The 230,686-nt window shown below is 58.6% G+C and carries 216 protein-coding genes, 7 tRNA genes and 4 pseudogenes (2 of these 227 running past the window's edge); 107 read left to right on the plus strand and 120 right to left on the minus strand.

The window, feature by feature from the left end; all coding sequences use genetic code 11:
* From VV088_RS14905 to VV088_RS15080, 36 genes are all read right to left on the minus strand, one after another.
* Positions 1-382, minus strand: the 5' portion of a protein-coding gene (locus VV088_RS14905; RefSeq protein WP_334601487.1) for a Gp15 family bacteriophage protein. The gene continues 167 nt to the left of window position 1, outside the view; 382 of the gene's 549 nt are visible here — the first part of the coding sequence; the start codon lies at positions 380-382; its stop codon lies off the left edge, out of view.
* Positions 379-846: a hypothetical protein gene (locus VV088_RS14910; RefSeq protein WP_334601488.1), complete on the minus strand. Its 468-nt coding sequence runs from the start codon at positions 844-846 to the stop codon at positions 379-381. The genes VV088_RS14905 and VV088_RS14910 overlap by 4 nt, the downstream gene beginning before the upstream one ends.
* Before the next feature lie 14 nt (positions 847-860).
* Positions 861-1,400 carry a hypothetical protein gene (locus VV088_RS14915; RefSeq protein ID WP_334601489.1) on the minus strand — a complete coding sequence of 180 codons (540 nt, stop codon included), beginning with the start codon at positions 1,398-1,400 and terminating at the stop codon, positions 861-863.
* A gap of 11 nt (positions 1,401-1,411) precedes the next feature.
* Complete coding sequence (locus tag VV088_RS14920) at positions 1,412-1,870, minus strand: hypothetical protein (RefSeq protein ID WP_334601490.1); 459 nt, start codon at positions 1,868-1,870, stop codon at positions 1,412-1,414.
* On the minus strand, positions 1,867-2,331 hold the full coding sequence (locus VV088_RS14925) for a minor capsid protein (RefSeq protein ID WP_334601491.1): 465 nt from the start codon (positions 2,329-2,331) through the stop codon (positions 1,867-1,869). The genes VV088_RS14920 and VV088_RS14925 overlap by 4 nt, the downstream gene beginning before the upstream one ends.
* A gap of 1 nt (position 2,332) precedes the next feature.
* Complete coding sequence (locus tag VV088_RS14930) at positions 2,333-2,710, minus strand: hypothetical protein (RefSeq protein ID WP_334601493.1); 378 nt, start codon at positions 2,708-2,710, stop codon at positions 2,333-2,335.
* Positions 2,710-3,072 (minus strand): hypothetical protein, encoded by a 363-nt coding sequence (locus VV088_RS14935; protein ID WP_334601494.1) that lies wholly within the window; start codon positions 3,070-3,072, stop codon positions 2,710-2,712. The genes VV088_RS14930 and VV088_RS14935 overlap by 1 nt, the downstream gene beginning before the upstream one ends.
* A gap of 5 nt (positions 3,073-3,077) precedes the next feature.
* Positions 3,078-3,971: a hypothetical protein gene (locus tag VV088_RS14940; protein ID WP_334601495.1), complete on the minus strand. Its 894-nt coding sequence runs from the start codon at positions 3,969-3,971 to the stop codon at positions 3,078-3,080.
* 14 nt (positions 3,972-3,985) lie between these two features.
* The gene (locus VV088_RS14945) at positions 3,986-4,546 is read right to left on the minus strand and encodes a phage scaffolding protein (protein WP_334601496.1); all 561 of its coding nucleotides are present in this window, start codon (positions 4,544-4,546) and stop codon (positions 3,986-3,988) included.
* A gap of 94 nt (positions 4,547-4,640) precedes the next feature.
* The gene (locus tag VV088_RS14950; protein WP_334601497.1) at positions 4,641-4,787 is read right to left on the minus strand and encodes a cysteine-rich KTR domain-containing protein; all 147 of its coding nucleotides are present in this window, start codon (positions 4,785-4,787) and stop codon (positions 4,641-4,643) included.
* Complete coding sequence (locus VV088_RS14955; RefSeq protein ID WP_334601499.1) at positions 4,780-4,995, minus strand: hypothetical protein; 216 nt, start codon at positions 4,993-4,995, stop codon at positions 4,780-4,782. The genes VV088_RS14950 and VV088_RS14955 overlap by 8 nt, the downstream gene beginning before the upstream one ends.
* Positions 4,992-6,692, minus strand: a complete 1,701-nt coding sequence (locus VV088_RS14960; RefSeq protein ID WP_334601502.1) for a phage minor capsid protein — start codon at positions 6,690-6,692, stop codon at positions 4,992-4,994. Before VV088_RS14960 ends, VV088_RS14955 begins: the two co-directional genes overlap by 4 nt.
* Positions 6,692-8,071, minus strand: a complete 1,380-nt coding sequence (locus VV088_RS14965; protein WP_334601504.1) for a hypothetical protein — start codon at positions 8,069-8,071, stop codon at positions 6,692-6,694. Before VV088_RS14965 ends, VV088_RS14960 begins: the two co-directional genes overlap by 1 nt.
* Positions 8,068-8,271 carry a hypothetical protein gene (locus VV088_RS14970; protein WP_334601506.1) on the minus strand — a complete coding sequence of 68 codons (204 nt, stop codon included), beginning with the start codon at positions 8,269-8,271 and terminating at the stop codon, positions 8,068-8,070. The genes VV088_RS14965 and VV088_RS14970 overlap by 4 nt, the downstream gene beginning before the upstream one ends.
* A gap of 2 nt (positions 8,272-8,273) precedes the next feature.
* The gene (locus tag VV088_RS14975) at positions 8,274-9,512 is read right to left on the minus strand and encodes a PBSX family phage terminase large subunit (RefSeq protein WP_334601507.1); all 1,239 of its coding nucleotides are present in this window, start codon (positions 9,510-9,512) and stop codon (positions 8,274-8,276) included.
* Entirely contained in the window at positions 9,499-9,924 is a 426-nt protein-coding gene (locus tag VV088_RS14980) for a helix-turn-helix domain-containing protein (RefSeq protein ID WP_334601508.1), read from the minus strand. Before VV088_RS14980 ends, VV088_RS14975 begins: the two co-directional genes overlap by 14 nt.
* Positions 9,925-10,059: 135 nt before the next feature.
* Positions 10,060-10,479: a RusA family crossover junction endodeoxyribonuclease gene (locus VV088_RS14985; RefSeq protein ID WP_334601510.1), complete on the minus strand. Its 420-nt coding sequence runs from the start codon at positions 10,477-10,479 to the stop codon at positions 10,060-10,062.
* A 124-nt stretch (positions 10,480-10,603) separates the two neighbouring features.
* Complete coding sequence (locus VV088_RS14990; protein WP_334601511.1) at positions 10,604-10,774, minus strand: hypothetical protein; 171 nt, start codon at positions 10,772-10,774, stop codon at positions 10,604-10,606.
* Complete coding sequence (locus VV088_RS14995; RefSeq protein ID WP_334601512.1) at positions 10,771-12,957, minus strand: AAA family ATPase; 2,187 nt, start codon at positions 12,955-12,957, stop codon at positions 10,771-10,773. Before VV088_RS14995 ends, VV088_RS14990 begins: the two co-directional genes overlap by 4 nt.
* 3 nt (positions 12,958-12,960) lie before the next feature.
* Positions 12,961-14,541 carry a DEAD/DEAH box helicase gene (locus VV088_RS15000; RefSeq protein WP_334601513.1) on the minus strand — a complete coding sequence of 527 codons (1,581 nt, stop codon included), beginning with the start codon at positions 14,539-14,541 and terminating at the stop codon, positions 12,961-12,963.
* On the minus strand, positions 14,541-15,059 hold the full coding sequence (locus tag VV088_RS15005) for a DUF669 domain-containing protein (RefSeq protein WP_334601515.1): 519 nt from the start codon (positions 15,057-15,059) through the stop codon (positions 14,541-14,543). The genes VV088_RS15000 and VV088_RS15005 overlap by 1 nt, the downstream gene beginning before the upstream one ends.
* A gap of 21 nt (positions 15,060-15,080) precedes the next feature.
* Complete coding sequence (locus VV088_RS15010) at positions 15,081-16,100, minus strand: ATP-binding protein (RefSeq protein WP_334601516.1); 1,020 nt, start codon at positions 16,098-16,100, stop codon at positions 15,081-15,083.
* Positions 16,100-17,374 (minus strand): AAA family ATPase, encoded by a 1,275-nt coding sequence (locus VV088_RS15015; RefSeq protein WP_334601517.1) that lies wholly within the window; start codon positions 17,372-17,374, stop codon positions 16,100-16,102. The genes VV088_RS15010 and VV088_RS15015 overlap by 1 nt, the downstream gene beginning before the upstream one ends.
* 3 nt (positions 17,375-17,377) lie before the next feature.
* Entirely contained in the window at positions 17,378-17,611 is a 234-nt protein-coding gene (locus VV088_RS15020) for a hypothetical protein (protein WP_334601518.1), read from the minus strand.
* On the minus strand, positions 17,611-19,356 hold the full coding sequence (locus tag VV088_RS15025) for a PcfJ domain-containing protein (RefSeq protein WP_334601519.1): 1,746 nt from the start codon (positions 19,354-19,356) through the stop codon (positions 17,611-17,613). Before VV088_RS15025 ends, VV088_RS15020 begins: the two co-directional genes overlap by 1 nt.
* 5 nt (positions 19,357-19,361) lie before the next feature.
* Positions 19,362-19,718 carry a hypothetical protein gene (locus tag VV088_RS15030; protein WP_334601520.1) on the minus strand — a complete coding sequence of 119 codons (357 nt, stop codon included), beginning with the start codon at positions 19,716-19,718 and terminating at the stop codon, positions 19,362-19,364.
* Positions 19,715-20,581, minus strand: a complete 867-nt coding sequence (locus VV088_RS15035; protein WP_334601522.1) for a DUF3102 domain-containing protein — start codon at positions 20,579-20,581, stop codon at positions 19,715-19,717. The genes VV088_RS15030 and VV088_RS15035 overlap by 4 nt, the downstream gene beginning before the upstream one ends.
* Positions 20,568-20,786 (minus strand): hypothetical protein, encoded by a 219-nt coding sequence (locus VV088_RS15040; protein ID WP_334601524.1) that lies wholly within the window; start codon positions 20,784-20,786, stop codon positions 20,568-20,570. Before VV088_RS15040 ends, VV088_RS15035 begins: the two co-directional genes overlap by 14 nt.
* Positions 20,786-20,992 carry a hypothetical protein gene (locus tag VV088_RS15045; protein WP_334601525.1) on the minus strand — a complete coding sequence of 69 codons (207 nt, stop codon included), beginning with the start codon at positions 20,990-20,992 and terminating at the stop codon, positions 20,786-20,788. The genes VV088_RS15040 and VV088_RS15045 overlap by 1 nt, the downstream gene beginning before the upstream one ends.
* Positions 20,993-21,004: 12 nt before the next feature.
* On the minus strand, positions 21,005-21,253 hold the full coding sequence (locus VV088_RS15050) for a helix-turn-helix domain-containing protein (RefSeq protein WP_334601526.1): 249 nt from the start codon (positions 21,251-21,253) through the stop codon (positions 21,005-21,007).
* The gene (hfq, locus tag VV088_RS15055) at positions 21,250-21,486 is read right to left on the minus strand and encodes an RNA chaperone Hfq (protein ID WP_334601527.1); all 237 of its coding nucleotides are present in this window, start codon (positions 21,484-21,486) and stop codon (positions 21,250-21,252) included. Before hfq (VV088_RS15055) ends, VV088_RS15050 begins: the two co-directional genes overlap by 4 nt.
* Positions 21,487-21,619: 133 nt before the next feature.
* Positions 21,620-21,967, minus strand: a complete 348-nt coding sequence (locus VV088_RS15060; RefSeq protein WP_334601528.1) for a hypothetical protein — start codon at positions 21,965-21,967, stop codon at positions 21,620-21,622.
* A gap of 118 nt (positions 21,968-22,085) precedes the next feature.
* Entirely contained in the window at positions 22,086-22,883 is a 798-nt protein-coding gene (gene istB / locus VV088_RS15065; protein ID WP_334599536.1) for an IS21-like element helper ATPase IstB, read from the minus strand.
* Positions 22,876-24,099 carry an IS21 family transposase gene (gene istA / locus VV088_RS15070; RefSeq protein ID WP_334599537.1) on the minus strand — a complete coding sequence of 408 codons (1,224 nt, stop codon included), beginning with the start codon at positions 24,097-24,099 and terminating at the stop codon, positions 22,876-22,878. The genes istB (VV088_RS15065) and istA (VV088_RS15070) overlap by 8 nt, the downstream gene beginning before the upstream one ends.
* 148 nt (positions 24,100-24,247) lie before the next feature.
* A complete protein-coding gene (locus tag VV088_RS15075; RefSeq protein WP_334601530.1) occupies positions 24,248-24,997 on the minus strand; it encodes a hypothetical protein in 750 nt (249 codons plus the stop codon).
* A gap of 818 nt (positions 24,998-25,815) precedes the next feature.
* Positions 25,816-26,049, minus strand: a complete 234-nt coding sequence (locus VV088_RS15080; RefSeq protein WP_334601531.1) for a helix-turn-helix domain-containing protein — start codon at positions 26,047-26,049, stop codon at positions 25,816-25,818.
* A 167-nt stretch (positions 26,050-26,216) separates the two neighbouring features.
* On the opposite strand from VV088_RS15080, the gene VV088_RS15085 reads away from it, so the two are divergent.
* The 4 genes from VV088_RS15085 to VV088_RS15100 all read left to right on the plus strand — a co-directional run bounded on the left by VV088_RS15085 (position 26,217) and on the right by VV088_RS15100 (position 29,287).
* Entirely contained in the window at positions 26,217-26,987 is a 771-nt protein-coding gene (locus VV088_RS15085; protein WP_334601532.1) for an XRE family transcriptional regulator, read from the plus strand.
* A 47-nt stretch (positions 26,988-27,034) separates the two neighbouring features.
* Positions 27,035-27,394, plus strand: coding sequence for a hypothetical protein (locus VV088_RS15090; RefSeq protein WP_334601533.1), 360 nt, complete (start codon positions 27,035-27,037; stop codon positions 27,392-27,394).
* An 80-nt stretch (positions 27,395-27,474) separates the two neighbouring features.
* Positions 27,475-28,614: a tyrosine-type recombinase/integrase gene (locus VV088_RS15095; RefSeq protein ID WP_334601535.1), complete on the plus strand. Its 1,140-nt coding sequence runs from the start codon at positions 27,475-27,477 to the stop codon at positions 28,612-28,614.
* Between the two features lie 436 nt (positions 28,615-29,050).
* The gene (locus VV088_RS15100; protein WP_334601536.1) at positions 29,051-29,287 is read left to right on the plus strand and encodes a hypothetical protein; all 237 of its coding nucleotides are present in this window, start codon (positions 29,051-29,053) and stop codon (positions 29,285-29,287) included.
* A 9-nt stretch (positions 29,288-29,296) separates the two neighbouring features.
* On the opposite strand, the pseudogene VV088_RS15105 reads toward VV088_RS15100, so the two are convergent.
* The 7 genes and pseudogenes from VV088_RS15105 to VV088_RS15135 form a co-directional block, all read right to left on the minus strand.
* Positions 29,297-30,059, minus strand: a pseudogene (locus VV088_RS15105) (IS5 family transposase).
* An 82-nt stretch (positions 30,060-30,141) separates the two neighbouring features.
* On the minus strand, positions 30,142-30,867 hold the full coding sequence (locus VV088_RS15110) for an RraA family protein (protein WP_334601538.1): 726 nt from the start codon (positions 30,865-30,867) through the stop codon (positions 30,142-30,144).
* 18 nt (positions 30,868-30,885) lie between these two features.
* On the minus strand, positions 30,886-31,953 hold the full coding sequence (locus VV088_RS15115; protein WP_334601539.1) for a lactonase family protein: 1,068 nt from the start codon (positions 31,951-31,953) through the stop codon (positions 30,886-30,888).
* A 17-nt stretch (positions 31,954-31,970) separates the two neighbouring features.
* Positions 31,971-33,476 carry a tripartite tricarboxylate transporter permease gene (locus tag VV088_RS15120; RefSeq protein WP_334601540.1) on the minus strand — a complete coding sequence of 502 codons (1,506 nt, stop codon included), beginning with the start codon at positions 33,474-33,476 and terminating at the stop codon, positions 31,971-31,973.
* A gap of 16 nt (positions 33,477-33,492) precedes the next feature.
* A complete protein-coding gene (locus tag VV088_RS15125; RefSeq protein WP_334601541.1) occupies positions 33,493-33,978 on the minus strand; it encodes a tripartite tricarboxylate transporter TctB family protein in 486 nt (161 codons plus the stop codon).
* Between the two features lie 45 nt (positions 33,979-34,023).
* Entirely contained in the window at positions 34,024-35,091 is a 1,068-nt protein-coding gene (locus VV088_RS15130) for a tripartite tricarboxylate transporter substrate-binding protein (RefSeq protein ID WP_334601542.1), read from the minus strand.
* 22 nt (positions 35,092-35,113) lie between these two features.
* Positions 35,114-36,082: a 2-hydroxyacid dehydrogenase gene (locus tag VV088_RS15135; protein WP_334601543.1), complete on the minus strand. Its 969-nt coding sequence runs from the start codon at positions 36,080-36,082 to the stop codon at positions 35,114-35,116.
* Positions 36,083-36,369: 287 nt separating this feature from the next.
* Between VV088_RS15135 and VV088_RS15140 the strand changes: the two genes are divergently transcribed.
* On the plus strand, positions 36,370-38,253 hold the full coding sequence (locus tag VV088_RS15140; protein WP_334601544.1) for a sigma 54-interacting transcriptional regulator: 1,884 nt from the start codon (positions 36,370-36,372) through the stop codon (positions 38,251-38,253).
* A 170-nt stretch (positions 38,254-38,423) separates the two neighbouring features.
* Here the strand turns inward: VV088_RS15140 and ltrA are convergent, their stop codons facing one another.
* The 9 genes and pseudogenes from ltrA to istA (VV088_RS15185) form a co-directional block, all read right to left on the minus strand.
* Positions 38,424-40,304: a group II intron reverse transcriptase/maturase gene (gene ltrA / locus VV088_RS15145; RefSeq protein WP_334599178.1), complete on the minus strand. Its 1,881-nt coding sequence runs from the start codon at positions 40,302-40,304 to the stop codon at positions 38,424-38,426.
* Between the two features lie 1,204 nt (positions 40,305-41,508).
* A complete protein-coding gene (locus VV088_RS15150; protein ID WP_334601545.1) occupies positions 41,509-41,973 on the minus strand; it encodes a hypothetical protein in 465 nt (154 codons plus the stop codon).
* A gap of 43 nt (positions 41,974-42,016) precedes the next feature.
* Positions 42,017-42,776 (minus strand): annotated as a pseudogene (locus tag VV088_RS15155) (IS5 family transposase).
* A gap of 45 nt (positions 42,777-42,821) precedes the next feature.
* The gene (locus VV088_RS15160) at positions 42,822-43,142 is read right to left on the minus strand and encodes a hypothetical protein (protein WP_334601547.1); all 321 of its coding nucleotides are present in this window, start codon (positions 43,140-43,142) and stop codon (positions 42,822-42,824) included.
* Positions 43,143-43,188: 46 nt separating this feature from the next.
* Complete coding sequence (locus VV088_RS15165; protein WP_334601548.1) at positions 43,189-44,583, minus strand: IS5 family transposase; 1,395 nt, start codon at positions 44,581-44,583, stop codon at positions 43,189-43,191.
* A 326-nt stretch (positions 44,584-44,909) separates the two neighbouring features.
* Positions 44,910-45,653 (minus strand): alpha/beta fold hydrolase, encoded by a 744-nt coding sequence (locus tag VV088_RS15170; protein WP_334601549.1) that lies wholly within the window; start codon positions 45,651-45,653, stop codon positions 44,910-44,912.
* Between the two features lie 80 nt (positions 45,654-45,733).
* Entirely contained in the window at positions 45,734-46,123 is a 390-nt protein-coding gene (locus VV088_RS15175; protein ID WP_334601551.1) for a hypothetical protein, read from the minus strand.
* Positions 46,104-46,957 (minus strand): annotated as a pseudogene (gene istB / locus VV088_RS15180) (IS21-like element helper ATPase IstB). Before istB (VV088_RS15180) ends, VV088_RS15175 begins: the two are co-directional and overlap by 20 nt.
* Positions 46,950-48,173, minus strand: a complete 1,224-nt coding sequence (istA, locus tag VV088_RS15185; RefSeq protein ID WP_334601552.1) for an IS21 family transposase — start codon at positions 48,171-48,173, stop codon at positions 46,950-46,952. Before istA (VV088_RS15185) ends, istB (VV088_RS15180) begins: the two are co-directional and overlap by 8 nt.
* Before the next feature lie 152 nt (positions 48,174-48,325).
* Here istA (VV088_RS15185) and VV088_RS15190 point away from each other — a divergent pair, with 152 nt between their 5' ends.
* From VV088_RS15190 to VV088_RS15270, 17 genes are all read left to right on the plus strand, one after another.
* On the plus strand, positions 48,326-50,128 hold the full coding sequence (locus tag VV088_RS15190; protein WP_334601553.1) for a doubled motif LPXTG anchor domain-containing protein: 1,803 nt from the start codon (positions 48,326-48,328) through the stop codon (positions 50,126-50,128).
* A gap of 132 nt (positions 50,129-50,260) precedes the next feature.
* The gene (locus VV088_RS15195) at positions 50,261-52,030 is read left to right on the plus strand and encodes a hypothetical protein (RefSeq protein ID WP_334601554.1); all 1,770 of its coding nucleotides are present in this window, start codon (positions 50,261-50,263) and stop codon (positions 52,028-52,030) included.
* A gap of 4 nt (positions 52,031-52,034) precedes the next feature.
* Positions 52,035-52,820 (plus strand): class B sortase, encoded by a 786-nt coding sequence (locus tag VV088_RS15200; protein ID WP_334601557.1) that lies wholly within the window; start codon positions 52,035-52,037, stop codon positions 52,818-52,820.
* Positions 52,821-52,945: 125 nt separating this feature from the next.
* The gene (locus VV088_RS15205) at positions 52,946-53,422 is read left to right on the plus strand and encodes a hypothetical protein (RefSeq protein WP_325228936.1); all 477 of its coding nucleotides are present in this window, start codon (positions 52,946-52,948) and stop codon (positions 53,420-53,422) included.
* Positions 53,423-53,560: 138 nt separating this feature from the next.
* Positions 53,561-53,929, plus strand: a complete 369-nt coding sequence (locus VV088_RS15210; protein ID WP_334601558.1) for a TnpV protein — start codon at positions 53,561-53,563, stop codon at positions 53,927-53,929.
* A 134-nt stretch (positions 53,930-54,063) separates the two neighbouring features.
* Positions 54,064-54,270, plus strand: a complete 207-nt coding sequence (locus VV088_RS15215; RefSeq protein ID WP_300413118.1) for a helix-turn-helix domain-containing protein — start codon at positions 54,064-54,066, stop codon at positions 54,268-54,270.
* Complete coding sequence (locus VV088_RS15220) at positions 54,245-55,351, plus strand: DNA cytosine methyltransferase (RefSeq protein ID WP_334601561.1); 1,107 nt, start codon at positions 54,245-54,247, stop codon at positions 55,349-55,351. Before VV088_RS15215 ends, VV088_RS15220 begins: the two co-directional genes overlap by 26 nt.
* Positions 55,344-56,279 carry a DUF4928 family protein gene (locus tag VV088_RS15225; protein ID WP_334601562.1) on the plus strand — a complete coding sequence of 312 codons (936 nt, stop codon included), beginning with the start codon at positions 55,344-55,346 and terminating at the stop codon, positions 56,277-56,279. The genes VV088_RS15220 and VV088_RS15225 overlap by 8 nt, the downstream gene beginning before the upstream one ends.
* A 6-nt stretch (positions 56,280-56,285) precedes the next feature.
* A complete protein-coding gene (locus VV088_RS15230; protein WP_334601563.1) occupies positions 56,286-56,705 on the plus strand; it encodes a very short patch repair endonuclease in 420 nt (139 codons plus the stop codon).
* A 32-nt stretch (positions 56,706-56,737) separates the two neighbouring features.
* Complete coding sequence (locus VV088_RS15235) at positions 56,738-57,478, plus strand: TIGR02391 family protein (protein ID WP_334601564.1); 741 nt, start codon at positions 56,738-56,740, stop codon at positions 57,476-57,478.
* A gap of 72 nt (positions 57,479-57,550) precedes the next feature.
* On the plus strand, positions 57,551-59,026 hold the full coding sequence (locus VV088_RS15240) for a hypothetical protein (RefSeq protein WP_334601565.1): 1,476 nt from the start codon (positions 57,551-57,553) through the stop codon (positions 59,024-59,026).
* A 402-nt stretch (positions 59,027-59,428) separates the two neighbouring features.
* Positions 59,429-61,468, plus strand: coding sequence for a methyl-accepting chemotaxis protein (locus VV088_RS15245; RefSeq protein WP_297312451.1), 2,040 nt, complete (start codon positions 59,429-59,431; stop codon positions 61,466-61,468).
* Positions 61,465-61,908, plus strand: coding sequence for an FMN-binding protein (locus tag VV088_RS15250; RefSeq protein WP_160569973.1), 444 nt, complete (start codon positions 61,465-61,467; stop codon positions 61,906-61,908). The genes VV088_RS15245 and VV088_RS15250 overlap by 4 nt, the downstream gene beginning before the upstream one ends.
* A 740-nt stretch (positions 61,909-62,648) precedes the next feature.
* The gene (locus VV088_RS15255) at positions 62,649-62,954 is read left to right on the plus strand and encodes a plasmid mobilization protein (protein WP_304634586.1); all 306 of its coding nucleotides are present in this window, start codon (positions 62,649-62,651) and stop codon (positions 62,952-62,954) included.
* Positions 62,941-64,332 (plus strand): relaxase/mobilization nuclease domain-containing protein, encoded by a 1,392-nt coding sequence (locus VV088_RS15260; RefSeq protein WP_325305220.1) that lies wholly within the window; start codon positions 62,941-62,943, stop codon positions 64,330-64,332. The genes VV088_RS15255 and VV088_RS15260 overlap by 14 nt, the downstream gene beginning before the upstream one ends.
* A complete protein-coding gene (locus tag VV088_RS15265; RefSeq protein WP_300879201.1) occupies positions 64,320-64,589 on the plus strand; it encodes a transposon-encoded TnpW family protein in 270 nt (89 codons plus the stop codon). The genes VV088_RS15260 and VV088_RS15265 overlap by 13 nt, the downstream gene beginning before the upstream one ends.
* A gap of 83 nt (positions 64,590-64,672) precedes the next feature.
* Positions 64,673-66,358 (plus strand): recombinase family protein, encoded by a 1,686-nt coding sequence (locus tag VV088_RS15270; protein ID WP_295758511.1) that lies wholly within the window; start codon positions 64,673-64,675, stop codon positions 66,356-66,358.
* A 118-nt stretch (positions 66,359-66,476) separates the two neighbouring features.
* On the opposite strand, the gene VV088_RS15275 is transcribed toward VV088_RS15270, so the two are convergent.
* Complete coding sequence (locus VV088_RS15275) at positions 66,477-71,339, minus strand: S-layer homology domain-containing protein (RefSeq protein ID WP_334601569.1); 4,863 nt, start codon at positions 71,337-71,339, stop codon at positions 66,477-66,479.
* A gap of 430 nt (positions 71,340-71,769) precedes the next feature.
* Here VV088_RS15275 and VV088_RS15280 point away from each other — a divergent pair, with 430 nt between their 5' ends.
* Genes VV088_RS15280 through VV088_RS15290 form a run of 3 tightly spaced genes read left to right on the plus strand, consistent with a single transcriptional unit; the run spans position 71,770 to position 74,378 of the window.
* Positions 71,770-72,825 carry an AbrB family transcriptional regulator gene (locus tag VV088_RS15280; RefSeq protein ID WP_334601570.1) on the plus strand — a complete coding sequence of 352 codons (1,056 nt, stop codon included), beginning with the start codon at positions 71,770-71,772 and terminating at the stop codon, positions 72,823-72,825.
* A gap of 21 nt (positions 72,826-72,846) precedes the next feature.
* On the plus strand, positions 72,847-73,869 hold the full coding sequence (citC, locus tag VV088_RS15285) for a [citrate (pro-3S)-lyase] ligase (protein WP_334601571.1): 1,023 nt from the start codon (positions 72,847-72,849) through the stop codon (positions 73,867-73,869).
* Entirely contained in the window at positions 73,866-74,378 is a 513-nt protein-coding gene (locus tag VV088_RS15290) for a citrate lyase holo-[acyl-carrier protein] synthase (RefSeq protein ID WP_334601572.1), read from the plus strand. The genes citC and VV088_RS15290 overlap by 4 nt, the downstream gene beginning before the upstream one ends.
* A gap of 47 nt (positions 74,379-74,425) precedes the next feature.
* On the opposite strand, the gene VV088_RS15295 is transcribed toward VV088_RS15290, so the two are convergent.
* The 8 genes from VV088_RS15295 to VV088_RS15330 form a co-directional block, all read right to left on the minus strand.
* Complete coding sequence (locus VV088_RS15295) at positions 74,426-75,121, minus strand: RraA family protein (RefSeq protein ID WP_334601573.1); 696 nt, start codon at positions 75,119-75,121, stop codon at positions 74,426-74,428.
* A gap of 4 nt (positions 75,122-75,125) precedes the next feature.
* Positions 75,126-76,115: a 2-hydroxyacid dehydrogenase gene (locus VV088_RS15300; RefSeq protein ID WP_334601574.1), complete on the minus strand. Its 990-nt coding sequence runs from the start codon at positions 76,113-76,115 to the stop codon at positions 75,126-75,128.
* Between the two features lie 43 nt (positions 76,116-76,158).
* Positions 76,159-77,691 (minus strand): citrate lyase subunit alpha, encoded by a 1,533-nt coding sequence (gene citF, locus VV088_RS15305; protein WP_334601575.1) that lies wholly within the window; start codon positions 77,689-77,691, stop codon positions 76,159-76,161.
* Between the two features lie 5 nt (positions 77,692-77,696).
* On the minus strand, positions 77,697-78,593 hold the full coding sequence (locus VV088_RS15310) for an HpcH/HpaI aldolase/citrate lyase family protein (protein ID WP_334601576.1): 897 nt from the start codon (positions 78,591-78,593) through the stop codon (positions 77,697-77,699).
* The gene (citD, locus tag VV088_RS15315; protein WP_334601578.1) at positions 78,583-78,897 is read right to left on the minus strand and encodes a citrate lyase acyl carrier protein; all 315 of its coding nucleotides are present in this window, start codon (positions 78,895-78,897) and stop codon (positions 78,583-78,585) included. Before citD ends, VV088_RS15310 begins: the two co-directional genes overlap by 11 nt.
* Before the next feature lie 22 nt (positions 78,898-78,919).
* The gene (locus tag VV088_RS15320; RefSeq protein WP_334601580.1) at positions 78,920-80,416 is read right to left on the minus strand and encodes a tripartite tricarboxylate transporter permease; all 1,497 of its coding nucleotides are present in this window, start codon (positions 80,414-80,416) and stop codon (positions 78,920-78,922) included.
* Between the two features lie 15 nt (positions 80,417-80,431).
* Positions 80,432-80,872 (minus strand): tripartite tricarboxylate transporter TctB family protein, encoded by a 441-nt coding sequence (locus tag VV088_RS15325; RefSeq protein ID WP_334601581.1) that lies wholly within the window; start codon positions 80,870-80,872, stop codon positions 80,432-80,434.
* Positions 80,873-80,957: 85 nt separating this feature from the next.
* On the minus strand, positions 80,958-81,977 hold the full coding sequence (locus VV088_RS15330) for a Bug family tripartite tricarboxylate transporter substrate binding protein (protein ID WP_334601582.1): 1,020 nt from the start codon (positions 81,975-81,977) through the stop codon (positions 80,958-80,960).
* A 352-nt stretch (positions 81,978-82,329) separates the two neighbouring features.
* Between VV088_RS15330 and VV088_RS15335 the strand changes: the two genes are divergently transcribed.
* Both VV088_RS15335 and VV088_RS15340 read left to right on the plus strand, forming a co-directional pair.
* Entirely contained in the window at positions 82,330-83,217 is an 888-nt protein-coding gene (locus tag VV088_RS15335) for a MurR/RpiR family transcriptional regulator (protein WP_334601584.1), read from the plus strand.
* A gap of 200 nt (positions 83,218-83,417) precedes the next feature.
* Positions 83,418-83,921 (plus strand): hypothetical protein, encoded by a 504-nt coding sequence (locus tag VV088_RS15340; RefSeq protein WP_334601585.1) that lies wholly within the window; start codon positions 83,418-83,420, stop codon positions 83,919-83,921.
* Positions 83,922-83,992: 71 nt separating this feature from the next.
* On the opposite strand, the gene VV088_RS15345 is transcribed toward VV088_RS15340, so the two are convergent.
* The 4 genes from VV088_RS15345 to VV088_RS15360 all read right to left on the minus strand — a co-directional run bounded on the left by VV088_RS15345 (position 83,993) and on the right by VV088_RS15360 (position 92,452).
* A complete protein-coding gene (locus VV088_RS15345; RefSeq protein ID WP_334601586.1) occupies positions 83,993-88,162 on the minus strand; it encodes an S-layer homology domain-containing protein in 4,170 nt (1,389 codons plus the stop codon).
* Between the two features lie 440 nt (positions 88,163-88,602).
* Positions 88,603-89,997, minus strand: coding sequence for a M20/M25/M40 family metallo-hydrolase (locus VV088_RS15350; protein WP_334601587.1), 1,395 nt, complete (start codon positions 89,995-89,997; stop codon positions 88,603-88,605).
* Entirely contained in the window at positions 89,994-91,334 is a 1,341-nt protein-coding gene (locus VV088_RS15355) for a purine-cytosine permease family protein (protein ID WP_334601588.1), read from the minus strand. The genes VV088_RS15350 and VV088_RS15355 overlap by 4 nt, the downstream gene beginning before the upstream one ends.
* A gap of 38 nt (positions 91,335-91,372) precedes the next feature.
* Positions 91,373-92,452, minus strand: coding sequence for a DUF917 domain-containing protein (locus VV088_RS15360; RefSeq protein WP_325228990.1), 1,080 nt, complete (start codon positions 92,450-92,452; stop codon positions 91,373-91,375).
* Positions 92,453-92,712: 260 nt separating this feature from the next.
* Here VV088_RS15360 and VV088_RS15365 point away from each other — a divergent pair, with 260 nt between their 5' ends.
* Positions 92,713-93,840 carry a PucR family transcriptional regulator gene (locus VV088_RS15365; RefSeq protein WP_325228992.1) on the plus strand — a complete coding sequence of 376 codons (1,128 nt, stop codon included), beginning with the start codon at positions 92,713-92,715 and terminating at the stop codon, positions 93,838-93,840.
* Between the two features lie 178 nt (positions 93,841-94,018).
* Positions 94,019-94,561, plus strand: a complete 543-nt coding sequence (locus tag VV088_RS15370) for a hypothetical protein (RefSeq protein ID WP_334601589.1) — start codon at positions 94,019-94,021, stop codon at positions 94,559-94,561.
* An 85-nt stretch (positions 94,562-94,646) separates the two neighbouring features.
* On the opposite strand, the gene VV088_RS15375 is transcribed toward VV088_RS15370, so the two are convergent.
* The 4 genes from VV088_RS15375 to VV088_RS15390 form a co-directional block, all read right to left on the minus strand.
* Positions 94,647-99,230: an S-layer homology domain-containing protein gene (locus VV088_RS15375; protein ID WP_334601590.1), complete on the minus strand. Its 4,584-nt coding sequence runs from the start codon at positions 99,228-99,230 to the stop codon at positions 94,647-94,649.
* A gap of 434 nt (positions 99,231-99,664) precedes the next feature.
* Positions 99,665-101,182, minus strand: coding sequence for a flotillin family protein (locus VV088_RS15380; RefSeq protein WP_334601591.1), 1,518 nt, complete (start codon positions 101,180-101,182; stop codon positions 99,665-99,667).
* Between the two features lie 78 nt (positions 101,183-101,260).
* The gene (locus VV088_RS15385; RefSeq protein WP_334601592.1) at positions 101,261-102,289 is read right to left on the minus strand and encodes a type II toxin-antitoxin system RelB/DinJ family antitoxin; all 1,029 of its coding nucleotides are present in this window, start codon (positions 102,287-102,289) and stop codon (positions 101,261-101,263) included.
* A gap of 313 nt (positions 102,290-102,602) precedes the next feature.
* Positions 102,603-103,181, minus strand: a complete 579-nt coding sequence (locus tag VV088_RS15390; protein WP_334601593.1) for a DUF6144 family protein — start codon at positions 103,179-103,181, stop codon at positions 102,603-102,605.
* 200 nt (positions 103,182-103,381) lie between these two features.
* Between VV088_RS15390 and VV088_RS15395 the strand changes: the two genes are divergently transcribed.
* The 3 genes from VV088_RS15395 to rpiB all read left to right on the plus strand — a co-directional run bounded on the left by VV088_RS15395 (position 103,382) and on the right by rpiB (position 109,659).
* Complete coding sequence (locus VV088_RS15395; RefSeq protein WP_334601594.1) at positions 103,382-105,868, plus strand: efflux RND transporter permease subunit; 2,487 nt, start codon at positions 103,382-103,384, stop codon at positions 105,866-105,868.
* Positions 105,861-109,127, plus strand: coding sequence for a hypothetical protein (locus VV088_RS15400; RefSeq protein ID WP_334601595.1), 3,267 nt, complete (start codon positions 105,861-105,863; stop codon positions 109,125-109,127). Before VV088_RS15395 ends, VV088_RS15400 begins: the two co-directional genes overlap by 8 nt.
* Positions 109,128-109,221: 94 nt before the next feature.
* A complete protein-coding gene (gene rpiB / locus VV088_RS15405) occupies positions 109,222-109,659 on the plus strand; it encodes a ribose 5-phosphate isomerase B (protein ID WP_334601596.1) in 438 nt (145 codons plus the stop codon).
* 111 nt (positions 109,660-109,770) lie between these two features.
* Here the strand turns inward: rpiB and VV088_RS15410 are convergent, their stop codons facing one another.
* Both VV088_RS15410 and VV088_RS15415 read right to left on the minus strand, forming a co-directional pair.
* Positions 109,771-110,757, minus strand: coding sequence for a helix-turn-helix transcriptional regulator (locus VV088_RS15410; protein ID WP_334601597.1), 987 nt, complete (start codon positions 110,755-110,757; stop codon positions 109,771-109,773).
* A gap of 66 nt (positions 110,758-110,823) precedes the next feature.
* On the minus strand, positions 110,824-111,156 hold the full coding sequence (locus tag VV088_RS15415) for an arsenate reductase family protein (RefSeq protein WP_334601598.1): 333 nt from the start codon (positions 111,154-111,156) through the stop codon (positions 110,824-110,826).
* Positions 111,157-111,278: 122 nt separating this feature from the next.
* Between VV088_RS15415 and VV088_RS15420 the strand changes: the two genes are divergently transcribed.
* The 5 genes from VV088_RS15420 to VV088_RS15440 all read left to right on the plus strand — a co-directional run bounded on the left by VV088_RS15420 (position 111,279) and on the right by VV088_RS15440 (position 117,605).
* Positions 111,279-113,642 carry a sugar phosphate nucleotidyltransferase gene (locus VV088_RS15420; RefSeq protein ID WP_334601599.1) on the plus strand — a complete coding sequence of 788 codons (2,364 nt, stop codon included), beginning with the start codon at positions 111,279-111,281 and terminating at the stop codon, positions 113,640-113,642.
* A gap of 345 nt (positions 113,643-113,987) precedes the next feature.
* Positions 113,988-115,646, plus strand: a complete 1,659-nt coding sequence (locus VV088_RS15425; RefSeq protein ID WP_334601600.1) for a ribonuclease J — start codon at positions 113,988-113,990, stop codon at positions 115,644-115,646.
* Between the two features lie 386 nt (positions 115,647-116,032).
* The gene (locus tag VV088_RS15430) at positions 116,033-116,455 is read left to right on the plus strand and encodes an NfeD family protein (RefSeq protein WP_334601601.1); all 423 of its coding nucleotides are present in this window, start codon (positions 116,033-116,035) and stop codon (positions 116,453-116,455) included.
* Positions 116,456-116,482: 27 nt separating this feature from the next.
* Positions 116,483-117,457: an SPFH domain-containing protein gene (locus VV088_RS15435; RefSeq protein WP_334601602.1), complete on the plus strand. Its 975-nt coding sequence runs from the start codon at positions 116,483-116,485 to the stop codon at positions 117,455-117,457.
* 13 nt (positions 117,458-117,470) lie between these two features.
* Positions 117,471-117,605, plus strand: coding sequence for a hypothetical protein (locus VV088_RS15440; RefSeq protein WP_334601603.1), 135 nt, complete (start codon positions 117,471-117,473; stop codon positions 117,603-117,605).
* Positions 117,606-117,623: 18 nt separating this feature from the next.
* Here the strand turns inward: VV088_RS15440 and VV088_RS15445 are convergent, their stop codons facing one another.
* Positions 117,624-117,830, minus strand: a complete 207-nt coding sequence (locus tag VV088_RS15445) for a hypothetical protein (protein WP_334601604.1) — start codon at positions 117,828-117,830, stop codon at positions 117,624-117,626.
* A gap of 43 nt (positions 117,831-117,873) precedes the next feature.
* Here VV088_RS15445 and VV088_RS15450 point away from each other — a divergent pair, with 43 nt between their 5' ends.
* The 3 genes from VV088_RS15450 to VV088_RS15460 all read left to right on the plus strand — a co-directional run bounded on the left by VV088_RS15450 (position 117,874) and on the right by VV088_RS15460 (position 119,136).
* Positions 117,874-118,104: a helix-turn-helix domain-containing protein gene (locus VV088_RS15450; protein WP_334601605.1), complete on the plus strand. Its 231-nt coding sequence runs from the start codon at positions 117,874-117,876 to the stop codon at positions 118,102-118,104.
* 56 nt (positions 118,105-118,160) lie between these two features.
* On the plus strand, positions 118,161-118,898 hold the full coding sequence (locus VV088_RS15455; RefSeq protein ID WP_334601606.1) for a polysaccharide deacetylase family protein: 738 nt from the start codon (positions 118,161-118,163) through the stop codon (positions 118,896-118,898).
* 67 nt (positions 118,899-118,965) lie between these two features.
* A complete protein-coding gene (locus tag VV088_RS15460; protein ID WP_334601607.1) occupies positions 118,966-119,136 on the plus strand; it encodes a hypothetical protein in 171 nt (56 codons plus the stop codon).
* Between the two features lie 40 nt (positions 119,137-119,176).
* Here the strand turns inward: VV088_RS15460 and VV088_RS15465 are convergent, their stop codons facing one another.
* Both VV088_RS15465 and VV088_RS15470 read right to left on the minus strand, forming a co-directional pair.
* A complete protein-coding gene (locus VV088_RS15465) occupies positions 119,177-119,695 on the minus strand; it encodes a putative ABC transporter permease (RefSeq protein ID WP_334601608.1) in 519 nt (172 codons plus the stop codon).
* Between the two features lie 68 nt (positions 119,696-119,763).
* On the minus strand, positions 119,764-120,159 hold the full coding sequence (locus tag VV088_RS15470) for a hypothetical protein (RefSeq protein WP_334601609.1): 396 nt from the start codon (positions 120,157-120,159) through the stop codon (positions 119,764-119,766).
* Positions 120,160-120,343: 184 nt separating this feature from the next.
* Between VV088_RS15470 and pyrB the strand changes: the two genes are divergently transcribed.
* The 7 genes from pyrB (at position 120,344) to VV088_RS15505 (ending at position 122,546) form a co-directional block, all read left to right on the plus strand.
* Positions 120,344-121,405 carry an aspartate carbamoyltransferase gene (pyrB, locus tag VV088_RS15475; RefSeq protein WP_334601610.1) on the plus strand — a complete coding sequence of 354 codons (1,062 nt, stop codon included), beginning with the start codon at positions 120,344-120,346 and terminating at the stop codon, positions 121,403-121,405.
* A gap of 90 nt (positions 121,406-121,495) precedes the next feature.
* Positions 121,496-121,569 (plus strand) — tRNA-Gly (locus tag VV088_RS15480).
* A gap of 3 nt (positions 121,570-121,572) precedes the next feature.
* Positions 121,573-121,649 (plus strand) — tRNA-Arg (locus tag VV088_RS15485).
* Positions 121,650-121,683: 34 nt separating this feature from the next.
* Positions 121,684-121,760 (plus strand) — tRNA-His (locus tag VV088_RS15490).
* A gap of 57 nt (positions 121,761-121,817) precedes the next feature.
* A tRNA-Gln gene (locus VV088_RS15495) sits at positions 121,818-121,892 on the plus strand.
* Positions 121,893-121,933: 41 nt separating this feature from the next.
* Positions 121,934-122,009: transfer RNA gene (locus VV088_RS15500), tRNA-Lys, on the plus strand.
* Between the two features lie 207 nt (positions 122,010-122,216).
* Entirely contained in the window at positions 122,217-122,546 is a 330-nt protein-coding gene (locus VV088_RS15505; RefSeq protein WP_334601611.1) for a helix-turn-helix domain-containing protein, read from the plus strand.
* A 37-nt stretch (positions 122,547-122,583) separates the two neighbouring features.
* On the opposite strand, the gene VV088_RS15510 is transcribed toward VV088_RS15505, so the two are convergent.
* The 14 genes from VV088_RS15510 to VV088_RS15565 form a co-directional block, all read right to left on the minus strand.
* Positions 122,584-122,793 (minus strand): NrdR family transcriptional regulator, encoded by a 210-nt coding sequence (locus VV088_RS15510; RefSeq protein WP_334601613.1) that lies wholly within the window; start codon positions 122,791-122,793, stop codon positions 122,584-122,586.
* A 14-nt stretch (positions 122,794-122,807) separates the two neighbouring features.
* On the minus strand, positions 122,808-123,023 hold the full coding sequence (locus VV088_RS22815; RefSeq protein ID WP_442913148.1) for a helix-turn-helix domain-containing protein: 216 nt from the start codon (positions 123,021-123,023) through the stop codon (positions 122,808-122,810).
* A gap of 124 nt (positions 123,024-123,147) precedes the next feature.
* Positions 123,148-124,011, minus strand: coding sequence for a hypothetical protein (locus VV088_RS15515; protein WP_334600743.1), 864 nt, complete (start codon positions 124,009-124,011; stop codon positions 123,148-123,150).
* Positions 124,012-124,025: 14 nt separating this feature from the next.
* A complete protein-coding gene (locus VV088_RS15520; protein ID WP_334600746.1) occupies positions 124,026-124,514 on the minus strand; it encodes a hypothetical protein in 489 nt (162 codons plus the stop codon).
* Positions 124,515-124,602: 88 nt separating this feature from the next.
* The gene (locus VV088_RS15525; protein ID WP_334601614.1) at positions 124,603-124,899 is read right to left on the minus strand and encodes a hypothetical protein; all 297 of its coding nucleotides are present in this window, start codon (positions 124,897-124,899) and stop codon (positions 124,603-124,605) included.
* Positions 124,900-124,978: 79 nt separating this feature from the next.
* The gene (locus VV088_RS15530) at positions 124,979-125,326 is read right to left on the minus strand and encodes a hypothetical protein (protein WP_334601615.1); all 348 of its coding nucleotides are present in this window, start codon (positions 125,324-125,326) and stop codon (positions 124,979-124,981) included.
* A 142-nt stretch (positions 125,327-125,468) separates the two neighbouring features.
* Positions 125,469-125,651 (minus strand): hypothetical protein, encoded by a 183-nt coding sequence (locus VV088_RS15535; protein ID WP_334601616.1) that lies wholly within the window; start codon positions 125,649-125,651, stop codon positions 125,469-125,471.
* Between the two features lie 243 nt (positions 125,652-125,894).
* The gene (locus tag VV088_RS15540) at positions 125,895-126,650 is read right to left on the minus strand and encodes a hypothetical protein (protein ID WP_334601617.1); all 756 of its coding nucleotides are present in this window, start codon (positions 126,648-126,650) and stop codon (positions 125,895-125,897) included.
* Positions 126,647-126,868: a Lar family restriction alleviation protein gene (locus tag VV088_RS22820; protein WP_442913164.1), complete on the minus strand. Its 222-nt coding sequence runs from the start codon at positions 126,866-126,868 to the stop codon at positions 126,647-126,649. Before VV088_RS22820 ends, VV088_RS15540 begins: the two co-directional genes overlap by 4 nt.
* 35 nt (positions 126,869-126,903) lie before the next feature.
* Positions 126,904-127,158 (minus strand): helix-turn-helix domain-containing protein, encoded by a 255-nt coding sequence (locus VV088_RS15545; RefSeq protein ID WP_334601618.1) that lies wholly within the window; start codon positions 127,156-127,158, stop codon positions 126,904-126,906.
* A 3-nt stretch (positions 127,159-127,161) separates the two neighbouring features.
* Positions 127,162-127,359, minus strand: coding sequence for an RNA chaperone Hfq (hfq, locus tag VV088_RS15550; protein WP_334601620.1), 198 nt, complete (start codon positions 127,357-127,359; stop codon positions 127,162-127,164).
* Between the two features lie 3 nt (positions 127,360-127,362).
* Positions 127,363-127,548 carry a hypothetical protein gene (locus VV088_RS15555; protein WP_334601621.1) on the minus strand — a complete coding sequence of 62 codons (186 nt, stop codon included), beginning with the start codon at positions 127,546-127,548 and terminating at the stop codon, positions 127,363-127,365.
* Positions 127,545-127,694 carry a hypothetical protein gene (locus VV088_RS15560; RefSeq protein ID WP_334601623.1) on the minus strand — a complete coding sequence of 50 codons (150 nt, stop codon included), beginning with the start codon at positions 127,692-127,694 and terminating at the stop codon, positions 127,545-127,547. Before VV088_RS15560 ends, VV088_RS15555 begins: the two co-directional genes overlap by 4 nt.
* A gap of 2 nt (positions 127,695-127,696) precedes the next feature.
* Entirely contained in the window at positions 127,697-127,891 is a 195-nt protein-coding gene (locus tag VV088_RS15565) for a helix-turn-helix transcriptional regulator (RefSeq protein ID WP_334601624.1), read from the minus strand.
* A gap of 129 nt (positions 127,892-128,020) precedes the next feature.
* Here VV088_RS15565 and VV088_RS22825 point away from each other — a divergent pair.
* From VV088_RS22825 to VV088_RS15585, 5 genes and pseudogenes are all read left to right on the plus strand, one after another.
* A pseudogene (locus VV088_RS22825) lies at positions 128,021-128,194 on the plus strand (helix-turn-helix domain-containing protein); the annotation flags it as partial.
* Positions 128,195-128,251: 57 nt separating this feature from the next.
* The gene (locus VV088_RS15570; RefSeq protein WP_334601625.1) at positions 128,252-128,473 is read left to right on the plus strand and encodes a hypothetical protein; all 222 of its coding nucleotides are present in this window, start codon (positions 128,252-128,254) and stop codon (positions 128,471-128,473) included.
* A 403-nt stretch (positions 128,474-128,876) separates the two neighbouring features.
* The gene (locus VV088_RS15575) at positions 128,877-129,143 is read left to right on the plus strand and encodes an AbrB/MazE/SpoVT family DNA-binding domain-containing protein (protein WP_334601626.1); all 267 of its coding nucleotides are present in this window, start codon (positions 128,877-128,879) and stop codon (positions 129,141-129,143) included.
* Positions 129,137-129,472, plus strand: a complete 336-nt coding sequence (locus VV088_RS15580) for a type II toxin-antitoxin system PemK/MazF family toxin (RefSeq protein ID WP_334601628.1) — start codon at positions 129,137-129,139, stop codon at positions 129,470-129,472. Before VV088_RS15575 ends, VV088_RS15580 begins: the two co-directional genes overlap by 7 nt.
* A 26-nt stretch (positions 129,473-129,498) precedes the next feature.
* Positions 129,499-130,668 carry a tyrosine-type recombinase/integrase gene (locus VV088_RS15585; protein WP_334601629.1) on the plus strand — a complete coding sequence of 390 codons (1,170 nt, stop codon included), beginning with the start codon at positions 129,499-129,501 and terminating at the stop codon, positions 130,666-130,668.
* A 444-nt stretch (positions 130,669-131,112) separates the two neighbouring features.
* Here the strand turns inward: VV088_RS15585 and VV088_RS15590 are convergent, their stop codons facing one another.
* The 9 genes from VV088_RS15590 to VV088_RS15630 form a co-directional block, all read right to left on the minus strand.
* The gene (locus tag VV088_RS15590) at positions 131,113-131,451 is read right to left on the minus strand and encodes a hypothetical protein (RefSeq protein WP_334601630.1); all 339 of its coding nucleotides are present in this window, start codon (positions 131,449-131,451) and stop codon (positions 131,113-131,115) included.
* A 324-nt stretch (positions 131,452-131,775) separates the two neighbouring features.
* Positions 131,776-132,927 carry a M24 family metallopeptidase gene (locus VV088_RS15595; RefSeq protein WP_334601631.1) on the minus strand — a complete coding sequence of 384 codons (1,152 nt, stop codon included), beginning with the start codon at positions 132,925-132,927 and terminating at the stop codon, positions 131,776-131,778.
* 15 nt (positions 132,928-132,942) lie between these two features.
* Positions 132,943-134,229, minus strand: coding sequence for a TRAP transporter large permease (locus VV088_RS15600; protein WP_334601632.1), 1,287 nt, complete (start codon positions 134,227-134,229; stop codon positions 132,943-132,945).
* Positions 134,230-134,235: 6 nt separating this feature from the next.
* Positions 134,236-134,739 carry a TRAP transporter small permease gene (locus tag VV088_RS15605; RefSeq protein ID WP_334601633.1) on the minus strand — a complete coding sequence of 168 codons (504 nt, stop codon included), beginning with the start codon at positions 134,737-134,739 and terminating at the stop codon, positions 134,236-134,238.
* Between the two features lie 124 nt (positions 134,740-134,863).
* Complete coding sequence (locus VV088_RS15610; protein WP_334601635.1) at positions 134,864-135,916, minus strand: DctP family TRAP transporter solute-binding subunit; 1,053 nt, start codon at positions 135,914-135,916, stop codon at positions 134,864-134,866.
* Between the two features lie 219 nt (positions 135,917-136,135).
* Positions 136,136-137,329, minus strand: coding sequence for an aminotransferase-like domain-containing protein (locus VV088_RS15615; protein WP_334601636.1), 1,194 nt, complete (start codon positions 137,327-137,329; stop codon positions 136,136-136,138).
* A gap of 194 nt (positions 137,330-137,523) precedes the next feature.
* On the minus strand, positions 137,524-138,708 hold the full coding sequence (locus tag VV088_RS15620; RefSeq protein ID WP_334601637.1) for an AfsR/SARP family transcriptional regulator: 1,185 nt from the start codon (positions 138,706-138,708) through the stop codon (positions 137,524-137,526).
* Between the two features lie 10 nt (positions 138,709-138,718).
* A complete protein-coding gene (locus VV088_RS15625; RefSeq protein WP_334601638.1) occupies positions 138,719-140,299 on the minus strand; it encodes an amidohydrolase in 1,581 nt (526 codons plus the stop codon).
* 60 nt (positions 140,300-140,359) lie between these two features.
* Complete coding sequence (locus VV088_RS15630; RefSeq protein ID WP_334601639.1) at positions 140,360-142,021, minus strand: M20/M25/M40 family metallo-hydrolase; 1,662 nt, start codon at positions 142,019-142,021, stop codon at positions 140,360-140,362.
* 379 nt (positions 142,022-142,400) lie between these two features.
* Between VV088_RS15630 and VV088_RS15635 the strand changes: the two genes are divergently transcribed.
* A complete protein-coding gene (locus VV088_RS15635; protein WP_334601641.1) occupies positions 142,401-142,883 on the plus strand; it encodes a hypothetical protein in 483 nt (160 codons plus the stop codon).
* Between the two features lie 42 nt (positions 142,884-142,925).
* Here the strand turns inward: VV088_RS15635 and VV088_RS15640 are convergent, their stop codons facing one another.
* The 4 genes from VV088_RS15640 to VV088_RS15655 all read right to left on the minus strand — a co-directional run bounded on the left by VV088_RS15640 (position 142,926) and on the right by VV088_RS15655 (position 151,072).
* Positions 142,926-147,809: an S-layer homology domain-containing protein gene (locus tag VV088_RS15640; RefSeq protein WP_334601643.1), complete on the minus strand. Its 4,884-nt coding sequence runs from the start codon at positions 147,807-147,809 to the stop codon at positions 142,926-142,928.
* Positions 147,810-148,209: 400 nt separating this feature from the next.
* Entirely contained in the window at positions 148,210-148,362 is a 153-nt protein-coding gene (locus tag VV088_RS15645; protein ID WP_334601644.1) for a hypothetical protein, read from the minus strand.
* Positions 148,363-148,420: 58 nt separating this feature from the next.
* Positions 148,421-150,514 (minus strand): SpoIIE family protein phosphatase, encoded by a 2,094-nt coding sequence (locus VV088_RS15650; RefSeq protein WP_334601645.1) that lies wholly within the window; start codon positions 150,512-150,514, stop codon positions 148,421-148,423.
* Between the two features lie 159 nt (positions 150,515-150,673).
* Positions 150,674-151,072, minus strand: coding sequence for a DUF3221 domain-containing protein (locus tag VV088_RS15655; RefSeq protein ID WP_334601646.1), 399 nt, complete (start codon positions 151,070-151,072; stop codon positions 150,674-150,676).
* A gap of 190 nt (positions 151,073-151,262) precedes the next feature.
* On the opposite strand from VV088_RS15655, the gene VV088_RS15660 reads away from it, so the two are divergent.
* The 3 genes from VV088_RS15660 to VV088_RS15670 are packed head-to-tail and all read left to right on the plus strand — an operon-like array spanning position 151,263 to position 154,095.
* A complete protein-coding gene (locus VV088_RS15660) occupies positions 151,263-151,610 on the plus strand; it encodes an Asp23/Gls24 family envelope stress response protein (protein ID WP_023346461.1) in 348 nt (115 codons plus the stop codon).
* Between the two features lie 27 nt (positions 151,611-151,637).
* Positions 151,638-153,326 (plus strand): DAK2 domain-containing protein, encoded by a 1,689-nt coding sequence (locus VV088_RS15665; RefSeq protein ID WP_334601647.1) that lies wholly within the window; start codon positions 151,638-151,640, stop codon positions 153,324-153,326.
* Positions 153,327-153,336: 10 nt separating this feature from the next.
* Positions 153,337-154,095, plus strand: a complete 759-nt coding sequence (locus VV088_RS15670) for an XAC2610-related protein (RefSeq protein WP_334601648.1) — start codon at positions 153,337-153,339, stop codon at positions 154,093-154,095.
* 40 nt (positions 154,096-154,135) lie between these two features.
* Here VV088_RS15670 and VV088_RS15675 read toward each other — a convergent pair whose 3' ends face one another.
* Positions 154,136-155,515 (minus strand): TraB/GumN family protein, encoded by a 1,380-nt coding sequence (locus VV088_RS15675; protein WP_334601649.1) that lies wholly within the window; start codon positions 155,513-155,515, stop codon positions 154,136-154,138.
* A 226-nt stretch (positions 155,516-155,741) separates the two neighbouring features.
* On the opposite strand from VV088_RS15675, the gene VV088_RS15680 reads away from it, so the two are divergent.
* On the plus strand, positions 155,742-155,927 hold the full coding sequence (locus tag VV088_RS15680; RefSeq protein WP_334601650.1) for a CopG family transcriptional regulator: 186 nt from the start codon (positions 155,742-155,744) through the stop codon (positions 155,925-155,927).
* Between the two features lie 6 nt (positions 155,928-155,933).
* Here the strand turns inward: VV088_RS15680 and VV088_RS15685 are convergent, their stop codons facing one another.
* Positions 155,934-156,581, minus strand: a complete 648-nt coding sequence (locus tag VV088_RS15685; RefSeq protein ID WP_334601651.1) for an HAD family hydrolase — start codon at positions 156,579-156,581, stop codon at positions 155,934-155,936.
* 126 nt (positions 156,582-156,707) lie between these two features.
* Between VV088_RS15685 and VV088_RS15690 the strand changes: the two genes are divergently transcribed.
* The gene (locus tag VV088_RS15690) at positions 156,708-157,988 is read left to right on the plus strand and encodes an L-cysteine desulfidase family protein (RefSeq protein ID WP_334602077.1); all 1,281 of its coding nucleotides are present in this window, start codon (positions 156,708-156,710) and stop codon (positions 157,986-157,988) included.
* 100 nt (positions 157,989-158,088) lie between these two features.
* Here VV088_RS15690 and VV088_RS15695 read toward each other — a convergent pair whose 3' ends face one another.
* Entirely contained in the window at positions 158,089-158,733 is a 645-nt protein-coding gene (locus VV088_RS15695; protein ID WP_334601652.1) for a cyclase family protein, read from the minus strand.
* Between the two features lie 15 nt (positions 158,734-158,748).
* The gene (locus tag VV088_RS15700) at positions 158,749-159,930 is read right to left on the minus strand and encodes an iron-containing alcohol dehydrogenase (protein ID WP_334601653.1); all 1,182 of its coding nucleotides are present in this window, start codon (positions 159,928-159,930) and stop codon (positions 158,749-158,751) included.
* Positions 159,931-160,069: 139 nt separating this feature from the next.
* On the opposite strand from VV088_RS15700, the gene VV088_RS15705 reads away from it, so the two are divergent.
* The 5 genes from VV088_RS15705 (at position 160,070) to VV088_RS15725 (ending at position 164,146) form a co-directional block, all read left to right on the plus strand.
* Positions 160,070-160,753: a response regulator transcription factor gene (locus VV088_RS15705; RefSeq protein WP_334601654.1), complete on the plus strand. Its 684-nt coding sequence runs from the start codon at positions 160,070-160,072 to the stop codon at positions 160,751-160,753.
* A gap of 129 nt (positions 160,754-160,882) precedes the next feature.
* Complete coding sequence (locus tag VV088_RS15710) at positions 160,883-161,797, plus strand: ABC transporter ATP-binding protein (protein WP_334601655.1); 915 nt, start codon at positions 160,883-160,885, stop codon at positions 161,795-161,797.
* Positions 161,790-162,602, plus strand: coding sequence for an ABC transporter permease subunit (locus tag VV088_RS15715; RefSeq protein WP_334601656.1), 813 nt, complete (start codon positions 161,790-161,792; stop codon positions 162,600-162,602). Before VV088_RS15710 ends, VV088_RS15715 begins: the two co-directional genes overlap by 8 nt.
* Before the next feature lie 11 nt (positions 162,603-162,613).
* On the plus strand, positions 162,614-163,021 hold the full coding sequence (locus tag VV088_RS15720; RefSeq protein WP_334601657.1) for a hypothetical protein: 408 nt from the start codon (positions 162,614-162,616) through the stop codon (positions 163,019-163,021).
* A gap of 240 nt (positions 163,022-163,261) precedes the next feature.
* Complete coding sequence (locus VV088_RS15725; RefSeq protein ID WP_334601658.1) at positions 163,262-164,146, plus strand: sensor histidine kinase; 885 nt, start codon at positions 163,262-163,264, stop codon at positions 164,144-164,146.
* Between the two features lie 42 nt (positions 164,147-164,188).
* Here VV088_RS15725 and VV088_RS15730 read toward each other — a convergent pair whose 3' ends face one another.
* From VV088_RS15730 to VV088_RS15740, 3 genes are read right to left on the minus strand one after another with little or no spacing between them, the layout of a single operon-like run.
* Complete coding sequence (locus VV088_RS15730; RefSeq protein ID WP_334601659.1) at positions 164,189-165,478, minus strand: putative ABC transporter permease; 1,290 nt, start codon at positions 165,476-165,478, stop codon at positions 164,189-164,191.
* A gap of 24 nt (positions 165,479-165,502) precedes the next feature.
* Complete coding sequence (locus VV088_RS15735; protein WP_334601660.1) at positions 165,503-166,087, minus strand: ANTAR domain-containing response regulator; 585 nt, start codon at positions 166,085-166,087, stop codon at positions 165,503-165,505.
* Positions 166,088-166,117: 30 nt separating this feature from the next.
* Complete coding sequence (locus tag VV088_RS15740; RefSeq protein WP_334601661.1) at positions 166,118-167,329, minus strand: glutamine synthetase family protein; 1,212 nt, start codon at positions 167,327-167,329, stop codon at positions 166,118-166,120.
* 199 nt (positions 167,330-167,528) lie between these two features.
* Here VV088_RS15740 and VV088_RS15745 point away from each other — a divergent pair, with 199 nt between their 5' ends.
* From VV088_RS15745 to VV088_RS15760, 4 genes are all read left to right on the plus strand, one after another.
* Positions 167,529-169,625 carry a glutamine synthetase III family protein gene (locus VV088_RS15745; protein ID WP_334601662.1) on the plus strand — a complete coding sequence of 699 codons (2,097 nt, stop codon included), beginning with the start codon at positions 167,529-167,531 and terminating at the stop codon, positions 169,623-169,625.
* 70 nt (positions 169,626-169,695) lie between these two features.
* On the plus strand, positions 169,696-171,276 hold the full coding sequence (gene asnB / locus VV088_RS15750) for an asparagine synthase B (RefSeq protein ID WP_334601663.1): 1,581 nt from the start codon (positions 169,696-169,698) through the stop codon (positions 171,274-171,276).
* A 74-nt stretch (positions 171,277-171,350) separates the two neighbouring features.
* A complete protein-coding gene (gene guaA, locus VV088_RS15755) occupies positions 171,351-172,886 on the plus strand; it encodes a glutamine-hydrolyzing GMP synthase (protein WP_334601664.1) in 1,536 nt (511 codons plus the stop codon).
* Positions 172,887-173,090: 204 nt separating this feature from the next.
* Entirely contained in the window at positions 173,091-174,701 is a 1,611-nt protein-coding gene (locus tag VV088_RS15760) for a CTP synthase (RefSeq protein ID WP_334601665.1), read from the plus strand.
* A gap of 84 nt (positions 174,702-174,785) precedes the next feature.
* On the opposite strand, the gene VV088_RS15765 is transcribed toward VV088_RS15760, so the two are convergent.
* Positions 174,786-175,826 carry a sensor histidine kinase gene (locus VV088_RS15765; protein WP_334601666.1) on the minus strand — a complete coding sequence of 347 codons (1,041 nt, stop codon included), beginning with the start codon at positions 175,824-175,826 and terminating at the stop codon, positions 174,786-174,788.
* A 328-nt stretch (positions 175,827-176,154) separates the two neighbouring features.
* Between VV088_RS15765 and gap the strand changes: the two genes are divergently transcribed.
* Together gap and VV088_RS15775 are read left to right on the plus strand one after the other, a co-directional pair.
* Positions 176,155-177,165, plus strand: a complete 1,011-nt coding sequence (gap, locus tag VV088_RS15770) for a type I glyceraldehyde-3-phosphate dehydrogenase (RefSeq protein ID WP_334601667.1) — start codon at positions 176,155-176,157, stop codon at positions 177,163-177,165.
* Between the two features lie 200 nt (positions 177,166-177,365).
* Positions 177,366-177,680: a helix-turn-helix domain-containing protein gene (locus VV088_RS15775; protein WP_334601668.1), complete on the plus strand. Its 315-nt coding sequence runs from the start codon at positions 177,366-177,368 to the stop codon at positions 177,678-177,680.
* An 87-nt stretch (positions 177,681-177,767) separates the two neighbouring features.
* On the opposite strand, the gene VV088_RS15780 is transcribed toward VV088_RS15775, so the two are convergent.
* Together VV088_RS15780 and VV088_RS15785 are read right to left on the minus strand one after the other, a co-directional pair.
* Positions 177,768-179,621, minus strand: a complete 1,854-nt coding sequence (locus tag VV088_RS15780) for an FtsX-like permease family protein (protein ID WP_334601669.1) — start codon at positions 179,619-179,621, stop codon at positions 177,768-177,770.
* Positions 179,611-180,378 (minus strand): ABC transporter ATP-binding protein, encoded by a 768-nt coding sequence (locus VV088_RS15785; RefSeq protein WP_334601670.1) that lies wholly within the window; start codon positions 180,376-180,378, stop codon positions 179,611-179,613. Before VV088_RS15785 ends, VV088_RS15780 begins: the two co-directional genes overlap by 11 nt.
* 187 nt (positions 180,379-180,565) lie before the next feature.
* Between VV088_RS15785 and VV088_RS15790 the strand changes: the two genes are divergently transcribed.
* From VV088_RS15790 to VV088_RS15805, 4 genes are read left to right on the plus strand one after another with little or no spacing between them, the layout of a single operon-like run.
* On the plus strand, positions 180,566-181,195 hold the full coding sequence (locus VV088_RS15790) for an ABC transporter ATP-binding protein (protein ID WP_334601671.1): 630 nt from the start codon (positions 180,566-180,568) through the stop codon (positions 181,193-181,195).
* A gap of 30 nt (positions 181,196-181,225) precedes the next feature.
* The gene (locus VV088_RS15795) at positions 181,226-182,926 is read left to right on the plus strand and encodes a zinc ribbon domain-containing protein (protein WP_334601672.1); all 1,701 of its coding nucleotides are present in this window, start codon (positions 181,226-181,228) and stop codon (positions 182,924-182,926) included.
* Positions 182,927-182,932: 6 nt separating this feature from the next.
* Positions 182,933-184,132: an ABC transporter permease gene (locus VV088_RS15800; protein WP_334601673.1), complete on the plus strand. Its 1,200-nt coding sequence runs from the start codon at positions 182,933-182,935 to the stop codon at positions 184,130-184,132.
* Positions 184,129-185,280 (plus strand): hypothetical protein, encoded by a 1,152-nt coding sequence (locus tag VV088_RS15805; RefSeq protein WP_334601674.1) that lies wholly within the window; start codon positions 184,129-184,131, stop codon positions 185,278-185,280. Before VV088_RS15800 ends, VV088_RS15805 begins: the two co-directional genes overlap by 4 nt.
* Before the next feature lie 155 nt (positions 185,281-185,435).
* Here VV088_RS15805 and VV088_RS15810 read toward each other — a convergent pair whose 3' ends face one another.
* Positions 185,436-185,711: a translation initiation factor 2 gene (locus VV088_RS15810; protein WP_334601675.1), complete on the minus strand. Its 276-nt coding sequence runs from the start codon at positions 185,709-185,711 to the stop codon at positions 185,436-185,438.
* A 65-nt stretch (positions 185,712-185,776) separates the two neighbouring features.
* Positions 185,777-186,667, minus strand: a complete 891-nt coding sequence (gene gpr, locus VV088_RS15815) for a GPR endopeptidase (protein WP_334601676.1) — start codon at positions 186,665-186,667, stop codon at positions 185,777-185,779.
* 200 nt (positions 186,668-186,867) lie between these two features.
* On the opposite strand from gpr, the gene rpsT reads away from it, so the two are divergent.
* The 6 genes from rpsT (at position 186,868) to VV088_RS15845 (ending at position 196,517) form a co-directional block, all read left to right on the plus strand.
* Positions 186,868-187,131: a 30S ribosomal protein S20 gene (gene rpsT / locus VV088_RS15820; RefSeq protein ID WP_334601677.1), complete on the plus strand. Its 264-nt coding sequence runs from the start codon at positions 186,868-186,870 to the stop codon at positions 187,129-187,131.
* Positions 187,132-187,281: 150 nt separating this feature from the next.
* Positions 187,282-188,136, plus strand: coding sequence for a YihY/virulence factor BrkB family protein (locus tag VV088_RS15825; protein WP_334601678.1), 855 nt, complete (start codon positions 187,282-187,284; stop codon positions 188,134-188,136).
* Positions 188,137-188,296: 160 nt separating this feature from the next.
* Positions 188,297-193,087 carry a nicotinate-nicotinamide nucleotide adenylyltransferase gene (locus tag VV088_RS15830; RefSeq protein ID WP_334601679.1) on the plus strand — a complete coding sequence of 1,597 codons (4,791 nt, stop codon included), beginning with the start codon at positions 188,297-188,299 and terminating at the stop codon, positions 193,085-193,087.
* Between the two features lie 13 nt (positions 193,088-193,100).
* A complete protein-coding gene (locus VV088_RS15835) occupies positions 193,101-194,174 on the plus strand; it encodes an SMI1/KNR4 family protein (RefSeq protein WP_334601680.1) in 1,074 nt (357 codons plus the stop codon).
* 26 nt (positions 194,175-194,200) lie between these two features.
* Entirely contained in the window at positions 194,201-195,442 is a 1,242-nt protein-coding gene (locus VV088_RS15840) for a lactate dehydrogenase (protein WP_334601681.1), read from the plus strand.
* Between the two features lie 16 nt (positions 195,443-195,458).
* Positions 195,459-196,517 carry a flavodoxin family protein gene (locus VV088_RS15845; protein WP_334601682.1) on the plus strand — a complete coding sequence of 353 codons (1,059 nt, stop codon included), beginning with the start codon at positions 195,459-195,461 and terminating at the stop codon, positions 196,515-196,517.
* A 37-nt stretch (positions 196,518-196,554) separates the two neighbouring features.
* Here VV088_RS15845 and VV088_RS15850 read toward each other — a convergent pair whose 3' ends face one another.
* Positions 196,555-197,313, minus strand: coding sequence for a peptidoglycan DD-metalloendopeptidase family protein (locus VV088_RS15850; protein ID WP_334601683.1), 759 nt, complete (start codon positions 197,311-197,313; stop codon positions 196,555-196,557).
* A gap of 171 nt (positions 197,314-197,484) precedes the next feature.
* Here VV088_RS15850 and VV088_RS15855 point away from each other — a divergent pair.
* Both VV088_RS15855 and VV088_RS15860 read left to right on the plus strand, forming a co-directional pair.
* Positions 197,485-197,571, plus strand: a tRNA-Leu gene (locus VV088_RS15855).
* A gap of 3 nt (positions 197,572-197,574) precedes the next feature.
* Positions 197,575-197,650: transfer RNA gene (locus VV088_RS15860), tRNA-Met, on the plus strand.
* Here VV088_RS15860 and VV088_RS15865 read toward each other — a convergent pair.
* Positions 197,629-199,077, minus strand: a complete 1,449-nt coding sequence (locus tag VV088_RS15865) for a recombinase family protein (RefSeq protein ID WP_334601684.1) — start codon at positions 199,075-199,077, stop codon at positions 197,629-197,631. The genes VV088_RS15860 and VV088_RS15865 overlap by 22 nt on opposite strands.
* Positions 199,078-199,701: 624 nt before the next feature.
* Positions 199,702-200,346 carry a helix-turn-helix domain-containing protein gene (locus VV088_RS15870; protein WP_334601685.1) on the minus strand — a complete coding sequence of 215 codons (645 nt, stop codon included), beginning with the start codon at positions 200,344-200,346 and terminating at the stop codon, positions 199,702-199,704.
* Between the two features lie 137 nt (positions 200,347-200,483).
* On the opposite strand from VV088_RS15870, the gene VV088_RS15875 reads away from it, so the two are divergent.
* From VV088_RS15875 to VV088_RS15940, 14 genes are all read left to right on the plus strand, one after another.
* Positions 200,484-200,684 carry a helix-turn-helix domain-containing protein gene (locus VV088_RS15875; RefSeq protein ID WP_334601686.1) on the plus strand — a complete coding sequence of 67 codons (201 nt, stop codon included), beginning with the start codon at positions 200,484-200,486 and terminating at the stop codon, positions 200,682-200,684.
* Between the two features lie 2 nt (positions 200,685-200,686).
* Complete coding sequence (locus tag VV088_RS15880) at positions 200,687-200,854, plus strand: hypothetical protein (protein ID WP_334601687.1); 168 nt, start codon at positions 200,687-200,689, stop codon at positions 200,852-200,854.
* A complete protein-coding gene (locus VV088_RS15885) occupies positions 200,855-202,330 on the plus strand; it encodes a DNA primase family protein (RefSeq protein ID WP_334601688.1) in 1,476 nt (491 codons plus the stop codon). It abuts the gene before it with no gap.
* Positions 202,331-202,471: 141 nt separating this feature from the next.
* Positions 202,472-202,714: a hypothetical protein gene (locus VV088_RS15890; protein WP_334601689.1), complete on the plus strand. Its 243-nt coding sequence runs from the start codon at positions 202,472-202,474 to the stop codon at positions 202,712-202,714.
* Complete coding sequence (locus tag VV088_RS15895) at positions 202,711-203,103, plus strand: hypothetical protein (RefSeq protein ID WP_334601690.1); 393 nt, start codon at positions 202,711-202,713, stop codon at positions 203,101-203,103. The genes VV088_RS15890 and VV088_RS15895 overlap by 4 nt, the downstream gene beginning before the upstream one ends.
* Entirely contained in the window at positions 203,100-203,333 is a 234-nt protein-coding gene (locus VV088_RS15900) for a hypothetical protein (protein WP_334601691.1), read from the plus strand. The genes VV088_RS15895 and VV088_RS15900 overlap by 4 nt, the downstream gene beginning before the upstream one ends.
* Entirely contained in the window at positions 203,330-203,467 is a 138-nt protein-coding gene (locus tag VV088_RS15905; RefSeq protein ID WP_334601692.1) for a hypothetical protein, read from the plus strand. Before VV088_RS15900 ends, VV088_RS15905 begins: the two co-directional genes overlap by 4 nt.
* 445 nt (positions 203,468-203,912) lie before the next feature.
* Positions 203,913-204,260, plus strand: coding sequence for a hypothetical protein (locus tag VV088_RS15910; protein WP_334601693.1), 348 nt, complete (start codon positions 203,913-203,915; stop codon positions 204,258-204,260).
* Positions 204,163-204,537, plus strand: coding sequence for a hypothetical protein (locus tag VV088_RS15915; RefSeq protein ID WP_334601694.1), 375 nt, complete (start codon positions 204,163-204,165; stop codon positions 204,535-204,537). Before VV088_RS15910 ends, VV088_RS15915 begins: the two co-directional genes overlap by 98 nt.
* Positions 204,524-204,778 (plus strand): hypothetical protein, encoded by a 255-nt coding sequence (locus VV088_RS15920; protein ID WP_334601695.1) that lies wholly within the window; start codon positions 204,524-204,526, stop codon positions 204,776-204,778. The genes VV088_RS15915 and VV088_RS15920 overlap by 14 nt, the downstream gene beginning before the upstream one ends.
* A 1-nt stretch (position 204,779) precedes the next feature.
* Positions 204,780-205,013, plus strand: a complete 234-nt coding sequence (locus VV088_RS15925; protein WP_334601696.1) for a hypothetical protein — start codon at positions 204,780-204,782, stop codon at positions 205,011-205,013.
* Positions 205,010-205,348: a minor capsid protein gene (locus VV088_RS15930; protein WP_334601697.1), complete on the plus strand. Its 339-nt coding sequence runs from the start codon at positions 205,010-205,012 to the stop codon at positions 205,346-205,348. Before VV088_RS15925 ends, VV088_RS15930 begins: the two co-directional genes overlap by 4 nt.
* A 16-nt stretch (positions 205,349-205,364) precedes the next feature.
* Complete coding sequence (locus tag VV088_RS15935) at positions 205,365-205,700, plus strand: hypothetical protein (RefSeq protein ID WP_334601698.1); 336 nt, start codon at positions 205,365-205,367, stop codon at positions 205,698-205,700.
* Positions 205,701-205,718: 18 nt separating this feature from the next.
* Positions 205,719-207,134, plus strand: a complete 1,416-nt coding sequence (locus VV088_RS15940; RefSeq protein WP_334601699.1) for a hypothetical protein — start codon at positions 205,719-205,721, stop codon at positions 207,132-207,134.
* A gap of 50 nt (positions 207,135-207,184) precedes the next feature.
* Here VV088_RS15940 and istB (VV088_RS15945) read toward each other — a convergent pair whose 3' ends face one another.
* Together istB (VV088_RS15945) and istA (VV088_RS15950) are read right to left on the minus strand one after the other, a co-directional pair.
* A complete protein-coding gene (gene istB, locus VV088_RS15945; protein ID WP_334599536.1) occupies positions 207,185-207,982 on the minus strand; it encodes an IS21-like element helper ATPase IstB in 798 nt (265 codons plus the stop codon).
* On the minus strand, positions 207,975-209,198 hold the full coding sequence (gene istA, locus VV088_RS15950; protein ID WP_334599537.1) for an IS21 family transposase: 1,224 nt from the start codon (positions 209,196-209,198) through the stop codon (positions 207,975-207,977). Before istA (VV088_RS15950) ends, istB (VV088_RS15945) begins: the two co-directional genes overlap by 8 nt.
* A 367-nt stretch (positions 209,199-209,565) precedes the next feature.
* Here istA (VV088_RS15950) and VV088_RS15955 point away from each other — a divergent pair, with 367 nt between their 5' ends.
* The 6 genes from VV088_RS15955 to VV088_RS15980 all read left to right on the plus strand — a co-directional run bounded on the left by VV088_RS15955 (position 209,566) and on the right by VV088_RS15980 (position 217,519).
* Complete coding sequence (locus VV088_RS15955; protein WP_334601700.1) at positions 209,566-210,051, plus strand: hypothetical protein; 486 nt, start codon at positions 209,566-209,568, stop codon at positions 210,049-210,051.
* A gap of 12 nt (positions 210,052-210,063) precedes the next feature.
* Positions 210,064-210,348, plus strand: coding sequence for a hypothetical protein (locus tag VV088_RS15960; protein WP_334601701.1), 285 nt, complete (start codon positions 210,064-210,066; stop codon positions 210,346-210,348).
* A gap of 11 nt (positions 210,349-210,359) precedes the next feature.
* Complete coding sequence (locus VV088_RS15965) at positions 210,360-210,683, plus strand: hypothetical protein (protein ID WP_334601702.1); 324 nt, start codon at positions 210,360-210,362, stop codon at positions 210,681-210,683.
* A gap of 21 nt (positions 210,684-210,704) precedes the next feature.
* Positions 210,705-211,346: a hypothetical protein gene (locus VV088_RS15970; protein ID WP_334601704.1), complete on the plus strand. Its 642-nt coding sequence runs from the start codon at positions 210,705-210,707 to the stop codon at positions 211,344-211,346.
* Between the two features lie 54 nt (positions 211,347-211,400).
* A complete protein-coding gene (locus VV088_RS15975) occupies positions 211,401-211,970 on the plus strand; it encodes a sigma-70 family RNA polymerase sigma factor (RefSeq protein WP_334601705.1) in 570 nt (189 codons plus the stop codon).
* Between the two features lie 743 nt (positions 211,971-212,713).
* Positions 212,714-217,519 (plus strand): S-layer homology domain-containing protein, encoded by a 4,806-nt coding sequence (locus VV088_RS15980; RefSeq protein ID WP_334601706.1) that lies wholly within the window; start codon positions 212,714-212,716, stop codon positions 217,517-217,519.
* A 393-nt stretch (positions 217,520-217,912) separates the two neighbouring features.
* Here the strand turns inward: VV088_RS15980 and VV088_RS15985 are convergent, their stop codons facing one another.
* Positions 217,913-218,461, minus strand: coding sequence for a hypothetical protein (locus VV088_RS15985; RefSeq protein WP_334601708.1), 549 nt, complete (start codon positions 218,459-218,461; stop codon positions 217,913-217,915).
* Positions 218,462-218,663: 202 nt separating this feature from the next.
* Between VV088_RS15985 and VV088_RS15990 the strand changes: the two genes are divergently transcribed.
* The 5 genes from VV088_RS15990 to VV088_RS16010 all read left to right on the plus strand — a co-directional run bounded on the left by VV088_RS15990 (position 218,664) and on the right by VV088_RS16010 (position 228,622).
* Positions 218,664-219,329, plus strand: a complete 666-nt coding sequence (locus tag VV088_RS15990) for a response regulator transcription factor (protein WP_334601710.1) — start codon at positions 218,664-218,666, stop codon at positions 219,327-219,329.
* Positions 219,326-220,354 carry a sensor histidine kinase gene (locus VV088_RS15995; protein WP_334601711.1) on the plus strand — a complete coding sequence of 343 codons (1,029 nt, stop codon included), beginning with the start codon at positions 219,326-219,328 and terminating at the stop codon, positions 220,352-220,354. Before VV088_RS15990 ends, VV088_RS15995 begins: the two co-directional genes overlap by 4 nt.
* 78 nt (positions 220,355-220,432) lie before the next feature.
* A complete protein-coding gene (locus VV088_RS16000; RefSeq protein WP_334601712.1) occupies positions 220,433-221,191 on the plus strand; it encodes an ABC transporter ATP-binding protein in 759 nt (252 codons plus the stop codon).
* Entirely contained in the window at positions 221,172-223,115 is a 1,944-nt protein-coding gene (locus tag VV088_RS16005; protein ID WP_334601713.1) for an ABC transporter permease, read from the plus strand. The genes VV088_RS16000 and VV088_RS16005 overlap by 20 nt, the downstream gene beginning before the upstream one ends.
* A gap of 455 nt (positions 223,116-223,570) precedes the next feature.
* A complete protein-coding gene (locus tag VV088_RS16010; RefSeq protein ID WP_334601715.1) occupies positions 223,571-228,622 on the plus strand; it encodes an S-layer homology domain-containing protein in 5,052 nt (1,683 codons plus the stop codon).
* Positions 228,623-228,683: 61 nt separating this feature from the next.
* Here VV088_RS16010 and VV088_RS16015 read toward each other — a convergent pair whose 3' ends face one another.
* The gene (locus tag VV088_RS16015) at positions 228,684-229,274 is read right to left on the minus strand and encodes a hypothetical protein (RefSeq protein ID WP_334601716.1); all 591 of its coding nucleotides are present in this window, start codon (positions 229,272-229,274) and stop codon (positions 228,684-228,686) included.
* A 240-nt stretch (positions 229,275-229,514) separates the two neighbouring features.
* Here VV088_RS16015 and VV088_RS16020 point away from each other — a divergent pair, with 240 nt between their 5' ends.
* A protein-coding gene (locus VV088_RS16020; RefSeq protein ID WP_334601717.1) for a Na/Pi cotransporter family protein crosses the window boundary here: on the plus strand, positions 229,515-230,686 show its 5' portion. The gene runs 478 nt beyond the window's last position; the window shows 1,172 of its 1,650 coding nt (coding positions 1-1,172); its start codon is at positions 229,515-229,517; the stop codon falls past the right edge of the window.

Raw genomic sequence — 230,686 nt, forward strand, 5'->3', positions numbered from 1 at the left:
CAATGGTCCCAAAGTACCCCATGAAGGTCCACCAGTGGAGGAAGGGCAGGGAGCGCACCTCCACCCCCGCCGCCTTGTTGATCTCGGCGGCAATGATGGCCCGGTCCTGCTCCCAGTCGATGGTCTTGGGCTGGGGCGGACCCTCCTCCGGGTCCTCCCCCAGGTCGATGAACCAGGCCAGCTCCTCCATGGCCTGGGGGTGGTCCTCTCTGGGCATGTCCTCGAAGCCCTCGTAGAACAACGCCAGGGCCACATACTGCCCGGCAAGGGTGTCCTCGTCCTGGAGGCAGGAGATGACCTCCAGAATATCCCGGTAGTCCGCATTGATTCGGTACTCCCGGCCGCCCACGGTGAGGGCGGTGGGCAGGCTCCAGCCGGTCATCCCTGCTGGACCGCCCGGCGCTGCGCCCGGCTGCGGAGGGCCGCCTCAGCCGCCTCCTGCTGGTGCCGCTTCGCCCCCTCCTCGATGTAGGGGGCCAGGGCGTTGAGCAGGTTGGTAATGACCCGCTGGCCGTTGTTCCCCACGGCCATCAAGTTCACCCCGCCCAGCAGGGCGTCGAAGTCGTTGCCGGGGCCGAAGGCCGCCCCCAGCTTGTCCTTGATCTCCCGGTCCAGCTCCCGGGCCCGGTCCAGCTCCCGCCCCGCCAGCGCAAAGGAATCGTCCTCGCTGCCAGGCTGCTCCACCTCAGCCGCGTACCGCTTTTCCAGTTCAGGCAGTTCCTTCAGCAGCCCGAAAAACCGCTGGTACACGTTGAAATCGGAGGGGTTGAAGGTCAAAATGCCGTTGCCGTTGATGTCCAGCCGGAGCAGGCCGTCGTCAAATTGGAGGGTTTTCGTCTCTGCCATATCCGGTTCCTCCCTCACTCAGCGGATACCGCCGTCTTGGGCGTAAAGGTGATGGTCCCATCCGCCGTCACGGAGGCGGCGCCAATCTCACGGGCGCCGCCGAAGGTGACGTCGATGGGCATGGTCAGGGAGCCGCCCCCCTCGCCCCCCAGGCCGCTGGGCTTCACCATAGAGCTGGGATACCGCTCGGCGAAGGCCGCGCCGCTCTCGTCCACGGCGTACAGATGGATGCGCAGCAGGTCCTGATTGCACAGGGCGGCGGCGTCCTGGTCCACCACGGCCAGGTTCCACACATGCTGCTGGTACTCGTCTCCGCTGTCCAGCTCGCAGGGGTCGAAGGTCTGGGAGATGGTGGGGGTCTTCATGGTGGTATAGGTGTCCCCCAGAATGTCCTGCTTGGTCTCCTCGCTCCAGTCCAGCTCGGCGGAGCTGTCCTCCACCCGCTTGCCCAGACGGCCCCATCTGGGGGCCTCGGCGGTGCCGAAGTTGCCGCACACCAGGTAGAGCTTCCGGTCCACCGTCTGCCCGGCGGGGGTTTTGAATTTGTAGCTCATAGGTCTCCTCCTCACATAAACCACGGGTCTGTGGTTGGAAATATTTTGATGAATTGGACGGACAGCTGAACCATATAGGTGGCCAGCCCCTCGTCCTCCGCGTCGTAGAGTACCCCGTTCTGGGCGGTGAGTTTCTCCTGCCGGGGGACGTCCCCGAAGACGGGGGCCAGGCCCAGGGCCGACTGCTCCTGAACCCACTCCTGGAAGTCCATCACCCACCCGGCGTTGACCGCCGCCCCGGCGCCGTCTCCGGGGGCCTTCTCGAAGACGTAGTACAGCCCGAAGTTGTACTGGTTGGTGACGGCCACATTGCCCAGCAGGTCCGTTTTGCGGCCGATCTCCTCCAGGCCGGAGGGGAAGATGCCCCCGTTGGCGGGGATCTGATCGGTGTAGTCCACCTGGAAGGTTTGCAGGATGTCCGCCTTGGGGTAGCTGCGGACAAAGGCTGTGATCTGTTCCAGCGCGGTCATGGGCTCCCCCTCCTTCGCACATAGTCCTGGAGCTCGGCGGCCATCTGCCGCCCCTCAGCGGCGGTCAGGCGGCGGTCCCAGAAGGGCCCGGCTCTGGGGTTCCTGGTCTTGTCGTACTGGATGTCCCGGCTGCTGGCCACCTTGGCCACCCCCCGCCGGGACCGCCAGCCGTTGGGCGTCAGAAAGCCCGCCATCCCCGTCTCCGGGTCCACCATCACCTTGCCGTAGTAGAGCATCCGGGCATAGGGGACGTTCACGTGGAGGAAGGGCTCGTTCACCGGGCTCTGGGCGATCATCAGCTTGATGGTGGCCCCGGTGCGGTAGGGCATGTACTTCTGGATGCGCCGCTTCACATTGGCGGTGTGGAACCGCTGCACGTCCCCCCGGGCGTCGATGCCCAGCCGCGCCATGATCTGCTTCACCGGCTTCATGTCCACCCGGACGCGGCCTACGACGTTCATGTCAGCCTCCTGCCTCCACATGGACCATGCGGCCCTTCCAGTATTTCGGGTCCACCCACTTGACCACCACCAGGCCGGGGACCTTGGCGGGGATCAGGGCAGGCCAGTCCGACCGGCCTGCCAGCTCCGGCCCCTCGCCCAGCAGCACCTTGTCCCCCACGGACACCGGGCTCTCCAAGCAGGGGATCACCAGCAGAAAGCTGTTGACCTCCCGGCTGCCCGTTTTGGACACGTCCTGGACCTTCTTGAAGTCCAGGAACGCACCCCGCTCGATGACCGTCCGGGTGACCGTCTCCTCTCCGTCCCAGTGGTAGAGGGTGACCGTCTGGTCACACAGCCGGTAGTCCACCGGGCATCCCCGGCGCTTGATCCGGACCATCAGCCGCACCCCCGATAGATGTCCAGGTACTGCGACGCACAGCGGTACAGCTCCTTCTCCCGGCCCCTGGGGCTCAGGTCCAGGGACTGGCCCGCCGGGCCGCTGTAACTCACCGACACGCTGCCGATGGAGGCGGACTGGATGGGGCCGCCCTCCCCGTTGGCCAGCAGGTCGAAGCTGTAAAAAGCCTCCGCCATGGCGCACACGGCCATGTCACCCGACCGTGGCCGGGAGGTGTCCACCCGGCAGAGCCGCTTGTACCGGGCCAGCTGGGCGGCCGCCCGGGCCGCATAGCCGGGCCACTCCTCCGGGGGGATGGAGCCGCCCCGGTAGGTGTTTTGGTAAAAGTCGTAGCTGGTCATGGAGCTCAGGCCTTATGGTGCAGGTACACCCCGGCCAGCTTGTTCTGGTAGATATCCGCAATGCCCACGTTGCGGTAGCCGAACTTGTAGGCGTCGGCGGTCTGGTTCTGCTCGGGAGAGATGATCTTGGGGGCCACGTGCTTGGGGAACTGGATGACGGCGGGCTTGTGGATGATGAGGAAGTTGATCTCCTTGGCGTCAGCCGCCTTCCCATAGCCGCCGGCGGTCTCGTCCACAGCCCCCTCGCCGTCGCCGGTCATCTTTCCTGACTTCTGCTGGATGGCGGTGTAGAACCGGGTTTGGGGTACCTTCACCGTTTTGGCAAAGTTTTGGAGCACCTCCCGGCTCTTGGTGGTGTCCAGGTCCTGGATCATGCCCATCAGGGTGGGGGTGATGTACAGATACCGCCCCTCCTGGGGTACCTCGTCCTCGTCCATCTTGTCGTTGGCGGCGCGGATGGCCTTGAGCACCGCCTCGCCGGTGGACAGGGAGGCCGCGCCCGCCTTGCTGATGCCCGGCTTGCCGGCGTAGCAGGCGAAGCGGAAGGCGTCGATCTCGGGCACCACCTTGGTGCGGATGAACTCCCCGGCCAGGCGGCCGAAGGCGATGCCGGCAGTCTCCAGGTCGTCCATGGCGTCCACGGTGAACATGCGGCCCCGGTCGAAGTTGCACTTGATGGTCTCGTTGGTCAGGGTCACGTCCCCGTCCACGTAGCCGCTGTTCCGGGAGTAGTCCCCCAGGCCCTGCATGGACAGCATGGGAATGATGAGCTCGTTGGCGTTGGCCCCCTGGCGGGCCAGCTCGGCGGCGCCGTCCAGGTCGCCGGTGAGGGAGGCGTTCTTGTACACCTCGTCCAGGATGGGGACGAATTGCTTGGCCAGTTCAATTGCGTTAGGCATAGTTCAAATCTCCTTTATTTTTTCTCGCCGGCGGTGAGGCCGGCGGCGGCGCGGATGGCGTCCAGGCCAGTAACGGGGCGGCCGCCCCCCGTCCCGGTCCCGGCGGCGTAGGGGGGCGGGGTCTCCCCGGTGTCGAAGAGGTAGCCGCTGTCGGCTTTCAGCTTCTCCAAAGCGGCCTTGATGTCGGCCGTCTGGTCCTTGGACGCCTTCAGCTTGTCCACATCCAGCAGGGCCTGGATGGCCTTGACGTTCCGTCCTTTGGCGGCGGTGATGGCGTCCTTCAGCACACCGTCGAAGGCCAGGCCGGCCAGCTGCTGCTTGTGGGCCTCCGCCTGATCCGCCATCTCCTTGGTGAGCTTGGCCACCTGGCCCTGGAGGTCCTTCACGTCCACCCCCTCAAAGGCCTTCAGCCCCTCGGTGGCGGTAGCCAGCTGAGCCTTGATGGACTCGTAGTCGGCAAAGGGCTTTTTGGCCTCCTCCACGTCCCGGCCGTTCTCCGCCAGGATGGCGTCGATGACCTCCTTGGGCAGGGGCGCGTCCCCCACCTTGAAGTTCTGCAAAAATTCCGGTTTCATTGCTTGCTCCTTTCCCTTGGCAAAAATAAATGAGCCACAAACTACTCAAAAAATTCGAGTAGTTCATGGCTCTTGGCTCACAGGCTCTTGGCTCTTATGCGATATTCACTTCCAGGTCATGCTTGCACGCCTTGCAGCGGAAGGGCATGTTCTGAATCTTTGTGTCCGCCCGGACGGGGAACAGCGCCTTCCCGCAGTGGGGACAGCAGTACCACGGGCGGTTATGGATGGTTTTAATCATCGTTTTCCTTCTTCTTTCGGGTAAGAAAGTCGTAGTGCATTTCCGGGTCATAATCAGGACCAATGTACTCTCTCAATTCCTTCTCCCGCAACTCTTCAAAATATTTGAGCACATCAGGGTCAGAATCCAAAGGACTTGGTGCTGCTACAATCCAGCGCCAAACATCACTTGACTTCTTAGCGTTTAGAATCTCTTCCTTCGTTTTCATTCTAAGAGCCTCCTGATATAATCAAAAAGGTCGGGGTCTTTTTGCTTCAAGACATCTGGGGCATGCGCGTAAAACATAAACCCTTCACTAAAATATTCACGCATACCATCCAAATACACTTGTTTCCCATCATAGATACCGCGACCATAACGCTCATAAAGACGTCCCTGGTATATACTCACCAATTTAGGATGCTGCACACGTAAAATTTCTTTTGAGAAATTTTCACTATCAATGATTATATCAGCCTTTGACAAATTTTCAAAGCCCTTGGCCCGGATTTTCAAAAACTCTGGGTCCTCATAGATATTCAGGGCCGTTTCCAGAGCGTGGGCGTATTCATGCGCCACAGTCCCTGGTGCTCTGTCGCGGTTCAAAAACAGTTCTCCGGTCGCTGGACGGTATCCGCTTCGATTTTCCTCGGTCACAAAGACCTTGGAAATGTATGGCTCCGCAAGTTCTCGGGCCCGCTGCGGTATCTGCGCAACCTCCTGCTCGACAGACAACCGGTCCACTTCCGCAGTACCCTGAGCAAAATTAAGCCGTTCCAGTACCGGCGTTGGCTTCTCCCCAAATCCCGCCACCTCCGTCCGCTCGTACTGGGTCCGCAGCCCGGCGAACTTGGAGAACTCCCGGTAACGCTGGTGGAGGACGTTCAGGCGGGTTCTGTCCTGGGCGAGCTTCTCCGTGTCCCCGGCGGCCTCGTCCACCATTACCCGCCGCTTCTGCGTCCGAATCGCACGCTCCAGCTTCCGCTGCATCTGGGCGGCCTCATACCCGGTGTAGTGCCGGCCCTCCACGGTGACTCCCTTCTCGTTGTCGGCTCGGAACCGCTCCAGTTCCTGGTGGGAATACTGGGGCTGGCTGACCCCCAGGATAATGGGAAAGGCGGCGTGGCCGCAGTTCAGGGTCCCGATGCGCCGGCGGAGGGAGCTGTTCAGCGCCTCATACGCCCGGTCGGGGTACTGCTTCCCCTGGATGGGCTCGTGGTCGGGGGCGCTGTTGGCGTGGGCGGTGATCTCCCAGCCGTCGCAGCCCAGCTGGTCGTGGGCAGCCTGACTGATCTGCTCCTGCATCAGCCCCAGACCGCCCAGGATGTTCCGCCGCACCGCCGCCTCCAGGGAGGTGTGGACCCCGCTCTCGTAGTCGATCACCCGCACGCCCTTCTCCGCCAGATTCCTGGTGGCCTGCCGGACAGCCTCGGTGTAGCTGGCCGCCCCGGTGACCACCTGCTTAAAAGCGAAGTCGGTGCAGGAGCGGTACGCCTTCTGGAGGGGCAGCGCATTGCCGAAGGGGTCTACCATGCCCAGGGTTTGGGTCAGGTTGGCGAAGTCCGCCTCCGCCTGCTCCACGGCGGCGGCCACGATCTGCTGGAGAACCAGGTTCTCCGCAAAGGGGATGGCCGCTGCGGTGGGGAAGCGGCGCACGTCCAGGTCATAGCCCGACTGGGCCGACTGGTACAGGATGCGGCGTATCTCCCCCTGAGACGCTTGGAGCAGCTGCTGCAACTGCTTTTCGATCTCCGTTTGGGACAGGCCCAGGTTTTGCAGCCGCCATACCTGGTATTGGGCGGTGCTGGTCAGCTGGCCCGCCTCGGCCACCCGCCGGGCGATATCCTGGAGCAGATACTCGGTGATGGGGTCCGTTACCTTTCTCGCAGCGTCCCCCAGGGCGGCGATCTGGTCCGGGGTGAGCATTATTCACCCTCCGCCAGCCGGTCCAGCTCCGGCATGTACTTGGCCCGGATGGCGGCCAGGTCGGCCTCCGTCTCGGCGGGCATCCCGAACCGCCAGCCCAGGGCGATCTCCGGCTTCAGCAGCCCCCGGGCCACCATGTCCAGATAGTCCGCCCAGGTCTTGTCCTCGTCGTAGAGGATGCCGTTCCCCCAGTCGATGGAGACGGCATCCGGATCGACCCCGTGGGCGCCGGGGACCTTGTAGAGCCGCCCCAGCACCCCGCACAGCCGGACCGCCTCCTTGGCCGCGCTCTCCCACATCTGCTGGAAGTCAATGATGCTGAGATTGTAGTCCCCCGCGCTGGAGGTGATCTCCGTGGCGGTGCGCTCGGCGGCCTCCACCTCGCTGAGCAGCCCCCGCTTCAGGCCGATGATGTTCTCGGCGGTCCGCAGGTACTCCTGCTTCCGGGCCAGGAAGGATTTTTCCCGAAGCTCCGGGGAGAAGATGGTCAGCCCCACCGACTCCGGATCGTCGTCAATGCCCACGAACAATCTGTCGGTCAGCCTCCGGCGGCCGTCCCTGCCCTTGCGGAGCAGGTCGGCGGAGGCAATGATCCGGGACTGCCCCCGCTCGAACTCACCGTTGAGCAGGGCCTCGTTGCGGTCGATGTTGTGGATCAGACCCACGGCGGGGGCGTAGACGCTGACTCCGTCAGGGGAGCCGTCCACACAGTTTTCCAGAGGGGTGATCAGCCGGGCCAGCCCCAGACCGCCCAGGGGCTCCGGGAAGGTGTACTCCTCGGGCAGGGCCTCGTACCGGGCCAGGGCGGCCAGGGGGACCCGCTGGCCCAGGCTCCCCTGCATGGAGGAGCAGTAGAGCAGGTTGCGGATGGTCAGCCGCCCATCCGCCCCCAGGGTCCGCCGCTCCAGCAGGGTGTACCAGGACTGCGCGGCATGATACCGGCCCTCCACCGTGCACTCCGCCGTGCCTATATCCACCGGCCGGCCCTCGCTGTCCCGGCCGAAGATCAGCACGTTGTCCCGGCGCACCACCGAGAAGGTGAAGCCCTCCCCCACCGGCGCCGGCTTGAGCCAGGCCTCCCCGCCGATGAGGGCCAGCTGCATGGCCTTCTTCTTCACCCGGTCCAGCCCCTCCAGCGCCCCCTGGGCAAAGCCGTCATCGCTGGCGGATTTGTACTCCCCGAAGGCGGTCTTGGTCAGCTTGTGGACGATGGTATAGGCGATCTGCTGGCAGGGGTCGGACTCCTCGCTGGCCGCCCGGTGGTAGTACAGCCGGAACCACTCCCGGACGGCCTCCCGCATGGGCTGGGTGGTGCAGTCCCTGGCCTGGAAGGCGTCCTCACAGCTGTAGGCCCCCCGCAGGGCGGAAACAATGCTCACGGCCGCACCTCATTCTTGATGACCACCCGGCGCAGGGCCCGCAGCCCGGCCTCCAGGCCGTCGATGTAGGCGTGGAGCTCCCGGAGCTCCTGCCGCTGCCCCTCCAGCTGGGCCAGCAGCCGCTTGTTGTCCTGATAGACGGTATCCTTGGCCCAGGCGGGCAGGAACCGCTCCAGCAGCCAGGTCTTGATTTTGCTCATGATTACCTCCCCCGTCGTTTCCACACCGGCTCCATCGCATAGCGCACCGCGTCGATGCTGTGGTTGGCCGCGTCGGGATAGCCCTCCAGCACCTCGCCGGTCTTGGGGTCCCGCTCGTACTCGTACTCACTGAACTCTTTGGCCGTCTCCGGGCACCGGGCCGGGTCGATGACGATGGCCGCCAGCGATTGCAGCCACTTGATCCCGTAGGCCACGCTCCCCGGCCCCTTTTGGGCCTCCCGCATCCGGAACCCGTAGGCCCGGAAGTCGGCCGCGTTCCGGTCGCCCCCGCTGCCGGGGTCGGCCAGGATCAGGTCGTCCATGTGGTGGCGGAGCTTCTCCGCCCAGGCCCCGTTGGACTGCCGCCAGCCCCGGAACTCCTCGTAGATGTACAGGGTCCGGGCCCCGCTGTCGTAGGCACAGGCGGCGAAGTGGTTGGGATCAGGGTACCAGCCCCAGTCCTGGCCGCAGTACAGGTAGTCAAAGGCGGCGATCTGCTGATCGGAGATGGCCTCCAGCCGCAGGTTCTCAAACACCGCCGTGCCGCTGCCCACCACCTCCCCCAGGTACTCGTGGCGGTAGGCGGTCTCGTTGGTCTGCTTCAGGTGCTCCGCGTCCGCCAGGAACCGGGGGCCCAGCCATTCCTCCGGGGTGGTCAGGTAGGTGCTGTGGTGGACCAGGCGGCCCGCCTTGGCCTCCAGCACGTACTTGTTGGCCCAGTTCCGGGCCATGGCCGGCGGGTTGAAGCTCTTGAAGCAGAAGGAGTAGGGCCCGCCCCGGAACAGAGACTGCTCCACGTTCCGCACCTGCTCCGGGCCGTCGAACTGGTCCAGCTCCTCGAACCAGGCCAGGCCGATGTAGCCGAAGGGCACCTTGATGGACTTCAGCTTGCCGGGGTCGTCCAGGCCGAAGAACAGGATCTTCTGGCCGGTGGGCCGGTAGGTGCATTCCATGGGACTGACGGTGCACTTGAACCGGTCGGACAGCCCCAGTTCCGCGATGGCCCAGCAGATCTGGGCGTACACCGACGTGCGCAGGGTGTTGCCTACCTTCCGCAGGGCTACGGCGTGGCAGTCGGGGTGCCGGAGCAGCTGGAGGACCAGTTCCACCGAGAGATAGCTGGACTTGGCCGAGCCCCGCCCGCCCTTGAGCACCAGCTCGCTGATCTCCCCCGCCTTGACGCTCCGGTGGGGCTCGGAGAACGCTGGCGACACCAGCGCCGACAGCTTACAGGTCGTCAATGATCTGCACACCTCCTCCGTCAGCTGGGGCAGGCTCCGGCTTGTCCCGGTACCGGTCCGGCCGGCGGTTCTTCAGCCAGAAAATCTGAGCGGTGGTATCGCCCGGGATGTGCTTGATGGTCTGCACCACCTTCACCCCGTCCTTACCGGACCGCTCCACACGCTCCTCCTGGAATTCGTAGCCCAGAGCCCGCTTGAGCAGGGCGTTCTCCACCTGGACGTCCACGACCTCCTTGCCCTTTTTTAGGGCCTGCGAAATCTGCGGATACTTGAGCTTCCAGTCGTACAGCGTCCGTGCGCCGATGCCCATTTTTTCGGCCAGCTGCTCGTCCGTCAGCCCCTCCCTGGCCCAGCCCTCCAGCAGCAGCAGCCCGTCTTCCGTCAGCCAGTATTCAAACTTTCCACGGGCCATATCGCCACCTCTCCGCAAAATGAAAGGCCAGCTGCCAAAAACACTGGCAGCTGACCATTTGGTCCTCTCTTTTTCTGTCTACCTGATCTCTAAAACTATATTTCGTTTTTATCATAGCAATATCTACTTGTTTTGTCAAATATTTTTTTGCTCTCCCTGTTTTCTCCTGTGCAATTCCTCCGCACAGACGTAGATCCCCGGCACCTCGGCCCAAAACTTTTCGCAGATCTCCGAGGCCACCTGGGCGTCGTCCTTCCAAAAGCCCACAGCGGTCATGCAGTCCTTGAGGAGCTTCTGCAGGTTGTCGGTGTCGGGCTTGGTGGTCCGGTACTCGCCGTCCGCATGCTCCCCTCTGGGGAAGCACCACTTCACCAGCAGCCGCACCGCCCCCTCCAGCGGCTCCGCCGGACAGTGCCCCGCCAGATGGGCGGTCAGCTTGGACCGGGCCGCCTGGACCTGGGGCGGGTCGTAGAACACCGGCCTGCCCTTCACCATCCGCACCTGCTTCTCCTGGTGGGTGGCGGTGGGCGGAAGCATGGGCATGAAAAATTCCATTCGCTTCACCTCACTAAAGTGTGTTGTCTTGAGAAAAATTTTTGTCAACGATCCGGGGAAGGAGTCGTCGTGCGTGAGCTGACGCACGACTACTTCCCCCGTTGACCGCAGGGAAATGATCTATTTACCCCCCTTTAGGGGGGTACTTTTTCTTCCCTGGGGAAAAAAACAGAATGTTACGTTTTTTCCCTGCCAGGGAAACAGGGAAATTTTCGTTTTTTTCCCTGTCAGGGAAAGGAAATTTTGCGTTTTTTTCTTCCCCAGGGAAGGGAAATTTTCTGTTATTTTCCCTCACTTCTGCCCCACCTCATTGTCATCGATCCAGAAACCGCCGTGCTCTTTCAACCGGTTTCTGACGGTCTTTTCGGTCACGCCCATGTACTCAGCAAGGGCGCTTACAGTCACCGTTCCTTCGATCCCGCAGGCCTCAAAAGCGGTCTCGACAGACTCCTTTCGCTCCTTTTCCTTAACGGCTTTTGGCTTGCGTTTTCCGATCGCCCGCCGCCAGCCTGGTTCCTCCCCATCCGGGTCGATGTCGGCCAGGACGCCGTTCCCGTCCTCTCTGTGGATGGGGTAGTCGAACCAGACGTTGACGGGGGCAAAGCGGGGGAACTCCCGCAGGGTGCCCTCGATGCGCCACGCTGTGCGGGCCTGGACGGACCTCCTGGCCTCCTCCGCCCGGTCCAGGAGGTCCCGGTAGTCCTGGGGCTTCAGGGCCGTCTCACAGGCGGCCAGGGCGGCCGCTTCGCTGCACAGGTCGTCCTGGCCCGCCTCCTCCAGCTTCCCCGCCGCCGCCAGCGCCTGGGCGCAGGTCCGGCCCACCGCGTTGTTGATCTCCTGCTTCCGCAGAGCGTCGCTGACGGTCAGCTCGATCATATCCAGCAAAGCGTCCGGGTCCCGGGCGAAGACTCCCGAGCCGCTGGCCCGGTCCATGGACCGCTTGTCCCCCTGCCGCCCCTTGGAGTGGTGGTGGCAGTAGATCACGGCGCAGCCCAGCTCGGTACACACCTTGTCGAACTGGTTGCAGAACCGGGCCATTTGGTCGGCGCTGTTCTCGTCGCCGGTGATGACCTTGTAGATGGGGTCGAGGATGATGGCGATGTAGTTCTTTTTTGCCGCCCGGCGGATCAGCTTGGGGGCCAGCTTGTCCATGGGCACCGACTTGCCCCGCAGGTTCCAGATATCCACGCTGTTCCGGCTGGGCGCCCCCATAGCCTGGCGCACGTCGTGGAAGCGGTGCAGGCAGGAGGCCCGGTCCAGCTCCAGGTTGACGTACATCACCTTCCCCTGGGCGCAGGGGAAGCCCAGCCAGGGCAGGCCCTCCGCAATGGCGATGGCCAGCTCGATCAGGGCAAAGGACTTGCCCGCCTTGCTGGGTCCGGCCAGCAGCATCTTGTGGCCCTGCCGCAGCACGTCCTTGATGAGGGCGGGGGCCAGCTGGGGCAGGCCGGTCTCCAGGTCCCCCTCCGGGTCGGGCAGGTCGTCGTTTACGCTCTCGATCCACTCCTTCCACTCGTTCCAGGAGGGCTTTCCCAGGTCCGTCTCCACCAGAAACTGCCGGTTCCCCTTCCGCTCTACCCCCGGCATCCGGGACAGCCGGGAGGGGTTCCGGTTCTGCCGGTCGATGTCCAGGCCGTTTTTCCGGCACACCTCGTAGAGGAAATCCACCCGCTTGCGGTATTCCTCATAACTGCCCGCCTCCACCCGGACGATGGCGTGGAGACTCTTCCCGCCCGAGTGGACCAGGGCCGCGATGGGCAGCTCCAGCGCCCGGAGGGCGGCGTTCTGCTCCTCCACAGGCATGGAGTCCGACTCCACCAGGGCGTAGCGAAAGTCGGTGACGTTCTCGTTTTTGCAGCCCTGGCCGTCCAGGGGGTTGAACCGGATCCAGGCCCCCGCCTGGGGATCGTAGTCCCCCAGGACGGAGCCCAGGTCGCCCCCGCAGCGGCTCAGCGCCTCGATGAGCTCCCCGGCAGTGCGGTCCCAGCAGCCCCTGGTGGGCAGGAATTTGCCGTCCTTCTCCCAGGTCTCCACCACGTAGCCCACATTCTCCCCCGCCTCGAACAGGGTCTCCAGGTAGGTGATGAGCTGCCGGGCCGGGTCCCAGCTCCGGGGGGTGTGTACCTCCCGGAGCTCCAGCCAGTCCCGGTCCACCACCACCAGCTCGTCTGAGGGACCGATGACGTCCTCCCAGCCCAGCTCGTGGCCGGAGGCGGCGGGCCGCCAGCCCCGGTCCATGGCCATTTTCACCAAAGTCCCTCCGGTGACGGGGGAATCCGCACCGTGGAAGGTGTTCCACTTCCGGGCGCACTCCCCGGGGTGGTAGCGTTTCATATCCCTCCGGCTCCAGTCCTCCCAGTCCTCCGGGGTATAACCCGCCTCGTGCAGACCCATGCCCACCTCCAGCCACTGCTGGTAGGACAGCTGAGCTGGGTCTATGTAGGGCAGCAGTTCCCTCAGGTCGATCTCATGCTCCAATCGTTATACCCCCTCATAGGTCCGCGGGTCCACGCCAGCCGGTATCCGCCAATCGTTGGCGGCGATCCGGTCGATCAGGCGCTTGGCCGCGTCAAACTGCCAGGCGCCTACATGCCGGAAGCCCTTCCCCTCCAGAAAGCGGATCTGTTTTGGGGTGGTCAGTCCGGCGGTGCGGCGGCTGTTCAGCCGGTCCAGCAGCAGTCTGGCCTTGCCCGCGTTCTCGATCTGGTCGGGGCGGATGCCCTGCCTCTCCAGAGCGGTCCGCTGGGCGTCGCTGGGCGGACCCATCTCCCAGCCGAAGGAGGGCCGGTAGCCGGTCAGGTCCTCCGCCTGGATGGACATCTCGAACTGGAGGGGGTCCACCAGCCGCTTCTTCCGCCGGCGCAGCTCGGCCAGCTGCTTGGCCAGGGCCTCCTCCCGCTGGGCCACCACGTCCTCCGACGCCTGCTCCATGGCCTCCTGTATATCCACGGGAGTCCCCGCAAGTTGTACGTTTTCGGTCATCCTCCTGGCCACCTCCTCCGACTCGCAGATCAGGCTGGCGGGGTGGCACAGCTCATGGCGCTCGGTGTGCCACAGGAAGTCCAGCAGCAGCAGGTGGTCCTTGCCAGAGGCGAGCCGGGTGCCCCGGCCCACCATCTGGCTGTACAGGCTGCGCACCTTGGTGGGCCGCAGCACCACAATGCAGTCCACCGGCGGACAGTCCCACCCCTCGGTGAGGAGCATGGAGTTGCACAGCACGTTGTACCGCCCCGCCTCAAAGTCCCGGAGGACTGCCCCCCGGTCCTGGCTGGTCCCGTTGACCTCCGCCGCCCGGAAGCCGCGGGCGCTGAGGATTGCTTGAAACTTCTGCGAGGTCTTCACCAGGGGCAGGAAGACCACCGTCCGCCGGTCCCGGCAGTACTCCTCCATCTCCCGGGCGATCTGCTCCAGATAGGGGTCCAGGGCGGTGTCGATGTCGGCGGATCGGAAATCCCCCGCCTGAACCCCCACCCCGGTCAGGTCCAGCTTCAGGGGGATGGTCAGCGCCTTGATGGGACACAGGTAGCCCTCCCGGATGGCCTTGGGCAGGGTATACTCATAGGCCAGGGACTGGAAAAACTGCCCCAGATTCCGCATGTCCCCCCGATCCGGGGTGGCGGTCACCCCCAGCACCCGGGCGCCGGGAAAGTGGTCCAGCACCCGCTGGTAGCTGTCAGACAGGACATGGTGGGCCTCGTCCACTACGATGGTCTGAAAATAGTCCGGGGCGAACCGGGCCAGCCGTTTCTCCCGCATCAGGCTCTGGACCGAGCCCGCCGTCACCCGGTACCAGCTGCCCAGGCAGCTGCTCTCCCCCTTCTCCAGGGCGCAGCCCAGACCGGTGGTCCTCTTCAGCTTGTCCGCCGCCTGGTCCAGCAGCTCCCCCCGGTGGGCCAGGATCAGACACCGGTCCCCCGCCCGGACCCGGTCCTCAATGACCTTGGAGAACACCACCGTCTTGCCGCAGCCGGTGGGCAGGACCAGCAGGGTGCGCAGCGCCCCGCTGTCCCACTGCTCCAGAACGGCGGCCTCCGCCGCCCGCTGATAGGGCCGCAGCTCCATCAGAATTTCCCCGCCTGGAAGCCGGATATGGCGGTCTGCTTCCCGGTAACGGGGGTGGCCGGGGCGGGAGCGGGGGACTCCTTGGGCTCCAGGTACTTCTTGATCTCGTTGATGGTGCGGGTCTCGCCGTCCTTCTGGTAGGAACGCACCCCCACTCTGGCCCGGCCCTTGGCCCCTGGCACTGCCCCCCAGTTCATCCGCACCCGCTCCCCGTGGCGGCGCTGGCCGATGCAGGTGAAAAACTCGCACAGGAAGCCCTCGGTAGAGGAGTGGAGGAACAGCCGGTCCCGCACCGGGACGCTCATGCCGTCGGGGGTCTGGACCTCCAGGGTCAGCTGGGCCATGTTGCAGGGGGGCAGCTTGGCGTTGGGACCGGGCTGATACCGGCCCCGCTCAAAGCCGGTGACGGTGAAGTCGTACTCCCCCTCGGGGAGGGTAACATATTCCGGGGCGTCGTTGGAAATTTCGTCGTCCCAGTCCAGGGCGCGGCCCTGAAGGGTCTCGGTAAAATCGCTCATAGCTTTGTTCTCCTTTCTTTATCAAAACGGAACGGGCCGGTTCTCCAGGATCATGCCGTACACCTGGGACCAGGCGGCCACCAGCACGCCGGTGACGAAATCCTCCGGGTAACTGTCGAGGGGCAGGTCCTGGGGGGCGTACCCCTTGGCCACACAGGCCGCCTCCACCTCGTCGGGGGACACGTTGTTGGCGTTCATCAGGTCGTAGAGGGGCTTTAAGTAGGCGGGCAGGCCGGGGGGCTCAGGGGCGGCCTGCCACTTTGACTTCTCCTCCTGCGCGGGAGGCTGCGGAACCAGGGCGGGCGGGGGCGCAGTCTCTGCCTCCGGCGCCTCCCAGGGGATGCAGGACCGGATGGATTCAAACTCGAAGGGCAGCTCCTCCGGCAGGCCCAGGCGGTTCTTGGCGTCCCAGCAGGGGTGGTGGGCGGTGTACATCACCCGCTTGCCCCCCTGAGCCTTCACCTTGCCCTCCTTGGTCTTGACGGGGTAGGTCTTATAGTTGGCGAAGAGGACCAGGTCGGCCCACTCCTTCACCAGGGGGGCCGTCTGCTTGGACAGCTTCAGCTCCCACCGGTCATAGGCCCCCATCTCGTCGGGCTGCTCGAACTTCCGCATCCTGGCATGGGCGGTGATGACCACGTTGACCCCGCGGTCTACCACCCCCTCCAGCCGGTTCAGCAGCCGGCCGAACTCCTCCCCCAGATAGGTGTAGCCCTTGCCGTAGCCGAACTCCTCAATGCTGCTCTTCTGATTCTTGGTGCACAGCTCTGCGGAGCACAGCTGCTCCGCCCAGTCCGCTGTGTCCAGCACCAGCGTCCCGCACAGGCCGGGGTCCTTCTCCACCGCCCCCACCTGGTCCATCAGCATGGCCCAGGAGGTGGGCCTGGGCGTGCGGGACACGTCCATGTGCCTGGTGCTCCCCTCCGTGTCGATGAACACCGGCCGGGGGAACCGGGAGGCGAAGGTAGACTTGCCGATCCCCTCCGGCCCGTAGATCACCACCTTCAGGGCGGTCTTCTGTACGCCTGTAATGATCTGCATCAAAATTCACCTGCTTTCCATGTTCTTGCCGGAGGCGGCGGGCCGGGGACCACCGGGTCTCTGGCGCAGCCGTCCTCAATGATGATGGAGCACTCCCCGCCAGTGGACACCCGGGTGGCGATCCCCTGCAACCCCTCAGCCTCCATCCAGGCGGAGAACTCCCGCAGGGTCTCCAGGTCCATCTGTTCCAGCTTATCCAGGAGTACAAAGCCGCACTCCGGCTTCAGCGCCCGGACGATGGCGGTGGACACCTTCAGCTGGTCGCTGCCGCTCATGCAGTCCCAGGGCTTGCCCTGATAGGTCAATTCCCCATCCTCCACGGAGAGGCCGGGGAGGGGCAGTTTCGCGCCTTGCAGGAGATCGGTCTTCTGCTGGCGTACGCGCTCCAGCCGGGCGGACAGCTGGTCGTACTGGCCGCTGTACGCCTCGGCCTCCGCCTCGGCCCGGGCCTTGTCCTGGTTGGTGCGCACCTTCACGTTGATGGCGTCGATCTCCTGGATGCTGGCCTCTAGCTCCTCGGTGGATTCGTCCAGCAGGTCCAGGGCGTCTTTGGCGGCGACCTCACAGTCGGCGCAGAGGGCCTTGTACCGCTCCTCCAGCAGGCCCAGCTCCTTGCCCAGGCGGTCCCGCTCCGCCTCCAGCTGGGCGGCCCGCAGGCGCTTGCGCTGGTTCTCCCCGTTCCGGGCCAGGATGTCCTGCTGGCGCTGGATCAGGTCATAGGCGGAAACCGGCTCGGCGGGCGCGCCCTCATAGCGGGGCAGCTCCCTGGCATACTTGGCCTTCCGGTCGGCGATCTGGCCGATGGCGTGACGCTGGTCGTACAGCTCCTTCTCCTGCCGCTCCAGCGCCTCCACCTGGTCCTTCAGGCCAATGATCCGCAGGAGGGTAGTAGCCTTTTCCTTGCTGGTGGACTGCATAAACCGGGGCATATCAAGGGCCAGCTGCTCCACAAAGGAATTGAGCAGCTGCTGGCCCGCCTTGCGGCCGGAGGCGTCCGTCACCTTCAAATCGCTGTTCTTGCCCGCCCGCTCCACGATGATCCCGTTGGACAGCTCCAGGCGCAGCCGGGGCGGGAGGACCGAGCCCTCCCGCTGGGCCTGGGAGGGCCGGTACCGGTCCCCGCCCAGCGCCCATAGGATGGCGTCCAGGCTGGAGGTCTTGCCCTGGTTGTTGCGGCCCCCGATCACCGTCAGGCCCGAGGGCGCCGGGGTGAGGGTCAGCGCCTTGATGCGCTTGACGTTCTCCGCCTCGAATTGTGTAATTTTGACCGGCATAATTTAACTTCCTTTCCGTTCCAATACATCCAGGGCTTTCGCAATGCTGCGCCAGTTTTGAATCGGCATTTTGGGCGCGCCGCCGGCGCAGATCTGCCGCAGGACGTCGTCCGATATCCGGCGGTCCTTTCGCCGGGCCGTCTTTGCGGACACGACTGCAAGGCATCCGGGGCCGTGAGCCGCCCGGATGGGCGCCCCGCAGCAGGGGCAGGGCTCGCCGGGTTTTACTATTCTCATCACGCCGCCTCTCCTTTCCGCTTCTCGGGCAGGACCGGCCTGCCCTTCTTATCCCGCTGGCAGCCGCTCTGGAGCCACGCCAGCCACTTCTCCTCAAAGGCCTGGACCTCCGGCGTCCTCGCGCGGTTGTACGAGCCTCGATTCTGCCGGACCTTCAGTGCCCTCTCGTCCAGCTCCAGGGTGTAATAGGGCGTCCCGGGCTTGGAAGCACGGCGGATGAAGAAAATGGCCGTCTCCCCGGCGGCATGGCGCTTGCCGTAACTGCTCACGCAGTGGTGCAGGGCATCCCCCTCCTCCGTCAGCTCCCGCTGGCTGGCCGCCGGACGGATCAGCAGGCCGTCCGCCGCGAAGGCATACTTCCTCAGCTGCTTCCGCCGTAGCCGGAAGGAATTTGCCATGGCGTCCTGCTCCCGCTGCAGGATCAGCCCGGTCACAGCGTCATGGGCCCGGATCAGGTCGATGGGATACCGGACCGACGGGTCCGTCAGGTCCCGGCCCAGCTGCTCGGACATGGACCAATAGTCCAGCAGGGTGTGTACATCGGGGACCCAGCCGTCAGCCCCCGCGTCATCCACCTCCGCCGTGATCTGCTCGCTCTGCCGGAGCAGATAGCGGATGCTTTTGCCAACCGGACCGCGGCCGATCAGCTCCAGGACATTGCCCTTTCCAAGGAGGAAAGCGGCTTGGATATCCGCTCCGGCCAGCGTCTCTCCGGCCGCCTTGGTCCTGGAAAACAGCCGCCAGAACAGCAGCCCCCACCCTTGGCTCCGGGCCATCCGCAGCTCGTCCCTGGTGAGGCCCAGCATGTGCGCCGGACGGGTCTCCTTCCAATCGATCTCCTCCAGCGCAACGATCCCAAACTTGGGGAGATCCATTTTGCCTTCCATCTTCTCCTGGATCATGTCATCCAGCACCAGCGGCAGGCCCCTGGTCAGCAGGACCTCCACGTTGGGGTGCTGCTGATACAGCCTCAGATAGGCCACCGGATACCGGCGGCTCGTCCCCCGCAGGTGCTCCATGTAGACGTCCAGCTTGCAGTGGGGCAGGCAGCTGGCCGCCACCAGCTCCGGGGTCAGGCCGAAGATGGCCGTCTCCCCTCCCCACCTGTCCGTCCAACGCGCCGGCTGGCTCCATGCCCGCCTGTACTGGACAAAATACCCGGCGGTCCCGCTGTAGCCCCTCCGCCAGCCCAGCAGCTGGACGCAGGTATCGCTGCTGAATACATAGGCCTCCGCGGGGATGATCTCCAGGCGGAAGCAGCCGTTTTTATGGGTGCGGGCCTGTACCGTCCACCCCGTCAAGGCCAGCAGCCTCTCCTCCCCCACCAGGGCGGCGGACATGCAGGTGGTCTCTGCGGTCACATAATAGTCCCTGACCGCCGCCCGCTTGTTCACCAGCACCTTGGTATTGCACATAGGGCACCGGCATTCATCCCCGGCCGCCATAACCGCCGCGTCCCATTCCCCCTCCACATCCTCCGGGAGGATAAAGCCGTAACCACGCTTATGATCCGGGGCCCAGTGCAGCAGCATGCTGTCCCCGCAGCAGGAGCAGGTCACACGCACCATCTTGGTCTTCCGGGGCTTGGCCCACTCATCCAGCAGGCACCCAAAGCCCCAGTCCTTCACATATTCTGCTTCGTAGATCAGGCCGCTCCGCTCCAGGGCCGCCGCCCGAGTATTCAGCACCCAATGCTTCAGTCCCTCCGGCGGGGTACGGGGGACCAGCCCCCTCACATCCTTCACGGCGGTCACCTCAAAAAGTCGGCCAGGTTGAGGAAGCCCACCCTGGCGGCGGTCTCCGGCTCTCCGGCCTGGCCTGGGGCGGGCAGGCCGTAGAATTTCCGCAGGATCTCCTCCGCCTCCGCCGGGGTGACACAGGCAAAATTGCCCTGCTTGTTCTTGTCCGCCCGAGCCTTGATCTTCTTCTCGGCCTCCACGATGGACATGGCCGGGTCGTCCAGGTCCTGGGCGATCAGCTCCGCGCTGGCCGGCTCCCGGCGGCAGATGTCTTTCAGCTGCTCGGCCACCATCCACTGCGGGGAGCGGTCCTTGACCTTCGCCTGCTGGGCCTCCAGCGCGGCGAGGGCAGTCTCGATCACGCTCATTCCCCACACCTCCTGATCTGGTCCGCCAGAGCGGCGAGGGCCTGGCTCAGCCTTCCGGCGAGGTCCTGGTCCGCCCGGCTCCGGGCCTTGATGAGCAGCTCCCGCAGCTGTTTGGCCGCCTCCTGGGCCTGGTTGAAGTAGACCTCGAACCGGGCCACATCCGGACCGGCGGCCGATACCTGAGCTCTGTCCAGCTCAGCCTGGAGCCGGGCGACCTCCTCCGCCTGGACCGCCTCCCCCTCGGCCCGGGCGGCGTCCAGCTTCGCCTGGTCCACCGCCATCACCGCCACCTCCACCGGGGCGGCCTTCAGCCCGGCCAGCTCCTTCTCCAGCTCCGCCATATGGTCTGATGCGGCGCTCTTCTCCTCCTGCGCCCGCTTCAGCAGGTCGTTGGCCACCTTCAGGTTCTCCGCCATGGAGTCATGGGAGGTCCTGACCGCCTTCAGGTCCGCCTGGGCCTCCTCCGCCGCCTTTCGGGCCTCGTCCCGCTCCCGGATCGCCTTCTCCAGCTCTCGGGAGGTCATGCTGGATACGTCGTGCTCCGACATGAACGTCTCCCGCTCCGGCTCGGGCAGGGCCAGCAGCTGCAGGGCTTTGGCATACCCCAAATCGGACAGCGATGTCGGGTCGCTCCACTCCTGGGCCAGCTTCATGAACCGGTTGGCGGTGCGGGCCGAAAACTCCACCCGCTCCTCCAGCCAGGGCAGCCACTCCCCGTGGGACAGCTTTGCCTTCGCCTCCAGCAGGCACTGCCCGATCCGCAGGATCTCCCCGCCGGCGTTGGCCTTGCGGCTCAGGATCTCCTCGGTGATCGCTTCAATGGTGCGCTCAGTCACCACGCTTACGGCTTCAATCGATCCCATCCTTCATCCTCCTCTCCGCCGCCGTCAGGACGGCATCCGGTAATACCCGGTCCAGAGGGGCCTCCCAGGCGGACTCCGCCGGGGGCTTGTCCGCTTCGGCGGCCCGGTATGCCGCCTCGTCCATCCCCCAGACGATCAGGTGGGCTGTGAAGAAGAGGAGGATACAGACGGCCAGCCACCGCCGGTCCTCTCTGCGCCGGTCCATCAGCACACCTCCTCCAGCTCCGGGATACGCAGGGAGCCGTCCGGCTCCACAAAGGCGTGCGCCATGCCGCCGCCGTACAGCCGCACCCGGAAGGCGGCTTCGCTGAGCCGCTCCACCCCCTTGACCCGCTCCGGACCGTACTGCTTGAGCAGCAGGTCCACGACTCTGCTGGCGTTGACCAGCGACGCTGTAACGCTCTTGTACATCTCGATCCCTCCTCACAAGCTTACCACCCGCATCCCCGGCTTGTACTGGAACCGGGTGATATTGGGGCCCTCCTGACGCTGGGGCGGCTTGACCAGACACCGCTCCAGGTACTCGTCTACCTCCTCCGGCTTGAACCTGGTACAACCGCCTACCTTGTAGGAGCGCAGGCCGTCCGGCTTGGCGCACAGACGGTATACCGTGGCCCGGTTGATCTTCAGCCGCTCCGCCACCTCGTTCACCGTCATCAGCGGGGCGCTCATTGCAGCTCCTCCCCTCTCAGGCCGTCCAGGTCGATGGCCCGGTCGGGGGTGATGGTGGAGATGGCGTGCCGGTAAACGATCTGCTGCTCCTTCCGGACCTCCACCACAACAACAAGATCGTCAAAGCCGGTGATCCGGCCTTTCATCTGGTAGCCGTTGATGGTGATCAGCGTGACCACCTGGCGCTCCTCCTGGAGCCTGGACAGGATCGCGTTGTGCAGATTGTGTTTCATATTGTTCTCCTTTTCTGTCTTGTGCGGCCGCAGGAGTGTGTGGTATAATGGAACTGCGGCCTTTTGGTTGATAGCTACTGGTTCGCTTGCCCTGTTAGGTGTCGTTACCACCTGATGGGGCGTTTTTGTGCGCTTAACGGAGGAAATCCGCAAAGTTGAGATAAATAAAGCCGTCTTCCCTCTCGCGATACAGCGGCGTTTGCCCGGTCAGGGCGGCTTTACAGCGGTCGTTCTTTTTAAGCGCACGGTTGATGCCGTCTTTCTTCTTGGTCAGCTGATATTCCACAGCGTCCAGCTGGGAAGGCACCTGACAGGTCTCGATGTTGACGAACTCCGCATCACCGGTCCCCGTGGCAAACAAAATGCGGATGCCGTCTTTGTCCTTCCACGTTGTCATGAGCTGGCGGGCCCGGGCTTTGCACCACTGAACCTCTGCGGATACCGGGTCGTAGATATGCAGGCCCCGGATGATTTCGGCCACATCCTCCGCTGACACAGCCCCGCGCTGCCTGATCTCCGACAGGTGTCAACGCCAATTTGAAATTGTAAGAAAACGCCGAAGAAATTTTGTAGTTTTTCGGCGGTAAGGGGGGACAAAATCAAGCGTTTCCTTGCTCAAAAAGAGTGTTCACGATTTGCTGCTTCTGGCGCATAAATTCCTTGCGTTCTTTCAGGCGGTAAGACTCGCCCTTGATGTTAATGACAGTGCAGTGATGCAGGACGCGGTCCAGGATGGCGGAGGCGATGGTGACGTCGGCAAAGACCTCGTTCCACTGGGAGAAGGTCTTGTTGGAGGTAAAGACGGTAGACGTTTTTTCATACCTTCTGGCAATCAGCTGGAAGAACAGGTTTGCGCCCTGGATGTCCATGGGGAGGTAGCCGATCTCGTCAATGATGAGCATCCTGTACTTGGCGAGAACCTTGAGCTTGTCTGGCAGACGGTTCTCAAAATGGGCCTTCTTGAGCTGCTCAATAAGCTGATGGCAGTTGATGTAGTAGGTGGAAAAGCGGTGCTGTGCCGCCACAAGGCCCAGAGCGGAGGCCAGATGGGTCTTGCCCACGCCGGGCGGGCCAAGGAAGACCACATTCTCCCCGTTTTCCAGGAAGCGCATGGTAGCTAACTCATCGATCTGGCGCTTGTCGATGGAGGGCTGGAAGGAGAAATCGAAATCGTCCAGGGTCTTCTTGATGGGAAAGCCGGACATCTGGATCTGCTTCTCATAGGCCCGTCTCCGTTTGGATTTGGCTTCTTCTGAAAAAATGTGATCCAAAACCTCCACAATGTTGAGGTTTTCAGCCACGGCCCGTTCCAGGTAGTTATCCAGAATCTCCAGGGTGTTTTTCATTTTCAGGGCTTCCAGGTTTTCCCTCAGCCTGTCCATAGTAAATTCAGTCATACAGCACCTCGTCATATCTGGACAAATCGGAGGGCTTCAAGGGGAAATCTATCACTTTGCCCTGTTCCAGCAGAACATTTTCTGCGTCCATCGTCTGCTTCAACGTAAGCCTTCGGTAATGCTGAGGATTGACAACCATGTCCTTCCTTTGATACGATATTCGGTGCAGAGCGATCTGCTTGCCTTCATAGTAGGCTGCCAGCATACTGTCGAGGGCTACGACTGCCACATCTTTGCCGATGTACTCCGCTGGCACGGAGTACTGATTGCCGGCGTACGAGATGAGGCAGTCTTTTTGTACCCGCCTCAGGTTGATTTTGTCGATGATGTACTCACGGGAGAGAGGGCTCAGGCCCTCTTTTTTCAGCCGCTCAAAGGGAATCTCGTTGGTGGTGGCGTGAACCTTGCCATTGACCTTGTTGCACCAGGCCAGGGCCTGTCCGTTCAGGTCTGCCAGGCTGTTGTACTTGATTCCGACCATGAAGTTGTCCCGCACAAACTGCACCGTCCGCTCCACTTTTCCTTTCGTCTGGCCACGGTAGGGCCGGCACAGAATGGGTTTGAATCCGTAGAATCCCGCAAAATCCTCAAACTGCCGGTTCAGTGTGGAGTCCTCCTGCTTCAAAAGCCGTTTGATCACTACCTGCTTCATATTGTCATATAGAATCTCCTCTGGGTATCCTCCAAAGTACCGGAATGCGTTCTGGTGGCACCGTATCAGTGTGTTTGTGCTCATATCCGTTACAAACTCGATGTACCGCATCCGCGAATACCCTAGAATCATGAGAAAGCAGTACAGTTTCTTCCACTTTCCATCCTCGTACACCAGGTGATCCTCGAAGAATCCCCAGTCCATCTGCCCCTGCTTCCCCGGCATCGTCTCAAACCGCACTGTTGCTTTCTCATTCAAGTCCATCTTCCGGCTGCTCACATACGCCTTGACGATGCTGTAGCCCCCGTCAAATCCCATCTCCCGCAGCTTCTCCAGGATCCGCAGCGCTGAATACGGCGCCTCCTCCAGCCACTCGTCCACGATCTGCTTGTACGGGTCCATCTTTGTTGGCTTGGGTTCGCTCAATGTGTACTCCGGCTTCTGCGGCGATTCCGCGTACCGCTTTGCTGTTCGTGGGTCCATGTGGTACTTCCGGCCCAGCTCCACATAGCTCAGCCCTTTTTGTCTGTCGCTTCGGATATCCATCCACTGTACTCCTTTCATTTCCTGACTCCCTTTCCGGGCTCTTTTTCGCCCTGATTGGGAGTCTATCTTTTTTCCTTCACCTCCGCCACAAAACTACATTTTTTCCTCGGCGTTTTCTTTCATTTTATCATTGGCGCTGACAGACAGGATGTACTCCTTGATCTCCTTAGTGAAGATTCTTTTTGCCACGTTTGATCCTCCTTTCCTGCAGTTTGCTTTTTACGATGACCAGCAGCTGGGCCGCCTCTTCCAGGCTCTTGATGGTCCGGTCCAGGTCATCGTCTGCGGCGGCAACGGAATCCAGGATCTCGTCCGTGATTTCGTAAAGCCCGCCGACAAAACAGGTGATCTTCCTGAAATGGTTCAGATTGTCATAGTCCCGGTCGATCTGATCCATGTCCGCCTGGAATTTGTCTTGCCGCACCTCGGCCAGGTCGATGACCTTCTCGCGTTCCTTGATGCGCCGCAGCACCTCGCCCTGGGTGGCCTCGGTTTGTCCTGCCCGGGATTCCGCTACCACCTCCTCCACAATGTCCGGGTGGGCGGCTAGCTGCTCCATGCGGCCTACTTGGGAAGTCGAGAAGCCAAGGTCCTGAATCACCTGCTTTTTTGATTTGGTGTCTTCCCTCATGCGGGAAGACACCTCACTATGTTGGTTCCCATGAAAACTAATGTCTTTCGGTATCTCCCGAGTGATCTCCCCCATCCTCTGGTAGGCCAGCAACATCAGCTCCCGAAGCCGGTCCAGTTCGGCCTTTTTCTGGTCGTAGACTTCCTTGGCCAGCTGCGCCTTCTGGATGGCCCGGATCTCCGCCTGCATGACCTTGACTTTCTCCGGCGCAATCAGGATGAACTTCGCCAGGTCAGTGGGACGCACCGGGAGGTCACTCTGCTGGTATGTGGCTAATTGATTCAATTTCTCACCTCCTTCTTCCCGCCTCCCGCCGCCTGTGTTATAATGGCGGCGAAAGGAGGTGACAAAAATGACTAGAGAAGAATTTCGAACATTCACCTGCAGGCGATACCGAGAAGGCACCAGTATCCATTACATATATGAAATTTTGACTGACGGTACGGAACGTCTCATATATTCGTCCTGTTCCCTTCAGGACAGCGGATATAAATGCCATGGTATGGAAAATCCCGGCAGGCCATGTCCACTTGTTTTGAGTTTTCAGGAAAAATATGCGATTGAAGCAGAACGGAGCTCGTCCGGGTAGTCTTTGGGGGGACAATAGCATAGCTCTAGGAAGCGGCACTCTTTGCAGGAATGTTTATCATAGGTTTCTGCACAGTGTCGCTTTAGATTTTGGAAAAATTCCTCTGCGGACATATTTCTCACCTCCTTCTCCCGCCCGCTGGGCGGCTTTTTCATGCGCTCAAAGGAAATTGACTTGAGATTAAACATTCACTATATATTGATGTTCACAGAATATTTACACACCAAATGTTGACACGCCAACAAATAAGTGTTAGTATATCAATGTAGGGTTGCCCGGCCCTACATTGGTCCCCGTCTCCGTCTGTCTCCTGCTCCTCCATTCCAGAAAAAGGAGGTGAGAAGATGAAACGGATTCATGTCAAGGCTACGACTACTGTCCGTCGAACCGGGAATCATGTTACCGCAACCACCCGAGTATCGAACGGTTCTCGCACCAAAACATACACAAAGACGGTTAGAGTGCCTAAGTAAGTTGGGCCGAATCCCAAGGTGTCCCCACACCTTGGGATTTTTCATGCGCTGGATTGACTAGCATCAATGAACAGATCCCCAACATTGACGCCAAGAGCATCAGAGATTGCCAAGATATCACACGGTTTGATAATTTTCCGACCATTGAGCATTGCTGAGAATTGCTGAACAGAGTAACCGGCCATCTTGGCTACTGCATTGTTCTTCATGCCACGTTCCTTAATAACGTTGGATATGTTTATAGGGAGCATAACATTATACTGGGATACATCCATCACTTCACCTCCTACAAAGTACTCGAATCTCGGACTGCACGCTCAGTATATACGAGTATCGAGTATTTGTCAATGGGGTTTAACAAAAAATATTCGAGATACGCAAACTTTATTGTTGACTGCAAAATATTATTGTGCTACCATTACCTCAAGAAGGAGGTGCCAGAATGTCTTTGCATGATAGGATAAAAGAAGCTAGAAAAAGTAAGGGAATAACCCAAACTGAACTAGGCGATTTAATTGGGGTTGCAAAAACCACCGTTGCTGGTTATGAAAAAAGCAGGGAACCAACTGCTGCTCAGTTAGGAGCCATAGCCGATATCCTTGACGTTGATGTTACATTTTTGCTTCAGGATGAGATTAAGCAGCGGCACGATTTAAGGGCTACCCCTCAAGAAATGGAAACTCTCGTAAAAAAATACCGCCTCCTAGACCCCTACGGGAAGGAAGCGGTAGACGGTGTGCTGGATGTGGAATCCCGGCGGTGTGAAGCGGCCAGGGCCGCTGCTCTACAAAAAGAACGAGGACAGATGGAAGCAGGGGACCTGATAGACTTTGAGGAGGTCATCCGGTTTAGTGTTCCAGGATACTCTACACCTTTGAGCGCAGGAACAGGGCAAGAGGCTGGGCAAGAATATCCGGAGAACTATAAACTGATAAAGGAGCCGCCACGGGGGACATCTTTTATTGCTCGGGTCAGTGGCATCAGCATGGAGCCGACCTATCATGACAGCGACCTGGTTTTTGTCCATGCCACAGAAGAAATCCCCGTTGGACATATCGGCGCTTTCTATATGGCCGGTCAGCAGTGGATCAAGGAACTGGGGGACGGGGTGCTGATTTCTCACAATCCGGGCTATGACCCAATCCCTATGCGTGACGATATCCGGTGCCAAGGCCTGGTGTTAGGTGTGTGCGACGAGAGCTATTTTGAGTGACCCCTACGGTGGTGTAGATCAAAACGGACGCACGAAAGGAGAATGATATGAACAACGAAGAAAAAATCTTGGCGATTCTGGAAAAGCATGGAGAAATGCTGGAAAAAATCGACCAGCGGATGGACCAGATGGACCAGCGGATGGACCAGATGGACCAGCGGATGGATCGGATGGAGGAACGTATCGACCAGATAGACGACCGCTCTCAGCGCACCGCGGTTCTATTGGAGGCGGATATTGCTCCAAAGCTCCAACTGCTCTATGAGGGCCACGGCCTGATCATGGAGTCCTTGGATAAGCTGGCCACCAAAGACCGCGTGGAGAAGCTGGAGGATGAAATCATCGTCCTGAAAACTGCCTTCAAGGCTATGAATCAGAGGATCACCGAGCTGGAAAAAGCGCAATAAAAAGGCCGCCCCAAGAAGGGCGGTATAGGCCGCGAGATAGAGAGAGCCGGCTTGCCATATTATAGAAAGGGGAAAGAACAATGGCAAAGCGGCCGGAATTTTACTATGATCCCAAGACTGGTTACTACCGCAAGCGGCTGAAGCTCCGGGACGGCACCTACAAGGATGTCCGTGCCAGGAGCAAGGAGGAGCTGCGGAAAAAGCTCTACGACCTGGAGACCGCCCAGCGGATGGGCATCGTCCTGGATGACAAGACCACCGTGGCCGAGCTGGCCACCCAGTGGTACAACAACCGCAAGGACAAGTGGTCCTACTCCCGGAAGTCGGACTACGTGAACGCAATCAACGTTCACATCTGCCCCTATATCGGCGGGATGCTGGTCAAGGAGGTCAAGCCGGAGCACTGTCAGATGGTGCTCTCCAAGATGGCCCACCTGTCCAATTCTATGCAGTCTAAAACGGTGACCACCCTGAAACAGATCTTCGAGTGCGCAGAGGAAAACGGCTTGATTTTCCGCTCACCCTGCGGTAAACTGAAAGCGGCCGGAGCGCGCAGCAAGGAAAAGACGCCCCTCACTTCGGAGCAGTCCAAAGCCCTGCTGGAGGCCACCAAGGGCACCAGGGCCTACCTGTTCATTATGCTGGGCCTGTACGCGGGGCTGCGCCGGGAGGAGATCTGCGGCCTGCGCTGGACCGATGTGGACCTCACATCCGAGCCGCCCCGGCTGACGGTAAACAACGCGGTCCGCTTCGAGGGCACCAAGGGCGTGTTCCCCTCCCCGCTGAAAACGCCCGCAGCTCACCGCACGATCCCGCTGCCAGCCGTCCTGGCCGCAGCCCTGGCCGAGGAGAAAAAGCGGACCAAAAGCCTCTTTGTGGTCCCCTCCGCTTCCGGCGAAAACGCCACCCCGCAGACGGTCAAGAACCTGATGAAGATCGTAGACCGGCGCCGGAACTCCAACATAGTCTCTATGGATGGCGAGGTCAAGCACCCTCACCCGAATGGGAAAGAGGTAAAACGAATATTGGATTTCCGTATTACGCCACATCAGCTGCGTCACACTTACATCACCACCTTGTGCCAGTCGGGAATGGACATTAAAAAGATCCAGTACCTGGCCGGCCACAGCGATATCAAGATGACACTGAATGTCTACAGCCACGTTGTAAATAATCGCCCCGACGAGCTGATAGAAGCCGTTGAGCGAGCGTTTGTGTAGCACTATGTCGTCCCCTAAAAGGGGCGCATAAATTGAACCGGGGTAAAATTGGGGGCAAAAAGGAGATGGAATCTTTGATATTTCCTTGCAGCACAAGGGAAAGCGGCTTTTTTAAGCTTTGCTTGACGTGCGGGAGGTCACAGGTTCAAGTCCTGTATCGTCCACCACTTTTTAAACCGGAAAAGCACCGAAAACGATTGTTTTCGGTGCTTTTCCTTATTTTCTGGCGCACTTTGAAAAAGCGGATTTTTCGAAAAAACAGTTGGACAACAATTTGGACAACAAGCTACCGGAAAAGCGTTGGTAACACCACAGAAAGGATGTTATCAATGGCTACCATCACCCCCAAGGAAAAAGACGGAAAAATTATCGCGTTCAAGTTTCGGACTTGCGTGGGCCGGGACGAGAACGGCAGACAGGTGTCACGGGCCACGACATGGAAATACCCGAAAATCTTTCCATGACCCGGCTGACAAGCGCGGCCCAACGTGCGGCGGCGGACTGGAAGAAACAGGCCCGCGCGGAGTACGAAAAAGACCTGTACGACCCGGAGCGTATCAAGGCCCGCAAGGTTGACCGCACAAAAACAGACTTCGCCCGGTTTGTGCGGGAAGAATGGTTTCCCATCTGTATTGACAACGGGGAGCGCAAGCCCAAAATGGTATCGTTCTAGATAGTGTCGTCAATAAATAAGGAGCCAAATAGCAATACAACGAATTTGAACAGCAACAGTGAAAGAAGCGGCATTTTGGGCATAGCGTGTAGCGATACCGCGCCGCCTTTTGAGAAGCAGAAAAGCATTTTCAACGAGATGGCGGAGCTTGTAGAGATATTTATCGTATTCCCGCAGATGTTTACGATTTTTCTTGGCGGATTGACCGGTATCATTCCCTCGTCAACAGTTTTGAGAATGATTGCGTCTGTATCATAGCCACGATCTGCCAGAAGATACTCCGCCTGAAAGCCCTCAATCAGCCGCGCTGTAATTGTGTAATCCGCTGTGGTACCAGAAGTGATAAAGAATCGTACCGGCATACCATGCGCATCCACGGCCAGATGTATCTTGGTGTTGAGCCCCCTTTTGTACGCCCCATCGCCTGATTTCCGCTCCGCGCACCAGCGGCGTCTGGATGTACTTTGACATGGCTGGCGTCGATCATCAGCCACTCAAAGTCTGTGTCATCCACCAATGCTTCCAGAATCCTTTTTCAGATCCCCTTGTCGCGCCACCGACAAAACCGGCGATGTACATTCTTCCAGTTTCCATACGTTTCTGGCAAATCTCGCCAGGGCGCTCCAGTGCGAAGAATCCAGAATACCCTATTGATAAACTGCTGGGTATCATGGGCATTACCGCCACGCGTCCCCTTTTCACCGATGGTGTATGGCCTGATTCTCTCCCATGCTTTATCGCTTATGTCGTGCCATTGCTGTTCTCCCGCCATTTTCTTGCCCTCCTTGCTATTTCGAGGACCATTATATTACACTTTTATTGACGACACTATCTACATCATATGCTAAAAAATTTTACAACTTATAAGCTTCCCAGTAAGTGTTGTTAAGCACAGTGGTGCCTTTGCCCTCCATACGCTTTGCAGTACTGTTCAAATGGTTTTGCACATAGACTTCAAAGCTCTGTTCCATGGTTTCAAAGGTTTTGTCTTCCGAAGCTTTCTTTTTTACTGCAGCAGCCAACACATCTAGGGCATCCTGCTGACGTATTACGACGATACCATCGGCATCTCCCACCAGAATATCTCCGGGCAGGACCACCTGACCGCCGCACACCACAGGAACATTAATTTCTCCCGGTCCCGCCTTGTAAGGGCCTTGGGGAGTAACTCCTTTGGCATATACCGGCATAGATAGATTTCTGATTCCGTCTAAATCACGCAGGCAGCCGTCTACAACGATGCCGGCAATTCCTTTTAAACTGGCAAAACGCATCATAATTTCGCCTGCCAGTGCACGGTTCATATCCCCGCTTCCATCCACCACAATAATATCGCCAGGCTGGGCCATATCCAGAGCCTGATGAAACATAAGATTGTCACCGGCTGCCGCTTTGACGGTGAAGGCGGTACCAACCATGCTTACAACATCATTAAGAGGGCCAATGGATGAATTCATGCAATAAAGACGTCCCATCTCATCGTTGATGTTACTGGCCGGAAGACCGCGGTACGCTTGGATCAACTGGGCGTCCGGGCGGTGAATGTGATTAAAAATTCGATTACCAATTATTTTTGACATTTTTTTGCTCCCCTAATTTTAGTCGGAAAAGAGAATCCATGTGGGACAGGGCACTGGGATTGGACGTTGGTCCCAAGTAAGCAGACCGGTATCACTATCTGCGGTGAATACGGTAACAGTGCCTGTTTTCTGATTGCCAACATACATCTTCCTGCCGGCTTCATCCAGCGTGAAAAAGCGTGGGATTTCGCCGTGCGTTTTTTGCCATGCAACAGGGGTCAGAAGGCCTGCACTGTCAATCCGAAAGATGCCGATGGTGTCATCGCCACGGTTGGAAACATATAAAAACTTCCCGTTTGGATGCACTGCGATCTCTGAGCTTTTGCAGTACAAGCCGCAGTAGGTACTCTGTTCCGCTGAGAGAACCTGACATGTCGTCAGATGTCCGTTCTCATAGCGGAATACATAAATTTTGCTGGTGTATTCGGCCAGCATATAGACCATTTTACGATTGGGGTGGAATGCAGCGTGTCTGGGGCAGGAGGCGGGCCGGACCGGAGTTTGGCTGATGCGTTTCAATGCTCCGGAAGAGGGATCCAGATGGTATACGTGGACCAGATCATAGCCTTTGTCCGGAATAACCAGATAGTTCCCGTCCATATCGAACGGAATGTGGTGCGGACGGGAGCATGCTTGGACCTTGGTCAAAGGTCCAAGAGGACCTTCCAGCGAGGTGCTGTCCACAACCCGCTCCAGCGAACCGTCATCCCGCAGGGAAATTGAAAAAATATTTCCTTTAAAGTCAGCTGCGACTAAGTAGCGTCCCGCTGGATGAACAGAAAAGCAGCATATCGCCCGCTGAAGGTCAAGCTGTCGGGGCAGTTTGGTAAGCCTTCCTGTTTTACGGTCTACAGCATAGGCAACGATACCGGTCAGAGGGACGGGGCTGGCACTCTGTGCGGCATAAAGCACCTGCTTGTTTTTTCCAAAGGTGATAAATGCGGGGTTGTTTTCCGGAACAGCCTGAACTTCCGTCCACTGTGCGCCATCGTCTGAGATACAGTATACGTGGAGCCCCTCGCCCTGGGCATAGCGGTTGTATTCGGTCGTGTTGGTTGTATAGGACGCAGTATAAGCAAACTTCATGGCATTCCCTCCAAGGTTCAGTCGTCTTCGGCCAGGATTGTTTCACCGTTCCGCTTTGCTGCTATATGCTTTTTCACAACCAGCGCAATGGAAACCACGGAAGCCAGCAGGAAGAAAGCGGAAATGGGACGGGTGAGAAAGGGCAGCCAGCTCCCGGAGCTTTGACTCAGTGCCCGGATCAGGTTGGTTTCGGCCAAGTTTCCCAGAATATAGGCGATAATAAACGGCGTTGTGTTAAAGCCTACCTTTTTGAGCAGATAGGTAATCAGGCCAAAAACAAAGACCAGGATGACATCGAAGCTGCGGTTGTTATTGGCGTAGGCTCCGATTACACACATAGAGATAATGACCGGGTAGAGAATCCATTTGGGGATATCCAACAGCGTGACAAAGCCCTTGATTCCGGCAGTCTCAATGACAAAAAACGCGATATTAGCCAGCAGGGTGGCGGCAAATACACCGTAGATAAAGATGCCACTGTTCTGGAAGACCAGAGGGCCGGGAGTAATTCCGTGGATGGTCAGCCCAGCCAAAAGCAGGCAGGCGGGCGTACTGCCCGGGATGCCCAGGGTGAGCAGCGGAATCATGGAACCGCCGACTACAGCATTGTTGGCAGACTCTGATGCCACAATGCCATCAAGGATACCGGTACCGAATTTTTCCGGATGCTTAGAGCTGTCCTTGGCCATGCTGTAGGCCATTAGGCCGGCAGTGCTGCCACCGATTCCGGGCAGGATGCCAATTACAATACCGACAAGGGAAGAACGGATCGCATTCCAGAGGTTATCCTTAAACTCCTTCAGGGTAACCAGCTCATCCCGCAGATTGTACTTAAGTTTAGGGCCCAAAGACCGGTTTACATCGCCGAATCCGTTGGAAATGATCGCCCCAATGGCGTATATGCCGATGAGGATAGGGACTGTGTCAATTCCGGAGAGCAGATTCCGGTTCCCAAAGGTAAACCGGATTTGCCCCAAAGGAGACAAACCGATCAGCGCCACCATAAAGCCCAACACACCGCTGATTAGGCCGTCTATAATGGATTCTCCCGCTAATGAAGCAATTACGGTCAGGGAAAAGACTGCGATAGAAAAGTACTCAAAGGGAGTAAACTTCAGCGCGAAGCCAGCCAGTGCCTTAGCGCCGAAAATGAGGGCAATTGTGCTGAGAATTCCGCCGAAAAAGGAGTAAAAGATACCGGCAGCCAGCGCCTTGCCCGCATGACCGCTGCGGGCCATCGGTCCTCCGTCTAAAACTGTAGCAATGGAGGCGGGCGTACCTGGTATCTCAATGAGAATAGCGGAGATCAACCCTCCGGAGGTACTGCCAATATAGAGAGCTACCAGCAGGGCAATGCCTTCGGTTGATTCCAAGGCGAAGGAAATAGGCAGCATCAGAACCATGGCCATGGGTGCGGACAGGCCTGGAATGGCGCCAAATATCAGGCCGATTACTGTACCGACGACGATCCAAAGCCAACAGGCAGGAGACGTGACAACGGACAAAATACCTTCTGCAATCATTGTGGAGTCTCCTTCCTTAGAAAATCAGAATATTTTTCAGCGGCCCAAGGGGAAGCAGCAAATTGAAGGCCACAGAAAAGATCAAATATGCAGCGGCAGTGGTAAGTGCGGCGATTAGAAGAATAAGTCCCCACCTACGCTTTTTGTCGGGATAAAACAGAGCCATTTGCCCAATCAGATAGAGAAATGTGACGATGACAAAGCCCAGTGTTTTGAACAAGAAGCAGTATAGGCCAATCAAGACAATCGTTCCAACGCCGGACAACAGCTTAGTGCGGTCAACAACTACCTCTCTGGGTACAGCATCATCCTTCACGGCTCCCACAAGCTTGATGACGGAAAGCACCAGCAGGCACAAGCAGAGCAGCTTTGGGGTATACATGGAGCCGATTGCGCCCTCTGCGGAAAGGGTATTGCTCCGGCAATAGAAATATCCAACGACAGAAAACAGCGCAACTACAGCGGCAGTGACACAGTTTTTTGTCCGTTTACTTATTTTCATTGATATGCTCCTAACATAGATCTCGGCTGTCCGGTGTGGTCGGGATTACTGCGCAGCCAGAAAAGCAGCTGCTTTGTCCAGATAATTCTGTTGGTAGGCAACGCAGGCGTCACCGTTCTGGAAGCCCACTGTGGCGTTATAGACGGCCACCTCAGTTTGGAATTCAGGGTCCTTGCAGACCTCCTCCAAGGCCCAAGCCAGCTTGTCCAGAATAACCTGATCCGTTCCGGCCTTGGCGCGGATCATGAACATATAGTCTTCGGAGTGGTCATAGCCCTGGGTCTTCCAGCTGTAAATCCCCTGCTCGGTGAGAACCGGGACATCCTGGGAGCCGTAATTTCCCAAACAGACAATAGAACCATCGGCAACATAATCCTTATACTGCGCAAAGTTACCGGTTAACAGGTCGTATTGTCCACCTAGGAAACCGGCCAGCTTTTCCGCGGAGGAGCTGGGGCCTTCGACCAGTTTAAATTCGATTCCGCCCAGCGCTTGTTCCATTAGCGCTGCGTTCATGCCGGAAGAACCGCCTGTTGCGGCGATGGTGCTCACTTCTCCAGGATGGGCCTTGCAGTAGTCCGCCAGCTCTGCCAGAGTGGAGTAGGGGGCGTCGGGGTGGCAGTACAGGCCATAGGTATAGTCCACCATGGGGCTGCCTACGGCAACGAAGTCGGTGAGGTAGTCGAAGGGGACTGATCCAGCGGCCTGATTAAACAGAACGGACTGGTGGCCGAACAAAAAGCTGTAACCATCTGCGTCCTGATCCAATACAGACAGCGCGCCGGTGGTACCGCTGGCCCCGCTGGTATCCACTACTACAACGGTCACGCCCAGAATTTTTTCCAGGTATTTGGCTGTGGCACGCGTGTAGTAGTCAGTGTCGCCGCCAGCGGCGTAGGGACATACCAGCTGAATCGTTTTTTGCGGCCACTTGGTATCAAAGGTGGGGGTGGCGTCATTGCTGCCGGAGGGAGCGGGCGAGGAAACAGCAGGACTCGGATTGGCGCTGGACGCACTGGGTGTACCGGACTTGGACGGGGCCTTGCTGCCACACGCGGTCAGGGACAGAAGCATCGCCAGAACAACAAGCAGTGAGTACCTTTTTTTCATCATTAAGACTCCTTTTCTTTTAAAATCAGTGGATCAGATATTCCCGGTTGGCAATGGATTTAGGCTCTTCCCCCCGAACAAAGCGGATTGCATTGGCGGCCATCCGGGGGACCATTTCACCCAGCAGGTCGTTGGAAGTCCCGCCAATGTGGGGCGTGAGGGTGAGCCTGTCGTGGTGGAGGATAGGGTCCTTGGGATCAAGGGAATCTTTTTCATGGCAGAGACAGTCCAAGCCGGCACCAAGGATTAGGTTTTCATCCAACGCCTGGAGCAGATCGTTTTCGTTGATAAGTCCGCCTCGGGAGGTGTTGATGAGAATAGAAGTGGGTTTCATCCGTTTGAGTTTATCATAATCAATAAAATTTTTGGTTTGATCGTTTAGAGGAATATGAAGGGAAACAACATCGGAGGAACAAAGCAGTTCTTCCAGCGAAACATAGCACATCTCATATTCTTCTTCCAGAGCGGGAGAGAGCCGGTAAATGTCATAGTACTGCACAGTAGCGCCAAACGCACGGACTTTTTGTGCTACCAGACGGCCAATGTTGCCGCCACCAATCAGTCCCACCGTTTTTTTGTTCAGGCAGTAAGTATCCTCAATTCTGTCCGACTTGGTCCATACCCCGGCAACCAGCTTTCGGTTATGGTAGAGCAGATTTCTATACACTGCCAGCATGTGCAGAACGGCCAGTTCAGATACAGCATAGGCGTTGGCACCTGGGACATTGCACACCGGGATTCCACGCCGGCCGGCCGCCTCCACATCCACCGCATTAAGACCGGTTCCCCATTTTTGAATGAATTTCAGGTCGGGGTTGTGGAGAATGATTTCTTCTGTGATCTGAAACGCCCTGGTAATCAGGACCTCAATGTCGGTCCGTTTCCTCAGGTTTGCTTCGTCCGTGATTACGTCAATATGCCAGTCTTGAGGCAAAAGCTCTAAAAATAGTTCTATTGCACCAGGTGGGAAAGTGCCTGCAATTACAATTTTCACGTTTATTCATCAACTCCTTGTCATGTACTGCAGCCTGCGATAATATAACAAGCAATTCGTGTGCCAGCCTGGTCGTTTCTGGTAAAAATTATTTAAAACGAGAAATTGCCTCAATATTCTCAGTTTTTACACGATATAATTGGATATTTTGCTTTTCAGAAACGGCAAAAATGAAAATAGTTCAGCTTTATTTCCATTTTGAAATTCGTTGAAATTCAACCCTTGAACTGTTATAATAAGAATATCAGATCAAGAGGAGCAGGATAATGAATGATCAGGTTGTGATTTTGGCGGTAGCGGAAAACCTTGCCCGTGCTTTTGAAGCAGCGCAGGCGCAGACCAATCGCAGCTACCCTGTCTATTATGCCAATATGGACCGGGCAGTGGAAATTGCAAAGCGGTGTATTACACAGGGCACCAATGTATTCATCAGCCGTGGGAGAACTGCCAGCTATTTACGGGAAAAACTGAATGTTCCGGTCATCAGCGTAAAGCAGAGCTATTTTGCTTACACAATGGCCATCCGCCGGGCACAGAAACATAAAGGGGACGGAAAAGTAGCTCTCATCGGGTTTTCGGATCAGTTTTGTTATGTTGTCAGCAAATACAAGCATATTTGGGACGACGGCATCCTGCTGAGCCGTCCGCTTCAGTGGAGGTTTCGCACCGAGGAGGAGTTTGACCAAGATCTCCTTGAAGAAATACGGCGGCTGAAACGGGAGGGCGCAACTGCAGTTGTAGGGGGGGATCTGGTGTGCAAGCTGGCCCGCGCCTTGGGGCTTTACGCCATCTCTGCTGAACCGGACCACGACTCCCTCCTGGAGGCCCTGGAGGAGGCAGAGTATATCGTCCGGATCGCCCAGGAAAAGGAAAATCGCATTCAGACAATCAATACCATCCTGAATGCTGTTTCCGAGGGAATCCTCTATCTCAACGAAGAGGGCGTGGTGATTAGCTTCAACCAGCAGGCGGAGAAAATTTTTCGCCTGGAAACGGACGGGAGGTTTCAGATTCAGGAGCTGATCCCTAATTTCGATTTTAAAGAGTTTCGCCAGGAACAACACAATATTTGTGGACATATTGCAGAATATCAGGGCCACAGCTTGGTTATAAATGCCACAGTGATTGCAACCGGAAATATCTTTTTGGGCTGTGTCATGTCGGTGCAGGAGGCAGGGCAGATTCAACACCTGGAACGTAATATCCGGGCAAAAAATGCCAAAAACGGCCTGGTAAGCAAGGGGGAATTCTGCGACATCCAGGGCGACAGCGCCATTATGCAGCAAACCATCCGAATGGCAAAAAAAATTGCCCGGTCGGAAAGTACCGTGCTGATTACCGGCGCAACGGGCACCGGGAAGGAAATTTTTGCTCAGAGCATCCACAATTACAGTCAACGGGCGCAAGGCCCCTTTGTGTCCATTAACTGTGCCGCACTTACCCACAGCGTGTTGGAAAGCGAACTGTTTGGCTATGCCAAGGGAGCGTTTACCGGCGCTCTGAGTGAGGGGAAAATGGGGATTTTTGAAATGGCACACGGGGGAACGCTCTTTCTGGACGAGATTAGTGAATTGCCCCTGGATGTGCAGCCAAAGCTGCTGCGCGTACTCCAGGAGCGGGAGGTAATGAGAATTGGCGGCAATCGGGTGATTCCGGTGGATGTCCGGCTGATTACGGCCTCCAATAAAAACCTGCAGCAGGAGGTGCTGAAAAACAACTTTCGCATGGACTTATATCAGCGCCTGAACATTCTGGAGCTGGCCTTACCTGCGCTGGATGACCGGAGGGAGGATATCCCAAAGCTTACACAATATTTTTTAAATCAGCTGGAAGGAACCAGGAATATTACCCTTGCACCAGAGGTATACAAGTTTTTGGAAGAGGCTCATTGGGTGGGAAATGTGCGGCAGCTCCGAAATGCGGTAGAGCGCCTTACCATTTTGCCGGATACCGACCGGGTCGAGCTGGATGACGCTCACCGAATCCTGGACTCTATGCTTATTTTTCCCGTGATTGCAGAAAAAAACGGTCTCCAGCACGACAATACGGAGCAGGAAAAAATCCTGGGCACCCTGAAAGAATGTGGAGGAAACCGTACCCAAGCGGCAGAACAGCTTGGAATCAGTACGGTAACTCTCTGGCGACGTATGAAAAAGTACGGTCTCCTGTGAACATGCGTTGCATCTCCTCAGGGCAAATAGGACAAGGTCCTGATGGAGATAGCGATAGGTAATCCGCCGCTTTTACTGCCCTCATAAGAGGACAGCAGTCAGAGCGGATTTTCCCCCGCTTCGCACCGTGCGTGCGACTTTCACCGCACACGGCGCTCCATCAATGCAGATTATTTGTTGCGTGTATGTGAAGGAACCAGTTTTTCCCTATAACCGATAATTTTCTTCTGTGCTTTTGCATCAAACTCGCTTATATCATAGTTCGGGTTATTAACTGCGTCGAGGCATTTCTTGTGCAGGGATATCAGATTGTTGACACGATTTACCTTATTCAATGGGAGATTTGGGTTGACCCGGTGTGCCCATGGCATACTGGAAATAAGCCAGCCGCCGCAAACCCGGCACTTGAGTTTGTCACGGTTGAGCGCGTAGGCCCGATTCATAATAAACTCAAAGTTGTTAAGTTTTCCCCATTGCCCATATCTGGTTGCTCTGGCCGATTTTTCCGAGTACATTTCATCAAGGCGAGCGTGTATACGCTTCTTTTTCGTGCGCTCAAAGAAAAGTTGCCTGCCAGCTTCAGTGTAGGGCGTCTCTTCCTCCTTTTTGGGGATAGTTTTCTCCCATTTGCAAAAGGAAAGTGCGGTAAAACCGATATAAATATCGCGATATTTCATGGAGGGTATCTTTTGCTTATACTGCTGATGAACACGGGGAAGATTTTGCGTTTGATTTGCAGGAATCCACTTTCCCTTGTACTGCGTCAGGCGGCGTCTGGCAACGAATTGTAGCCTCCTGCTATACTTCTTCATGGAAATGTTCACCCAGGTACAGCATTGATCATATTGGATAATTCCCCTGATTTGGCTGTTGATGCGATTGATTGCGTCCACCATTTGTTCCCGGCTGTAATAGTGCGGGATTTTCTTGATGTCATGAGCAATCTTGTCAGTTTTCCGCCTTAATCTGTCTCTTTCTGGAATCGTTCTTGGAATATAGCCTTTTCGCGCTTTTCCCGGAACCACCTTGTATTCATAGCCAAGGAATTTGATGTACTTTTTTCGGATATCTGTTATCAGCGTTTTCTCTGGGGATAGTGTCAGCTTCATTTTGCTGTGGAGAAATATTTGCAGTCGTTTTTTCCAGTCCTCGGCATGAGCGCGTGTGTCTGTGATGATTATGAAGTCGTCTGCGTATCGGACGAGGAATCCTGGAATCAAGGCCGTTCTACGCAGACCTTTGTACTTGCGGTAGGGTTTTGAGAATGGATATTCTGTTTTCTTTATTTCCCACTGCTTGGTAATCCATTCATCCATGATGTCCAAGTAGACATTTGCCAATAGGGGACTAATTAACCCTCCCTGTGGCGTACCTTCCTCATTTACCTCACATTCATCCATGACCCCGGTTTTCAGCATTGCCTTGATGATTTGCAGTACCCGTCTGTCCCTTATCCCCATGTGATAAAGACGTTTCAGGAGAATAGCGTGGTCAATACGGTCAAAGCATTTGCTGATATCACCCTCGACAATCCAATGGTAGCCAGTATGATGAACAAGCAATTTTGCGCGTTCCAATGCCATAGGTGCGTCCCGCATGGGCCGAAAACCGTAGGAATGGGCAAAGAACTGTGCTTCGAATATGGGTTCTAACACAATCCTCATGCACTCTTGTACGATTCTGTCCCGTATGGTAGGAATGCCCAGCGGACGTTTTTCGGCTTTTCCTGGTTTGTCGATATACACCCGGCGTATTTTCTGCGGCTCAAAGTGCTTGAACGCGCTTTGAATATCTCGAATGACCCACGAATGGGAGTGTTGCAGGTAATCGCGCATGGTTTTGGAGTCCACACCGGGGGTTTCACTGCCGTGGTTACTTTTGATGTTGTGAATTGCTGTGATGATGGTTGCTTCTGCTGACATAATTTCCAGAAGTCCCTTGAGCGCTGGCCTTCCGCCCTCGTCATAGACCTTTTTGCTGTGCTGATACAGTTTATCTTGGAGCTTGCGTAATTCCGTTTCGGTTTTCGGGTAGTCGAATTGTTGTGCCATACGCACCGCCTCCCTTCGGAATTGGTGTTTCTGGTTTTAGTCAGGTATGCCTACGGCTTCCTCGACCTTCTGTTCACATACGAATCTGCACTGACTATGCCCCTTCGCTCCGTCCGCCTTATTATTGCGGACATCCTCGCTACTACGGGCTGCTGCCCCATGGATTAGCGGGTCATTTCCTACCCGCGCGGCGGAGGTGCCACTCCACTTACTTCAAAAAGATGAAGTGCCGTCCATGGTTCCTTTGTTCCCTATGCTTTAGCTTTACATATCGGTTTTAGCCCGTCCCTCTAACCCGGCTGCCATCTTTGACTTGTGTGATATTCTGCCAAAGACATTCGACCTTAATGGTTTTCTGCCGTTTTCCACAAATTCAAATTTCAACGGCGGCAGCACCCCTCATGGGGGCGGATGGCTGTATAATCATCCTGGCGTTTACGAGCCGTACTCTCAGGACATATGTCGGTTGCAACAAAACATACTGGACATGACCGATTTATAGCCTCCTGCGGCGCGATACCGTCTCAGATATCGCCTCCGCTCTTTACCGAGCTTCGCACGTTCCATATGACACTATGGACGCACGTCGGAGCATCAGAGTTTTGGTCACCCGTCACACCGGGTCAGGCAGGTTCTGCCCCTGCCGAATCAAGCATAGAGTTCAGATTTCTTGCGAAATCTGCCTTGTTTTATTGCGTATTTCTACGCAGATTGTCAAGGAACAAAGCGCGCGAATGAGACGCCGACAATGCCAAGATCGACGCCGCGCTGAAGGCGCAGGCCGACGCCCACACCGCCTTGGCCGCCCAGGTGGCCAAGCTGGGCAACTGCCAGCTCTACCACACAATCTACACCGGCAACGGCAAGTATGGCCAGACACCCCAACACGCTTGTGTTTCCAGGAAGGCCTGTCCTGGTGATTATTTGCCCAACCATCTATTGCTCGCCGCTGTTCGTCGCCCTGCGAGGTTACCCCCTGGTCCAATGACCAGTTCACAAAATATCAATCCACTGTGACCTGGGGCGCGGACCGGATTACCTGGTGGTCCACCACCAACGGCAGCCAGATGAACGGAGAGGGCTGGAAATACAGCGTGTCGGCGTTTCTGTTGAAGGACTAAAGCAAAGGGGAACCCCCGCGCCTTGCGGTGCGGGGGTTCTCAAGCACATAGGCTTAACAATACTGTTTCAGGCCGATTTTATATCAGGCAGCTTCTTTAACAGAAACGTTTCCTGTAGTAGCTGCGGCACTATCACCATCGACATGGATTGTCACCGCATAAGTCGCTGCTGTACCATCGGCACCTGCTGTGTATGCAACATCGCTCGCCTTCGTGATGCTGAGGGTTGCACCAGTCAGTGTAGCAGTCCATGTAGCGCCAGAAGCATCAGTGGTATCCGAGTCATCCTTGAAGGTCACAAGCACATTAATTGTATCGCCCTTCTTGATCTTAGAGGGGACACTGCCAACAAAGGAAGCACTCCAGTCAGCAAGTGTCAAATTCGCACAATCAGCAGCCAGACCAACAGTTGTGGTGTTAGCCACGGTAGCGTAGTTGATGTAGGTTACACCGCCGCCACCGACGTTACCGGTAACCTCAACGCTGTTCTCGGTGTACCCAAGTGTAACGGTCGTAATGGTAGCATTGCCACTGGCTCCGCCAGTCAAACCAGTGTGGCTAGGCCTTGTTTGAAAAATAGCAAGGAGTAGGCTAAATCAACAAAATAGCAATAGAAGCCAAGTAAACGAAGGCAAGAAAAGAAGCATCTAACTTGTCATATCTGGTGGCAATTCTGCGAAACCATTTAAGCTTTTGGAAGAAGCATTCAACCAAATGGCGCTCTTTGTATAACCACCAATCTACCGGCCATGGCTCAGAAACATTGCTCTGCGGCGGGATCACATAGCAGGCTCCTTGTTCTGAAATGTAAGTTCGAATATTCTTTGCCCCATAAGCACGATCTGCCAATACATTACTACCTCTGATCGTGACCTTTTCCAGCAGTTCAACGGCATGGACTGAATCATGGTCATTCCCCGCAGACAGCATAAATTCAACCGGGTTCCCCAGCCCGTCCACAATTGCGTGCAGCTTTGTATTTAACCCACCTCTGGTTCGCCCAATTGCCTTATTCGCCGTTTTTTCCCCCTCCATTGGCGCTTTCGTGAACCTTAACGCAAGTAGAGTCCAAACTCAGATTTTCCATATCTGCATCTTCGGACAAGGCGTGAAATATCGCTTCCAATGTACCATCATCCCGCCATTTGGCAAATCGGGCATAAACGGACTGCCAGGGGCCATACACCTCCGGCAGTTCCCGCCACTGCGCTCCGCTGCGGGCAATCCATAGCATTCCATTGAGCATTTTTCGGTCTTCTTTCCGAGGCCGGCCTCGTTTCCCTGTCTTTGGGGGCGGAAGCACTGCTTTCACTCGTTCCCATTGTCCTTTTGTCAATTCATATCTCTTCATTCCTCTATTTTCGCACTTACCATCGATTTGTGCAATATTTATTTTTCAAACAAGCCCTAATGATTTTTTCTCTGTTAATTCGTCATCAAGTATATCCATCAAGCTGATGGAAAGCATCTTAATTTCTCCATCAAAATACCACCCATTACCGTTCAGGAAACCATGAAATATTTCGGAGAATTTTTCTAATGTCATGTCCGGCGACGTTTGGGAAATACATCCGGAGATTTTTTTCATTTCCAGACCGCCGCCAAATAGCCAGCCATTTTTCTCAATGAAGCCAATCATTTCGTGCCAAAATTCTTCTTCGGTCATTTCTGGCAGAAGGCTGCAAATTCGGCCTTGGAGTTCAAACTCTGTAATCATTTTTGTCAGCCACCTTATATTGCTTATACTCGTTTTTGAAGAATAATTAGGCTCTGCTCTGCAACCTCGGCAAGACAAACAGCAGAAGCATAAGGCAAAACAGAGCGAGAGCGGCCCTCAGGGATAAGGAAAGGTTTGAGAGCAGCAGTGCAACGCCAATCACACAGACAGCGGTTTCCTGTAGGCGTGCCATGACGCGGTCCAGGCCGTAAGCGGTCTTGACCGTCCCAAAAACACCCTCCACAGCATTGCGGTCGCAGTTGTCCTGATACTCCAGTTTCTTTGCTTGACGGGACAGGCCGGGAGCTTTTGGCGGCTTTCCCAGGGCCGGACCGGACAGACGAATACCAAGCTCTTTGCAAAAAGCCAGTGTCTGGCGGCTGCGGTAGATTTTGTCCGCCAGGATACGTTCCGGGTAACAGCCATAGCGCTCCCGGTACCGAGCCACCGCCCGCCAGAGGTCTTCCGATTCGTTGAAGGGCTCGAAGTCCAGCCGTTCGATCCTGGCATAGCCATCCACCAGACTGATATGCAGTTTTGAGCCAAACTCGGTATTGGCGTGGGCTTTTCCCCGAACGATGGGCCGGACCCAGGGCTGGGCCAGACTGACGATGCGCCGGGGAATGCTGTGGGTCCCGGATTCAAACATGAGGCGCTGCTGCTCGTAGACAGTAGTCATGATATTCAGGCGGTCCGCCTGCTTTGAAGACAATTTTGCACCTTTTTGAACCAATTCAGCTATGTACCTGATATCCCGGCGGATGTATTGCAGCTGTTTGCGTATCGCGGAACGGATTGCGTTCCCACTGCGCTTCTTGCTTTTGGACAGACGGAGATAGTCCTTCCGGGCGCGCTTGCGGTACATCCGGGGCTTCTTCTGTCCTGCCGCTTTACACAGCTCGTCCACCGTTTTCTCCGCTTTCTCCCGCACTTGGTTGAGTAAATCGATGTCCTGAGGATAGGCGATGTCCGCGGGGCAGCATGTGGCGTCCAGAATCAGTGTCCCGCTGTTAGGCGGATCGTTCCCGTCATCCGAGTCATCCTGTTTCCCTGTCTCCGCTTTTGGGACAGACGCCTCCAGAATTGCTGCCAGGTCCTCCTCGCTGAACCGTTTCCGGAACGCTACCAGCGTGGACGCTCCGAACGGACACGGCCCGTACTCCTTCATGCCGATGAAATATTGCAGATACGGGTTTTCTCCAATGTGCTTCACCAGCCATTGGTCGCTGCATTTCAGCCGCCGCTGAATCAGCAGCGCCCCTAATGCCATCCGTGCCGGATGGGCCGGGTGACCATTGTTCACGAATCGCGCTGCATACCGTTCCTCCGCTATCTCCCACGGAACCAGCGCCGCCAGTTTCACCCAATCGTTTTCTGGGTCCAGTTTCCCATATGGAAAGATGAAATCTTCCATCCGAAGCTGACTGTTGTCCTTATACATCCACTCCGCCCCCTATAAGTGCACGCTTTTTCCTTGCTTTTTCCCAATTCCCTTGCACCTATTCTACCATATTTCATCCCATATTGCTTGTCTTCTAAGCAGTTTGAGGTTACGAAGCAGGCCCTACATAGTGCCTTTCCACAATAATTTTAGTGGGTGGGTGCTGTCGGGTGGCTCTATGCTGTGTGTTGCTGTCTTTGCCCATAAATCTGCTCCTTTATAATAAAATAGAGCGCATAGATTTGTTTTCTATACGCTCTGACGCTGTGTGACTTTTTTATTGTGATTATTGCAATTTCTGTTTAGTTAAATATAGTTTTTCATCATTACACACAAATAAGTTGCAACAATTTTTCTACATATTCCATGCTATGATTGATACTTAAATCCCCATGATAGTACTGAGGTAAAATTTCAAGTGCTGACTTGTTAATTTTTTTACTTAATAATTCGGCAGACATTTTCATAATTTTCTGTTCTTTCCCACCAACAAGTATAAGAGTTTTTGCCTGACAACCAGTTATTGTATCTTTTAACTTATAACTGGAATTGGCTCTTAAAAAAGAAATCATATCTTCCTTTTTTATCAGCGAACTATCATTAAAATAATTTTCAAATAATGATGAATGAATATGCAGGGATTGGAACTGCAACTTTGCAAACCATCTCTTTTTTATGAGGGGGTAACACAGTGAAAATGAAGGGGCAATGAAATATTCTGTTATTTTCATTGGCATGACCAGCGCACTTTCTATCATAGCAAAATCACAAATATTATTTCGTTGTGAGAGTATCTCCACTAACACCTGTCCGCCAAGCGAAAGACCTCCTGCTAACAATATATGACCATTAAATTGCTCATCAATGTATGAAATAATTTCTTTTGCATTATTTTCGATTGAGGTAAAAGATACATCACTTCCAGTATGACTATCTAATATCGGTATTACAATATGGAAACGGTTTTTAAGCAACTCTGCCGTTTCCGTATAATTCCACCATGAAAGACCTCCCCCATGAAGAAGAATAATAACATCTATATTTTCCTTTCCAAATTCAACTGTTTTCATCTATCCGCCGTCCTTTAATAAATTTCTACTTGCTAATATTAAAATACCACAATCACACTTACATTTCTATCAAATTTTCATTAAATTTCTTCCTCCCTCCACTTAGTCCTGTTCTGTTGCCTGTTATGCTGTCGGCTCTCGTTCTGAAGCTCCCTCTCAAGGTTCTTTTTGTTGTAGCTGATTACTTCGGCATAAGCTAATTCTGTGGCGGTCTTGGTCTGCTCCCTGCTGATACTGTCATACTCGGACTGCAAGGTCTGTATCTCGGCTTTCCACTGTTTCGGCGTTATCTTCTCGCCGTTCTGTAAAAGGCTTTGCATACGCTCCTTTAATTCGGGGTATTTTGATAAGCTGTCTTTATGCTCTTTATCGTATGTCAACGCCAATTTGAAATTGCAAGAAAACGCCGAAGAAATTTTGTTGTTTTTCGGCGGTAAGGGGGGGACAAAATCAAGCGTTTCCTTGCTCAAAAAGAGTGTTCACGATTTGCTGCTTCTGGCGCATAAATTCCTTGCGTTCTTTCAGGCGGTAAGACTCGCCCTTGATGTTGATAACGGTGCAGTGATGCAGGACGCGGTCCAGGATGGCGGAGGCGATGGTGACGTCGGCAAAGACCTCGTTCCACTGGGAGAAGGTCTTGTTGGAGGTAAAGACGGTGGACGTCTTCTCATATCGCCTGGCAATCAACTGGAAGAACAGGTTTGCGCCCTGGATGTCCATGGGGAGGTAGCCGATCTCGTCGATGATAAGCATCCTGTACTTGGCGAGAACCTTGAGCTTGTCCGGCAGACGGTTCTCAAAATGGGCCTTCTTGAGCTGCTCAATAAGCTGATGGCAGTTGACGTAGTAGGTGGAAAAGCGATGCTGTGCCGCCACAAGGCCCAGAGCGGAGGCCAGATGGGTCTTGCCCACGCCGGGCGGGCCGAGGAAGACCACATTCTCCCCGTTTTCCAGGAAGCGCATGGTGGCCAGTTCGTCGATCTGGCGCTTGTCGATGGAGGGCTGGAAGGAGAAATCGAAGTCGTCCAAGGTCTTCTTAATGGGGAAGCCGGACATCTCCCCGCAAGGGGGACGCGATAGCTCTAAGCGGCAAAGCCGCTAAGAGCTATCCAGTGGATCTGCTTCTCATAGGCCCGTCTCCGCTTGGATTTGGCTTCTTCTGAGAAAATGTGATCCAAAACCTCCACAATGTTGAGCTTGTCCGCCACGGCCCGTTCCAGGTAGTTGTCCAGAATCTCCAGAGTGTTTTTCATCTTAAGGGCTTCCAGGTTTTCCCTCAGCCTGTCCATGGTAAATTCACTCATACAGCACCTCGTCATATCTGGACAAATCCGATGGTTTCAAGGGAAAATCTATTACTTTGTCCTGTTCCAGCAGAACATTTTCTGCATCCATCGTCTGTTTCAGTGTAAGCCTTCTATAATGCTGAGGATTGACAACCATGTCCTTCCTTTGATACGATATTCGGTGCAGAGCGATCTGCTTCCCCTCGTAATACGCAGCCAGCATACTGTCGAGGGCCACGACTGCCACATCTTTGCCGACGTACTCCGATGGCACGGAGTACTGATTGCCGGCGTAGGAGATGAGGCAGTCTTTTTGTACTCGCCTCAGGTTGATTTTGTCGATAATGTACTCACGGGTAAGAGGGCTCAGTCCTTCTTTTTTCAACCTCTCAAAGGGAATTTCGTTGGTGGTGGCGTGTACCTTGCCGTTGACCTTGTTGCACCAGGCCAGAGCCTGTCCGTTCAAGTCCGCCAGGCTGTTGTACTTGATCCCCACCATAAAATTATCTCTGACAAACTGCACCGTCCGCTCTACTTTCCCCTTCGTCTGACCCCGATATGGCCGGCACAGAATGGGCTTGAACCCATAGAATCCCGCAAAGTCCTCAAACTGCCGGTTCAGCGTGGAGTCCTCCTGCTTCAGCAATCGCTTGATGACCACCTGCTTCATATTGTCATACAGAATCTCCTCCGGGTAACCTCCGAAATACCGAAATGCGTTCTGATGGCACCGTATCAACGTGTTTGTGTTCATATCCGTTACGAACTCGATGTACCGCATCCGCGAATACCCCAGAATCATGAGAAAGCAGTACAGCTTTTTCCACTTTCCGTCCTCGTACACCAGGTGATCCTCGAAGAATCCCCAGTCCATCTGCCCCTGCTTCCCCGGCATCGTCTCAAACCGCACTGTTGCTTTCTCATTCAAGTCCATCTTCCGGCTGCTCACATACGCCTTGACGATGCTGTAGCCCCCGTTGAATCCCATCTCCCGCAGCTTCTCCAGAATCCGCAGTGCTGAATACGGCGCTTCCTCCAGCCATTCGTCCACGATCTGCTTGTACGGGTCCATCTTTGTTAGCTTGGGTTCGCTCAATGTGTACTCCGGCTTCTGCGGTGATTCCGCGTACCGCTTTGCTGTCCGTGGGTCCATGTGGTACTTCCGTCCCAGCTCCACATAGCTCAGCCCTTTTTGTCTGTCGCTTCGGATATCCATCCACTGTGCTCCTTTCATGTCCTGACTCCCTTTCCGGGCTCTTTTTCGCCCTGATTGGGAGTCTATCTTTTTTCCCTCCTCTCCGCCACAAAACTACATTTTTTCCTCGGCGTTTTCTTTCATTTTATCATTGGCGCTGACACGCTAAGGCTGCTGAAGCTCAGAAGGCTGTGCAGGATGCGCAGAATGCCCTTAATGAGGCCAACGAGGCTTTGGATGCGTTCAATAACCTGGCTGAGAACGAGTACAACAATCTGACTGAGAAGAGCGACGCCATCAAGGACCACAACGAGAAGCTTAACGATTACAACGAAGATGTCGGCAAGTATAACGAAGAGGTCGATGACTACAACAAGGCCGCCGATGCTTACAATCAGGCTGTTGACAACTACAACACCGCTGCTGGCAAGCACAACATTGAAGCTGAAAAGTACAACACCGCAGTCGATAAGTACAACAAAGAGGTTGGGTATTATAACGAGGACGTCGAAGCGTACAATACCGCTGCTGGTAAGTACAATGAGCAAGTTGACACGTATAACGACAAGGCCACTGATTGGAATACCAGTAAGGCGCAGGCCAGTATACTCGAATCCGAGTTGCAACAGGTGAACCCTGAGATCACTGTTGAGAAAATTCAAGACATGTTAAGCAGTGTGGCTCCTAACGCCGATGGCAAAGACCCTTGGGCTGATTTGTCCGATGAGGACTACAACGCTAAGGTTGATGAGTACAATGCGGTCGTCAACACTTATAACCAGGCTGTGAAGAGCTACAATGAGAAGCTGTCAAAAAACCCGGATGAGGTAATCAACGATTTAGTCCAAGGCTATTTTGATGGTCAGCAGATTTGGACAACGGAAACTGACAATCAGACAACACACTGGTATACGCTTGGTAAAATTGACGTAAAGGGCAACCGTTTTGGCAGTTATGCAGCAGACCTCACCCCCAACACTGGAGAGTCTAGTGTTTATACTTGGACAGTGAACAGTGATGGAACAGCGTCTGGTGAACAGGTGGAGAACAGACTTGATTGCTATCTGAAGCATGAAGATCCTAACGAGGCAAAGCTTCATAATCAAAACTTCACGGAGTTCGTAGAGAAATTAGAGGCTGGCAGTGATCACTTCGAACCAGATTCTTTGACTGCAGGCAACTACAAAGATTTGATACAAAACAATATCAACAGGTGGGTTCTGACTGCCGCCAATGGTGCGAATGATGGCTCTGGTCAGTATCCCTATGTACCTTCTAATCGCAACACTTGGCACCTGAATGGCTATCTGCATGTGGAGAAACTGAGTGAGCTGGTCACCCTGGAGAAGCGTGCGGTCCTCGCCAAAGAGAAAGAGACCATTTCGGACACCGATAAGGCGGAAATCGTCACTCCTCTGGACGATACCAAGCTGGGACATGCCGAGCACTACAATTACTACGCTACTACACTTGAGGTAGAGGTCACCGCGCCAAGCGAGAGCTGGACTGCCCCGCCTGAGCCCACCTTTGGCGGTGTCAGCCTGAATCCTGTTGATCTTGATGTTGAGACCGTACCTGATCGGATCACTGTCACCGAGCCTGACAACACCACTCCCCCTGTGGTGACCGAGCCTGACGACACCACTCCCCCCGTTGTGACGGACCCTGACGACACCACTCCCCCCGTTGTGACGGACCCTGACGACACCGACACCGATACCAATGTGCCCGAGGAAGAGGTTCCTCTGGTGGAGGCTCCGGTTGTTGACGTGCCCGAGGAAGAGGTCCCCCTGGTGGAGGCCCCGGTCGTGGACATTCCCGAGGAAGAGGTCCCCCTGGTGGAGGCCCCTGCGGAGGTAGAGATCGAGGATGACGAAGTGCCCCTGGCGGCAGTTCCCCAGACCGGCGACATTTCCGCTCTGTGGTATGTCGTGACCCTGCTGTCCGCCTGCGGACTGGCCGTTCTGACCCTCCGCAGAAAGGAACATGGCTAAGACACACAAACAGGCAGCAGTAATTTGACGCCTAGCACATGGACAGCCGGGGCCCCCGAGGTCCCGGCTGTCCTCCTGAACCCGAACAAACCGGCTGACAAGCCGTTCAATCAATAAAGGGAGGCGCTTCCCATGAGACAGAAAAAAGGACCCAGCCGTCTGGCGGCAATGATATTGGTCCAGGCCCTGATCGCGGGGCTTTTCTCCGGCTGCAGCAGCGCACCGGAGCAGGTAGAGGATACAACGGATACAGTGGACACGGCGGTCTTTCAGCAGAAGGCGGAGCTCCTGCGCGGGGCTGTTCTGACCGGCGAGGTGCGGGAGGAGCTGATCGAGGACCCGGCCGGCGAGGCGGGGTACGCGGTGTTTCTGTCGGTGTGCGGTGGGACGGAGCGGGCTTCTGTGTACAGCGGCACCGGAGACACTCTAGACAGCGCCTGGGACGCGGCGGTGCTGGCCGCAGATACGGCGCTGCAACAGGGCGGCCCCCTTCCGCTGTGGCTCAAGGCGGATCTGGTCTATGTCTCCGCCGCCCTCCCCGCCGGGGCTTTGCAGAATATGGAGGAGGTCTTTGGCGCCTACGGCTTCCGATACGGGCTGGCCTTTGATCCCGGCTACGAGACCGCCCTCCTGGAAGCGGAGCTCAACAGCACCGGCATCTATGATTACGAGGCGGGCGGCGTGGACCTGGAGCGGCTCAACGCCTACCTGGAGGAATCCGGACGCGCGCCTCTGGCGTCCCTCCCGGAGACGTACCAGGCCTTCCAGTGCGCCGGCTGGCTGTGTGACGAGACGGGCGCTGTATTCCAGCTCAGCCTGGACGACCTGGACTATGGCCACCGGGAGATGAATACCGCGGACGGCGGCATTGCCCGCGCTCTGGCGCTGGACGGAGCGGAATATCTGGCGGAGCAGGTACAGGAGGATGGGAGCATCCTCCTCCCTGGCGGAGAGGAGCGGCTGAGCGCCGCGGAGCACGCCGATGTGCTGAGCGCCATAATCCAGGGCTACCGGCTGCTCCCCAGCGAGACGCTGGCCAAGGGGATCGACCGGGCCGCAGGATGGCTCTTAAGCCAGACCGCCTATACGGAGGACGACGTGGCTTATCTGCCGGACCATGGGGAGATCACCCTGGAGAGCTCCGCGCTGGCCCTCATCGCCCTGGCAGACTGTGCGGAGACCTCTGGGAATACAGGCTACATACCCGCCTGCGAGGCTCTGGGCGCGGGAATCCTCTCCCTCCTGGACACGGGAACAGGCTCCTTTACCCATGTGCTGGACGCCTCGGATCTGGGGCGGAAGGAGGCGGTTCGCTCGGCGGAGTGGGACGGTATGGGGGTCACGGCGCTTTGCCGCCTGTACGGGCTGACCCAGGACCCGCTCTGGCTCTGGGCGGCGGAGCTGGTCCTGGACCGCATGATCGAGGAGGACCCCGCCCAGTACGGAGACGTCTGGACGGCCTGCGCCCTCCGGGAGGTCACAAAATATGCGCAGGACCGGACGGATTATTTTGTCTTCGCGCTGAAGCACGCCCAGGTGAACATGGCCTCTGTCTACGGTGCGCAGGGGACAGACCCCGCCGGGCTGGAGATGCTGCTGGTTTCCTGCGAGACCTACGGTGCAATGCTGGACGCCGGCTATTCCGCCGACGGGTTTGCCTCAGAGCTGCTGCAGGAGATCATTGCTGTCCGGGCCCAGCGTCAGCTGGACGGCTATCTCTTCCCGGAGTACGCCATGTATTTTGCCGAGCCACAGAAGGTGCTGGGGGCGTTCATGGTCCGGGAGGATGGTCTGAACATTTCCGCCAGCGGGATGTGCAGGAATATCGGCGGCTACAGTCTGTATGCCGTATACTGCGACAAACTTGCGGCGGAAAAGCCGTCTGAGTATGAAGGAGCGTGATCAGATGAGCGCGAACCGAACAAAGAATCTGCGCCGCCTGGCGGTCCTGCTCTTGGCGCTGATCCTGCTGGGCAGCGGGGGCTATCTGCTGTGGAAGCAGCTGGACTACCAGGCGGGCGCGGCGGACTACGCGGAGGCGGCGGAGACTGCCGCAGTCCCGCAGCTGAGGGCGGTCCCCGTTCCGGAGCAGGGGGAACCGGCGGAGCCCGATCCCAACCCCGGCCTGCTGGCAGAGGTGGACCTGAACAGCCTGCGGGAGGTCAATGAGGACGTTCGGGCCTGGATCACCATTCCGGATACTCTGCTGTCCTATCCGGTGGTGCAGTGCGGGGACAACCAATACTACCTGAACCACACCTGGCAGGACAAGCGCAGCTCGGTGGGCGCGATCTTTCTGGAGTGCAAATGCGCGCCCGATTTCAGTGATTTCAACACCATCGTCTACGGGCACCGGATGAACAACGAATCCATGTTCGGCATCCTGCACAGCTACCAGGAGGAGGAGTTCTGGCGGACGCATCCCACCGTCTACGTGGTCACGGACGGCGGGGTGCGGGTGTATGACATTTACGCCGCCTTTGAGGTGGGCATTCAGGAGATTGTCTACCGTCTGGACATTGAGGAGACCGGCCGGGAGCAGGAGCTGATCGACTTTGGGCTGGAGCACTCGGTAATCGACACCGGGGTCATTCCCGATGCGGGGAGTCAGATCCTGACCCTGTCCACCTGCACTGGACGGGGTCACGCCACCCGCTGGGTGATTCAGGCGGTGCTGCGGGAGGTCATCTGAAAAAAGGCGCAGTGCGCCCTTATTTCCATTAAATGTATGAAAACGTCCCACTTTGGGGCGTTTTCTTTCTGGTTATGAGGGCTCCCTCTCCGAGGGAGGCTATCACGACTGAAAGGGGTACTTCTATGCCTACCAATCACACACCCAACTACCAGCTGAACCAATGGGAGGCGGAGGACAAGGTCCTGCGCACCGACTTCAATGCGGACAACGCCAAAATCGACGCCGCCCTGGCGGGGAAGGCTTCCGCCGCTGCGGTGGACAGCCTGGCCAGGACAGTCGCCGGGCACGCCTCGGCGCTGGTCCGGACGGGCAACTGCCGCATCTACACCACCACCTACACCGGCCCGGGCGGCGCTGGTGAGAGCGGCGCTGTTCAGCTGACCTTCCCAGGTAAGCCGGAGCTGGTGGCCGTCGCGGACCCGGGCAGCGGCGCGTTCATCCTCATGATCCAGGGCTGCCGCTACACACAGCGTTCCAACAGCACCTCCTCCATCAACGTCACCTGGAGCGGAAACTCCGTTAGATGGTACAACAACGACGGCAGTCACTTCAACAAAAATTATTCCTACCCCGTTGTCGCCCTCATCAGCGCCGGATAGCGCGGCAGCCCTCCTGACAAAAGGGACCCCGGGCCGAAGGGAGAGGTAACGTAAGGAAGTTACCTCTCCCTTATTATTTGCAGACAGCCGAAAGTGATTGGATTACAGGGACTATTCAACACTTTGGAGGTTAATGTCATGGAAAAGTCTATATTTGAGCAAATAGATGGAACTTATCATCGAGAAGGAGATTACTTTCTCCCAAATCTCACTGTGCCGGCAAACGCCCCTGTTGGTATCTGGGGCCAGCGCAGGCGGCAGTATCTGCGAGAACACAGGAAAGCTCTTTACAACACCTTGCTACTCAGCGGGAAGCTGAATAGCCACTTGGCTGGTATCAATCAGCAGGCAAACGATATGTTTTCTCAGCTTGTAGAGCAGATGGCAGAGCAAGAGGGTATCACTGAACAGCTTAAAGCGGATAGCCAGATGGAATGGGCGGGCCGAATGAACAATATTCGTTCTGCGGTGGAAGAAATAGTGAACACAGAAATTATATTTACCTAAATGAATGGTGCCCATGCTCACGAACAAATTTCGCGGGCATGGGCGCTTTACTGAAACAGCTTGACTAATTTCGTTCAAACGAATATAATGATAGTGAAATATGGCAGATTTTGAAGCAGTTTGAGGTGTCAAACGTGAACGAATTTATTACGGTTCAGGAAGCCGCCGAAAAATGGGGTATAACGCCACGGCAAGTCCAAATTCTTTGTAAAGAGGGACGAATTGCTGGAGTAGCGCGTATGAGCCGGATTTGGATTATTCCAAGAGACGCAAAGAAACCAACGGGAGATAAAAGGCGCAATACGGGAGGAAAAGATGATGCTACAAAGCACCATGTTTGAACAACAAAAAATAGACTTATCCTCCGCACCGTGGACAATGCACGAATTTTTTGCCGGAAGTGGACTTGTGGCCTATGGTTTAAAGGGGATGTTTGCGCCTGTTTGGGCTAACGATATCAGCGAGCAAAAGGCAACTGTTTATAAAGCTAACTTTGGTGATAACCATTTTGAACTTGATGATATCAAAAATATTCGAGGATATGAGTTACCGTGCGCCCATTTGTCGTGGGCCAGCTTTCCCTGCCAAGATTTGTCATTAGCCGGTTCGTTGGGCGGTATCCATGCGTCGAGAAGCGGACTTGTATGGGAATGGCTGCGTGTTTTAGACGAGATGGAACAACGTCCCAAAATTTTGCTGTTAGAAAACGTAGTTGGGCTTCTTTCCACAAGTAAAGGCAATAATTATCGCATCCTCCACACGGCCCTTGTCGAGCGTGGCTATGATTGCGGAGCAATCGTGTTAAATGCTTCGTATTTTGTACCGCAGTCCAGACCAAGAGTATTTATTCTCGCTGTGGAGCATGGCTGTCAAATTCCAGACGAGTTAGTTGGCGATGGCCCATGCTGGTTACATACTAAAACAGCGATTGAACTGGGGCGTTCTTTACCGCAATGGATATGGTGGAAAACAGGAAAACCACCGCGCCGCGATAAAACCCTAAAAGACATTGTGGAAGATACCGCCCCTTTTGATAAGGATAATGTGCTTCGGCTTGTGCCAGAACGACATCAAACCAAGCTGAATGACCATAGTGCTGTTTATGCCACAGGCTATCGCCGGACTCGACATGGCGAACAGCAGCTTGAATTGCGCTTTGATGGAATTGCAGGGTGTCTACGGACGCCAGAAGGCGGGAGCAGCAAGCAATATTTAGTAGTCAAAAAGGATGGAATGACCCATGCGCGATTGCTAACCGTCCGCGAGGCCGCTCGACTTATGGGAGCGCCAGATAGTTTTATTCTACCTGGCAGCTATAACGATGGATATAAAGCGATGGGCGATGCGGTAGCGATGCCCGTAGCGCAGTTTATTGGGGAACGCTTTTTAATAAAAATTGCGGAGGCTGTGTACGATGATTAGTCCAGAGGAACGATTGAAGGCATTTCAAGCCGAAAATAACATTTTTACCAAAGGCCCGCTGTCGCTGGTTGTCCAGTTTACTCGTTTAGTACAGGACAAGCAGTTTCCGCTGAATCCTGATGATTTTCAGACCAGCAGCAAGGGACAAGTAGCTGGGTTAGGCGGCGGAAACCTGAAGAAGATTTTGCAAGAACATGGCATTACCCAACAACTGTCGGCTGAAGGTGGACGAACCAGCCGAGGTAGCATGGGATTGATGATTAAATATGTGGATTTCCTCAATACCTGGAATGCAGATGAGTCCGTAGACTTTGCCGTTGTCGAAGCATTTTGGGCGGAACAGGTTAGAGAGTATTTTAGGAATCAACCATTCGTTTTGACTGCCGACACATCTAAAACAATCGGCGCTAATCTGGACGAACTATTTGAGCAGGCAAAAAAGCGGCAAAAGCAAAATCCGGGCACACAATATCTTGGAACGGTGTTGCAACATTTAGTGGCGGCAAAACTCTGCCTTATTATGCCGGAGGAGTCTGTTGAAATCCATGGCGCTTCGGTAGCGGACGGCCCAACAGATCGCAACGGTGATTTTGTCATCAATAGTACAATCATTCACTGTACGACTATGCCTGGGGCGTTGTTGATTGAAAAATGCAAAGCCAACTTGAGAAGCGGGTGCCATCCTGTTATCATTACTATTTTTGAGCGGGTACACACGGCGTTGAATTTGGCGGAAGATGCCGGTCTTGCTGGGCGTGTAGAGGTATGGGATATTCAGCAATTCCTATCCGCAAATGTATATGAACATAGCCTGTTTGACGAAGCAAAGCGTAACTCTACCCTGTCGGATATTATCAGCCGCTATAACAATATTATACTGGAAGCTGAAACTGATCCAAGTCTCCGTATTGAGTTCGAAGCAAGGTGATTTGCTGTGGCGGACGTGTTTGATAAGGGAAAACGCTCTGATATTATGCGGCAAGTCAAATCGAAGAAGAATAAATCTACGGAACTTCGCCTAATCGAAATATTCAAGCAGAATGGTATTACTGGTTGGCGGCGGAATTATCCTGTCAAGGGCCATCCTGATTTTGTGTTTCCGAAGCAAAAAATAGCGGTATTTGTAGACGGCTGTTTCTGGCATGGGCACGATTGCCGCAATACTCGTCCCGCAGATCACCAAGAATATTGGCAAAAGAAGCGTGAACGGAATATAAATCACGATCAGGAAGTTACTGCTATGTTTGAGGCGCGAGGATGGACGGTATTGCGGATTTGGGAGTGCGAACTAAAGAAGAAGAATACTAACATTTTAATGCTTAAAATGGCCGCTCTATTAAAAACTTGCTCTTAAGAGAAATAATATAAAACGCAGGGAGAATGAATGTGGACATAAATAGAATAAACACTGTGTGCTGTTGGATGCGGAATTTATCAAATCAGCCAAATATTTTGAATATGCCGGTTTCTACTTCAGATGTAACAAATATCCGAGAAGGACTTCTCGTTGTTGCTAAAGATATTGAGCGTGAGCAACCTTTCCTTAGCAATCAGTTGATGACGATCAAAAATAGACTGTTTAGAGAAGTTCCCGTAAGTTGGAATATCATTCATATTTACATAAATCCATTTGCCTTTGGGCAAGAGATTGAAGTGTTGGATATACTGTTAGCACAAAATCTCAATGGACAAGGTGATTGGTGGCAATTTATCCATCCTAAAATAGCAGAAGTATCAAAAAAGTTATTTTTAGATGGTAGTTATGCAAACGCGGCTTGTGATGCGTTTATTGAAATAAACGATAGAGTAAAAAGGCTTTTTCAGGTGGTAAAACCTGGAGAGAAAATACCTGATGGCGATTCCGCAATGAAAACAGTATTTTCTGCAAACACTCCTTTGATCGAATTTTGTGATCGTTCTGCCGACTCTGGAGTCAACACACAAAAAGGTTTTATGGAGATGCTTGCAGGAGCGATGTCAGCTTTGCGCAATCCTAAAGCTCACGCCAATATTCCAATTGAACAAGAAGACGCTATGCGCCGCTTAATATTTGCAAGTATGCTGATGTATAAAATTGATGAAGCGGTGCTTTATTCAAAGATAATAGAACCTCTAAAGCCGCAGTAACCGCCAAATCAGTGGATTAAATCGCATCTAAATATAGGGTAGTTAGATAATCGGTTGGGGGAGGGAAAACTTGTGGAAGAACTTAAAATTTATTTTTCCGATTTTTTCAATGTGGATGAGGATATTATTGAATCTTATGGTGCTGTGAATATTTCTCTGATAAATGATATGCCCCTCTTTGTAGACCCATTCCTGTTATTTAATAGTGAGAAACCAGAATATCAACAAATTCATGCTGAGATTATTCGCTATTTATTGTTTTTGCAACAGCAGGCCGGAAACTATGACACACCACCTAAAGGTATGTTATCGTCGTGGTATTTATTTTCAGAGGTGAAGCAGACATGGTTGGGCTTTAGCTTGGATGGAAATGGAGGACGTGGATTAGGGAAGGACTTTGCCGAAAACTTGTTTTTGGGGCTCAGAACAATTTTTAGAGAATTTGGCAAAGAGCGAATAACTAAGAGTTCACATTTAGAGAAGCTATGTTTGATTAGCCCATTAGTTGGCCGAGATAAAATCAGCGACTTTACAACGAATTTTGCGAAAAAATATCTATTAGACTATACGATGGCATTTGCAAGAGAAAACTTGTCTCCATCGCAGTGTAAAACACTTTGTGTCCCAAAAGTTGAATTTAACTATGAAACAAAAACTTGGAAATCAAAAGAATATACCTTGCCTTATTGCAATAACGACTACGTTTTACTCACTCCATGTGATTTGCTGACTCGGGATGAAACTTTTATAAACCGGACAGATATGTTAGGCAATCTTCAGAACATTGCTCCCTCGGTTGAAGATGCAGCACTTCGATTTGAATTAAATCAATACTTTGCCGAAGTTCTTTCAAAAAAGCAAAAAGAACTGCCCAGAACGGAAAAGGATCGGATTGCCACAGAGTTGATTCGTTCACATCCTGAATTAATTGACTATTATATTAAATATAAGGAAGATAATGAAGAAAAAGCAACTTCTATTAGCATTCAGGCCGTCCAAGAAGTCAGGATGCTATTTAATACTCAACTCCAAGAACTTGCACAATGTTTGAATGCTCGAACAGCGTTTTATAAAATTAATGCTAATTCCCATGATGAAGCGTATCAGCGAGTTCAGTTTTTAAAAGATGTCATTGAGAACATGGACGGGTATCGTTTGTTTTATCTGAACGGTCATCCTCTTAAGCGTGAAAACGACCTCCAGATTATGTATCGTTTAGTTTGGTATGCAACAGATTTTGATGTAAACCGTGAAGTTAATAATGGTCGCGGTCCAGTTGATTTTAAAATTTCAAAAGGAAGCAAAGATGCGACATTGGTTGAGTTTAAATTGGCATCCAATTCAAAGTTAAAAAAGAATTTAGAAAATCAAGTCGAGGTATACAAAAAAGCTAACGGGACAGAGCGTGCAATAAAAGTCATCCTATTTTTCAGTGACGCAGAATTGGAAAAGGTTACACGAATTCTCAATGAACTTGGTATTGCTGGATGTCCTGATATCGTGCTGATTGATGCCAGAGATAATAAATTATCAGCTTCAAATGTTTAATTATAGCAATCATCAGAATTGCTGGCAAATGTAGGGCGGGACGACCTCGGCCCGCCGTCCTGCCGCAAACGGCGCACCGGGTCGTCGCGCCCTACGGAGCGCCTCTGTCAGCAATTTTGGATCCTGCTATAGCATATTATGTACCAGGCCAACAATAAATAAGATAAAAAACCGTCCTGTTGAATTTGTCATCCAGCAGGGCGGTTAATATATAGTCGACGAACTTGAGGAGAGATAAAAAGGGGGGGAGGAAAAAGGCACTTCCATTTCCCATAAATTTATGCTATACTGATTCAAGTCAATTGCTGCCAGTCCAGCCAGGCGTGATGTCCGCGGGAAGGGTACAAGAGGCTTTTATTCTGTCTACTGACAAAAATCATCAGGAAAAGGAGCGACTGAAACGTGGCAGGAAAGCAGGGGGATTCCCTCGGCGGACGGGGGATAAAGCGGAGCCTGAACAGAAGGATATTGAGAAACACCACCCTCAACATTCTGATTTTGGTGGTCATATGCTGTGTCATTATGGCCCTTTCCCTTCAGTCACTGGCCAACAACATTTTACTGGACAGCCTTCAGCCGATGGCCCGGCAGTCGGCAAAGACGGTGGAGGCCAACATCCACATGCTGGCGGACCGCATGATGACCATTGCCGGCGACCCCCGGATGAGCACGGTGGCCGCCGCCGATCCGGAGGGGGCGGGGGCTCCGCGCCCCGACGCCGTAGCGACCGCGGCGAACCGCATGGCGGTGCTGGAGGAAGCGGCGGAGATCTATGAGTTTCATACGGTTGCTCTTTACGGACTGGACGGCCGGCTGCTCCAGGGGATCGACGGCGCGCCGGAACGCCTGGACGGCGATTTCTTCACCCTTTTGAAGGAGACGGACAATCTGACCACCGACTCCACCACTGTCTACCAGGGCAAGCTGGGGGTCACTATGGGGATGCCAGTGAAGGAGGACGGCGAAACCGCCTTCTACGTAATGGGCATCTACAAATACGACACCCTCAACGACGTAATCAGCAGCATCAACATCGGGCGCAGCGGCATGGCCTTCATGGCCAACCGGGAGGGCATCGTCACCGGCCACCCGGACCAGGGGCTGGTGCTCAGCGGCAGCACGCTGGCCCAGCTCAGCGGCGGCAGCGGGAAGGCTGTGGAGCGGGTGGCCACTGGGGAGACAGGGGCCACGGAGTTCTCCATCGATGGGCGGAAAATGCTGGTGGCCTTCTCCCCCATTCGGGGGACGCAGTGGTCGCTGGTGATCCAGATTCCCAAGTCGGATTACAACCATTTCATCAACTGGGCGATGGCCGTGTCGGTCATGGCCACTCTGGTGGGGCTGGCCGTCTCCATCCTGCTGATCCTGCGCTTTGCCCGGTCCATTTCCCGCCCGGTGAAGCGGGTCACCGACCGGATGGTGGCCCTCTCCGGCGGCGACCTGCATACGGAGGTGCTCCCTGTTGACACCGGCGACGAGCTGGAGGTCATGACTCAGACCCTGGACGCCACCCTGGAAAGCATGAACCGGTACATATCCGACATCCAGCAGGTGCTGACCCACGTGGCCGGCGGCGACCTGCGCACCGACCCCCAGGTGGACTACAAGGGGGACTTTGTGCTCATCCGCGCCAGCCTGTGCACCATCACCCAGTCGATGAACGAAACACTCCTCGGGTTCCGGGCCGCCGCCGACCGGCTCACCGCCATGGCGGAGCAGCTGAGCGGCCAGTCGGCCCAGCTGCACCAGGCTTCACTGGAACAGAACCAGTCCACCGAGGAGCTGGTCAGCGAGGTGGCCCACGTGAAGGAGCGGCTGGCCGACGTGACGGAGAGCAGCGGCCAGACCCGCGCCCAGACGGAGGAGATCACCCGGCGCATCCAGAGCGCCAACGAGCAGATGTCCGCCCTCTCCTCCGCCATGGACGACATCAGCGGCAACGCCCAGCAGATCACAAAAATCGCGAAGGCCATCGAGGATATCGCCTTCCAGACCAACATCCTGTCCCTCAACGCTTCGGTGGAGGCGGCCCGGGCGGGTGCCGCCGGAAAGGGCTTCGCCGTTGTGGCCAACGAGGTGAAGCAGCTGGCCGCCAAGAGCGCGGAAGCCGCCAAGAGCGCCACCAACATGGTCAACAACACCAAGGCCATCATCCAGACCGGCGTGGAGCTGACCGCTGATACCGCCGGCTCCCTCCGGGCGATTTCCGACGTGTCCGACCAGATCAACACCATCTCGGACCAGCTGGCGGCAGCGGTACAGGGCCAGGAGACGGCCCTGGCCGTTATGGAGGAGCGGATCGCCGCCATCTCCGGCATCGCGGACCGCAACCTCCAGAACGCCGGGGAGACGGAGCTGTCCAGCAGCTCGCTGGCCAAGGAGGCCGAGTCCCTCCAGGCCCAGGTGCGTAAATTTATCTTGAAGGAGAAGTGCGGCACATGAAACGGATTTTCGCCATGCTTTTGAGCCTGCTGATGACGGCGGCGCTGCTGACAGCCTGCGGGGGCCAGGCGGGGCTCCAGGACGGGTACTATACCGCCCAGATGTCCCAGTTCAGCCACGGCTGGAAGGAATACATCACCATTCTGGTGAAGGGCGGCAGCATTATCTCGGTGGAGTACAACGCAGAGAACGCCAGCGGCTTTATTAAGAGCTGGGACAACGCCTATATGCAGAACATGCTCCACTCCAACGGCACCTACCCCAACGAGTACACCCGCTATTACGCGGGCCAGCTTCTGGAGGGGCAGGGCGAGGGCGTGATCGACGCGATTTCGGGGGCCACCTCCTCCCACAGTACCTTCCAGATGCTGGCGCAGGCCGTTTTGGAGCAGGCCCGGAAGGGCGACTCCAGCATTGTGACGGTAGAAGCTGCCCACTGAGAAGCTGTACTATAGCAATCAACAAAATGCGTAACACTCAGTAGGGGCGGATATCATCCGCCCGCAAGGTGACACGGCACAGCCCTTCCGGACGGGCGGGTAATACCCGCCCCTACAAAATCATTGTCGGTAATTTAGACGACTGCTATAGTTTTCATTATAAATTGTCATGCTGACGACAAACATTGCACGACTTGCAAAAATCTTTCCAATCTGTATTGACAAACACCAGTTCTATATGTTAAACTAAAAATCCCATTTGATGGGCGAACTGAATACGGCTTTTGAGCCGGTACATAGACAACCACACAAGAACCCCAGCGAGAGGAAAACTCCCGCTGGGGTTGGTGCGTCTGTGTACCGGCTTCTTTTTTGCCCTGACAACAGAATGACCGTCCGAGAGTGATAATTACGCTAAGACCTTCCAACCCAGGGAGCGAGCGAGACAACGCCGTTGAAAGGGGGCGGAACACTCCTGGATAGAACGGCAAACAATATAACGGCAGAATTGCCGTCACCCAGCCAACCGAAACCAACGATGACGGCAGAACTGCCGTCACTGAATCTATTTGTCCCCCAACGCTCCGCAGAAAAGAAGCCGCCAAACGACACCCCGCTACCCTGTCTTGTGGGGTAGCGAGCATAGCTTTTGTGTTGCCGGGGGCACCCCAAAAGCGGGCGGCACCTTTTGCCGAGAGGGGTTCTACCCCTATCACCCCGGCCAGAAAGGAGCGGATCAAATGACCGACAGAAAGAGAACGACAGCCATCCAGGTGCGGGTGACCGAGCGGGAAAAGCGGAAGCTGGAGCGTCAGGCCAAGCGGTGCGGCCTGTCCCTGTCCGGGTATCTCCGGCGGGTGGGCGCTGGGAAACCTGCGGCGGTGTTCCCCAGCCAGCGGTTTCATGCCCTCTATCAGCGGGTGAATTTCCTGCGGGATAACCTCACCACCCAGCCCATAGAGCGGACAGCAGCCCAACTGGATGAGTTGGCGGGGGAAATTCTAAACGCTTATACCAGCGAGGGAACGGACGATGGCGGTAACTAAAATTTGGCCTGTCAAAGACAGTCTGGCCCGTGTAGTGGACTATGCCCAAAACCCGGATAAGACTATTTACTCAGATTTACAACAGGTTCTCCATTACGCCGTCAACGAGGAAAAGACCGTTGAGGGCGAGGAACGGACCATGTTTGTCACCGGCGTGAACTGTAACCGGGATACCGCTTTTCAGGAAATGCAGGTGGTCAAGGAGCGGTTTGGCAAGACAGGCGGTAACGTGGCCTACCACGCCTACCAAAGTTTCAAACCCGGTGAGGTCACCCCGGAGCTGTGCCACCAGCTTGGGGTAGAACTGGCAAAGCGGATGTGGGGCGATGAGTACCAAGTGCTTGTCGCCACCCACTTCAACACTGGCACCTATCATAACCACTTTGTTGTTAATTCCGTGGGCCTGTGGGACGGCAGGAAATTCAACTGCGGCAAACGGGCCTACTATCAGTTTCGCCAGTTATCGGACGATTTATGCAGGGAATACCAGCTTTCCACCATCAAAAATCCGAAAAGGAAAACACCCCGGAGCATTTACTTTGCTGAAAAGAATGGGGAACCCACCAAGTACAACCTCATGCGGGAAGCCCTGGACGCCGCCCTCAAGGTCAGCGTGGACGGAAACGACCTGCGAAAAGCCCTCCGGGAGCAAGGCTACGAACTGGACGCCAACCCTGCCCGCAAATACGCCACCCTGCGGCGGATTGGGAGTAAAAAGGCGGTGCGGCTGTACCGACTGGGTGAGGAATACGACCTCCCGGCCCTCCGGGAGCGGATCGAGGAAAACCGCCAGCGGTATGCCTATGACCTGGGCTATCAGCGGTACAAGCCTGTGCCTGTCCAGTGCCCCCAGCCCAAACGTCTGCGGTTAAAAGGCTTTTTCAGCACAGTGAAGAAAGTCGGCGGTTTCCGTGGGCTGTATCTCCACTATTGCTACTGTTTAGGTATTCTCCCCAAAGGTAGCAAACGCCGCCCTCTCTCCCCGGAACTGCGGGAGGAGTGCCGCCGTCTGGACAGTATCAGCCGTCAGGCGCAGTTGATTTGCCGGGAAAAGCTGGACACAGCGGAAGATATAACGGACTTTATCAGCGGAAAACAGGCTGAAATAAAGGAATTGGGGGACGCCCGCCGGAAGTTCTACAACCGTCTGCGCCGCTGTGACGATGGAGTGGAGGTTGCCCAAATCAAGGCTCAACGTGACCGGCTGACGGCGGCGATGGCCGTCTGCCGAAAGGACATTAAAGCTGCTGAAGGTGTACTTTCCCGGAGCGACCGGCTGAAAGAGAATTTGAAGCTGGAGAAGAAAATGCAGGCCCTGCGTATGGGCCGCACTCAGGATAAGTATCAAAGAAGGAGCGTTGCCAGATGGCCACGATAATACTTGAATTGACCGAAAAGGAAGCAAAAATATATGATGAAGCGATGAAAAAGGCTGATGAAACAGCAGTGTTTCTTGCCGGACTGTCCCACGCTGACCGGCTGGACTGGCTGAAAAAGCGCCAATACCCCCGCCCCATCAGCTTTGAGCGGGAGATCGGCGGCACCGTCTACACCGTCAACGCCCATTTCAGCGAGGACGCTGAAACCGCAGACGAGAAAGTAAATCGTATCCTCAGCCGAAATATCGCACTGTAAAGTGTTGAAGTCTTGCGCCGGATGTGGTATGATAGTGATACCCTGCAATTCATATCACATCCGGCTACGGAAAGGAGCGTATTTTGAAAAAGAAGCAGCCAAATAATCAGAGAATTACAGCATTATATGCCAGATTGTCCCGTGACGATGAAAAAGAGGGTATCTCAGGCAGCATCCAGAATCAAAGGGCCATTTTGGAGAAATTCGCCAGTGATAACTGTCTGCCTAACCCAAGATTTTTCTTTGATGACGGCTACTCAGGTGTTTCGTTCACAAGACCGGCCTTTATGGAAATCATGGAACTGGCTGAACAGGGGCTTGTGGCAAATCTCGTTGTAAAAGACCACTCCCGGCTGGGCCGGAACCGCCTTGTGGTGGGCCAGCTTCTGGAAGAAGATTTTGTACGGTTGAATGTGCGGTACATCGCCATCATGGACAACATCGACACCTCCAATGGGGTCAGCGATATCGTTCCCATGCAGGATTTATTCAACGAATGGCACGCAAAAAATACCAGCGATAAGGTACGCCGTGTCATGCAGAGCCGTGGCAACGCCGGGATACCACTCACTACTAACCCACCTTTTGGGTACAAGAAAGACCCGGAGGACAAAAACAAATGGCTGGTGGATGAGCCAGCGGCAGAGGTAGTTCGGCGAATTTTCCAAATGTGCATTAGCGGCCTGGGGCCAACCCAGATCGCCAAGCGGCTGAAAGCTGGCAGTGTGCTGACGCCCAGCGAATACCAGCGCAGTGTCGGTGTAAATTGCCCAACCAAACTCCCCGAGTATCCGCACAAATGGTGTTCTCACACAGTAGCGGAAATTCTGGACAGACAGGAGTATGTGGGTGATACAGTGAATTTCCGCACCTACCGCCAGTCATTCAAGCAGAAAAAGCAGTTGGACAGGCCGCAGGAGGAATGGAAAATCTTCACCGACACCCATCCCGCTATCATTGATCGGGAAACCTTTGCCCTTGTCCAAAATCTCCGTCAGCACCGCCGCAGACCTACAAGGACGGGCGCTGTGAGTATGTTCTCCGGGCTTCTCTACTGCTCCGACTGCGGCAGTAAGCTGGGGTACAGCGCCACCAACAACTACAAGCGAGAGCAAGCCTATTTTTTCTGTTCCGGCTACCGTAAAAATACCGACCTGTGTTCCGCTCACTACATTCGGGAGAGGGTTGTGGAACAGCTTGTCCTTGAGGGACTGCAAAGACTCTTATGGTATGTCCAGGTCTATGAAAAGCGGTTTGCCCAGGAGCAAATGGAGCGGTTTGGCCTGCAAGAGAAAAAGGAACTGTCTGCCAGAAGCCGGGAGTTGGACAAAGCTAAACAGCGAGTGTCAGAGATTGACCGTATCATTCAAAAGATCTACGAGGATTTGACCAAGGGACTGCTTACCGAGGAACGTTTTGCCACGCTGACGGTATCGCTGGAAAATGAGCAGAAGCAGTTGAAAGCGGCAATCCCTGAGATGGAGGCCACTCTGGACGCAACCACGGATAAGGCTGCTGACTTGCAGCGGTTCATTGAGCGGGCCAGACAGGTGACCCAGCTGACGGAGTTAACACCTGAGATCGTCCATGAATTCATTGATAAGATCGTGGTATCCAAGCCGGAGAAGATAGATGGCAAGCGGCATCAGCGGGTAGATATCTATTACAACACTATTGGCCTTTGGACAGCGCCGGAACCGGAAACGCTGGAACAGGAATATATGGCCTATTATCAGGCCATGCAGAAGCGTAGGAAAAAGACAGCGTAGCCGAAGCTACGCCGTCCAAATAGGTAACTTGTCGTTTACGGCCCCCGGTTGGGGCAACTTCCTTACGGGAGTTGCCCCAAGCCCGGGGTCTTGCATTTCCTCTCGCGCAGGATAATCTTTACTGAGCTACAGCGGCAAGAGTAACGGTCAAAGTAACATCCTCACCAGTGGGGGTCACCTTGATAGTAACGGTCTTAGCGTCAGCAGCCTTCCACTCGTAGCCAGTCACAATATCGGCCACATCAGCGAAGTTAGTGTAGTCAACACCGGTGGCAGCAGCAACAGTTGCACCAGTGGTACCTTCGACCTTCGCCTGCAGCTTCTTGCCAGTATCGGCCATGGTCTTGTCTGTGCTGATCTTCAGGTTGATGGCCAACTCGCCAACATCTTTCTTCACATACTGGGTAGTGGTAACAGTAAATCCATCAGACGCATTCTTGGGTTCGCCGCTCACAGTGCCGCTATCCAGCATAGTCGCGGGACTGTTTGTCGCATCATTCGCAACAGTCGTGGTCAGCTTGATATAGCCCTTTCCGCCATTGGTATCAATCACATCACCAGCAGTCAAAGCATTAGTGGTATCGCTGGCCTTCTGAGCAGAAACATCATTGTTTGTGGCGGTGACCTTGACATAGTAGTCGCCCAAAGCGGTCACTTCAGCAGTGGTCTTAACCTTAGCCAGAAGCTCACCAGTCTTGAGTGCAGTACTGTCTGCAGCAACATAATCGCTTCCATCAACAGTAGCCCAGAACAGGCCAGTGTTGTTAATGGTCACATTACTCACCGGAACCTCAAGGCTTCTGCCATTCTTGGTCAAAATCAGAACATCATTGCCAACGAAATCGGTATCTGCCTTAGCAGTCATGCCAGCCACCTTTTCATTGATCCACTTGGCTGCAAATTCTACCTTCTTAGCATCCGTGTCAAGAGTAGTAGGAGCCTCAGCGGTCAGCAGATTTACTTTGGTATTAGCAGCTGTACCATCGCTCTCAACAAAGCCGTGCGAAACAACGATCTTGTTGGTCTTGACCGCCGCAATAGCAACATTGCATGTGGGCATTGCGAAGGCGTAAACGCCCTGAGCGGCCAAGGTGCTATTCACAGTAATTGCAGGAGAAACAGCAGCCTGCGGGAAGACATCCATGTTGTAGATATTGGAAGCTACAAGGCCATTGCTGGCAGCCAGCGCATCCGCGCCAGCGGAGCGGACCAAGACGAACTTGCCAGGCTCGACCTCACTGAGGGAGGAAGCCCAACCAGTGGCAGGGATAGCATCAGAGCCGGGGACTGCATCAACCATGATGAACTCGATGGCATCATCAGCCTTGGACACCACACTATACTTCTCCGTCTCAGGCGGCTCGGTAACGGTCACGCCCTTGATGGTGACAATGACCTTTTCGCCGCCCTTGGCGTAGATCTTGCTGAAGTTCACATCGGTGCTGTCGGTCAGAGCATCAGTGAGCTTGGTGCTGTCGCCAGTTGCGACCGCAGCGCCAGTGATGGCGTAAGTGGCATCAGCGCCAACGGTCTGATTGCCGGTCGCCTTGAACTGGAAGCCGAACGCAGCACCGGTGTTAGCCAGAGCCATCTTGTCAGCCGCAGCACTGGAACCACCAGCGGCCTTGATGTTCGCCGCATCGATCTCGGTGCCGTCCTCGTACTGATACTCAACAGCTGCGTAAGTCCACTTCACGCCGCTGATCACAGCCTTGAGCTTGGTGCTATCGATCCGCCCCTCATTGATGGCGTTCTTCATATCGCTCACCGAAGCGCTCTTAACAGTGTAGGAGAAGTTGCTTGCGGTGGTAGACGCATCGAAGTCGCCCTCATCCAAGACCTTGATCACGCCCTTATCATCGCTGATGGTGACAGTGAAGTCGACCTCGGTATTGTCATTCACCGCAGCCCAATCAGGAGCCGTGAAGGTAACATTCATGGAGACGTCACCCAGGCGGGTAGTGCTGATGGAGCCGTAGGTGCGGCCATTGGGATTAATCGGCTCACCATTCGCCGCATCGACGTTGCCAGTCAGCGTGTTGTCGCCGTTATCCTTGCCGTTAACGGGAGTGTTGTCATAGAAGAACACCCACTGGGCCACGCCCTTGGTGTCCAGCACGGCGGCCACGATGCCGCTGAACTGCTTCAGGTCGCCGCTGGAGCTGTTGGTGCTGGGGTCGCGGTCAGCATCCTGGAGCGCGCTGAAGGCCTCAGCCACGGAACCGTAGGAGTACACCTTGCGCTCGTTGTTGATCTCGCGGCTGATAAAGGCGGGCGCTTCCTTGGCAAACAGCAGGCCCATGTCGTTGGTGTCGATGTGAGCGCCGTAGTGCAGGGAGCGGCCGCTCAGAGCGATGTCGGTGTAGTACAGGTTGGCGTTATAGGGGGTGGCGCTGCCATTCATACCGGCTACGCTGCCCAAGGCGGCCGCGCCATAGCGGGCCTGAAGGCCAAAGCCGTTGCCGCCGACGTCGATCAGGTAGGCGTTGTAGTCGGCGTGATCCTGAGAATCGCCCTCAGTGCTGATGAAGTCGAAGTTGGTGTAGATCTTGTCGCTCTCGTAGCCGCCGGAAACAGTGGCGGTCTCGATCTCGCTGGACGCGCTGGTGCGGCTGTTGGGCAGGTCACGGATGGTGACCACGTTGCCGTCGGCGTTCAGGACCAGCTCCTGAATGGTGCCAGCCTTCAGCTTCGTAACGGTGTTGTTGAAGCGGTCCTCCACGGTCATGGTCTGCTTCTTGCCGCCCATGATGGCCTCGAACTCCCAGTAGTGGACGCCGTCCTCATAGCGCTCGGCGTTGGTCTTGCCCAGAATATAGGCGTAGTTGTCAGCGATGCCCTCGGCCTCGCCCAGGACGACGGCGGCGATGATGAAGCTGTCCTCATCATACACAGCGTGGACCCAGTCGTTCTGGCCGTAGACCAGCTTCACTTCCTGGATGCCGGTGTAGATGCCGGTGACCTCGTCGATGCCCAGGTAGTCGTCGTCGCGGTCCACATCGCCCATGTTCACGGTGATATAGGCGGACTCGTCCTCGCCGTAGGAGTAACCGGTGCCCTTGCGGCCGGTGGGAACCAGACGGACGTTGGAGGTGTCGATGGTGGCGTCCGCGGCGTTGTCGTTCTGCTGATAGGTGTAGCGCTCAGCAGGAGTCAGGGTGTAGATGTCATCGCGGAGGGTGTAGCTGTACCACATCTCCTCGTGATTCTGGCCGGGAGCCGCCCACGCAGTATAGTTTTCGTCGCCGCGGCTTGCGATGTTTTCATTGGTGGACTTCACATTGACCTTGATGTTCTTCATGGTGCCGTCGGTGAAGATGGCATTGGCAGTGGCCGTGCTCACGGCGATGGAGCTCTCGGGCCGGTCATAGCCGGTGATGAAGACATACTGATCCTTGCCGGAATACAGCTCGGCGCCGATGAAGTTGCCGTACTGATCCAGATAGATGTTGTAGGTCTTGTCCACCAGCAGGTCCTTGTTGTAGTCGTTCAGGGTGGTGGCCTTGTAGTAGGCGTTCACGTTGTTTTTGTACTCGGTGCCGTCGGTGGTGATGGACTTGATGCGGGTACCCTCCTGGGGATAGGTGCTGTTGTCCTCCTCATTGTCCATGCTGAACCGGGTGACGGTCCGGTCAGTGAGGATCTCCACATCCATCATATCGACAACCGTCTTGTTTTCGGCCTCCTTGCTGGCGTCAGCCCAGTTGACCAGGACCCAGTCATCGCGCTTGATGTTGGCGATGCTGGCCATGTCCTCCAGGTCGACCAGCTTGGAGATGCCGCTGGCGCTGTTGTAGACGGTGAGGGAGAGGGTCTCGCTCTCGGAGCTGTAGTCGCTGTTGGCCTTGGCCAGGTAGGTGTTGATGGACACGATGGTGATGCGGTCATTATCGTTGTCCAGATAGACCTCGGTCAGCACGCCCCGGGCAGAGTCGTTCACCGCCTTGGTGTTGGAACGGACCAGCTCCGTCTTGGCAACGCCGTTCTCCGCACCGTCCAGGTAGGAGTCCAGGTCGTTGTCGCGGATGGTGGTCTGGCCCAGCAGCTCATACAGGTCGCGGCCGGAAACCGCAGCGGTGTAGGTACCGCCGTTTACCAGCAGTTCCTTCTTGGCGTAGGTGCCGACCTCGCCGCCGTTGTACTTCCAGGTGCGGGCGGGACGGCCAAAGACGTCGATGTCGTCGTTGACCAGCTCCAGCTTGCCGTCGTACAGCCGCTCGCCCAGCTCCACGATCCAGCCGTCGTTGTAGGAGCCGACGGAGGTAGCGCGCGTGGTGCTGATGGCGGAAGCGAAGATCTTGTCGCTGGTGACGCTGACGTAGTTCACCTTGCCGGTGTACACAGTGCCGTCGGGGGTGGTCAGGTTGATGGTGTTGCCGTCAGGCTCCACAACCGCGGACTGCAGGGCATTCAGCACCATCTGCGCCACCTGATTACGGGTCATGGGAGCAGTGGCGCTGGAACCGACGCCGTCAAAGATGCCGATGGTGGTGCCCAGACGGACGGTGGAGACTTCAAAGCCGTCGGCATAGTCGTTGCTGTACTTGAAGTAGCCCAGAGCACGCATCATCATGGATGCGGCTTCCACGGCGGTGACGGTGGCGGCGGGATCGTAGATGCCATCGCCGCGGCCGGACACGATGCCGTTGGCGGCAGCAGCGCCGACCCAGCCTCTGGCCCAGTCATAGACGCCGGCGACGTCGGTGAAGGGGCAGACCGCTTCATAGTAGTTGTAGTCCAGGTTGAGCAGCTTGCCCATAACAACGGCCATCTCGGCGCGGCTCACGGAGTCGCCGGGACGGAAGTTGCCGTTCTCGTCGCCGACCATTACGCCGACCGACTGCACAACCTCAATGGCCTCGACGTTGTCATCCTCGGCAACATCGGGGTAGCCCACAGCCGCACTGCTGCCGACGACCATCATGCCCAGAAGCATAACGGAAGCCAGAGTCAGGCTGAGGGCCCGCTTCAGGTTTCTCATTCGGATTTCCTCCTTTAATTTTGTTCGGCCTGAGAGGGGCCGGATCTTGGGCTGGACGCGTCCTGCTTCGGACATTTGGTAGACCCCGTAAGTCTGAGCAAAGGTTCCGAATATTCTGCGTTTTGCCCAAAATTTTCGAGGTTTTTCGACGCTTCCCTCCGGCCACCGCCGTGTCACGCCACTTACAGGCGGTTTTGCGTTGTAAAAACGGGATGTAATTCAAAGAAACAAGCGGTTTCGATGTAAAAAAGTTTGGGCGGTAGAGATCTGGTAGACGTCCGGAAATGCAGACCGCCCCGAACCTCCTGCGGCGCAGGAGGTTCGGGGCGGTTTTGGTAGGCGTTTGGTAGACTTGGGCAAGCAAAAATATGCGAATAGATGTGGACCAGTCCGGCGCATTGTGTTATAATAAATGAACTAAAAAAGAGGAATGATCACCATTTTCAACTTATCTCTCACATTTTTGACCGCTCTGGTTGGAGGCGCATTGCTGTTCAAGCTCAAAGTCCCAGGGGGGATGATGGTGGGCGCGATCGTGTCGGTGATGATCCTAAGCATCACCAGCGGCGCTGCCTATATGCCCTCTCTGGCCAAGGCGGCGGCACAATGTCTGGCTGGCGCGTTCATTGCCTGCGGGATCGGCCGCAATGATTTGAAAAATATCTCCAAGCTGAGAGGTCCTCTGCTGGTGCTTTTGCTCTCTCTGCTGCTTGTCAATCTGGTCCTGGGCTTTCTGATCTGGCTGTGCAGTCCGCTGGACATGCTGACCGCTATGCTGTGCGCGGTGCCAGGCGGAATGAGCGACACACCGATCATCGCGGCGGACCTGGGCGCTGACGCGGGCAAGGTGGCCATTCTGCAGTTTGTCCGCATGTCAGCCGGGATCGGGATATTCCCCTCGCTGATTCTGCTCCTCTCAAGGGACGAGGCCGGCTCCTCTGCGGAGGTCTCTCAAAGCACCCAAGAGAACGGCGGCAGAGAATCCCGCCGCGTGCCAGCATTTCTCATGACCCTTGCCGCGGCTTTTTGCTTCGGCGGCTTGGGAAAGCTGTCCGGCATCCCGGCGGGCACGCTGGTGTTTGCCATGTTCGGCGTGATCGCCCTTAAGCTTTTAACCGGCTGTGCCTATCTGCCCATATACGCCAAGCGGCTGGCTCAGGTGCTGTCTGGCGCTTACATTGGCTGCGGGATCAGCGGGACGGATCTGCTGGAATTGAATCACCTGATCCTCCCCGCAATTTTGATCCTGGCAGGGTATTTTTTGAACAGCATTCTGACCGGCCGCCTGCTGCGAAGACTGTTTGGCTTTCCGCTCCGTGCCGCAATGCTGATCGCCACCCCGGCGGGAGCCAGCGATATGGCGCTGATTTCCTCCGATCTGGGGGTGGAGAGCAGAGAGGTCATTGAGCTGCAAATCATCCGTATGGTGCTGGTGATCTCGATTTTTCCGCAGATCATTGTGGCGGTCTCCGGATGCTTCCGGTGACCGTCTTGGAGGGAGGACATCATGTACACTGAACGAAAAATCCGTCTGGAGGATGCGCTCCCACTGCTGGAGCGGTGCGGCCTTACCCGGTCCAACCAGGCTCCTCAGTATACGGTGGGGATCTACGAGGAGGACGGGGAAGAGCTGTTGGCCACCGGCTCACTGGTGGGCAGCATGCTGCAGATGCTGGCGGTAGACCCGGACCGGCAGGGGGAGGATCTTCTGGCCAAGCTGGTCACCCATCTTCTCCGGGAGGCGTTCCAACAAGGAATCTGTCAGGTTTATCTGTTTACCAGATATGAAAAGCAAGCCTTTTTTCAGGGGCTGGGCTTCTCGTTGGTGGCGGACGTCCCCGGCAAGGCCGCCCTGCTGGAGTGGGGTCAGGAGGGAATCCAGACCTACTGCCGCCGCCTGCGCGCTCAGGTCCCCCCTGCTGAGGGCTCCACTGGGGCACTGGTGATGAACTGCAACCCCTTTACACTGGGACATCGGTACCTGATCGAGCAGGCCGCCAACCTCTGTGACCGGGTGGTGGTTCTGGCGGTGGAGGAGGACCTGTCCCTGTTTCCCTTTGAAGTCCGGCTCTCGCTGCTTCGGCAGGGGACGGCGGACCTGCCGAAGGTCACCGTGATCCCGGGCGGACGGTATGTAATCTCTTCCCTCACCTTCCCCTCCTATTTTACGAAGGCTCAAGAGCTGGCGGAAGTCCAGGCGTCTCTCGACGCGGAGGTTTTCCGCCGGCATCTGGTCCCCGCACTGGGCATCCAGTACCGCTTTTTGGGGACGGAACCTCTGTCTCCCGTCACACAGCTCTACAACCAGGTCGTGACCCGCACCTTGGAGCCAGTGGGGGTCTCCGTCCGCCTGATCCCGCGGCTGGAAGTGGAGGGCGAACCGGTCAGCGCCTCCCGAGTGCGGGCGCTGCTGGGCGAGGGGCGTATGGAAGCCATCCGTCCGCTGGTTCCCCACTGCACCTGGCAGTACCTGAACAGCCCGGACTGCAGCGGTATCCGCCGGCGTCTCCGAGAGGGGGCGGAACTGTGAGCGAATTTGACCGGCAGCTTGCCCAGATCCTGGAGGCCAGGGAGGAACGCTGGGGCAAGCGGCAGTTTTATGCGGCACGCTTTCCTGCGCTGCTGTCTATGACGGCCTGCATCCCCATGCCACTGCGGGCGGACCAGGCGGTGGAGCTTTGGTTCACCCGCGCCTCATCCAGGACGCTGGAATTTTTGACGGAGAGGGGGCAAATCCTGGAGCTTCTGGAGCAGGATACCAGTCCTGACGGCCCCTGGCTGATTGCCGGAGCCCTCCAGTCCCCTCGGGAGCTGAAGAAACTCTGCGTGCTGGCGGAGGAGTTCTTTCCCGACGGGCGGCTTCTGGATCTGGATGTCACCGCCCAGGGAGGCGGTGCAGTCAGCCGCCGGGACCTGGGGCTTCCCCCGCGGCGCTGCCTGCTCTGCGGCCGCCCGGCGGCGGAGTGCGCCTCCAGAGCGGCTCACCTCCGGGAAGAGGTCCTGGCCAAGGCCCAGAGCATCCTGGACAACGCACAATAAAACCTCCGCTCCTGTCACAAGACAGGGAGCGGAGGTTTTTTCTTGCATCAGCCGTTGTTCAGCATGTCCAGCACCCAGGCGGGGGCCAGTTCAGGGCGTTCCGTTCCGGCCTGGACGGCGGCGCGGTAGGCGGAGATGGTCTCCTCCCGTTTCTCCTCATAAGCCTTCTTCTCTTCCGCCTTGGACAGCACTTCCTCGATCCGGTCCCGGGGGACCACGGTGACGCCGTCGTAATCGCCCACCACCAGGTCGCCCGGCGAGACGGTGATCCCGCCGCAGCGGACAGGCAGATTGATCTCGCCGGGGTCCTGTTTGCCGGGACCTCTCTGCATAAAGCCACGGGCAAACACGGGCATGCCCAGTTCAATGCAGCCCGCCCGGTCCCGGACATATCCGTCGCAGATCATCCCCTCATATCCGATGGCGCTGGCAGCGCCCATAATGAGGTCGCCAAAATATGCCTTGTCCGGACAGCCCTTGCCATCAATGACCATGACGTAGCCGGGCTTTCCGCTGTAAGTGGCCACATGAATGGGGAAGTTGTCGCCGTCCCTGGTGTCCACCGTCATAGCGGTGCCTACCACCCGCATATGCAGATCAACAGGCAGAATGCCGGCATCCATACAGCCATCATTCGGGATACCAAGGCCCTTCATTCCGTCCGCCAGCTGGGCGGCATTGAGCTGCCTGGCCCGCTGGATGACTTTGTCCGGCAGGAGCTCCGGCATTGGATGGATTGCCATATCATCAGTCCTCCGTTTCTGGTTTGGTCTGGAGCAGCGCCGCGTTCACCAGGTCCCGGCGGCGCAGGGGCAGCCCCTGGTCAAATCGCTGGATGTTCTCAAAGCAGCGGGCGATCATGTTGACATCGTTGTCCGCCGTGTTTCCCCCAATATGGGGCGTTACCACCACATTCTCCATCTGGTAGAAGGGGCAGTCCTCTCCCGGCGGCTCAGCGCAGAAGGCGTCCAGCCCGGCCCCCATCAGCTTTCCGTGCTCCAGAGCCTGGACCAGGGCCTGCTCGTCAACGATCTCCCCCCGGGCCGTGTTGATCAAGACGGCTCCGTCCTTCATTTTGGCGAACTCCTGGGCGCCCAGCATCCCCCGGGTCTGCTCCGTCAGGGGCACATGGAGGCTGAGGATGTCGGAGGTGGCCAGGAGCTCATCCAGCGCCACATAGCGGATGTTCAGCTCCCTGGCCTGCTGCTCCGGAATGGGGTACATATCGTAATACTGAACCTGTGCGCCAAACCCCTGGACAATGCGGGCCACCCTGCGCCCGATGTTGCCCAGGCCAAGCAGCCCCACCGTCTTCCCCTGCAGGAGGAAGGACCGGTTGGAGAACTCGTTTTTGGCCCAGATGTTCTGCTTCAGCTTGGCGTTGGCCGCAAGGAGGTGGCGGCAGACCGCCAGCATATGCAGCACCGCCAGCTCCGCTACCGGCTGGGCGTTGATCCCGGCGCAGATGGCCACAGGGATGTCCCGCCGGCTGATGCCGGGGATATCCAGCGTGTCATACCCTGCGCCCCATTTTTGAATGAAGCGCAGCCGGCCGGCCTCCGCCAAATCGCTGCCGTCCAGACGGACGGTGCGGATGATGATGCTGTCGGCCTCCTTCAGCTTGCCGTAGTCCTCGGGGCCGGGGACGTCGAACATTTCATAGCCCTCCGGGAGCATTTCGTACAGCAGCTTCCGGGTGGCGGGGTTGTATGGCCCTGTCAGGGCGATTTGTTTCATAGTCTTCCCTCCTGCAACGAGCCTTCCGTAACCGGGGGCCCGATTATGGTTCCAGCTGGCGAATTACGTCGATGATAGAGCCATCCCGGTATTCCACCAGCGCCACCACGCGGTCTGTGCAGCGGATGGGCTTCGGTACGCCAGTGATGGTCTCCGCCATCCGTTTCATGTCCTCGATGGTGTACTGCTTGACCGGGCAGCTTTTCAGCGACTCCTGCAGCATATTCCAGCTGCGGTGCCTGGGGTTCAGGGCCACCCCCATCTCAGTCACCACGGCGGCAACCGTTTCGCCGGGAGTACACAGGGTAAACACCTGATCCACGATGGAGGGGGTCCGTCCTCGGAACAGCGGCAGCGCCAGGATGGGCACCGCCGCTCCTGCCGCAGTGTCCGGCCCGCCGCCCAGTCCACCCAGCATCTCGCCGCTGGAGCCGGTGAGGATGTTGACGTTGAACTTGACGTCCACCTCCAGAGCCGCCAGCACCACAATGTCCAGCCGGTTGACCATGGCGCCCTTGTTGTGGGGGTTGGCATAGCGGTCCACGCCGCATTCCACGATCCGGCTGTCAGTGAGCATGGCCTTGGCGGCCACCGCGTCGAAGGACTGCACCGCCTCAATATAGCCTACCCTGCCCTCTTTCAGCAGCTCCACAATGCCAGAGGTCACCCCTCCCAGCGCAAAGCCGGCCCGTATGTTCCGCTCTGCCATGTGCCGGCCGATGTAGTTGGTGCAGGCGATGGGGATGGCTCCGGCTCCGGTCTGGAAGGAGAAGCCGTCCTGAAACAGGCCGCAGTGGGCAATCACATCCGAGGTGTTTTTGGCAATCAGCAGGTCCCGGGGATTGCGGGTCAGCCGTGCCGCCCCCCGCCCGATCAGGGCGCTGTCACCAATCTCCGCCAGCTGCACCACCATGTCCACCTGCTCCTGGGGGATGACTGCCGGCGTACAGGGATAGGGGACGATGGTATCCGTGATGGCGATCACCGTTTTGCCGTACTGGGCGTCGATGTGGCTGTAGCCCAAGGCTCCGCAGGCGTTGTCACCCACAACGCCGTTGGCGTTGCCGTACTCGTCCGCGGCGGACACACCGATAAAGGCCACATCAATGGTCAGCTCCCCGGCCCGGATCGCCCGGGGCCGGGCGCCATGGGGCCGGAGGGTGACCGGTTGTTTCAGCGCGCCGGCAATCACCGCGTCCCCCAGCTCTCCCCGGATGCCGCTGGCCTCCACCCGGTCGATGACCCCTGTCTCCACAAAGTGGACGATGGAGGGATGTTTCAGATTGACCACCGCGCTGGGCGCAAACCGCAGGCCCCGGATTCCCAGCTCCTCGATTGCGGTGAGCACCTGGCCTACGATCTTGTCTCCCTCCCGGAAGTGGTGGTGGAAGGAGATGGTCATGCCGTCCTTCAGTCCGGCCTCTAAAATGGCGTCCCGCAGACTGGGCCGAATCTTGCTGCCGCCGTCAAACCCGGTCCTGCCGGTGGCAGGGTTGGTCCGGGCGAAGGGTCCCTCATAGGGGACCAGGGTGCGCCCGCCTGCCTGGTCCGGCAGAACGGTCCCATTGCTTGTCATGCCCATCAATCCTCACCCCCGTCCCATTTTCCCGTGGCCCTGGCCAGGGCCAGCGTGCGCTCGGCCCGCTCCACCACGGGCAGGTCAATCATCTTGCCGTCCAGGGCAATCACGCCGGAGTGATGCGCGTTGGCCTCTTGGATGGCCTCAAAAATCCGGACGGCCTTCCGAATCTCCTGGTCTGTGGGGGTAAAGATGCCATTGATCACATCCACCTGCCGGGGGTGGATGGCCAGCTTACCGTCATAGCCCAGGGTTTTGATGGCCATCGTGTCGGCAATCAGGCCCTCCTCGTCGTTGACATCGGCAAAGATGGTGTCCAGGGCCTGGATACCGGCGGCCCGTGCGGCCAGAGCGATGGCGCTTCGGGCATAGAACAGCTCGCTCCCCTCCCGGGTGCGGGTGGTTTTCATGCTGGCCGTAAAGTCCTCGCCGCCCAGCCCGATGGCCACCAGCCGGGGGGAACTGGCGGCGATGTCCCGGGCGTTGAGCACCCCCGCCGCCGTCTCGATAGACGCCATAATGCCCGTGCTCCCCTCCGGAATGCCGGCATCCCGCTCGATGCGGCTGATCGCGTCACATACGGCCTGAACATTGGCGGGCGACTCGCACTTGGGCACCCGGATCAGGTCGGGCTTCGCCCGGACGATGGCCTCCAGGTCCTGAAGACCGAAGGGTGTGTCCAGCCCGTTGATCCGGACCACCAGCTCTACATCGGTCAGCCGGGGCCGGTGCAGGGTATTGAACACCAGGAACCGGGCGCTGTCCTTCTCGGCAACCGATACGGAGTCCTCCAGGTCGTAGACCAGGAAATCCGCCCGGTAGAAGGGCGCCAGCGTCATGTTGGAGGGGTTGGAGGCACTGGCGTACAGGCCGGTGCGCCGCAGCCGGTCACGGTTCATCCCAGCCAGCCCCCCCTCTGTCCCAGTCAAACTGGTCCGCCTCGGCGGCCCGGTAGATGGCCGTCTGGACGCGGGAGAGGATCACATGGTCCAGCGCTCCCCGGTCCACAATGTGCAGGGATACGTCCTGGACGTCCATGATCCGGGCTGCCCGTCTGGCCGTTTCCAGGATGGAGTCTCCAAACTGGGTCTTCAGGACGCTCTCCAGATCCACCTGGACCCCGCCCTGAGGATTGGGCCGGGCAGTGACCATGGCGTCTCCAGACTCCAGGCCGCCTGCGCGGCCCTCCTTTTTCAAAATCATTCCGATCAACACTTCCTCTAACTCATTCAGCCTTTTTCTTCTTCAGATACTTTTTGGCCACGCTGTAGACCGCCACGCCTATGATGAACAGGAAGATCACCAGGCTCACCGGACGGGTCAGGAAGATCATATAGCTGCCCCGGGAGAGCATCAGGGACTGGCGGAAGTAGCTCTCCGTCAGCGGAGCCAATACCACGGAGAGGATCAGGGGGCCGGCGGGGTACTTCAGCTTTTTGACAAAGTAGCCGAACACACCAAACAGCAGGACCAGCCACACACCAAAGAAATTATAGTTCAGCGCGTAGGCGCCCACACAGCAGAACACCAGCACCAGTGGGGAGAGATTCTTGGATATGAACCGGATCAGGTTGACAAAGAGAGGGATCATCAGCACATTGGAGAACAGCAGGAAGAGATTGGCCATGCACAGCGCCGCAATCATCTGCCAGACAATGTCGCCGGATTTGACCATCAGTAGCGGGCCGGGGGTCATGCCGAACATGATCAGCACCCCCAGGAAGATGGCCGTGCCGCCAGATCCAGGGATGCCCAGTGCCAGCAGAGGGACCAGCGCACCGGGGACGGAGGCGTTGTTGGCAGCCTCCGGAGAGGCCAGCCCCTCCTCAGCGCCCTTGCCGAAGCGCTCGGGAGTCTTGGAGATCTTCTTCTCAGTGGCATAGGCCAGGAAGGTGGCGATGGTGCCGCCGGCGCCGGGCAGGATGCCCACCACCGTGCCAATCAGCGAGCCGCGGAACATGGCGGGCAGCGTCTTTTTGATGAGCTTTGCGCCGGGGATGTACTCGCTCATCTTAAAGCTGGGCTTGCCCAGATCCAGACGGACCTCCTGCTCCACATTGAAAAACACCTCGCCCAGGCCATACATGCCGATGATGACAAAGACAAACTCGATGCCCTCCAGCAGCTGCGGCGTGAAGGCCCAGCGCACATAGCCGGAGATGTAGTCCGCACCCACCATACCGATGACAAAGCCGACCGCGGTCATCATCACCGCCTTCAGCAGAGAGCCGTCAGTCAGCAGCGAGATGGTGGCCAGACCCAACAGCATCAGCATGAAATACTCCGGCGCGCCAAAGTTGATGACCAGGTTGGAGATCACCGGCGCCAGGAAGATCAGCACCAGCAGTCCGAAGGTGCCGCCAATGAAGGAGGCAATGGCGGAGAGGCCCATTGCCTGGCCGCCCCGGCCCTGCTGCATCATGGGATAGCCGTCCGCCGCAGTCATAATGGCGGGGGCGTCGCCAGGGGTGTTGATCAGGATGGCGGTAATACGCCCGCCGTACATGGTGCCCATATAGACGCCCACCAGCAGAGACAACGCCTGGTCCACCGGCAGGGTGAAGGTGAGCGGGATCATCAGGGCAATCCCGGCGGAGGGCCCCAGTCCGGGCAGGGCGCCCACCACAGTGCCCACAATGGAGCCCAGCGCGATGATCAGAAGGTTTGCCGCCGTAAGGAGGGACGCCGCCCCCTGGGCCAGAGATACTAACGATTCGATCATGATCCGTCCCTCCTCTTACAAGAAATTGAAGATGGTGATGGGGATGTTCAGCCACAGGCCGAAGATGGCCCACACCACTGCAGCTGTGGCCAGGGCAACGCCAAGCCCTTCCAGCAGCGGATGCCGCTCCACCGCAAAAATGATATAGAAGGTGAAGACCGCTACGGAAGAGATAATGCCCAGATGCTCCATCAGCAGAACGAAGGCCACCAGGCCCACCAGATAGAGGCCCAGGCGGGTCAGCGCACGCTTGCTCAGGTGGATGTCGGCGGTGGATTTGTCAAAGATGAACAGCAGTACGCAGCAGACGATAATAACCACCAGCATGACCGTCGGCAAAAAGCCGGGGCCGATGGTGTATTGGGACTGGAGCGGCCAGCTCAGGGACTGACTCAGCAGAAATCCGCTGATCAGAGCCATCGCCAGCAAAAAAAGCCGGTTACTGGAGAGCTTCATGTAGTTTCCTCCCATAAACATGCAAAGATAAAATTTGAATGTGGAGGAGCGGCAGACCGCCGCTCCTCCACAGATCGTCCGGAACTTAGATCAGGCCCATTTCTCTCATAGAGGTCTCATACTCCGTGTTCAGGGTATCCAGGTAAGCCTTAAAGTCGTCGCCGGTCAGCAGGTTCTTCTGCACACCGTTGGGGATCAAATAATCGTTCTCCCAGGCGTCGGTCTCGCTGAGGCGGGTAAAGAGGTCAATATAGTACGCCTTAGCCTCCTCCGACATATTGGCGGGGCCGGCTACGCCGCGAAACACACCCAGCTCGATGGCATAGCCCTGCTCCTTCATGGTGGGGATGTCAGGCAGCTGGCTGTTGCGCTCGCCGGTGGCGATGCCCAGCGCCACAAAGTCGCCGGTGGACAGATAGTCGCCGCAGGAGTTTACGTTGGTGCTGATGGCGTCCACCTGGCTGCCCAGCAGGGCGGTGACCAGCTCGCCGTCGCCCTGATAGGGGATATAGTTCAGGTCTGCGCCGGAGGTGTCCTTCAGCTTGTTCACAACGATGTTGTCGATGGAGCCGGTGCCGGTGCCGCCCACCGTGCGGGGTGCGGAGAGCAGATCACTCATGGAGGTGATGCCGGAGTCGCCCCGGACAACAATGACCTCGGGGTCCAGGCCGAAGCAAACCAGAGGGGTGAAGTCCTCATAGGTCAGGCCGGTGTCGGTGGACAGAGGGGTGGTGAGGAAGGAGGAGGTGACGCACATCACATAGTAGTCCTCACCGGCATGGCCGTTGACGTAGGCCATGCCCACAGCGCCGGAGCCGCCGTCTTTATTGACCACGTTCATATTGGCGCCGGGAGCCAGATTCTTCTCGTTGATGATCTTCAGCGCGGTGCGGAGCATAATGTCGTGCCCGCCGCCCGGACCGTAGGCGGCCACCAGCTCGATGGGCCGCTCAGGGAACGAGCTGGCCGTGCCGGAGCTGGAAGCGGGTGTGCTGGAGGCGGGTGTGGAGGCGGCGGGTTTGGAGGTGCTGGAGTTGCCGCCGCTGCAGGCAGCCAGACTCATGGTCACAGCCATTGCAAGCACAAGGGTCAAAAGCTTTTTCATAGAAAATCCTCCTCTTAGTAAAATAATGGATGCAGTTCGTTCCGCTGAATGGGCCGTCACGTCTTGGCGGAAGCTAAGGGGATCCGCCTGAGAAGCCCCAAAGCTTTTTCGTCGATCCTGTCCCTCCAGCGTTATGATTATTGTAACGATTTTCTTCAATAATGTAAAGATCGTTTCATTTACTTGCAGTTTTTTGTCGCTTTACTCAATTTGAAAGTGGTCTATTGTGCGAAATTATATGAAAATCTTGACATTGTCCTCAAAATTATGATAAAATTTATTACACTTTTCTGCAGTCCGTATCCCTCCGCGCCGGGAGAGCCATTTTTATGTGCAAGGAGGTCCTATTCCCATGTCTACCCCCGCATCCTCAGACATCCTGCTGCAACTGGAGCACAAGCTGCCAGAGCTGTCCAAATCCCAGAAAAAGGTGGTGGAATTTGTGCTGAGCAACCCGGTGAAGGGCGCGGTCGCCACGGTCCAGGAGCTGGCCAGCGCCTCTGGCGTCAGCACCGCCACAATCGTCCGCACCGTGCTCCGCCTGGGCTATGACAGCTACTCCAATTTTCAGCATGAGCTCCACGCCTTCCTGATGTTCTATGCAGTCCCCATCCGGAGGATCGAGTCCCTGTCCCAGGTCAACGCCGAGGCGGGGTGCTACGATATCGACACGATCCTGCAGCAGCAGATCGACAACCTTTTGACTACCCGGTCCAATCTCTCCGACCAGCAGGTCTCTCTGGCGGTGAATATGCTGCTGAACTCCTCCCACATCTACGTCATTGCCGAGCGGAACTGCCGGGTCACTGCCTACTACCTCTACCACAACCTGAACCGGATCACAGACCGGGTGGATCTGCTGTCCTACTATGACTACAACCTTCCGGAACACCTCCACCGCATTGGCGGCGGCGATGTGGTGATCTCCATCTGCATGCCGCGGTATGCCGCCCGGATCGTCAACGCCACCCGCATCTGCAAGGAGCGCGGAGCGAAGATCATCAGCATCACAGACGCTACCACCTCCCCCCTGTCTGAGTTCTCCGACTGCACCTTTACCGTTCAGCAGCGCAGCTTCGGCCTGCACAATTCTCAGCTGGCCTCCCTTTTTATCGCGGAGATTCTCATCACTCAGCTGTGCTGGCTGGATGTGGAGCGGGCCAAAAACAATCTGGAGGAGACCGAAGCGATCTTTCAATCCCTGCGTACAAAGCCGGCGCACGCCCTTGTGGCCCGGTGAGCGCAAAAGAACCGGAGGGAGACGCTTCGTTATGACGCATCTCCCTCACGGCCAGAAAATGGGCGCACTGCTCCCTGATTTCCATTAAATGTATGCAAACGTCCCACTTCGGGGCGTTTTTTGTGTTTTATAGAGGGACACGCAAGCCTCTCCTGCGAAAGGAGGCTTGCCCACTCAATTACATCAAGGAGGAAACACACATGCCAAGCAATTACACACCCAACTACCGGTTGAGCCAGTGGGCGCGGCCGGACAAGGTCCTGATGGAGGACTTCAACGCCGACAACGCGAAAATCGACGGGGCCATTAAGGCCCAGGCCGACGGTCTGGCCGCAGAGGTCAGCGCACGGACCGCTCTGGCGGCCCAGATGGCAAAAAAGGGCAACTGCCGCATCGGTACCTTCTCCTACACCGGAACCGGCAAAGCAGGCGACGGCGCTACCGTCTCCATCAACTTTGCCGCCCGGCCGGTGGTGTTTTTTGTCCTCGGGCCCAGGTGCCTGCTGGTGGCCGACGGCACCGGGCGCAACACCTACATCGGCTACTACAGCAACCCCGGGTACGGCAGCTCCTTCCAGGGGTCCGCCGCGTCCATCACCTGGTCCGGGAATACCGCCACGCTGACAATCCCGGAGAACCTCCCCGACCTGAACGTCAATCATTACACCTATAAGGTGATCGCGTTTTTTGCCTTAGACGCCTAAAAGGTGACAGGAAGGCCCGCCCCTTTCGGGACGGGCCTTTTGCTGCGAATCAATCCGATGACTCAAGAAAATCAGGCGATATTCAGAGTGATTGTGATAGTTCCATCGGCAGTTATATTCGCGCTTACGGTAACAGAACCGTTTACAGCAGTGCCAGCTGCGAAGGTTGTACCAGCCGCATCAGTGCCGCCAGCGGGAAGACCGGTCTCAGTTCCCTTTGTCATACCAGTTCCAGCTACAGCAGCGTTAACGGCCTGGTTCTGTGCAATGGTCTGGTCGGTGTCAGGAGTCAAGCTCAGATTAATCACAACATTGGTAGCCACACCACCCTTGACAAACACATCCCCATCATCGTTCGCATCAGCAATGGCCTGAGTGACAGTCCAGTCGGTCAGAGTGGGAACAGCACCCAGAGACACCTTGTAGTAGCCAAAGTCAGTGCTTTTGACTTCCTTATCGGCAACAAGGGTCATCTTGGTTGCGTCTGCACCGGTGGAGGTGTACTTTCCAACGTTATTACCAGCAATGGTCAGCTCCACACCATGGGGAACCTTCAAAGCGTCATCATCGTTGGCGGGGATATTCGTAGCAGCCCCAGCAACAAGGCCCTTGCTGGTATCAGCAGCCCAGGCGACAGTCAAGTCACCAGTGGTGTGAATGATCCCAGCCGCCAGCTTCAGGTCAACCATCTTCCACTGCACAACCACGTCGATGGTCTCGGTGCTGGAAGTGATGGGGTGAGAGGTGTTACCGGCGATCTCGTAGTCAGCATTGAGAGTGGTATTGGCATCATAAGCAACCTTGATCGGGCTGGTGGCGGAGGATTCGTCGATAACGCTCATGATCTCAGCGTCAATGACGTCGTAACCAACCACGGTACCGCTACTGGAGCCGGCCCTATACTGGACCATAACCTTCTTGGTCTCGCCGCCATCCTTGGTGTAGACATAGGTGACGGTCGCGGTGGTGTTCTCGCGGAAGTTGCTTACAGCCCAATTAGCGGTGCTCTGGGTGTAACCGGAAACCGCAGTAGCGGTGAGGGGGCTGGCGCCATACCAGGTGATGGTCTCAGAAGGAGCAATGCTGGCGCCGTTGGCGTCCACCTTATTGACGGTCACGGTCATGGGCTTGACGGCCTCATAGTCGGGCCGGGCAGCGCCGGAGCGGTCGTCCAGGATGATGGAGGTGGCAGCGCCATCCTCGATCACAGCGCCGAGGTAGCCGCAGAAGGAGCTCTTGTCGCTGTCCAGCCGGTTCAGAGCGTCCTTCAGGGCGTCATAGCCGGTGCCGACCTCTTCCACGCTGTCGAACTTGTCGCCATGGTTCTTAGCGGCCAGGGCCAGAACGACCTTGACAGTGGGAGCCACGGAGAAGCCCTCGGTCTGGGCGGTGTTGGTGTACAGAGTGCCGTTCTTGAAGCTCAGGTCGGCGCGGCTTCCGCTGGCGCCATGGTTCTGAACGCCGCTGGCGCCGCAGTAGTAGTCAGCATACAGCAGAACGGTCTTGGAGGTCTCGTAGTTGTAAGCAGCGATGGGGCCGTTGCCAGCGGGGCCCTTGTCATCGGGGTCAAAGCTGTTGCCGTTCACAGCATTCACGACCTCGTCCACATCGTTGACGAAGCGGTCCCAACCGAAGTCGAAGTCGATGTAGGTGCTATTCACAACGCGGTTGTGGGTGTCGGCGGGATTAACCTTGGCGTTGGGCTTCAGGCCGGAGACGTGGCCCTTGGCATCGAAGCGGACCTCATACCATTTGCCGCTCTCAACACCGGTGTTCAGGTACGCGCTCTGGTCGTCAACCTCAACCAGGTCGACCTTCTCACCATTGATGATGGCATCGCGGTGCCACTCCCACTCGTCGTTGCCCAGGTAATCCTCACGCTGCACGCCGCTGGTGATGTAGGCGTACTGAGCGGAAGTGCCCTTGTCATCGGCAGCCAGCAGGACCACGCTGATGATGTAGCCGTCCTTGTCGTACAGGATATAGGCCTCGTTTTTGGCGTGCTCGTCGTAGTTGTTTTCGGGGTGGGGATCGGTACCGCCAACAGCAGTGTTGTCGGGGTCGACAGGCACACTGTAGTTGTTCACGGTGAAGTCCACGTTCTTCACGCCGGTGGTGACGGAGTCAACGTCGTCCACGATGAACATGGGCTTGTTGCCGTCCTTCACGGTGACGCGCTCCATCTTAGCGTTGATGTAAACGGTGTCGTCGTTGCCGTAGACGCGGGTGAAGTCGCCCATGTCGCCAACGCTCTTGTGTGCCACCCTGGAGCCGTCCAGGGAGACGTTCTTGGTGTTGATGTCGAAGGTGTTGGGATCAGCGTCCATGGCGCTCTGGGCCACCTTCTTGGGATGGTTCGCAAGGTAGGTGGGATCGGTGCTTTCGGAGTTAATACCCACCTCTTTCAGGGTGTAAACGTCATTGGCGTTCTTGGTGTAGGTGCACCAGGTGTTCACCTGAGACAGGTTTCTGCCGCCGGCGGCCCAGTCAACCTTGCTGTCCTTGGTGTTCACCACGACAGTGTCCATGGTGCCGTCCAGGAAGATGACGTTGACGTTGGCGTTCTTGGCGTACAGGTTGCTCTCGCCGGCGTCGGTGCCGGTGACGAACACGTACTGGTTGGCCTTCTCGTTCAGCTCCAGGCCAATGAGGTAGCCATAGGCGTCCAGAACGATGTTGTAGGTGACGTCCTTCATGTTGACGTCGTCGTAGGCGTCCAGCACCTCCACGTCATAGCGGGCGGTGTCGGCGTGGTCATACTGGGTGCCGTCGGCGTTGACCCAGTTGTCCTTTTTGAAGGAACGCAGGGTGACCTCAGACAGGACCTCGGGGGTGACCATGCTCTGAACACGACCGTCAGCCACGGTGATCAGGAACTTGTCGTCCTTCTTCACGTCCTCGATGGCGAAGTCCTCGCCGTCGACAACGATCTTGGTCTCGTCCAGATCCTCATCCTTGATGTAGATGGGGCTGGCCGGGGCACCCTTGTTATCCATGTTGTAGCCCTTCAGGGTAACCTCGTCCCGCTTGGAGTCGTAGTCTTTCTCGGCGATAGCCAGGTAGGTGTTGATCACGGCCACATAGACCCGCTCAACGTCCTTGCTGTCGTCCACAAACACCTGAGTCAGCACGCCTTTGCCAGTGCGGCCCACACCGTCGGTGTTGGCGCGGACCAGGCTGTCGGTGGTGAAGTAGGAGTTGTGGTTGTCAGAGTCCTTCAGGATATCGCGGGCGCCGGTCGTGGAGGTCTCCACGCCGTCGATGGCGATGTCGAACTCGTAGTTGTCGATGACGTCTCTGGTCAGCAGATCGTACAGCATACGGCCGGTGACCTTCTCGGTGTACTCAGCCTTCAGCAGCTCCTTCTTCACATAGGAGCCGATGGTCTTGCTTTCAAACTCCCAGGTCCGGGTGGGACGGTAGAAGTCGTCAGTCGAGCGCTCGTTCAGCTTCAGGCTGCCGTTGTACAGCTGCTCGCCCAGCTCCACGATGGGGCTGTCGTTGGTGGAGCCCATGGAGGTGGCGCGAACCTCGCTGATCGCCCGGGCATAGGACTGATTGCTGGTGACGTAGACATAGTTGACCTTGCCGCTGGTGGCGATCACCTGACCGTTGGAGTCAAAGTAGTTCAGGGTGTTGCCGTCAGCCTGGACCATGCCGGACTGCAGGGCGTTCAGCACCATCTGAGCCACCTGATTACGAGTCATGGGCTCGCTGGCGCTGGAGCCAACACCGTCGAAGATGCCGATGTTGTTGCCCTGGAGAACGGTGGACACCTCAAAGCCGTTGGCGTAGTCGCTCTGGTACTTGAAGTAGCCCAGAGCACGCATCATCATGGATGCGGCCTCAACGGCAGTGACGGTGGCACCGGGGTCGTACACACCGTCGCCGCGACCGGACACGATGCCGTTGGCGGCAGCGGCGCCGACCCAGCCTCTGGCCCAGTCATAGACGCCGGCGACGTCGGTGAAGGGGCAGACCGCTTCGTAATAGTTGTAATCCAGGTTGAGCAGCTTGCCCATAACGACAGCCATCTCAGCGCGGCTCACGGAGTCGCCGGGACGGAAGTTGCCGTTCTCGTCGCCGACCATTACGCCGACCGACTGCACAACCTCAATGGCCTCGACGTTGTCGTCTTCGGCAACGTCGGGGTAGCCCGCAGCGCTGGAACCAACCACCATCATGCCCAGGAGCATGACGGAGGCCAGAGTCAGGCTGAGGGCCCGCTTCAGGTTTCTCATTCGGATTTCCTCCTTTAATTTTGTTCGGCCTGAGAGGGGCCGGTTTTGAGCTGGACGCGTCCTGCTTCGGACATTTGGTAGACCCCGTAAGTCTGAGCAAAGGTTCCGAATATTCTGCGTTTTGCCCAAAATTTTCGAGGTTTTTCGACGTTTCCCTCCGGCCACCGCCGTGTCACGCCCCTTTCGAGCTGATTTTCGTTGCGAAAACAGGAGACAATCCAAAGAAACAAGCGGTTTCGATGTAAAAAAGTTTTACTGGTAGTCGGCTGGTAGACGTCCGGAAATGCAGACCGCCCCCAACCTCCTGCATCGCAGGAGATTGGGGGCGGTTTTGGTAGGCGTTTGATAGACATGATAAAGCAAGACGGATGATTGCTTTGTAACAAAAAGCTCTTGGCACATTCTAAAACAGAATGTGCCAAGAGCTTTTGATCGCGATATTAAAAACGGTTTTGGTGAATTTTTTTCAGCACTGCCTCCAGAAGCTGTTCAAGCTTTGCAATACTCTGCAAATCCACAGTCTCAGCCACGGTGTGCGCGCCGAGAATAGTAGGACCAATCGAAATCATATCCCGAACAGTTGGAATGGTTTGACCCAGGATAGAGCACTCTACCCCTGCGTGGACATACTCGCAAACAGCTTCACAGTCAAACAGCTCCCGATAAGATTGCCGGAATAGCTGCTCCAGCAGGTTGTTTGGGGTTCTTTCCCAGGGCGGATATTCGCCCGAAGGCTCTACCCGAGCTGGAAAGGGCCGCAGCTTCTGGAGAATATGCTGGCGCTCTTCCTGGAGTAGTGCGGATGTGGAGGCGCGTAAGCTGAGCTCAATATGAGACTGACCGTTTTCCTCCCAGATTCGGGCCAAATTGCTGGACAGCCGAATCCTTCCGGCTTCCTCGGCCAGAACCCCATGGGGCAGTCTGGGGACAAGGGCGAGCAGCTGCCCTTGATGTTCCGGATCGTAGGCGCATAGACCGCTCTCATCGGCCGGGCGGACGGTAAGCTGGAGCTCAGGCTCCACGCTCCGCCACAGCTGCATCACTTCCTCTGCGGCCTGAACCAGCTCCTGCTGCTCCTTTCGCTGCAAAACCGCCTCGGCCTGGACCGGGATGGCGCTGGATCGGGACCCGCCCTTGAGGGAGAGCAGGTCCCAGTCCGCGCCCAGCTTATTCAGCCACTGGAAGAGGATCAGAATTGCGTTGCCATGCTTCCGGCCAATATCCAGCCCGGAATGTCCGCCTTTTGCGCCCGACACCTTCAACTGCCATGTGGGACGGCCAGCGCCGGTATGGGGCCTGGGTGTGGAAGGAAGGGTGAGCCCCAAGCTGAGCCCGCCGGCGGCACTGGTGGTAAAGACCCCTTCCGTTTCACTGTCCAGATTGATGAGCTGACAGCCGGACAGAAGGGAACCCTCCACCGTCATCGCGCCAGACATGCCGGTTTCCTCATCAACGGTAAACAGCGCCTCCAGGCCGGAGATATCCTCCCGCTCCAGAAGGGATAGGATCAGCGCGACACCGATGCCGTTGTCCGCCCCCAGAGTGGAGCGGTTGGCGCAGAGCGCCCCGTCCCGCTCCAGGATGGAAACCCCCGCCTCATAGGGCTGTCCGGCCGATTCCCACACCATATCCATGTGGGCCTGAAGAATGGTGGGCCCTGCGCCGGTGCTATCCGGTTTGCGGAGGATCACGTTGCCGCCGGTGTCACGAAAGGCCGGAAGTCCAAGGGCTTCCCCGGTGCGCAGCAGGTAGGCGGCGATGGCCTCCTCGTCGCCGGAACGCCGGGGGATCGCGCTGATTTCCCGAAAATAGTGAAGGACCCGTTCTGTGCTCATGAAGCAGCCGCCCCCGTGCGCCTCAGCTTTTGGCTGACGATGTAGATCACCATCGCAATGGCGACGCAAATCAGGGAAACCGGGAACACATCGCCCACTGCCACAAACCAGCCAAAGCCGATGGGCCGCGCCGTCATGCTCAGACCGGCCAGAGAGGCGACCACCCAGGCCAGGATCGCGTCCCATTTAAAGCCCTTGTAGATGGTTTCATCGCCCTCGTCGTAGCTGTTCCGGTTGCAGATATAGAAATCGGAGATTAAAATACCGCCGATGGGGGCGATAAACACGCCCAGCAGGGACAGGAAGTTGACAAAATAGGTGTAAACGCCCAAGGCGGCAATGGCAGTGCTGATAAAGCCGGCCATAAAGGTCAGGCGCATGCGGGGAATGCGGCTGACGCCGTCCAGCGTATTCATCAGGCCCAGAACGCTGCTGTACAGGTTGTTGTCGTTGGTGGTCCACTGGCCGATTACCAGGACGACGGCGCCAAACAGTCCCATACCCAGAGCGGCGATCATGACCTCCACCATATTCCAGTTTTGGAAGGCATAGTTGAACACTGCGCCGAACAGCATAATGGGAATGTAGCCCCAGAAGTGGCCCAAACTGACGCCGATGACGCAGTCCTTTTTGCTCTTGGAAAAGCGGCTGAAATCGCCCACCATAGTAATGCCGACGGCGAAGGAGCCGACCACCAGAGAGATGCCCATGGGGACGGTAATGGGGGTTCCTACCGGACCGGCCTCCCAGATCTGGGCCGGGGACATGGTCTGGAAGGTCTTCCCAACGGCCAGGATGCACAGGATGAACAGAAGGGGCAGGCCCACCTCGCTGAGCATCTTGATAGCCTTGAAGCCCATGATGGCGGTCAGAGACATCGCCAGGCCGCCCAGGATCGTAAAGATGATGTGGTTGACCTGGATGCCGCTGGTTTCATTCAGAACCGCGGCAACGGTCGTGCCGAACATATCGGCCTGATAGGCGTACCAGCCGAAGCTGGAGAAGCACAGAATGATACCGATGATTTTGGAGCCCTGAACGCCAAAGGAGCGGCGGCAGGTGAAGGAAGTGGACAGATGAGTGTGTGTGCTGACCAGCGCGTTCAGCGCGCCAATGATGGTGATGATGACCGAGCCCAGGATACAGACCAGAAGCAGGTCCTGAAAGGAAAGTCCGTCGGCCAGCACGCCGCCGGTGGCCAGTCCGCTCAATCCAAAGCCGGAGCCCAGCCAGACCATGCCCTGCTGGAACCAGGTCTGCCGCGCCTGCTCTGGAACGGGGGTTTTTTCGTAGTCGTTAAAGGTTTCTTCCAGGGTTACCTTTGTTGTATCTGCCATTCAATATTCCTCCTTTTGATGGGGGCGGGCGTATCCGGTCAGTCCTCCAGGAAAACGCAGTCGGTATCAAAGCCGAAAAATCTGGGGTTGAGAATGGCCAGGCCGCGCTCCCGCTTCCAGATCTCGTGGCAGTGGAAGCCCAGCACGGTCACTTCCATACCCTCGGTGCAGTTGGGGTTGGTGATGGGGTAGCCGGTTTTGGTTTCGACCACGCAGATCAGATCGGGACAGGTGACCCGGACCTGACCATCCACCCACATGATCATGTTTTCGTTCTTGTACCAGATCTTGGCCTGCTTCCCCTGATCCTGGCCCGCTCCATCCATTTGGATGGTACCCACAGTAAACCCTTCCTGAATGCTCCAGCCGCTGCCGGACGCCACCTTGCCCTGGAACAGGAGCCTGCCGCCGCCGGCCGTTAAAATCGCCTGGATCGGGTCGGTCCCCTGCTCCACCGCCTCCCGCTGGGCCCGGCCCACTGTGCCCGCATAGGAGAGCGCGTTGGGAATGACGGCCTCCTTCAGCCTGCGGCCCTGGATGGGGTGGTCGGTCATGCCCACCAGCCCGCCGGAGCCGATGGCCATATAGCGGGACAGAGCTTCGGCCCGGGCATCATCCGCCACGTTGGTGACGATGGCCATATCGCCGTAGGAGGTGCCCACCGAAAAGGGGGTGATGGGATTTTCTGTGACATAATAGGTGGAGAATTGCAGCTCCGGTACGGCCCGGCCTGCCGCGTCGGCGTCCACAATGAACTTCCCTGTGCGGGCCGCCGCCGCCATCATCTCGCCGGTGTTGCCGCCGCCGTATTCAATAGACACCAGACCGTGGAACTGTACGTCCATGAACTCCTCCAAAGCCCGGATCGAGGTGGCGATCTCATCGCCCCGCTGCTGGCTCTGGTCGCCCTTGGGGACAATGGAGCCGCAGTAGTAGGGGTTGGCATAGTGGGCATCCGCCTGGATTTCATCGAAATCCAGCAGCTGAAATTCATGTCCGGCCGCAAGGGCCTTTTCCACGCTGTCCAGCCCGTCGTCCAGAGAGCCGCCGCCGCCGGTGCCCAGAATGGTGCAGCCGACCAGAATGTCTATGATCTCCTGCCGTGTCAGTTTTTTCATTGTGTCTGCCTCCTAAACGTACGAATCGGTTTGTCAAAACGTCGATTACAAGGGGGTGAATCTTTACTATAATTATATATTTTGACTGCAAATGCTTGCAATGTAAAAAGTCCAAAGTTTCGGGCAAAATATTGTACATATTACAATGGCGAATTAGCGCAATAAACAGCGAAACGAAAATTGACAGAAAAACGCAGTTTGATATACAATATACGTGCAAGCAAACACTCCGCAGAGCGTGACAGAGGAGGGAGAGAACGTTGAGCGTAACGGTACGCGATCTATTAAAGTTGGAGCTGCTGGCCCCCGCCAAGGTGATCGCCGGGGCGGACGGGCTGGACCGGGTGGCTGTCCGGGTCAATTTTACCGACACGCCGCTGCAGGAAGAGGTGGACGTCGATCTGCTGGGCAAGGGGGATGTGTTTATTTGCAGCTTCTACGCCATGCAGGACGATGAGGACGTTTTATATCAAAACATCGCCTTCTACATCCGCATGGGCAGCGCCTGCTGCATTGCCCTGGACGAGTTTGTGCCCCACCTGCCCCAGCGGGTGCTGGAGCTGGCCAACGCGGCCCACTACCCCATCCTCCATATCAACGGGCTTACGCCCTATGCCGAGCTGATCCGGGACATCACCCGCCTGATCCTGCTGGACCAGGACAAAGAGATGATCGAAAACCAGATCGGCCGCCTGCTCAGCGGCGAGGCCGCGGCGGGGGAGGTCAATCAGCTCTATCAGAACAGCTTGGGCTCCGGCGCGGTCAAATATGCGGTGGTCCACGTCACCCTGAACGGACTGAACGCCCTGCGGTACAAAATGCTGAAGGAGGACCTGTCCACCCAGTTCGGCGTGCGGTTTTTGCAGTATTTCAACGGCGGATTTTTCCTGCTGGCGGGGGACAACGCCGGGCTGCTGCTGGAGCGGACCGCGCCCCTCCTGTGCCACTACGACCCGGAGCACTCGGCGGGCTGCAGCGAGGTTTGCTCCGGTGCGGACCAGCTCCCCGACGCATTCCGGCAGGCCCTCTCCGCCGACGAGACGGGCCGCTCGCTGGGCATGCGGAGCATCTGCTATGAGAATCTGTCCGTCTATAAGCTCCTGATCCCCCTGCGGAACAGCCAGGTGCTGGAGCAGTTCTGCACCGAGACGCTGACCCCCCTGCGTTCGGCCAACCTGCTGGAGACGACGCGGGTCTATTTCGAGTGTGACGGAAACATCGAAAAGACCGCGGAGATCCTGCGGCAGCACAAAAATACCATCCGCTTCCGCATTAATAAGGCAAAGGTCCTGCTGGGCATGGAATATTCCCGCTGCGCGTTTTTGGAAAAAGTCTCCCTGGCCTTGAAGGGCGAGGCGCTGCTGCGCGGGCAGGAGGGCCTGATGTAAAAAAGGGCGCACTGCCCCCTCATTTCCATTAAATGTATGCAAACGTCCCACTTTGGGGCGTTTTTCTTTGTTAGATAGAGCCCCAGACGTCTCCCTTTGCGAAAGGGGGCCGGGAGCGCTTCGCCAAAGGGTTCGGGGGGCGTTACAGGGGCTCGATTACAATTCAGGAGGTCAAACTATGCCAGCCAACTACACACCCAACTATCAGCTCAACCAGTGGGAACGCTCCGACAAGGTCCTGATGGACGACTTCAACCATGACAACGCCAAGATCGACAGCGCTCTCGCAGCCAAGGCGGACGCCTCCGCGGTGGAGGCGCTGGACCGGGCGGTGGGCGGAAAGGCGGAGCAGTCCGCCCTGGACGCGCTCTCTCAAACCGTGTCCGCCCAGGGAGCCACCCTGGCGAACCACACCAGCACCATCGCAGGACTGGGGAACTGCATGATCGTCTGCCGCACATACTCCGGCACCGGCGGGACCTGCATGCACGACTTTGACCATCGGGTGCTGGCCATATTCGCCTTTGGAACCTACAGCCACTTTTCTGCCATCCGCGGGTCCAGCCACGGCGCGGGCTGGGCGGGGCAGACCTTCTGCGACGGCGCCGTGCGGTGGTCCGAAAAAAGCGTGTCCTGGTCCGGGACCTCGACGGCTGCCGGCTTGTGCAACGAGAGCGGCAAGCTCTATTCCCTGATTGCCTTGCTGGACGCCTCTAAATGACCATGAGAAGGACCCCGGGCCAACGCCCGGGGTCCTCCCTGCACAGAGAAGAATTTTTTTGGAATTGCAGTGCTTCAGCTGTCCATCAGGACGCAGTGCCGATGGTGAAATTACCGCCGGGCGCGTCGAGCACGTTTGTGCCAGTGATGGTCCAGGTGTAGTTGCCAGTGGGCAGACCCTTGCTCGTCATGGGGTAGTTCTGCTCCTGGTTTACACAATCGCCAAGGACCTGCACGTAGAAGACGTGGCTAAGACTCTCTTTGCCTTCTGCGCTACTCGCACTGAAGCTACTCGTCTCCTGATACATAATCGTTCCATCTTCAGCGCGAATGGTGAAGGTTGCGCTATGAGCGGTGGTGTCGTTGCTCTTGAACACGAAGAACATGTTCTGATTCGCACTACCGTGAACCAAACTGGTCAAGTTGGTGGACAGTTGGTTCAGCACATGAGCGCCAGGATTGAGAGCCTTGATGGTATCAATGGTTGCATTGTCCGCCACATTTGTAACACTCATGTCAATCTTGGTACCAGTTGTGCCGCCGCTCAAACCGCTCAGGTCAATGGTCCAGGTGGTGCTGCCCATGAGGATTGTGTGGTTGGCATCAGCATACCAGTTCACATGGCACTCGCCATAGCCGCGCGCCACGTCCTCTTTGCTGACCATGAAGCCCATAACATCCTGGTCTACGTCATGATAATTATAGTACATGCTGTCGGGCTTGGTGCGCTCCATGAAGTAAGCGCCCTCGGGAATCTCGAACACGAAGGGAACCATGAAGTGAGTCGCGTCGTTGTACAGGCTCTGGTTCATGCCCCAGCCTGTGCTAGTGCCCCAGGTGTGGCTGGTCTCAGAACCGGGAGCCCAGGTGCCGGAGACATAGACGGTGCCGTTGCGGACGTCCACGCTTACGCCGGCGGGAGCGCCCGGGCAGTTGCTGGGCAGCTTGCCGTCATGGCCGTTGCTTTGACTTGCACCCTCGCCAACCACCTTGGTGGCCTGCTTGGCCTCGGCAATCGCGGCCTGAGCCTCGGCAGTGTTCATGCCGCTGGCGGTCATGTAGCCGGTATCCACAGCAATCCAGTCAATGCCGCTGTCGGAGTTGGGAGTGTTGATGTCCGTGTCAACATTGTTGCTTGCAATGTCAGAGTACTTTCGATACCGCTCGGTTCCGTTCCATGCGGTGGTCTTCACATAGGGGAACTTGGCGAAGTCAGTGCCGCAGTTGGCCAGCAGGTTGGCCCAGGTGGTGCCGCTGGTGATGGGCACATTCTTGCCGTTCACAGCGACCTGACGGAAGATCTTAACGGTCAGGTTGCCGCTGGACACGGTCAGGGTAACGCGCTCGCCGCCGGGGGCGGTCCAGCTGACCTCTTCCACCTTGTTGTCCTTGAAGTTCACGCTCACGTTGGAGCCGCCGTGGTTGGTCTCCAGCTCGTAGCGAATGGCGGCGGCAATTTCCACGTTGTTGGGCGTGCAGCCGTCGTTGATGGTGACGGTGAAGGTGTGATACTTGTCGTAGGTGGCGGTCACCTTGTGCTCGCCGTTATCCACGCCGGGGGTGTATCCGTCGCCGTTCAGGTCGTGGATGATGACCACGCTGGCGTCGCCGCCGGTGAGGATTGCGCTGATTTCATAGTTGTAGGTGCCGGTCTCGCTGGGATTCAGCTGCTTGATCATCTCTTCCAGTTCCTTTACGCCTTCCTCGAAGAAGACCTTGTTCTTCTCGTTGTTGCGGGTCTGGATGAGCACGGCCTTCACATCGTCGCGGACATGGAAGCCGGTTCTGGCCTCGGTCTCAGCGAAGAGGACGTTGTTCTTCAGGCTGGGCAGCTTGCTGCTGTTGACAATGGCGTTGGGCTTGGCGCTCAGAGCGGGATACTCGTTGCTGTACAGGGCTCTCTCGTAGAGAACGGTGTCCTTCTCAAGCACGCAGGGCTGAACCTTGGCGATGTCGTCCGCATACTCGAAGCCCTCCTGGGCATAGGCGGAATCGCCCTTGTAGTTGTCCAGAGCCTTCTCAGCCAGCTGGACGCTGGTGACCTCGCCCTTGCCGTTGAGCTTCACCTGATACCAGTTGAACTGCTGCATATCGTCCAGCTGATCCAGCTGATCGCCCACCTCGGTCAGCTCCACCTCTTCGCCGTTGAAGATGACCTTGCGGGTCCAGGTCCACTCGTCGGTGGAGGAGTTATAGGACTCGTTCTTCACGTCGCTGGTGTGAGCATAGACCAGGTTCTTGACGGCGGAGCTGTCCTCACCGACCACGACGGTGGCGATGATGTAGCCGTTGTCCTTGTACAGGGAGTAAGCGCCGTAGGCGGCGTCTGTGGCGTGCCAGTTGGCGCTGCTGGCGGAGTTCTTGTCGGCCTCGGCGATGGCCTTCTCCTTGGTGTAGGTGGTCAGGTCGGCGTTCTTCACGCCCACAGTGACGTTGTCCACATCAGAGATAACGCCCACATACTTGCCGGCGCCGGTGCCGGTCTTGGAGTTGATGGTCTCCACCTTGGCGGTGAGATAGACGGTGGCGTCGTTGCCATAGACCAGAGAGAAGGGCTGGCCGACGCTCCTGCCGTTGTAGCCGATGGCGGGCAGGGAGACGCGCTTCAGGCCAATCTTGTACTCTCCGTTCTCGTTCTCCTGAACGCCCGCGTAATCTTCCCACGTGTTGGGCTTGACGGCGTCCACGTTCTTGGTGGCGAACTGAGCCAGCTTGACGCTGTTGCTGTGCAGCCACTTGGAGCCGGCGTCGTTCTTGTTGGCCGTTGTGGTGTTGATGCGGACGGTGTCGGCGTCAACGGTGTAGTTGCCGTCGGAGCCCTTGGTGCGGATGACGTCATTGACCTCGTCCACGGTGTACAGGTTGGTCGTGCTGTTCAGGGTATAGGTGAACCAACGGTTTACCAGGGGGCCTTCCCAGGCGCCGCGGTTGAAGTTGCTCTTCTTGCCGTTGACCTCGATGGTCTGCATGGTGCCGTCCAGGAAGATGGCGTTGGCCTTGAAGTTGGTGGCGGCCAGGTTGCTGGCATCCTGATCCACACCGGTAATGAACACGTAGTTGTCGGGATCCTCAACCAGATCGATACCGGCCACATAGCCGTAGGTGTCCAGATACAGGTTGTACTGGCGGTCCTTCAGGTTGATTTTGCTGCCGCCGTTGGTCCACTCTTCCAGGACCTCGGGGTCGTACTCGATGGCATGGGCGTAGTCATACTGAGTGCCGTCGGTCACGACATAGTCGCCCTTGGAGAAGGCGGTCACGGTGGTGGCGCTGAGGACTTCAGGCTCCTTCACGATCTGGATCTCGCCCTCCGCGATGTTGACCAGGAAGAAGTCGCCGTCCACCACATCCTTAGCGATGGCGAAGTCCTCGGCCGCCAGAGCGATGGTCTCGGAGTCGGTCCTGTTGTCCAGCATCTCCTTGACATAGACGGGAGCATTCTTGTCCCCCTTGTTGTCAATGGCATAGACCTCCAGGCTGGCCTCTTCCTTCTTCTCGTTGTAGTCGGCAGTGGCCTTGGCCAGATAGGTGTTGATGATGGCAATGGTGACTTCCTTGGCGTCAGAATCCACAAACACCTGGGTCAGCACACCGTTGCCGGTGGCGCCGACGCCGCTCTTGTTGTTCTTGTTCAGGTCACCCAGGACAAAGTGAGCGCCGCCCAGAAGGTTCTTGGCCTCGTCAGTGTTCACGCCGTCGATGTAGAAGTCGAAGGTGTAATCCTTGTCCTCAATGGTGGCCTTGCCAATCAGCTCATACAGCTCCTTGCCAGTCACCTTGACGGTATACTCCGCGTGGATGAGCTCCTTCTTCATGTAGGTGCCGATGGCCTTGCCCTTATACTCCCAAGTGCGGGAGGGACGGCCAAACGCATCCAGATCATCGGTCTTCAGCTTCAGCTCGCCGTTGTACAGCCGCTCGCCCAGCTCCACGATGGGGCTGTCGTTCTGAGAGCCGATGGAGGAAGCCTGCACCTTGCTGATGGCACGGGCATAGTCCTTGTTGCTGGTCACGCTGACGTAGTTGACCTTGCCGGTGTAGACAGTGCCGTCGGGAGTGGTCAGGTTGATGGTGTTGCCATCGGGTTCCACCACAGCGGACTGCAGAGCATTCAGGACCATCTGAGCCACCTGATTACGGGTCATGGGCTCAGTGGCGCTGGAACCGACGCCGTCAAAGATGCCGATGATGGTACCCTGACGAACAGTGGCAACCTCAAAGCCGTCCGCGTAGTCGTTCTGGTACTTGAAGTAGCCCAGCGCACGCATCAGCATGGAGGCGGCCTCCACGGCGGTCACAGTGGAGCCGGGATCGTAGATGCCGTCGCCGCGGCCGGACACGATGCCGTTGGCGGCGCAGGCGCCGACCCAGCCCTGGGCCCAGTCGTAGACGTCGGTAAAGGGACAGGTGGTGGAGTAGTAGTTGTAATCCAGGCTCAGCAGCTTGCCCATGACGACCGCCATCTCGGCACGGTTGACGGGACGTTCAGGACCAAAGCCCCGCTCGTCGCCGACCATGACTTCGATGGCCTGCAGAACCTCGATCGCTTCGACGTTGTCGGTATCAGCGACATCGTCATAGCCCGCAGCCGCGCTGGAACCAACCACCATCATGCCCAGGAGCATGACAGAAGCCAGAGTCAGGCTGAGGGCCCGCTTCAGGTTTCTCATTCGGATTTCCTCCTTTAATTTTGTTCGGCCTGAGAGGGGCCGGTTTTGGGCTGGACGCGTCCCGCTTCGGATACTTGGTAGACCCCGTAAGTCTGAGCAAAGGTTCCGAATATTCTGCGTTTTGCCCAAAATTTTCGAGGTTTTTCGACGTTTCCCTCCGGCCACCGCCGTGTCACGCCACTTACAGGCGATTTTTTGTTGTGAAAACAGGAGGCAATCCAAAGAAACAAGCGGTTTCGATGTAAAAAAGTTTTACTGGTAGTCGGCTGGTAGACGTCCAGAAATGCAGACCGCCCCCAACCTCCTGCATCGCAGGAGATTGGGGGCGGTTTTGGTAGGCGTTTGGTAGACATCCAACGTAAATGATTTGTGAAGGCCGATGTATCTTGATTTATTATCTGAGCCCATCCTGAACAGATGGGGGACTGCACAGCCTACTGCAAGTCTTCCTGCGGGCTGGCAGGGGGATGCTCTGCTTTGTCGGTGGGGGAGGGATTCTGAATGATGATGGTTTTCTCCTCTCCGCCGGCCAGCTTACCACCCAGCATGCCGGCCACCAGAGACTTGACGTCCAGGCCCATGCTTTGGGTAATGCCTTCGGTGACCTGAGAGGTCCCGGTGATGATGTCTTCCAGCAGCTTGGCGCTGTTGCCCTCGCCGTACATGGTGATCTTATCCACCCTGGACAGCGGCGCGGCTACATTTTTCGCAATCTCAGGCAGGGCCTGCATGACCATCTCGATGACGGCGGCCTCGCCGTATTTCTTCATGGCCTCGGCCTTCTTGTCAATGCCTTCCGCCTCCGCCAGAGCCTTGGCGCGGATCGCTTCTGCCTCCGCTTTGCCTACGGCGGCAATTCCTTCCGCCTCCTGCTCCTTGGTATACTTCTGGGCCTCAGCAATTTTCATCTCCGCTTCCGCCTTCTGCTCCTGCTCATAGCGCGCTGCCTCGGCGTCCTTCTGGCGCTTGAAGAGGGCGGCCTCCGCCTCTTGCTGCTGGCGGTAGCGTTCGGCGTCTGCCTTGGCGCGGATCTCCGCCTCCAGCTTCTGCTTCTCCACCTCGACTTCGTACTGCTTCAGCTCAGCCTGACGCTGGGTCTTTGCGATCTCCGCGTTGACCGTAGCGGTCTCGATACTCTTGCGCTGCTCCTGGCTCTGGATCTCATAGGCGGCGTCGGCCTCGGCCTTTTTCCCATCGGCCATAATCTTCAGCTCGGCCCGCTTGATCTCCAGCTCGGTCTGCTTCTGGGCGATCTGGGTGTCCGCCTGGACCCGGGCCTCGTTGGATTCCCGCTCCGCCTCCGCCTGGGCGATGGCGATGTCCCGGTCTGCCTGAGCCTTGGCAATGGCGGCGTTTTTCTTGATCAGGCTGGTGTTGTCGGCGCCCAGGTCCTTGATCAGCCCGTTCTCGTCGGTGACGTTCTGGATATTGCAGGAGAGAATCTCGATGCCCAGCTTATCCATATCCTTGCTGGCCTTCTGCATGACCTGATCGGAGAAGGAATCCCGATCCGTGTTGATCTCCTTGAGGGACAGGGTACCGATGATCTCACGCATATTGCCCTGAAGGGAGTCCTGAAGGTCCCGGGTGATATCGCTGGCGCGCTTGTTCAAAAAGTTCTTGGCCGCCAGCTTGATCCCGTCCGCGTGGGGAGAGATGCGGACCTTGGCGACTGCGTCCACATTCACGTTGATAAAGTCGCTGGTGGGGACGGACTGCTCCGTCTTGATGTCCACCGTCATTTGGCCCAGGTACAGCTTATCCATGCGCTCCAGGAAGGGAACGCGGATCCCGGCCCGTCCAATCAGGACCTTGCTCTCTTTTTTGAGACCAGAGATGATGTATGCCTGATCCGGCGGGGCCTTGACGTAGCCGAGCAGCAGAATGACCACCAGCACGAGCACAATCAGGATAACGGGAACGGGAAGCATGGGCAGAATAGTTTCCGGCATGGGGATTCCTCCTTTCAGATGTTACATGTCTGTGTTTTATAAAAACAAGCCAGAGTCATGTCCGGCCTGGAATTTTCGTCAGCCCTCCGGCTTCATGCCGCCCGCGATATCGCCGCGCATGGCGGCCAGACGCTCCAGGGCCGCCACCTCCGCCTCCAGGCTCCGGCCGCTCCACTCCTGCCGGGTCTGCCAGCTGTCGGAGATCACCTGGGACAGCACGTTGATCACCCGCAGGCAGAGGGCGGCTGTTCCGCTCACGTCACCGCCGTTCCGCTCCGCCTGGGCCAGCTCCCGCAGAGCCAGCTCCAGCGTATGGAGGTAATCGGATTCCAGACGCTCCTGCGTCCGCTCCTCCAGCGTGTCACAGCACCGGACCAGCAGACTCTCCAGATTGTCCAGCGCCGACAGCACATAGGCGGTCTCAACCGGACGGGCGGCCTGGCGGAGCCTTGTCCTCACCCCGTAGGCTCCGCAGGCAGAGGACTGCAGAAACCGCTGCAGCAGGGAGGTCAGTGCGTCAAAGCGCTGGGAAACTGCGGCCAGCCGCTGCTCATAGGGCTGAAAATCGCCGGAGCTCTCCCCCCGCCAGGACTTCATGGCGGGGATCAGGGTGTGCTCGATGCTGGACAGCTCCTCCGCCACGGCGGACAGCCCGTCAAGATACTCGTCCAGGAGGCTCAGGTCCTTGGCGGCCAAGGACTCCCTGCTCCGGCTGGAGAATAAGCTTTTGGCGGCGCTGGCAGTCCCTGCCGCCTTATCCTTGAGCTCGTCCCCGCACAGCATGCGGACCCGCTCCATGGACAGCCCGGTGATGGAGGCGGGGATTCCGGTGTGGATGGCGGTCAGCGAGCGGCGGATGGCGGCGCACAGCAGCTCCAGGCGCTCCTGCTTCCGCACCAGCAGGAGCTGATCCTCCCCCTGCTCCCTGCGGCTGTCCGGACGGCGGGACTCCGCGGTGATCTCAAAGGGGATTCGCTTCTCGCTTCCGACTTTTTTCGCAAAAATGGTAAAGGCAGTTGTCATGCTCAGCCCCATTTCCCGGCAGGCCTGCTCCATGCTTTTTTTGATTTCTTCGTCGAGACGAAAGTTGACCATAACCTGTGCCATGAAAGCCACTCCCTTCAGCACGAATTCATTATACCATTTGTAAAGCAGATTGCAACACAATTTCTTTACATATGACGTATAATTTTTGAGGCCGCCCCCAGGAAATCAGACACTATATTCACGAAAAGAACTCTTATTCCCCCGCTTTCCAGCATTTTTCGACAGTTTTATCCAGCAAAACAGAGCGGCGGTCTTCGGTTCGCCAATCCCTTTTCAGATTGGTGTTGCCAAAAGCTGCTTCGTCAAACCGCGCGTCAAAATATCCAAAGGGAGCAATCCCCTGTTGATGGATGACTGTCCGACAAAGGGGAATTTATTGAACTGTAATTCTCAAAAGGCAAAAATCAAATCCTTGCCGTATACTTTGCACAATTTCTACACAGACAGGTTTTTCAAAAACAATCTCAAATAATTTTTTGTTATATCCAGCAGTGCAGTGACACCATGTTAATGAATTTGAATTTTTTGCTTTTTCTAACATAGGACATTCACAAGAAAACATTTTTGTATACAATAGATTATCTTTAATAAACCAACCGGCGCCATTTTCATTCAAAGCATTGACAAATCTATGCAAATCCTTATCCAAAGAGAGATAGAGTTGTTTCAAGTTATTTGCTGTATCTTCTAACCTGCCATTTTCATTACAATAGCACTCTTGGCGAATGTTTTTTACCGTTTTTTTATCAAATCTACTTTCAAGAATAGCAGATAGCTTTTCTACCCACTCGGCTCGAATGTCTGGTGTTGAATTTATAGATAATGGAATTTCTTTGATTATGCTTTCTGCAACTTCCCTTGATATATTCTTTTCCAAACTATGTTTCAACCTCATTAACTCATCTATTTCTAATGTCGGAGAAACTTGCTCTGGCATAGAAAAATTTTTCATATTCTCTCCCCTTAAATATGGATTTGTCGAATTGATTATAGCGCATAGTTTCTGTTATATCAATGTGCTTTTGTAGAAGCTGCCGAAGTTATATCCCAGCAACACGTTTCTGAAAAGGGACGTTCGCCAGCCTCTCTTGCATTTCAGGCCGGAAAATAGTATTATAATATGTCATAGCTCAGTAGAAAGGAGTGCTTACCTTGAACCGGAACACAGCAGAGCAATCGGAAAAGCAGAGCCCGATGGAACGGGTCTCCGCCTTCATTGTAGATAAGCGGAAGGCTTTTTATCTCATGTACATCGGCATCGCCATCTTTTGCGTGTTCTCCAGCAGCTGGGTGGAGGTCAACGACGATCTGACCAGCTACCTGCCCGACACCACCGAGACCCGTCAGGGCCTGACGATCATGGACCAGGAATTTGTCACCTTCGGCACCAGCCGCATCATGGTGGACAACATCTCCTACCGCCAGGCGGAGCTTCTGGCGGAGCAGGCAGAGGCCCTTCCGGGGGTGAAGGAGGTGGCCTTCGACGGCACGGCGGACCACTACACCAACGGCTCCGCCCTGTTCTCCATCACCTACGACGGCACCGCCAGCGATCCGGTGAGCCTGGAGGGGCTGGAGGGCGTCAAGGCCCTGCTGGAGGGGTATGACGTCTACATCACCGGCGACACCGGCGACTCAGCTTCCGCCAGCCTGGACGCCGAGATGCAGGTGGTCATGCTCATTGCCGTGGTGATCATCCTGGTGGTGCTGCTGTTCACCTCCCACACTTATATGGAAATCCCGGTGCTGCTCATGACCTTCGGCATGGCGGCCCTGATGAACAAGGGCACCAACTTTATCTTTGGAGAGATCTCCTTTGTCTCCAACTCGGTGGCGGTGGTGCTTCAGCTTGCTCTGGCCATCGATTACGCCATCATCCTCTGCCACCGCTACACCGAGGAGCGGGAGCGCATGGAGGCCAGAGAGGCGGTGGTGCTGGCCCTGAGCAAGGCAATCCCCGAGATCTCCGGCAGCTCCATGACCACGCTCTCCGGCCTGGGGGCCATGTGCTTCATGCAGTTCGGCATCGGGAAGGACCTGGGCCTGGTGCTGATGAAGGCCATCGTACTCAGCCTGCTGGCTGTGTTCACCCTGATGCCGGGGCTGCTGTTCAGCTTCAGCGGTTTCATTGACCGCACCCACCACCGCAGCTTTGTCCCCCAGATCACCGGCTGGGGCCGTCTGGCTGTGAAGACCCGCTTCATCATGCCGCCGCTGTTTGTGGCGCTGCTGATTGGGGGCTTTGTCTTCGCCAACCGCTGTCCCTACGCCTACGGACAGACCGAGCTGACCACCATACGCAAAAACGAGACCCAGATCGCCCAGACCCGGGTGAACGATACCTTCGGCCGGGTGAACACCCTGGCTGTGCTGGTACCCCAGGGGGATTACGAGCAGGAGGGCCGTCTGCTCCGGGAGCTGGAGCGGATGCCCGAGACCAACACCGTGCTGGGCCTGGCCAACGTGGACGCTATGGACGGCTACGTCCTGACCGACCGGCTGACCCCCCGGCAGTTCGCGGAGATGACCGACCTGGACATCGAGGTGACCCGGCTGCTGTACTCCGCCTACGCCGTCGACCAGGAGGACTATGGGCAGGTGGTTTCCGGCCTGAACAGCTACGGCGTGCCCCTCATTGACATGTTTCTGTACGTCTACGACATGATGGAGGAGGGCTACGTCACCCTGGACGACGACATGACCGAGACCATCGAGGACCTCCACACGCAGCTCACCGATGCGCAGCTCCAGCTGAAGGGGGAGAACTACAGCCGTCTGGTCCTCCAGCTGGACCTGCCCGAGGAGGGCGCGGAGACCTTCGCCTTTCTGGACACCATGCACCAGGTCGTGGGCCGGTACTACGGGGAAGACGCCCTGCTGGTGGGCAATTCCACCAGCGATCTGGATCTGTCCACCTCCTTCGGCAACGACAATCTGCTGATCAGCATCCTCACCATCGTCTTTGTGGTGCTGGTGCTGGTGTTCACCTTCCAGTCCGCCGGACTGCCCATCCTGCTGATTCTGGTCATTCAGGGCAGCGTGTGGATCAATTTCTCCTTCCCCTATCTGCAGCATGAGCCCCTGTTCTTCCTCAGCTATCTGGTGGTCAGCTCCATCCAGATGGGCGCCAACATTGACTACGCCATCGTCATCGCCAACCGCTATGTGGAGCTGAAGCAGACCATGTCCCCCAAGGACGCGGTGATCGAGTCCCTGAACGAGGCATTTCCCACCATCGTCACCTCGGGCACCATCCTGGCCTCCGCCGGAATCGCCATCGGCGTGCTGTCCACCACCGCCTCCATCGCCTCCATCGGGGTGTGCCTGGGCCGGGGCACTCTGATTTCCATCTTCCTGGTGATGGGAATCCTGCCCCAGATCCTGCTGCTGGGCGACATCATCATCGAAAAGACCGCCTTCACCCTCAAGGCCCGGCTTCCCATCCAGACCCACACCGGCGCCATGCGGGTGGACGGCCACGTACGGGGCTACGTCTCCGGCATGGTGGACGCCGACTTCAGCGGCACGCTCCACGGCACCATCAACGCCGCAGTGGCGGCAGGGACGCTGGAGCCCGTGGAGGACGACCCGCCTGCGGCGGCGCTTACGGCAGGAAAGGGGGCGGAAGCCCATGAATAAGCGTTTTACCGACCGGCTGCTCGCCCTTCTGCTGGCCTGGTGGCTGCTAGCATCCTTTGCGATGCCCGTGACTTGGGCCGAGCCGGGGGATACCGTGACCATTTCCACCGCGGAGGACCTGCTCCGCTTTGCCAAAAGCTGTGCGCTGGACACCTGGTCCCAGGGGAAAACGGTGGTGCTGGCCGCCGACCTGGAGCTGGCAGCAGAGGAGTTCACCCCCATCCCCACCTTCGGCGGGACCTTCCTGGGGCAGGGACATACCATCTCCGGCCTGCGGATCACCTCCGCGGGCTCCGTCCAGGGGCTGTTCCGGTACATCCAGCCCAGCGGGACCGTCCAGGACCTGACCGTCCAGGGGACGGTCGTCCCAGAGGGGACCCGCTCCACCGTGGGCGGCATCGTGGGCGACAACGCCGGGGTCCTGCAGGACTGCGCGTTCCAGGGGACCGTCCAGGGGGACAGCAGCGTGGGCGGGATCGCCGGACGAAACTGCGCGGCCGGACAGATCATCCGCTGCACCTCCTCCGGCTCGGTCAGCGGAGACAACGCTGCCGGCGGGATCGCAGGCCGCAATCTGGGCCTGCTGCTGAAGTGCGAGAACAGAGCTGGAGTGAATCTGACCCAGACCGAGTCCTCCATCGACCTGCTGGATGCGGGCGCCGGGGCCGCCCTGGAGGAGCGGGCCGCCGCCGATGACGAGACCTATCACCTGCTCAGCAGCGGCTTTGATACCGGCGGCATCGTGGGCTATTCCAGCGGTGTGGTACAGAGCTGCACCAACTACGGCACGGTGGGGTACCCCCACGTGGGCTACAACACCGGCGGGATTGCCGGCCGGCAGAGCGGCTATCTGGCGGGGTGCGTCAACTCCGGAACGGTCTATGGCCGCAAGGACGTGGGCGGCATTGTGGGCCAGGCGGAGCCGTATCTGCTGGTCGACCCCGGCGAGGATACTTTGAACCGCCTGCGCACCGAGCTGGACACCCTGGACCGCTTCATCAACCGCGCCCTGGACAACGCCCAGCGCACCGGGGACAGCGTCTACGACCGGCTGGAGGTCATGAGCGGCTTCACCGACGACGCCAGGGACAGCTCCCAGCGGCTGCTGAACCGGGTGGGGGACTTTGCCGACGAAAATGTGGAGACCATCAATCTGCTGTCTGCAGATATTACCAGCGCTCTGGACAAGATCTCCCCCGCCCTGGACGATCTGTCCGACGCGGGCGGACAGCTGGAGCGTCTGTCCGTCCGGCTGGAGCGGGCCATGGACGACTTGGGCGATGCGGTGAACACCGGCGGCCAGGTGATGCGTGACCTGCGGTCTGCGGTGAGCAGCCTGCGGGAGGCGGCTTCCGGCCTGACCTCGGCGGCGGGTTCAATGGAGGCTGCGCTGGATGCCTTTCACCGCTTTCTGAGTCCGGGGGATTGGGAGTTCTCCTGGGAAGCGCTAGACGAGGCGCGGGCAGCGCTGCGCCAGGCGTTCCGCACCCTGCAGGGGGCCGGGGACGGCCTGGACAGCGCCCTCTCCCAACTCCAGACAGCCTTGAACCGCTCCGGAGCGCTGTCCGGCCACCTGGGGGACGCGCTGGAAGAATTCGAGGACGCCGCCAGCTCCTCCGCCGCCATCGGGCGGCTGATGCGGCGGTCCCTGGACACCATCGGCGACGCGGTGGACCTTCTGACGGCGGACGGTCCGGCGGAGTTCACCCCCCTAGGGGACGACTTCCGTCAGGCCAGCGGCGGCCTGTTTGACGCCCTGTCCGGATTGTCCAACGAGATGGAGGGGCTGCGGAGCACGATCCAGAGCGGGGGCGACACGCTGGCCTCCGATCTGCGGGCCATCAGCCGCCAGTTCAACGTGGTCTTTGACGTACTGCTGGACGCCCTCATTGAGCTGCGGGGCGACGCAGAGGACGGCTTCGACGATCGGATCCAGGACACCTCCGAGGAGGACATCGCCGCCACTCGGGAGGGCAAAATAGCCGACTGCCGCAGCACCGGCACCGTAGAGGGCGACCGGAACGTGGGCGGCATCGTGGGCGCCATGGCCATCGAGTTCGACCTGGACCCGGAGGACGACCAGGCGGACCGCTTCTCCTTCGGCGCCACCTATGAGACCAAGGCCGTGCTGCAGAGCTGCCTGAACTATGGCAGCGTCACCGCCAAAAAGGACGGCGTGGGCGGTCTGGCGGGCCGGATGGACCTGGGTACCGCGCTGGACTGCCAGAACTACGGCTCGGTGGCCAGCACCGGAGGGGACTACGTGGGCGGCGTGGCCGGCTTTGCGGACGCCTCCATCCGGAGCTGCTTTGCCAAAAACACCCTCTCGGGCAAGAACTATGTCGGCGGCATCGCCGGCTGGGCCAGCCGCCTGCAGGAGTGCTATGCCATCCCCACCATCACGGAGGGGAGCGAGTGCCTGGGAGCCGTCGCCGGAGGCGTGGCGGCCAATGGCGTCCTGCAGGACAACCGCTTTGTGGACACCGGCACGGCAGGTGTGGATGGCGTCAGCTATGCGGGCCGGGCGGAACCCATCCCCTTCGACGAGCTGAGCCAGCTGCCCGGCATCCCTCCGGAGTTTACCGGCTTTACCCTGACCCTCCTGGCCGGGGAGGAGACGGTGGCCCAGATCCCCTTCCTCTACGGGGAGGACCTCTCCCAGGTCCAGCTGCCCCCGGTGCCCGAGGTGGAGGGCTGCTACGGCTTGTGGCCGGAGTTTGACCGCTCCGGGCTCCGTTCCGACCTCACGGTGGAGGCGGAGTACGCCCCCTGGGTCACCCTGGTGGCCAGCGACGCCCAGAAGGGCCGGCTGTCCGTGGCCTTGGCGGAGGGGGTCTTTACCGGCGAGGTGGAGCTTCTCGTAACCGCCAGCACCTCCCCGCCGCCCCAAGAGGCCGGCGAGGAGGCCGAGCTCTGGGACATCACCCTCACCGGCACCGGCTTGACCGGGGAGGACCCCGTCCCTCTGCGCCTGCTCAGCCCCGGCGGGGGCGGAGCCAAGGTCTGGCAGTACCAAAACGGCCAGTGGCAGCCGGTGGAGGCCCAGCAAAACGGCCAGTACCTCCTGCTGTCTATGACGGGGCCTCAGGGCACCTTCTGCGTCCAGCCCCTGGCTGAGACTCCCTGGGGCCTGGCCGCCGCCGCCGTTGGAGCGGCAGCGCTGGCCGTCCTCCTGCTGGTTTTTCTGAGAAAGCGGAAAAAAGCCGCCGTGGTCAAGGCCGCCGCCCTGAAGGAGCAGGACTCCGCCGCAAAGGACTGAAAAAACCTCCGCCCCCCTTGCAAAGCGACGGAAAAGAAGCTACAATAGAAGCGAAACAACGGCCCGCAGGGGCCTTTTGATGGGAGGAAGGATCATGATTGCCATTGCGTCTGACCATGGCGGCTATCAGCTCAAGGAACATCTCAAGGCGTATCTGGCCGCGAAGGGCCTCACATGTGAGGATTTCGGCACCAACAGCACGGAAAGCTGCGACTACCCCATCTTTGGCAAGGCGGCCGCCCAAGCGGTGGCCGCCGGCCGGTGCGAGACGGGGATCGTCATCTGCACCACCGGTATCGGCATCTCCATCTGCGCCAACAAGGTGAAGGGCATCCGCTGTGCCCTGTGCGGCGACATACTGTCCGCCGAACTCACCCGCCGCCACAACAACGCCAATATGCTCGCCCTGGGCGCGGGGATCACCGGCCCCATGCTGGCGGAACGCATTGTAGATGTCTTCCTCAGCACTGGATTCGAGGGCGGCCGCCACGCACGCCGGGTGGGCCTGTTGATGGACGTTGAAAAAGAGTGAAGCGCGAACCCCCGGAGAGGCACAGCTCTCCGGGGGTTCCATTCCTTATACATGCATATGCAATGTCAGCTGAAAACGTCTGCGCCCGGGCCAGGACCAGCAGTCCCGCCGCTAGGGCAGCTCCTCCAGGGTAGCGGCCAGACGGCGGCGGTAGGCGGATACAGCCTCCTTGGGACCCGCCAGGGTGATGCTGCCGTTCAGCCCCAGCAACCAGCCGAAAAACTGGGGGCTGATGACCACCGGCAGGGTGACGGTAAAGTGCTCCTCCCCGTCCGGGACCAGGATGACCTCCTGCCCAAAGCGGTCCCACACCAGGCTGGCCTTGTCCCGCCGCCCCCGGAGGGTGACCTTCATTTCCTGCCCGCTGTACATGCCAAAATGCTTCTGGCCGTACTCGGCCAGCTGGAAGTTCGGGTACTGCTCCCGCCCCTCCCGGTCCAGATTGGTGACAACGATCTCGGTCATCTTGTCCACCCGGTAATGGCGCAGCTCCCGATGGGTGTGGTCGAAGGCCACCAGATAATAGTTCTCGCTGTTCCAGATCAGGCCGTAGGGGGAGACCATATACCGCTTTCCGTCCTGGCGGAAGACCTTCTTCCGCTGGATGTCGTAGTCAAAGTATTTAAAGGTGATGGCCTTTTGGCCGGCGATGGCGGCGTGGAGCTTGTCCACGTTGTAGTAGATGCTCTCGTTCATCACCTTGATGCGGCCGGAGACATACACCTGCCGCTGGAGCTGTCCTGCCTGGTGGACGCTGGCCAGCCCCTCCAGCTTGCGGATGAGGGCGTCGCTCTTTTTCTGGGTGATAAAGCGGGAGGACTGCACCGCGTCCATCAGCAGCTTGACCTCAGGCAGCTCAAACTCCCGGTCTCCCACGAACCAGCCGGAGGTCTTCCCCTTCCGGGACTGGATGTCCATCCCGAACAGGCGCAGGGCCTCCAGGTCGTCGTAGATGCTCTTGCGCTCGGCCTTGATGTCCTGCCGGGCCAGCTCCTCAATGATCTGGAGCACGGTGAGCGGGTGCTCCTCGTCGGTCTGGCGCAGGAGCATGCGGTACAGACAGAGCAGTTTGGTCTTCTGATTGGGACTTTTTGCCATAGACGTTCTCCTCCTGTTCTGGTTTTATCCCAGCATAGCGGAAAGGCTGTCCGATAAACCGGACTTTTACGTCCAGGTCTCCCACACCTCGGGGCAAAAGCCCACCGTGGCCTGCCTGCCATTGCGGACCACCGGGGTGCGCAGAAGGGAGGGGTCCTCAAAGAACTTCTCCAGCTTGGCCCCGTCGCCGGCCAGGTAGGACAGCAGGACCGCGTCCGGGTGTTTCGGGTCCGCCATGGCCTCCAGCCCCACGGCGTTCTTCACGCTGGTCAGCTCCCCCAGGCTCATGCCGTATTTCCTCACGTCCACCGACTGGAATTTGATCCGGCGCTCCTTGAACCAGCGTTCCGCCTTTTTGGTGTCAAAGCACTTGCTCCGGCCAAAGATCTGAATGTTCATGCCACGGGCTCCTCTCTCCTTATTTTTTTCACTATACCATATTTTACTGCTTCAGACAAGATTGAAAGGGGCCGTCCCGAGCCATACTAACCACCATGAACAATGGAAGGATGGCGAACGGTTTGAAAGCTGTCATTATGGCGGGCGGGGAGGGCACCCGGCTGCGGCCTCTGTCTCTGGGCGCGCCCAAGCCCATGACCCCTCTGCTGGGCCGGCCGGTGATGGAGCACATCATCCGCCTGCTGAAGGACCACGGGATCACCGATATCTGCGTCACCCTGTGCTACAAGCCTCAGGCGGTGATGGACCGCTTCGGCGGCGGGGAGCAGCTGGGGGTGCGGCTGACCTATTTCGTCGAGGAGGAGCCCATGGGAACGGCGGGCAGTGTGAAAAACTGCGCGGACCATCTGGGGCAGGAGGACTTTCTGGTGATCAGCGGGGACTGCGTCTGCGATCTGGACCTGTCCCGGCTGATCCGCTTTCATCAGGAGCGCGGGGCTCAGGCCACCTTGGGCCTCTACCGCCACAAGCGCCCGCTGGAGTACGGACTGGTCCTGACCGGCGGGGACGGCAGGGTAGAGCGTTTTGTGGAAAAGCCGGCCTGGGGCCAGGTGTTCACCGATCAGATCAACACCGGCATCTATGTTCTGTCCCCCGCCGCCATGGAACGGGTCCCGGCCAACGAGGCGTGGGATTTTGGAAAGAATCTCTTCCCTGCCCTGCTCCAGGAGGGAGCGCCCCTCTACGGCATCCCCCTGGAGGGCTACTGGTGCGACATGGGGGACTGCAGCGCCTATCTGGACTGTGTCTGCGACGCCCTGTCCGGCAGGATCAAGCTGGACATGGGGCTGCCCAAGCGGGAGGGCGGCGTGTGGTCCGCCCAGCCCCTGCCGGAGGGATTGAACCTGGTGCCCCCCTGCTGGATCGGGGAGGGGGTGTCCCTGGGAGAGGGCTGCCTCATTGGCCCCCACGCCGTGCTGGACCGGGGGGCCCGGGTTGGGGAGCGGGCCATGGTCCAGCGGTCCATCCTGCTGGAAGACGCCGCCGCCGGGCCCAGGACCACTCTGTATGGGGCAATCCTATGCAGGGATGCCTCCGCCCGGAAGGGGGCGGTCCTCAACGAGGGGGCCGTCCTTGGGGAAAACGCCCTGGCGGAGGAGGGCAGCACCCTGCTGGAGCGGGTCCGGCTCTGGCCGGGCCAGACCGCCCCCGCCGCCTGCCGCCTGGCCCGGTCCATCACCAGCGGGAGCCAGAAGGGGGTGCTGCGCTTCGGGGACAACGGAGTCATCCGGGGCATCCTGGGGGAGGACATGGGACCGGAGGCGCTGCTCATGCTGGGCAGCATTTTGGGGACCGAAGGTCAGGTGGGCCTGGGCAGCTCCCCCACCCCCGGGGCCGGGATGCTGGCCCGGGCGGCGGCGGTAGGGGTCGCTGCCGCCGGGGGAGAGGTACTCACCCACCCCCTCACCAGCCCTGTGCAGGGGGCGGGACTGGCCGCCTTCCATCAGCTGCCGGTCTCCCTGTTTGTGGAGGAGAGCGAGAATACCGTCTACCTCCACCTGTTTGACAAAAACGGACTGCCGCTGGACCGGGCCAGGGAGCGCAAGCTGGAGCACGCCCTGCTCCAGGGGGAGGTGCGCCGCACCAGAGGGGATAAGGTGGGCCGCCTGCGGCAGCTGGAGGTCTCTCAGGAGCAGTGGGCCCGCCGGGTAGCCAGCGAGGCCGGCCTGCGCCGTCCCGCCCTGCGGCGGGTGACGGTGGCGGTGGGGGATGCGGCCCCGGAGGACCGGGCCCTCCGGGCGGCCCTGGCCGCCTTCGGCTGCAAGCTGGAGCGGGAGTGGCGGCCTGGCATCCCCGCCTTCCAGGCCCGGCAGGGCGGCTTCTCCCTCGCAGCCCAGGACGAGCGGGGCGCGGTGGTGGAGCCGGGGCAGATGCTGGCCCTGCTCACCCTCATTGAGATGGAGAACGGCTCCGGAAAGGTGGCCGTCCCCCCGGCGGCCAGCGCGGCGGTGGAGCTGGTGGCCGCGGGCTACGGCGGCACCGTCCTCCGCCTGGACCGGGACGGAGAACCGGCCCGGGAGCTCTACGCCGCCCTGCCTTGGCTGCGGCAGGCGCCGGCGGCGGCGGTGCGGATCTGCGCGCGGATGGCCGTCTCCGGCCAGAAGCTGGAGTCGCTGACGGCCAAAACGCCCCGGTTCTCCTCCTGGCGGCGGGAGGTGCCGCTGAGCTCCGACCGGGGGCGGGTGATGCAGGTCCTTGCCCGGGAGCACGCCCGCACCCCCTCCAGCGAGGGCCTGCGGATGCGCACCGGCAGCGGCTGGGTCTACCTGACCCCCGTCGCCCGGCGGTCCGCCCTGCGCATCATGACCGAGGGTCCCGACCTGGAGCTGGCCGCCGAGCTGTGCGACTTCTACGCCAATCGCGCAGCGGAGGTGGACCGGGCGATTTCTGAACAATGTGCACAAGATGAAAACACATCGCTGTGATTTTGTTCTTCCGAAACGCATAGTATACTTTTCAGGAAAAGTGTGGTAAACTAAAGACAGCTTTTGTGCCCTTTTGGGCCTTTGACTTGTCTTGATTTAAACGCCTGCGGGGCCGGGAGGGGACCTCCCGCCCCCAGCGTCTAAATATATCCCCCACGCCCCACCCGTAACGCAGACGGGGACAGGCCCGGGGAATCACCGACGGCAGATACCATCCGAAAGACGAAGGGACCGCGCATCCAAACCGGCGAGGCAGGGCCGGGGCGAAGCAGTCCTTCGTCTGATTGCATATGGTTTTTTCGGTCGGGATACATCGAACCAACCCAAATATGAAAAGGAGTTATCATGGCAGAAAAACTGAAAATCATTTCTCTGGGCGGCCTGAACGAGATCGGAAAAAACCTGACGGTCTACGAATACGGCGGCGACATCATTGTAGTGGACGTGGGCATGGGCTTCCCCGACGACGACATGTACGGCATCGACGTGGTTATCCCTGACGTCACCTACCTGATCAAGAACCAGAACAAGATCCGGGGCATTTTCATCACCCACGGCCACGAGGACCACATCGGGGCGCTGCCCTATGTGCTGCGGTCGGTCAACGCCCCCATCTACGCCACCCGCATGTCCGCCGGACTCATCAAGCTGAAGCTGGAGGAACACCGCCTGCTGGACCGCACCAAGCTCATCACCTGTGAGGCGGGGGACGTGGTCAAGGCAGGAAGGTTCAGCGTAGAGTTCATCCACGTGAACCACTCCATCGCGGACGCGGTGGCCTTCGCCATCAAGTGCCCGGTGGGCACCTGTGTCCACACCGGCGACTTCAAGATCGACGCCACCCCCATCCAGGGGGGGATGATGGACCTGGCCCGCCTGGGCGAGCTGGGCAAGGAGGGGGTGCTGGCCCTGCTGGCCGACTCCACCAATGTGGAACGCTCGGGCTACACCCGCTCCGAGCGCAGCGTGGGGGCCTCCTTCGACGCCCTCTTCCGGGGCTGTCAGGAGCGCATCATCGTCACCACCTTTGCCTCCAATGTGGACCGCATCCAGCAGGTCATCGACGTAGCCGCCCGGTATGGGCGGAAGGTAGCCGTCACAGGGCGGTCCATGGAGAATGTGATGCGGGTGTCCGCCGAGCTGGGCTATATGAACATCCCCGACGGCATCCTCATGGACCTGAACCACATCAAGTCCCTGCCCAAGGACCGGGTGTGCATCATCACTACCGGCAGTCAGGGCGAGACCATGTCCGCCCTCACCCGCATGGCCTTCAACACCCACCGTCAGGTGGACCTGCTCCCTGGCGACCGGGTGATCATCTCCGCCTCCGCCATCCCCGGCAACGAAAACGCCATCGGCAACGTGGTCAACGAACTGTACCGCAAGGGCGTGGAGGTAATGAACGAGCGGGACCTGGCCCTCCATGTCTCCGGCCACGCCTGCCAGGAGGAGCTGAAGATCGTCCACGCCCTGGTGAAGCCCAAGTTCTTCGTCCCCCTCCACGGCGAGCAGCGGATGCTCCAGATCCACGCCAAGCTGGCCCGGGAGATGGGCATGGAGCCTAACCACATCCTCATCAGCGACATCGGCCGGGTGATGGAGTTCACCCCCAATTCCGCCAAGCTGACGGGGACGGTCACCGCCGGGCAGGTCTTTGTGGACGGCTACGGCGTGGGCGATGTGGGCAGCGTGGTCCTGCGGGACCGCCGCCACCTGGCTGAGGACGGCATGATCGTGGTGGCCCTGTCCATGTCCGCCGAAAACGGCGAGCTGGTCTCCGGCCCGGACATCATTACCAGAGGCTTCGTCTATGTGAAGGAGTCCGAGGGCCTGCTGGAGGAGCTGCGTCAGGTCGCCGTTGAGGCCATCCAGCATGTGGACACCCGCTACAGTACCGACTGGTCCGCCATCAAGGGGGCCATCAAGGGCGACCTGTCCGGGTACCTCTACAAGAAAACCAAACGCTCCCCCATGATCCTGCCTGTTATCATGGAGGTATAAAAAAGCCCCCCCTCTGAGGAAGGCGGCGGAGGAAGTTCCCTGCCGGACACCCATTCGTTTCCCAAGAACCCCTCACCGCTCCGGGAGCGGAGTCCTCTTTGCGAAGGGGGGCCTTCCCCGCGGGGGACGGGAGTCTTTTGCGATCTTACAGCACCCGCTCCCTGCAAAGGGAGCGGGTGTTTGTTTGCGCTTGTTCTGTGCCGGACGTGTCGGACTCGCCGGTGTATACTGTAGTCCGCGCAGGCGACGCGAAGCCTGAAGGAAGCGTCCAGGAGAGAGGCAAAAAAATTTGCGAAAATCCCCCTCCTCATGGTGGTAATTTTCAACGGGCTGTGATATGATAGGAGTGAGGAGCTGCAACCGCCAACTTGAAAGGAGGAATTGCTATGACGATCTTTTGGCTGGCCGCATTTTTTGCCTTTTCCATCGGTGAGGCGGTGACGGTGGGACTGGTCTCGGTCTGGTTTGCCGTAGGCGCTCTGGCCGGACTGTTCGCGACCGCTTTGGGGGCCGGGCTTTGGCTGCAGATCACGGTATTTTTGGGGGTGTCGGCGCTGGCGCTGACCCTGTTCAAATCGCTGAGCAGCAAATTCCTCAAGCCGAAGGTCTCCGCCACCAACGCCGACCGGGTGATCGGCGCCGCCGCCCTGGTCACCGAGACCATCGACAACACCCAGGCCCAGGGCCAGGTGAAGGTAAAGGGGCAGATCTGGTCCGCCCGCTCCGCCCAGGATATCGTCATCCCAGCGGGACGGGACGTGAAGGTCCTGCGCATTGAGGGCGTGAAGGTGATCGTAGAGCCTGCGTAGAAAGAAAAATAGAGGAGGAGAAACATTATGGAGTATATCATTCCCACCCTTGTCGTCATTGTCATCGCAATCGTACTGTTTTCCCTGCTGGCCAGCATCGTGCGCATTGTTCCCCAGTCCCGGGCCTACGTGATCACCTGGCTGGGCACCTTCCGCACCGTGTGGGATGCGGGCGTCCACTTCAAGGTGCCCATCGTGGAGCGGATTGTGAAGAACGTGTCCCTGAAGGAGCAGGTGGTGGACTTCGCCCCCCAGCCTGTCATCACCAAGGACAACGTGACCATGCAGATCGACTCGGTGGTCTACTTCCAGATTACCGACCCCAAGCTGTATACCTACGGCATTGAAAACCCCATGTCCGCCATTGAGAACCTCACCGCCACCACACTGCGTAACATCATTGGCGACCTGGAGCTGGACCAGACCCTCACCAGCCGGGACCACATCAACACCAAGATGCGGGCCCTCCTGGACGAGGCCACCGACCCCTGGGGCATCAAGGTCAACCGGGTGGAGCTGAAGAACATCATGCCCCCTCGTGACATCCAGGAGTCCATGGAGAAGCAGATGCGGGCCGAGCGTGAGCGCCGCGAGTCCATCCTCCAGGCCGAGGGCCAGAAGCAGTCCCAGATTCTGGTGGCTGAGGGCGAAAAGCAGTCCGCCATCCTCCGGGCCGACGCCGCCAAGCAGGCGGCCATCCTCCAGGCTGAGGGCGCCAAGCAGGCCAAGATCCTGGAGGCCGAGGCCGAGGCGGAGGCCATCATGAAGGTCCAACAGGCCACCGCCGACGCCATCCGGCTGATCAACGAGGCCGCCCCCGGCCAGGGTGTGCTCACCATCAAGGCCCTGGAGGCTTTCACCGCCGCCGCCAACGGCAAGGCCACCAAGATCATCATTCCCTCCGAGCTCCAGGGCATCGCCGGCCTGGCCGCCGCCGCAAAGACCGTCTTCGACACCGAGGACCCCAAGGCCACCATCACCAAGACCGTGCCCAAGCAGTAAAGGAGGCTGAACTATGAATATGACCGAGAACGCTAGATTAGCCCTGGGACTCCGTGCTCTGGGTATGAATGACACTGATATTGTAAACTTCCTCCTTTGGATCGAGACCGGCGAGGAACAATACAAGCCCAAGAGCAAAGAGGAATAAAAAATACTGGGCCGGGGATCACTCCCCGGCCCCTTTCTCTGCCTGTGCAGGTGTTTCGCTCTCAGCAGCAAGGTACATTTCCTCGCATTTCCGCTGGGCGGCTATCAGAATATCCAGCGCCTCCTCGCTGGCTCTGAACAAATTCAAATACATCTCTTTATAGTCTGGCTTGTCCATCGTTATCACCCCAACGACTATTATATGGGCGTTGACCATATTTGTCAATATCCGCATCACCCATATTTTATAGTTTTCTTGGGTGATCGGAATGACTTTTTCTCGGATTCGAGATTTGAGGGAAGACAGCGACAAAAAGCAGATAGAGCTGGCAAAGTATTTGAACATCGACCAGAGCACTTACTCTGACTATGAAAACGGGAAAATCAATATTCCCATCGAACAGTTAATCAAAATCGCGGACTTTTACAACGTCAGCCTGGACTATCTGGTGGGCCGGGACGATGTGCCGAACCGAAGGCAGAAAAAATTTTCTACGTAAGTTTTCCGTACCGCCGCACATACTGTCAGCAAACGTGTCAAGGAGATGGTACGGCGGTGAATTGGAAAAAAGCGGCAGCGTGCGTATGTGTTCTGGCCCTGGTCCTGACCCTCCCTGCGCCGGAGCGGTCCCTGCCTGCGGACGCCTTGGCGGAGGTGACCCTGGACCGTCCGCCCCTGGTGGCGCTCACCTTTGATGACGGTCCCCGCTCCTCCACCACCGGCCCCCTGCTGGACGGCCTGGCGCTGCGGGAGGTGCCCGCCACCTTCTTCCTGGTGGGCAGCCGCATCCCAGGCAACGAGGACCTGGTCTGCCGCATGGCCGCAGAGGGCCATCAGATCGGCGTCCACACCTACGACCACGTGGAGCTGAAGGGGTTGGACCGAAACGGCTTTGCCCTCCAGGTGGACCGGACCCGGGCCCTGCTCGCCAGCCTGCTGGGAGAGGGGAGCTACTGGCTCCGTCCGCCCTACGGGCTGTTGGATGAGCGCGCCGGGAGCTGGTGCGGCGGGCCGGTCATCCTGTGGTCGGTAGACCCGGAGGACTGGAGGGACAGCGACATCGACCGGATCGTCTCCGCCGTGGTGGAGCATACCTCCGACGGGGACATCATCCTCCTCCACGACCTGTTTCCCAGCTCCGCCCAGGCGGCTCTGCTCATTGTGGACGAGCTGCTGGACAGGGGCTTCTGCTTCGTGACGGTGGAGCAGCTGATGGACGAACGGGGGGTCGTTCCGGAAGCGGGAGTCCGCTACCGGAAAATCCCCGCGCCAGAAAAAGAAACAAATTTTTGAAAAACGATTGTATTTTGATCCGCAATCGTGTAAACTGGGAGTAACCGTTTTCATAGGAGGTAGGATCATGAAAGTTGCCCGTTTTGTCCTGAAGATCGTGGCGCTGTCCCTGGCCGCCACCGCCGCTGTGTGCGCCATCATCGCATACTGGGACGGCCTCACTGACATCTGCTGCACCGTAAAGGGAAAGCTCCAGCACTCTGCCCACATCGACGAGTACGACGACTACGAGGAGTGACCAAAAAGGCCGCCGGGATCGAATCCCCGGCGGCCTTTTCTCAGCGGCGGTACCAGCGGAGACAGGCTGTATTCCCATACCGCCGCAGCAGGGCGGCGGTGAGGGCAGCGTCCGCCAGCAGCGCGGCCAGGGTCATCCAGCCCACCGGGGCGGGGACCCGGGCCATCCAGGGCGCCAAAAGGGGGTGGAGCCAGTAGACCAGCCCCAGCGAGAACCCGCCCCAGGCCAGGGAAAAGGGCAGGCATACCTTACCCCGAACATTTCCGGGCAGGCCCTCGTAGCTCCAGAAGGACACCCCAAAGACCTTTTCGTGGTACAGCGCGGCCAGATACTCCACCGCCGTAGCGGCCAGCCCGCCCAGCAGAAACAGCGCCCAGGGGCGTTCATCCACCCACCCTGGCAGGGCCAGGATCAGGCAGGCCCCCGCCCCATACACCGGGCACAGCGGGAGCACCAGCAGCCCCTTCCGGTCGGGACGTCCGCCCACCAGCCGGGCGAAGGCCACCTCCAGCAGGAAGCCGGCAAAGCTGTAGGCCATAAAGCTCCAGAACCAAAGCACAAAAGATCCCCTCCATTCCTCCCGGTTAGGGTGTGGAGATGGAGGGGATTTATGCGGGCTGCTTCAGCTCAGCAGTGGTGTCCGCAGCCACGGACGGCGGGGACGGCGCAGGAGCCGTCACAGAAGCCGTTCGCGTGGTCGGAGCCGCAGTAGGTCACCCCATCGTGGAGGTGGCGGCCGGTCTCACAGCAGTCCTCCAGGGTACACAGGGCGCGGCAGGTGTTGTCGCATACGCCGCTCTCGTGGCAGTAGCCGCAGTAGACCACGCCGTCGTGGATGTGACGTCCCGCCGTGGCGCAATCCGCAACGGGGCACACCGTAACAGAGGTCTGGACCGCCTGCTGTCTGGCGGAATACCTGCGGGCCCTTCCCCCGTGACAGCCGTGGGCGGAGGCGGGGACCGCCAGCGCCAGAACCAGCAGAAGGCACAGAAGGGCGGACGTCAAACAACGTGTCCGCTTCATAGGTCAACACTCCTTTCTGCCCGCAGACTGCGGGATCGTGTGGTCTATTATAGCGCGCTTCCCCCTGGGACACAAGGCAAAAAATGGCTGCGCCCCGGCGGAAGAGACGGACCGGAAAGTCACTCTTGCGGAATGGGTGGAATTATAGTACAATAACGGGAACAAGGAAAAGGGAGGCAGGGAAATGCGCCATTTGATCGATTTTGGGGACCTGTCCCGCCAGGAGTGGGACGAGCTCTACGCCCGGGCCAGCCAGATCATGGACAGCCCCCGGGACTTTATTGACGTCTGCCGGGGCCGGGTGATGGCCTCCCTGTTTTACGAGCCCTCCACCCGCACCAACTTCTCCTTCCAGACCGCCATGCTCCGCCTGGGCGGGACGGCCTTCGGTTTTGCCGACCCCAACTCCTCCTCCGTCGCCAAGGGGGAGACGCTGAAGGATACCATCAAGATGGTGTCCGGCTATGCCGACGTGGTGGTTATGCGCACCCCCTGGGAGGGGGCGGCCAAGGCGGCCTCTCTGTACTCCCATGTCCCTGTGATCAACGCCGGCGACGGCGGCCACATGCACCCCACCCAGACCACCGCCGACCTGACCACCATCACCCGCCTGCTGGGGAAGGTGGACGGCCTGTCGGTGGGCCTGTGCGGCGATCTGAAGAACGGCCGCACCGTCCACTCCCTGATCAAGGCTTTGGCCAAGTTTGAACAGATCCAGTTTTTCCTCATCTCCCCCCGGGAGCTGGCGGTGCCCGGCTACATGCGGGCATTTATGCGGGAACACAGCATGCGGTTCACCGAGGTCACCGGCCTGGAGGCGGTCATCCCCCAGTTGGACGTGCTGTACATGACCCGCATCCAGCGGGAGCGGTTTGTGGACCCCCTGGAGTACGAGCGGAACAAGGGGGTGTACATCCTCACCCGCCGCAAGCTGGAGCGGGCCAAGGAGCGGATGCTGGTCATGCATCCCCTGCCCCGGGTGGACGAGATCGCTGTGGACGTGGACGACGACCCCAGAGCAGCCTACTTTCAGCAGGCCCGGTATGGGATGTTCGCCCGGATGGCCCTGCTGGCTGATCTGGCCAACCAGCCCCGTTTGGAGCAGACCGAGGCGGTGGAGATCGGGATCAGGCCCGTCTGCCGCAACCCCCGGTGCATCACCCAGACCGAGCGCTACCTGCCGCCCCTGGTGAAGCGGAGCGGCGGCCTGGACTGCTGCGCCTTCTGCGACGGGGCGCTGGAGTAAATCAGGCGGGATATTTTTCAGAAAACCATTGACAGTTTGCAAAAAATGTGGTAGTATTCAAAGGCTGATGTGAAAGGGCGCACCATCCATGCGGGTGTAGTTCAATGGTAGAATCCCAGCCTTCCAAGCTGGTCGCGTGGGTTCGATTCCCATCACCCGCTCCAAATGCGCCTGTAGCTCAGGTGGATAGAGCAGCTGCCTTCTAAGCAGCGGGCCGGGGGTTCGAGTCCCTTCAGGCGTACCAGCAGCTCCAGGTGTGACCAGACATCAGTGATATGGTGGGTGTAGCTCAGTTGGTTAGAGCACCGGATTGTGGTTCCGGGTGTCGAGGGTTCGAGTCCCTTTACCCACCCCACATCAAGGCGGCAGGGCCGGAGCTACTGCTCCGGCCCCAAGCCTTTCCCCATGATACAGGGGTGTAGCCAAGTGGTAAGGCAAGGGACTTTGACTCCCTCACTCGCTGGTTCGAGTCCAGCCATCCCTGCCAGACCGCCGTACGCGGTCCAAACGCCCCATGGATTTTGACGTGACCCAGTAGCTCAGTTGGTAGAGCAACTGCCTTTTAAGCCGTGGGTCCGGGGTTCGAGTCCCCGCTGGGTCACCAGATAAATCCCTAGAGCCGCAATGGTTCCGGGGATTTTTTCTTTATTCTGAGCGCCGATTTTCAAGAAAAAACAGGGCTAAAAACCCCGGTTTTTCAAAAGCGTACAAGTCAAAATACAGGTCAGGCACCGGGCCCCCGCTTCCCCGGTGCTGTGGGCCTCCCCCGCGCAGTATGACGAATCCAATAGATATAGAGAGGAGCAACGTCATGCTGACAAAGGATCACATATCTTTTCAGCTTCAAAAATACAAGGCGGAACAGAAGCTGTCGCTGGATACTATGGCGCAGAAATTGAACCTTCCAAGAACTTCCCTGCAAGACTATCTGAAGGGGCGGGGAAACCCCCGGTCGGACACGATCGACCTGATTGTGGACAAGATCGGGCTCACCCTCCCTGAGATGTTCGCAGAGCCGCCGCACAGCCATGAACAGGCGGTGCATATACTCCAGGCTGCCGGGCTGCTGAGCGGGTTGCCAGAGGCGCAGCGGGAACAAGCCGTTCAGCTGTTCCTTGCAATGGTCTCACTGTTCAACTAAAAAACCACCGGGCAGAGGGAAACCCCTGCCCGGCTTTCTATGCTCTGGATCGGGATAGGCTTTTGACCGGCACCATGCACTCGAAGCTCTCCACAGTGCTGAACCTGGCCCCGCAGGAAGGGCAGCGGCGCTTGCGATGGATCGTACCGTCTGCCGCCTCCCTGGTGTTGTAGACCTGGCTGTCCTCGCCGCAGATTGGACACATACGGGCAGCATGATTCATCGACCGTAATCCCTTGTTGCCCATGATACATCCCCCTATTATTTGCAGTCACGTCCCAGAAGATAGTCCGTGGAGACCCCAAAGAAATCGGCGATGGCTTCCAATTTGCTGATTGTCGGTTCCTGTTCACCGCGCTCATATAAAAGTATTCTACTTTTGCCCATACCGCATAGTTCACTAAGAGCGCGAGCACTCAGCCGCCGTTGTTTGCGCAGTTCTTGAAGACGTTGTGGGAATATCAGATTATTGCACACAAAACCACCTCATTTTTAGGGCCTGCGAAATCTGCGGATAGCCATCTTTTTAGGGCCTCGGAAATCTTAGATTAAGAGCAGGAGGGCGCATGGAGCAAAGCCCACACGCCTCCCTCTATCAGCTCTATTCCGTGCCGCTGAGCGTGTCAGTGACGGGCTGGGCCTGGTAGTAGATCGCCTTGGCCTTGTTGTCCAGGACAAAGGCGTCATAGCAGATGCGGCCCTCCACAAGGCTGCCGCTGATCCCGGGCGGGTTCTCATGGATGGTGTAATCCTCCAGCTTGATGGGGGCCACGGTGGCGCAGGGGTGGGCCACCATGAAGCCGAACCCAGCAGGCAGGCGGTTGGCGGGAATCTTCTGCACGGTCATGCCGTCCAGGATGCCGATTACGCCCTTCAGGCGCAGCTCGTTCCCCACGTCGGTCTCCATGGTGATGTCCTTGCACTTCTTCATCAGCGCATAGGTGGCGGGGGTGACCACCAACACCCGGCCCGTCTCGGGGACTTCTGCGTCGTCCAGGGCCTGAGAAGCGGCCAGAATTTCGGGGTACAGGTTGGCGGAGGTCAGAGCCAGGGCGGCGGGTTTGTGACCGGCCTTCTGGCACATGAGGGCGTAGGTGTAGGCGTCCACCTCGGGAATCACGACTTCACGGTTCTGACGGGCCAGAGCGGACGCAGCGGCCAGCTGCCGGGCGGTCTCGTCGGTGTCCAGCTTGTCAATGGCGAAGGTGAAGGAGCGGTCCTTCTTCAACGTGAACTCCTCGGTGGTGGCGTCCAGGGCGGCCACAGCGCCATACCGGCTCCACTGACCTTCAGCGGGGCCTTTGCGGCCATAGTCGTTCATGGCGCTGGTAGTGATCTTGTAGACCTTGATGGTGTGGGCGCCGGTCCAGTCAAAGTCCTGATTGGTCAGGAGGGCCTTTTTGCTCTGTGTGGAAAACTGCTCGTCAGTATAGGGCTGGAATTTGGTTGCCAGGTCAATAGGCATTCGTTCTCATCCTTTCAGCTTTTGGGCCCGAACGCTGCCGCAAAGGGGTCTCCCAGCATGGACATCGTGCCCGTCCCCGCTGCATAGGGGGGCGGGACCTCATCCGCCCGGGCAATGGCCGGGAACTTCTCCACAGCTACGCCCACAGCCGCCTTGAACTTCTCCACGTCGGAGCAGTCCAGGACCTCCAGGAGCGCGGCGGGAAGCTTCTTGCTGTCCAGGTAGTCCCGGCAGTCCAGCCGGGCCTCGCGGGCCTTCAGGGCCTTCTCTCGCTCGTCCTCCGGGCTGGGCTTATCCCTGTCAGCCCGATCCCGGGCCAACCGCTCGGAGACGATCCGGTTTACATCGTCCTGTGTGAAGAGCTTGCCGCCTTCCCCCTTTGCGCCGGGGTCGGCTTTGGCGGCCTCCAGGTCCCGGCCATGCTCCGCCAGGATGGCGTCGATCACTTCGTTGGGGAGAGGCTGGCCGTTCACCTGGAAGTTCTTCAAAAATTCCTTGTTCATAATTACCTCCGTTTTACGCCCTGAGTCGGGCTAAATAAAAAGCGCACAGGAGAACAGCTATAAAGCTGCTTTCCCATGCGCTTGAACGCTAACCCTCGTAAGCCTCCCGCTGTGGCCCCTGGGGCGGTACTCCTGTGCCTTTGATATCATTATACCCAAGGGGGGCGGGTTTGTCAAGAATTTCCCTTAGAGCCGCAAGGGGTTTGTGGAATGCGTTGTCACATTTCAGGCAATCCGATTCCGGGATAGTGACGTAGATATGCCTGTATGGCGGGTGCTTGTCGCTACGCTTGACCTTTGCCCCCGGGTGTCTCTGGAGGAGAACCGCCAGATCGGCGGCCGCTGCGCTCTCCTCCTCGGGCTGATATGTACACTTCCATTTCATCGGGGCCACGCCTCCAGCAGCGCCTCATGCAGGGTGGCGTAGGCTTTGCCCTGGTAGTACCAGCAACCGGCGGTGTACTTCATGCCCGCACCTCCATATGCATGTTCCCCATGCGGGAGTGGTCCACGGCCCGGATGTTCCAGGCATCCACTGCCGCGTTGATCCCCCGCTCCAAGCTCTCAGGCAGCATAGGGGTACAGAACTTGGTCCCCTCAGTGAATTGTGCGTAAATGCTCGCTTTCGGGCCGTAAGCATAACAGGAGCGGCACCGCACCCAGGCCCCGCAGCGCCCATACATTGGGGTTCTGACCACGACCTCAGCGCTCCCGCCGCAAAAGATGCAGGGGGCCAGTGTGGGGGCGTCCTCGCCTTGTGCCGTCCATGTGGGGTCCTTTTTGAGTGCTACCATAATTTTCGGTATGTTCATACTTGCAATCCTCCTAATCTTTCTGTATACTCGGAGGTGGAAACGGGTCTTTCTCTATTCCATTTCCACCTTGCCGTCCTGGATGTTAGCAGCGTCCAGGGCGGTCTTTTTGTCAAATTCGTCAGCGCTGACGGATTTGGGGCTAGTTCGGGAACACAGGCAAGCCGTTTTGCTCCAAATTCTCCAAGCTGTGGGCGAGAATCCGGATGGCACAGCAGCCGCCATCCCACCAAGCGCAGCGGTCCTTCATGCACACGCTGGCCGCGCCGGTTGAGCCAATACAGGCAATAGCCATCAACGGGCAGATGTCTGTTTGCTTTTTCATTGTGGCGTCCTCCTTTCCTCGCAGTAAAAAGGCGGAGGCGGGGCGGGGCCGCCAAAGGCCCCCGCCACGCCCGACGGCTTTTTTACTGCTGATGGTTTGTTATCTCTCTCAATATATCTACTAAATAACTCGCTTATCGCTCATTTAGTAGATATATTGAGAGATAATTTACTAGGTCACTAGATACGTTGATTTGCTAAGTTTGCTAGATTTGCTACATTTTGCTAAGTTTGCTAGAATCCGCTAGGGTGGAATATTCTCGGTGTACTGCTTCATGAATAGGGCAAGGGCCGCCTGCCACTCTGACTGTGGGAAGGTTTCGCCCTCAACCTCCCAGTTCTTTGAGCTTTCGTCGAATGTGTCGAAGAACTCAGACGCAGCGTCGTCGGCCTGACTTCGCCCATCGGCATCCCGCAGGCCCTGGAACTCGGAGAAAATGCGTTTAAATATGCGGTAATACTGTAGTGAGGGATGGGGATTTGAGGGATTGTAGAACTTCGCCAGGATGGCGCTTTCCCAATCGCTCCGCCGCTGGATCGGCTCGCCTCCAATGGTCCAGCCAGCTTCTTTGAGGCTGTCATAGAAGACATCTACCGCATAGTTGTCTGTGGGCTCGATCTCATCATTGTCCACAAAATGCTTCACAGCTTCCTGGAACTGTTTCCGGAGGGGAGGTTTGAATGCAGCGGCAGCGGCCTGCTTTTTGGCGTTTGCAGCCTTGGCCTGACCACCAAGCCGTCCCGGCTCTACTCTCGATTCCCCGGCTTTCACGCGTGCCTCCCTTTTATTGTCTACCCGGACTTTGTATGTAGCAAAAAGGACTTTCACCTCTGGAGAAACATCGACCTCTACTTTATCGACATAGGACATAACGGCAAGAAACAGTTCTCCCACATGTGCAAGAGTTATCACCCCTGCTTCAATCAGCTGCTGTATCGCCTTTAAGTCTGTTACTTCCCATTTGAAATAATGAAGGTCATCTCTCGGTTTATTGCTCATGTACCTACTTTCCTCCGATTCCAAGCCACAGTTGCCTTGGATGCTGCCTTACATTCCCAAAAGTCCGGGTCATTGGGATCTGATCGCGTCCAAAAGATTTTGGACCGTGCTCCACACACTTCACACTGGGCGGTAATGAACCATCCATAGCGACCATAAGTTCTATATAGATTTGCCTCGCCGCCACAAAAGGGGCACGGTTTCAATTCTTCATCCAATTTTCAACACCTCCATTCATTTTGCGGGGAGACACCTAAGAGGCCTCCCCGCTCTGCTTCCCGCAACCAAACAGCCGGGTCTCATAGTCGATGATATCGGATTTGCGAAACCGCCAGCTTTGCCCAATTTTTGCACCGTTAATGACGCCATTTCGGGCCAATTTTGCAACATTTTCCGGATTTATCTTCAAATAAATGGCAACATCGCAAACATCGCAGATGGCGGGAAGTTCGTCCAAAGAGGCAACCGTTCGCCTCGGCTTATTGGGCCGTTTCGGTGTTGTCCGCATAGGTCAGCCCTCCTTTGCAACCGTGGACACGGCGGACTTGTAAACCAGGCTCTGCCGCCCGTCCCGCTCCACCAGCAGCGTGAATTGGTCAAAGCTGGTAATCGTGCCCTTGAGCTGGAAACCGTTGATGGTGAATACAGTCACCGGGGTATGCTCCTGCTGGAGCTGAGACAGGAAGTTGTCCTGTAAGTTTTTGGTCATCGCTCATGCCTCCTTTATAGGTTTGAATCTGGTGACGGTGTACGCCTCAGCAATGCGATGGTCCGCCTTGATGGGGAGAGTGTCGAAGAACGCCTTAGCTTCCTCCAGCGTGGGAAACTGCCGGTTGGTCCAGGTGGTCCAAGTGGTGTCCCAGGGGTGGGCCTTGCTTTGGATTACAAAGTAGTTCATCGCTCACTTACCTCCCGAATTGGATAAATGTACTCAACAGTGTCGGAGGCCTCCAGGGCTTGCGCCTCCAGCTGGGCATCCTCCAGGGTGTCAAAGGCCCGCTCGCGCTGGAGTCCCTCCCAGTCGTTCCAAATGACAAGAAACATGGTTACGCCTCCTTGATGATGTCACGGCCCAGAACGGCCGCCAGCTTGTCCGCCGTGTCATTGGAGCAGCTTTTACCGCTCTTTACGCTGGTGATCGTTGACCGGGAAACGCCGGTCAACTCCGCCAACCGCTTTACGGTCAGGTCCTTATGGGCCAGAGCGGCGGCAAAGGATACGCGGTCGATGCGTACAGACATTTTATTTCACCTCCGAATTTATTCTTCTGCTTAAGCTTAACACAATCAAAAGAATAAGTCAAGCAGAAATTTATTCTTTTGCTTGATTTTTATATTGCACTATGGTAAAGTTATTTTGGAGGCGATTGCATGACAACTGGACAACATATAAAAGCAGCCCGGAAGAAAGCAGGAATGACACAAGCTGCCCTTGCTGAAAAACTCGGTATCTCTTATGTTGGTGTCAGCCAATGGGAAAACGATCTGCGCAATCCCAAACTTGAGACACTCCGAAGGATAGCCCTTGCCCTGGGCACGGCGGTCAGTGAATTGGTGGGCCCTGATTATTGGAGTAACCTTTCCCCGGAAGAGCGAGTGAACATGTGGAAAGCGTCACCGCCGCCGCAAATCCCCACAGATGCCCAAGACCGGATCACCACCGCCCTAGGCAAGCTGAATAACGCTGGTATGGAGAAAGCGGCGGACGCGGTGGAGATTATCGCGGAGGTGCCCCGCTACCAGCGTTCACAGCCTCCAGAGGGTATGGATACCGCCCCATCCCTGGACGGCCCAGAGGGGCCGCAGGAGGGCGGAGAGAGGTAACATGGTTTCAAAAGTTTTACCAACGCAACTTTTGAACTTGGTCCCATATACGGTACCAAGTTTAAAATTGGTTGCGCAGGCGCAACTAATTTTCAAACTTCCCGCCAAAGGGAATTTTGAAAATTATTCGCGCATGAGCGAATAATTAAATTAGTTCCTCTAGTGGAACCGATTTGCTCCCTCGCCCACGCACGAAAAAGCAGACTTCTTCCCTCAGGCGGGTAGAAGTAAACTGTTCCGCCAGAGGAACAGTTTTGCATCTTCCCTCTTGTGGGAAAAAGCAAAACTCTTCCCTCAAGCGGGAAGAGTTAAATCCGTCAGCGCTGACGAATTTCCCACAGACAACAAAAAGCCCCGGGCCAGATCGGGCCCAGGGCGCACAATTAGAAGGAGTGTGATTTCCATGTATGCGACGATTCAGCGGTGGGGAGACAGTAACGGCCTGCGCATCCCTAAGCCTCTCCTGGACGCCCTAGGGCTGCGTGAGAACGACCGGGTGGAGCTGACGCAGACCGTGGACACCATCACCATCAGGAAAGCCGTAGCGATGCCCCACAGGACGCTGGAGGAGCGGCTGACCGCGTTTTACGGCAAACCCATTGAGGATATCGGTCCCATCCAGAGTGAGGAAGTGGATTGGGGAAAAGCGGAGGGCAGCGAGGTATGGTAACGGTGTTTGAACAGGGGGATATTGTCTACCTGGACTTCGACCCACAGGCGGGCCATGAACAGAAGGGCCGCCGCCCGGCGCTGGTGGTCAGCAACAACCTGTTCAACCGGGTCAGCAGCTTGACGATGGTCTGTCCGATCACTCACACGGACAGGGGCCACCCCTTCCACATCCGCCTGGACAGCAGCACAAAGACAGGCGGTGTTATCATGTGCGATCAGGCCCGCATGTTGGACCTAAACAGCCGCCGGGCCGCTTTTGAGGAAAAGGCCCCTGCCGCGATTGTGGCGGAAGCCGTCGATTTGATTCACAGCTTTATTGAAATCTAATCCCAAGACAGATAGGAAGCGGTCAGATGGCGAGGCTAAAGAAGCGGGCGGACGGGCGGTACTGCTGTCAAGTCTACCTTGGCCGGGATGAAGCCGGCAAGAAGCAGTACAAGAGCGTCTACGGTAAGACGCCGGCAGAGGTCAAGGAGAAGGAGACAGCGCTCCGCCTCCAGCTGGGCCGGGGACTGGACGTGCTCTCTCAGAGGGACAGCTTCAGTCAGTGGGCGGATGATTGGCTCCGCCTGAAGGAGCGGGAGAACATCTCGCCCCGGCAGATGGACAACTACCGCCGCGCCGTGAAACGCTGGAAGGAAGAACTGGAGGGCTACGAGATCGGCCAGGTTCGGGCGGACGATATTGAGCGTGTGCTGGTCGCCCTGTCGGATCAGGGCCTTGCCCAACGCACCATCAACCTATACCGCTCCGCAATCAGGCAAATCATGCGGCGCGCAGTGGGCCGGGTCATCCCTGCCAATCCCGCCGAACAGGTGGAGCTGGCCGCAGTGGGCCGCAAAGAAGAACAGCGCCGCGCTCTGACGCCGGAGGAACAGCAGTGGATCTGGGACACCCCGCACCGCGCCCAGCCTGTAGCGGTGATTATGATGCTGTCCGGGCTCCGCCGCGGGGAGCTGGCTGCCCTCACCTGGAATGACGTGGACCTGAAGGGCAGGACCATCACTGTCAACAAGACGATGGAGTATGATTCCAACGGCGTTCCCACTCCGAAGCATGTCACCAAATCCGCTGCCGGTATGCGGACGGTGGACATTCCTCAGCGGTTGGCTGACTACATGGCGGAGCTGCCCCGGGACAATCTCTTGGTGATCTCCAGCGCACACGGGAGTGTTATGACAGAATCCGCCTGGGCAAAGCTGTGGCGGTCCTATATGCGGGTGCTGAACGAGAAGTACGGAACCAGGACACCGGCAGACCTGGAGCGGATGAAGTCCAGCAAGCCCGGGCCGAAAAAGCTGGACATGACTATTCCCCGCATCACCATGCACTGGCTGCGCCACACCTTCTGCACGTTGCTGTACCTGGCAGGGGTGGATGTGGTCCAGGCTTGTGCTCAGATGGGCCATGCCGATGTCTCGACTACACTCCGCATATATACGCATTTGGATGCCGTCCACAAGCGTAAGTCAGTGGACAAGCTGGACCTCTATCTTGCAGGAAGGAAGGTCGAAAATGAGTAGGGTGCAAGTCAAATACAAGTCAATATTCGGCTCTAAGTACTGCAAGCACTGGGCTTTAACCAGCCTTTTAAGCCGTGGGTCCGGGGTTCGAGTCCCCGCTGGGTCACCAGACAGAAGGACATCCGTCAGGATGTCCTTCTGTTTTTTGTTCCTCCCAAACGAAGAGGGACATCTCCCTTTTGGAGACGTCCCCTCAGCGGTCGCTGACCAGCCAGCCCTCATCCTGAAAAATAAGGTCATCCAGGTCGGGCCGGTGGGGCGCAGGATGGTCGGGGGCCGGGATCGCCGCTTTCTTATCGTTCATGCAGACTCCTCCTTTTGTAGATTGCGGTTATACATATCAGTATATGCGGCACGGGACGGGATATGTGCACGTTTGCGTACATCAACTCACAAGATACCGCCCTGCCCCAGAAAAAAGGGCGCGCTGCGCCCTCATTTCCATCAGCGGTTGGAGATGTTGCCCTCGGCATTCGTAAAGAACCAGGGAGAACCGGTGAAATCGTTCAAGGTGGTTCCGGTGAGGGTAACTGTACCATCAAGAGTGATTGTGTTAGCATCCATATCGACGTTCACGCTCAGATTTGCGTTAGGCTTCATCCAAGCATCAGAAATGTTGCTAATGTCGGACGCATCCTCGGTCAATGGTCCGCCAGCTACAGGCGCCTCATCCACTGCCTCCTGAGTCTGCTGGGCAGTCATACCGGAGGAAGTCAGATAACCGGTCTCGATGGAGATCAAAGTGGTCAGCTGAGTTGCGGAGAGGGTGTCGGAAAGGCTCATGTATGCCACGGACCGGGGGCCGGTTTTGGGCTGGACGCGTCCTGCTTCGGACATTTGGTAGACCCGGTAAGTCTGAGCAAAAGTTTCGAATATTCTGCGTTTTGCCCAAAAATTTCGAGGTTTTTCGACGTTTCCCTACGGCCGCCGCCGTGTCGCACCTCTTTAGAGCCGGTTTTCGTTGCGAAAACAGGAGGTAATCCAAAGAAATGAGCGGTTTCGTTGTAAAAAGTTTTACTGGTAGATGCCCGGAAATGCAAAGTGCCCCCAACCTCCTGCGGCGCAGGGAGTTGGGGGCGGTTTTGGTAGGCGTTTAGTAGAATTGCTTTAAATATAAATCACATCATAGGGGAGGGTAGATAACCGCTCCGCCGCTCCGTCAGTTGAAATGTAGCAGTCACAGTAGCTTACCCTTTGCCCATTCTTCTTTGTAACGACGGGATGGAGATTAAACCGCATGCCCGGTACAATAAGTTCCGTATTATCCTTAGAAATAGACGGTATTTCCCAAGCATCCAAGCCCTGACCGTGACCAATAGGCGCGGCAGGCTCCTGAGCGTTTCGAGGAACGGCCCAACCGTCTTTGACCAGGCTTGCTTCGGCCGCTGCCGCTACCTGACCCACCGTATTGCCGGAGTGGATCATCTCTGCTGCCGCCTGGATAGACCGCACCACTGCCGCCAGGGCTTCCTCCAATTCCAAATCTCGTGCTCCTAATTTCAGAGGCTGCCAGATTTCGCCATAATGACCCCCTGTGTCCGAAACCTCAATCACAATGACACTGTTGTCCTCGTCCTTCCAGCGGTATGTCCGGCCCAAGGATAAAACCGCATGGGAAACAACAGCCGGGTTCCCGGAGCCGCTCATCCAATATTGATCCTCGGCACCTCTACCTATGGCAAAAGCATATCCTTTCGCTAGGGCATCAGACTCCAACGCTCCAGGACGCACTTCCTTCAAATAGGCCCACATGGCCTCTTCATTGAGACGAACAGCCACTCGAGACAGTTCAATCTCCGCAGGGCTCTTTACCATCCGAAGTCGTGCAAGTTCCATCGATACGTCCCGAACCGCATGTCCAATCTGCCGGGTCAGCGACAGGATAAACCGCGCTGACAAGCCGGCGGTTCCCGCCACTCCAATCGATTTGGCCTGAATCGAGCGCAGATAGTCCGCTGCTGGCACTGCCGGGTCTGTGGCATACAAATGGGGGGGAATAACCCGCGTTTCTAATGGAAGGGGGCCGTTTCCGGCGTGGAACGCTGCCAAACTGTCGTGCGCAAAATAAACTGGGACACCTTCTGGACAGATTACAATGCACTCCTCATATACGGACAGGTAATAATCCATAAGCCAGCGCAGGGAGCCGCGCTGGTCAATTTGAGCAGATGCGCCGATAATCAGGGCATCCAAACCCTCACGGACCATCAGAGCCTGGACAGACGCCAAACGGCTTTGATATTCTTGCGGGAAAATCATCGAATGCGCCCCCTTTCATTCTAGGCCAAGCAGATTCGGCAAAAACGTTATGATTTGGGGGAAGAATACCATAAGCAGCAGCGAGAACGTTCCTGCCAGCAGGAAAGGCCACAGCTTACTGACCAGATCCTTCATGGATACATCCGCAATGTTGCAGGCAACAAACAGGTTAGAGCCTACCGGCGGTGTAATCTGACCAATCGCGAAGTTTATCGTAGCCAAAACGCCAAATGCATAGAGGGGAATATCCATATTCCGTACCACAGGCAGCAGAATCGGCATCAGAAGGTAAAAACCAGAGGCAGAATCGACAAAGCAACCGGCAATCATAAAAATCAGCATCATGATCAGCAGAAGAATCAACTCATTATTGGTAATTCCCAACAGCGCGTTGGACAACTGAGCCGCCACACCACTCGTGGTCAGGATATAAGTGAACGCACCCGCACAGGCCATAATAAACATGATAATGGCGGAAGAGACCGATGCATCAATAAATACCTTGATCAGTTCCTTCAGCTTGATTTCCCGGTAGATGACGATGCCCACAAACAGCCCGTATACCACCGCTACGCCAGCAGCTTCTGTGGGAGTAAACACGCCGCCATAGATGCCGCCCAGGATAATCACAGGAGTCATCAAGCCCCAGAATGCATCTTTCAGGGCTTCCCACCGCTTTACCATCGGAGCCTTTTCCTGTCGGATTACATGTTGATCATTCCGCAGATATAGCAGCGCAGCAACTGCAAACGCCACGCCCATGAGAACACCTGGGATGATACCTGCCATAAACATGGTGCCCACCGATTGCTCCGCCAGCATCGCATAGATGACAAAGGGGATCGAGGGCGGGATGACCATACCAATGCCGCCGGAAGATGCCACAATCGCAGTTGCGAACCGCTTGTCGTAACCGGCATCTTTCATGGCGGGGATCAACACGCCGCCGATCGCAGCGACCGTGGCGGGGCCGGAACCGGAGATTGCTGCGAAAAAGCAAGCCACTACCACCGTGACCACCGCCAGGCCGCCCCGGTAATGACCGACACAGGCGTTTGCCAGATTAATGAGCCGCCGGGAAATGCCAGCATACTCCATGATCACGCCGGCCAGAATAAAAAACGGGATGGCCAGCAGCGTAAATTTGGCAACAGCGGCGTAGAATACGCTGGTAAACATGGAGATACCAAACCCGGCATAGAGCATGCCCACGATGGAAGCCAACCCCATAGCCGCTGCGACAGGCACTCTCAAGCACAGCAGCACAAAAAATACGCCGACTAACACAATACCGACTGACATGCCAGTTTACACCTCCTTTGTTTTCTTTCGCTCCAGGCACATGGACTTGATTTCATCATATCCTGTCTTCAAAACGCTGATGACCGTCACAGCCGAGCCAACGGGGATCGCGGAGCTGGACAGCGCCATGGGCAGCCGCATTCCAGAGGTCACCTGATGATGCTTGATTTGGTTTGCGACCATGTCGCAGCCTACCTTGGCAATCAGCACCATGAGTACCGCGGAGCACAGGGTGGAAAAAATCACTGTAACAATCTGCAGCTTTTGAGGAAAATGGCTGGTAAAGATGTCCAGCATCGTGTGAGAGCCTTTGCGATAACCATAGGAGATGCCAAACATCGTCACCCATAAAAAGATGATGACGACCAATTCCTCCGTATAGGAGAAGGGCGACTGGGGCAGCAAACGTCGGCAGACAACGTTAAAAAAGTTGAAAAACACCATAATGGCCATGCCAATTACCATAACGGCAGCCTCAAATACATTAAACAGGTCCCAAAATTTCTTCATGCGTTACCCTCCTTGAACGCTTGATTTTCTGCGGTATCATCAGGAATAAACAACAGCGGAGAGATCTCCTCTCTCCGCTGTTTCGGGAACGGCAGCCGGGGGCGTTCTGACGTCTTTCTAAAACTCAGGAGAAGGTATAACCAAATTTCGCAAACAGGTCTTCACCAAGAATGTCCCGATAATCCTCATAGATGGGAGCAACCGCCTCCTGGAATGCGGCTACCTGATCGCTGGTGAGCTCTCCAACTACTTCAACATTAGGATACTTGTCAAACTGTGCCATCAGTTCGCTGGTTTTCTCGCGGGTGGCCTGGATCTGATAGGCCATAGCCTCGGCGGCGGCATCGGAGAAGATGATCTTTTCCTCATCTGTCAAGCTGTTCCACAGCTTTTCACTGACCGAGAGAAAAATGGGATCATAGGAGTAATTCCAAATGGTCAGGTAATTGGTGACCTCCAGAGTGTTCTGGGTAAAGAGCAGGTCCAGTGTGTTCTCACAGGCGTCAATGGCGCCCTGCTGAAGGGAGGTGTATACCTCGCTTTGGCTCATCGTAATGGGGTCGGCGCCAATATACTTCAGCAGGTTGACGTGAACATTACTGCCGGGGACTCGCATTTTCAGGCCCTGCATATCCGCAGGGGAGGTGATGGGATTGCGCCGGTTGGCCACCTGACGGTAACCGTTCTCACCCACAGCCAGGCAGACACAGCCCGCCTCTGAGATCACTTGCTTCAGCGCCTCGCCGCCTTCACCGTTGGCGATATAGCGGTCTACATCGTCATAGGTAGGCAGGAGCCAGGGGAAGCAGGCCACGATGGACTTTTCTGAGATCGAGGACCAGACCATGGCGTCCTGCAGGTGAATATCCGTCGAGCCCTGCTGGAGCAGCTCGATTCCGGTTGCCTGGTTGCCGCCGGACAGCTGGTCACTGGGATAGATGGTAATGGAATATTTTCCATTGGTCTTTTCGCTGATGATGTCACAGAATTTCTGCGCACCTAGCTGCCATGTACTGGTTTCAGGAGAGGCGGAGCTAAACTTTAATTCGATGACCTCATTCTTCGTTTGACTGGAATTGCCGGAAGTGCTCCCCTGGCCGTTATTGGTTTGGCCGCCGCAGGCCGCCAGGCCCACCATCAATGCGCTGGCAAGGAACAGGGAAATGGCTTTTTTCATCGTGTTTCCTCCTTAAAATAGTTTTGGTGTAGCGATTACGGCGCACATGAAGCGGCAGAATGCCGGCCGTTTCAGCGCTGTAATCCATCTGATGTTTCGCTGGTCTTTCCGTATCGCGAAAATTGGACGCGAGAAAGACACGTTTCAACCCAGCGAAAAAATCATGCAAATGAAATGAGGCCCGATTGCGTCAGCTCAGTGTTCCCCTCCAGAACACCTTTACTTTTGGAGCATTTCTGTCAGCATCTTGCCCATGCGCTCCATCCCAGTTTTGATGTCCTCTTCGCTGACGGTGGCAAAGCTGAGCCGTGCTGTGTTAGGATGTCCGCCGTAGGGATAGAATGTATCGCCCGGAACAAAGATTACTCGAATGCCCTCTTTCATCTGATGGAATAGCTCCAGAGAATCCACACTCTCTGGAAAAGTGATCCACAAGAAGAGTCCGCCCTGGGGAATTGTATATTGTATCTCCGGCGGGAAGGTCTCCCTGATGGTTTGGAGCATCAGATCTTTTTTCTTTTTATACAACTGGTTCATCGCTGCGATATGCTTCATGATGTCGTTGTTGATCAGATATTTTGCAGCAATGCGCTGAGTCAGCTCACTGCTCTGCAAATCACAGGCCTGTTTCAGATAAACCAAGCTGTTGACAATATGCTGATCCGCAATGATCCAGCCAATCCGCATCGCTGGACAAAGGATTTTGGAGGTGGAGCCCAGATAAATCACCCGGCCAACGGAGTCAAAATGCTTCACAGGGGGGACGACCGGTCCGTCATAGCGCAGGTAGTAATAGGGGTTGTCCTCGACAATCATCACATTATACTGCTCCGCCAGCTCAATCATCCGGATACGGCGGTCCTCCGCCAACACACGGCCGGTAGGATTTTGAAAATCAGGGATCGTATAGATAAACTTTGCGTCCGGATGATTTATGAGCGCTTGCTCCAGCGCATCCATACACATGCCATCCTCATCGGTGGCCACTTCAATAAACTGAGGCTCATAATACTTGATGGCATTGATAGCCCCCATATAGGTGGGACTTTCCACAATCACCTTGTCGCCCTGATCCAAAAACGCCTTTGCTACCAGGTCCAATCCCTGCTGAGAGCCACTGGTAATGACCAGCTGTTCCACCGGAGTGACAATCCCAATTTGTTCCATCATGTCCTGCAGCTGCTTGCGCAGCTCCAGGTTTCCCTCCGTCACGCTGTACTGCAAAGCGGTGCGCCAATCGCTGCGAATTGCCAGATCCGCAGCCTGCGCCAGCTCTTCCCAGGGAAAATACTCTGGGTCCGGATTGCCGCCGGCAAAGCAGATCAGCGTGGGGTCAGAAGCCAGCTTCAGCGATTCGCGGATAAATGAGGGTTTGGCCAGCTTCATCCGTTCTGCATAACGAAAAGCACTCATATGTTCCTCCTTCACATGTTCCTTGATGTTACATCCTCTTTTGCCGTGTTTTCTGCCCTCCATCAGGCAGGGAAATGAAAAAGACCGAGTATTTTATCCTTTTATAGTATACCGTGACAGGGTTATCCCTTTATTTCATTCGAAGCGGACGAAAAATTATTTTGGTGGAAAAATAAACTCAAGATGAACAGACGTTAAACAATGCGTTTTTCCGGCGGCTCCCCATCCCACTCCAGCGACACGCTTCCTGGACACATATGCTGCAGGTACTGCACCGCAGTGAAGGAAAACAAATCGCTTTGCACCATATTTTCCAGCCGGATTGAGGTGCGGTAAAAGTGCGAAAGCTGATTAAAAAATTGAAAAACAGAGTTCAGCAGCCTCACCTGACGCACCTGGCTGTAGGTATTTTCCAGCCCATAGGCCGGGATGAGCGCGGGCTGTATCGTGGCCATATCCTCCAGGAAAACTTTGGGTATTTTGCTGATTACGCCGCGCTCACAGGCGGAGGTGACCGCAGATATGATCTCGGCCAGTACGGAACCTGGAATCTCCCCCGCTTTTTCCCAAACCCGGATGTGCAATGCCAGGTCTTTTTTCTGAAAGACAGCACTGGTTTTGCTTTGATCCTGGGCCGCCAAACTCATGTGAAGCTCTCGCAGCCGCTTGGAGGGAGGCAGGTTTAAATCCGTCTGTAGAATCTCCTCACACTTCCGGCAGTATTGAATGGCCGCCGCCCGGTCTCCTCTGTCCTGACAAAGCTGGATGATATGGTAGTAATACTCCTCCTCGTAGGGGCTGACACGCAGCAGATCCTCCAACGTGCTATGTGCGCCATCCAGATCTCCGGCGGCAGTGTAGCGGTCAAGCAGACGCTCTAAAACCTGCTGGCAGGTTCTTTGATACCGCGTGCGTTCGAAGAGAAGCCAGTCGTTGAAGTCATTGCTGTCACGGATATAAAATTCTTCCATCAGCTCCCGCTCCAAAATCAGCTTCATCTCAATCAGCTGCTCCCGGCTGGCCTGTTCCGCCGGCACATCCAACAACCGCTTCAGGCGGCGGAGGTCGGAGGTATATTGATAATCCGGATTGATAGAACACGCGTCCTTAGAGGCGAGAAGAAATTCTGCGCCATTTTGATCCGGCGGAATGGTTTTTCTGATGTTCCAAAGATTGTAGCGCAGATTGTAGGTGGCGGTGTCATAGCTTTCCGACCAGAACATGGATGCAAGCTTGTCCCGAGAGGCGCGATGCTGTTCGCTGCAAATCAAAAAACCTACAATTGCCAGAGACTTTGCACTGAGCTTTGTGGCGATTGGCACACCGGAAACGGAAAATCCCATCGGCCCAAACATTTGGATATGGAGCTTGTTTCCCATGCATACCTCCTTACAGGTCCTGATATAGGATCGCACCAGACTTCATCGTCAAAATGACTTCCGCCGTAATAATACCTTTGGGATTGGTGCGGAAGATATTCCGGTCCATGACCGCCAGATCTGCCACCCGGCCAATCTCAAGTTCGCCTTTGTACCCCTCCTCACGTCCCACCCACGCCGCATCTCGGGTAAACATAGACAGGGCTTCTTCCACGGTAACACGGCTGGACTCAACCGGATGATTGACTGCAGCATGAATTCCTCCAATAGGGTTGACCGGGGTCAGACCGCTGTCCGAGCCGCCGCAGATACGCACGCCCGCATTGCGAATGTCCTGAAACGGGTTTGTCTGCTGCCACAACTCCCCCAGCCGCTCTGCAAACATCCCCCGGCTGCCGCCGTAAAAATACTCAAACGCGGGCTGCATGGAGAAAATGATCCCCATGGCGCCTGCCTGTCTGCGCTGATGCTTTGTGGTCAGCTCTGCGTGCTCGATCCGATGGCGGAGGTTGAATATCCCAGTCTCTCGCCGGGCATATTCGTGAGCGCGGAGCGCCTGTTCCACCGCACGGCTGCCCACAGCGTGGAGGGAGGTATCCAGCCCCGCCTGATAGCAGTTGAGCAAAAACTGGTTGACCTCCTCCTGGGAGTAGTACAAAGTCCCGCTGCCGGAACGGTCGTGGTAGCTGGTGTCCAGCGCGGCCTCGCCGGCGGTAAAGGAGCCGTCTAAAAAAATGTCCCCCACACGAGTGAGGCCCAGGGCCTTCACTTTGTCCAGCTCCATGGTCCCAAAGTAGATACAGACGTCCAGCGGAAGCCTTGGGATACAGGAGAGCAGTAATTTGACGTCCTGCTCCGGAAACCCCTCTCCGCCCTCCATAGCGTGGATGGAGGTGACCCCCTTTTTCAATAACTGCTTGGATAAGTCCAGCACCGCCCGCTCTTTATCCTGGATGTTATAGCTGTTCCCAATTTTCTGGCGCAGAAGGGCGTTGGCCTTTCCGCGAAAGATTCCGGTGGGGCGCATAAACTCGTCCACTTCCACCCCCTCGATCGTCCAGGGAATATTGATGGAGTGGAGGGCTTTTGTGTTTAAAATGGTGCAGTGGAAGTCCCGGCATTCGATCCATACGTCGTAGTCCCGCAAAAATTGGTCAATCACCTGTCGGTTTGGCAGACACTTTTCCTCCAAATCGGAAATTTCCAGACGGCAGGCATACACGGTTGACTGCCTGGGGTAGCGTTCCGCCCACTCTCGCAGCCGGGTCCCCATCTCCTCAAAGTTTCGGGAGCCGTTCAGGTCCAGCTTCATGCGGTCCAGTGCTGTGGGAACCACATGGACATGGCAGTCGTAGAATCCTGGAAGTACCAGACTTCCCTTCAGGTCAACTGCTTCCTCCGCCATAGCCAAGTAGCCAGCGTCACAGTCGCGATACCCGGCGTCTCGTATCATCCCTTCCTGAATCCACATCCAGGTATAGTTTTTCTTGCCGTCAAAGCGAAAGAAATTTCCGTTATACAGAAGGATTGAACCGTTCAGTTCCCTCTTTTCTGTGGCGTTCATGCTGTCATTGTTGCTGTTCCGATTCATGTGGGCCTCCATAAAAAGCAGTTGCGGCTGCGTCCGCCCTCAACTGCGAAACCGAATGTATCACTCGTCCGCGTCATGAAGCAGGTTCATTACCGTTCTATAAACCAGTTCCGGCGCAGTGTAAAAACTGTAGTTTTTCTCGATACGCTCCGTAAACTTATGGGCATCCTTTCCAAAGGGGCCAATATCGACTACAGGCAGGTCCAGCGACTGCATCTCCCGCAAAGGGATGTCATAGAAGATACCAAAGCCAGGGGTATTCCGCTTGAGGGCACGAATGACCTCCGGGTCCTGGGGGGCGGTGGCAAAGCTGAGGTCAGAGATATAGGGAAAGAACTTTTTTCGAGTTAGTTTGTAATCGGTTCCCGTCTCCTCAATGGCCTTGTCAACCGCCCACAGCAAGCGGCGTTCCTTTTCCTTCTCCCCTGCAACGTGGACGTGGGGGTAGTAGGGGGGCGTGAGGTAAACCAGCACAATGGGGTCTTTGTCGCTCCACAGGCCATGGACATACTCCACTAAACGAGTTGTGCGCGTGCAGGTGTCAATGGTCTCATCCGTCATCAGCTCCTGCGACTTTTGCGCAACCAGCTCCGGCAGCTGGGGGACCTCCTCCAGTACGGCGGCATACAGCTGCTGATAGGTCATAACTCGGGCCTTCCAGGGCAGACGGACAAAGGGCTGCCGGCACATATTACAGAAGGTGCGGTAATACTGATTCAGCGTATCAAGCACCTGGAAGAAACACTCCTCCGCTATCTCCGCCATCATAGCCAGCACCTGATCCGGGGTGCTGATGTGGGTGGCGTAGTTAAAGTAGAGAATGGCTGATTTGGCAATCTGCGTGGAGTACTCTGCCTTTCTGTCCCGCTGGCAAAGGGTAACGGGAGGAAGCGTAACCTCGCCCTCAGCCACATCGCAGAACTCAGGATTCAAATTGATGCGGGAGCTGATCTTCGAAATCAATTGATTGGGGTCCAGGCCCTTGAACGCCTCGCCCACATGGGTTTCCTTGCCGACCACATAGAATGTGGGCATCAGTTTGCCTACCGTTCCCACATAGACATACTTATTGGTATCCCCCTCATATTCCGAGGTCATATAGTCCGTGTCCAGCAGGGCCAGATAGTCGAATTTGTTCTCCTCCTGCAGCTGGATCAGCTTGGGCACCACGCTGCGCATACCGCGGGAATTGCCCTCCTCATCACAGACCGCGGCGTAAATCAAAGTACCCTCAAAGGCTTCGATCTCCCGGCTGATCTCCTCCAGCAGAGCGATTAAAATTGCGTCCCCGGATTTCATATCGAAGATCCCACGGCCAAAAAGGTAATCCCCCGACTCAAGGTCCCGGCGCACATCCTCTGACAGCTCCAGCTCCTTCAGTTTCTCCATCAGGATATCGGGCTGGTTTGCATATTCGGCCAGAGGGCCATAGTCGGAGATCCCGACCGTATCCATATGGCCGATCATCACAACGGTACGGCGGCTGGCAGATTTTTCGCCCCGCACCATGGCCATGACACTCTTCCGCTTCCAGGGATCGTCCTTGACCGGAACATAAAACAGGTTTTCCGGATGGGCCTGAAAATATGGGACCCGGCCGAGGATCTCATATACCTTTTCTGCCATCACCACCTCATTCGCGGTTTCCAATACACTGAATTGGCCGGTCAGTTCCCGCGTCAGCTGTTCAATACGCGCCGCGCGCTGCTGCTTATCCATCATTAAGGCACTCCTTTCGATCGGCAACACCGTTGCGCCGATATTTATAAGAGATTATACCGAAAAAAATTTTGCACAGCGTTTTATTTTTATGCACCTTTGCAATATATTTGGAGGAACTTTTCCAGCAGAATAAATAGACGTTAAACCAAACAATCATCCCATGGCGCCCGTTCTGTTTCGGTGCCAGCCAACTACCATCCGAGCCGGCGGAAGCGGGCCGCTGATGAAACGAGACGGTCCCGCAACCGCGGCGGCCTGAGATGCCAGGACGCAAAAAAAGGGCGCAATGCGCCCTCACTTCCATTAAATGTATGCGAACGTCCCACTTTGGGGCGTTTTCTTTGTAAGGATGGAATCTAATTTTAAGGAGGAATCTAGCATGTCCACCAATCACACACCCAACTACAGCCTTTCCCAGTGGGAACGCAGTGACAAGGTCCAGATGGACGACTTCAACGCCGACAACGCCAGGATTGACGCCGCTCTGGCGGCCAAAGCGGACAAATCCGCGCTGAACAGCCTGAGCAGTACAGTATCCGGGCACGCCGCCGCCCTGGCGGGGAAGGGCAATTGCCGGATCGTGTGCCACACCTACATCGGTAATGGCGGCAGCGGCGGCAACAGCCCCACCGTCATCCGCTTTTCCGGCCAACCTCTGTTTGCTGTCATATCCAATGGTCAGGCGATGGTTCTGGCGGCATACGGAGTGAGAACCCTCTACTACGGACTCAGCAACGGCACTGCGCTGGTGGCCTCGTGGTCGGGAAACACCCTGAGCTTTTATGGCAACGATCCCTATGTCCAGATGAATGTAAAAGGTTCCGGTTATTCTGTCCTCTCCTTCTTCGCGGCGGACAGCTAAGTAAAAAGGACCCCCGGGCCAAAGCCCGGGGGTTCTGCTGGATTACTCAGCGGGGGTGGTGGGGGCCACATAAGCGGCAGGACCGCTGTAGACGCCCTCCACGACGACTTCCGCCGCCATAGCACTACTGCCAGTTCCGGTGGTGACCTCAAAGGTCAGGGTGTACTTTGCGCCGTTGGTGGCAACGGTGGTCTGATCCAGAGAGAGGGTATTCTTATTGGTGTCGCTGCTCTTCTTCATCTCCCAGTGGAAGACGGCGGCCTTCGCAGCCCCAGCAGCGTTGATGCCAGACCAGGTCTCCTTGTACTCCACAGGGCCGTTATCAGCCGCGCCCTGGAGCATGTTGACCGCAGTGTCATTGATCTTGAGTTCCTTGGCCTTGACCTGCGTCACAGCGGAACCCTTGGGAACCTCGACCTTCACCCAAAGCCAGGGCAGGGTGTTCACGCCGCCATTATCAACAATGTCTTGCCAAGTTGTGTAGCCGGAAGCCCCAGTCTTCTTGTAGGGCTCGAAGGTGGCCTCATCGTACACGAAGTTCATGGTAGCGGTGATGGGGTCCTTGGTCTCGCTGCCCTCGGGGGCCGCTTCCAGGGTCGGGAGAGAGGTAGCGGTATCCTTGTTCGCGCTAGAGTTATCGACATCATTATCGGGCCTGATGGTCATAGCAGTGTTGCCGACCTTCTCCAGCTCTCTGCCAGTGTTGTCGGTGACAGTGGCTTCCTCGCCTACCACAGTATGAGCCTCCAGCTTCACTTCGCTGCCCGCCTTGAGGCTCAGCTTGCAGGTGTTCAGCTCCTTGGTGATGGTGATCTTATCGGTAGCGTTCTGAGTTGTCAGAACAGAATCCTTCTTGGCGGTGCCAATGGTCGCGGAAGCGCCGTTGTCGGTCCTGACATTGCCGCCAGCCTCAACAGTACCAACGGTCACGGAGGCGGTAGCTGCTGTCTTCGCCTCGACAGTCGCGGAAGTCTCGACGGTGGTAACGGTAGCAGTAGCACCCGCGCCGGTGACCTCAACCTTGGAGGACGCGCCGTTAACGGTGCCGACCTTCACGCTGCCACCAGCCACGGTAACAGTACCCCCGCTGATCTTGGTAACCTCAGGCACCTTGGTGGTGTCGATCTTGTTGACCGTCACGGTGGGGGTGGTTCCGCTGCTCTTCTTCAGCTCGCCGATCTTGGCGTAGCCAGCCACACTGCCAGTGCCGATGGTGATGATGTTATTGCTATCAACGTAGCCAGCAACCTCCAGGGAGTTAACACTGTTAACAGCCAGAGTGAGGTTAGAAGTCTGAGCGGGCAGGTTCCGGGTCTTCAAAGTGCCGTAGATCGTGATGGTCTCAGCTGCGGAATTGCGGTTGACCAAGTCGCCGTTGATGTTAACGGTCTTGTTGGCGTTGATGGTGATACCATTCGCGCTACTACCGTAGATCGTCATGTTGCCGCGCTGCACATTCACGTTAGCGTTGATAGTGATCGCACCGCTGTCGTAGATGTTCATCGCGTCGGCGTCCACAGCGTATCCAATGGTGCTGCTGACCAGAGAGTTGGTAGCGAAGGTGCCCTTCACGACCAGCTTGCCGCTGCCGGAGATGCGGACTCTGTTCCGCGTGCCATTATCAGCGGCCTGGAAGTTGCCGTTAATGGTCAGGGTGGCGTCAGCAGGGATGTCCATAGCAATGTTGCTGCTGACATCGGTATTTCTGGGAACCCAGGTGTTGTTGATGGTGACGTTCTTATGGAGCTTCAGCGCTTCCTCAACCTCGACAGTGGTGGCATTGCCATCCAGTTCGAACTTACCGCCAGTAGCGGTGCCGCCGGAGGCAGTGAGGACCTCAGTGTCGCTGATGAAGACGACCCACTTGGCCACGCCCTGGCTGTTCAGAACGGCCACGATACGGCCCTCGAACTCCTTCTTGTCGGTGGTAGTCGTGTCGGCGTCGCCCAGCTCGGCAATGGCAGTAGCCACGGAGGCGCGCTCAAGCTTCTTGTAGCTGCCGTCAATCTTCTGCAGGACCACGGCGGGGGTATTCTCATCCACCAGGGTCAGACCGCGGTCAGCGCCGTTGTCGCCAGCCAGATACATAGTACGGCCGATCACTTTCAGGTCGGTGGCCTGAGACTTCGTCAGGTGTCCACCGTTGTCAGGATCAGTATCCCAGCCCCAGGCAGCGGAACCCTTAACATCGTTGGTGTTGCCGCCAACGCAGTCGTTGTTGACGTCGGCGCCGGGATGGTGGCCGATATCAACGATGACTTCCTTGTCGATCTTGTAAACACCATCAAAGGCCTTGTCATAGGTCCAGTAATCGGTCAGTGCGGTGGGAGTCTTCACGCCGGTGACGTAGTCGCCGCTGTAGCGCAGCTCCTGCACGTGGCCGGGCTCCAGGTCGGAGATGACCTTGGTGAACTTGCTGTTGGTCTTCAGGGTGACGATCTTGCCGTCCACAATCGCGTCAAACTCCCAGACGTGGCTGCCGTCATCCAGGCGCTCCTCGGAGGTAGCTGCGGTCAGGATGTAGGCATAGTTGGCGTCGCTGCCCTTGGCCTCGCCCAGGATGATGGAGGCGATGATGTAGTTGTCCTTGTTGTACAGGGTGTAGATGCTGTCGTACAGAGCGGTATCCTTAGTACCGTCGGAAGCGTCCTTGATGTAGGTCTTGTCATCGTCATTTGCGTTGTTACTACCCTTCTGATCGGCACGGGCGGACTTGCCGAAGACCTCGATCTCCACGTTCTGCACGCCGGTGTACACACCGGCCACGTCGCTGATGACGTGAGGCGTGCTGTTGTCGGCGCTCTCGTCAGCCTCCACCACGATGAAGACGGAGTTGTCGTTGCCGTAAGCGCGGTTGCCTCTGGTCACAGTGCCGTTTCCGCGCCCGGCGGCGGCCCCGTTCTCGCTCATGTCGGCGGCATACTCGTCGATACGGACGCTGTCGCACTTGATGACGGTGTCATCGGTAGTGACAGTGGGATTGTCCAGAACCTCGGTGGTGAACATCCGGGTGGCGGGGGTCAGGGTGTACTCGCCGGCGGCGTCCACGGTGTAGGTGTACCAGCGGTTCAGGGCGTAGGGCTCAACGCCGTTTACCTTGTTGGCCCAGCGGGTGAAGTACTGGCTGCCGTCAGTGGTGCCGTTGGTCACCTTGTCAATGTTCTTGTTGGTGTCGCGGACATTGACCTTGATGGTCTTCATAGTGCCGTCGGTGAAGATGGCGGCGGCGGTGGCAGAGCCCAGGGCGATGTTGCTGGTGCTGGTGTCAAAGCCGGTGATGAAGACGTAGTTGTCATCGCCGGAGAACAGGTCGATGCCCACGGCGTAGCCGTACTTGTCCAGATAGATGTTATAGGTGTGGTCGGCCAGCAGAGTGTTGTCGTACAGGTCCAGCACGTCGTCGCTGTAGAAGGCGAAGGCGGAGTTCTTGTACTCGGTGCCGCCGGTGACTACGCTCTTGAAGAAGGCGACATTGGTATTGCTGGCGGTGTCCTTGTCGCTCTTCTTGGCGAACTTGGTCAGGGTGGAGTCGCTCATGATCTCCACATCGTCAACGATCACGACCTCGTAGCCGGTCAGGTTGTTGCGGACCGGGGTGACGGTGGCGTTCTTGCCGGTCACGTTGACCAAAACGTACTCGTCCTTGGTGATGTCAGCAATGGCGGGCACGTCAGCCAGACTGATGGTCTTGTTCGTGGTGACGGTCCGCTTGGTATCGTCGGTGTAGTCGGAATAGATGCCCAGGATCACGGACTCGGTGGTGGCGTTGTAGTCCACAGCGGCCTTGGCCAGGAAGGTGTGGATGGAGGAGATGTCGATCAGCCCCCGCTCCGTATCCACAAAGACCTGGGTCAGCACGCCGTTGGCAGTCTGCCCGAAATCGTTGGTAGTGCGGCGGAGAATTTTGTTGGCAACGTCAATGCTGTTGCCGGTCCGCACGCCGTCCACGTAGTAGGAGACAGTGTACTCCTCGAGCGCACTGCGGCCCAGCAGGTCGTACAGGGTACGCTCACTGACAGCGGTGGTGTAGGTCTCGCGGATGTTCTCCTTCTTCATGTAGGTGCCGATTTCCTTGCCCTTGAACTCCCAGGTGCGGGAAGGACGGTTGAAGTCGTCACTGGTGGTAGCGGTGTCGTAGAGGCGCAGCTCGCCGTCATACAGCCGCTCGCCCAGCTCCACGATGGTACCCAGGTTGGTGGAACCAACGGAGGTGGCCTGCGTGGACTTAATGGCGCTGGCAAAAGCCTTGGCGCTGGTCACGCTGACGTAGTTGACCTTGCCGGTGTACACAGTGCCGTCGGGGGTGGTCAGGTTGATGGTGTTGCCGTCAGGCTCCACAACCGCGGACTGCAGAGCGTTCAGCACCATCTGAGCCACCTGATTACGGGTCATGGGCTCGCTGGCGCTGGAACCGACGCCGTCAAAGATGCCAATGGTGGTGCCCAGACGGACGGTGGAGACTTCAAAGCCGTCGGCGTAGTCGTTGCTGTACTTGAAGTAGCCCAGAGCACGCATCATCATGGATGCGGCTTCCACGGCGGTGACGGTGGCGGCGGGATCGTAGATGCCGTCGCCGCGGCCGGACACGATGCCGTTGGCGGCAGCAGCCCCGACCCAGCCCCGGGCCCAGTCATAGACGCCGGCGACGTCGGTGAAGGGGCAGACCGCTTCGTAATAGTTGTAGTCCAGGTTGAGCAGCTTGCCCATGACAACAGCCATCTCGGCGCGGCTCACGGAGTCGCCGGGACGGAAGTTGCCGTTCTCGTCGCCGACCATTACGCCGACCGACTGCACAACCTCAATGGCCTCGACGTTGTCGTCTTCGGCAACATCGGGGTAGCCCGCAGCACTGGAACCAACCACCATCATGCCCAGGAGCATGACGGAAGCCAGAGTCAGGCTGAGGGCCCGCTTCAGGTTTCTCATTCGGATTTCCTCCTTTAATTTTTTTCGGCCTGAGAGGGGCCGGTTTTGGGCTGGACGCGTCCTGCTTCGGACATTTGGTAGACCCCGTAAGTCTGAGCAAAGGTTCCGAATATTCTGCGTTTTGCCCAAAATTTTCGAGGTTTTTCGACGTTTCCCTCCGGCCACCGCCGTGTCACTCCCCTTGCATCCTGTCGAATGCCTCAGGGGGCAGGTACGACCTTGACCAGGCGAAAGGTCTCCCAACCTCTATGCGCATTCTAGCAAACCGAATTTTGAAAGTCAATGGGTTGGGGGGAAGTGTAACAAAACGGTAACATTGCCGTAACACAGGGAGAAATGTGTTACAGGGGGGGGGGCGGAGGGGCAAAAACGGGACCGGCTCCCCCGGTCCCGTTTGTCGTTATTTTTGGTCCGCTGTCTTGAGGTACACCCGGATCATTTTCTTGATCTCTTCCACCGTGTAGGTCTGCTGCGCAGGCGCTTCATCCAAAATATCGAACAGGTCAAATGCCATCGCCTTTCGTGTGTCTTGCCGTTCCGCTTCAGTGCCCATGCCGTTAACCCCCTTTATGGTTTCTATATTTACATTGTATCCGATTTTTCAGGGTCTGTCAAGCCTTTCCCCGCTCCGCCGGGTCCTTCTGGGTCCGGCGCTCCACCCGGATGACCAGGGCGGTGCGGTCGTCGGTGGCGTCCTTCCGGTCCTGGGTGACCAGCTCCCGGGCCAGATCCTTGGGGCTTGTCCCGTCAAACTGAGCCAGCCGTCCCCGCAGCCAGGCGTCCTCCGGGCCGGGGCACACCCCGTCGCTGATCATCAGCACGCAGTCCCCCGGCGCCAGCCGCAGGGAGAAGCGGTCCAGCGCGGCGCTCTCCCCCTCCGCCAGCCCGGCGGGGAGGGATTTTCCCGTGAGCCGCTGGACCTCGCCGCCCTTTTTTATATAGGTAGGGGCCGCGCCCAGCTTGAACAGCTCCCCCTCCCCGGTGAACAGGTCCAGCTGGAGCAGGTCCACGGTGGTGAAGCCGCCGGTCTCCTCCCCCCGCAGGGCCAGGGCGGAGGACAGGGTGGTCAGCGCCCGGGGGGCCGCCACCCCCGCCTGGAGGAGCTGCTCCAGCAGGCGGACGGCCAGGGTACTCTCCCGGTTGGCGTCCGGGCCGCTGCCCATGCCGTCGCATAGTAAAAGGTACAATTTTCCGTCGTGACGCTTGAAGTAGGTGCCCGCGTCTCCGCTCACCGTCTCGCCGGTTTTTTTCCGGGCCGCCACCCCCGCCACCGCCATCAGCGGCTCCTGCTGAATCAGGGAGACGGCGTTCTCCCCCTCCAGCTCCACCCGCAGGGGGACGCCCAGCACCGCCGACAGGTCATTGATCCGGCTGGGACGGGTCAGCGCCGCGCACTGAGGGCCCTCCGCCTCCACCCGGAGCAGGCCCCGGCCGTCCCGGTAGACGGCGGCGCGCACATCCAGCTTCAGCTCCGCCAGCCGCTGGCGCAGGCGGCGGTCCCCGATGACGTCGGGGGTCAGCTCCCGGCTCAGCTCGGCGGCGGCCTCCCCCAGCAGGTCGGACAGCTGAGCGTACTGCCGGCACACCGCCGCCCGGCTCTCCCGGATGCGGGCGTTGTACTGCCGGCGGTAAAACAGGGCGGTGAGCTCCTCGTTCACCGCCGCCACAAATTCCGGAAAGTGGATGCAGCGGTCGGCAAAGTGGCGGGGAAAATCCCCTTTTTCCGCTTTTCCCCGCTCCACCATGGCGGGGGTGGCGTCATTCATGGCGTTGAAGGTGGTGTTGTAGTCCGTCTTCCAGCAGCGGTCCCGGAGGGTGCAGGCCCGGCACTGCCGCCCCGCCGCCCGGTCGAAGACGGTGGCCACATCGTTGTCGTTGTCCGGGGCGCGGAAGGCGGAGCGGAGGGAATCGCACAGGGTGCGGAAGGCCTGCGCGGTGCGCTCCAGCTTCTGCTGGACCAGCCGCTGGGCCCGGAAGTCGGCGGCGGCCTCCGGAACGGAGTGCATTCCAAACCAGCCCAGCACCCACTCCGGAGCGAAAAAGGCCAGGACGCAGGCGCCCACCCCCACCACTGCCAGCATGGGCACTCCAAAGAACTCCATCGGCGCGATGGCCGTCAGGCAGGCGCACAGCAGGGCCAGCGGCCCCACCCGCCGGGCGGCGGCGGAGGGCCTGTCCCGCTTCCGCCGGACCATGGGGGCCAAGGCCCCCCGAAAGGCCCAGGCCGCCGTCCCCACCAGGGCCGTCTCCAGGATCAGATAGGCCGTGCCCTCCAGCTGCCAGCCCGCCTGCGCCTGGACGATACAGCCGGTGAAGGCGGTAAGTCCTCCGGCCACCATGGGCATGGCCCAGGGGCGGCGGAGGACCTTCCAATCGCAGAAGGCGAAGTGGACCGCAAAGGTGAGGATGGCGGCGGAGGAGTAGCGCAGGCCGTCGGAGAAATCCAGGGCGGTCAGCGAACCGAAGCAGGTCCCCACCAGCGCAGCTCCGCCGAACAGTCCGGACCCCGCCGCCGCCACAAAGGCCACGCCCAGCGGCGCCCGGCCGCCAAAGACCACCGCTCCCGCCAGCACCGCCGCCAGCAGCAGGTGGATGCCCAGCTCGGCCAGCGCTACCAGCGGTGAGACGGGCGCCCGCGCCGGCTCCGGCGGTTTCGACTGGGCCCGCAGGCCGCTGATCTTGCTGTAAATGGTCTTGGCTGTCATGCCGGTCTCCTCCTTGAAGGGGCCCGGCGCGATGCCGGCGGGCCCCGGTGTATGTTGGAGCCCATTATATTCCAGTTTCTGGAAATTATACGTCGAAAGCAGTCTGCCATAAAAATTGCGGCCCTCCCCCAAAACGGGAAGGGCCTGATTCATAAAGGGCTATATTTCGTCGTCCAACAATTGAATGACATCCACATGCTGGATCTGTCCTGGATATGACTCAAGAATTGCCCCCGTAAAGGTGATGGAAATGTGATCGCCAACCTCCAGATCCTCCAGGGCAATCTCGGTGTACCGCCATGTGATCTTTGTTTCCTCTACGATGACAAAGGAAAATTCCTGTCTGAAATTGATGTCGTTGACCTCCATACCCGTCACGGTGCATGTGTTCCCCTGCAGCTCGGAGATCGTGGCGTAAAAGGTCTGGGGCATGAGCTCAGAGGCGGAGGCCTCTATGCGGTCATAGGCCGTTTTGTACCCGATGAAATAAAATACTCCCGCGACCGCTATACTGTAACAAAGCATGGCAATCACAAGTCCGGCGGCTTTTTTCTTCATAAAATATCCCTCCTGATTTAACGTTCTATCTTTTATAGACGTAAAAAATCAGCAAAGGTTCCCTCTTTTTCCCATCTCATTCCCAGGTCCGTTCAACTTTAGGGCTTGTATTTTTCCAGAAAATCGAATACAATGTAAAGTGAATCAAACTAGGCGAACCCTATCCTCATGGAAAGGAAGGTATTTTCCCATGAAACTGGAAAATGAGCTGGGCGAGATCCGCATCAGCAGCGACGTGTTCACCACCGTTACCGGCAGCGCCGCCACCAACTGCTACGGCGTGAAGGGCATGGCGGTCCGCTCCACCACCGACGGACTGGTCCACCTGCTGAAGCGGGAATCCATGTCCAAGGGTGTGAAGGTCTATTACAACGCGGACGGCACCGTCTCCATCGAGCTGCACATCATCGTAGAGAACGGGGTCAACCTTATGGCTGTGTGCCGCTCCATCATGAGCGAGGTGCGCTATGTGGTCAGCAAGACCACCGGGGTGGAGGTCGCCTCGGTGGATGTCTGCGTGGACTCCATGCGCTTCTGATTATTCGCAGAAAGGAATTTTGCCGATATGGTACAAACTATTGACGCGGCGGTCTTTCAGCGGATGATGATCCATGCTCACGCCGCCATCAATGCCCAAAAGCAGCCCATCAACGACTTGAACGTCTTCCCCGTCCCGGACGGGGACACCGGCACCAACATGACGCTCACCATCGCCGCCGCCGCCGCTGAGATGCGGAAAAAGCAGTACGACACTGTAGGCCAGGCCGCCGGGGGCACCGCCTCCGCCCTGCTGCGGGGGGCCCGGGGCAACTCGGGGGTCATCCTCTCTCTGCTGTTCCGGGGCTTCTCCAAGGCCATCAAGGACAAGGAGGTCATGGACGGCCGAGACCTGGCCATCGCCCTGGACTTCGGTGTAGCCGCCGCCTACAAGGCGGTGATGAAGCCCGCCGAGGGCACCATCCTCACCGTCTCCCGTCTGGCCGCCGCCCGGGCCGCCGGTCAGGCCAGGGAGGACAGCTCCTTCGAGGGGGTGCTGGAGGCCGCCATTCAGGAGGGCCAGGAGGCCCTGGCCCACACCATCGACCAGAACCCGGTGCTGAAAAAGGCCGGCGTGGTGGACGCCGGCGGCAGGGGCTTTCTGGTCATCCTCCAGGGCATGCTGGACGAGGTCCGGGGCCTGCCCATGCCCGAGACGGGGGAGGACGGCTCCACCCCCGCGGACAAGGCTGACTTCGAGGCCGTCAGCGTGGAGGACATCACCTTCGCCTTTGACACGGTGTTCATTGTCCGCAAGTTCAAGGAGGACATCGACCTGGAGCCCTTCCGGGCCTACCTCAACTCCATCGGCGACAGTCTGGTGATCGGGGAGGACGACGCGGCCTTCAAGGTCCACGTCCACACCAACACCCCCGGCAGCGCCTTGAACGAGGCCCAGAAGTACGGCGTGCTGGAGCTGGCCAAGATCGAGAATATGCGCACCCAGGCCGAGGATCTGGCCGCCGGCCGGCACGTTCAGAGCACCGACGACCTGGATGCCATCGAGGCCGAGCTGGAGAAGGGTTCCCCCGCCCAGCCGGTCCACGCCGCGCCGGAGAAGAAATTCGGCTACGTGGCCGTATGCGCCGGGGCCGGACTGGAGGCCGTCTTCAAGGATCTGGGGGTGGACGGTCTGGTGGGGGGCGGTCAGACCATGAACCCCTCGACCCAGGACATCCTCAAGGCCATCGACGCCACTCCGGCGGAGATTGTCTACGTCCTGCCCAACAACAAAAACATCATCATGGCGGCCGAGCAGACCATCCCCCTGTGCGAGGATAAGAAGGTGATCGTCCTGCCCACCAAGACGGTACCCCAGGGTATCTCCGCCATGCTGTGCGCCGACCCCGACGCGGAGGAGGGGGACAACACCGCCGCCATGCTGGACGGCTTCTCCAGCGTCCGTACCAGCGAGATCACCTACGCCGCCCGGGATTCCGACTTCGACGGCTTTGCCATCCACCAGGGGGACTACCTGGCCTTGGAGGAGCACCAGCTTTTCGGCACCGATCAGGACCTGTCCGCCATGCTGGACCGCTTGGCCCACTCCGAGGGCCACCAGAGCGCCGAGTTTATCTCCATCTTCTACGGCGAGGACGTCACCGAGGAGCAGGCCCAGCAGGCCGAGGCCATCTTCGCCGCCGCCTGTCCCAATGCCGAGATCACCCTGCTGGCCGGGGGCCAGCCGGTGTACTACTTCATGATTTCCGCCGAATAAAGGAGGTCTCTTGAACAAATATCTCTTGTGCTGGGTTCTGTCCGCTGCCCTGCTGTGCTGCGGCTGCGGACAGCAGCCCCAGCCTCCGGCGGCTTCCTCCGTTCCGCCTCCTGCGGCCTCCGACATTTCCGAGCCGGATATCTCACTGCCTGACCGCTCTGCCCCCTCCGTGCCCGAGGACCCAAGCCCGTCTATCCCTTTGGCGCTCCCGGAGGGGGAGGTTCCCGAAGGGACCGTCGTCCCCTACACCTGGGACTACTCCGTCACTGTGGACAACGGGCGGCGGCTCACCCTGCGGCTGCGCTGCGAGGCGGAACGGAAGGACTACGACGCCTGGTATTACGGCGTGAGGTCCATCGACGTGCTGGAGGGCAGCGACCTGCGGCAGACCCTCTCCATCCAGCTGGCCGACGCGGCCAGCCAGTTCGAGTGGGGCGGCGACCCGGACTGGGCCATGGAACTGACCCACCCCTGGCACGAGGACGGCGGCCTCATCATCGAGGACCTGAACTTTGACGGTATCCCAGACCTGCGGCTGGAGGCCGGAAACGGCGTGGTCAATACCCGATATCTGTGCTGGCTGTGGCGGACCGACTTTCAGCGCTTTCAATACTCCTTCTCCCTGGTGGGCTACGATGTGCGGCTGGACCCGGAGAAGAAACAGATCATCACCGAGGACCGGGACGCCTCCACCTACACTACCAAATATTACCAGTACAATGAGGACGGCCGGCTGTATCTGGCCGATTCAAGCTCTGTCACACTGTGAAAAATCCCGGTCCATTCGGACCGGGATTTTCCTATGTTATTCAGGGAGCGGGCACAACCTCCACGGTGTAGCCCAGGTCCTTCAGGCCCTGGACCACGCCGGTCTTGCCGACCATGTGGCCCGCGCCCACCGTCATGATGCCGGTGTGGGAGCCCTCCTGCTTCAGGTAGCGGTCGGCCCAGGCGATCATGTTGGGGTCCCGGCCCTCGAAGAGCTTGGCGTTCAGCTCGTTGGTGGCATCGCCTTGGATGTCGTCCTTGGGGTAGTCCTTGACGAAGGCTTCCACGTCTCGGGTCTTCCACTGCTCCATCCAGCGGTCCACGGCGTCGTACTGCTCTTTCAGGGCGGCCTCAAGCTCTGCTTTCTCCTCCTCGGACAGGTCCCCGGCAGCGTCCATCCCCTGGAACATGGCCAGGGTCATGGCCAGGTAGTCCTCCTGGAATTCGTCAGACAGGTCATCGAAAATTTTCCCCTGGAAGGCGTAGGTCTCCACCCCCTCCACGGGCACACCCACATTGGAGGCCTTGGCGTTGACGTACAGGTCCAGGGCCATGGCGTTTTCGCTGGTGGTGTCGTCGGTCATGGACAGGGCGGTAAAGGAGTTGGACAGCGTCCAGGGCTTATACTGGGCCACCTGCTCCTCGGGCATACCCAAGGGGGCCAGGGCATCCACCACCTCCTGGTACAGCTCCGGGTCGATGTGGTCCTTCAGGGTGGTGCCGTCGGAGTACACCTGCATGGCGGTGAACTCGTCGATGCCCTCCTGGCTGTTGAAATCCAGCTCAAAGGCGGCCAGCTCGGCGGAGGTGATGATGTCCCGCAGCTGCTTGTGGAAGGGGTAGAGGTTGCTCCGGTCGGTGTGGATGGAGCCCAGCAGATACAGGGTGTTGCCGTTGCCCTCCGCCTTCCACAAAAGCCCAAGGGAGCCGGCGTTCTGCTGGTCATACAGGGCCAGAATCATGCGGTTGGCAAAGCAGGCGGCCTCCAGCAGGGTGCAGGGCCGGTCCAGGGCCAGGTCGTCCCCGCTTCCGTGGACCACGCCCAGGGAGGACAGGAACTCCACCGCCCCTGCGTCCACATCCGCAAAGGCATAGGGAAGGGCCTCCATATACAGGGCGTTGAGCACGCCGCCTCGAGTGGTATCCAGCACGAAAGAGCCGCTGCTGGAACGCTGTTCCACCCCCAGCAGGGCCAGCTTGTCCGACGCCACCTGGGTCATCTTGTCCAGCTGCTCCTGGGTGACGGGATCGCTGTGGTTGGTGTAGATCTCATCCCCCACCAGCCCCAGGGCGTAGATGTCGGCCACCTCGCCATAGGCCCAGGCGGGAATGGGTTCGGCCTGGGGCGCTTCCGCCGCCAGTACCGGGACGGCGCTTCCTAGCAGGCCAAAGGCCAGCAACAGGGTAAGTAATTTCTTCATCGATACTCATCCTTTCTCCGGGCGGGCCCGGTATGCCCCTATTGTAACACCGGACAGCCCCAAGTCAAAATTTTTGCATATGCCGCCATATGCTCATCCAGTATAACATAAGGCACCTGAAAAATCAACCGCGGAATGCATTAAATTCCCAATGCACTTTGTGTCATGGTTAAATGGTATCGATTCACACTATAATGTACTCAAAACAACCGAGAAGTGAGGCATTATGGAAAAATTCATTATTACTCCCCGCGAGGACAAGACGGTCACCATGACCATCCGCATCGACCGGACCCTCCAGGAGCGATACAACCAGCTCTCCGCCCAGACGAACCGCTCCCGAAACGAGCTGATTGGCATGGCGCTGCAGTACGCCCTGGACCACATGGAGCTGAAGACCACCCCCAAGTAGGGGCTGTCACAGCCCCAGCCACCGGACCAGGTCCCACAGGTCGGGGGAGATGTGGTCGGGATGGAACCGGGCAAAGGCCTCTGCCGGGGTGGTGCCGCCCAGGACGGCGGCAAAATGGGTTCCGGCGTTTTGGGCCGCTCCGGCATCCATGACGGTGTCGCCGCAGAACAGTGCGTGCTCCGGCCTGACCTCCAGCTGGTTCAGGGCCAGCAGCAGGCCCTCCGGATCGGGCTTGTGGCGCGTCACGTCGGCACTGCCCACCACCAGGTCCACCGTCTCCGCCAGTCCCAGCCGGTCCAGGACAATTTCAATGGTGTCCCCCCGCTTGGTGCTGACGATGGCAGTCCTGGTCCCACGGGCGTGCAGCCCCCGCAGCAGCTCCTCCCCGCCGGGGAGCAGGACGGTCTCCCGCCGCTGCCGCTCCGTCGCCACCTCGGAGAACAGGCTCCGGAACCGGGCCTGATGCTCCGGGTCCAGGTCGCCGGTGAGCATAGAGTAGGAGTCCTCCAGCAGAAAGCCTACCGTCCTGCGCACCGTCTCCCGGTCGGGGGCGGGCCAGCCCAGGGAAGTCAGCCCGTGCTGAAAGCCGGCCACGATGGAATCGGTGCAGTCCCCCAATGTGTAGTCAAAATCAAAACATACCGCTTGAAACATGTCCTCTCCTCCTTATCCTGCCCTCCATCATAACACAGGAAGGTATTTGCTGCAACTATTTGACCAAACGCTCTGTATCCTGTATAATAAGCGCCAAGGCCCCGATCGATCATAAGGAGGAGCATGATGGAAAAGACAACCGAAACATACCGCGCCTATATCAAGATCCTGGAGGAGGAGCTGGTTCCCGCCATGGGGTGCACCGAGCCCATCGCCATCGCCTACGGAGCGGCCAAGGGCCGGGAGGTGCTGGGCGCTCTGCCCGACGAGGTCCTGGTGGAGGCCAGCGGCAACATCATCAAAAACGTGAAAAGCGTAGTGGTACCCAATACCGGCGGCCTGCACGGCATCGAGGCGGCGGCCGCCGCCGGCGTGGTGGCCGGACAGGCGGACCTGCTGCTGGAGGTCATCTCCCAGGTGACGCCGGAACAGCAGGCAGAGATGCGCACCTATCTGAAGGAGCACCCCGTCCGGGTGGAGTTTTTGGACGGCGAGCTGGTCTTCGACATCCAGATCACCCTGCGCAGAGGGACGGACACCGTCAAGGTCCGCATTGCCAACTACCACACCAACATCGTCCACCTGGAGCACAACGGCCAGGTTCTGCTGGACCTGCCGGTGGAGGCGGACGACGAGAGCGGCCTCACCGACCGCACCCTGCTTTCCATGGCGGACATCTACGACTTTGCCCAAACGGTGGACATTGCTGACATAAAGGAGCTGCTGGACCGGCAGATCCAGTGCAACATGGCCATCTCCCAGGAGGGACTGACCCACAGCTACGGCGCCAACATCGGTCAGGTGATCCGGGCCGCCTCCCCGGCGGACGACCTGATCGCCAAGGCCAAGTCCGCCGCCGCCGCCGGATCGGACGCCCGGATGGGCGGCTGCGAGATGCCCGTCATCATCAACTCGGGCAGCGGCAACCAGGGTATGACCGCCTCGGTGCCGGTGATCGTCTACGCTCAGGGGACCGGCGCCAGCCAGGAGAAGCTCTACCGGGCGCTGGCGCTGTCCAACCTGATCACGATCCACCAAAAAACCCGCATTGGACGGCTGTCCGCCTACTGCGGCGCGGTGAGCGCCGGTGCGGCGGCGGGGGCGGGCATCGCCTACCTGGACGGCGGCGGCTACGAGGAGATTATCCATACCGTGGTCAACGCCCTGGCCATCGTGTCCGGCATGATCTGCGACGGGGCCAAGGCCTCCTGCGCGGGCAAGATCGCCGCCGCCATCGATGCGGGGGTGCTGGGCTACCGGATGTATCAGCAGGGCCAGCAGTTCTATGGCGGGGACGGCATCCTCTCCCACGGAGTGGAGAAGACCCTGGACAACGTGGGCCGTCTGGGCAAGATTGGCATGCGCTCCACCGATAAGGAGATCTTGCAGATCATGCTGCAAACCTGAGCAGAAGCAGCAAAACGCCCTCTCTGAGGAAGCCTTTCCTGCGGGGAACGATTTTTTGGCAAACTGTGAAAGCCCCTGGCTCAGGCCAGGGGCTTTCGCGTCACTCAAACCAGGCCACCGCCCGGATGGGGGAGCCGTCGCAGTTTTCCAGCTTCAGGGGGAAGCAGCTGAACCAGAACAGCTCCTCTCCGCACAGCTCCAGGTTTTTCAGGTTCTCGATGTTGACGATGTCCGTATCCCGGAACAGCTCCCTGTGCCGGGGCAGGCCGGCGTCGGCGATGGGGTCCAGCCCGATCACGTCAAAGCCGATACCCTTGTAGCCCCCCGCCTTGATATGGGCCAGCACCTCACGGTCGATGCAGGGGTAGTCACCGAAGTAGGCGTCCGTCCCCCATTTTTTGTCCCAGCCCAGGCGGAACAGCAGGAAATCCGCCCGGTCCGCCTTGTCCCCATAGGGGCGGATGTGGTCCATGGTGATGGCCGCCCCCTCGGCCAGCCCCGCGCAGTCGATCACCAGGGCTTTCCCGATGAACTGTTCTGGCGGGAACTGATCCAGAGTGGTCCGGCCGGCGAAGAGATGGGCAGGCGGGTCCATATGGGTGCCGGTGTGGGTGAACATGGACAGCAGAGTCTCCTGAAAGCCGTCCTTCTCATAGCTGTTAGCCGGTTCAAACTTTGGAGGCTCCGTGCCGGGGTATACCGGCATATCCGCCCGGATGGTGTGGGTCAGATCAATGACTTTCATGGCGTCAGGCTCCGATCAATGGTTGGCCATCTGGTAGATGTTCAGGAAATCCGCTTCCATCAGCACCTTGGCGGTTCCTTTTTTGCCGCCGCAGGCGATATGGAACATGTGGGCCATTTTTTCCAGCTGCTCCTGGGTGGGAGAGATGCCCAGCTCGGAGAAGCAGGTGGGCATATGGATGGAGCGGTAAAAGTCCTCCATGGCCTCGATGCCCGCCAGAGCGATGTCCTCCGGCGTCCCGCTCCCGGGCACTCCCATCACGTTGATGGCGAAGGAGATGAACCGGTCCAGGCACTCCCGGTAGACATACCGGGCCCAGCTGCCCCAGATGGCCGCCAGCCCCGCGCCGTGGGTCACATCGAACATGCCGCCCATCTCGTGCTCCAGGCCGTGGGGGACCCAGTCGCCTCCGTCGCTGCCGCAGCCGGTGAGGCCGTTGTGGGACAGGCTCCCCGCCCACATGATCTCCGCCCGGGCGTTGTAATTGCCGGGGTCGTCCCGGAGCAGGACGGCGTTGTCCATCACGGTGCGCATCAGCCCCTCCGCGATGCGGTCGGTGAGCTCCATGGTGCCGTTGGGAGTAAAGTACCGCTCCATGGTGTGCATCAGGATGTCCGTGCAGCCGCTGGCCGTCTGGTAGGGGGGCAGGGTCATGGTCAGCTCGGGATTCATGACGGCAAATTTGGGGCGGCAGAGGTCGTCGTTGTAGCCCCGCTTGATGCCGCCCTCGTCCTTGGTGATCACGCTGCTGTTGCTCATCTCGCTGCCCGCAGCAGCGATGGTCAGCACCACGCCTACGGGCAGACAGGCCTTCGCCTTCCGGACCCGGTCGTACAGCTCCCACACGTCGGCCTCCTCCGCCAGGCCGTAGGCGATGGCCTTGGAGGAGTCGATGACGCTGCCGCCGCCCACTGCCAGGATGAAGTCCACTCCCTCCCGCCGGGCCAGCTCGATTCCCTGGTACACCAGGGACAGCCGGGGATTGGGCACCACGCCGCCCAGCTCGGTGCAGGCAACGCCCTCCGCCTCCAGAGCCGCCTTGATCCGCCCCAGCAGCCCGGAGCGGACCACGCTGCCGCCGCCGTAGTGGATCAGCACCTTCCTGCAGCCCTGGGCCTTGACCAGCGCGCCGGTCTGTTCCTCCGCGCCCTTGCCGAACACCACCGTGGTGGGGGTATGATAGGTAAAGTGAAACATGCTTTGTCCTCCTGTTTTGTTGATGACTCCATTATACCACCCAGATCCTCCCACTACAAGGGCAAGGTCCTGGATCTTCTCTTGTTTCTGCCAAGAATATGGAGTACAATAGGGAAAACATCCAGCCAGGAGGCGCGCCATGAAAACCATCGCGGTCATCGACGACGACATCCACATCGGAAATATGCTGGAGGAGCTGCTCCAGCGGGAGGGCTACGCCGTTGTGCGGGCCTACTCCGGGACGGAGGCGGTGCTCCTGCTGGAGCGGGTCCGCCCCGATCTGGTGCTGCTGGACCTGATGCTCCCCGGCCTGCCCGGCGAGGAGGTGCTGGCCCAGATCCGCGGCATTCCGGTGATGGTGGTCAGCGCCAAGGTAGGGGTGGACGACAAGGTAAAGCTCCTTCTGAATGGGGCGGTGGACTATGTGACCAAGCCCTTCGACACCCGGGAGCTGCTGGCCCGCATCGCCGTCCGCCTGCGGGAGAGCGCCGCCCCCGGACTGGCTCCCGTGCTGGAGGCGGGCCTCCTGCGCCTGGACCAGATCGCCCACACCGTCACAGCGGCGGACCAGCCCGTCCGGCTGACCAAGACGGAGTACGCCATTTTGAAGCTGTTTCTCCAAAACCCCGGCCAGGTCATCGCCAAGTCGGTGATCCTGGACCGCATCTCCGCCGACACTCCCGACTGCACCGAGAGCTCGCTGAAGATCCACATCAGCAACCTGCGAAAAAAGCTGCGGGACATCACCGGACAGGACCACATCGAGTCGGTGTGGGGGATCGGATTTAAACTGAACACGTTTGAGGTGGATCAGCATGTCTGATCTGAGGGCCATGCGGAACATTGGAACCGAGACAGCCCGAAATCTTTCCCAAATCTTTACCCTTTTCTTATCCGCTCTCTTTACCCTTTCCAGGTAGACTGGGCCACACAAGAAAAGGAGGCTTTTTCTATGGACTATATTCTCACCGCCGACAGTCTGTGGAAGTCCTACAAGGGCTTTCACGCGTTGAGCGGCCTTACCATGCGCGTGCCCAGGGGGTCCATCTACGGTCTGGTGGGCCGGAACGGGGCGGGCAAGACCACCCTCATCCGCCTGATCTGCGGTTTGCAGGCCCCCACCTCGGGGGGCTTCACCCTCTTCGGCCTGGACAGCAGGGACAAGGGCATCCACAAGGCCCGCCGCCGGATGGGGGCGGTGGTGGAGACCCCATCCATCTATCTGGATCTGTCCGCCGCCGACAACATCAAGGAGCAGTACCGGGTGCTGGGCGTCCCCTCGGATGAGGGGGTAAACGAGCTGCTGGAGCTGGTTGGGCTGGCGGACGCCGGCAAAAAGAAGGCCCGGAACTTCTCTCTGGGCATGCGCCAGCGGCTGGGCATCGCCATCGCTCTGGCCGGGAACCCGGACTTTCTGGTGCTGGACGAGCCGGTCAACGGCCTGGACCCCCAGGGCATCATTGAGACCCGGGAGCTGATCCTCAAGCTGAACCGGGAGCGGCAGATCACCGTCCTCATCTCCAGCCACATTCTGGACGAGCTGTCCCGGCTGGCCACCCACTACGGCTTCATTGACGGGGGCCGCATGGTGAAGGAGATCAGCGCCCATGAGCTGGAGGCCGCCTGCCGCAAGTGCCTGCGGGTGGAGGTCACCGACACCCGCGTCCTGGCCCGGGTGCTGGACGGCATGGGGCTGGAGTACAAGATTCTCACCGAGGGCAAGGCGGATATCTTCGCCCAGCCGGTGATCTCCCAGCTATCCGCCGCGCTGGCAAAGGAAAACTGCGAGTTCCTCTCCGCCCAGGAGCGGGACGAGAGTTTGGAGAGCTACTTCATCAACCTGGTGGGAGGTGGTTCTCGTGACTAACCTGCTGTCCGCCAATCTGTTCCGCCTGAGAAAGAGCCGCCTGTTCTGGGTGACCCTGCTGCTGTGCGCCGCCGCCGGGGCCTGGCAGCCCCTCCAGACCTATCTGGAATACCAGCGACAATTCCCCCTGGACGCTATCTTCTTTGTCTACGCCATGCTCATCGGCCTGGTGCTGTCTGTATTCCTCCCCCTGTTCTTCGGTTCGGAGTACAGCGACGGGACCATCCGCAACAAGCTGGCCGCCGGCCACCCCCGGCTGTCCGTCTACCTGGCCAATCTGATCACCGCCGTGTTCGCTGCCCTCATCTTCTGCGGCGGGTATATTCTGTGTACCCTGGCGGTGGGGGTCCCCCTGCTGGGCGGGCCCAAGGCCCCCGGCCCGCTGTTGACCAGCCTGATCCTCTCCCTGCTCATGGCGGCGGTCTGGTGCGCCATTTTCACCGTCCTCATCATGAATTTCAGCCGCAAGGCCGCCTCGGCGGTGTGCTGTATCCTGCTGTTCCTGCTGATTTTCGGTACCGCGCTTACGGTCTATCAGGTGCTGGATGCCCCGGAGTTTTACCCGTCCCTTCAGCTGGTGGACGGAGAGATGGTGTCAGAGATGGTACGCAATCCCCGCTATCTCCAGCCGGACGAGCGAAAAATCTATGAGCTCCTGCTGGACCTGGACCCGGTGGGCCAGGCCGTTCAGTTCACCGACGGCACCGTCACCCGCCCCGTCCAGATGGCCCTGTGCTCTATGGGCATATTCGCCGTTACCACCGCCGCTGGGCTGGCCCTGTTCCAGCGAAAAGACCTGAAGTAGGGGTGGCGGAGATGAGGAATGTACTGTCGGCCAATTTCCTGCGGCTGAAACACAGCCGAATTCTGTGGCTGTGCCTGGCCTATATGCTCTATGACGGGCTGCGCCTGTTTTACAGCGCCTCCCAGGCGGCGGCCGGAACAGGCGCCCGTATGGCGCCCTCCTTCCAGTTCTTCTGGCTGGGCGGCATCGTCTTTGCCGTCTATTGCAGCTTTTTCATCAGCGGCGAGTACGGCGAAGGGGGAGTCCGCCGCAAGGTGGCGGCGGGCGCGCCCCGCCCGGCGGTCTATCTGGCCAACCTGACCTCCTGCACACTGGCAAGCCTGCTGATGTGCGGGGGATATATCCTTACAAACTGGACGCTGGAGTATTTTGTTCTGGGCGGTACCGGCGTGCTGGAGTACACACAAACTCCAGGCTAGATTGCCCTGCTGCTGCTGCGCAGCAGCTCCCCGGATCGCTATTCCTTTTCCCCACTGGAGGAGCTCCGCTACCGGCTGTTCGCCGAGTGGCTCCCCGGCGGACAGGCCATTCATTGCGTGAGCCTGGGGGCCTTCTGGGCTCCGGAGGGCATGATGCTCCGCGCCCTGGCGGTCATCGCTGTCTCAACCGGGGTGGGGATTTGTCTGTTCCGGCGAAAAGACCTGAAATGAGGTGACAACATGCTCCCCTGGCTGATCTGCGGCGGACTGGCCGCAATTGTGATCGCGCTGCTGGTCAAGCTGTGGCTGCTCCGCCGCAGTCTGGACGAAATGCTGGACCAGCTGGAGGAGCGGCTGTCCCAGGACACCAACAACCCCATTTTCCTCTCTGCCCGGGACGCCAGCGCCCGCAGGCTGGCCGCCGGGCTGAACGTCCAGCTCCGAGAGCTGCGCCGCCAGCGACAGCGGTTCCAGCAGGGGGACACCGAGCTAAAAAACGCGGTCACCAACATCGCCCACGATCTGCGCACCCCTCTTACCGCCATGCAAGGCTATCTGGACCTGCTGGAGCGGGAGGAGCTGCCTGGCGGCGCCCTGCGCTATCTGGACCAGATCGCAAACCGGACCCAGGCCATGACCCGGCTGACCGAGGAGCTCTTTCGCTACTCCCTGGCCGCCGACCTGCCGGAGCTGGCCCGGGAACCGGTGGACCTGCGCCGCTGTCTGGAGGAGAGCCTGGTCTCCTTCTACGCCAGCCTGAACCAGCAGGGAATCACGCCGGACATCTCCCTGCCCGGCGGCCCGGTGGTCCGTTCCCTGGACCCCTCAGCCGTGAGCCGGATCTTTGGCAACATCATCAGCAACGCCCTGAAATACAGCGGCGGCGACTTCGCCGTCTCCCTGGACGAGGCCGGGATGGTCACCTTCTCCAACACCGCCCGCTCCCTGGACCCGGTGACCACCGCCCAGCTCTTCGACCGGTTTTACACCGTGGAGACCGGGCAGGGCTCCACCGGCCTGGGGCTGTCCATCGCCAAGCTGCTCACCGAACGGCTTGGCGGGACCATCTGCGCCGATTACCAGAAGGAGCGGCTGTATATTTCCATCTTCTTCCCCGAAGCATAAACAAAAAAGGCTCCCTCAGACAGGGAGCCTTTTTATGTGCTCTTACGGTTCTGTCACAATCATATTCGGCCAGCGGTGCTCCACAAATCCGTCGCCGTACTGCTGATCCAAAAACTCCTCAAAGGCGTTGGAGGGCTGGGGCTGGACGCTCCGGATGTTGTACCGCAGCATGGCCGCGCAGGTGAGCAGGCCGTTGCACACCATGAGAAACACCACCACCCAGGTCAGGATCTTCCCGGCCAGAGCGGGGAGGCGCTCAATGCTCCGGGACATTTTGGGGTAGATGCCCTTGATCCAGAACACCGCCAGCACCCCCCAGAAAAAGCAGAACAGCACGTTGGTCCGCCCGCCGATGTTCAGGGGCATGTGGCTGTAGTCCCAAAACACGGTACCGAACACCAGCTCGGTGAACACGCTGCACATGTACTCGTAGGTCCCGCCGATAAAAAAACCGGCGGTGAAGACGAAAAAGGAATCCCGTTGGGCCAGCCGCTGGAGGGTAACGGTGAGCACCACCGCCCCCAGCCCCCACACAAAGCTGAAGGGGCCGTACAGTACGCTGGACCGGTTCATCCACTGGCCGTTGACCAGCCCGCACCAGAAGGTTTCGATGACTTCCCCCAACAGGGCGGAGGCGAGAAAGACCCACACCAGCTTGTCCAGGCAGACCCCGTGGGCAAATATGTAGAATTCGTCCTGCTCCTCCTGGGACATCCCCCGAATGCCGGGGTAGGCCCTTTGGAGGCGGCGCCACACATACTGCGTGAGCCGCCCGGCAATCCGGCCCTCGCTGCTGCGGGCCTCCCGGCGCTCGTAGGCCCGGACGCCCCCGGTGCGCAGGGTGTACAGCACCCCCGCGAAGTCCGCCGCCATCAAGGCGAAGAGAACCCACACGGCGGCCCGCTTCAGCAGTTCCGGCACCAGGGTCAGCACCCCCAGCACCAGGGGGTGGACCACCAGATAGCCCGCGTAAAAGCCCGCCGCCACCGCCGCCGAGAAGACCAGCCCCTTCAGGCTGCCGCCCAGCACCCTGGACCGCTCTCCACCCCAGTGGACCTTGGGGCCCAGCTGCCGGTTCAGGTGGTCGGAAAAGCTCTCTGTCACCGAGACGATGGCCATCGTGAACAAAAACTGCACTCCATACCGTCCCGCCAGGGCGGGGAGGGTCAAAATCATCAGATCCGCCGCGATCCCATAGGAGAGCAGAAAGGGCAGAGTGAGGAAGCCCCGGTTGCGAAACTGCCGCTTGGTCACGGCGTAGTACAGCACCTCGGAGCACCAGCCCAGAAAGGAGTAGATCAGCAGATAAAGGCCCAGATTCAGCCAGCTCACACAGGTTCACCTCTTTGTTGTGTTTCAGGAGTACAGCTTGATGATCTCCTCTGCCACCGTCCGCTTGGGGACGCAGCGGTCCATGGCCTGGCGGTTGATGCAGCGGTGGGCGTCGGGCTCGGACATCTTCAGCTCACTGATGAGCAGCCACTTGGCCCGGTTCACCAGGCGGATCTCCTCCATCTTCTCCTCGATGGGCTGGATCTTTTTCTCATACCCCCGCAGCCGCTCCCGGGCTGCGGTCATCCAGTTCAGCCCCCGGAGGAGGGCGTCTCGGGGCACGGGCCGGGGCAGAACAAACACCCCGTGCTCCGCCGCCCGGGCCTGGACCTGCTCATACAGCGCCGCCGCGGCGAAGAGCAGGACCACCGTCCCGCCCGACCGGCAGCAGTCGATGGAAAAGCGGATCCCCGCGTCGTCGGGCAGGGGGGAGTTGAGGAAAATAAAGTCGAAGTCCCGCTGGTTCCGGGCCCGCTCGGCCCCGCCTACGCTGGTCACGGTGACGATGGGGGAGTAGTCCGCCTCGGGCAGGAGGGAGAGCAGGGAATCCCGAAACTTCTCTGAGGCCGATACGATCAGCACACTGTATACCTGTTCCTTCAAGCTCATGGACACCCTCCTCTCCGATTTTGATGGGGCTCACCGCGGCTTCCGATACTCCGCAATCACCGCCGCCGGGACCGCCGCCCGGATAAACGGGCTGTCCGCCGTTCCGGCCGCCTCCGCCAGGCTCCGGGGCAGGGAACGGAACCGGGCCAGCGTCTCCCCGTCCGCCTGGTACAGGTTCAGGCTGGCGGCAGGGGGCAGCTCCAGCCCCTCCTCGATGCCCCGCAGCCCGGCCTGGATCATCAGGACGAAGGCCAGGTAAGGGTTGGCGGTGGGGTCGGGGGAGCGCAGCTCCGCCCGGCGGTACTCCCCTGCGGCGGCGGGGATGCGCACCAGCTGGGAGCGGTTCTCCCGGGACCAGGAGATATACCGGGGCGCCTTGTGCCCTCCGAAGCGGGTGTAGGACGCCTCAAAGGGGTTGAGGAACAGGGTCATCTCCTCCACCTTGTCCAGTACCCCGGCCACCATGGGGCACAGGCAGTCCCGGCCGTCCGCCGCCTGGACGGACATGTTGATGTGAAAGCCGCTCCCCGGCGCGTCCGGCAGCGGCTTGGGACCGAAATCGGCGTACAGGCCGTTGCGCTCCGCGATGAACTTGACGATGGACTGGAAGGTCATCACATTGTCCGCCGCCGTCACCGGGTCGGAGTAGCGGAAGTCGATCTCGTTCTGGCCGGGACCCTCCTCGTGGTGGGAGCACTCGGGGAAAATGCCCATCTGGGCCAGGGTGAGGCAGATCTCCCGGCGGATGTTCTCCCCCTTGTCGTCGGGGGCGATGTCCATGTAGCCCGCCCGGTCATAGGGGACCTTGGTGGGTTCCCCGTTCCCGTCCCGCTGGAACAGATAGAATTCCTGCTCCGCGCCGAAGAGAAAGGCATACCCCTTTTTCTCCGCCTGGGCCGCCCCATTCCGCAGCAGGGTCCGGGTGTCGCACTCAAAGGGCCGTCCGTCCGGGTAGACGACGGAGCAGAACATGCGCACCACCTGGCCATGCTCCGGCCGCCAGGGGAGGAGCATCAGGGTCTCCGGGTCGGGGCGGAGCAGCAGGTCGGACCGGGCCTCGTCCCCGAAGCCGGCGATGGCGGAGGCGTCAAAGGCGATGCCGTACTCAAAGGCCCTCGGCAGCTCCGAAGGTACGATGGAGAGGTTCTTCTGCCGCCCGAACACGTCGCAGAAGGCCAGGTGGATAAAGGCAACCTCCTCCTCCTGCACATACTGGATGACCTCTTGCTTGGAATACTTCATAGCTTCTCCCGCTTTCCCAATTGCAATTTCGCTGGTATTATACCACGAAGCCGGCGGATTTTCCACCACGAAAAAAATCCTTGACAAAGGCCTGCCCAAAGCGTATAATCCGTCCATAAAGGCAAAGGCGTCTTTAAGGTTTGGACCTTAGAGGCGCCTTCGCCTTTTTTATGCTTTTATCTTGAAAGGGTGGATCAAAATGGCAGCAGTATCGGAGTATTTTGGCAGCCTGGTGTTCGACGACCGGGTGATGAAGGCCAATCTGTCCGCAGAGGTATATCAGTCCCTGAAGAGGACCATCGACGAGGGGGCGAAGTTGAATATCGGCGTGGCCAACGCGGTGGCCTCCGCCATGAAGGACTGGGCCGTGGCCCTGGGGGCCACCCACTTTACCCATTGGTTCCAGCCCCTCACCGGCGTCACCGCCGAGAAGCACGACAGCTTTATCTCTCCCGCTCCCGACGGGCGGGTGATCATGGAGTTCTCCGGGAAAGAGCTGATCCAGGGGGAGCCGGACGCCTCCTCCTTCCCCTCCGGCGGGCTGCGGGCCACCTTTGAGGCCAGGGGCTACACTGCCTGGGACCCCACCTCCTACGCCTTTATCAAGGACAGGACTCTGTGCATCCCCACCGCCTTCTGCGGCTACAACGGGGAGGCGCTGGACAAAAAGACCCCCCTCCTGCGGTCTATGGCCGCCCTGAATCAGCAGGCCCTGCGCATCCTGCGGCTGTTCGGAAACGACACAGTGAAGCATGTCAACACCGCCGTGGGGCCGGAGCAGGAATACTTTCTGGTGGATGCCAAAATGTGGGAGCAGCGCCGGGACCTGCGCTTCACCGGCCGCACCCTCTTCGGCACCAAGCCCCCCAAGGGCCAGGAGATGGACGACCACTATTTCGGCGCCATCAAGCCCAGGGTGGCCGCCTACATGGAGGAGCTGAACGACGAGCTGTGGAAGCTGGGCATCCTGGCCAAGACCCAGCACAACGAGGTGGCCCCCGCCCAGCACGAGCTGGCCCCCATCTACACCACCACCAACATCTCCACCGACCACAACCAGCTGACCATGGAGATCATGCAGAAGGTAGCCGCCCGCCACGGACTGGTCTGTCTGCTCCACGAGAAGCCCTTTGTGGGGGTGAACGGCTCGGGCAAGCACAACAACTGGTCCATTGCCACCGACACCGGGGTCAACCTCCTCTCCCCTGGGGAGACTCCCTATGAGAACGCCCAGTTCCTGCTGTTCCTGTGCGCCGTTATCAAGGCAGTGGACGACTACCAGGACCTGCTGCGCATCTCGGTGGCCACCGCCGGCAACGACCACCGCTTGGGGGCCAACGAGGCTCCCCCCGCCGTGGTATCCATCTTCCTGGGAGACGAGCTGGCCGCCATCCTGGGCTGCATCGAGCACGACGCTCCCTACACCAGCATCGACACCGGCAAGGTCCGCCTGGGGGTGGACGTCCTCCCCAAGTTCCCCCGGGACACCACCGACCGCAACCGCACCTCTCCCTTCGCCTTCACTGGCAACAAATTCGAGTTCCGCATGGTGGGCTCCGCCGACTCCATCGCCTGCGCCAACATCATGATCAACACCGCCGTGGCTGAGAGCCTGAGGGTCTACGCCGACCGGCTGGAGGGGGCGGAGGACTTTGAGGCTGCCCTCCAGAGCATGATCCGCAAAACCATCCAGGATCACAAGCGGATCATCTTCAACGGCAACGGCTACGACGACGCCTGGATCAAGGAGGCCGTCGAGCAGCGGGGCCTGGCCAACTACCGCACCACTCCCGACTGCGTCCCCCATCTGCTGGATGAGAAGAACGTGCAGCTGCTCACCTCCCACAAGGTCTTCACCAAGGCGGAGCTGGTCTCCCGCTACGAGGTCACCCTGGAGAACTACTGCAAGACCATCCGCATTGAGGCAGACACCATGGTGGATATGGCCCGCACCGAGATCATCCCCGCCGTCCAGGCGTTCATTCTGGACACCGCCAAAACCGCCGCGGCCAAGAAGAAGCTGATCGCCGGCTGTCCCTGTGAATATGAGGTCAAGCTGGTGAAACAGCTGGCCATCCTCACCGACCAGATGGCCGCCAAGGCCGACGAGCTGGAGCAGGCGGTGCTGGCCCTGGCCGGCGCGGGCGATGTGGCCAAGGAGTCCGCCGCCATCCGGGACGTGGTACTGCCCCGAATGAGCGAGCTGCGCCTGGCCTGCGACGAGGCCGAGACCCTTACCGCTAAAAAATACTGGCCCTTCCCCACTTACGGCGATCTGCTGTTTGGGGTAAGATGAAACTGAGCCCCACGGTCCCGGCGGCGCCATCCCGCCGCCGGGGCCGCAGACGGGCGGAAAGAGGAAGATCATGTGTTCTATTATCGGATATTGCGGCCCTATGGCCGATTTGGATGCCGTTCAGCGGGGCTTTGACCGCACAAAAAGCCGGGGACCCGACGACAGCCGGGTGATTCAGGCCGGGCAGGGCATGCTGGGCTTTCACCGTCTGTCCATCATGGGCCTCACCTCCGCCGGGATGCAGCCCTTCGAGCTGGACGGCAGCTTCGCCGTCTGCAACGGCGAGATCTACGGCTTTGAACCGCTCAAAGAGAAGCTGGCAGAAAAGGGCTACGTCTTTCACAGCGCCTCCGACTGCGAGATCCTGCTCCCCATGTACCAGGAATACGGCACGGACATGTTCGCCCTGCTGGACGCGGAATTCGCCTGCATCCTCTATGACAGCGCCGCGGACGAGTTCATCGCCGCCCGGGACCCCATCGGCATCCGCCCCCTCTACTACGGGTATGACCGCCAGGGGACGGTCATCTTTGCCAGCGAACCCAAAAACCTGCTGGGCCTGACGGACAAGATCATGCCCTTCCCGCCGGGGCACTACTACAGGGGCGGGAAATTTGTGTGCTATCACGATATTGCCAAAGTGGAGCATTTCTGCTATGATGAACTGGAAATTTGTTGCAGAAATATCCGGGAAAAGCTGGTGGCCGGGGTCGAAAAGCGGCTGGTGGCCGACGCCAAGGTGGGCTTTCTGCTGTCTGGCGGGCTGGACTCCTCCCTGGTGTGCGCCATCGCCGCCAAACGGAGCAACACGCCCATCAAGACCTTCGCCATCGGCATGGACACCGACGCCATCGACCTGAAATACGCCAGACAGGCGGCCGATTTCATCGGCAGCGACCACCGGGAGATCATCATCACCAGGGAGAACGTCCTGTCCAGCCTGGAGACGGTTATCGAGCTGCTGGGCACCTACGACATCACCACCATCCGGGCCAGCATGGGCATGTACCTCATCTGCAAAGCCATCCACGAGCAGACGGACATCCGGGTGCTCCTCACCGGCGAGATCTCCGACGAGCTTTTTGGCTACAAGTACACCGACTACGCCCCCTCCGCCCAGGCGTTCCAGGAGGAGGCGGAGAAACGGGTCCGGGAGCTGCACATGTACGACGTGCTCCGGGCGGACCGGTGCATCTCGGTCAACTCCCTGGAGGCCCGGGTACCCTTCGGTGACCTGGACTTTGTAAGGTATGTCATGGCCATCGACCCGGAGAAGAAGCTCAACACCTACGGCAAGGGCAAGTACCTGCTTCGGAAGGCATTTGAGGGCGGCTGGCTGCCTGACAGCATCCTGTGGCGGGAGAAGGCCGCCTTCTCTGACGCCGTGGGCCACTCCCTGGTGGACGACCTGAAGGAGTACGCCGAAGCCCGGTACACCAGCGAGGAGTTCGAAGCCAAGCGGCAGAAATACCGCCACGCCCAGCCCTTCACCAAGGAATCTCTGCTCTACCGGGAGATCTTTGAGCGGTATTACCCCGGCCAGAGCGGCATGGTCGCGGACTTCTGGATGCCCAACAAAGCCTGGGAGGGCTGCGACGTCAACGACCCCTCGGCCAGGGTGCTGGCCAACTACGGCGGCAGCGGCGTATAAAACAGACCCCAGACACCCCTTCGGCTGTTTTTGAGGTCTGTTTCAATTTGATCAAAAACAGACGGAGGGATATTATGGAAAAGATCCTTATCATCGACTTCGGCGGACAGTACAACCAACTCATCGCCCGCCGGGTCCGGGAGTGCAATGTGTACTGCGAGGTCAAGCCCTACACCACGCCCCTCACTGAGCTGCAGGCGATGAAACCCATCGGCGTCATCTTCACCGGCGGCCCCCAGTCCGTCTATCTGGAGGGCTCCCCCCAGGTGGACCCGGCCATCTTCACCTGGGGCGTGCCGATCCTGGGCATCTGCTACGGCTGCCAGCTCATCGCCCACAATCTGGGCGGCCAGGTCACCCCGGCCCAGGACGACTCCGCCCGGGAGTACGGGAAAACCATCACCTACTATGATACAGGCTGCAAGCTGTTCAGCGGCCTGCCCAAGCAGGGGATCTCCTGGATGAGCCACGGGGACTACATGGCCAAGGTGCCCGAACGCTTCGCCCTGGCCGCCCGCTCTGACGCCTGCCCCAACGTGGCCATCGCTGACGAGGAACGGGGCTTCTACGGCGTCCAGTTCCACCCGGAGGTGGATCACACCGAGTATGGCGCCGACATCCTCCGCAACTTCCTCTACAAGATCTGCCGCGCCAAGGGCGACTGGACCATGGACGGCTACAAGGACCTGGCCATTGCCGATCTCCGCCGCAGGATTGGCGGCGGGAAGGTGCTCCTGGCGCTCAGCGGCGGGGTGGACTCCTCGGTGGCCGCCGCCCTGCTGGCCGAGGCGGTGGGCAGCCAGCTCACCTGCGTCTTCGTGGACCACGGCCTGATGCGCTACAACGAGGGCAACGAGGTGGAGGACGCCTTTGCCAAATGGGACCTGAACTTTGTTCGGGTGAACGCGGAGAGCCGCTTTCTGCTGAAGCTGGCCGGGGCGGACGAGCCGGAGCGGAAGCGGAAGATCATCGGCGAGGAGTTCGTCCGGGTCTTCGAGGAGGAGGCCAAAAAGGTGGGGACCGTGGACTTTCTGGCCCAGGGAACCATCTACCCCGACGTGATTGAATCCGGAGCGGGGGACGCCGCGGTCATCAAAAGCCACCACAATGTGGGCGGCCTTCCCGACTGTGTGGATTTCCGGGAGATCGTGGAGCCCCTGCGGATGCTGTTCAAGGACGAGGTCCGCCAGCTGGGCCGGGAGCTGGGTCTGCCCGAGTATCTGGTGAGCCGCCAGCCCTTCCCCGGGCCCGGCCTGGCCATCCGCATCATCGGGGACATCACCAAGGAAAAGGCGGATTGTCTCCGTCAGGCCGACTTCATCTTCCGGGAGGAGATGGCCCGGGCCGGGGAGGACAAAAACCTGAGCCAGTATTTCGCCGTGCTCACCAACACCCGTTCGGTAGGGGTGATGGGGGACGGCCGCACCTACGACTACACCCTGGCCCTCCGGGCGGTGACCACCTCCGACTTCATGACCGCCGACTGGGCCCGCATCCCCTACGAGCTGCTGGACAAGGTGTCCACCCGCATCGTCAACGAGGTGAAGGGGATCAACCGGATCGTGTACGATATTACAAGCAAGCCCCCCGCCACAATCGAGTGGGAATAAACTGATTGTCAGAAACCGTTTTGTTTGCTGCAGACAAGCTAGCAAAATACCGCTGAGACATGCTTCAATATTTCCAGGAAGCAATCGTTTCAGAAAATTCCCTTGACGAGCTTCCTGAATACATCTCAGGGGATTGTGTGCAGAGAGCAGGCAAAAAAGAAAGATTCATGGGAGAGGGAACCCATCAGGATGCGAGGTGATTCCATGACAAAATACATTTTCGTCACCGGCGGCGTGGTGTCCGGGCTGGGCAAGGGCATCACGGCGGCCAGCCTGGGCCGTCTGCTGAAGCAGCGGGAGCTGCGGGTCAAGGTCCAGAAGCTGGACCCCTATTTGAACGTGGACCCGGGTACCATGTCCCCCTACCAGCACGGGGAGGTCTTCGTCACCGACGACGGGGCGGAAACCGACCTGGACCTGGGCCACTATGAGCGGTTCATCGACGAGAACCTGACGGTAAATTCCTCCGTCTCCGCAGGCAAGGTGTACTGGAACGTCCTCAACCGGGAGCGCCGGGGGGACTACCTGGGGGGCACCGTCCAGATCATCCCCCACATCACCGACGAGATCAAGCGGTGCATCTACACCCTGGACACCCCCGACACCGACGTGGCCATCGTGGAAATCGGCGGCACGGTGGGCGACATCGAGAGCCAGCCCTTTCTGGAGGCCATCCGTCAGGTGGCGGCGGAGCGGGGGCGGAACAACGTCATGTTCATCCACGTCTCTCTCATCGTCTCCATCCCCGGCACCGGGGAGCTGAAGTCCAAGCCCACCCAACACTCCGCCAAGGAGCTGCTCAGCTTGGGCATCCAGCCCGACGTGATCATGTGCCGCAGCGACTGGCCCGTCCCGCGGGATATCCTGGACAAAATCTCCCTGTTCTGCAGCATCCCCCAGGACCACGCCATTCCCAACCTGACTGCGGACCTGCTCTACGAGGTCCCCCTGATGCTGGAACGGGAGGGACTGGCCGATGTGGTGGTCCGGCGGCTGGGGCTGATCTGTCCTATGCCCGACCTGACCGAGTGGGCCACCATGGTCCACCGGGCCAAACATCCCTCCGGGACGGTGGAGATTGCTTTGGTGGGCAAGTATGTGGCCCTCCATGACGCCTATCTGTCGGTAGCCGAGGCCCTCACCCACGGCGGCATTGAAAATCAGGTGAAGGTGAACATCCGCTGGGTGGACAGCGAGACGGTCACCGACGAAACCGCCGCCCAGCTTCTGTCCGGGGCGGACGGTGTTCTGGTCCCCGGCGGCTTTGGGGACCGGGGCATTGAGGGAAAAATCGCCGCCATCCGGTACGCCAGGGAGCACAAGGTCCCCTTCTTCGGTATCTGCCTGGGCATGCAGATGGCGGTGGTGGAGTTCGCCCGCCACGTCTGCGGCATGGCGGACGCCCACTCCAGCGAGCTGTCCCGAACCACCACCCACCCGGTCATTGACCTGATGTCCGACCAGCGGGAGGTCACCGACAAGGGCGGCACCATGCGGCTGGGCTCCTACCCCTGCAGGCTCACCGCACCGGAGGGCAGGACCTTTGCCGCCTATGGAACGGAGGAGATCAACGAGCGCCACCGCCACCGCTACGAGTTCAACAACGACTTCCGAACCATCCTCACCGCCGCCGGACTCACCCTGGCCGGGATGTCCCCCGACGGGCAGCTGGTGGAGATTGTGGAGCTGGCTGGTCACCCCTGGTTTGTGGGGGTGCAGTTCCACCCGGAGCTGAAGTCCCGCCCTAACCGGGCCCATCCCCTTTTCCGGGACTTTGTGGCCGCCGCAGTGAAGTGTGCCAAGGAGCGCAGCTGATCCGGCAAAACACCGAACCCCCCCTGACGCAGAAGCGCAAGCGCATCGCGTCAGGGGGGGTGATTTTGTCAGGGAAGCGGTGGATCAATCCAGCCCCTCCAGACCGAAGACAGAAGCGGGGAGGACATCGGACAGCTCCACCAGGACCGGGTCCAGGCCGCCGTCCTGCTGGACCTGAGACCTGCGGACCGAGGTCCGCCCACTGAGAGGGCCGGTGGGCAAAGAGACCAGCACGCCGGGGCTGGAGCCTCCGCCATAGGGCAGCAGCGTCCCTCCGTGCAGCTGGGCAATGTGCCGGGCGATGGACAGCCCCAGCCCCGCGCCCTGGCCAGGGAAGGGGATGCCCTCCACCGGCCCCCCCTGGAACAGCGCGTCCATCTGCCGCTCGTCCGGCGTTCCGCCGCCGGACACCAGCAGCCGCGCCTGATCGCCCCGGCGGTATAAGGTGACGCTGATCACGCCTCCGCCCTTTCCGCTCGCCAGCCGGGCGGCGTTGGAGATCAGGCCCAGCAGCATCTTGCCCAGCAGCGGCCCATCGCCGGGGATGAGCAGCGCCTGCCCCTTGAAGACGTACTCCAGCGAGATTCCCGCCTCCCGGAGCAGATCCCCGGCCTGCTGGGTCACCTTCCAGCACAGGTCGTCCAAATTCATGGTCATGGGCCGGAAAGGGACGCCATCCTCCGCCATCTCCTGCATAAACTCCAGGTTGCCGGTCAGGCGGAACAGGCGGTAGAAGGTCTTGTTGAAGGCGGCGGATGTGGTCCCGCCTGGTGCGGCGGACCACGCCTCGGCCAGGATATCGCCCAAAAACTCCCGCAGCTGCCGGAGGATTCCATCCATCTGCCAGCTCTCCAGGGCGCTGCGGGCGGCAGGGCGGAACAGAAGGATATACTCCTCTCCCACCGCCTTGCAGCTGCAGGAATAGGACCGGCCGTTCAGGGTGAAGGTCCCCGTCTCCGTCTCCCCGGGCGGGGGAAGGGGGATCTCCGCCGGCAGCGGCCCGCCCGGCTCCAGCTGAGGCAGATACTGCCGGGCTTTTTCGTTGGCGGCCAGCACACAGCCGGCGTGCGCCTGAACTACGCCCTCAGGAAAGGCGTCCAACAGGGACTGGATGGAATCAAGCATAAATACCCCTTTAAAAACTGGAGCCTTCCGGGCGCGGCCGCAATTTTATCTTGTTGTAGCATGTGCCGGAGATTTTCCGGCTATAACTGTTTCAGTATATCAAAATTTTCCATACTCCACAATAGAAAAAGTCGAAAAAAGTCGAAAAATCTGAGGGAGGCCCAGTATTTTCCATCTCTCTCTCGGCCTGATGGCAAAATTTCGGTGATTTTTCAAGTGAAAACTATGAAAATAAACACTAGGAAAACATTTGTTTTCGGGGTATAATAACCATGCTACCAATGCCGCGGACCGCCGCGGATAATTTGATAAAAAAGGAGTCATTCACATGAGCATCAAAGTTGGCATCAATGGTTTTGGCCGCATCGGCCGCATGGTGTTCCGCGCCAGCCTGAACCACCCCGAGATCGAGATCGTTGGCATCAACGACCTGTGCCCCGCCGACTACCTGGCTTATATGCTGAAGTACGACACGATGCACGGCCAGTGCCCCGCCGAGGTCAGCAGCACGGAGAACGCCATCATCGTCAATGGCAAGGAGATCCCCATCTCCGCCGAGCGCAATCCCGCCGACCTGCCCTGGGCCAAGCTGGGCGCTGAATACGTGGTGGAGTCCACCGGCCTGTTCCTGACCCAGGAGAAGGCTCAGGGCCACCTGGACGCCGGCGCCAAGAAGGTCGTCATGTCCGCTCCTTCCAAGGACAGCACCCCCATGTTCGTGTGCGGCGTCAACCTGGACAAGTACACCACCGACATGAACTTCGTGTCCAACGCCTCCTGCACCACCAACTGCCTGGCCCCCATCGCCAAGGTCCTCAACGACAACTGGGGCATCACCGACGGCCTGATGACCACCGTCCACTCCACCACCGCTACCCAGAAGACCGTTGACGGCCCCTCCCTGAAGGACTGGCGCGGCGGCCGCGCCGCTGCCGGCAACATCATCCCCTCCTCCACTGGCGCCGCCAAGGCCGTGGGCAAGGTCATCCCCGAGCTGAACGGCAAGCTGACCGGCATGTCCATGCGTGTTCCTACCCTGGACGTGTCCGTGGTGGACCTGACCGTCAACCTGGCCAAGCCCGCCAAGTATGAGGAGATCTGCGCCGCCATGAAGAAGGCTTCCGAGGGCGAGCTGAAGGGCATTCTGGGCTACACCGATGAGGCCGTCGTGTCCTCCGACTTCCTGGGCGACACCCGCACCTCTATCTTCGACGCCGACGCCGGCATCGCCCTGACCGACACCTTCGTCAAGGTCGTCTCCTGGTACGACAACGAGATCGGCTACTCCAACAAGGTCCTGGAGCTCATCGAGCACATGTACTCCGTCGACCACAAGTAAATCGCCCCCTTTCAGAGCGCCGCAGCTGCGGCGCTCTTTTCTTGTCGATCTATGGCCTCATTATAGCATAATCAATAATCGAAATCTGTCGAATTATAGGTTAGAATAAATAAAAAACAAATTTAAATAATTTTCCTGTTTTTTCTTTCGTTTTTGTTGATACTGGTCTTGAGGTGAGCGCGATGTCCTATGAGACCAGGATGAAAGAGTGGATCACTGACCACGATATCCGGCAAAAGGTTTTGGCAAAAGAATTCCATGTGACTGAAGCGGCATTGAGTAATTATTTGACAGGCCGAAGCACGATTACCTTGGATGTTCTGGTAAAGTTTGCAAAACGCAGCGGTTTGAGCATGGATTACTTGGTTGGTCTCAGCGACGAGCCTATACCGCCAATGCCGCTCACAGAATCGGAACGTCAGTTGATCGAACATTTTAGAACGCTTCACCCAACACAAAAAGAATTGATTGTCAAAAACATTGCAATCATGCAGGAACAGAACCAGCGCGCGTAAGGCCCCCTTCGCAAGGGGGGGGCTTTTTCGCTGCGGCGGGGCGAGAGAGCGGACCCGCCCGGTCATCAGGATCGGGCGGGTCCCTTTTTATGCGTTCTTCGCCATGCGGCGGCAGGCCAGGGAGGTGGCCAGGAAGTACCCTCCGTAGACCACCAGGAGCACCCCGGCAGTAATCATGGAACTGGCCGCGCTGTCCACTCTGCCTACGCTGGAGATGATGTCGTTGGCGGCCTTCATCCCCACAACGGAGTGGACCACCGCCAAAAGCAGGGGCAGGAGGAAGGCCAGGGCCACCTGCTGGGTGGCGGATTTTTTCACCTGCCGCTCCTCCGCGCCCAGCCGGCGGAGGATGGCGTACCGCCCGGTGTTGTCGGCGGCCTGGCTCAGCTGCTGGAGGGCCAGCACGGCGGTGGCCGCCAGCAGGAAGGTGAAGCCCAGATACAGCCCCAAAAACAGGGCCAGGATCTTGTTGCCCACCATATCGGCGTAGATGGACAGGCGGCTCTCAATCCGGAACTGGTTTTCCAGCTGGAGGGGGCGCAGCAGCTGGAGCAGGCGTTCCTCCGTCGGGGCGCTGTCCCCGGTGTAGTTGGCCGACCAATACTGGCGGCGGACCTCCAGCTGCCGGGCAACGCTGTCCTCCACTACGGCGCTGTAGATGCCCAGGCTGCCTGTCACCAGGCCGTCTCCCCAGGCTTCCAGCAGCTTGGACTCCCCCGGGGACAGCGTAACGGGCGCTTTCCCCTGGAGGGCCAGCAGGGCGTTCAGGTCGGACAGGGCCAGGATGCCGGATACCTCCTCCACCCCGGTTATGGCGGGGTCGTTGTAGTAGGCGCAGAAATCCACCTGTCCGGACAGCAAGGTCCCGGTATCGAAGCCTCCCTCCTCCAGCACCGCGGCAAAGTCCACGGGACCCGAGTCGTCGGCGGAGCGGTTCTGAATGGTGATGTCGAAGGGGGCCTCCTGGTCGGTCATGGCGGACAGGGTGGAGTTCAGGCCGATGGAGCTGGCGGTGATGCCGATGGCCAGCAGCAGGAGGATGCACACCACCGTCTGAGCCAGGTAGGTGGTGTGGACCTTGCTCAGCCATTGGCGCAGGGTGAAGACGTTGAGATTTTTGTAGTACAGCCCCGGGCGGCCCTGGACGAACTTCATCACAAAGCCGGACAGGGACCGGAAGATCAGCAGGGTGCCCGCCGTTCCCAGCCCCAGCATGGGGAAGCACAGAAAGGGAACCGCAACGGCCAGCGCCATGCCGAAGGTGAGCAGAATGGCGTAAGCGGCGATGAGGCAGACCACCCCCAGCACAAACTGGAACACCGCCACTCCCAGGGGCCGGGGCTTCAGCACCTCGTTTTTCCGCTCCCCGTGGATCAGGTCAATGAGCTTTGCCTTGGACACCTGCACCCCGCTGAGGACCATCACCAGCAGGAAGATTACGCCGAAGTACAGCACCGTCTTGCCCGCCGCCCCGGAGGAAAATCTCACAGCCAGCATGTTGGACACGTCTATCTCGAACATGGACAGAGTGAGGGCGGACATCCCAAAGCTGGCCGCCACCCCCAGGGCCAGTCCGGCGGCCAGGGAGATCAGGCCGATGAGGCCCGTCTCCAGAAAGAGCAGGCGGGACACCTGCCCCTGGCTCAGGCCCAGCAGCAGGTAGGTGCCCAGCTCCCGCTTCCGGCGGCGGAGGAGAAAGCGGTTGGCGTAGAGGATCAGGCAGGCCAGCACCACCGCCACGAAGACGGAAAAAACGTCTATCAGCGTGGTGATGGCCTCCACGATGGGGTTGCCTACATTGTCCAGATAGACCAGCGCCCCCTGGCCGTCCAGGGAGTTGAAGGTGTAGAACAGGCAGACGCCAAAGGTGAGGGTGAGCAGATACACCCCGTAGTCCCGAAAGGACCGGCGCACGTTGCGCAGGGCCAGCTTAGAGAACATCGGCCATCCCTCCTCCCATTTCGGTGACCACCTGGATGATCTTTTGGAAGAAAGCTTTCCGGCTGTCATTTTCCCGGTGGAGCTCCAGGAACAGTTTTCCGTCCCGGAGGAAGACCACCCGGCGGCAGCAGCTGGCGGTAAAGGCGTCGTGGGTGACCATGAGGATGGTGGTGCCCAGGTCCCGGTTCAGGGCGTCCAGCCGGTCCAGCAGCATCTGGGAGGACTTGGAGTCCAGCGCGCCGGTGGGCTCGTCGGCCAGCACCAGGGCGGGGTGGGTCACCATGGCCCGGGCGGCGGCGCACCGCTGCTGCTGGCCCCCGGACATCTGGTAGGGGTACTTGTTCAGACATTCGGTAATGCCCAAAAACTCCGCCATCTCCCGCACCCGCCTGTCGATCTTCTGGGCGGGGGCCCGGATGATGGACAGGGACAGGGCGATGTTCTCATAGGTGGTGAGGGTGTCCAGCAGGTTGCAGTCCTGAAAGATGAAGCCCAGCCGTTCCCGGCGGAATTTGGCCAGCTCCTTGCCCTTGAGCCGGGTCAGCTCCCTCCCGTCGATGACGATGGACCCGGCGGAGGGCCGGTCGATGGTGGACACGCAGTTGAGCAGGGTGGTCTTGCCCGAACCGGAGGGGCCCATCACCCCCACAAATTCTCCCGCCTCCAGAGACAGGGACACGCCGTCCAGCGCTCGGGTCAGCGACCCGCCCTTGCCGTAGACCTTTTTCAGATCGGTTACTGTTAAGATATCAGACATCAGTGATGCTCCTTTCCTCGAGCTGTACTAGATCATATCATACAGTTGTAAAAAATACTCTAAAGGAATCCTGAGGATTTCATTAAGGATCGATTAAGGTTTCCTTTTCCTTCCGGCCTCCCCGCCTCTTGATTTTTCCTGGCAAATATGTAATACTGAATCAAAGACTTCAAAAGGAGGGGATGCCATGCTGGAGGTGCGTCAGCTGCACAAGAGCTACCAGGGACGCCAGGTCCTTGCGCCCCTGAGCTTTGTCCTGCCGCCGGGGCAGTGCCTGGGCCTGGCGGGGAGCAACGGCTCCGGCAAGTCCACCCTTCTGCGGCTCATCGCCCAAATCGAGCGGGCGGACGGGGGAGATGTTCTCTATCAGGGCCGCTCGATTTTAGGAGACCGGCTGTTTTTACGGAGCGCCTTGGGCTACGTCCCCCAGAGTGCCGAACTGGCCCGGGAGCTGACCGTCAGGCAGCAGCTTGTCCTGTGGCAGGCCGCCTGCGGCCTCTCCGGCCCCCTGCCGGCCGGCATCATGGAGCTGATGGGGCTGGAGCCTCTGCTGAACCAGCCCATCCGGGCGCTGTCCGGGGGGATGGCTCAGCGGGTGAGCATAGCCCTCGGCCTGCTGGCCCAGCCCCGGGTACTGCTCATGGACGAGGCCACCAGCGGCCTGGATCAGGGCTACGTCCCCCAGCTGCTGGACTGGCTGGAGGACTTTGTCTCCGGCGGCGGCAGTCTGGTGTGGTGCAGCCACCACCAGTCCGAGCTGGACCGGCTGTGCGGCGCGGTGCTGCGGCTGGAGGAGGGAAGATGCGTCCATCAATAGATCAGCATCAATAGAAATGGAGGAAGCATTATGGTTTGCAAGCAATGTGGAAACGAGATGCGAGACGACGCCCGGTTCTGTCCCAGCTGCGGCGCGTTGAACAGTCCCGATCCGGCTACCACCCCGGCCCAGGGAGCCGCTCCCGCCTGGGAGGCTCCCGAGGGCGGAGGGGGACGGAAGAAAACCGGCCTGTTCATCGGCCTTGGCGTGGCCGCGGCAGCGGTGATTGCTCTTGTAGTGGTATTCGCCGGCGGCCTGTTCGGCTCGCCCAAGGCGGAGGTGGAGAAGGCCCTGCTTAACTCCATCGCAGCCTACCGGGCAGCCGAGGAGAAGCTGAGCGCGCCTGACATGGAGCGGTGGCAGCAGGACCAGACCCTCCAGCAGCAGCTTGCCCTGGAGCTGAAGGGCATCAACAGCCAGCTGGTGGGTTACGACATGTCCGCGCTGGAGGGCCTCGGCCTGTACCTGGAGGCCAGCTGCGACGGCAGCGCCCGCACCATGTCCTTTGACCTGGGCGCCTATTGGGGGGACGAGGACCTGCTCTCCTTCCAAATGGCGGCGGATGACGCGGAGCTCTACTTTGCCTCCCCGGAGTTCACCGGAGGCGCCTTCTACGGCATGAACACCGAGACCCTGGGTGAGGACCTGGCGGCGATAACCGGCGACGACTCGATCCAAAGCGTGAGCTTCAACCTGTTCGAGCTGGTGGATCTGATGCTGGACCAGATGGATCAGGAGGCCATGGAGCAGAGCCTGAAGGAGGCCTCCAAAGGCCTTTGGGATGCCGCAGAGGTCAAAAAGACGGGCTCCATGACTCTGGACCTGAACGGTACCAGCACCAAGGCCACCGCCTACCGCGTCACCCTCTCGGAGGAGGCGCTGAACCAGTATGTGGACAGCCTGGAGACCACGCTGTCCGCCCTGAACTACTACGACCTCTACGAGGAGCTCTACCGCTCCATGGGGATGCCCCAGGATCAGATCGATGAGATCCTGTCCGCCCTGGAGGAGCTGGACGTCTATGGCGACCTGGCCGACGCCCTCCGGGACGCCATTGAGGAGCTGGGCGATGTGGAGCTGGATGTCTGCCTCAGCGGCGGCTATGTGTCTGCTGTGACGGCTGTGATCTATACGGACCGGATCAGCGGCTCCGAGGTGAAGCTGGCCGTCTATCTGGGCGGCGGCGAGGAGTATGTGGACGACCTCAGCGTGAATGTGGAGGCTGAGGACGTGCTGGTGGAGGTGAAGTCCACCGGCGACCACGGCCTGAAGAGCGGCCTCTACACCGACGAGACCACCATCCGGGTCCGCCAGGACAGCAGCACCGTGGCCCGGGTGACCTCCGACCTGTCCATCGACCCCAGAGGAGGGGACGGCAGCTTTGCCTGGAAGTTGAGCGTGGACAGCTCCGGCCTCAGCATCTGCGTGCTGGAGATGGAGGGCGATCTGGATATGGACCAGGACCACATCAGCCTGGACCTGGATGAGATCTCCGTCCGGGCGATGGGCATGGAGGTCTGCACCCTGGGCTTCCGCTACTACGCGGACTGCCATCCGGAACGCATGGACGTGGGAAATCCGCGGATGATCGCCAGTATGTCCGAGCAGGAGCTGATGGACCTCGGCCTGGACCTCCAGTCCAACGCCATTCTCTGGTTCTCTGACATGCAGCGCACATTTGTCTCCCGTCTGCCCGACGACCTGCTCTGGGCGATGATGGGCGGCTTTTAAGCGGCAATGAGGTACTTTGGACAGTGCTTCAAACTGACCCTGGTCAGGCTCTGCCGGCAGCGGTGGCTGCTGGCAGGGCTTGCCCTTTTGTGCCTTCTCCTCCCCCTGGGGGCGGGTCAGGCGGCCGGTTATCTGCTGACCCGGGGGGTAGCCTTTTCCGGGGTGACCCTGGCCGTCACCGCCCCGGACGGGGACAACATCCCCCAGCTCCTGGAGCAGTTTATGGGGGACATGGAGGACATCGCCCAGTACTGCAGCATTACGGCTATGGGAGAGGAGGAGGCCATGGCCGCCCTGCGGGACGGGACCGTCACCGCCGTACTGGTCCTGCCTGAGGACTTCATCCACGGAGTCATGTGGGGGGAGAACCCGGACCTGCGCCTGGTGACGGCGGGGGACCGGCCGCTGGAGTCCCTGCTGCTGCTGTGGGTGGGGCAGAGCGCCAGCGACATCCTGTCCGCCTTCCAGAGCGGAGTGTACGCCGTGCTGGACCTGTATGAGGACGCCCCTCCGCCCGGCCTCACCCGGGATCAGGTGGTCCTCGATATCAACCTGCGCTACATCTCTCTGGCCATGAACCGGACCGGCATGTTCCAGCCCGAGTTTCTCTCCGCCACGGAGACTCTGCCCATCCCGCTCCACTACGTGCTCTCCCTGGCCGTCAGCTTTGCCCTGTCCGCCGCTCCGCTGTTCGTCCCCATCTACAGCGGGGACTGGCTCCGGTTCCAGCGCCGCCTGCGCAGCGTGGGGCGGAGCTCGGCTGGGGGATGCTTCAGCGGCGTGGCCGCCGGTGCGCTGGCCCTTCTTCTCCTGCTGCTCCCCACCCTGCTGCTGGCGGGGGAGGGGCATCCGCTGGCCCTGACCGGCTCCGCCCTGCTGATGGCCCTGTTCTGCTCCGAGTTCTGCGCCGTGTGCTGTCTGGCCGCGGGAAACGCCGCCGGATGCGGCCTGATTGCCTTTGGCGTCTCCCTGCTGTCGCTGGCGCTGGCCGGAGGCATCCTGCCCCCCGTTCTGCTGCCCGGCCCAATGCGGCAGCTGAGCTGGCTCTCTCCCACCGCCTGGCTGCGCCAGCTGGCCGCCTGGCCCATGGGCTATGAGGTGGACCGGTCCGCCTGGATCTGTCTGGCCCTGTCCATGCTGGGGATGGCCCTTCTGGCTCTGACCCTGTACCGCCGCCGGGCGGACCGTCAGGAGGTGGCGCTGTGAGCTTTGTTCTGACCCTGTTTCGAAGCAGCCTGCGCACCCAGCTGTCCAGCCGGCGGACGTGGGTCCTGCTCCTTCTCCTGCCCCTGCTCATCGCCGGGACCGCCCGGCTCCTCCCGCCCGAGGAGGTATCCACCCCCGTCCAGGTCGGGGTGGTGCTCCCAGAGGAGGGCGGGGAGTCCTTCTGGCAGCGGCTGGAGCGGCGCAGCGGCTTGGCCGTCACCTTTTACCGGGCGGACCGCAGCCGGGCGGAGCGCCAGGTGGCCTCCGGCCAGTGGGACTGTGCCCTGATCCTCCCGGAGGACTTTGAGGCCCGGCTGGCCCGGCTGGAGGTGGAGGGACTGTTCACCCTGCTCACCGGTCCCGGCTCGGCTGTCTACCCCATGGTGCGGGAGACGGCGGCCGCCTGTACGGCAGAGCTTGTCTCCCCCGGCATCGCAGAGCGTTACCTGCTGGACAGCAGCATCCTCAGCCAGGAGGAGCTGGATGCGGCGCGCCCCCGCCTGAACCAGGTCCTGCTGGACCAGGAGCGGGTGCTGGTGACCATGGAGACGGCAGACGGCCGTCCTCTGGACCCCCTCACTCTGGCGGACCGCGGCGTATCCAACCTGCTGTCCGGGCTGACGGCCATCCTGCTGTTGATCTGGACCCTCCTCACCGCCATGGACCTGGGCCGCTGGCTGGACAGCCCCGCCGTCCGGCGCCTGCTCCCCCTGCAGGGGACCCTTTCCCTGCTGCTGCCCCGGCTGGCGGCGGCCCTGATTCCCACGCTGTGCTCGGGGGCGCTGGCCCTGCTGGCGGTGCAGGCGGAGCCCCCCTGCCTTCTGGCCCTGATCCCTTATTTGATGTTCTGGGGGGCGGCGGCCCTTGCACTGGCCTGCTGGCCCGCCGGGTGGACCGCCCTGCCGGTCCTCATGCCCTTTGTTCCGGCGCTGGGCCTGCTCCTGTCCCCGGTGCTGCTGGACCTCTCCCTGCTGTTCCCCGCTCTGGAGCCGGTGATCCGCTGGATGCCCGTCACCCTCTACCTCCGCGCCTGCGGAGGCTCCTGGGGGGACGGCCTGCTCCTGATGGCGGGAGGGGCGGTCATACTGGCGCTCCTGTCCCTCATCCGCCAAAGGAGTCCCCGCCTCTTTGGAGGCGCCAGAGGCTAACAGAAAGCGGTCCGGCGGACTGCCCGCCGGACCGCAAATCATAATCAAAAGGAGGAAAGAAAACCTCTTGTCCTAGGTGGAAACGCCGCCGGACGTTTGGGGGTGAGGACCTGCCGCCGGCCCTCACTTCATACTATGCGCCCACTGGAAAATAGTTACAGCAAAAACAGCCAAGCCGCCCAGCCCGCTGAGGCCAGAGCCGCCCCCAGCGCCCCCCAGACGGGGGCGGGGAGCCGCTCCAGCCGCCGGTTCCAAGCTTTGCCCTGCTTCAAATAGCCGTTGGCGGCCTGACGCGCCTCCCGCAGCACCTTGTCGGCGCTCACCCCCTCCCGAGCCAGGGCCTCCTCCTTGACGATGAAGATGGCCTCCTCAAAGAGCCGGGGGTCGGGAGATTTGACCAAAATCACCTGCCGGGTGATCCCTTTCACCATGTCTGTCACATCCTTTGCTTGTCCAATGTCAATCTCTAGTGTACCCCGGTTTTGGAACATTATTCCTAGCTCAGCAGCAGATCCAGCTCCTCCACCGACAGGCCCGGCTGAAGGGCCATGCTGATGCCGTAGCCGATGACCTTGGCCAGGTCGTTCACCTGGCTGTCGATGTCCTTGGGGGTGACCAGAAGGCCGCCCCCCTCGCCCAGATCGGGCAGCTGCTCGGTCCCCAGCAGGTCGGCGGCCAGGGTGGCGCCGTCCACCACGGTGGGCACCCCCACAGCGATGACGGGCACCCCCAGGGTATCCCGGGTGAGGCCCATCCGGTGGTTGCCCACGCCGGAGCCGGGGGTGATGCCGGTATCGGCGATCTGCACCGTCTTGCACAGCCGCTTCAGCGAGCGGGAGGCCAGAGCGTCCACCGCTACCACGCAGGCGGGCTGGAGCTTCTCGCACACCGCCCGAACCAGCTCGCCGCTCTCCACGCCGGTGGTGCCCATCACCTCCGCCGCTACCGAGGCCACCGGCCGCAGCGAACCGAAGTGCTCCGGCATCTGCCGCACCAGATGGCGGGTGACCAGAGTGTTCTGGTGAACCTTGGGGCCGACAGCGTCAGGGGTGATGGCCCGGTTGCCCAACCCGGCCACCAGCACCAGGCCGTTTTGGGGAATATCCTGGATCAGCCCGGCCAGCTCCGCTGCCACTGCCTGAACCGAGCGGGGAAAGATCCCCTCCTCCCGGCGGGCCAGGCCCTCCAGCGTCAGGGTGACATAGCTCCCCCTGGGCTTGCCCAGAGCGTTTTCCCCCCGCTCGTCCAGCACCTGGACGGTATTCACCGGGATTCCCTCCCGGAGGCTGTCCCGGGCCTCCACTCCAGGCAGGGCGGAGACCGCTCCGGTCTGCTCCTGCCACAGCTCTCTGGCCTCCAGGGCCAGGTCGGTACGGCGCATGCGCATGGCGCTCCCTCCTTTTATACGATCTGCTGCGGAATCTTTTTCCTGTCCGCCTTAGTTTCTGCGGCTTTTGAAAAACTATCCCGCTCCGGAAATTTTTTTGAAAAAACAGTTGATTTTTTTCGAAGAGAGTGCTACAATACAAATCTGCGTGGGTGTATTGTCACCTAAATCAAAGATGAATATCGGAGGAGGTGTTTGGTTTGCCGAATATTAAGTCTGCTAAGAAGCGCGTTCTGGTGTCTCAGGCCAAGGCCGCGCAGAATAAGGCCGCACGATCCGCGCTGAAGACCGACATCAAGAAGTTTGAGGCCGCGGTGGCGGAAGGCAACCGCAGCGAGGCCGATGTCGCTTACAAGGTGGCCGTCAAGGCGGTCGACAAGGCCGCCGCCAAGGGTCTGCTGCACCGCAACAATGCCGCCAACAAGAAGAGCAAGATGACCATCAAGCTGAGCAAGCTGGCTTGAGCGTGCGCGAAGGGAAGCCGTCTGGATCAACAGACGGCTTTTTTCGTTTTTGTTTTTCCAAGGATCTGTGGTAAAATGACGGTTGTTCCCCAAAGGCGCCCCCTCCAAAAGGGAACCTGACGGGAACTGTTCGGAAGGAGGTCTGCCGCCATGCAAAAGCTGTTTTCTCTGCCTCCGGTCTCCTTCGTGGTGGAGACGGCGGAGCTGTTTCTCAAGATGGGGGCCTCCCGGGCGGCGGCGGCGCTGTCTTACTTCCTGATCCTGACCTTGTTTCCCCTGCTGGTGTGCGTCAACTACTTCATCGGTCTGTTCCATCTGGACCTGGAGGAGCTGCTCCGCTCCCTGGACCAGCTGCTGCCCGCCGAGGCGCTGGCGGTGATGGGGGACTACCTGCGCTACGTGACCGCCAGTCAATCCCCCGCCCTGCTGCTGGCCAGCCTGATCACCATCCTCATCTCCGCCTCGGCGGGACTGCGCACTCTGCTGGCCGCCATGGACGAACTCCACGGCGGAACCAGCGTCCACCCCCTGCGGAGGCTCGTCCTCAGCGTACTGCTGTCGGCGCTGTTCCTGCTGACCATCTACCTGTCTGTGGTGGTTATTTTTACCGGTGAGTGGTTCTTCCGCCTGCTGGAGCTCCACCTGCCCCGGCACATCGCTGAGCTGCTCCCCCTGGACGCTCTGTCCGGGCTGTGGCAGTGGATGCGCTACCTGCTGCTGTTCTCTTTTGTACTGCTGCTGGTGCTGATTGTCTACCGGGCGGGGACCCCCAGGGGGGCCATGCGCCTGCCGGTGGTGCTCCTGTCCTCCTTGCTGGCTGCGCTGGCCATCGTGGGGGCGTCGGTGATGTTCTCCTGGTTCATCGGGATGTCCTCCCGCTACGCTCTGGTCTACGGCTCGCTGGCCTCCCTGATCATCCTGCTGGTTTGGCTCTACCTGTGCGGCAATCTCCTGCTTCTGGGCGCGGTCATCGGCCGGGTGCTGGAGGCCCGCTGGCGGAACTAGACTTCCGGCTGCGGAGCCGGATCTCCGCATATGGAATATTCTGGACGCGGTCCCGGCTTCGGGGCCGCGTTTTCTCTTTCCAAACCGGAGAAAATGTGCTATGCTTATTATGAGATAATTTTGCCGCCCCCGGACTGGGGACGGCGGATGAGGTGACGGTATGAACAAACTGATCCGACAGCTGAACCGTGATATCCTCGAGGCCCTGGCTGCCCGCAGGCCGGGGGGGTTCGCCAACCGCCGGACCCTTCAGGAGCTGATGAAGGCTCCCGCCTGGACCGACGGTCTCGCCGCCCTGTTCCCCATCCGGGAGCGCCTGAGCTGCGCCCGCATCCTGGAGCTGTGCACGTCCATCCTGGACCGGCTGTGCCCCAAAGCGCCGGAGAAGGGCTGGGGTCCCTTCACCTACCAGTATGTCTGCCACATCATGTACCCGGAAAACGGCTTCGCCCCCGAGGCGGACCGCTGCGGCAGCGGGGCGGAGTTTTACCTCACCGTCCTTCAGGTCCTGCTGGACCAGGAGCGGACCGCCCTGCCCTTTGATCCCATGCTGGACTTCCAGTTCCTCACCGAGGAGGAGTACGAGGTCTGCGACAAAGCCAGGGAGTACCGCCGGTTCCTGGCGGCCTGGCGGGGGGAGTTCCTCTACGAGCTGATGCGCCTGGGGATGGAGTTCACCCCCTTCAAGACCCTGAGCCACATTGCCGGGGTCCACTACATCGCCATGACCGCCGCCCGGGGGCTGGCGGAGGCGGGGGTGGAGGTGGACCTGGCTCTGATCTCCGCCGCCGCCGCCGCCCACGACGTGGGCAAATTCGGCTGCCGCCCCGGGGAGCGGGTGCCCTACCTCCACTACTACTACACCGACCAGTGGCTGCTGGAGCGGAAGATGGAGGACATCAGCCACATCGCTTCCAACCACTCCACCTGGGACCTGGAGCTGGAGTCCCTGTCGGTGGAGTCCCTGCTGCTGATCTACGCCGACTTCCGCTCCAAGTCGGAGCGGGACAAAGAGGGCAATGAGATTGTGGTCCTCTACCCCCTGGACCAGTCCTTTCAGGTGATCTTGTCCAAGCTGGACAACGTGGACAGGAAAAAGCGCCGCCGGTATGAGTTTGTCTATGGCAAGCTCCACGATTTCGAGGACTACATGCGCCGCCTGGGGGTGGACGTGGACCTGACCGGCCAGAAGCAGCACCCCGCCCCCCATAAGGACCCCGCTCTCATGGGGCCGGACGAGACGCTGAACGGCCTGATCCTCCTGTCGGTGGAGCACAACCTGCAGCTGATGCACATGCTGTCCAACGAGCAGAAGTTCGGCAACCTCATCGAGGCCGCCCGTTCTACCAAAAGCTGGCAGCAGCTGCGGGCCTATCTGAACGTGTTCGGGGAGTATTTCACCTACCTGTCCGTGCGCCAGAAAACCCAGGCGCTGTCCTTCCTCTATGAGCTGCTGATGCACCGCGAGGGTGACATCCGCCGTCAGGCCGGCGCCCTCATCGGCCAGATCATCGCCCGATTCCACCTGGTCTACCGCAAGGAAATCCCCGACGACGCCCAGAACGATCCGGCGGAGGAGGTCCCCTTCACCCTGTGGAGCCAGTATCTGGACATGATCATCTTCCCCGACCACAAGACCACCCCCCAGCAGCGTTCCCACATCAGCTACACGCTGAAGCTGGTGGTGGAATCCATGCTGCTCCACGCCCGTCCCGGGGACATCCCCCGGTTTCTGGACGCCCTGCTCCGGTACTACGACAGCCCGGAGCAGACCGACGACGACACCGCCTTCACCCTGCTGGACGCCGCCCGGTATCTGCCCCCCAAGCACTACGGGGAGGAGACCAGAGAGAAGCTGGTCAAGTTCGCCGCCCACTTCACCGTGTCGGAGGACCTCCGGCTGGTCACCGCCGCTCTCCAGTTCCTGCGGGAGACGGCCCGCAACCTCCCCCGCAGCCATCCCCAGATGGCCCGCATCGCCCAGGTGGCGGAGAACGCCTCCTCCCGCCAGCTGACCACGGTGTTCCTCAAGTGCCGCATCCTCCGCCGGGCGGGGCGGGACGTCTCCGCCCTGGAGCACATCCTGTACCACACCGACATCACCAGCGAGGTTTTTCTGGACAACCTGAAGATCGCCACCCCCTGGGTGGTGAAGGTGGCCGGCGTGGAGCTGCTCCGGGACCAGGTGGAGCACGGGATGGAGGCCCATGTGCTCCATATCGCCACCCACTTTTCCAACCTGGTCAAGGTGTCGGAGCGGGTGGTGGTCCGGCACACCGCCGGCTCCGCGCTGGTGCACACCCTGTCCCTGCTCCGCCGGGAGCAGCGCAACGAGGTGGTGGTGGAGCTGGGCAAGGGCCTGGAGATGGGCCAATACGAGATCTCCAAATACATCCCCCAGTACCTGGGGGAGGCCGCCCTGTACCTCCACCCCAGCGAGCTGGACGAGCAGGTGCTGTGGCTCAAGGGCCTGCTGGGTTCCCCCAACGACTCCGCTGTGGCCGGCGCACTGAACACCATTGCCGTCCTGCTGCAGCACTACCCCGCCTACCAGCAGCGCTTTTCCGAAAAGCAGGAGGTCTATAACCGCCGCCGCCGGGAGCTGCTGGGCCTGCTCCTCCAGGGCCTGGCCCACTACCGGGAGACGGTGCGCCAGGAGGCCCTGCTGGTCACCGGAAAGATCCTCTTCGAGAGTCCCATCCTGGATATGGAGCAGAAGGCCCATCTCTTCTCCCTCAGCTACCGCAAGCTGCTCTTCCTGACCCAGGAGTCCTCCCGGCAGGACGGCCTGACCTTCTACTACCGGGCGGCCGCCCTGGCCCACATCAACCGCTTCATCGCCCTGCGGCGGCTGGACCACGGCCCCTTCACCTTTGAAACGCCCCGGAAGATCGCCTTCTTCCCCGGCACCTTCGACCCCTTCACCCTGTCCCACAAGGGAATCGTCCACGCCATCCGGGACCTGGGCTTTGAGGTCTATCTGGCGGTGGACGAGTTCTCCTGGTCCAAGAAGGCCCAGCCCCACCTGATCCGCCGTCAGATCGTCAACCTGTCGGTGGCGGGGGATTTCCACGTCCACCTGTTCCCGGACGACATCCCGGTCAACATTGCCAACCCCGCCGATCTGCGGCGGCTGGTGGACCTGTTCCCCGGCCAGAAGGTGTACATTGTGGCGGGCAGCGACGTGGTGGCCAACGCCTCCTCCTACAAGGCGGAGCCCAAGCCCTTCTCCATCCACCAGATGAACCATGTCATCTTCCGCCGGGCGGGGGAGAAGGAGCTGCCCGCTCCGCTGCCCATCACCGGCGAGGTGATTCAGCTCCAGCTGCCCCCCCATTTGGAGGACATCAGCTCCACCCGCATCCGGGAGAATGTGGACCTGAACCGGGACATCTCCAACTTCATCGACCCGGTGATCCAGGACTTCATCTACCAGAACGGCCTCTACCTCCGGGACAGCCAGGAGAAGCCCATGCTGGGGGCGGGCGATCTGGAGTTCCAATGGGTGGGCCAGCCCGACCCCATGCTGCTGGACAGCCTCACCGCTGGCCAGCCTGGCCGGGAGGCCATCCAAACCGCCGTCGCGGACCAGGGGGACAGCATTCTGCTGCTGCGCCAGGCGGGCCGGGGACAAATCCTGGGCTACATCGCCTACCGCTCCCTGACCACCTCCCAGCTGTTCACCGCCCTGGGCGACACGGAGCTGGCCAACCGCATCCGCCTGCGGGCCGCAGGCAGCACCCTGCTAATCACCGCTCTGTTCGCCGAGGGCGGGGAGCGGTTCAAGGATCACCACCAGCTGCTGCTGTGCGAGCTGCTGGCCCGCTCCCTGGAGGAGTCCTGCGTCTACGCGGTGTTCTGTCCCCACGACCGGAGGATCGACAGCCGGCTGGAGGACGTTCTGACCCGTACCGGCTTCCTGGCCCGGGAGGAGGGCTGTCCCATCTGGGAGACGGACATGCATGCCCCCGCCACCCTCATCCAAAACCTGGAGACCACCATTCAGGAACCCCTGTGCCACAATGCCCGGGTACTGGCCGCCATCCGCCGCAGCCACCAGAGCCTTCAGCGGGCGCTGGCCCGGCTCTATCCCGGCTCCCTGCTGCTCACCCTGTCCGCCGACATCATCCACCAGCGCCTGCTGGAGAAGATCACCAACTATAACAACGTCCCTGCCGTACCCACCCATCCAAGGGTGCTGGGGGAGAATATGTGTGTTCCCTACGGCAAGCTCCTCCGGGGCAAGACGGTGCCCAACACGGTGACCAAGACCATCCATACCGACAAGGTGTTCTCCCCCGACCTGTCCGAGAGTGTGATGGAGCCCTTCCCCTACTACGCCCCCATCCCCAGCCAGATTCGGACCATCAAATCCTTTGACCGGCCGGTGATTCTGGTGGACGACCTGATGCACCCCGGCTTCCGCTTCAAGGCCCTGGACCCCATCCTCCGGCGGGAGGGGGTGCCCATCCGCATGGTGCTGGTAGGGGTGCTGTCCGGCTACGGCAAGGACCTGATGGACCACTGGGAGCGGCCGGTCGACTCGGTGTACTTCGTGCCCACCCTGCGCCAGTGGTTCATCGAGGCCACCATGTACCCCTTCATCGGGGGCAACACCGTCCGGCGGCTCAGCTCCCCGGTGCCCGGCCTGCTGCCCGGCATCAACCACATCCTGCCCTACGCCAAGCCCCTCTATCAGGACGAGTGCGGCCGGGAGGCGGTGTTCGACCTGTCCAAAGCCTGTCTGGAGGGTGCGCTGGACGTCATCCGCACCCTGGAGCAGGAGTACCGCATCCTCTATGGCCGTAACCTGACCCTGGCCCGCCTGCCCGAGGCGGTCATCCTCCCCCTGTGTCCCGATAAGGGCACCTGTCTGCACTACGACCCCACCCTGTCCGCCTCCGTCTACCTGGAAAACGACCTGGAACAGCTGCTGCGGCAGAATCAGTAAGGAGGTCCTTTCTGTGCTTGACATCCCCAAAATCCGCGCCGTGCTGGACACCGCCAGCCGGTGGGACATGGACCTGGAGCAGTTCGCCTGCTGGAGCCACGCCCACCTGTTCAACCCGGTCCTTCCCCTGGAGGAGCTGGAGGCCTGGGAGGAGCAGATGCAGGTCACCCTCCCGGAGGACTACCGGACCTATCTCACCCAGTTGGGCAACGGCGGCGCCGGCCCGGCCTACGGGCTGTTTCCGTTTCCCTGTCCTGTAGACGCAAAGCTCCGGCAGCCCTGTATCTACAGCGACGACCGGGAGGAAGCATTTCGTGATGTGGTCCGCCGCTACATCCGGGTAGAGGAGAGCGACGACGACTGGAATCTGTATCTGGATTATTACCCCGATATGCCCGCCTGGAAGGACCAGCGATGGCAGGACGCCCACCGCAAGGAGTGGTGGGACGAGCTGGACCATCTGCTGAACCGGGATTTGTACTTCCCCATGCTGAACCACGGCCAGCATATGATTGCCAATGAGGGCTGCTCTGTGGACATTTACCTGATTCTGAACGGCTCCCACCGGGGGTATGTCCACTGCTGCACCACCGACTGCGACCCGGATTTGGCCTATCCGGAACCCCGCACCTTCGCCGCTTATCAGGCGGAGCATTTGAACCGCACCTTTGCGGACTACTTCATGTCCTATGTGAACCGGGTAGACGACCTGTGCCGGAATCTGTCCGCCGAAAAGCGCCAAAAATTCCGGCGGGAGCGGGCCCAGGCCCGGGACTTTCTGGCCGCTGTCCAGGCTCAGGACTGGGACGGAGTAGTCAAGCTGCTGAACGCCATTGAGGACCCTGCGGCGCTGTCCACCAAGAGCAAGAGCCTGTATATCCACTGCGACGAGCATCACCTGTTGCGCCCCCCGCTGGCTGCAGACCCGGATGTGAAGCGGTTTTATGACCGGCTTTATGGACGGCACGGCCGGGACCATGGCAACTGGGTCACCTGGGTCCAATGCTATGACCCGTCGGAAACCCATCGCGCCCCGTACCCCCGTCCCACCTTCGAGGCCTTCGTGCAGACCTTCTTTGACCCGTAAATCAAACTACAGGACGTGATATTATTATGCATTATTACAATTTTAACGGCGCAGCCCTCGTCTCCGCCCAACCGCTGGAGGGCTTCGGCCCCGAGGTCGAGCCCGCTGGAAGCTGGCGGATGTTCGCCGCCGTCCCCGGCGACCCGGTGCTGGGCCGGGCCTCCTTCAAGGTCACCCACCCCGGCCAGCTGACGCAGGCCGGTCACGGTCTGGAAACGCTGGACGCCTCCCGCCTGCCCCAGGTCCAGGCCGACGAGCGCATCGCCCGGGCCATCGAGGACGGCCGGGTCACCGCTGTCAACATCAGCCGCCCCGGCTGGGAGAAGCTGATCAGGTGGTCCCCCAGCACGGGAAAGAAGCGGGTGAACATCGTGGCCATCGGGGATGTGGGCTCCACCCTCCTCACCGGGCTGAAGCTGCTGGGCGGGGATGTGATCTCCTCCATCGGCATCTGCGACCTGTCCGACCAGATCACCGCCCGGTGGGAGTTCGAGATGGGCCAGATCAACCTGCCCTGGGACTACAACGTCTTCCCTGAGGTGGAGGTCATCCCTCCCGAGCGGCTCTTCGACTGCGATCTGTTCGTCTTTGTGGCCTCCAAGGGCATCCCGCCGGTGGGCTCCCAGGTGAAGGATGTGCGCATGGCCCAGTTTGAGGCCAACGCGGGCATCGTGAAGCACTACGCCAAAATGGCCCGTGAGAAGCAGTTCGGAGGACTGTGGTGCGCTGTATCCGACCCGGTGGACCCTCTGGCCAAGACCGCCTATCTGGAGAGCAACAAGGACGAGAACGGTGTCTGGGACGGCCAGGGCCTGCTGCCGGAGCAGGTGCAGGGCTTCGGCCTGGGAGTGATGAACGCCCGGGCGGCCTACTTTGCCAGGCGGGACCCCCGGCTGGCCTCCTTCCTCACCGAGGGCCGGTCCTACGGCCCCCACGGAACGGGGCTGTTTATCGCCAACTCCATCCAGAACTACGACGAGGAGATCTCCCAGGAGCTGACCCAGCTCACCGTCACCGCCAACCTGAAGATGCGGGAGATCGGCTTCAAGCCCTACGTGGCCCCCGCCCTGTCCTCCGGGGCGCTGTCCCTGCTGCTCACCCTCCGGGGGGAGTGGCACTGCGGCTCCGTCTTCCTGGACGGCGTCTATATGGGCGTGAAGAACCGCTGCACCCCCGCCGGGGTGGAGACCGAGCTGCTGCCCCGCATCCCCGACCCCCTCTTCGGCCACATCCGGGAGGCGGCGGAGCATTTAAAGACCATTTTATAAACGAGAAGGTGTCCCAATGTCTTTGGTACTCATCCATCCTGCTCCCGACTCCGGCTGGGCCGGTCAGCGGCTGAACGGCGTACTGCGTCAGGCTCTGGCCGGGAAGGAGGTCCGGGTCCTCCGGACAGCGGAGGAGCTGACCGGCATAGCCGGGGAGCGGCTGCTGCTGGCCCTGCCCCTGGGGGATACGGGGATCAACCTGGAGTACATGCGGATGCTGGTCCGGCTGCGGAAGGAGCGGTCCCTGCTCCAGGGCTGTACCGCCGGACTCATCGTGGACGGAGCGGGAGAGCTGTACACCAAGTCCGCCGCCGCCGAGGCCGCCCTGGCCCTGAACCGGGCGGGCTGTGCCCTGGTGGGCCGTCCCCTGGTAGAGGGCACCGGCTCGCTGGCCAACTTTCAGGTCCAGGCCAACAATCTGGGGGTCGACCTGATGGGGGCCTACCGCCATGCCGCCCAGGAGCTGGCGGAGCGGGTAGAGGGCTTCGTCTTTCCGAAAAAGGAGCGCCCGGAGGTCCTGATCCTCCACGCCTCAAGCCACCACACCTCCAACACCATGGATCTGTGGTCCCAGGTGCGGGAGAAGCTGGAGGAACGCTGTGCCATCCGCGAGATCGGCCTGCGCAACGGCACCCTGTCCGACTGCTCCGGCTGTCCCTACACCATGTGCCTCCACTTCGGTGAGCAGGGGGGCTGCTTCTACGGCGGCGTGATGCAGGACGAGGTCTATCCCGCCGTCCGGTCCGCGGACGCCCTGGTCCTGCTGTGCCCCAACTACAATGACGCCCTGTCCGCCAACCTCACCGCCTTCATCAACCGCCTCACCGCCCTGTTCCGCCAGACCCGGTTCTACGACAAGGCAGTCTTCGCCATCGTCGTGTCCGGCTACTCCGGGGGAGACATGGTGGCCCGGCAGATCATCGCTGCAATGAATATGAACAAGTCCTTCTACCTCCCGCAGAATTTTTCCATGATCAAGACCGCCAACTCCCCCGGTCAGGCTCTGGCCCTGCCCGGCATTCAGGAGCGGCTGGCGCTCTTTGGGCAGAACATCCTGGACACGCTGTGCCAATAACGGAAAGCTCTCCGGCCCCGGCCGGAGAGCTGTTTCCTTATTTCAGATAATTTTGGGGGTCCACCGGCTGGCCGTTGAGGATTACCTCCAGGTGAACATGGGAGGCGACGCCTACCTCGGCGATGGCGGAGGAGCCTACAGTCCCCAGCTCACTGCCGATGTCCACTGAGTCCCCCGCCTCCACCAGGACGTCCTCGTCCAGGTTGCAGTACCAGGACTGCAGTCCGCCGCCGTGGTTGACCACCACAGTGGCGCCCATCAGGCCGTCGTTGTAGACCTGCTCCACGGTGCCGGCGCTGATGGACAGCACCTTCACCCCCTGCGCGGCCGCAATATCCAGCCCGCCATGGGTACGCCAGTCACCCAGAGTCGGGTCAAGGGACAGGGTCTCCACACTGAAATCCCGCAGGACCGCCCCCTGTACCGGCCAGGTAAACACCTTCGACAGCGTCTCCTCGCTGGTCACGGTGTCCGGCTCCGGAGTTGTGTCCTTCACCGGCTCCGGATCGTCTGGCTGGGATGCGGCCTGTCCCTTGCTTTCGGCCGGTGCGGTGACCACCGGGGGTTCCCTCGGAACATTGGGAGCAGGGGGAGCGGGACTGGCCGTGCTCTGGTCCGGAATGGTTACAGAGGCGCTCCCTCCCACTGGCGCGGCAGCGCGGGTGTCGTTTACAACGGTTCTCAGCAGATAATAGCCCGAAATTCCTATGGTGGCGATGCACAGGAACAGGACTATGTAAAAGCCCTTTCCCATGGCGAAATCGCCCAGCTTATTCAAAAAGCTCCGGTTTTTCAAAAAACCACCTCCGAAGCCTATTTTGGACAGGGGACCGAAGGGTTATACATGGCCGGTAAAAATTTTTCAGCCGCGCTCCAGCAAAAGAGGAACGCAGTCGAAAAATTTTCCTTGACAGATGATTGTTTTTGTGATAATCTAGTTGAGCACTTAAGACCGGAAGCCACCCATGCCGGAGTGGCGGAATTGGCAGACGCCCGGGACTTAAAATCCCGTGGGAGCGATCCCGTGCCGGTTCGACCCCGGTCTCCGGCACCATATCGCGGGGTAGAGCAATTGGTAGCTCGTCGGGCTCATAACCCGGAGGTTGCAGGTTCAAGTCCTGTCCCCGCAACCAATTTCACCTAAGACGGATTTCAATGTGCTTTGCATGTTGAAGTCCGTTTTAGTTTCTCCTGGGGTGGCTTCGATCCGCTCAATGAGAAGGTGGATAGCCTTTTCGTCTGCGCTGGCCTTCAAAACCTCCAGCCAGGCCTTGATTTGACCAACGGTAAAGTCCGTTGGTGGGGTGGTCTCCTGGAGCTGGACAATCTCTGCCTTGATGGTCTGCATTTGTTTGCCAATGTCGGCCACTACAGCGGGCGGCAAGGCCCCTGTGACCAGATTCTTCATAAGGGCGTCATATTCCCCCTGCTTCGCCTCTATGCGCTTCTGGAGGGCCTTGTTGAAGTCCTCGACCCGGTTCTTCTCCCCGGCCTGATACTGACGCAGAGCGGCGGCGATCTTGTCCTGATTCTCTGGAGACAGGAGCTTGTGGAGGTAGTCCACAGCGGCCTTGTCCACTTCCTCCATGCGGATTGAGGGAGCGCCGCACTTTTTGGAACAGTAGTAGCGGAAATATTCATGCCCCTTGCTGACGGACCGCGCCCCGTGCATTTTTGCTCCACACTGGCAGTACACCAGGCCGCTGCACAGATACCCGGCCTTTTTCCCAGTCTGCTTTCTCTCTGTCATAATGCGCTGCACCTCCATAAACTGGGCCTTACTGATGATCTGCGGCAAGGCGTTTTCTATTCTAATGGCGTTGGGCTTGCTCCGCCGGTCCTCCCGGCGCTCCTCCTCCTGGGGGGTGTAGATGTATGTCCCGGTGTACTTCTCATTGCGGAGCATTTCATATATCTGCGTGTACTTGATGGGCTTGCCCCGCTTGCCGGTGATCCCGGCTGCGGCCAGCTCCTCAATGATGGCGGTGAAGCCCTCACGGTTTGCGGCGGCGTCAAATATCTTACGGACATAGCCCGCCTCCAGCTCGTTAACCACATACTCCTGATTGACCACATCATAGCCAAAGGGAGCATACCCGCCGTTGTGCTTCGCTTTCATGGCCGTCTCCCGGTGGCCCTTTTTCGTCTCGTTCGAGAGGTTGTCCAAGTAATACTCCGACAGCGACCACATGAGGGTTTTCATGATCTTCGCCTCGGCGCTGGAGCCGAAGTCCTGGGCCACGGCGATCAGCTCCACGGCCCGGTCTTTCAGCTTCTTTTCCAGGTTGACATGTTCCCCCAGGTTGCGGGCCACCCGGTCATACTTGTGGATCAGGATGGTATCGAACCGGCCCTTGTTCACATCCCGGAGCAGCTTCTGATAGGCTTTCCGACTGGCCGTCTTGGAGCCCTTCCCGCTGACCGCCTCGTCTGCGTACACCTCCAGGACAGCATAGCCCTTGCTGGCGGCGTACTCCCGGCAGGCCCGGACCTGGGCGTCTATGCTGGCTTCGTCCTGCTTGTCTGAGCTGTACCGGGCGTAGATTACGGCGTCCTTCATAGTTCCCCTCCTTTTCTGTTGCATTTTGTCGGCGGCTATGGTATGCTGGTGATAGGAAAGAATTATCTTTCAGCGCTGCTAGTAACGGTAGGCGGTTGGCCCTCTCGACAGAGGGCAGCTTCTTTGCCCTCTGATCTCACGAAAGGGGGGCTTGCCCAATGGTCACATACAGTGAACTGTTCCAGTACTCACTTGTCATCATCGGCATTATCGGCCTCTTTATTGCGGCCAATAAAAAGAAGTAACCGCCCTCGGTCCCCCAACCCGGCGGTTACTTCAATCGTCTAACTAGGGGGCCACCCGCTTACCGGCAGCGCCCTTTCTATTCTCAGTATAACCGCATATTCTCATTTTGTCAATGCCCTGTACCATCTGGTACGGGGCTTTTTGCTCCCCGGTTCGGGGGATTGCTTGATTTTCAGCAGACCTCAGATTTGGGGGCAGTTCATCAGGGGATTTTTGTTCCCCAGTTTAGGGGAGGTTACCGGCGCTTTGTCCGGCAAGCTACTTCCCTCGGTATTTCGGGGCTATGGGTGCGATATCGCACAGCGCAGATTTGCGCTCTCCAAAATTGGATTGTCGCAACTTCTTGCGATATCAAAAGGGGGACGAAATTTCGTCCTCCTACTCCCCCTCCTGCGGCCCCTCAGCGCCCTCCGGGGGCGGGGTGGTATCTGTACCCTCCTGCGGCTCTGGGGGCGTTTGTGGGGGCTCTGGGGTGGGAGGCCATGGGATTAGGTATTTATCATAGATATCTGTTTCTTTTATCCGGCGAAGAAGTTCATAAATCTCAAACTTTGAGAAAGATAATATTCGATCTTCTAATGCGTCTACATCGGTAGCTTTAGCTAAATAAACTTTTTTAGCTCTTTTGTCTGCGATTACCCATGCTTCAGCCTCTTTAGGATCAACACCACTTTCGGTAAGTTCGTCAAATAAAGATTCATTCAAACCGATTAAAAATCCAATTTCTTTCAAAAAAGCTGTAACTGCCTTAAATTCGAGTGTTTTGCCTGGAAGCGTTACTGTTTCTTTGCCGCTACTTAAATTTAATTCAACTTTTCCATCTGGTAACGGCTTTATATCGTACAAATCATCAGTCGTCACCCCAAAATAATCAGCTAATTTATTAACTGTATCATATTTCGGGGTGGTCCCCTGCTTTTTCCACATGGAAACCGTTGATTGACGTAGACCTAAATCTCGTGCAACCTTTGTTGGAGTAACTCCTTTTCGCTGGCATAATTCAAAGAATCGGTCATAAAACACAAATTCACCGCCTTTATTTTGGTGGTATCTCCAAATATCAGAAAACTGGTTGACAAAACCAGATATATGGTTTATTCTGATACCAGTTTTCTGTTACACACAACATATCACAAAAACGAAAGGAGTGCAAGAAAAAAGTGAGAATCAGTAAAAACAAATTGGCGTTGGCAATGCTCAACGCCGGGGTTGAATCCATCCGGTACCTTGCAACGGTGTCAGGGGTGTCCATCAACACCATTAGCCGGAGCAACAACGGCGGCACCGTGAAGCTGTCCACCCTGCGGCGGATTGCGGCGGCGCTCAAGGTAGACCCGGCGGAGCTGCTGGAGGAGGTCTGACTGTGAGCGACAACATTTGCCGTGTGCCCGTGTCCGCTACATACACCGTCTATCATGGTAGCAGTGAGCCGGTGATGACGGCGGCGGAGTACGCAGATATCCCGGCGGACGCTATCGCCCGGTATCTGGTGGAGCGGTGCGGTGTGGATGCTATTTTCGGGGGTGATTGATTGAGCGATACGTTATCCTGGAAGCCCCCCGACTACTCCGACGCCGGCAACGCTGTCATCCTGGTGAACGAATACCACGGCCTCCTGGCCTTCTGCGACGCCCTGGGCTGGCTTTCCTGGGCCGGTACGCATTGGGAGCCGAACGACCATGACGCCGTGGGGCGGGCCGTCAAATTGACAGAGAACATGATTATCGAGGCGGGAATTGACCTGACCAGCTCCATTCAGGAAAAAGCCGCTGCTGAACAAGCCGTCGCACAGCAGGAGGAAGGCGCGGGGGAACGGTTGGAGCAAGCAAAGGCCGCTGTCAAAAGGGCGGTCGAGTACTTCAACCACGCTAAAAAATCACGGAACCTTCCGCGCATTAAGGGCATGTTAGAGCTGTCAAAGCCTACCTTACATATTGCCGCTGACCGGCTGGACGCTGACCCATTCGCCCTCAACACCCCGGCGGGGATCGTAGACCTTCAAACGGGGAAAATAACCCCCCACGACATTGACGCCCCCTTCAAGTGGAACACGAGGATAACCAACGCCTCCCCCGGCGACCAGGGCGCTGCGGTCTGGACCGAATTTCTCCAGACAATCACCTGTGGCGACGATTCCCTAGTGGGATTTCTCCAGCAGGTGGCCGGTATGGCCGCAATCGGGAAAGTGTTCTACGAGGGGATCGTCACAGCAAACGGCGGAGGCCGCAACGGCAAAAGCACCTTTTTCAACACGATCTATGGCGTTTTGGGGACCTATGCAGGCACCATTGATTCCAACGTGTTGACCACCGACCGGCAGAACCGTGGCGCGGCCCTGGCCACGCTCCGGGGCAAGCGGCTGGTCATCGCCGCCGAGCTGGAGGAGCACCAACGCCTGAGCACGTCCACCCTGAAGAAGCTGGCCAGCACCGATAACCTGACCATTGAGGAGAAATACAGGTCCCCGGAGGATATTGTCCCCTCCCACACGCTGGTGCTGTTCACAAACCACCTGCCCCGTGTCGGTTCCACGGACGACGGCACATGGAGACGAATTATCGTGGTCCCATTTAATGCTGTCATTCCAGAGGGAACCGGTGTGCAGAACATGTCTGATCTGCTGGTGGAGGAGGCCGGGCCTGCTGTCCTGTCCTGGATCATCCAGGGAGCCGTGGACTTCACCCTGAGCGGCTTTAAACTCACATTCCCTGACGCTGTCGCTATGGCTACCGAGGAGTACCGGAGTCGGGAAAACTGGCTGGAACGCTTCATTTCTGAGCGGTGTATCAGGGAGCCAAACGCCCGAGTGGGTGCCCGTGAGCTCTACACCGAATACAAAACATGGGCACAGGACACAGGCGAATATACCCGCCGAGAAAGCGATTTTGCCGAGGCGATGGACAAGGCTGGCTATCAAAACACAAGACCGAAGAACAAAAAGACCTATATTGGGTTACGACTGGACCTTGCAGGTATCTACGGAAGTCCTTGTGCCACAAGGGGTTAGCAATTTGGGTTAGGGCAGGTTAGCCCTGAAAACAGAACTTTTTTATATATCACTATCGCTTTTATACTCTGCTTTACTTATGCGAAAGTATGTATTTAGGCCTAACCAGACCTAACCCCCAGAAAATGGAAGGAGAAACAAATGAGCTATTACCGCACCTGCCCCAACTGCGACTGTCTCACGCACCAAGTCTGTGCCGAGGCCCGTGAGACCTTCCCGGAACGCTTCACGGGAAAGACCGACCGGGAGGTCGTCGCCGAGATTGCCAGCGTAGTAAAAAGAGCCGCCCAGGGTGCAGCGAACACCCGGGACGGCAGGGCGGAACAGATTGACAAGGCTGTTTCCGCCTCCATTATGAACGAAACGGAGGAAAAAGTCAAATGAAGATTCTGCAAGATATTGCAACGGCGGTCAGATTGACCGGAGAGGTCCGCAAGGCCCGGAAGACCGGAGCCAGTGGCGTCCACCAGGTTAAGCCAGTGTATACCGTTCCAGCTGTCCGCTTTGGATACTGGGGATTTACTATGGAGGGCTGTTTGTTCTACGGTCCAAAGTGGCAGCCGCTCCGGGATGTTTTCGATAACTTACCAGAGAAGACCCAGCATGAGCTTACATTTGCCCCAAAGGCTGGAGAGTGGGGCGACCGTGTACGTTTCTGGAAGCAGGAACTCCGCAACACCCTGGAGCCGGATTTGTACCACGAAATGATTTCCACGCTTATTCGGTGGGGTATCCGGTGCCGCCGGAGGGCACTCGAGGAGGTCATAGTATGATACCATTTACATTTCCCGCCACCATGGAGGAGTTCATGGCCTACCAGGAGCAGCTAATCAACCGTCCTTTGTCTGAGGTGGAGAGGGAGATCACGGCGGAATGGCTTCCGATCATCAATGAGGCGGGACCGGAGGACATCCAGGTTGTGGACGAATTGATTGCCCAGTTCCCGGGCCACCACCAATTTCTGACAGCGGCAAAGGTATGGATGGAGGTGGCGGCAGTATGAAGGACAAATGCCCAAACGTGTGGAGGGTGGCCCAGGAGCTGGCCCGCTGTAAGCACCCGGAGAAGGTTTTAAACGCCCTGACGGTGCTGCTGTCGGAGGAGCCTGAAATACTCAGAGAGGAGGACGAGGTATGAGGGCGGAGATCATCAGACTGTTAGACAAGCTCAGTGATCGTGACCTACGGGGAATCTTATATGTTCTCAAGGTATTGGCCAGGGAGGAGGAACAGCATGAGGTTGGAAATCATTGAACTACTGGATAGAGCTGGTAATCGGGAACTTGACCTGATTCTCCGGTTTATCCGGGCGCTGCTCCGGAAGGAGCCGGGCGCAAGGCAAGCCCAAAAATAAATGTAAATCCTCTGGCCCGTGGACACAATGGACAGAATGGACACAATGGACAGAATACCCGAACAGCTTGAATATTGTCCATTTAGTCCATTCTGTCCATAGGGTAGCAGATTGAAAAAAGGAGTTGATACATACGGGTAAAAGATCACAGGCAAAAGGGCGGCGGGCAGAAATCGAGCTTGCCGGACTTCTCCGAGAACGTGGCTATGATGTGCGGCCAGGTGAGCCTATGAGTTTCGGGCGGGAGCCCGACCTGGTAGGGTTGCCCGGCGTCCACTGCGAGCTGAAACGCCGGGAGGGTGTGGACCTGTCGGCGGCGCTGGCCCAGGCGGCAAAGGACGCTGAGTTTTTCGGGGATGGTCTCCCCACGGTTTTCCATAGAGGAAATCGGCAGCGGTGGCGGGTGACGATGGAGCTTGACCACTGGCTTGTACTCTATGACCGGCAGAAAACGGCGAAAAGCGGAGAGGAGGTAAACAATGACACCGAGACAGCAAAAGGCGCTTGCGGCGCTTCTGACATCCCCCAGCAAGGCGGCGGCGGCAAAGGCGGCGGGTATTGCCCCCCGCACACTTAGAGACTATTTGGCAGACCCAGAGTTTCAGGCAGCGTACCGGGACGCATTTGGGAACATGGTCGAGGACGCCACCCGGCAAGCCCAGCAGGCCATATCTCCGGCCATGTCCACCCTGCGTGAGATCGTGGAGGACAGGGAAGAGGACGCCCAGGCCCGCATATCTGCGGCCCGTGCTATCTTGTCCCACGGCTTGAAGCTGATCGAGACAACGGACATTTTGAACCGGCTGCAAGAGTTGGAGACGGCGATGGAAGGAGGACGCGATGGCAAGTATTGACTCCCGGCTTGCGGCGCTGGCTGAAGCCATAGAGCGGAAGCGGATGGAGCAGGAATACCCCGTGGACGAACTGTCCCGGAGCTTGTACAACATGGGGCAGAGGCTTTCTAAAATGGACAGCCTGGAGAAAGCGGCGCTATTGGCTGAGTTTAACCGGGCTGACCCCCTAGACGGGACAGATGGTCTTAATTTGAGCATGGAAGATTTAGAACGCTTCATAGCTGATTATGTGGAGGTGTGAAATGTCTATTCTTTCGAAGCTGGCCCAACTCCAGGCGAAAGCGGAGAAGTCAAAAATCAGTAAAGTTACCGTGACCTTCAAAGACGGGCACAAAGAATATATGTCCATTGGCGAGTGCATTAAGTTTTGGAGGAGTGACAGGTATCGTGAAGCAGAGAGATTTGAAGGAAAAGGGCATGGAGTTTTGCCAGACCTGTTTACTTCGGGGCTTAAATATGAATCGGAGGATACATGAAACTTGTTATCAAAGAGATAAAGCTCAATAATGCCCAAAAAACATTCCAGCGCATATTCGGAGATGGAGTCATGACCCACGCTCACACCCGGCTCCATGCGTATTGCTCCAACTATGTGCCCATGGACAGCGGGGCTTTGGACCAAACCGTGGACATTACACCGGAGTGCGTCCATTACAAACAGCCATATGCACGACGCCAATGGGAAGGGAAAGGGATAAAGTACAGCACAGATAAGCACCCATTAGCAACCTCCCATTGGGAAGTGGCGGCGATGGCGGCGCACAAGGGCGACCTGTGCAGAGACATTGAGAACTATTTAAGAAAAAAATAAGAAAGGATTTTACAAGATGGATTACAAAGTGAAGATCAACGGCAAGGAGTACACACTGCCTGTTCGTACAATTGCAGTAGATGAAAAAATGTCGAGGCTGGCCGCCCTGGGCAAACGGTGCAAAACTGGTGAGATCACCCGCCGGGAGGTAATGGAGGGCCAATACAGGTTTGTGGAGGAGATGGCCCCTGGTGCTTTCCCGGACCTGGAGACGGCGGATGTCAACATGATTCTGAAAGCCTGCATGGACATTGTGAATGTTTATGCCGCCCCTTCCCTTGAAATGCTGCAAGGTGTTCTGAATAACCCTGACATGAAAAAGGCTGTGGAACTGGCAAAGTTGAACCAATAACCCGGCGGAGGTATAACGATGGCAAACGACGGTACTGTAAAAATTGGTGTTGAATTCTCTAAAAACGACATTCAAAAAGGCTATAAAACCATTCAGGATGAAGCTAAAAAAACGGCAAATTCCTTAAAAAGCGTCAACGACGCCTTGAAATTGGACCCCAAGAATACCGACCTTCTGATTGAAAAGCAGAAGCTTTTGACAAAAGCGGTTGCGGAGGCGGAGAAGGAAGTTTCCGACCTTAGCAAGGCGATGGAACAGGCTAAAGAAGCCGGGATGGAGAAAAAGGATGCCGCAATGTACCAAGTCCTTGCCCAGGCCCTGGAAAAGGCGAAGGGGGAGGCCAAACAATCCGCCGACGCTTTGGCTGATGTTACCAGGGAGCTGGAGCGGAATGGGGTCAGCGCGGATTCTGTTGCCGACAGCCTGGATAATATGGCGCAGGATTCCAGAGCTGCAGAAAGTGCGCTTGATGGGGTCAACAATGCCCTGGACGATGCCCAGCGGAGTGCCAGAGAGCTAAACGACGAACTGGAGCGCTCCAAGGCCGCCGACATTGCGGACAGAGACGCAACAGCCTATGAGGACCTAGCCGACAGTCTGGATGAAGCTAGCGATTCAGTTAGCGATTATTCCGAAAAAATTGATTCTCTGGGGGAATCTGCGGGAAACAGCTCAGGGAGCATTGATTCTCTGTCAAGCAGCATTGCGGGCGGAGTGGTGGCCGGTAAGCTTGCCGCTGACGCTGCGGAATTTCTGGTCAGCAAAATCGGCGACCTGGTCCAGTGGGTGTTGGGTTTAAATGACGCAACAGAGGAGTACCGGGTTGCGCAAGGCAAACTGAATACCGCCTTTGAGGCGGCGGGATTTAATGCTGAAACTGCAAACCAAGCCTTTACCGATTTCTACAAAATCCTGGGCGATATTGACACAGCGACGGAAGCCTCCCAGCTTCTGGCCTCACTGGCCAGAAATACAGAGGATGTGGAAAAATGGACACGGATTGCCGCAGGTGTGTATGGCGCCTTCGGCGACGCCCTGCCCATTGAGGGCCTGATTGAGGCGGCCAACGAGACCGCCAAAACTGGCAAGGTTACAGGTGTTTTAGCGGATGCCCTGAATTGGGCGGGTGAGAGTGAGGACGCATTCAATGACAGTCTTTCCCTCCTGAGTGACGAAGGGAAACGGGCTGAGCTTATCATGAACAACCTGGGGATAATCTACGGGGAGACAGGCGACGTTTTCCGTGAAAACAACGAGGCTATCATGGAGAGCCGGGAGGCAAACCTTCGTTTTCAGGAGAGCATGTCCCAACTTGCGGAAAGTATCCAACCATTCTTGACCACATTGACCGAAATGGCAACCGCTTTCATGGACTGGTTCAACGGTATCCCAGATGGAGCACAGGCGGCTGTCAACGCCAATTTGAAATTGTAAGAAAACGCCGAAGAAATTTTGTAGTTTTTCGGCGGTAAGGGGGGACAAAATCAAGCGTTTCCTTGCTCAAAAAGAGTGTTCACGATTTGCTGCTTCTGGCGCATAAATTCCTTGCGTTCTTTCAGGCGGTAAGACTCGCCCTTGATGTTAATGACAGTGCAGTGATGCAGGACGCGGTCCAGGATGGCGGAGGCGATGGTGACGTCGGCAAAGACCTCGTTCCACTGGGAGAAGGTCTTGTTGGAGGTAAAGACGGTAGACGTTTTTTCATACCTTCTGGCAATCAGCTGGAAGAACAGGTTTGCGCCCTGGATGTCCATGGGGAGGTAGCCGATCTCGTCAATGATGAGCATCCTGTACTTGGCGAGAACCTTGAGCTTGTCTGGCAGACGGTTCTCAAAATGGGCCTTCTTGAGCTGCTCAATAAGCTGATGGCAGTTGATGTAGTAGGTGGAAAAGCGGTGCTGTGCCGCCACAAGGCCCAGAGCGGAGGCCAGATGGGTCTTGCCCACGCCGGGCGGGCCAAGGAAGACCACATTCTCCCCGTTTTCCAGGAAGCGCATGGTAGCTAACTCATCGATCTGGCGCTTGTCGATGGAGGGCTGGAAGGAGAAATCGAAATCGTCCAGGGTCTTCTTGATGGGAAAGCCGGACATCTGGATCTGCTTCTCATAGGCCCGTCTCCGTTTGGATTTGGCTTCTTCTGAAAAAATGTGATCCAAAACCTCCACAATGTTGAGGTTTTCAGCCACGGCCCGTTCCAGGTAGTTATCCAGAATCTCCAGGGTGTTTTTCATTTTCAGGGCTTCCAGGTTTTCCCTCAGCCTGTCCATAGTAAATTCAGTCATACAGCACCTCGTCATATCTGGACAAATCGGAGGGCTTCAAGGGGAAATCTATCACTTTGCCCTGTTCCAGCAGAACATTTTCTGCGTCCATCGTCTGCTTCAACGTAAGCCTTCGGTAATGCTGAGGATTGACAACCATGTCCTTCCTTTGATACGATATTCGGTGCAGAGCGATCTGCTTGCCTTCATAGTAGGCTGCCAGCATACTGTCGAGGGCTACGACTGCCACATCTTTGCCGATGTACTCCGCTGGCACGGAGTACTGATTGCCGGCGTACGAGATGAGGCAGTCTTTTTGTACCCGCCTCAGGTTGATTTTGTCGATGATGTACTCACGGGAGAGAGGGCTCAGGCCCTCTTTTTTCAGCCGCTCAAAGGGAATCTCGTTGGTGGTGGCGTGAACCTTGCCATTGACCTTGTTGCACCAGGCCAGGGCCTGTCCGTTCAGGTCTGCCAGGCTGTTGTACTTGATTCCGACCATGAAGTTGTCCCGCACAAACTGCACCGTCCGCTCCACTTTTCCTTTCGTCTGGCCACGGTAGGGCCGGCACAGAATGGGTTTGAATCCGTAGAATCCCGCAAAATCCTCAAACTGCCGGTTCAGTGTGGAGTCCTCCTGCTTCAAAAGCCGTTTGATCACTACCTGCTTCATATTGTCATATAGAATCTCCTCTGGGTATCCTCCAAAGTACCGGAATGCGTTCTGGTGGCACCGTATCAGTGTGTTTGTGCTCATATCCGTTACAAACTCGATGTACCGCATCCGCGAATACCCTAGAATCATGAGAAAGCAGTACAGTTTCTTCCACTTTCCATCCTCGTACACCAGGTGATCCTCGAAGAATCCCCAGTCCATCTGCCCCTGCTTCCCCGGCATCGTCTCAAACCGCACTGTTGCTTTCTCATTCAAGTCCATCTTCCGGCTGCTCACATACGCCTTGACGATGCTGTAGCCCCCGTCAAATCCCATCTCCCGCAGCTTCTCCAGGATCCGCAGCGCTGAATACGGCGCCTCCTCCAGCCACTCGTCCACGATCTGCTTGTACGGGTCCATCTTTGTTGGCTTGGGTTCGCTCAATGTGTACTCCGGCTTCTGCGGCGATTCCGCGTACCGCTTTGCTGTTCGTGGGTCCATGTGGTACTTCCGGCCCAGCTCCACATAGCTCAGCCCTTTTTGTCTGTCGCTTCGGATATCCATCCACTGTACTCCTTTCATTTCCTGACTCCCTTTCCGGGCTCTTTTTCGCCCTGATTGGGAGTCTATCTTTTTTCCTTCACCTCCGCCACAAAACTACATTTTTTCCTCGGCGTTTTCTTTCATTTTATCATTGGCGCTGACAGCGGCTGTTGTGGGGGTCGTGGCATTCCTGGCAGTGATAAGCCCCATTGCTGGTATTATAGCTGCAATCACCGGGGCGTTGGGAGCGGCAAGCGCAGTCAGCACAACATTTTCCATAGCCGGTATGGCGGTATCCCTGACGTTAGGACAGTGGCTGATTATTATTGGCGTGGTAATTGCGGCGGTACTGGCGTTGGCGGCGGCAATCGCTTTCTTGACTGGGCGGGGTAAAGAGCTGCAAAGTATGAAAATGCCGGAAGTCCCTGATTACAGCGGAGCGGTCCAGGGCGGCGGGCGGCGAGCTGCCCCCCGTGGAGGCGGAGTTTCCCCTCAGAGCGACGGACCGGCGGCGGCACCAATGACCCTGTCCAGCGGCGGAGAGGATGGCGGTATCAGCACCTATGGCCTGTCCCGCGCTCGGTCAGTATCTGCCCTAGAAACATCAATGCCGGTGGCCCGGGAGCGGGTAATCTCCGACCTTGCGGCGGCCATACCGGCGGCCCAGAGCCGGGTGGCAATCGCCACGGCGGACATGGCCCCCTCTGCGGCCTACTCCGCACCGCCCCCGGCCAGCTACGGCACAGGCGGGAACGACAGCGGGCGGCAAACGCCCATTATTGTCCGGCCCAATATACATATCCATTTTGACGGCGACCTTGCCCAGTTTGCTCAGGTATTCAAGCCCGTCATTGATGCTGAGGACGCCCGTGTGGGCGTTGGTGTACAGTAGAAGGAGGAGAGTATGGAATATTACTATGTGACTTGCGGAAGGGTGTACCGGCTGCCCACCCGGACCCTGGAAGTGGATGAAGCCATTGACAGGATTGTGACAGGGGAGGACCGTTTGAGGGCTGGGGAAATCACAAGGAGACAGCTTCGAGGAGAGCAGCGTGATTTTATTACCCTCTGTACCGGGGAGCAGTTACCGCCCCTTGAAGAAATGGATATGACCGATCTGGAGCTTGCCGCACTGGCCCTGGTTGACTTCTATCTGTCCCCGGCCAAAACGATCTACCCAAATATCTGAGGAGGACTACTATGCAGAAGATGATTGAACATGAGCCGATGATCTATACCACCAAGGGGGTGATTCCTCAAAGCTGTCTCCATGACGTGAACGAGGCCGCAAAGAATCAGGCCCCGCCCCCGGACCTGGGGCCGGTGAAGCTGGACAAGACCTGTCCGCTCAAAGGTCGGATGTACGACGCCCGCTGTGATACGTCCTGTGCCCTGTATATCCCCGAGGTGGGGTGTGGTATCAAGGAGCGGTGCATGGGGGCCGGGACGGCCTGCCCCTGGCCCGGATTGCCCATTGTGGCAAGAGCTGCGCCCTTTATGAGGATGGCAGCTGTGCCCTGGTAAAATAAAAAAAGGAGTGTTTTTATGAGTGGATACAAAATGTTTGCTGACCGGCTGGACTACGCTTTCAAAGAGGCCAGGACCCGATACACAGAGGCATACAACCTGATGTTATCCAAAAAGAGGGATATGGAGGACGTTCAGAGGAACCCCAGCCTTGCCGATACCTTCGGCATGAAAGCAGAGTATGATTATAATCAGGCAAAGGCCGCTTTTAAAAAAGCGGAGACTGCTGCGTGGGAGGACTTCGTGCGGGAGATGGAGGAGATCGGCAAGGACCTAAAGAGCGCTTTTGCCAAAGTGAACCAAGCCAGACCGGAGGATATTGACCGGGCCGGTTTGGAGCTGTTAAATAGCGGGATTCTGACCGTTGATGATCTGGGGGCGCTCCTGGACCGATATGAGGACAACCCAACCATGCGGCGGCTGATTGCTCAGCACGTCGAAAAGCTGCTGAAAGACACGAAGGACACCCAGACCCGCCGGGAGTTGATCGCAGTACGCCAAAAGGCGGTGGCCAACGACATTATGGACGCATGGAAGAACCTGGAGGACACGGCCCGGATTTGTACTGGACAGGCCCACGGAAAGGGGGAACCCAGATATGTACTTTCTATCTCCAGCCAGTGGGAGAAGCTGACTGAGAACACAATCAAGAACTTTTAACAAAAAGGGACAGGGAGCTTCCACCCTGTCCTTCTATTTCGAAGGAGGGGTATCGTGAGCAACGAGGAGCTGGTGGCGCTGATTCAGGCCGGGGACCGTGACAGGATCGTGGAGCTGTGGCACCAGGTACGGCGCATGGTCTATAAACAGGCTGCCCGTTGGGCTGGCCTGGGTGGGACTACCATTGAGGACCTAACACAGGCTGGCTTTATCGCTATGCTGCGGGCCGTGGACAGCTACGACCCGTCCAGAGGGACGAAATTCTCCACACACCTATTTCAACGTCTGCGGGCGGAGCTTTCGGCGGCCACGGGGTACAACTCCAAAAGAAGCTGGTTTGACCCGCTCCAGAGCGCAGTCAGCCTTGACGCACCCCTGACAGATGACGATGATTCCGACACGTTCGCCGACCTTATACCGGACCCGGCGGCGGAAGCGGCGATAGAGGGCATGGACGTTCGGTTGGGCGTGGCCGAGGTCCTGGCAGAGCTGCCGGAGGACCAACAGCGGGCGGTTAGGGGGAAATACTGGCACGATCTCACCGTCGATAAAAAGACCCTCAATGCCGCTATGAAGCGCCTGCGGCACCCGGATTGCTCCAAAAGACTGAGGGCGTATCTGTGAGGCTTTACCCGGACACCACGCTTGTAATGTACCTGAATAAGATTTCAGGTAAAATATATTGCGATTCCCCGCAACCAGAAAAACAGCCGATTCTATTACAGAATCGGCTGTTTTTATAGCTTTTTAGTTTCATGAGGTAACCCCTACTCTGCAATCCTGTTCAAAGGCGGCTGCGAAAGCTTCCGATTTCTTTCGGGCGCTTTCCTCGCTCCAGGTGGGAGAAATCTGATTGCTGGACTTATCCTGGTGTTCTTGAAGATTGGTCATGTCTAAGGGCCCTTACCGGACTGGGTCCTGCAGACCAAAAAGTTTTTGCGGAGTTTGAGGCGCTGGAAATAAACCCCATCTCCTCGACCGAGAGTTAGTGCATCTCACTTTTTTAGACATGACGCGCCTACCAAAAATCTACCGAAAAAGCCTCTAATCAGTTGCGTAGCAATTGATTAGAGGCTTTCTATATTTCCGCTTATCTACCAGATCTCTACCGTCCAAACTTTTTTACATCGAAACCGCTTGTTTCTTTGAATTGCCTCCTGTTTTCACAACAAAAAATCGTCTGTAAGTGGCGTGACACGGCGGTGGCCGGAGGGAAACGTCGAAAAACCTCGAAAATTTTGGGCAAAACGCAGAATATTCGGAACCTTTGCTCAGACTTACGGGGTCTACCAAGTATCCGAAGCAGGACGCGTCCAGCCCAAAACCGGCCCCTCTCAGGCCGAACAAAATTAAAGGAGGAAATCCGAATGAGAAACCTGAAGCGGGCCCTCAGCCTGACTCTGGCTTCCGTCATGCTCCTGGGCATGATGGTCGTCGGCAGCAGTGCGGCTGTGGGCTACCCCGATGTTGCCGAGGATGACAACGTCGAGGCCATTGAGGTTGTGCAGTCGGTCGGCGTAATGGTCGGCGACGAAAACGGCAACTTCCGTCCCGGCGACTCCGTGAGCCGCGCCGAGATGGCCGTTGTCATGGGCAAGCTGCTCAACCTGGACTACAACTACTATTCCGCCACCTGTCCCTTTACCGACGTAAGCGGCGTCTATGACTGGGCCCGGGGCTGGGTCGGGGCTGCTGCCGCCAACGGCATCGTATCCGGCCGCGGCGACGGCATCTACGATCCCGGCGCCACGGTCACCGCTGTGGAAGCCGCATCCATGATGATGCGCGCTCTGGGCTACTTCAAGTACTCTAACGACTACGCTGAGGGCTTTGCGGTCGCCACCGTGAAGCAGGGCACCACCATCGGCATCTTCAAAGGCGTTGGTTCCAGCTCCACTGCTCCCATGACCCGTAATCAGGTGGCGCAGATGGTGCTGAACGCTCTGAAGAGCGGCATGGTCCAGCCCGACGGCAACACCATCAACCTGACCACTCCCGACGGCTCCGTGCTGACCGGCAAGGTGAACTACGTCTATGTCACCAGCAATCAGTCCTATGCCCGGGCGATCAGCGAGGTCCGCGCCACCTCCATGGGCTCCACCAACGACAGCCCCATCGTGGAGCTGGGCGAGCAGCTGTATGACGGCAAGCTGACCCTGAACGACACCGCTTTGGATGTGTTCCAGCGCCCCTCCCGCCACTGGGAGTACAATGGCAAGGACATCGGCACCTATGTGAAGAAGGAGCTGCTGCGCCAGGAGTACACCACCAGCGTCTCCGGCAAGGACCTGTATGAGCTGCTGAGCAAGGCCACCATCGACAAGTATGACTTCGTCATCGCCATCGACGGTGAGACCGAGAAGGACGTTCTGGACAAGTACGGCTACTTCACCAAGAACAACCTGATCCGCAGCAACACCGAGTCCGTCGGCAAGACCGGCAAGGGCGTGCTGACTCAGGTCTATGTGGACACCGAGAACGAGGTGGTCTACATCTCCGTGATCAACACCTACCTGGCCAAGGCCGCCGCTGACTACAGCGAGAAGAAGGACGAGGCCACCTTCACCGTGTGGAAGCTCCACAACCTGGGCACCACCTCCTCCAAGACCCTGGTGAAGGCGGACAACACCACCAATCTGACCGTCTCCGGCGAGAACTTCAACGTCAAGGACGTGAAGGACGGCGACATCTTCCTGGTCTATGTGGCCGATGGAGAGGTCCAGGAGATGTTCGACCCCGAGATCGTGGACGAGGTCACCCTCAACTCCTTCAAGAAGGACAGCTGGGTGAAGGCTGACGGCACCCAGTACGACTACGCCAGCTCCATCCGCTATGACACCGACGTGCTGGATGAGTACGACGACGTCAACATGAAGGACACCCAGTACCGGATCTATCTGGACAAGTACGGCTATGCCATCGGCATCGAGATCATCGAGGAGCCCGACCAGTACGTGTTCCTGACCGGTATCGACCTGGGCACCAGCAACCTGAACAACAAGACCGCCGAGGGCAACGTCATCCATCTGGACGGCACGATGGATACCGTCAAGATCAACATGGAGAAGAGCCTGAACGCCAAGGGCAACAAGTTCCGTGATGGCAACGACGGTCTGGAGAACAAGCTGGACAAGGACGGCAACTTTGTGCCCGCCGCCGTGGACAAGGGCACCGGCATCAGCGCCCTGATGAACACCTGGTGCCGCTACGCTGTGGACAAGAACGGCACCTACACCCTGACCGAGGTGGCCAACAGCGACAGCACCTGGACTGCCAAGAGCAAGGCCGGCCAGGGCACCGACCTGGACTACCTCAGCACCACCCCCAACGCTGAGTTTGTCAAGCTGGACAAGTCTCACATCTACCTGAACGGCATTAAGGACAGCGGCATCAAGCGTGTGTACACCAACGACAACACCGTCTTCCTGACCGTTGACACCGATGAGATCGTTTACAAGAACCTGCCCGGCGGGATTGTGGACGACACGACCGCTGTCATCATCAGCGATGTGGAGTCTGTGGGCACCGGCCACCAGAACGTCAACCTGGACGCCTGGAACGCCGCTCAGGTCCAGACTGACGGCAAGTACACCACCGCCCTGAAGTGGACCTCCAACGGCGTGTACAACCTGTTTGACGACGACGGCTTCGTGATCGCCGCTGTGGTCGTGGGCGAGGACGCCGGCACCTCCACCACCTACGCCTACATCCTCAACGACGACCTGATCCAGGAGGACTACGACAGCACGAACGACGAGTGGACCTGGTACCGTGAGGCCGTGGTCAACGGCGAGGTCGTGATGCTCACCGAGAAGGGCGAGACCAATCCTCAGCTGGGCGACCTGGGCAACGGCAAGGGCGGCCAGGTGCGCCGCGGCGAGTGGCACGAGGTCAAGTATAAGGCCGACGGCACCGTGCGCAGCGTGACCAACCTGAGCAAGAGCATCAAGAACACCCTGCCCGGCAATATCCCCGCCTATGACTTCGACGGCTACACCTACAACTACAGCACCGACCCCTGGGACAGCCAGAACGGCAAGCTGATCAACGACGTGAAGTACGTTGAGGCCGCCACCGATCAGTTCAACACCATCCTGCTGTGGGACGACCTGACCGACGCGACCCGCACCATCTCTGCCGAGGGCCACTCCCTGTGGGTGAAGACCAGCGCCGTCACCAAGGACGGCTTCTCCATCAATCCCTCCGCCAAGACCGTTCTGATCCAGGACGTGTTCCGCAGCAAGGACGGCCTGAAGATCATGGGCGATATCAACGAGTACACCGGCGGTATCGCTGGCGTGAAGCAGGCCCTGAAGGTCCTCAACGAGGACAACGACGCCGATTACTATGAGGATGAGGTGGGCAGCTTCCGCGGCTTCGTGGGCGCCGTGTTCGAGAACGGTATGGCGACCAGCATCATCATCTACGACAAGACCGCCAGCTTCCTGAATCAGGGCAGCGATCCCAGCGTTCAGGGCACCTATACCCTGACCCTGAAGGGCAACCTGATCGACAAGATCAATCCCACCTCCGTGGAGTACATCCTGGACGGCAAGCGCGTTGAGGCCGTTGGCCTGCCCTACGGCACCGGCGACGCCGCCCGCGTGGTGTACGAGATTCCCGCCATCGCCACCGGCGTGGTCGTCTATGACGCTGACATCGTGGAGGCCTTCGACGGCTGGCTGAACTACGACAACCATGCTGTTGGAACCAAGGACATCCGCGTCATCGCCACTCCCAAGACCACTGTGGGCGGCAGCGCGACCCTGAACTTCGACCTGAAGGGCAACCTGACCCTGAACAATGTGCCCACCGCAATCACCAACACTGGCGATACCTACACCTTGACCCTGACTGGCACCAACCTGTCTGACAAGACCAAGTCCTCTGTCTGGTCTGCGGATGGCAAGACCCAGTACACGGCTAAGGAGAGCGGAACCATTGATGGCACCAGTCTGATCTACGAGGTCAACGAAGGCGATACCGTCCTGGTCAAGAACGCTGCTGTGTTCACCACTGGCGGAACCTTCACTGTCACCGGCGGCAAGGCCGTTGTGGACAGCACCAAGAACCGCGCTTCTGTGAAGATGGACGGCAATGTGGTGATGGACGACAGCATGTTCACCGCCGCAGGCCGTAGCTGGACTGTTGTATTCGAAGAGGGCGTGACCCCTGTTAAGTGGCTCAACAATACCACAGATAAGAGCGACAAGGTGGTTAAAGTGAGCGAGAACACCTATCAGGTTCCTGAGTCTGCCAGCATTGATAACATCCAGGTCAAGAGCAGCAAGACCAGTGGTGCGCTTGTTACCAACGACAACACCTGTATGATGGCCTCTGATGCGGCCACTTGGACTGTTGCCAAGGGTGCTGCCAACGAAGCCAGCATCAGCCTGAACACCATCGACAAGGGCCAGACCATCTATGTGTTTGCGGCCAGCAAGATCACTCTTGCAGACAGCCTGACCGGCGCTGAGTTCAGCCCCAACCTGGGTAGCGAAGCCACCGTTTGGGCCCGTCCCGGCGTGACCCTTACCATTTACGGTGATGGTACCAATGGAGATGGAATCATTGTCCAGTATGGTGACACCGTAAAGAAGGCTGGCTTCAACCCCGATAAGGGCGAGTTCCTTGTTGATAATCGCGACATCACTCTGCGTCAGGGCTGGAAGGTCACTCTGAACGGCGTGACCGCTATCGTTAAGTCCACTGGAGAGAAAGTCGAGAGCGGCATGCGCGTTGCTGCCGATGAGCGGATTACCATCGCAATTGCTGAGAAGGACGGCAAGGCTATTGCCACCACGATTCTCAGCGATATGAGCGGCAACTACAAGGTTGGCGGCACAACCGTGACTCCGGGCGATGTGACAGTCTCTGCTAGAGCTGCCTACACTGCTGTCACCAAGATTACTATTCCTAGCGGTAAGACAGACATTACCGTAACCGGTAAGGACTCTGCCACCGGTATGGATGCCACAATCGCTAAGGGCAAAGGTTCTGCCGATGTGGTGATTTACGTCATTCCCGGCGAAGAGATCGGTGTGGACGCTGGCACTAACACCATTGAGGTGAAGAAGGCTGATGGCACTACTGATCTGACTGAAGGTGTGATCAAGGGCACCAACACTGCAAAGATTACTGTTGGTGGAGAAGAGGTCAAGGTGACCTACTAATCCCCCCTTAATTCACGCAAAAGATCCAAAAGAATCCCGGGCCTTGTGGCCCGGGGTTCTTTTATCAAACAAAGCCGCCTTGACAAAACGTCAAGGCGATGATATAGTACAAATACGGAGACGCCATGGGCGTTCAGCCGGAACCGAAATCTCTAGAAAAGACTAGAAACCGTCGCCGGTCGGGGCGACGGTTTCACCTTTTGATCTTTATCGTTACGGTATAACCCAAAATATGTAACGTGATCGTAACCGGCATAACCTCACCCCCTTCCGGGTGGCGCAGCTAAACGCCTTTCCAACCTGGGCGGCGTCTCCGTGTGTTAAACTATATCATAGCGGTGGCAACCTGTCAACGAAAAACGTCCCCGGGCCGCAAGGCCCGGGGGCTTTTGATCATTTCCCGTCCTGAGAATAGAAGGCGACCACCCGGTAATCGCGTCCGGAGAGATTCGCCTGCAGTTCCGCGTCGCTGCTGGAGATGGCGCACTGGTTACCGGACCAGCTGACCTTCACCTGATGAATGCGTGTGGAGCCGTTCACGTTGCAGACCGCACAGCATTGGCTGCCCAAGCTGGTGCCGAGGAAGAAGTAACCAATTGTAAAAATCAGGAAGAAAACAGGGCGTGCGGAAAAGGTGATTTCGGTGGCGCCCTGATCGCCGGTGGTCCCGGCGCCGATGTACTCAAAGCTTTCGATCCTGCAGTTGCCCAGCCGCTTCAGGGCGGCGGCGTGGCTGGCGACGGTGGAGCTCAGGCCGTTCAGCGCGGACTGGCTGGCCTTGCCGTTCACCGCGGCTTGCAGGGATGTCAAAGCGGATGTGTCCGCCTTGCCCGCCAGAGCGGCGTCGATTTTGGCGTTGTCGGCGTTGAAATCCTCCATCAGGACCTTGTCCGACTTCTCCCACTGGTTCAGCTGGTAGTTGGATGTGTAATTGGCTGGCATAAAAACGTGCCCCTTTCAGTGAAGATAGCCTCCCTCTCTGAGGGAGCCCTCATAACTGCAAGAAAACCGCCCCAAAGTGGGACGTTTGCATACATTTAATGGAAATGAGGGGGATATTATATGGTGCGGCGGATGTCTGCGCGGTGGACATCCGCTCTCCGATGTGCTAAGATAGAGCAAACTGCGGGAGGGGGGCGGGATCATGTCCAAGATCATCATCGTGGAGGACGACCCCAGCGTTCGGGAGGAGTTGGCGCTCCTGCTGGAGAACGAGGGGTATCAGGTCACAGCCGTCACCGATTTTTCCGGCGTTCCCGACCAGATCCAGGCGGCGGCCCCCGACCTGATCCTGCTGGACCTGGGCCTTCCGGGCCGGGACGGCATGTCTGTGTGCGCCGGGGTCCGGAAACTCAGCCGAACGCCCGTCATTTTCGTCACCAGCCGGGACTCCGCCAGCGACGAGCTGCGGGCTCTGAGCCTGGGCGGGGACGATTACATCACCAAGCCCTATAACATCCCGGTGCTGCTGGCCCGGATCAAGGCGGTCCTGCGCCGGGCCGGCGGGCCTGCGGAGCCGGACACACTGACCGCCAAGGGCCTTACCCTTCACCTCGCCCGGGGGACGGCCTCGGCGGCGGGCGGAACGGCGGAGCTGACCCGGAACGAGCTGAAGATCCTGGCCTATCTCATGTCCTGCGCCGGGCAGATCGTCTCCCGTGCGGACCTGATCGACGCGCTGTGGGACAGCCAGATCTACATCGACGACAACACCCTCAGCGTGAACATGACTCGTCTCCGGGCCAAGCTGGAGGGGATCGGCCTGCCCGGCTTCATCAAGACCCGGCGGGGAATGGGGTATCAGTTATGACGTGGAAGGAATTTTTGTCCGACCGGCTGAACCGGCTGCTGATCCAGCTCATCTGCGCCGCGGGGGCGGCCTTTTTCCTCTGGACCACCGGCACCCAGTCCGGCGTGCTGGCGATCCTGCTGCTGGCTCTGCTGCTGGTCTTCTGCGCCGTGCAGCTGTCCGACTTTCTCCGCCAGCGGGCCCGCCTCCAGGAGCTGGAGGCCATTTTGAATGGCCTGGACCAGAAATACCTCTTTGCCGAGTGCGTCCCGCCCGCCGGGGCGCTGTATGAGCAGCGGCTCCTGGACCTGACCCGCCGGGCGGGGCGGGCCATGACCGGCGCGGTGTCCGACGCCCAGGCGTCTCAGCGGGATTACCGGGAGTATGTGGAGCGGTGGGTCCACGAAATCAAGACCCCCATCACCGCCGCCCGGCTCCTCTGCCGGGAGCTGGACGGGACTACCCGCCGGAAGCTCACCAGGGAGCTGTCCCGGATCGAGGAGCACGTGGAGCGGGCCCTGTTCTACGCCAGGGCGGAGAGCCTGGAGCGGGACTGTGTCATCCGCCAGACCGGTCTGGACCAGATTGCCGCCCAGGCGGTAGGGAACCACCGCTCCCTCCTGATCCAGAGCGGGGTCCGGGTGGAGACGGAGGGGCTGGAGCGCTCCGTCTATACCGACGAAAAATGGGCGGTCTTCATCCTGGGCCAGCTGCTTCAGAACGCCGCCCGTTACCGGGGAGAGGAACCGGTGATCACCATCTCCGCCTGCTCTCTGGGGAAGCAGGTCCGGCTCACCGTTGCGGACAACGGCATCGGCATCCCCGCCCATGAGCTGTCCAGAGTCTTCGACCGGGGCTTTACCGGCAGCAACGGCCGCAGCCGGAGCGGGCAGGGCCTGTCTGCCAGCTCCACCGGCATGGGGCTGTACCTGTGCAAAAAACTGGCCGCCTTTCTGGAGCTGGAGCTGACCATCGCCTCCCGGGAAGGGGAGGGGACTGCGGTGACCCTCACCTTCCCCACAAAAGAAAACCTTACAAAACTGTAAGGAAGTTCAATATCAAATCGCTACAACGGCCTTTGTTTCTGGTGTACCATGGAGCCACAAGCAAAGGAGGCAACCAATATGCTGCAAGTACAGAACATCGAAAAATATTACGGGCGCAAAAATAATGTCACCAAGGCCCTGGACCGGGTGAGCTTCGACGTGGAGACCGGGGAGTTCCTGGCCATCATGGGGGCCTCTGGCTCAGGCAAGACCACCCTGCTCAACTGCATCTCCACCATTGACACAATAAGCGCCGGCCGGATTTTGCTGGACGGGGTGAGTGTGGCCGACCTGTCGGAGGCGGAGCTGGCCAAATTCCGCCGGGAGCGGTTGGGGTTCGTGTTCCAGGACTTCAACCTGTTGGACACCCTCACCATTGAAGAGAACATCGGCCTGGCTCTCTCTCTGAACCATCAGGACCCGAAGGCGGTGCAGAACCTGGTCCGGGAGATGGCGGGAAAGCTGGGCATCTCCGACATCCTGGAAAAATTCCCCTACCAGGTGTCCGGCGGCCAGAAGCAGCGGGCCGCCTGCGCACGGGCCATGGTGGCGGGGCAGTCCCTGCTGCTGGCCGACGAGCCTACCGGGGCGCTGGATTCCAAGGCGTCCAAAAATCTGCTGGAGATCATGACCGCCATGAACCGGGAAATGGGAGCCACCATCCTGATGGTCACCCACGACGCCTACAGCGCCAGCTACGCCAAGCGAGTGCTCTTCCTGAAGGACGGCCGGGTGTTTAACGAGCTGCTCCGGGGGGACCGGGGCAGGCCGGTGTTCTACCACGAGATCCTGGATGTGCTGGCCGCGCTGGGGGGTGATGTCAGTGACGTTATCTAAGCTCTCCCTGCGCAACGCCAAGCGCCAGGCCCAGGACTATCTGGTCTACTTTGTCACGGTAGTCATGGCCGCCGCCCTGCTCTACTCCTTCAACGCCCTCACCTTCTCCCGAGAAATCAGCACCCTGGCTCAATCCATGGAGATGCTGCCGTTCATGATTGCCCTGGCCACAGTGGTGGTGGTGTGCGTCTTCGGCTGGCTGGTGGCCTACGCCACAAAGTTCATGCTCCTGCGCCGGGGCCGGGAACTGGGCACCTACCTGCTCATCGGCCTGGAGAACCGGCAGGTGGCCCGGCTGTTTTTTCTGGAAAACCTGGCCGTGGGGGGCTGCGCCCTGGCGCTGGGGACGGTCCTGGGCGGGCTACTCTACCAGGCCTTCCGGGCCCTGACCCTCGCCTTGTTCAAGCAGCCCTACCGCTTCTCCTTCGGCTTCTCTCTCCCCGCCCTGGGGCTGACGGTCGTTTGCTTTGGCCTGATCTACCTCTTTGCCCTGCGCCGGAGCCGCAGGTATATCCGCAAGGCTAACATTCACGACCTGATCTATTCCGACCGGCTCAACGAAGGCGTGGTCATCCAAGCGCGGAAAAAGCGCCGCTGGATGTTTGGGGCCTCCATCGCGCTGGGCGTTGCTGGGGTATTTTTGATTATGGTGCAGGACCTTGCCGTCGCCACCGCCGGGGCAGGGTGTCTGATTTTATTTTTGTTCGGCTTCTTCCTAAGCTTCGCCTCCGGGGTGCCCGCCTTCTTTGACAAACGGCCCGCCCGGAAGTATCGGGGCGTGACCCTGCTGGTCTTCCGCACGCTTACCGCCAAGCTGGCCACCATGGGAGTGCTCATGGCTACCATCGCCATGATCTTTACCGCCACCATCATCTCCGAGGGCAGCGGGCTGGTCTTCCGGGGACTGTTTGAGGGCCGGGCGGCGGAGAATGCCTGTTTTGACTTGTATCTCGGCGTGGGAGATGACCGGGACCCCTCCGTCTATCTGGATTACATCCACGAAAATATCCCGGTGGAGCAGTCCCTGGAGTATCAGGTCTACCTCTCCGGCAGCCACACGGTGCGAGACTATATTGAGACTCAGACCGTCTACTATTACTTCAACTTTGTACAGGAGCCTGTCCTGCGCTGGAGCGACTACGCCGCTCTGCGGGCCATTGCCGGCTATCGGACGGTGGAGCTGAAAGAAGGACAGTACCTGTTCCACTGCATGACCTATCTGGAGGACGCCTTGAAGTCCTATGACCGGCCCCTGACTTTCGGGGACATCACCCTCCAGCCCGGGGGCGTGTATACCGAGCACCTGTCCCAAAGCGGCGGTACTGTCAACGGACGGGGCTACATTCTGGTGGTCCCGGACGAAGCGGTGGAGGGGCTGGAGGTTCACCACTGGGCCTACGCCGCCAAGACAGCTCAGCCGGTGACAAGGGAGCAGTTTTATGACCTGTGGGACATCAACGAGCGCACCAGCTCCGGGATTGCCAGTAATGCCATCACCACCAGGGCCAACGAGGAGTCGGAGGTGGCCTCCCAGACCGCCCTGTGCGTCTTTCCCCTGTACTACCTGGCCCTGTCCCTCACCATGACCGCCGCCACCATCCTCACCATCCAGCAGCTCAGCGAGAGCGAGCGGTATAAGCGGCAGTTTTCCCTGCTGCAAAAGCTGGGCATGAACCGCCGGGAGATGGCAAAGGCTCTGCGCACCCAGTTCACGATCTACTACGCCCTGCCTGCCGTGCCGCCGGTGCTCATCGGAGCGCCCTTTATCCTCCACATGGCCAGCCTTCCGGAGCCGGGGGTAATGGTGGGAGTCTCCAGCCCGGCGGTCATCGTCACCACCGCCCTCGCCGTCTATTTTCTGATTTACGCCGTCTATATCCTGATGGCCTACACCAGCCTGAAACGGAACGTGCTGCCCTCCTGACTCGGACCGCGGGATGTCTGCTCATGCAAGCTGGTCACCATGTATTACCAGGCTGTGAAGAGCCTCTGTTCAAAAGGAGCCAGTGTTTCCGCAGCTGCATGCATGTCTACCAAACGCCTACCAAAACTGCCCCCAATCTCCTGCGCCGCAGGAGGTTGGGGGCGGTCTGCATTTCCGGACGTCTACCAGATCTCTACCGTCCAAACTTTTTTACATTGAAACTGCTTGTTTCTTTGGATTGCCTCCTGTTTTTACAACGAAAAACCATCTGTAAGAGGCGTGACACGGCGGTGGCCGGAGGGAAACGTCGAAAAACCTCGAAAATTTTGGGCAAAACGCAGAATATTCGGAACCTTTGCTCAGACTTACGGGGTCTACCAAGTATCCGAAGCAGGACGCGTCCAGCCCAAAACCGGCCCCTCTCAGGCCGAACAAAATTAAAGGAGGAAATCCGAATGAGAAACCTGAAGCGGGCCCTCAGCCTGACTCTGGCTTCCGTCATGCTCCTGGGCATGATGGTCGTCGGCAGCAGTGCGGCTGTGGGCTACCCCGATGTTGCCGAGGATGACAACGTCGAGGCCATCGAGGTTGTGCAGTCGGTCGGCGTAATGGTCGGCGACGAGAACGGCAACTTCCGTCCCGGCGACTCCGTGAGCCGCGCCGAGATGGCCGTCGTTATGGGCAAGCTGCTCAACCTGGATTACAACTACTATTCCGCCACCTGTCCCTTTACCGACGTAAGCGGCGTGTATGACTGGGCCAGAGGCTGGGTCGGCGCTGCTGCCGCCAACGGCATCGTGTCCGGCCGCGGCGACGGCATCTACGATCCCGCCGCCACCGTCACCGCCGTGGAAGCCGCGTCCATGATGATGCGCGCTCTGGGCTACTTCAAGTACCAGAACGACTATGCCGACGGCTTTGAGGTCTCCACCGTCCGTCTGGGCACCACCATCGGCATCTTTGACGGCGTTGGTTCCAGCGCTACCGAGCCCATGACCCGTAATCAGGTGGCTCAGATGGTGCTGAACGCTCTGCAGTCCGCGGTTGTGGAGCCTGACGGCAACACCATCAACCTGACCACCCCCGACGGCGTTGTGTACACTGGCAAGGTCAACTACGTCAGCGTCACCAGCGCCAAGGCCTTCGCCCGCGCTATTGGCCGTGTGCAGGCCACTTCCGTTGGTTCTCAGAACGACGGCTACATCGTGGAGCTGGGCGAGCGGCTGTACGACGGCAAGCTGAAGCTCACCGACGACTATGATCCTTTTGGCCGTCCTGCCCGCAACTGGGAGTATGACGGCAAGAACGTCGGCATCTATGCCAAGAAGGAGCTCATGGTCTTCGATCATGTGGGCACCGTCACCGGTAAGGACCTGTATGACCTGCTGGGCGCCAAGACCATCGAGGATTACGCCCTGACCGTCAACCTGGACGGCGTGAAGGACCCCAAGATCGTCCGTGACGAGGTTGGCTATGACGGCGATACCACTAATATCCAGGATAAGCACAATGTGGACTATGTCTTTGCCAAGAACGACCTGAACCGGAACAATAAGGCCACCATCGGCGCTACCGGTACCGGCGTTCTGACCCAGGTGTTTGTGGACCATGAGGCCGATACCATTGATATCGCCATCATCAACACCTATCTGGCCCGGGCTGACAAGGACTATGACGCCAAGAAGGAAGAGCTGGCTGTCACCGCTTACTCCATCACCAAGCACACTGCCAGCGGCGAGTACGTCAAGGTGCCCAAGAACGGCAAGGAGACCGAGGCCTTCAAGCTGGCCGGCGAGGAGTTCTCCGCTGTGAAGGACGCTGCCAAGGACTCCGCCTTCCTGCTCACCGTGGCCGACGGCGAGGTCCAGAGCGTGGTTCCCGCCGAGGTCCTGTCCGGCGTGCAGATCAGCGCCTTCAAGAAGGGCGACAACGTTGTGGTGGACGGCACGACCTACAAGTTCGACACCACCACCGGCTTTGATCCCGAGGCTCTGAAGGCCTACACCGACCTGAAGGGCAACGCCATCATCAACCTGAAGGACCTGACCTACAACGTCTATCTGGACACTTACGGCAACCTGATCGGCGTTGAGGAGGTTGACGCGGTTAAGAACTACGTGTTCATCACCGCCATTGACCTGAACGACAGCAACCTGGTTAACGGCACTGCCGACGCCCGCGCCATCTTCCTGGACGGCACTGTGGACACCATCCGTGTCAACATGGGCAAGAGCGCCATTGAGCCCTACACCAACAGCACCCCCAACGGCGGCATCCATAATAACTCCATCCTGAATACTTGGTGTACCTTCACCAAGAACAACAGCGATGTGTACACCCTGACCCAGGTCCGTGACGTCAACGCCAAGGGCGACGCCCATGTTCCTGGCAATGACACCAACAAGACCGGCCTGGCTCAGTATCACGAGACGGTTGCCGCCGGCGAGATGACCATCGACAAGAAGCACATCACCCTGAAGGGCAAGACTGCCGGCACTGGCGACTTCGCCCGGGTGTATGGCGATGACAAGACCGTGTACCTGACCGCCGAGCTGGACGAGCTGATCAATGATGGCGGCACCTGGGGCGTCATCAGCGATGTGGACACCATCTCCACCGGCATTGAGGCCACCAACCTGGTCGTCTGGAACAACGCCGTAGCGATGGCCGAGGCGGACGACACCGACACCAAGTCTACCAAGCCCGGCGACAACGGCCGCGACTGGTCCAAGGGCGTTTACACCCTGTACAACGACGACGGCGTGATCATTGCCGCTGTTGTGGTTGGCGAGGACAACGGCGCCAGCAAGAACCTGGTCTATGTCCACACCAGCGACGTGGATTGGGAGGCTTATAACGGCAACAGCGCAAGCAGGGCTCGCGCTTCCAACGACGGCCTGTTCACCTGGACCCGCAAGGTCGTGTCCAACGGCGAGGAGGTCACCCTGACCGAGGTCTCCGACGGCGACAGCTACCTGGCCCGTATGGAGCAGTACAACTGGTATCAGATCAAGACCAACGGCGCTGGCGAGGTCATCGCGGCCTACAAGCTGCCCGGCGTGAATGACGGCAGCGACCTGAAGGACGCCAAGCTGACCCGCTATGAGGATCTGGCTCTGGATTACCACTACTACGACGAGAACAAGAACGGTAAGCAGGACTTCGACGCGAATGGCGAGCCCATTGAGATCGGCGAGATCGCTTACACGGTCCAGGAGGGCAAGGGCACCGTTCTGTATCACAACGAGAAGTTCATCAACTCCTACCTGCGGATGAGCAACCGCACCCTGTATGTTGCCACTGACGACCAGACTGGTTTCATCGTTAATGAGAACGTGAACTATGTCCTCCAGCAGTGGAACAGCAACAAGAAGGACACCTTTATCGAGACCGGCAGCGGCGCTAAAAACCTGGAGAGCGTGATCAAGGAGCTGAACGACCGCTACGGCGTGTTCGGCGCCGACGGTAAGTGGACCGGCAAGAACTACACCTACCAGATCAGCGCCATCCTGGAGAACGGCGTGGCCTCCTCCGTGGTCATCTACGACAACAACAACGACTACGTCCGGCCCGGCGACACCGGCTCCAACAGCATCGGCAACATCTCTGTGGCCTCCAACGAGACCAACAAGATTGACGGCCTGGGCAAGAACACCTCCATGGAGATTCTGGCCAGCGGCAGCAACACCCTGAAGGTGGAGATCATCGCCCCCGACTGGGCCAAGGACGCCAACAGCGCAGGTGATCTGACCGTCAACGCTACCCTGATGGTGGACGGCAGGGCTTATGAACGGATAGAAATCAAAGGCAGCGACTGGACCAAGTCCGGGGCTACCTTCTCCGCTAATGAGTCGTTCACCACGCTCGGGAGTGCTATTTGGAATCTGACCCTCGATCCCGACGAGCACACCTTCTCCGTGGTGCTGAGCGACATCACCTGGGCCAAGGCCGACGTGAAGTACGTCTACGCTGACGGCACCGCCGTGCCTGCCGCTGCTGTGACTGGCTCCAGTGGCGATATCGCCATCGGCAGCGCCGCTGATCTCACGATCAAGTACGACGTGAACGACGACGCCAACTATGAGGCCGACGGCCAGCTGACCTACAAGGTCACGGGCGCTGCGAAGGGCAACGACGCTGCCGAGCTGGACGGCGAACTGACCAACGACACTGCCAAGGCCGTGAACGTCAAGGCTGGCAACGGCTGGGTCACCGTCACCATCGGCGGCGTGAAGAAGGCTGCTGTCGTTACCCCCGACACCTACACCGTGAAGGCCAACACCGCCACCTCCGGCAAGGTTCTCTTCGCCGTGGTGGACGCTGACAAGGTGCCCGCCGACCAGGCTGGTGTCGACAAGATTGCCGCCTCTGAGTGGAAGACCAGCGTGTCCGCCGCCACTGGCAAGGTCGTCCTGATCAAGTCCGCCAGCAGCTTCAAGCTCACTTCCGTGACCGCTATGGAGACTGAGACCGGCACTGCTATTGCCGGCGGCAGAATCACCGAGATCCCCACCAGCACCGGCGTGTTTAAGTACACCGTGGCTAACAAGGATGTGACCATCAAGGCCATTGACACCAATGAGGTCACCGTCGAGAAGTTCTATGTCAAGGGCGATGGCAGCGAGCTGAACATCCTGACCGACAAGGACCCCAGCCCTGCCTTTACTCCCGAGGAGACAGTCGCTTTCGTGGTTGACTACTTCAAGGGCGTGAATGGCTACACTGTGGTTGAGGATCGCGACGCCAACAACGAGCTCAGCGGCGTGAAGGTCAACGGTGTTGCTGTTGCCCTGAACAAGATCAAGATCGCTGACGACCTGATTTGGGCCGTTGTGGACGGCAAGACTGTGGTTTCTAATGCGAACAATGCCAAGCTTAGCTACTTTGTTGGCGCGGATAACACCCCCACGGCTGTTACCGTTACCGCTGACGGCGCTACGTATACGAGCTATGCGAAGTATGCTAATGTGAGCGCTGTTTCTGTCACTGGTGGCAGCATAATCAAGACTGTCAGCGATGGGGCCCTGGTCACCGGCGAGACCCAATATGATATCGACGATATCACAATCACCGACAACAAAGCTACTTTGACCCCTGACGTTGATGTAGCCGACCTGACTGGTGCTTTGGATAAGGTTGGCGGTGGTCGTGGTGCTTTGTTCCCCAACTCTGGGGCGCACTGGGACCGTTTCCCGAACAACAAGTTCACCTTGCTGACCATTGAACTGCCTCAGTCCAATGACAAGTACACTCAGGTCCAGATTATCGATGATGCCCAACACCTTTACGATCAGTCCAGCATCGTCCAGGAGGGCGGTCGCTGGGTGAAGACCGATAGCCATGCTGTTAAGTACAGCGGCGACACAAGAGGTCTGGTTATTCCGGTTATGGATGACGGCAAGGATATTATCATTAAAGTGTGGGCCAGTGACAGTGATAGAATTGATGTGACCACTGATCCTGCATACACCCTGATCATTAAGACCAGCGGCTTTAACTTTGGATAAGGCGATTGGTCTGTAGTACCTTGAGAAAACTCCGCCCCGGCGCAAGCCGGGGCGGGGTTCCTTATTTCACACCCCAAAGCACCGCCTTATCTCCAGGGGTGAAGCTCCCGCCGGCACAGCTGACGCCGAGGTAGGAGCATTGGCTCAGCGGGTACTCGCCTCCGCCGCCAGAGAAGAAGGATTCCCGCTGCTTTTCGTTAAATTGGTTGTATATCCCCGCTCCAAACGACAACACGATCGGGGCGTGCCCGCCATTGTAGAGCACCGGAATCAGCATGGACATATGAGATATGTGGTTGACGCGGAGCAGGGAAGCGTTGGTACCGGTACTGATCGAGGACACTCCATTGGCGTAAACATAACCGTTCACCTCCATGCCGCTGCCCATGGAGACGGAGAACCCTTTGGCCTCCGCCGAGTCCACCCGCAGGATCAGCATCAAATACCGGCTCCAATCCACCTGGGAGATGTCCAGCTTCAGGTAGGAGTTCCCGTTCTCCGGCTCCACACCGCTGGCGATCAGCTCCGCCGAGGGGTGATTGAAAAAGGCGGCGTCAATTTTGGCGTTGTCGGCGTTGAAGTCGTCCATCAGCACCTTGTCGGAGCGCTCCCACTGGGAGAGGCTGTAATGTTTGGTGAAATTACTTGGCATGCTTCATGCCTCCTTTCACCCATGGCGGGGAAGGGAGAAAAGTGGGACGTTTGCATACATTTAATGGAAATGAGGGCGCAGTGCGCCCTTTTTTCTGCCGGTCCGAGCGATCTGCCCGGAAAATTTTGTAAGGAACATCAATTGACGGCGCACTGCCATACCAGTATAATGAAAATGGAATAATTTCGGGATATATGTCATGAATGGTAGAAATGCGGCCTGCCGCAGAAGGGATTACATATGAATATATTGGAGTTTTTCGGCCTGTTCGGCGGCTTGGCGCTGTTCCTCCACGGGATGCAGATGATGAGCTCCGGCCTGGAGGCCGTAGCCGGCAACCGGATGAAGTCCATCCTGGAGCGGCTCACTGCCAACCGGTTTATGGGGATCCTGCTGGGCGCGCTCATCACCACCGCAGTCCAGTCCTCCTCCGCCACTACCGTCATGGTGGTGGGCTTTGTCAACGCCGGTATCATGAACCTGAATCAGGCCGTCTGGCTCATCATGGGCGCCAACGTGGGCAAGACCACCACCGGCCTGCTGATCGCCCTGGACGTAGGTGCGCTGGCCCCCATTGTGGCGTTCGCGGGCGTGTTCATGATGGTCTTTTTGAAGCGGCCTAACCTTCAGCACGTCGGCCAGCTTCTGGCCGGTCTGGGCATCCTGTTCATTGGCATGGACATGATGAGCGCCGCCATGGAGCCCCTGCGGGAGGTCCCCGCCTTTGTCCACATGATGGCCACCCTGTCCAATCCCATTCTGGGCATCGCCTTCGGCGCTGTTTTCACCGCGCTCATCCAGTCCTCCGCGGCCTCGGTAGGCATCCTGCAGACCCTGGCCGACGCCGGGATCGTGGAATTTTCAGGGGCCGTTTACGTCCTGTTCGGCCAGAACATCGGCACCTGTATTACTGCTGTCATGGCCTCCTTCGGCGCCAGCCGGGACGCCAAGCGGGCCACCTGCGTCCATCTGCTCTTCAACGTGATCGGCACCATCATCTTCACCGTGCTGGTCATAGTCTTCCCTCTGACCGAACTGATCGAGTCCCTGGTCCCCGGCGCGATGGCTCAGATCGCGGTGATGCATGTTGTCTTCAACCTGGCCACCACTATCCTGCTGATTCCCTTCGGTGATTCACTGGCCAGGCTCGCCACCCGCATCCTGCCCAACACCACCGAGGACAAGCGGGAGGGCGACGCCGGCATGCGTCTGGCGTACCTGACCCCTGTCAACGCCGGCGGAAAGGACGGCGGCCTGGGCGTGTCCGCCATCGTGGTGGACCAGCTGCGCAATGAGCTGCACCGCATGCTGGAGATGGCCCGGCAAAATGTGGACACCAGCTTTAAAGCGGTGCTGTACAAGGACGTCAAGCCGTTGGAGCGGGTGGAGCAGCGGGAGCAGTACATTGATTT

It is taken from the genome of Lawsonibacter sp. JLR.KK007, assembly GCF_036941135.1.
Taxonomy (GTDB): Bacteria; Bacillota; Clostridia; order Oscillospirales; family Oscillospiraceae; genus Lawsonibacter.

Excerpts from the sequence above, each read along its gene's own strand:
- VV088_RS14910 (WP_334601488.1), bottom strand. The coding sequence starts at position 846 with ATGGCAGAGACGAAAACCCTCCAATTTGACGACGGCCTGCTCCGGCTG.
- VV088_RS15000 (WP_334601513.1), bottom strand. The coding sequence starts at position 14,541 with ATGGAGCTGCGGCCCTATCAGCGGGCGGCGGAGGCCGCCGTTCTGGAG.
- VV088_RS15080 (WP_334601531.1), bottom strand. The coding sequence starts at position 26,049 with ATGGATGTATCCCAGTATAATGTTATGCTCCCTATAAACATATCCAAC.
- VV088_RS15630 (WP_334601639.1), bottom strand. The coding sequence starts at position 142,021 with ATGATGGATAAGCAGCAGCGCGCGGCGCGTATTGAACAGCTGACGCGG.
- VV088_RS15360 (WP_325228990.1), bottom strand. The coding sequence starts at position 92,452 with ATGAAAAAACTGACACGGCAGGAGATCATAGACATTCTGGTCGGCTGC.
- rpiB (WP_334601596.1), top strand. The coding sequence starts at position 109,222 with ATGATTGCCATTGCGTCTGACCATGGCGGCTATCAGCTCAAGGAACAT.
- VV088_RS14955 (WP_334601499.1), bottom strand. The coding sequence starts at position 4,995 with ATGAAAACGAAGGAAGAGATTCTAAACGCTAAGAAGTCAAGTGATGTT.
- VV088_RS15760 (WP_334601665.1), top strand. The coding sequence starts at position 173,091 with ATGACAAAATACATTTTCGTCACCGGCGGCGTGGTGTCCGGGCTGGGC.
- VV088_RS15530 (WP_334601615.1), bottom strand. The coding sequence starts at position 125,326 with ATGAACATACCGAAAATTATGGTAGCACTCAAAAAGGACCCCACATGG.
- VV088_RS15380 (WP_334601591.1), bottom strand. The coding sequence starts at position 101,182 with ATGCCGGAAACTATTCTGCCCATGCTTCCCGTTCCCGTTATCCTGATT.
- VV088_RS15260 (WP_325305220.1), top strand. The coding sequence starts at position 62,941 with ATGGCGGTAACTAAAATTTGGCCTGTCAAAGACAGTCTGGCCCGTGTA.
- VV088_RS15170 (WP_334601549.1), bottom strand. The coding sequence starts at position 45,653 with ATGAAAACAGTTGAATTTGGAAAGGAAAATATAGATGTTATTATTCTT.
- VV088_RS15295 (WP_334601573.1), bottom strand. The coding sequence starts at position 75,121 with ATGGCAATCCATCCAATGCCGGAGCTCCTGCCGGACAAAGTCATCCAG.
- VV088_RS15200 (WP_334601557.1), top strand. The coding sequence starts at position 52,035 with ATGAGCGCGAACCGAACAAAGAATCTGCGCCGCCTGGCGGTCCTGCTC.
- VV088_RS15375 (WP_334601590.1), bottom strand. The coding sequence starts at position 99,230 with ATGAGAAACCTGAAGCGGGCCCTCAGCCTGACTCTGGCTTCTGTCATG.
- gpr (WP_334601676.1), bottom strand. The coding sequence starts at position 186,667 with ATGCGCATGCGCCGTACCGACCTGGCCCTGGAGGCCAGAGAGCTGTGG.
- VV088_RS15335 (WP_334601584.1), top strand. The coding sequence starts at position 82,330 with ATGTCTACCCCCGCATCCTCAGACATCCTGCTGCAACTGGAGCACAAG.
- VV088_RS15220 (WP_334601561.1), top strand. The coding sequence starts at position 54,245 with ATGATGCTACAAAGCACCATGTTTGAACAACAAAAAATAGACTTATCC.
- VV088_RS15800 (WP_334601673.1), top strand. The coding sequence starts at position 182,933 with ATGAGGTACTTTGGACAGTGCTTCAAACTGACCCTGGTCAGGCTCTGC.
- VV088_RS15935 (WP_334601698.1), top strand. The coding sequence starts at position 205,365 with ATGGATTACAAAGTGAAGATCAACGGCAAGGAGTACACACTGCCTGTT.
- VV088_RS15840 (WP_334601681.1), top strand. The coding sequence starts at position 194,201 with ATGCATTATTACAATTTTAACGGCGCAGCCCTCGTCTCCGCCCAACCG.
- VV088_RS15710 (WP_334601655.1), top strand. The coding sequence starts at position 160,883 with ATGGACTATATTCTCACCGCCGACAGTCTGTGGAAGTCCTACAAGGGC.
- VV088_RS15625 (WP_334601638.1), bottom strand. The coding sequence starts at position 140,299 with ATGAATCGGAACAGCAACAATGACAGCATGAACGCCACAGAAAAGAGG.
- VV088_RS15585 (WP_334601629.1), top strand. The coding sequence starts at position 129,499 with ATGGCGAGGCTAAAGAAGCGGGCGGACGGGCGGTACTGCTGTCAAGTC.
- VV088_RS15960 (WP_334601701.1), top strand. The coding sequence starts at position 210,064 with ATGGAATATTACTATGTGACTTGCGGAAGGGTGTACCGGCTGCCCACC.
- istB (WP_334599536.1), bottom strand. The coding sequence starts at position 207,982 with ATGACTGAATTTACTATGGACAGGCTGAGGGAAAACCTGGAAGCCCTG.
- VV088_RS14970 (WP_334601506.1), bottom strand. The coding sequence starts at position 8,271 with ATGAGCAAAATCAAGACCTGGCTGCTGGAGCGGTTCCTGCCCGCCTGG.
- VV088_RS15030 (WP_334601520.1), bottom strand. The coding sequence starts at position 19,718 with ATGAGCGTGATCGAGACTGCCCTCGCCGCGCTGGAGGCCCAGCAGGCG.
- VV088_RS15980 (WP_334601706.1), top strand. The coding sequence starts at position 212,714 with ATGAGAAACCTGAAGCGGGCCCTCAGCCTGACTCTGGCTTCCGTCATG.
- VV088_RS15515 (WP_334600743.1), bottom strand. The coding sequence starts at position 124,011 with ATGCCTATTGACCTGGCAACCAAATTCCAGCCCTATACTGACGAGCAG.
- VV088_RS15125 (WP_334601541.1), bottom strand. The coding sequence starts at position 33,978 with ATGAAAATAAGTAAACGGACAAAAAACTGTGTCACTGCCGCTGTAGTT.
- VV088_RS14920 (WP_334601490.1), bottom strand. The coding sequence starts at position 1,870 with ATGACCGCGCTGGAACAGATCACAGCCTTTGTCCGCAGCTACCCCAAG.
- VV088_RS15720 (WP_334601657.1), top strand. The coding sequence starts at position 162,614 with ATGAGGAATGTACTGTCGGCCAATTTCCTGCGGCTGAAACACAGCCGA.
- VV088_RS15895 (WP_334601690.1), top strand. The coding sequence starts at position 202,711 with ATGAAGATTCTGCAAGATATTGCAACGGCGGTCAGATTGACCGGAGAG.
- VV088_RS15535 (WP_334601616.1), bottom strand. The coding sequence starts at position 125,651 with ATGAAAAAGCAAACAGACATCTGCCCGTTGATGGCTATTGCCTGTATT.
- VV088_RS16000 (WP_334601712.1), top strand. The coding sequence starts at position 220,433 with ATGCTGCAAGTACAGAACATCGAAAAATATTACGGGCGCAAAAATAAT.
- VV088_RS15115 (WP_334601539.1), bottom strand. The coding sequence starts at position 31,953 with ATGAAGTTTGCTTATACTGCGTCCTATACAACCAACACGACCGAATAC.
- VV088_RS15345 (WP_334601586.1), bottom strand. The coding sequence starts at position 88,162 with ATGAGAAACCTGAAGCGGGCCCTCAGCCTGACTCTGGCCTCCGTCATG.
- istA (WP_334599537.1), bottom strand. The coding sequence starts at position 209,198 with ATGAAAGGAGTACAGTGGATGGATATCCGAAGCGACAGACAAAAAGGG.
- VV088_RS14950 (WP_334601497.1), bottom strand. The coding sequence starts at position 4,787 with ATGATTAAAACCATCCATAACCGCCCGTGGTACTGCTGTCCCCACTGC.
- VV088_RS15255 (WP_304634586.1), top strand. The coding sequence starts at position 62,649 with ATGACCGACAGAAAGAGAACGACAGCCATCCAGGTGCGGGTGACCGAG.
- ltrA (WP_334599178.1), bottom strand. The coding sequence starts at position 40,304 with ATGGCACAACAATTCGACTACCCGAAAACCGAAACGGAATTACGCAAG.
- hfq (WP_334601620.1), bottom strand. The coding sequence starts at position 127,359 with ATGACCAAAAACTTACAGGACAACTTCCTGTCTCAGCTCCAGCAGGAG.
- VV088_RS15195 (WP_334601554.1), top strand. The coding sequence starts at position 50,261 with ATGAGACAGAAAAAAGGACCCAGCCGTCTGGCGGCAATGATATTGGTC.
- VV088_RS15680 (WP_334601650.1), top strand. The coding sequence starts at position 155,742 with ATGGAAAAATTCATTATTACTCCCCGCGAGGACAAGACGGTCACCATG.
- VV088_RS14985 (WP_334601510.1), bottom strand. The coding sequence starts at position 10,479 with ATGGAATTTTTCATGCCCATGCTTCCGCCCACCGCCACCCACCAGGAG.
- VV088_RS15865 (WP_334601684.1), bottom strand. The coding sequence starts at position 199,077 with ATGAAGGACGCCGTAATCTACGCCCGGTACAGCTCAGACAAGCAGGAC.
- VV088_RS15785 (WP_334601670.1), bottom strand. The coding sequence starts at position 180,378 with ATGTCTGATATCTTAACAGTAACCGATCTGAAAAAGGTCTACGGCAAG.
- VV088_RS15095 (WP_334601535.1), top strand. The coding sequence starts at position 27,475 with ATGGCAAAGCGGCCGGAATTTTACTATGATCCCAAGACTGGTTACTAC.
- VV088_RS15905 (WP_334601692.1), top strand. The coding sequence starts at position 203,330 with ATGAAGGACAAATGCCCAAACGTGTGGAGGGTGGCCCAGGAGCTGGCC.
- VV088_RS15390 (WP_334601593.1), bottom strand. The coding sequence starts at position 103,181 with ATGAAAAATTTTTCTATGCCAGAGCAAGTTTCTCCGACATTAGAAATA.
- VV088_RS15265 (WP_300879201.1), top strand. The coding sequence starts at position 64,320 with ATGGCCACGATAATACTTGAATTGACCGAAAAGGAAGCAAAAATATAT.
- VV088_RS15925 (WP_334601696.1), top strand. The coding sequence starts at position 204,780 with ATGTCTATTCTTTCGAAGCTGGCCCAACTCCAGGCGAAAGCGGAGAAG.
- VV088_RS15690 (WP_334602077.1), top strand. The coding sequence starts at position 156,708 with ATGGAAAAGACAACCGAAACATACCGCGCCTATATCAAGATCCTGGAG.
- VV088_RS15580 (WP_334601628.1), top strand. The coding sequence starts at position 129,137 with ATGGTAACGGTGTTTGAACAGGGGGATATTGTCTACCTGGACTTCGAC.
- VV088_RS15340 (WP_334601585.1), top strand. The coding sequence starts at position 83,418 with ATGCCAAGCAATTACACACCCAACTACCGGTTGAGCCAGTGGGCGCGG.
- VV088_RS15605 (WP_334601633.1), bottom strand. The coding sequence starts at position 134,739 with ATGAAGAAATTTTGGGACCTGTTTAATGTATTTGAGGCTGCCGTTATG.
- VV088_RS15685 (WP_334601651.1), bottom strand. The coding sequence starts at position 156,581 with ATGTTTCAAGCGGTATGTTTTGATTTTGACTACACATTGGGGGACTGC.
- VV088_RS16010 (WP_334601715.1), top strand. The coding sequence starts at position 223,571 with ATGAGAAACCTGAAGCGGGCCCTCAGCCTGACTCTGGCTTCCGTCATG.
- VV088_RS15020 (WP_334601518.1), bottom strand. The coding sequence starts at position 17,611 with ATGAGAATAGTAAAACCCGGCGAGCCCTGCCCCTGCTGCGGGGCGCCC.
- VV088_RS15045 (WP_334601525.1), bottom strand. The coding sequence starts at position 20,992 with ATGTACAAGAGCGTTACAGCGTCGCTGGTCAACGCCAGCAGAGTCGTG.
- VV088_RS14960 (WP_334601502.1), bottom strand. The coding sequence starts at position 6,692 with ATGCTCACCCCGGACCAGATCGCCGCCCTGGGGGACGCTGCGAGAAAG.
- VV088_RS15050 (WP_334601526.1), bottom strand. The coding sequence starts at position 21,253 with ATGAGCGCCCCGCTGATGACGGTGAACGAGGTGGCGGAGCGGCTGAAG.
- VV088_RS15250 (WP_160569973.1), top strand. The coding sequence starts at position 61,465 with ATGAAACGGATTTTCGCCATGCTTTTGAGCCTGCTGATGACGGCGGCG.
- VV088_RS15965 (WP_334601702.1), top strand. The coding sequence starts at position 210,360 with ATGCAGAAGATGATTGAACATGAGCCGATGATCTATACCACCAAGGGG.
- VV088_RS15325 (WP_334601581.1), bottom strand. The coding sequence starts at position 80,872 with ATGAAGCTCTCCAGTAACCGGCTTTTTTTGCTGGCGATGGCTCTGATC.
- VV088_RS15645 (WP_334601644.1), bottom strand. The coding sequence starts at position 148,362 with ATGGGCACTGAAGCGGAACGGCAAGACACACGAAAGGCGATGGCATTT.
- VV088_RS15545 (WP_334601618.1), bottom strand. The coding sequence starts at position 127,158 with ATGCGGACAACACCGAAACGGCCCAATAAGCCGAGGCGAACGGTTGCC.
- VV088_RS15165 (WP_334601548.1), bottom strand. The coding sequence starts at position 44,583 with ATGTATAAGGACAACAGTCAGCTTCGGATGGAAGATTTCATCTTTCCA.
- VV088_RS15320 (WP_334601580.1), bottom strand. The coding sequence starts at position 80,416 with ATGATCGAATCGTTAGTATCTCTGGCCCAGGGGGCGGCGTCCCTCCTT.
- VV088_RS15005 (WP_334601515.1), bottom strand. The coding sequence starts at position 15,059 with ATGAGCGATTTTACCGAGACCCTTCAGGGCCGCGCCCTGGACTGGGAC.
- VV088_RS15610 (WP_334601635.1), bottom strand. The coding sequence starts at position 135,916 with ATGAAAAAAGCCATTTCCCTGTTCCTTGCCAGCGCATTGATGGTGGGC.
- VV088_RS14925 (WP_334601491.1), bottom strand. The coding sequence starts at position 2,331 with ATGAACGTCGTAGGCCGCGTCCGGGTGGACATGAAGCCGGTGAAGCAG.
- VV088_RS15440 (WP_334601603.1), top strand. The coding sequence starts at position 117,471 with ATGAATATGACCGAGAACGCTAGATTAGCCCTGGGACTCCGTGCTCTG.
- pyrB (WP_334601610.1), top strand. The coding sequence starts at position 120,344 with ATGCGCCATTTGATCGATTTTGGGGACCTGTCCCGCCAGGAGTGGGAC.
- VV088_RS15995 (WP_334601711.1), top strand. The coding sequence starts at position 219,326 with ATGACGTGGAAGGAATTTTTGTCCGACCGGCTGAACCGGCTGCTGATC.
- VV088_RS15385 (WP_334601592.1), bottom strand. The coding sequence starts at position 102,289 with ATGGCACAGGTTATGGTCAACTTTCGTCTCGACGAAGAAATCAAAAAA.
- citC (WP_334601571.1), top strand. The coding sequence starts at position 72,847 with ATGTACACTGAACGAAAAATCCGTCTGGAGGATGCGCTCCCACTGCTG.
- hfq (WP_334601527.1), bottom strand. The coding sequence starts at position 21,486 with ATGAAACACAATCTGCACAACGCGATCCTGTCCAGGCTCCAGGAGGAG.
- VV088_RS16015 (WP_334601716.1), bottom strand. The coding sequence starts at position 229,274 with ATGCCAAGTAATTTCACCAAACATTACAGCCTCTCCCAGTGGGAGCGC.
- VV088_RS15640 (WP_334601643.1), bottom strand. The coding sequence starts at position 147,809 with ATGAGAAACCTGAAGCGGGCCCTCAGCCTGACTCTGGCTTCCGTCATG.
- VV088_RS15985 (WP_334601708.1), bottom strand. The coding sequence starts at position 218,461 with ATGCCAGCCAATTACACATCCAACTACCAGCTGAACCAGTGGGAGAAG.
- VV088_RS15990 (WP_334601710.1), top strand. The coding sequence starts at position 218,664 with ATGTCCAAGATCATCATCGTGGAGGACGACCCCAGCGTTCGGGAGGAG.
- VV088_RS15765 (WP_334601666.1), bottom strand. The coding sequence starts at position 175,826 with ATGCTTGATTCCATCCAGTCCCTGTTGGACGCCTTTCCTGAGGGCGTA.
- VV088_RS15090 (WP_334601533.1), top strand. The coding sequence starts at position 27,035 with ATGAACAACGAAGAAAAAATCTTGGCGATTCTGGAAAAGCATGGAGAA.
- VV088_RS15915 (WP_334601694.1), top strand. The coding sequence starts at position 204,163 with ATGACACCGAGACAGCAAAAGGCGCTTGCGGCGCTTCTGACATCCCCC.
- VV088_RS15705 (WP_334601654.1), top strand. The coding sequence starts at position 160,070 with ATGAAAACCATCGCGGTCATCGACGACGACATCCACATCGGAAATATG.
- citF (WP_334601575.1), bottom strand. The coding sequence starts at position 77,691 with ATGACAAGCAATGGGACCGTTCTGCCGGACCAGGCAGGCGGGCGCACC.
- VV088_RS15280 (WP_334601570.1), top strand. The coding sequence starts at position 71,770 with ATGATCACCATTTTCAACTTATCTCTCACATTTTTGACCGCTCTGGTT.
- VV088_RS15370 (WP_334601589.1), top strand. The coding sequence starts at position 94,019 with ATGCCAGCCAACTACACACCCAACTATCAGCTCAACCAGTGGGAACGC.
- VV088_RS15780 (WP_334601669.1), bottom strand. The coding sequence starts at position 179,621 with ATGTTCTCTAAGCTGGCCCTGCGCAACGTGCGCCGGTCCTTTCGGGAC.
- VV088_RS15810 (WP_334601675.1), bottom strand. The coding sequence starts at position 185,711 with ATGGTGAAAGGGATCACCCGGCAGGTGATTTTGGTCAAATCTCCCGAC.
- VV088_RS15110 (WP_334601538.1), bottom strand. The coding sequence starts at position 30,867 with ATGTCAAAAATAATTGGTAATCGAATTTTTAATCACATTCACCGCCCG.
- VV088_RS15210 (WP_334601558.1), top strand. The coding sequence starts at position 53,561 with ATGGAAAAGTCTATATTTGAGCAAATAGATGGAACTTATCATCGAGAA.
- VV088_RS15460 (WP_334601607.1), top strand. The coding sequence starts at position 118,966 with ATGAAAGTTGCCCGTTTTGTCCTGAAGATCGTGGCGCTGTCCCTGGCC.
- VV088_RS15555 (WP_334601621.1), bottom strand. The coding sequence starts at position 127,548 with ATGAACTACTTTGTAATCCAAAGCAAGGCCCACCCCTGGGACACCACT.
- VV088_RS15505 (WP_334601611.1), top strand. The coding sequence starts at position 122,217 with ATGCTGACAAAGGATCACATATCTTTTCAGCTTCAAAAATACAAGGCG.
- istA (WP_334601552.1), bottom strand. The coding sequence starts at position 48,173 with ATGAAAGGAGCACAGTGGATGGATATCCGAAGCGACAGACAAAAAGGG.
- VV088_RS15590 (WP_334601630.1), bottom strand. The coding sequence starts at position 131,451 with ATGAGCCTTTCCGACACCCTCTCCGCAACTCAGCTGACCACTTTGATC.
- VV088_RS15400 (WP_334601595.1), top strand. The coding sequence starts at position 105,861 with ATGAATAAGCGTTTTACCGACCGGCTGCTCGCCCTTCTGCTGGCCTGG.
- VV088_RS15100 (WP_334601536.1), top strand. The coding sequence starts at position 29,051 with ATGGAAATACCCGAAAATCTTTCCATGACCCGGCTGACAAGCGCGGCC.
- VV088_RS15450 (WP_334601605.1), top strand. The coding sequence starts at position 117,874 with ATGACTTTTTCTCGGATTCGAGATTTGAGGGAAGACAGCGACAAAAAG.
- VV088_RS15350 (WP_334601587.1), bottom strand. The coding sequence starts at position 89,997 with ATGAGCACAGAACGGGTCCTTCACTATTTTCGGGAAATCAGCGCGATC.
- VV088_RS15615 (WP_334601636.1), bottom strand. The coding sequence starts at position 137,329 with ATGAGTGCTTTTCGTTATGCAGAACGGATGAAGCTGGCCAAACCCTCA.
- VV088_RS15410 (WP_334601597.1), bottom strand. The coding sequence starts at position 110,757 with ATGGCAAAAAGTCCCAATCAGAAGACCAAACTGCTCTGTCTGTACCGC.
- VV088_RS15520 (WP_334600746.1), bottom strand. The coding sequence starts at position 124,514 with ATGAACAAGGAATTTTTGAAGAACTTCCAGGTGAACGGCCAGCCTCTC.
- VV088_RS15300 (WP_334601574.1), bottom strand. The coding sequence starts at position 76,115 with ATGAAACAAATCGCCCTGACAGGGCCATACAACCCCGCCACCCGGAAG.
- istB (WP_334599536.1), bottom strand. The coding sequence starts at position 22,883 with ATGACTGAATTTACTATGGACAGGCTGAGGGAAAACCTGGAAGCCCTG.
- VV088_RS15660 (WP_023346461.1), top strand. The coding sequence starts at position 151,263 with ATGAAACTGGAAAATGAGCTGGGCGAGATCCGCATCAGCAGCGACGTG.
- VV088_RS15920 (WP_334601695.1), top strand. The coding sequence starts at position 204,524 with ATGGCAAGTATTGACTCCCGGCTTGCGGCGCTGGCTGAAGCCATAGAG.
- VV088_RS15430 (WP_334601601.1), top strand. The coding sequence starts at position 116,033 with ATGACGATCTTTTGGCTGGCCGCATTTTTTGCCTTTTCCATCGGTGAG.
- VV088_RS14945 (WP_334601496.1), bottom strand. The coding sequence starts at position 4,546 with ATGAAACCGGAATTTTTGCAGAACTTCAAGGTGGGGGACGCGCCCCTG.
- VV088_RS15830 (WP_334601679.1), top strand. The coding sequence starts at position 188,297 with ATGAACAAACTGATCCGACAGCTGAACCGTGATATCCTCGAGGCCCTG.
- VV088_RS15900 (WP_334601691.1), top strand. The coding sequence starts at position 203,100 with ATGATACCATTTACATTTCCCGCCACCATGGAGGAGTTCATGGCCTAC.
- VV088_RS15570 (WP_334601625.1), top strand. The coding sequence starts at position 128,252 with ATGTGGAAAGCGTCACCGCCGCCGCAAATCCCCACAGATGCCCAAGAC.
- VV088_RS15825 (WP_334601678.1), top strand. The coding sequence starts at position 187,282 with ATGCAAAAGCTGTTTTCTCTGCCTCCGGTCTCCTTCGTGGTGGAGACG.
- VV088_RS15225 (WP_334601562.1), top strand. The coding sequence starts at position 55,344 with ATGATTAGTCCAGAGGAACGATTGAAGGCATTTCAAGCCGAAAATAAC.
- VV088_RS15775 (WP_334601668.1), top strand. The coding sequence starts at position 177,366 with ATGAAAGAGTGGATCACTGACCACGATATCCGGCAAAAGGTTTTGGCA.
- VV088_RS15355 (WP_334601588.1), bottom strand. The coding sequence starts at position 91,334 with ATGGCAGATACAACAAAGGTAACCCTGGAAGAAACCTTTAACGACTAC.
- VV088_RS15130 (WP_334601542.1), bottom strand. The coding sequence starts at position 35,091 with ATGATGAAAAAAAGGTACTCACTGCTTGTTGTTCTGGCGATGCTTCTG.
- VV088_RS15970 (WP_334601704.1), top strand. The coding sequence starts at position 210,705 with ATGAGTGGATACAAAATGTTTGCTGACCGGCTGGACTACGCTTTCAAA.
- VV088_RS15565 (WP_334601624.1), bottom strand. The coding sequence starts at position 127,891 with ATGTCTGTACGCATCGACCGCGTATCCTTTGCCGCCGCTCTGGCCCAT.
- gap (WP_334601667.1), top strand. The coding sequence starts at position 176,155 with ATGAGCATCAAAGTTGGCATCAATGGTTTTGGCCGCATCGGCCGCATG.
- VV088_RS15695 (WP_334601652.1), bottom strand. The coding sequence starts at position 158,733 with ATGAAAGTCATTGATCTGACCCACACCATCCGGGCGGATATGCCGGTA.
- VV088_RS15435 (WP_334601602.1), top strand. The coding sequence starts at position 116,483 with ATGGAGTATATCATTCCCACCCTTGTCGTCATTGTCATCGCAATCGTA.
- VV088_RS15910 (WP_334601693.1), top strand. The coding sequence starts at position 203,913 with ATGAGTTTCGGGCGGGAGCCCGACCTGGTAGGGTTGCCCGGCGTCCAC.
- VV088_RS15650 (WP_334601645.1), bottom strand. The coding sequence starts at position 150,514 with ATGACAGCCAAGACCATTTACAGCAAGATCAGCGGCCTGCGGGCCCAG.
- VV088_RS15595 (WP_334601631.1), bottom strand. The coding sequence starts at position 132,927 with ATGATTTTCCCGCAAGAATATCAAAGCCGTTTGGCGTCTGTCCAGGCT.
- citD (WP_334601578.1), bottom strand. The coding sequence starts at position 78,897 with ATGATTTTGAAAAAGGAGGGCCGCGCAGGCGGCCTGGAGTCTGGAGAC.
- VV088_RS14935 (WP_334601494.1), bottom strand. The coding sequence starts at position 3,072 with ATGACCAGCTACGACTTTTACCAAAACACCTACCGGGGCGGCTCCATC.
- VV088_RS14940 (WP_334601495.1), bottom strand. The coding sequence starts at position 3,971 with ATGCCTAACGCAATTGAACTGGCCAAGCAATTCGTCCCCATCCTGGAC.
- VV088_RS15425 (WP_334601600.1), top strand. The coding sequence starts at position 113,988 with ATGGCAGAAAAACTGAAAATCATTTCTCTGGGCGGCCTGAACGAGATC.
- VV088_RS16005 (WP_334601713.1), top strand. The coding sequence starts at position 221,172 with ATGTCAGTGACGTTATCTAAGCTCTCCCTGCGCAACGCCAAGCGCCAG.
- VV088_RS15540 (WP_334601617.1), bottom strand. The coding sequence starts at position 126,650 with ATGAGCAATAAACCGAGAGATGACCTTCATTATTTCAAATGGGAAGTA.
- VV088_RS15675 (WP_334601649.1), bottom strand. The coding sequence starts at position 155,515 with ATGAAGAAATTACTTACCCTGTTGCTGGCCTTTGGCCTGCTAGGAAGC.
- VV088_RS15665 (WP_334601647.1), top strand. The coding sequence starts at position 151,638 with ATGGTACAAACTATTGACGCGGCGGTCTTTCAGCGGATGATGATCCAT.
- VV088_RS15725 (WP_334601658.1), top strand. The coding sequence starts at position 163,262 with ATGCTCCCCTGGCTGATCTGCGGCGGACTGGCCGCAATTGTGATCGCG.
- VV088_RS15560 (WP_334601623.1), bottom strand. The coding sequence starts at position 127,694 with ATGTTTCTTGTCATTTGGAACGACTGGGAGGGACTCCAGCGCGAGCGG.
- VV088_RS15700 (WP_334601653.1), bottom strand. The coding sequence starts at position 159,930 with ATGTTTCACTTTACCTATCATACCCCCACCACGGTGGTGTTCGGCAAG.
- VV088_RS15160 (WP_334601547.1), bottom strand. The coding sequence starts at position 43,142 with ATGATTACAGAGTTTGAACTCCAAGGCCGAATTTGCAGCCTTCTGCCA.
- VV088_RS15470 (WP_334601609.1), bottom strand. The coding sequence starts at position 120,159 with ATGAAGCGGACACGTTGTTTGACGTCCGCCCTTCTGTGCCTTCTGCTG.
- VV088_RS15890 (WP_334601689.1), top strand. The coding sequence starts at position 202,472 with ATGAGCTATTACCGCACCTGCCCCAACTGCGACTGTCTCACGCACCAA.
- VV088_RS15510 (WP_334601613.1), bottom strand. The coding sequence starts at position 122,793 with ATGGGCAACAAGGGATTACGGTCGATGAATCATGCTGCCCGTATGTGT.
- VV088_RS15655 (WP_334601646.1), bottom strand. The coding sequence starts at position 151,072 with ATGAAGAAAAAAGCCGCCGGACTTGTGATTGCCATGCTTTGTTACAGT.
- VV088_RS15600 (WP_334601632.1), bottom strand. The coding sequence starts at position 134,229 with ATGTCAGTCGGTATTGTGTTAGTCGGCGTATTTTTTGTGCTGCTGTGC.
- VV088_RS15735 (WP_334601660.1), bottom strand. The coding sequence starts at position 166,087 with ATGAGCTTGAAGGAACAGGTATACAGTGTGCTGATCGTATCGGCCTCA.
- VV088_RS15930 (WP_334601697.1), top strand. The coding sequence starts at position 205,010 with ATGAAACTTGTTATCAAAGAGATAAAGCTCAATAATGCCCAAAAAACA.
- VV088_RS15015 (WP_334601517.1), bottom strand. The coding sequence starts at position 17,374 with ATGCCGGTCAAAATTACACAATTCGAGGCGGAGAACGTCAAGCGCATC.
- VV088_RS15120 (WP_334601540.1), bottom strand. The coding sequence starts at position 33,476 with ATGATTGCAGAAGGTATTTTGTCCGTTGTCACGTCTCCTGCCTGTTGG.
- VV088_RS15635 (WP_334601641.1), top strand. The coding sequence starts at position 142,401 with ATGTCCACCAATCACACACCCAACTACAGCCTTTCCCAGTGGGAACGC.
- VV088_RS15795 (WP_334601672.1), top strand. The coding sequence starts at position 181,226 with ATGGTTTGCAAGCAATGTGGAAACGAGATGCGAGACGACGCCCGGTTC.
- VV088_RS15620 (WP_334601637.1), bottom strand. The coding sequence starts at position 138,708 with ATGGGAAACAAGCTCCATATCCAAATGTTTGGGCCGATGGGATTTTCC.
- VV088_RS15790 (WP_334601671.1), top strand. The coding sequence starts at position 180,566 with ATGCTGGAGGTGCGTCAGCTGCACAAGAGCTACCAGGGACGCCAGGTC.
- VV088_RS15275 (WP_334601569.1), bottom strand. The coding sequence starts at position 71,339 with ATGAGAAACCTGAAGCGGGCCCTCAGCCTGACTCTGGCTTCCGTTATG.
- VV088_RS15085 (WP_334601532.1), top strand. The coding sequence starts at position 26,217 with ATGTCTTTGCATGATAGGATAAAAGAAGCTAGAAAAAGTAAGGGAATA.
- VV088_RS15330 (WP_334601582.1), bottom strand. The coding sequence starts at position 81,977 with ATGAAAAAGCTTTTGACCCTTGTGCTTGCAATGGCTGTGACCATGAGT.
- guaA (WP_334601664.1), top strand. The coding sequence starts at position 171,351 with ATGGAAAAGATCCTTATCATCGACTTCGGCGGACAGTACAACCAACTC.
- VV088_RS15940 (WP_334601699.1), top strand. The coding sequence starts at position 205,719 with ATGGCAAACGACGGTACTGTAAAAATTGGTGTTGAATTCTCTAAAAAC.
- VV088_RS15310 (WP_334601576.1), bottom strand. The coding sequence starts at position 78,593 with ATGAACCGTGACCGGCTGCGGCGCACCGGCCTGTACGCCAGTGCCTCC.
- VV088_RS15845 (WP_334601682.1), top strand. The coding sequence starts at position 195,459 with ATGTCTTTGGTACTCATCCATCCTGCTCCCGACTCCGGCTGGGCCGGT.
- VV088_RS14980 (WP_334601508.1), bottom strand. The coding sequence starts at position 9,924 with ATGGCCCGTGGAAAGTTTGAATACTGGCTGACGGAAGACGGGCTGCTG.
- istA (WP_334599537.1), bottom strand. The coding sequence starts at position 24,099 with ATGAAAGGAGTACAGTGGATGGATATCCGAAGCGACAGACAAAAAGGG.
- VV088_RS15205 (WP_325228936.1), top strand. The coding sequence starts at position 52,946 with ATGCCTACCAATCACACACCCAACTACCAGCTGAACCAATGGGAGGCG.
- VV088_RS15525 (WP_334601614.1), bottom strand. The coding sequence starts at position 124,899 with ATGAAATGGAAGTGTACATATCAGCCCGAGGAGGAGAGCGCAGCGGCC.
- VV088_RS15740 (WP_334601661.1), bottom strand. The coding sequence starts at position 167,329 with ATGAAGTATTCCAAGCAAGAGGTCATCCAGTATGTGCAGGAGGAGGAG.
- VV088_RS15415 (WP_334601598.1), bottom strand. The coding sequence starts at position 111,156 with ATGAACATTCAGATCTTTGGCCGGAGCAAGTGCTTTGACACCAAAAAG.
- VV088_RS14915 (WP_334601489.1), bottom strand. The coding sequence starts at position 1,400 with ATGAGCTACAAATTCAAAACCCCCGCCGGGCAGACGGTGGACCGGAAG.
- VV088_RS15010 (WP_334601516.1), bottom strand. The coding sequence starts at position 16,100 with ATGCAGATCATTACAGGCGTACAGAAGACCGCCCTGAAGGTGGTGATC.
- VV088_RS15745 (WP_334601662.1), top strand. The coding sequence starts at position 167,529 with ATGGCAGCAGTATCGGAGTATTTTGGCAGCCTGGTGTTCGACGACCGG.
- VV088_RS15955 (WP_334601700.1), top strand. The coding sequence starts at position 209,566 with ATGAAAATGCCGGAAGTCCCTGATTACAGCGGAGCGGTCCAGGGCGGC.
- VV088_RS15040 (WP_334601524.1), bottom strand. The coding sequence starts at position 20,786 with ATGGACCGGCGCAGAGAGGACCGGCGGTGGCTGGCCGTCTGTATCCTC.
- VV088_RS15575 (WP_334601626.1), top strand. The coding sequence starts at position 128,877 with ATGTATGCGACGATTCAGCGGTGGGGAGACAGTAACGGCCTGCGCATC.
- VV088_RS15035 (WP_334601522.1), bottom strand. The coding sequence starts at position 20,581 with ATGGGATCGATTGAAGCCGTAAGCGTGGTGACTGAGCGCACCATTGAA.
- asnB (WP_334601663.1), top strand. The coding sequence starts at position 169,696 with ATGTGTTCTATTATCGGATATTGCGGCCCTATGGCCGATTTGGATGCC.
- VV088_RS14930 (WP_334601493.1), bottom strand. The coding sequence starts at position 2,710 with ATGGTCCGGATCAAGCGCCGGGGATGCCCGGTGGACTACCGGCTGTGT.